General features: G+C 58.7%; 186 protein-coding genes, 10 pseudogenes and 3 riboswitches (2 of these 199 running past the window's edge). Of the genes and pseudogenes, 105 read left to right on the top strand and 91 right to left on the bottom strand.

Features of this window, described 5'->3' with window-relative positions:
* Positions 1 to 2,516, bottom strand: the 5' portion of a protein-coding gene (gene leuS, locus RBH71_RS25870) for a leucine--tRNA ligase (RefSeq protein WP_003516514.1). 115 nt of this gene lie to the left of the window's left edge; 2,516 of the gene's 2,631 nt are visible here — the first part of the coding sequence; the start codon lies at positions 2,514 to 2,516; its stop codon lies off the left edge, out of view.
* Between the two features lie 193 nt (positions 2,517 to 2,709).
* Here leuS and RBH71_RS25865 point away from each other — a divergent pair, with 193 nt between their 5' ends.
* Positions 2,710 to 3,369: a YggS family pyridoxal phosphate-dependent enzyme gene (locus tag RBH71_RS25865; RefSeq protein ID WP_003516516.1), complete on the top strand. Its 660-nt coding sequence runs from the start codon at positions 2,710 to 2,712 to the stop codon at positions 3,367 to 3,369.
* 109 nt (positions 3,370 to 3,478) lie between these two features.
* Here the strand turns inward: RBH71_RS25865 and RBH71_RS25860 are convergent.
* A pseudogene (locus tag RBH71_RS25860) lies at positions 3,479 to 4,184 on the bottom strand (DUF1013 domain-containing protein).
* A gap of 232 nt (positions 4,185 to 4,416) precedes the next feature.
* Between RBH71_RS25860 and acs the strand changes: the two are divergent.
* Positions 4,417 to 6,372 carry an acetate--CoA ligase gene (acs, locus tag RBH71_RS25855; protein WP_003516521.1) on the top strand — a complete coding sequence of 652 codons (1,956 nt, stop codon included), beginning with the start codon at positions 4,417 to 4,419 and terminating at the stop codon, positions 6,370 to 6,372.
* Between the two features lie 105 nt (positions 6,373 to 6,477).
* Here the strand turns inward: acs and RBH71_RS25850 are convergent, their stop codons facing one another.
* The 6 genes from RBH71_RS25850 to RBH71_RS25825 all read right to left on the bottom strand — a co-directional run bounded on the left by RBH71_RS25850 (position 6,478) and on the right by RBH71_RS25825 (position 13,099).
* Positions 6,478 to 7,485: a TRAP transporter substrate-binding protein gene (locus RBH71_RS25850; RefSeq protein WP_003516523.1), complete on the bottom strand. Its 1,008-nt coding sequence runs from the start codon at positions 7,483 to 7,485 to the stop codon at positions 6,478 to 6,480.
* Positions 7,486 to 7,521: 36 nt separating this feature from the next.
* Positions 7,522 to 8,799 (bottom strand): TRAP transporter large permease, encoded by a 1,278-nt coding sequence (locus RBH71_RS25845; protein ID WP_003516526.1) that lies wholly within the window; start codon positions 8,797 to 8,799, stop codon positions 7,522 to 7,524.
* Positions 8,800 to 8,803: 4 nt separating this feature from the next.
* Entirely contained in the window at positions 8,804 to 9,334 is a 531-nt protein-coding gene (locus RBH71_RS25840) for a TRAP transporter small permease (RefSeq protein WP_003516529.1), read from the bottom strand.
* A 116-nt stretch (positions 9,335 to 9,450) separates the two neighbouring features.
* Positions 9,451 to 10,611 carry a fumarylacetoacetate hydrolase family protein gene (locus tag RBH71_RS25835; protein WP_003516531.1) on the bottom strand — a complete coding sequence of 387 codons (1,161 nt, stop codon included), beginning with the start codon at positions 10,609 to 10,611 and terminating at the stop codon, positions 9,451 to 9,453.
* Between the two features lie 206 nt (positions 10,612 to 10,817).
* Positions 10,818 to 11,534, bottom strand: a complete 717-nt coding sequence (locus RBH71_RS25830) for a FadR/GntR family transcriptional regulator (protein ID WP_003516533.1) — start codon at positions 11,532 to 11,534, stop codon at positions 10,818 to 10,820.
* Between the two features lie 119 nt (positions 11,535 to 11,653).
* Complete coding sequence (locus tag RBH71_RS25825) at positions 11,654 to 13,099, bottom strand: FAD-binding oxidoreductase (protein WP_003516535.1); 1,446 nt, start codon at positions 13,097 to 13,099, stop codon at positions 11,654 to 11,656.
* A 200-nt stretch (positions 13,100 to 13,299) separates the two neighbouring features.
* Here RBH71_RS25825 and denD point away from each other — a divergent pair, with 200 nt between their 5' ends.
* The 4 genes from denD (at position 13,300) to RBH71_RS25805 (ending at position 18,081) form a co-directional block, all read left to right on the top strand.
* The gene (denD, locus tag RBH71_RS25820) at positions 13,300 to 14,286 is read left to right on the top strand and encodes a D-erythronate dehydrogenase (RefSeq protein WP_003516536.1); all 987 of its coding nucleotides are present in this window, start codon (positions 13,300 to 13,302) and stop codon (positions 14,284 to 14,286) included.
* Entirely contained in the window at positions 14,283 to 15,185 is a 903-nt protein-coding gene (locus tag RBH71_RS25815; protein WP_003516538.1) for an NAD(P)-dependent oxidoreductase, read from the top strand. Before denD ends, RBH71_RS25815 begins: the two co-directional genes overlap by 4 nt.
* Before the next feature lie 9 nt (positions 15,186 to 15,194).
* A complete protein-coding gene (locus RBH71_RS25810) occupies positions 15,195 to 16,979 on the top strand; it encodes an IlvD/Edd family dehydratase (protein WP_003516539.1) in 1,785 nt (594 codons plus the stop codon).
* 127 nt (positions 16,980 to 17,106) lie between these two features.
* A complete protein-coding gene (locus RBH71_RS25805; protein ID WP_003516541.1) occupies positions 17,107 to 18,081 on the top strand; it encodes a threonine ammonia-lyase in 975 nt (324 codons plus the stop codon).
* Positions 18,082 to 18,094: 13 nt separating this feature from the next.
* On the opposite strand, the gene RBH71_RS25800 is transcribed toward RBH71_RS25805, so the two are convergent.
* Entirely contained in the window at positions 18,095 to 19,198 is a 1,104-nt protein-coding gene (locus RBH71_RS25800; protein ID WP_003516542.1) for an NAD(P)/FAD-dependent oxidoreductase, read from the bottom strand.
* A gap of 452 nt (positions 19,199 to 19,650) precedes the next feature.
* Complete coding sequence (locus tag RBH71_RS25795) at positions 19,651 to 20,829, bottom strand: M20 aminoacylase family protein (protein ID WP_003516543.1); 1,179 nt, start codon at positions 20,827 to 20,829, stop codon at positions 19,651 to 19,653.
* Between the two features lie 567 nt (positions 20,830 to 21,396).
* Between RBH71_RS25795 and RBH71_RS25790 the strand changes: the two genes are divergently transcribed.
* Entirely contained in the window at positions 21,397 to 29,892 is an 8,496-nt protein-coding gene (locus RBH71_RS25790; protein WP_003516544.1) for a GH36-type glycosyl hydrolase domain-containing protein, read from the top strand.
* A gap of 442 nt (positions 29,893 to 30,334) precedes the next feature.
* Here RBH71_RS25790 and RBH71_RS25785 read toward each other — a convergent pair whose 3' ends face one another.
* Positions 30,335 to 32,098, bottom strand: coding sequence for a glucan ABC transporter ATP-binding protein/ permease (locus RBH71_RS25785; protein WP_013636948.1), 1,764 nt, complete (start codon positions 32,096 to 32,098; stop codon positions 30,335 to 30,337).
* Positions 32,099 to 32,435: 337 nt separating this feature from the next.
* Between RBH71_RS25785 and RBH71_RS25780 the strand changes: the two genes are divergently transcribed.
* The 6 genes from RBH71_RS25780 (at position 32,436) to RBH71_RS25755 (ending at position 40,989) form a co-directional block, all read left to right on the top strand.
* Positions 32,436 to 33,173, top strand: coding sequence for a LuxR family transcriptional regulator (locus RBH71_RS25780; protein ID WP_003516548.1), 738 nt, complete (start codon positions 32,436 to 32,438; stop codon positions 33,171 to 33,173).
* 106 nt (positions 33,174 to 33,279) lie between these two features.
* Positions 33,280 to 36,741 (top strand): pyruvate carboxylase, encoded by a 3,462-nt coding sequence (gene pyc, locus RBH71_RS25775; RefSeq protein ID WP_003516550.1) that lies wholly within the window; start codon positions 33,280 to 33,282, stop codon positions 36,739 to 36,741.
* 144 nt (positions 36,742 to 36,885) lie between these two features.
* On the top strand, positions 36,886 to 37,686 hold the full coding sequence (locus RBH71_RS25770) for a DeoR/GlpR family DNA-binding transcription regulator (protein ID WP_003516551.1): 801 nt from the start codon (positions 36,886 to 36,888) through the stop codon (positions 37,684 to 37,686).
* Between the two features lie 12 nt (positions 37,687 to 37,698).
* On the top strand, positions 37,699 to 38,889 hold the full coding sequence (locus RBH71_RS25765; RefSeq protein WP_003516553.1) for an MFS transporter: 1,191 nt from the start codon (positions 37,699 to 37,701) through the stop codon (positions 38,887 to 38,889).
* Between the two features lie 120 nt (positions 38,890 to 39,009).
* A complete protein-coding gene (gene ispG, locus RBH71_RS25760; RefSeq protein ID WP_003516555.1) occupies positions 39,010 to 40,260 on the top strand; it encodes a flavodoxin-dependent (E)-4-hydroxy-3-methylbut-2-enyl-diphosphate synthase in 1,251 nt (416 codons plus the stop codon).
* Positions 40,261 to 40,326: 66 nt separating this feature from the next.
* A complete protein-coding gene (locus RBH71_RS25755) occupies positions 40,327 to 40,989 on the top strand; it encodes an OmpA family protein (protein ID WP_003516557.1) in 663 nt (220 codons plus the stop codon).
* 32 nt (positions 40,990 to 41,021) lie between these two features.
* On the opposite strand, the gene RBH71_RS25750 is transcribed toward RBH71_RS25755, so the two are convergent.
* The gene (locus RBH71_RS25750; RefSeq protein ID WP_003516559.1) at positions 41,022 to 41,936 is read right to left on the bottom strand and encodes a polyprenyl synthetase family protein; all 915 of its coding nucleotides are present in this window, start codon (positions 41,934 to 41,936) and stop codon (positions 41,022 to 41,024) included.
* Between the two features lie 135 nt (positions 41,937 to 42,071).
* Here RBH71_RS25750 and mtgA point away from each other — a divergent pair, with 135 nt between their 5' ends.
* Positions 42,072 to 42,818: a monofunctional biosynthetic peptidoglycan transglycosylase gene (gene mtgA, locus RBH71_RS25745; protein WP_003516563.1), complete on the top strand. Its 747-nt coding sequence runs from the start codon at positions 42,072 to 42,074 to the stop codon at positions 42,816 to 42,818.
* A gap of 15 nt (positions 42,819 to 42,833) precedes the next feature.
* Here the strand turns inward: mtgA and RBH71_RS25740 are convergent, their stop codons facing one another.
* Positions 42,834 to 43,853: an aldose epimerase family protein gene (locus tag RBH71_RS25740; RefSeq protein ID WP_003516565.1), complete on the bottom strand. Its 1,020-nt coding sequence runs from the start codon at positions 43,851 to 43,853 to the stop codon at positions 42,834 to 42,836.
* A 74-nt stretch (positions 43,854 to 43,927) separates the two neighbouring features.
* Complete coding sequence (metA, locus tag RBH71_RS25735) at positions 43,928 to 44,854, bottom strand: homoserine O-acetyltransferase MetA (protein WP_003516567.1); 927 nt, start codon at positions 44,852 to 44,854, stop codon at positions 43,928 to 43,930.
* Positions 44,855 to 44,936: 82 nt separating this feature from the next.
* A riboswitch (SAM riboswitch) is annotated at positions 44,937 to 45,013 on the bottom strand.
* Positions 45,014 to 45,103: 90 nt separating this feature from the next.
* On the opposite strand from metA, the gene RBH71_RS25730 reads away from it, so the two are divergent.
* The 7 genes from RBH71_RS25730 to RBH71_RS25700 all read left to right on the top strand — a co-directional run bounded on the left by RBH71_RS25730 (position 45,104) and on the right by RBH71_RS25700 (position 53,406).
* Entirely contained in the window at positions 45,104 to 45,757 is a 654-nt protein-coding gene (locus RBH71_RS25730) for a thiamine diphosphokinase (protein ID WP_003516569.1), read from the top strand.
* A 4-nt stretch (positions 45,758 to 45,761) separates the two neighbouring features.
* Positions 45,762 to 47,588 (top strand): ABC-F family ATP-binding cassette domain-containing protein, encoded by a 1,827-nt coding sequence (locus RBH71_RS25725; protein WP_003516572.1) that lies wholly within the window; start codon positions 45,762 to 45,764, stop codon positions 47,586 to 47,588.
* Positions 47,589 to 47,679: 91 nt separating this feature from the next.
* Entirely contained in the window at positions 47,680 to 48,072 is a 393-nt protein-coding gene (locus RBH71_RS25720) for a VOC family protein (RefSeq protein ID WP_003516574.1), read from the top strand.
* A gap of 45 nt (positions 48,073 to 48,117) precedes the next feature.
* Positions 48,118 to 48,228: riboswitch (TPP riboswitch) on the top strand.
* A 38-nt stretch (positions 48,229 to 48,266) separates the two neighbouring features.
* On the top strand, positions 48,267 to 49,280 hold the full coding sequence (gene thiB, locus RBH71_RS25715; RefSeq protein WP_003516576.1) for a thiamine ABC transporter substrate binding subunit: 1,014 nt from the start codon (positions 48,267 to 48,269) through the stop codon (positions 49,278 to 49,280).
* Between the two features lie 19 nt (positions 49,281 to 49,299).
* A complete protein-coding gene (gene thiP / locus RBH71_RS25710; protein WP_003516578.1) occupies positions 49,300 to 50,925 on the top strand; it encodes a thiamine/thiamine pyrophosphate ABC transporter permease ThiP in 1,626 nt (541 codons plus the stop codon).
* Positions 50,922 to 51,638, top strand: a complete 717-nt coding sequence (locus tag RBH71_RS25705) for a thiamine ABC transporter ATP-binding protein (protein WP_003516580.1) — start codon at positions 50,922 to 50,924, stop codon at positions 51,636 to 51,638. Before thiP ends, RBH71_RS25705 begins: the two co-directional genes overlap by 4 nt.
* Before the next feature lie 307 nt (positions 51,639 to 51,945).
* On the top strand, positions 51,946 to 53,406 hold the full coding sequence (locus RBH71_RS25700) for a M48 family metalloprotease (protein WP_025594597.1): 1,461 nt from the start codon (positions 51,946 to 51,948) through the stop codon (positions 53,404 to 53,406).
* A gap of 12 nt (positions 53,407 to 53,418) precedes the next feature.
* Here the strand turns inward: RBH71_RS25700 and RBH71_RS25695 are convergent, their stop codons facing one another.
* Positions 53,419 to 54,015, bottom strand: coding sequence for a TetR/AcrR family transcriptional regulator (locus tag RBH71_RS25695; RefSeq protein WP_035252406.1), 597 nt, complete (start codon positions 54,013 to 54,015; stop codon positions 53,419 to 53,421).
* Between the two features lie 97 nt (positions 54,016 to 54,112).
* Between RBH71_RS25695 and RBH71_RS25690 the strand changes: the two genes are divergently transcribed.
* Positions 54,113 to 54,619 (top strand): DinB family protein, encoded by a 507-nt coding sequence (locus RBH71_RS25690; RefSeq protein WP_111802469.1) that lies wholly within the window; start codon positions 54,113 to 54,115, stop codon positions 54,617 to 54,619.
* 62 nt (positions 54,620 to 54,681) lie between these two features.
* On the opposite strand, the gene leuC is transcribed toward RBH71_RS25690, so the two are convergent.
* Entirely contained in the window at positions 54,682 to 56,091 is a 1,410-nt protein-coding gene (gene leuC / locus RBH71_RS25685; RefSeq protein WP_003516597.1) for a 3-isopropylmalate dehydratase large subunit, read from the bottom strand.
* A gap of 428 nt (positions 56,092 to 56,519) precedes the next feature.
* On the opposite strand from leuC, the gene RBH71_RS25680 reads away from it, so the two are divergent.
* Positions 56,520 to 57,797, top strand: coding sequence for an MFS transporter (locus RBH71_RS25680; protein ID WP_003516599.1), 1,278 nt, complete (start codon positions 56,520 to 56,522; stop codon positions 57,795 to 57,797).
* 123 nt (positions 57,798 to 57,920) lie between these two features.
* On the opposite strand, the gene RBH71_RS25675 is transcribed toward RBH71_RS25680, so the two are convergent.
* The 4 genes from RBH71_RS25675 to rplS form a co-directional block, all read right to left on the bottom strand.
* Positions 57,921 to 58,883 carry a hypothetical protein gene (locus tag RBH71_RS25675; RefSeq protein WP_003516601.1) on the bottom strand — a complete coding sequence of 321 codons (963 nt, stop codon included), beginning with the start codon at positions 58,881 to 58,883 and terminating at the stop codon, positions 57,921 to 57,923.
* Between the two features lie 180 nt (positions 58,884 to 59,063).
* Positions 59,064 to 60,377 (bottom strand): HlyD family type I secretion periplasmic adaptor subunit, encoded by a 1,314-nt coding sequence (locus RBH71_RS25670; protein ID WP_003516603.1) that lies wholly within the window; start codon positions 60,375 to 60,377, stop codon positions 59,064 to 59,066.
* Complete coding sequence (locus tag RBH71_RS25665; protein ID WP_003516605.1) at positions 60,370 to 62,034, bottom strand: type I secretion system permease/ATPase; 1,665 nt, start codon at positions 62,032 to 62,034, stop codon at positions 60,370 to 60,372. The genes RBH71_RS25670 and RBH71_RS25665 overlap by 8 nt, the downstream gene beginning before the upstream one ends.
* 321 nt (positions 62,035 to 62,355) lie before the next feature.
* A complete protein-coding gene (gene rplS, locus RBH71_RS25660; protein ID WP_003492508.1) occupies positions 62,356 to 62,895 on the bottom strand; it encodes a 50S ribosomal protein L19 in 540 nt (179 codons plus the stop codon).
* Positions 62,896 to 63,162: 267 nt separating this feature from the next.
* Here rplS and RBH71_RS25655 point away from each other — a divergent pair, with 267 nt between their 5' ends.
* Entirely contained in the window at positions 63,163 to 63,909 is a 747-nt protein-coding gene (locus RBH71_RS25655) for a sulfite exporter TauE/SafE family protein (protein ID WP_003516607.1), read from the top strand.
* On the opposite strand, the gene trmD is transcribed toward RBH71_RS25655, so the two are convergent.
* The 5 genes from trmD to ffh all read right to left on the bottom strand — a co-directional run bounded on the left by trmD (position 63,906) and on the right by ffh (position 67,682).
* The gene (trmD, locus tag RBH71_RS25650; RefSeq protein WP_003516609.1) at positions 63,906 to 64,595 is read right to left on the bottom strand and encodes a tRNA (guanosine(37)-N1)-methyltransferase TrmD; all 690 of its coding nucleotides are present in this window, start codon (positions 64,593 to 64,595) and stop codon (positions 63,906 to 63,908) included. The genes RBH71_RS25655 and trmD overlap by 4 nt on opposite strands.
* A gap of 4 nt (positions 64,596 to 64,599) precedes the next feature.
* Positions 64,600 to 65,166 carry a ribosome maturation factor RimM gene (rimM, locus tag RBH71_RS25645; RefSeq protein ID WP_003516610.1) on the bottom strand — a complete coding sequence of 189 codons (567 nt, stop codon included), beginning with the start codon at positions 65,164 to 65,166 and terminating at the stop codon, positions 64,600 to 64,602.
* Between the two features lie 204 nt (positions 65,167 to 65,370).
* Positions 65,371 to 65,748 carry a 30S ribosomal protein S16 gene (rpsP, locus tag RBH71_RS25640; RefSeq protein WP_003516612.1) on the bottom strand — a complete coding sequence of 126 codons (378 nt, stop codon included), beginning with the start codon at positions 65,746 to 65,748 and terminating at the stop codon, positions 65,371 to 65,373.
* A 33-nt stretch (positions 65,749 to 65,781) separates the two neighbouring features.
* Positions 65,782 to 66,099 (bottom strand): chorismate mutase, encoded by a 318-nt coding sequence (locus RBH71_RS25635; RefSeq protein WP_013636924.1) that lies wholly within the window; start codon positions 66,097 to 66,099, stop codon positions 65,782 to 65,784.
* 11 nt (positions 66,100 to 66,110) lie between these two features.
* Complete coding sequence (ffh, locus tag RBH71_RS25630; protein ID WP_323687548.1) at positions 66,111 to 67,682, bottom strand: signal recognition particle protein; 1,572 nt, start codon at positions 67,680 to 67,682, stop codon at positions 66,111 to 66,113.
* Between the two features lie 282 nt (positions 67,683 to 67,964).
* On the opposite strand from ffh, the gene RBH71_RS25625 reads away from it, so the two are divergent.
* From RBH71_RS25625 to RBH71_RS25595, 7 genes are all read left to right on the top strand, one after another.
* The gene (locus RBH71_RS25625; RefSeq protein WP_003516618.1) at positions 67,965 to 69,080 is read left to right on the top strand and encodes an MBL fold metallo-hydrolase; all 1,116 of its coding nucleotides are present in this window, start codon (positions 67,965 to 67,967) and stop codon (positions 69,078 to 69,080) included.
* 121 nt (positions 69,081 to 69,201) lie between these two features.
* Positions 69,202 to 70,104, top strand: coding sequence for a diaminopimelate epimerase (gene dapF, locus RBH71_RS25620; protein WP_003516620.1), 903 nt, complete (start codon positions 69,202 to 69,204; stop codon positions 70,102 to 70,104).
* On the top strand, positions 70,101 to 71,375 hold the full coding sequence (gene mtaB, locus RBH71_RS25615; protein WP_003516621.1) for a tRNA (N(6)-L-threonylcarbamoyladenosine(37)-C(2))-methylthiotransferase MtaB: 1,275 nt from the start codon (positions 70,101 to 70,103) through the stop codon (positions 71,373 to 71,375). Before dapF ends, mtaB begins: the two co-directional genes overlap by 4 nt.
* A gap of 30 nt (positions 71,376 to 71,405) precedes the next feature.
* Positions 71,406 to 72,836: a signal recognition particle-docking protein FtsY gene (gene ftsY, locus RBH71_RS25610; protein WP_003516623.1), complete on the top strand. Its 1,431-nt coding sequence runs from the start codon at positions 71,406 to 71,408 to the stop codon at positions 72,834 to 72,836.
* A gap of 2 nt (positions 72,837 to 72,838) precedes the next feature.
* On the top strand, positions 72,839 to 73,489 hold the full coding sequence (locus RBH71_RS25605) for a septation protein A (RefSeq protein ID WP_003516625.1): 651 nt from the start codon (positions 72,839 to 72,841) through the stop codon (positions 73,487 to 73,489).
* Positions 73,486 to 74,082, top strand: a complete 597-nt coding sequence (locus RBH71_RS25600) for a DUF2585 domain-containing protein (protein WP_003516627.1) — start codon at positions 73,486 to 73,488, stop codon at positions 74,080 to 74,082. Before RBH71_RS25605 ends, RBH71_RS25600 begins: the two co-directional genes overlap by 4 nt.
* A gap of 121 nt (positions 74,083 to 74,203) precedes the next feature.
* Entirely contained in the window at positions 74,204 to 75,391 is a 1,188-nt protein-coding gene (locus RBH71_RS25595) for a GGDEF domain-containing protein (RefSeq protein WP_003516628.1), read from the top strand.
* A gap of 18 nt (positions 75,392 to 75,409) precedes the next feature.
* On the opposite strand, the gene RBH71_RS25590 is transcribed toward RBH71_RS25595, so the two are convergent.
* The 5 genes from RBH71_RS25590 to ccmA all read right to left on the bottom strand — a co-directional run bounded on the left by RBH71_RS25590 (position 75,410) and on the right by ccmA (position 78,370).
* Positions 75,410 to 76,015: a DsbE family thiol:disulfide interchange protein gene (locus tag RBH71_RS25590; RefSeq protein ID WP_013636917.1), complete on the bottom strand. Its 606-nt coding sequence runs from the start codon at positions 76,013 to 76,015 to the stop codon at positions 75,410 to 75,412.
* Positions 76,012 to 76,185, bottom strand: coding sequence for a heme exporter protein CcmD (gene ccmD / locus RBH71_RS25585; RefSeq protein ID WP_003516630.1), 174 nt, complete (start codon positions 76,183 to 76,185; stop codon positions 76,012 to 76,014). Before ccmD ends, RBH71_RS25590 begins: the two co-directional genes overlap by 4 nt.
* A 4-nt stretch (positions 76,186 to 76,189) precedes the next feature.
* Entirely contained in the window at positions 76,190 to 76,951 is a 762-nt protein-coding gene (locus tag RBH71_RS25580; RefSeq protein ID WP_003516631.1) for a heme ABC transporter permease, read from the bottom strand.
* 74 nt (positions 76,952 to 77,025) lie between these two features.
* Positions 77,026 to 77,685, bottom strand: coding sequence for a heme exporter protein CcmB (ccmB, locus tag RBH71_RS25575; protein ID WP_003516632.1), 660 nt, complete (start codon positions 77,683 to 77,685; stop codon positions 77,026 to 77,028).
* Between the two features lie 43 nt (positions 77,686 to 77,728).
* Complete coding sequence (gene ccmA, locus RBH71_RS25570) at positions 77,729 to 78,370, bottom strand: heme ABC exporter ATP-binding protein CcmA (RefSeq protein ID WP_323687547.1); 642 nt, start codon at positions 78,368 to 78,370, stop codon at positions 77,729 to 77,731.
* A 272-nt stretch (positions 78,371 to 78,642) separates the two neighbouring features.
* On the opposite strand from ccmA, the pseudogene acnA reads away from it, so the two are divergent.
* The 3 genes and pseudogenes from acnA (at position 78,643) to RBH71_RS25555 (ending at position 83,063) form a co-directional block, all read left to right on the top strand.
* Positions 78,643 to 81,337, top strand: a pseudogene (gene acnA, locus RBH71_RS25565) (aconitate hydratase AcnA).
* A 195-nt stretch (positions 81,338 to 81,532) separates the two neighbouring features.
* On the top strand, positions 81,533 to 82,273 hold the full coding sequence (locus RBH71_RS25560) for a DUF1223 domain-containing protein (protein WP_003516643.1): 741 nt from the start codon (positions 81,533 to 81,535) through the stop codon (positions 82,271 to 82,273).
* Between the two features lie 397 nt (positions 82,274 to 82,670).
* Positions 82,671 to 83,063, top strand: a complete 393-nt coding sequence (locus RBH71_RS25555) for a DUF2794 domain-containing protein (RefSeq protein ID WP_003516645.1) — start codon at positions 82,671 to 82,673, stop codon at positions 83,061 to 83,063.
* A gap of 135 nt (positions 83,064 to 83,198) precedes the next feature.
* Here RBH71_RS25555 and RBH71_RS25550 read toward each other — a convergent pair whose 3' ends face one another.
* From RBH71_RS25550 to RBH71_RS25540, 3 genes are all read right to left on the bottom strand, one after another.
* Complete coding sequence (locus RBH71_RS25550; protein ID WP_003516647.1) at positions 83,199 to 83,936, bottom strand: Bax inhibitor-1 family protein; 738 nt, start codon at positions 83,934 to 83,936, stop codon at positions 83,199 to 83,201.
* Positions 83,937 to 84,154: 218 nt separating this feature from the next.
* Positions 84,155 to 86,716, bottom strand: coding sequence for an ABC transporter permease (locus RBH71_RS25545; RefSeq protein WP_111800710.1), 2,562 nt, complete (start codon positions 86,714 to 86,716; stop codon positions 84,155 to 84,157).
* Positions 86,713 to 87,423, bottom strand: coding sequence for an ABC transporter ATP-binding protein (locus RBH71_RS25540; RefSeq protein ID WP_003516652.1), 711 nt, complete (start codon positions 87,421 to 87,423; stop codon positions 86,713 to 86,715). The genes RBH71_RS25545 and RBH71_RS25540 overlap by 4 nt, the downstream gene beginning before the upstream one ends.
* 90 nt (positions 87,424 to 87,513) lie before the next feature.
* Between RBH71_RS25540 and RBH71_RS25535 the strand changes: the two genes are divergently transcribed.
* Together RBH71_RS25535 and thpR are read left to right on the top strand one after the other, a co-directional pair.
* On the top strand, positions 87,514 to 88,164 hold the full coding sequence (locus RBH71_RS25535; protein ID WP_003516653.1) for an arylesterase: 651 nt from the start codon (positions 87,514 to 87,516) through the stop codon (positions 88,162 to 88,164).
* 68 nt (positions 88,165 to 88,232) lie between these two features.
* The gene (thpR, locus tag RBH71_RS25530; RefSeq protein WP_003516655.1) at positions 88,233 to 88,826 is read left to right on the top strand and encodes an RNA 2',3'-cyclic phosphodiesterase; all 594 of its coding nucleotides are present in this window, start codon (positions 88,233 to 88,235) and stop codon (positions 88,824 to 88,826) included.
* Here the strand turns inward: thpR and RBH71_RS25525 are convergent.
* Entirely contained in the window at positions 88,760 to 89,239 is a 480-nt protein-coding gene (locus tag RBH71_RS25525; protein WP_035252380.1) for a low molecular weight protein-tyrosine-phosphatase, read from the bottom strand. The two genes, thpR and RBH71_RS25525, sit on opposite strands and share 67 nt — an antisense overlap.
* Positions 89,240 to 89,319: 80 nt before the next feature.
* On the opposite strand from RBH71_RS25525, the gene RBH71_RS25520 reads away from it, so the two are divergent.
* The 7 genes from RBH71_RS25520 to RBH71_RS25490 all read left to right on the top strand — a co-directional run bounded on the left by RBH71_RS25520 (position 89,320) and on the right by RBH71_RS25490 (position 95,129).
* The gene (locus RBH71_RS25520; RefSeq protein ID WP_003516658.1) at positions 89,320 to 89,625 is read left to right on the top strand and encodes a 4a-hydroxytetrahydrobiopterin dehydratase; all 306 of its coding nucleotides are present in this window, start codon (positions 89,320 to 89,322) and stop codon (positions 89,623 to 89,625) included.
* A gap of 51 nt (positions 89,626 to 89,676) precedes the next feature.
* Positions 89,677 to 90,057 carry a YkvA family protein gene (locus RBH71_RS25515; protein WP_003516660.1) on the top strand — a complete coding sequence of 127 codons (381 nt, stop codon included), beginning with the start codon at positions 89,677 to 89,679 and terminating at the stop codon, positions 90,055 to 90,057.
* 298 nt (positions 90,058 to 90,355) lie between these two features.
* Positions 90,356 to 90,859: an invasion associated locus B family protein gene (locus tag RBH71_RS25510; protein WP_003516662.1), complete on the top strand. Its 504-nt coding sequence runs from the start codon at positions 90,356 to 90,358 to the stop codon at positions 90,857 to 90,859.
* 266 nt (positions 90,860 to 91,125) lie between these two features.
* Positions 91,126 to 92,298, top strand: coding sequence for a 23S rRNA (adenine(2503)-C(2))-methyltransferase RlmN (rlmN, locus tag RBH71_RS25505; protein ID WP_075807724.1), 1,173 nt, complete (start codon positions 91,126 to 91,128; stop codon positions 92,296 to 92,298).
* 108 nt (positions 92,299 to 92,406) lie between these two features.
* Complete coding sequence (locus RBH71_RS25500) at positions 92,407 to 93,360, top strand: ABC transporter substrate-binding protein (protein ID WP_003516666.1); 954 nt, start codon at positions 92,407 to 92,409, stop codon at positions 93,358 to 93,360.
* Between the two features lie 96 nt (positions 93,361 to 93,456).
* The gene (locus RBH71_RS25495; protein ID WP_003516669.1) at positions 93,457 to 94,338 is read left to right on the top strand and encodes an ABC transporter permease; all 882 of its coding nucleotides are present in this window, start codon (positions 93,457 to 93,459) and stop codon (positions 94,336 to 94,338) included.
* Positions 94,335 to 95,129, top strand: coding sequence for an ABC transporter ATP-binding protein (locus tag RBH71_RS25490; RefSeq protein WP_003516671.1), 795 nt, complete (start codon positions 94,335 to 94,337; stop codon positions 95,127 to 95,129). The genes RBH71_RS25495 and RBH71_RS25490 overlap by 4 nt, the downstream gene beginning before the upstream one ends.
* A gap of 45 nt (positions 95,130 to 95,174) precedes the next feature.
* Here RBH71_RS25490 and RBH71_RS25485 read toward each other — a convergent pair whose 3' ends face one another.
* Both RBH71_RS25485 and RBH71_RS25480 read right to left on the bottom strand, forming a co-directional pair.
* Positions 95,175 to 95,822 carry a LysE family translocator gene (locus tag RBH71_RS25485; RefSeq protein ID WP_003516674.1) on the bottom strand — a complete coding sequence of 216 codons (648 nt, stop codon included), beginning with the start codon at positions 95,820 to 95,822 and terminating at the stop codon, positions 95,175 to 95,177.
* Between the two features lie 151 nt (positions 95,823 to 95,973).
* On the bottom strand, positions 95,974 to 96,828 hold the full coding sequence (locus RBH71_RS25480; protein ID WP_003516675.1) for an SDR family NAD(P)-dependent oxidoreductase: 855 nt from the start codon (positions 96,826 to 96,828) through the stop codon (positions 95,974 to 95,976).
* A 339-nt stretch (positions 96,829 to 97,167) separates the two neighbouring features.
* On the opposite strand from RBH71_RS25480, the gene RBH71_RS25475 reads away from it, so the two are divergent.
* A complete protein-coding gene (locus RBH71_RS25475; RefSeq protein WP_003516677.1) occupies positions 97,168 to 98,391 on the top strand; it encodes an argininosuccinate synthase in 1,224 nt (407 codons plus the stop codon).
* A 55-nt stretch (positions 98,392 to 98,446) separates the two neighbouring features.
* Here the strand turns inward: RBH71_RS25475 and RBH71_RS25470 are convergent, their stop codons facing one another.
* The 3 genes from RBH71_RS25470 to RBH71_RS25460 form a co-directional block, all read right to left on the bottom strand.
* Positions 98,447 to 99,625 carry a multidrug effflux MFS transporter gene (locus RBH71_RS25470; protein ID WP_003516679.1) on the bottom strand — a complete coding sequence of 393 codons (1,179 nt, stop codon included), beginning with the start codon at positions 99,623 to 99,625 and terminating at the stop codon, positions 98,447 to 98,449.
* Positions 99,626 to 99,645: 20 nt separating this feature from the next.
* Positions 99,646 to 100,101, bottom strand: coding sequence for a MarR family winged helix-turn-helix transcriptional regulator (locus RBH71_RS25465; RefSeq protein ID WP_003516681.1), 456 nt, complete (start codon positions 100,099 to 100,101; stop codon positions 99,646 to 99,648).
* 133 nt (positions 100,102 to 100,234) lie between these two features.
* Entirely contained in the window at positions 100,235 to 100,660 is a 426-nt protein-coding gene (locus RBH71_RS25460; RefSeq protein WP_003516682.1) for a hypothetical protein, read from the bottom strand.
* Between the two features lie 176 nt (positions 100,661 to 100,836).
* Here RBH71_RS25460 and RBH71_RS25455 point away from each other — a divergent pair, with 176 nt between their 5' ends.
* The 4 genes from RBH71_RS25455 (at position 100,837) to ppa (ending at position 106,291) form a co-directional block, all read left to right on the top strand.
* Positions 100,837 to 102,897 carry a M3 family metallopeptidase gene (locus tag RBH71_RS25455; RefSeq protein WP_003516683.1) on the top strand — a complete coding sequence of 687 codons (2,061 nt, stop codon included), beginning with the start codon at positions 100,837 to 100,839 and terminating at the stop codon, positions 102,895 to 102,897.
* A gap of 148 nt (positions 102,898 to 103,045) precedes the next feature.
* Positions 103,046 to 104,866, top strand: a complete 1,821-nt coding sequence (gene typA, locus RBH71_RS25450; RefSeq protein ID WP_003516684.1) for a translational GTPase TypA — start codon at positions 103,046 to 103,048, stop codon at positions 104,864 to 104,866.
* Positions 104,867 to 105,081: 215 nt separating this feature from the next.
* Positions 105,082 to 105,588: a GNAT family N-acetyltransferase gene (locus tag RBH71_RS25445; RefSeq protein WP_003516685.1), complete on the top strand. Its 507-nt coding sequence runs from the start codon at positions 105,082 to 105,084 to the stop codon at positions 105,586 to 105,588.
* A 169-nt stretch (positions 105,589 to 105,757) separates the two neighbouring features.
* The gene (gene ppa / locus RBH71_RS25440; RefSeq protein WP_003516686.1) at positions 105,758 to 106,291 is read left to right on the top strand and encodes an inorganic diphosphatase; all 534 of its coding nucleotides are present in this window, start codon (positions 105,758 to 105,760) and stop codon (positions 106,289 to 106,291) included.
* Positions 106,292 to 106,306: 15 nt separating this feature from the next.
* On the opposite strand, the gene RBH71_RS25435 is transcribed toward ppa, so the two are convergent.
* Both RBH71_RS25435 and RBH71_RS25430 read right to left on the bottom strand, forming a co-directional pair.
* Positions 106,307 to 106,618, bottom strand: coding sequence for a DUF167 domain-containing protein (locus RBH71_RS25435; protein ID WP_003516687.1), 312 nt, complete (start codon positions 106,616 to 106,618; stop codon positions 106,307 to 106,309).
* Entirely contained in the window at positions 106,615 to 106,905 is a 291-nt protein-coding gene (locus RBH71_RS25430) for a YggT family protein (protein ID WP_003516688.1), read from the bottom strand. Before RBH71_RS25430 ends, RBH71_RS25435 begins: the two co-directional genes overlap by 4 nt.
* Positions 106,906 to 107,042: 137 nt before the next feature.
* Here RBH71_RS25430 and RBH71_RS25425 point away from each other — a divergent pair.
* Positions 107,043 to 108,274, top strand: a pseudogene (locus RBH71_RS25425) (MFS transporter).
* Between the two features lie 6 nt (positions 108,275 to 108,280).
* Here RBH71_RS25425 and RBH71_RS25420 read toward each other — a convergent pair.
* The 6 genes and pseudogenes from RBH71_RS25420 to hemC all read right to left on the bottom strand — a co-directional run bounded on the left by RBH71_RS25420 (position 108,281) and on the right by hemC (position 114,303).
* Positions 108,281 to 109,012, bottom strand: coding sequence for a glutamine amidotransferase (locus tag RBH71_RS25420; RefSeq protein ID WP_003516697.1), 732 nt, complete (start codon positions 109,010 to 109,012; stop codon positions 108,281 to 108,283).
* Positions 109,002 to 109,490, bottom strand: a complete 489-nt coding sequence (locus tag RBH71_RS25415; protein ID WP_003516699.1) for a TerB family tellurite resistance protein — start codon at positions 109,488 to 109,490, stop codon at positions 109,002 to 109,004. Before RBH71_RS25415 ends, RBH71_RS25420 begins: the two co-directional genes overlap by 11 nt.
* A gap of 10 nt (positions 109,491 to 109,500) precedes the next feature.
* A complete protein-coding gene (locus RBH71_RS25410) occupies positions 109,501 to 111,108 on the bottom strand; it encodes a heme biosynthesis protein HemY (RefSeq protein ID WP_003516701.1) in 1,608 nt (535 codons plus the stop codon).
* Positions 111,109 to 111,111: 3 nt separating this feature from the next.
* A complete protein-coding gene (locus RBH71_RS25405) occupies positions 111,112 to 112,554 on the bottom strand; it encodes a COG4223 family protein (RefSeq protein ID WP_323687546.1) in 1,443 nt (480 codons plus the stop codon).
* Positions 112,555 to 112,627: 73 nt separating this feature from the next.
* Positions 112,628 to 113,369 (bottom strand): annotated as a pseudogene (locus tag RBH71_RS25400) (uroporphyrinogen-III synthase).
* 4 nt (positions 113,370 to 113,373) lie between these two features.
* Positions 113,374 to 114,303 carry a hydroxymethylbilane synthase gene (gene hemC, locus RBH71_RS25395; RefSeq protein WP_003516706.1) on the bottom strand — a complete coding sequence of 310 codons (930 nt, stop codon included), beginning with the start codon at positions 114,301 to 114,303 and terminating at the stop codon, positions 113,374 to 113,376.
* A 73-nt stretch (positions 114,304 to 114,376) separates the two neighbouring features.
* On the opposite strand from hemC, the gene tsaD reads away from it, so the two are divergent.
* The 5 genes and pseudogenes from tsaD to RBH71_RS25370 all read left to right on the top strand — a co-directional run bounded on the left by tsaD (position 114,377) and on the right by RBH71_RS25370 (position 117,940).
* A complete protein-coding gene (gene tsaD, locus RBH71_RS25390) occupies positions 114,377 to 115,474 on the top strand; it encodes a tRNA (adenosine(37)-N6)-threonylcarbamoyltransferase complex transferase subunit TsaD (protein WP_003516708.1) in 1,098 nt (365 codons plus the stop codon).
* Positions 115,474 to 116,457, top strand: coding sequence for an NAD(P)H-dependent glycerol-3-phosphate dehydrogenase (locus RBH71_RS25385; protein ID WP_003516710.1), 984 nt, complete (start codon positions 115,474 to 115,476; stop codon positions 116,455 to 116,457). Before tsaD ends, RBH71_RS25385 begins: the two co-directional genes overlap by 1 nt.
* Before the next feature lie 86 nt (positions 116,458 to 116,543).
* Positions 116,544 to 116,837 carry a YciI-like protein gene (locus RBH71_RS25380; protein WP_003516711.1) on the top strand — a complete coding sequence of 98 codons (294 nt, stop codon included), beginning with the start codon at positions 116,544 to 116,546 and terminating at the stop codon, positions 116,835 to 116,837.
* Positions 116,838 to 116,843: 6 nt separating this feature from the next.
* Positions 116,844 to 117,288, top strand: a pseudogene (locus RBH71_RS25375) (EVE domain-containing protein).
* 7 nt (positions 117,289 to 117,295) lie between these two features.
* Positions 117,296 to 117,940: a class I SAM-dependent methyltransferase gene (locus RBH71_RS25370; RefSeq protein ID WP_003516713.1), complete on the top strand. Its 645-nt coding sequence runs from the start codon at positions 117,296 to 117,298 to the stop codon at positions 117,938 to 117,940.
* A gap of 5 nt (positions 117,941 to 117,945) precedes the next feature.
* Here the strand turns inward: RBH71_RS25370 and RBH71_RS25365 are convergent, their stop codons facing one another.
* On the bottom strand, positions 117,946 to 118,314 hold the full coding sequence (locus RBH71_RS25365) for a hypothetical protein (protein WP_003516714.1): 369 nt from the start codon (positions 118,312 to 118,314) through the stop codon (positions 117,946 to 117,948).
* 306 nt (positions 118,315 to 118,620) lie between these two features.
* Here RBH71_RS25365 and sdhC point away from each other — a divergent pair, with 306 nt between their 5' ends.
* The 16 genes and pseudogenes from sdhC to RBH71_RS25285 all read left to right on the top strand — a co-directional run bounded on the left by sdhC (position 118,621) and on the right by RBH71_RS25285 (position 135,773).
* Positions 118,621 to 119,013 carry a succinate dehydrogenase, cytochrome b556 subunit gene (gene sdhC / locus RBH71_RS25360; RefSeq protein ID WP_003516715.1) on the top strand — a complete coding sequence of 131 codons (393 nt, stop codon included), beginning with the start codon at positions 118,621 to 118,623 and terminating at the stop codon, positions 119,011 to 119,013.
* A gap of 14 nt (positions 119,014 to 119,027) precedes the next feature.
* The gene (gene sdhD / locus RBH71_RS25355; protein WP_003516716.1) at positions 119,028 to 119,408 is read left to right on the top strand and encodes a succinate dehydrogenase, hydrophobic membrane anchor protein; all 381 of its coding nucleotides are present in this window, start codon (positions 119,028 to 119,030) and stop codon (positions 119,406 to 119,408) included.
* A 7-nt stretch (positions 119,409 to 119,415) separates the two neighbouring features.
* Entirely contained in the window at positions 119,416 to 121,257 is a 1,842-nt protein-coding gene (sdhA, locus tag RBH71_RS25350) for a succinate dehydrogenase flavoprotein subunit (RefSeq protein ID WP_003516717.1), read from the top strand.
* A 15-nt stretch (positions 121,258 to 121,272) separates the two neighbouring features.
* The gene (locus RBH71_RS25345; RefSeq protein WP_003516718.1) at positions 121,273 to 122,052 is read left to right on the top strand and encodes a succinate dehydrogenase iron-sulfur subunit; all 780 of its coding nucleotides are present in this window, start codon (positions 121,273 to 121,275) and stop codon (positions 122,050 to 122,052) included.
* Between the two features lie 205 nt (positions 122,053 to 122,257).
* A complete protein-coding gene (locus RBH71_RS25340; RefSeq protein ID WP_003516719.1) occupies positions 122,258 to 122,800 on the top strand; it encodes a protease inhibitor Inh/omp19 family protein in 543 nt (180 codons plus the stop codon).
* A gap of 87 nt (positions 122,801 to 122,887) precedes the next feature.
* A pseudogene (gene zapE, locus RBH71_RS25335) lies at positions 122,888 to 124,050 on the top strand (cell division protein ZapE).
* A gap of 176 nt (positions 124,051 to 124,226) precedes the next feature.
* The gene (gene mdh / locus RBH71_RS25330; RefSeq protein WP_003516723.1) at positions 124,227 to 125,189 is read left to right on the top strand and encodes a malate dehydrogenase; all 963 of its coding nucleotides are present in this window, start codon (positions 124,227 to 124,229) and stop codon (positions 125,187 to 125,189) included.
* Positions 125,190 to 125,320: 131 nt separating this feature from the next.
* Positions 125,321 to 126,514, top strand: a complete 1,194-nt coding sequence (gene sucC / locus RBH71_RS25325) for an ADP-forming succinate--CoA ligase subunit beta (RefSeq protein ID WP_003516725.1) — start codon at positions 125,321 to 125,323, stop codon at positions 126,512 to 126,514.
* A gap of 17 nt (positions 126,515 to 126,531) precedes the next feature.
* Entirely contained in the window at positions 126,532 to 127,434 is a 903-nt protein-coding gene (gene sucD, locus RBH71_RS25320) for a succinate--CoA ligase subunit alpha (protein ID WP_003516727.1), read from the top strand.
* 176 nt (positions 127,435 to 127,610) lie between these two features.
* Positions 127,611 to 130,607, top strand: coding sequence for a 2-oxoglutarate dehydrogenase E1 component (locus RBH71_RS25315; RefSeq protein WP_003516728.1), 2,997 nt, complete (start codon positions 127,611 to 127,613; stop codon positions 130,605 to 130,607).
* A gap of 53 nt (positions 130,608 to 130,660) precedes the next feature.
* The gene (gene odhB / locus RBH71_RS25310; RefSeq protein WP_003516729.1) at positions 130,661 to 131,893 is read left to right on the top strand and encodes a 2-oxoglutarate dehydrogenase complex dihydrolipoyllysine-residue succinyltransferase; all 1,233 of its coding nucleotides are present in this window, start codon (positions 130,661 to 130,663) and stop codon (positions 131,891 to 131,893) included.
* Positions 131,894 to 131,961: 68 nt separating this feature from the next.
* The gene (locus tag RBH71_RS25305) at positions 131,962 to 132,375 is read left to right on the top strand and encodes an MAPEG family protein (protein WP_003516731.1); all 414 of its coding nucleotides are present in this window, start codon (positions 131,962 to 131,964) and stop codon (positions 132,373 to 132,375) included.
* A 14-nt stretch (positions 132,376 to 132,389) separates the two neighbouring features.
* Positions 132,390 to 133,034, top strand: a complete 645-nt coding sequence (locus RBH71_RS25300; RefSeq protein WP_003516732.1) for a LysE family translocator — start codon at positions 132,390 to 132,392, stop codon at positions 133,032 to 133,034.
* Positions 133,035 to 133,098: 64 nt separating this feature from the next.
* Entirely contained in the window at positions 133,099 to 134,505 is a 1,407-nt protein-coding gene (lpdA, locus tag RBH71_RS25295) for a dihydrolipoyl dehydrogenase (RefSeq protein ID WP_003516734.1), read from the top strand.
* Between the two features lie 112 nt (positions 134,506 to 134,617).
* Positions 134,618 to 135,118, top strand: coding sequence for a cytochrome b (locus tag RBH71_RS25290; protein WP_003516735.1), 501 nt, complete (start codon positions 134,618 to 134,620; stop codon positions 135,116 to 135,118).
* A gap of 166 nt (positions 135,119 to 135,284) precedes the next feature.
* Complete coding sequence (locus RBH71_RS25285) at positions 135,285 to 135,773, top strand: DUF2867 domain-containing protein (RefSeq protein ID WP_003516737.1); 489 nt, start codon at positions 135,285 to 135,287, stop codon at positions 135,771 to 135,773.
* On the opposite strand, the gene RBH71_RS25280 is transcribed toward RBH71_RS25285, so the two are convergent.
* Positions 135,757 to 136,851, bottom strand: a complete 1,095-nt coding sequence (locus RBH71_RS25280; protein ID WP_003516739.1) for a TraB/GumN family protein — start codon at positions 136,849 to 136,851, stop codon at positions 135,757 to 135,759. The genes RBH71_RS25285 and RBH71_RS25280 overlap by 17 nt on opposite strands.
* An 80-nt stretch (positions 136,852 to 136,931) precedes the next feature.
* Positions 136,932 to 137,879 (bottom strand): tyrosine recombinase XerC, encoded by a 948-nt coding sequence (locus RBH71_RS25275; RefSeq protein ID WP_035252387.1) that lies wholly within the window; start codon positions 137,877 to 137,879, stop codon positions 136,932 to 136,934.
* 144 nt (positions 137,880 to 138,023) lie between these two features.
* Here RBH71_RS25275 and RBH71_RS25270 point away from each other — a divergent pair, with 144 nt between their 5' ends.
* The 8 genes and pseudogenes from RBH71_RS25270 (at position 138,024) to fdhD (ending at position 147,078) form a co-directional block, all read left to right on the top strand.
* Positions 138,024 to 140,240 carry a primosomal protein N' gene (locus RBH71_RS25270; RefSeq protein WP_323687545.1) on the top strand — a complete coding sequence of 739 codons (2,217 nt, stop codon included), beginning with the start codon at positions 138,024 to 138,026 and terminating at the stop codon, positions 140,238 to 140,240.
* A 77-nt stretch (positions 140,241 to 140,317) separates the two neighbouring features.
* Complete coding sequence (locus tag RBH71_RS25265) at positions 140,318 to 140,704, top strand: phage infection protein (RefSeq protein ID WP_003516743.1); 387 nt, start codon at positions 140,318 to 140,320, stop codon at positions 140,702 to 140,704.
* Between the two features lie 261 nt (positions 140,705 to 140,965).
* Positions 140,966 to 141,532, top strand: a complete 567-nt coding sequence (locus tag RBH71_RS25260) for a F0F1 ATP synthase subunit delta (protein ID WP_173739219.1) — start codon at positions 140,966 to 140,968, stop codon at positions 141,530 to 141,532.
* A pseudogene (atpA, locus tag RBH71_RS25255) lies at positions 141,532 to 143,062 on the top strand (F0F1 ATP synthase subunit alpha). Before RBH71_RS25260 ends, atpA begins: the two are co-directional and overlap by 1 nt.
* 30 nt (positions 143,063 to 143,092) lie before the next feature.
* Positions 143,093 to 143,971: a F0F1 ATP synthase subunit gamma gene (locus RBH71_RS25250; RefSeq protein WP_003516748.1), complete on the top strand. Its 879-nt coding sequence runs from the start codon at positions 143,093 to 143,095 to the stop codon at positions 143,969 to 143,971.
* A gap of 23 nt (positions 143,972 to 143,994) precedes the next feature.
* Positions 143,995 to 145,449, top strand: a complete 1,455-nt coding sequence (atpD, locus tag RBH71_RS25245; protein WP_003516750.1) for a F0F1 ATP synthase subunit beta — start codon at positions 143,995 to 143,997, stop codon at positions 145,447 to 145,449.
* Positions 145,450 to 145,576: 127 nt separating this feature from the next.
* Positions 145,577 to 145,987, top strand: coding sequence for a F0F1 ATP synthase subunit epsilon (locus RBH71_RS25240; protein ID WP_003516751.1), 411 nt, complete (start codon positions 145,577 to 145,579; stop codon positions 145,985 to 145,987).
* Between the two features lie 275 nt (positions 145,988 to 146,262).
* Entirely contained in the window at positions 146,263 to 147,078 is an 816-nt protein-coding gene (fdhD, locus tag RBH71_RS25235; RefSeq protein ID WP_003516752.1) for a formate dehydrogenase accessory sulfurtransferase FdhD, read from the top strand.
* 43 nt (positions 147,079 to 147,121) lie between these two features.
* Here fdhD and RBH71_RS25230 read toward each other — a convergent pair whose 3' ends face one another.
* The 5 genes from RBH71_RS25230 to RBH71_RS25210 form a co-directional block, all read right to left on the bottom strand.
* The gene (locus RBH71_RS25230; RefSeq protein WP_035252390.1) at positions 147,122 to 148,894 is read right to left on the bottom strand and encodes a PAS domain-containing methyl-accepting chemotaxis protein; all 1,773 of its coding nucleotides are present in this window, start codon (positions 148,892 to 148,894) and stop codon (positions 147,122 to 147,124) included.
* A 372-nt stretch (positions 148,895 to 149,266) separates the two neighbouring features.
* Positions 149,267 to 149,743, bottom strand: a complete 477-nt coding sequence (locus RBH71_RS25225; RefSeq protein WP_003504949.1) for a chemotaxis protein CheW — start codon at positions 149,741 to 149,743, stop codon at positions 149,267 to 149,269.
* A 167-nt stretch (positions 149,744 to 149,910) separates the two neighbouring features.
* Positions 149,911 to 154,071, bottom strand: a complete 4,161-nt coding sequence (locus RBH71_RS25220; RefSeq protein WP_003516754.1) for a translocation/assembly module TamB domain-containing protein — start codon at positions 154,069 to 154,071, stop codon at positions 149,911 to 149,913.
* A 45-nt stretch (positions 154,072 to 154,116) separates the two neighbouring features.
* Entirely contained in the window at positions 154,117 to 156,042 is a 1,926-nt protein-coding gene (locus RBH71_RS25215) for an autotransporter assembly complex protein TamA (RefSeq protein ID WP_003516755.1), read from the bottom strand.
* 175 nt (positions 156,043 to 156,217) lie between these two features.
* Positions 156,218 to 156,469, bottom strand: coding sequence for a YMGG-like glycine zipper-containing protein (locus tag RBH71_RS25210; RefSeq protein WP_003492347.1), 252 nt, complete (start codon positions 156,467 to 156,469; stop codon positions 156,218 to 156,220).
* A 371-nt stretch (positions 156,470 to 156,840) separates the two neighbouring features.
* Here RBH71_RS25210 and hemA point away from each other — a divergent pair, with 371 nt between their 5' ends.
* A complete protein-coding gene (gene hemA, locus RBH71_RS25205; RefSeq protein WP_003516756.1) occupies positions 156,841 to 158,058 on the top strand; it encodes a 5-aminolevulinate synthase in 1,218 nt (405 codons plus the stop codon).
* A gap of 35 nt (positions 158,059 to 158,093) precedes the next feature.
* Here the strand turns inward: hemA and dxr are convergent, their stop codons facing one another.
* Positions 158,094 to 159,287, bottom strand: coding sequence for a 1-deoxy-D-xylulose-5-phosphate reductoisomerase (gene dxr, locus RBH71_RS25200; RefSeq protein ID WP_003516757.1), 1,194 nt, complete (start codon positions 159,285 to 159,287; stop codon positions 158,094 to 158,096).
* Positions 159,288 to 159,450: 163 nt separating this feature from the next.
* On the opposite strand from dxr, the gene RBH71_RS25195 reads away from it, so the two are divergent.
* Positions 159,451 to 160,152, top strand: coding sequence for a phosphatase PAP2 family protein (locus RBH71_RS25195; protein WP_003516758.1), 702 nt, complete (start codon positions 159,451 to 159,453; stop codon positions 160,150 to 160,152).
* Between the two features lie 27 nt (positions 160,153 to 160,179).
* On the top strand, positions 160,180 to 161,436 hold the full coding sequence (locus RBH71_RS25190) for an FAD-dependent oxidoreductase (RefSeq protein WP_003516760.1): 1,257 nt from the start codon (positions 160,180 to 160,182) through the stop codon (positions 161,434 to 161,436).
* A gap of 6 nt (positions 161,437 to 161,442) precedes the next feature.
* On the opposite strand, the gene RBH71_RS25185 is transcribed toward RBH71_RS25190, so the two are convergent.
* The 4 genes from RBH71_RS25185 to RBH71_RS25170 are packed head-to-tail and all read right to left on the bottom strand — an operon-like array spanning position 161,443 to position 165,340.
* Entirely contained in the window at positions 161,443 to 162,369 is a 927-nt protein-coding gene (locus RBH71_RS25185) for an ROK family protein (protein ID WP_003516762.1), read from the bottom strand.
* A 3-nt stretch (positions 162,370 to 162,372) separates the two neighbouring features.
* Entirely contained in the window at positions 162,373 to 163,539 is a 1,167-nt protein-coding gene (nagA, locus tag RBH71_RS25180; RefSeq protein ID WP_323687544.1) for an N-acetylglucosamine-6-phosphate deacetylase, read from the bottom strand.
* The gene (locus RBH71_RS25175; protein WP_003516766.1) at positions 163,536 to 164,558 is read right to left on the bottom strand and encodes an SIS domain-containing protein; all 1,023 of its coding nucleotides are present in this window, start codon (positions 164,556 to 164,558) and stop codon (positions 163,536 to 163,538) included. Before RBH71_RS25175 ends, nagA begins: the two co-directional genes overlap by 4 nt.
* 26 nt (positions 164,559 to 164,584) lie before the next feature.
* A complete protein-coding gene (locus tag RBH71_RS25170; RefSeq protein WP_003516768.1) occupies positions 164,585 to 165,340 on the bottom strand; it encodes a GntR family transcriptional regulator in 756 nt (251 codons plus the stop codon).
* Between the two features lie 439 nt (positions 165,341 to 165,779).
* Here RBH71_RS25170 and RBH71_RS25165 point away from each other — a divergent pair, with 439 nt between their 5' ends.
* The 5 genes and pseudogenes from RBH71_RS25165 (at position 165,780) to RBH71_RS25145 (ending at position 171,284) form a co-directional block, all read left to right on the top strand.
* The gene (locus RBH71_RS25165; RefSeq protein WP_003516769.1) at positions 165,780 to 166,961 is read left to right on the top strand and encodes a Gfo/Idh/MocA family protein; all 1,182 of its coding nucleotides are present in this window, start codon (positions 165,780 to 165,782) and stop codon (positions 166,959 to 166,961) included.
* Positions 166,962 to 166,973: 12 nt separating this feature from the next.
* Entirely contained in the window at positions 166,974 to 167,858 is an 885-nt protein-coding gene (locus RBH71_RS25160) for a sugar ABC transporter permease (RefSeq protein WP_323687543.1), read from the top strand.
* Positions 167,855 to 168,712 carry a carbohydrate ABC transporter permease gene (locus RBH71_RS25155; protein WP_003516772.1) on the top strand — a complete coding sequence of 286 codons (858 nt, stop codon included), beginning with the start codon at positions 167,855 to 167,857 and terminating at the stop codon, positions 168,710 to 168,712. The genes RBH71_RS25160 and RBH71_RS25155 overlap by 4 nt, the downstream gene beginning before the upstream one ends.
* A gap of 40 nt (positions 168,713 to 168,752) precedes the next feature.
* Positions 168,753 to 169,986 (top strand): annotated as a pseudogene (locus RBH71_RS25150) (extracellular solute-binding protein).
* Between the two features lie 185 nt (positions 169,987 to 170,171).
* Positions 170,172 to 171,284 (top strand): ABC transporter ATP-binding protein, encoded by a 1,113-nt coding sequence (locus RBH71_RS25145; protein WP_003516776.1) that lies wholly within the window; start codon positions 170,172 to 170,174, stop codon positions 171,282 to 171,284.
* A gap of 146 nt (positions 171,285 to 171,430) precedes the next feature.
* Here the strand turns inward: RBH71_RS25145 and RBH71_RS25140 are convergent, their stop codons facing one another.
* Positions 171,431 to 171,916: a hypothetical protein gene (locus RBH71_RS25140; RefSeq protein ID WP_003516778.1), complete on the bottom strand. Its 486-nt coding sequence runs from the start codon at positions 171,914 to 171,916 to the stop codon at positions 171,431 to 171,433.
* A gap of 243 nt (positions 171,917 to 172,159) precedes the next feature.
* On the opposite strand from RBH71_RS25140, the gene RBH71_RS25135 reads away from it, so the two are divergent.
* From RBH71_RS25135 to RBH71_RS25110, 6 genes are all read left to right on the top strand, one after another.
* A complete protein-coding gene (locus tag RBH71_RS25135) occupies positions 172,160 to 173,023 on the top strand; it encodes a MurR/RpiR family transcriptional regulator (protein ID WP_003516783.1) in 864 nt (287 codons plus the stop codon).
* A 116-nt stretch (positions 173,024 to 173,139) separates the two neighbouring features.
* Positions 173,140 to 173,922 (top strand): SDR family oxidoreductase, encoded by a 783-nt coding sequence (locus RBH71_RS25130; protein ID WP_003516784.1) that lies wholly within the window; start codon positions 173,140 to 173,142, stop codon positions 173,920 to 173,922.
* Between the two features lie 42 nt (positions 173,923 to 173,964).
* Complete coding sequence (locus tag RBH71_RS25125) at positions 173,965 to 175,884, top strand: beta-N-acetylhexosaminidase (RefSeq protein WP_323687542.1); 1,920 nt, start codon at positions 173,965 to 173,967, stop codon at positions 175,882 to 175,884.
* A gap of 12 nt (positions 175,885 to 175,896) precedes the next feature.
* Positions 175,897 to 177,330, top strand: a complete 1,434-nt coding sequence (locus tag RBH71_RS25120; protein WP_003516788.1) for a M81 family metallopeptidase — start codon at positions 175,897 to 175,899, stop codon at positions 177,328 to 177,330.
* Between the two features lie 63 nt (positions 177,331 to 177,393).
* Entirely contained in the window at positions 177,394 to 178,599 is a 1,206-nt protein-coding gene (locus RBH71_RS25115; protein WP_323687541.1) for an MFS transporter, read from the top strand.
* A 79-nt stretch (positions 178,600 to 178,678) separates the two neighbouring features.
* A complete protein-coding gene (locus RBH71_RS25110) occupies positions 178,679 to 179,419 on the top strand; it encodes a copper homeostasis protein CutC (protein ID WP_003516792.1) in 741 nt (246 codons plus the stop codon).
* Here the strand turns inward: RBH71_RS25110 and RBH71_RS25105 are convergent.
* The 7 genes from RBH71_RS25105 to RBH71_RS25075 all read right to left on the bottom strand — a co-directional run bounded on the left by RBH71_RS25105 (position 179,385) and on the right by RBH71_RS25075 (position 189,067).
* On the bottom strand, positions 179,385 to 180,536 hold the full coding sequence (locus RBH71_RS25105) for a glycosyltransferase family protein (RefSeq protein ID WP_003516793.1): 1,152 nt from the start codon (positions 180,534 to 180,536) through the stop codon (positions 179,385 to 179,387). The two genes, RBH71_RS25110 and RBH71_RS25105, sit on opposite strands and share 35 nt — an antisense overlap.
* Entirely contained in the window at positions 180,533 to 181,780 is a 1,248-nt protein-coding gene (locus RBH71_RS25100) for a glycosyltransferase family 4 protein (RefSeq protein WP_003516794.1), read from the bottom strand. Before RBH71_RS25100 ends, RBH71_RS25105 begins: the two co-directional genes overlap by 4 nt.
* A gap of 43 nt (positions 181,781 to 181,823) precedes the next feature.
* A complete protein-coding gene (locus RBH71_RS25095) occupies positions 181,824 to 183,032 on the bottom strand; it encodes a glycosyltransferase family protein (protein ID WP_003516795.1) in 1,209 nt (402 codons plus the stop codon).
* A 72-nt stretch (positions 183,033 to 183,104) separates the two neighbouring features.
* Positions 183,105 to 184,280, bottom strand: coding sequence for an ABC transporter permease (locus RBH71_RS25090; protein WP_003516796.1), 1,176 nt, complete (start codon positions 184,278 to 184,280; stop codon positions 183,105 to 183,107).
* Positions 184,277 to 185,275, bottom strand: coding sequence for an ABC transporter permease (locus tag RBH71_RS25085; RefSeq protein ID WP_003516797.1), 999 nt, complete (start codon positions 185,273 to 185,275; stop codon positions 184,277 to 184,279). Before RBH71_RS25085 ends, RBH71_RS25090 begins: the two co-directional genes overlap by 4 nt.
* A gap of 1 nt (position 185,276) precedes the next feature.
* Positions 185,277 to 187,178 carry an ABC transporter substrate-binding protein gene (locus RBH71_RS25080; RefSeq protein WP_003516798.1) on the bottom strand — a complete coding sequence of 634 codons (1,902 nt, stop codon included), beginning with the start codon at positions 187,176 to 187,178 and terminating at the stop codon, positions 185,277 to 185,279.
* The gene (locus RBH71_RS25075) at positions 187,175 to 189,067 is read right to left on the bottom strand and encodes an ABC transporter ATP-binding protein (RefSeq protein ID WP_003516799.1); all 1,893 of its coding nucleotides are present in this window, start codon (positions 189,065 to 189,067) and stop codon (positions 187,175 to 187,177) included. Before RBH71_RS25075 ends, RBH71_RS25080 begins: the two co-directional genes overlap by 4 nt.
* A gap of 213 nt (positions 189,068 to 189,280) precedes the next feature.
* On the opposite strand from RBH71_RS25075, the gene RBH71_RS25070 reads away from it, so the two are divergent.
* Positions 189,281 to 190,243 carry a glycosyltransferase family 32 protein gene (locus tag RBH71_RS25070; RefSeq protein ID WP_003516800.1) on the top strand — a complete coding sequence of 321 codons (963 nt, stop codon included), beginning with the start codon at positions 189,281 to 189,283 and terminating at the stop codon, positions 190,241 to 190,243.
* On the opposite strand, the gene RBH71_RS25065 is transcribed toward RBH71_RS25070, so the two are convergent.
* Together RBH71_RS25065 and RBH71_RS25060 are read right to left on the bottom strand one after the other, a co-directional pair.
* A complete protein-coding gene (locus RBH71_RS25065; protein WP_003516801.1) occupies positions 190,235 to 190,978 on the bottom strand; it encodes a polysaccharide deacetylase family protein in 744 nt (247 codons plus the stop codon). The genes RBH71_RS25070 and RBH71_RS25065 overlap by 9 nt on opposite strands.
* Positions 190,975 to 192,072, bottom strand: a complete 1,098-nt coding sequence (locus RBH71_RS25060; protein WP_035252393.1) for a glycosyltransferase family 4 protein — start codon at positions 192,070 to 192,072, stop codon at positions 190,975 to 190,977. The genes RBH71_RS25065 and RBH71_RS25060 overlap by 4 nt, the downstream gene beginning before the upstream one ends.
* Before the next feature lie 127 nt (positions 192,073 to 192,199).
* Here RBH71_RS25060 and RBH71_RS25055 point away from each other — a divergent pair, with 127 nt between their 5' ends.
* Positions 192,200 to 193,540, top strand: a complete 1,341-nt coding sequence (locus tag RBH71_RS25055; protein WP_003516803.1) for a nucleotide sugar dehydrogenase — start codon at positions 192,200 to 192,202, stop codon at positions 193,538 to 193,540.
* Between the two features lie 79 nt (positions 193,541 to 193,619).
* Positions 193,620 to 194,102 (top strand): class I SAM-dependent methyltransferase, encoded by a 483-nt coding sequence (locus RBH71_RS25050; RefSeq protein WP_003516804.1) that lies wholly within the window; start codon positions 193,620 to 193,622, stop codon positions 194,100 to 194,102.
* A gap of 37 nt (positions 194,103 to 194,139) precedes the next feature.
* On the opposite strand, the gene RBH71_RS25045 is transcribed toward RBH71_RS25050, so the two are convergent.
* The 4 genes and pseudogenes from RBH71_RS25045 to RBH71_RS25030 all read right to left on the bottom strand — a co-directional run bounded on the left by RBH71_RS25045 (position 194,140) and on the right by RBH71_RS25030 (position 200,309).
* A complete protein-coding gene (locus RBH71_RS25045; protein ID WP_003516805.1) occupies positions 194,140 to 195,834 on the bottom strand; it encodes an adenylate/guanylate cyclase domain-containing protein in 1,695 nt (564 codons plus the stop codon).
* 209 nt (positions 195,835 to 196,043) lie between these two features.
* Positions 196,044 to 196,904: pseudogene (locus RBH71_RS25040) on the bottom strand (MBL fold metallo-hydrolase).
* 188 nt (positions 196,905 to 197,092) lie between these two features.
* Positions 197,093 to 197,548: a cyclic nucleotide-binding domain-containing protein gene (locus RBH71_RS25035; protein ID WP_003516807.1), complete on the bottom strand. Its 456-nt coding sequence runs from the start codon at positions 197,546 to 197,548 to the stop codon at positions 197,093 to 197,095.
* 43 nt (positions 197,549 to 197,591) lie between these two features.
* Positions 197,592 to 200,309: an ABC transporter ATP-binding protein gene (locus RBH71_RS25030; protein WP_003516808.1), complete on the bottom strand. Its 2,718-nt coding sequence runs from the start codon at positions 200,307 to 200,309 to the stop codon at positions 197,592 to 197,594.
* A 346-nt stretch (positions 200,310 to 200,655) separates the two neighbouring features.
* Between RBH71_RS25030 and RBH71_RS25025 the strand changes: the two genes are divergently transcribed.
* A complete protein-coding gene (locus tag RBH71_RS25025; RefSeq protein WP_080581006.1) occupies positions 200,656 to 202,473 on the top strand; it encodes a serine aminopeptidase domain-containing protein in 1,818 nt (605 codons plus the stop codon).
* Here the strand turns inward: RBH71_RS25025 and RBH71_RS25020 are convergent.
* From RBH71_RS25020 to RBH71_RS25000, 5 genes are read right to left on the bottom strand one after another with little or no spacing between them, the layout of a single operon-like run.
* Complete coding sequence (locus RBH71_RS25020) at positions 202,444 to 204,900, bottom strand: glycoside hydrolase family 2 protein (RefSeq protein WP_003516811.1); 2,457 nt, start codon at positions 204,898 to 204,900, stop codon at positions 202,444 to 202,446. The two genes, RBH71_RS25025 and RBH71_RS25020, sit on opposite strands and share 30 nt — an antisense overlap.
* Positions 204,897 to 205,880, bottom strand: a complete 984-nt coding sequence (locus RBH71_RS25015; RefSeq protein ID WP_003516813.1) for a DUF1839 family protein — start codon at positions 205,878 to 205,880, stop codon at positions 204,897 to 204,899. The genes RBH71_RS25020 and RBH71_RS25015 overlap by 4 nt, the downstream gene beginning before the upstream one ends.
* A 6-nt stretch (positions 205,881 to 205,886) precedes the next feature.
* On the bottom strand, positions 205,887 to 206,795 hold the full coding sequence (locus RBH71_RS25010) for an amino acid--[acyl-carrier-protein] ligase (RefSeq protein ID WP_003516814.1): 909 nt from the start codon (positions 206,793 to 206,795) through the stop codon (positions 205,887 to 205,889).
* 4 nt (positions 206,796 to 206,799) lie between these two features.
* On the bottom strand, positions 206,800 to 207,981 hold the full coding sequence (locus tag RBH71_RS25005) for an acyl-CoA dehydrogenase family protein (protein WP_003516817.1): 1,182 nt from the start codon (positions 207,979 to 207,981) through the stop codon (positions 206,800 to 206,802).
* Positions 207,981 to 208,232, bottom strand: coding sequence for an acyl carrier protein (locus RBH71_RS25000; RefSeq protein WP_003492279.1), 252 nt, complete (start codon positions 208,230 to 208,232; stop codon positions 207,981 to 207,983). Before RBH71_RS25000 ends, RBH71_RS25005 begins: the two co-directional genes overlap by 1 nt.
* A 180-nt stretch (positions 208,233 to 208,412) precedes the next feature.
* Positions 208,413 to 208,524, top strand: a riboswitch (TPP riboswitch).
* Between the two features lie 94 nt (positions 208,525 to 208,618).
* Between RBH71_RS25000 and thiC the strand changes: the two genes are divergently transcribed.
* From thiC to RBH71_RS24970, 6 genes are all read left to right on the top strand, one after another.
* Positions 208,619 to 210,442, top strand: coding sequence for a phosphomethylpyrimidine synthase ThiC (gene thiC, locus RBH71_RS24995; RefSeq protein WP_003516819.1), 1,824 nt, complete (start codon positions 208,619 to 208,621; stop codon positions 210,440 to 210,442).
* Between the two features lies 1 nt (position 210,443).
* Positions 210,444 to 211,448 carry a glycine oxidase ThiO gene (gene thiO / locus RBH71_RS24990; RefSeq protein WP_003516821.1) on the top strand — a complete coding sequence of 335 codons (1,005 nt, stop codon included), beginning with the start codon at positions 210,444 to 210,446 and terminating at the stop codon, positions 211,446 to 211,448.
* Positions 211,417 to 211,614 carry a sulfur carrier protein ThiS gene (gene thiS, locus RBH71_RS24985; protein WP_003516823.1) on the top strand — a complete coding sequence of 66 codons (198 nt, stop codon included), beginning with the start codon at positions 211,417 to 211,419 and terminating at the stop codon, positions 211,612 to 211,614. Before thiO ends, thiS begins: the two co-directional genes overlap by 32 nt.
* Positions 211,615 to 211,618: 4 nt before the next feature.
* Positions 211,619 to 212,392: a thiazole synthase gene (locus RBH71_RS24980; protein WP_003516825.1), complete on the top strand. Its 774-nt coding sequence runs from the start codon at positions 211,619 to 211,621 to the stop codon at positions 212,390 to 212,392.
* 61 nt (positions 212,393 to 212,453) lie between these two features.
* Positions 212,454 to 213,458 (top strand): P1 family peptidase, encoded by a 1,005-nt coding sequence (locus tag RBH71_RS24975; RefSeq protein ID WP_003516827.1) that lies wholly within the window; start codon positions 212,454 to 212,456, stop codon positions 213,456 to 213,458.
* A gap of 3 nt (positions 213,459 to 213,461) precedes the next feature.
* On the top strand, positions 213,462 to 213,860 hold the full coding sequence (locus tag RBH71_RS24970) for a winged helix-turn-helix domain-containing protein (RefSeq protein WP_003516830.1): 399 nt from the start codon (positions 213,462 to 213,464) through the stop codon (positions 213,858 to 213,860).
* On the opposite strand, the gene modC is transcribed toward RBH71_RS24970, so the two are convergent.
* The 4 genes from modC to RBH71_RS24950 form a co-directional block, all read right to left on the bottom strand.
* Positions 213,829 to 214,905, bottom strand: coding sequence for a molybdenum ABC transporter ATP-binding protein (gene modC, locus RBH71_RS24965; protein WP_111800707.1), 1,077 nt, complete (start codon positions 214,903 to 214,905; stop codon positions 213,829 to 213,831). The genes RBH71_RS24970 and modC overlap by 32 nt on opposite strands.
* Positions 214,902 to 215,609, bottom strand: a complete 708-nt coding sequence (modB, locus tag RBH71_RS24960; RefSeq protein ID WP_003516834.1) for a molybdate ABC transporter permease subunit — start codon at positions 215,607 to 215,609, stop codon at positions 214,902 to 214,904. Before modB ends, modC begins: the two co-directional genes overlap by 4 nt.
* 56 nt (positions 215,610 to 215,665) lie before the next feature.
* Entirely contained in the window at positions 215,666 to 216,457 is a 792-nt protein-coding gene (modA, locus tag RBH71_RS24955; RefSeq protein WP_003516836.1) for a molybdate ABC transporter substrate-binding protein, read from the bottom strand.
* Positions 216,458 to 216,588: 131 nt separating this feature from the next.
* Positions 216,589 to 217,872 carry an NAD(P)/FAD-dependent oxidoreductase gene (locus RBH71_RS24950; RefSeq protein WP_003516838.1) on the bottom strand — a complete coding sequence of 428 codons (1,284 nt, stop codon included), beginning with the start codon at positions 217,870 to 217,872 and terminating at the stop codon, positions 216,589 to 216,591.
* A 130-nt stretch (positions 217,873 to 218,002) separates the two neighbouring features.
* Between RBH71_RS24950 and RBH71_RS24945 the strand changes: the two genes are divergently transcribed.
* Entirely contained in the window at positions 218,003 to 218,914 is a 912-nt protein-coding gene (locus RBH71_RS24945; protein WP_003516840.1) for a LysR family transcriptional regulator, read from the top strand.
* Between the two features lie 116 nt (positions 218,915 to 219,030).
* The gene (locus tag RBH71_RS24940) at positions 219,031 to 219,267 is read left to right on the top strand and encodes an Lrp/AsnC ligand binding domain-containing protein (protein WP_003516842.1); all 237 of its coding nucleotides are present in this window, start codon (positions 219,031 to 219,033) and stop codon (positions 219,265 to 219,267) included.
* A 309-nt stretch (positions 219,268 to 219,576) separates the two neighbouring features.
* Here the strand turns inward: RBH71_RS24940 and RBH71_RS24935 are convergent, their stop codons facing one another.
* The 3 genes and pseudogenes from RBH71_RS24935 to epmA all read right to left on the bottom strand — a co-directional run bounded on the left by RBH71_RS24935 (position 219,577) and on the right by epmA (position 222,267).
* A complete protein-coding gene (locus RBH71_RS24935; RefSeq protein WP_003516843.1) occupies positions 219,577 to 219,765 on the bottom strand; it encodes a hypothetical protein in 189 nt (62 codons plus the stop codon).
* Positions 219,766 to 220,142: 377 nt separating this feature from the next.
* Positions 220,143 to 221,206: pseudogene (locus RBH71_RS24930) on the bottom strand (lysine-2,3-aminomutase-like protein).
* The gene (epmA, locus tag RBH71_RS24925; protein ID WP_003516847.1) at positions 221,203 to 222,267 is read right to left on the bottom strand and encodes an EF-P lysine aminoacylase EpmA; all 1,065 of its coding nucleotides are present in this window, start codon (positions 222,265 to 222,267) and stop codon (positions 221,203 to 221,205) included. The pseudogene RBH71_RS24930 and the gene epmA overlap by 4 nt, the downstream one beginning before the upstream one ends.
* Positions 222,268 to 222,517: 250 nt before the next feature.
* Between epmA and efp the strand changes: the two genes are divergently transcribed.
* Complete coding sequence (efp, locus tag RBH71_RS24920) at positions 222,518 to 223,087, top strand: elongation factor P (RefSeq protein ID WP_003516849.1); 570 nt, start codon at positions 222,518 to 222,520, stop codon at positions 223,085 to 223,087.
* Positions 223,088 to 223,199: 112 nt separating this feature from the next.
* Here the strand turns inward: efp and RBH71_RS24915 are convergent, their stop codons facing one another.
* The 5 genes from RBH71_RS24915 to RBH71_RS24895 form a co-directional block, all read right to left on the bottom strand.
* Positions 223,200 to 224,642, bottom strand: a complete 1,443-nt coding sequence (locus RBH71_RS24915) for an efflux transporter outer membrane subunit (protein WP_003516851.1) — start codon at positions 224,640 to 224,642, stop codon at positions 223,200 to 223,202.
* A gap of 149 nt (positions 224,643 to 224,791) precedes the next feature.
* Positions 224,792 to 227,881: an efflux RND transporter permease subunit gene (locus RBH71_RS24910; RefSeq protein WP_323687540.1), complete on the bottom strand. Its 3,090-nt coding sequence runs from the start codon at positions 227,879 to 227,881 to the stop codon at positions 224,792 to 224,794.
* A gap of 53 nt (positions 227,882 to 227,934) precedes the next feature.
* Positions 227,935 to 229,137: an efflux RND transporter periplasmic adaptor subunit gene (locus RBH71_RS24905; protein WP_003516855.1), complete on the bottom strand. Its 1,203-nt coding sequence runs from the start codon at positions 229,135 to 229,137 to the stop codon at positions 227,935 to 227,937.
* A 198-nt stretch (positions 229,138 to 229,335) separates the two neighbouring features.
* Positions 229,336 to 229,995: a TetR family transcriptional regulator gene (locus RBH71_RS24900; protein WP_003516857.1), complete on the bottom strand. Its 660-nt coding sequence runs from the start codon at positions 229,993 to 229,995 to the stop codon at positions 229,336 to 229,338.
* 2 nt (positions 229,996 to 229,997) lie between these two features.
* A protein-coding gene (locus tag RBH71_RS24895) for a phosphoribosylaminoimidazolesuccinocarboxamide synthase (RefSeq protein ID WP_003516858.1) crosses the window boundary here: on the bottom strand, positions 229,998 to 230,686 show its 3' portion. It continues 262 nt past the right edge of the window; the window shows 689 of its 951 coding nt (coding positions 263-951); the start codon falls outside the window, past its right edge — the gene reads right to left on this strand; the stop codon is at positions 229,998 to 230,000.

Genomic DNA, 230,686 nt, shown 5'->3' with positions numbered 1-230,686 from the left:
TGATCCGCATCGCGCGCGATTGTCAATTCGCCGCGCTTCTTGCCGTTGACCTGAACGGGCATGACCACATCGTTTTCCTCGACCAGCGAGGGTACAAAAGTTGGCCACGGCGTCTGGGCGACGAGACCCTCGTTGCCCAGCGCCGACCAGCATTCTTCGGCCAGATGCGGCGTCATGGGGGCAATGATGCGAATGAGGATTTCGACGGCATCACGCGCCGCCGCCTTGACGTCATCAGGCTTGCCACCAGCCGCGACATCCGCCAGCGGAGCTGCGAGCGCGTTGACCAGTTCGTAGATGCGGGCGATCGCCTTGTTGAAGGCAAGCTTGTCCAGATCCTCCTGAACGGCCTTCAGCGTCTTGTGGGCCGCCTTGGATACTGCCAGGCCCTCGCCCTCGCTCGCGGGCTTCGGCGTGACGCTCTTCAGTTCGGTCGCGACTTCGCCGATGATGCGCCAGACGCGCTGTACGAAGCGGTTTGAGCCTTCCACACCGGCTTCGGACCAGATGACGTCGCGGTCGGGCGGAGAATCCGACAGGACGAAGAAGCGAGCGGTATCCGCACCGTAGGATGCGATGATGTCATCCGGATCGACCACGTTCTTCTTCGACTTCGACATCTTCTCGATCGAGCCGATCTTCACTTCCGCCCCGGAGGACAAGAGGAATGCCCGGCGGGCACCGTCAGTCTCTTCGATGCGCAGGTCGGCGGGCGCTACCCATTCGCGGGTCAGGCCTTCACCGTGGCTGTAGGTCTCGTGCACAACCATGCCCTGCGTGAACAGACCCTTGAAGGGCTCCTTGACGCCGACATGGCCGGTCTCGCGCATGGCGCGGGTGAAGAAGCGCGAATAGAGCAAGTGGAGAATAGCATGCTCGATGCCGCCGATATACTGGTCCACCGGCAGCCAGTGGTTTGCGGCCTTCGGATCCGTCGGCTCATCTTCCCAAGGCGCGGTGAAGCGCGTGTAGTACCAGCTGGAATCGACGAATGTGTCCATCGTGTCGGTTTCACGGCGTGCGTCATGGCCGCATTGCGGGCAGGCAACGTGACGCCATGTGGGGTGGCGATCCAGTGGGTTGCCGGGCACGTCGAAGGTCACGTCGTCGGGCAGCTTGACCGGCAGGTCCTTCTTCGGAACCGGAACTACGCCGCAGACTTCGCAATGGATGACGGGTATCGGGCAACCCCAGTAACGCTGGCGGGAAATGCCCCAGTCGCGCAGGCGGAAATTGACCTTGCGCTCGGCCTGCGGCGTGTTGCCCAGCGTCTGGGCAGAGAGCTTCTGCACGACCGCCTCAAAGGCGTCAGTCGTGTTCATGCCGTTCAGGAAGCCGGAGTTGATCATCACGCCATCATCGGTGAAGGCGACGTCTTCAATGGTGAAGCTGGCAGCGTCGGGGCCTTCCGGCGCAACGACGGCCACTACCGGCAAATCGTATTTACGGGCGAAATCCAGATCGCGCTGGTCACCCGAAGGGCAGCCGAATATCGCGCCGGTGCCGTAGTCCATCAGCACGAAGTTGGCGACATAGACCGGCAGTTCCCACGTCGGGTCCAGCGGATGTACGACCTTGACGCCGGTATCGATACCCTTCTTTTCCGCTGTTTCCAGCGCTGCGAGAGACGTGCCATGGCGGCGGCATTCGTCGCAGAACTCGGCAATATCAGGGTTCTTCTCCGACAGCTCTCTTGCCAGCGGATGGTCGGCGGCGATTGCCAGGAAGGATGCGCCGAACAGGGTGTCGGGACGCGTGGTATAAACGGTGATATCGGCAAAGCCTTCCGGCACTGTGCCAGCAACGGTCTGCCAGCGCAGCGACAGGCCTTCAGAGCGGCCGATCCAGTTCTTCTGCATCAGGCGTACTTTTTCCGGCCACTGATCCAGCGTGTCCAGCTCGTCCAGCAGATCCTGGCTGAAATCGGTGATTCGGAAGAACCACTGAGTCAATTCGCGCTGTTCGACCAGCGCGCCGGAGCGCCAGCCGCGGCCGTCGATGACCTGCTCATTGGCCAGAACGGTATGGTCGACCGGATCCCAGTTCACCTTGGACTGCTTGCGGTAGACCAGACCCTTTTCCATGAAATCGACGAACAGCGCCTGCTGGCGGTGGTAATATTCCACATCGCAAGTCGCAAATTCGCGGGTCCAGTCCAGCGACAGGCCCATGGATTTCAGCTGGCCACGCATGGTGGCGATGTTCTGATAGGTCCAGTCCTTCGGGTGAACCTTGTTCTGCATAGCCGCGTTTTCGGCAGGCATGCCGAAGGCGTCCCAGCCCATGGGGTGCAGAACGTTGAAGCCGCGCGCGCGCTTGTAGCGCGCAACGACATCGCCCATCGCGTAGTTGCGGACGTGGCCCATGTGAATGCGTCCCGACGGGTAGGGAAACATCTCTAGAACGTAATACTTCTCGCGCGGATCGCTGTTGTCGGTCACGAAAACCTTGTCTTCGTTCCATTTCTGCTGCCAGCGCGGCTCGGCGTCGCGAGGATTGTAACGTTCGATGGCCATTGTTTAGAATTCCGGGTATCGAGGGGAAAAATTTGCGCTGACCTTCACCATGAAACGACCGGGGCGTCAAGTTTGGCGGGGCCTCCGGGCGTTCAATCTTGGCCAGCGTGCCTCAAATGGTGCTAAACCCGCTTGGCATCAAGGCAATCGGCGTCTAGTTAGCGTTCAGAATGTTTCAAATAGAGGTCCTGTGATGGAAATCGAAGCACGTCTTGAGGATGTCAGGCAACGCATAGCGGAGACAGCGGAAAAGTCCGGCCGCAAGGCGACGGATGTTTCTCTCGTCGCCGTCTCGAAGACGTTCGATGCGCAAGAGATCCAGCCGGTCATCGACAGCGGCCAGCGCGTGTTCGGCGAGAACCGCGTACAGGAAGCGCAGGGCAAGTGGCCTGCGCTTAAAGAAAAGACATCGGGTATAGAGCTGCACCTGATCGGGCCGCTGCAATCCAACAAGGCGGCGGATGCCGTTGCGCTGTTCGACGTCGTACAGAGCGTTGATCGGGAAAAGATCGCCCGTGCGCTTTCCGAGGAATGCGTCAAACAGGGCCGCAGCCTTCGTTTTTATGTGCAGGTCAATACCGGGCTGGAGCCGCAGAAGGCCGGCATCGATCCACGCGAGACGGTCGCCTTCGTGGCTTTTTGCCGGGACGAGCTAAAATTGTCGGTCGAGGGCCTGATGTGCATTCCGCCTGCGGATGAAAATCCTGGTCCGCATTTTGCGCTTCTGGCGAAGCTTGCCAGACAATGCGGCCTCGAGAAGCTCTCTATGGGCATGTCGGGGGACTTCGAGACGGCGATAGAATTCGGCGCCACCAGCGTGCGTGTCGGCTCGGCAATCTTCGGTGCCCGCTAGAGCATTTCCGGTAAAAGCGCATAGCCGGTTTACTGGAAATGCCCTGAAGCTCTGAAAACAAAAAAACCCGGCACGACGGCCGGGTTTTCATAAACGGAAAGACTTTCGATCAGTAGTGATCGTCCTCGTCTTCGTCCTTCGGAGCCGATTTCAACGAGCTGAGCTTCTTGAAGACGGCGTCCGCGTCGATCTGCTTTTTCTTCTTCGTCGCGCTGGAAGTTGTAATCCAGACCTTCAGTCGCCGTTGCCGGCTGCAGCGTGTTGCCAAGCTCTTCTGCTGTCGGCAGCGGGCGGCCGCGCGATGCGCGTTCAACTTCAAGATCGAGATCGATCTGGCTGCAGAGACCAAGCGTTACCGGGTCCATCGGGGTGAGGTTTGCCGAGTTCCAGTGGGTACGGTCGCGGATCTGCTCGATGGTGGATTTGGTGGTGCCAACAAGACGCGAAATCTGCGCGTCCTTCAGCTCAGGATGATTGCGGACCAGCCAGAGAATGGCGTTCGGACGATCCTGACGCTTGGAAACCGGCGTGTAGCGCGGGCCACGGCGCTTGGATTCCGGCACACGAACCTTTGGCTCGGAAAGCTTGAGCTTGTGGTTCGGGTTGCCTTCAGCGCGGGCGATCTCGTCGCGGGAAAGCTGTCCGGTCGCGATCGGGTCGAGACCCTTGATGCCCTGCGCGGCTTCACCGTCGGCGATTGCCTTGACTTCGAGCGGATGCAGTTTGCAGAACGTGGCGATCTGATCGAACGACAGCGCGGTGTTGTCTACCAGCCATACAGCCGTAGCTTTTGGCATGAGCAATTGTTGAGCCATAGATACAGTCCTTCTGTCCGTCCGCGCCGGGGTCGCGGGCGTGGTATCAACCACTGATTTCCGGGATATTGGCGCTCTATAACCGGATTGCATCATAATTGCAATTCTTTGCGAAACAAATGCCTTTGTCTAATTGCCGTGTGCATTTGAACTGCTATGAATTCAACACATGCCTGAGGTGGGAGTCTCAAGGTCGCGCATATCAAGCCATATCTGGTTCCAGGAGGAGTTCATGTCTGCCAAAATCTACCCCGTGCTCAAATCGGCGAAAGCCCGCACGCTCATCGACAATGAGCGTTACCAGAAATGGTATCAGGAGAGCGTCGAGGATCCCGAGAAGTTCTGGGACAAGCACGGCCGGCGGATCGACTGGTTCAAGCCCTATACCAAGGTCAAGAACACGTCCTTCAAGGGAAGAGTGCCGATCAAGTGGTTCGAGGACGGCCTGACGAACGTCTCCTACAACTGCATCGACCGGCACCTGAAGACGCATGGCGAACGCACGGCGATCATCTGGGAAGGTGACAATCCCTATATCGACAAGAAGATCACCTACAATCAGCTCTATGACTATGTCTGCCGCCTGGCGAACGTGCTGAAGAAGCATGGTGTCAAGAAGGGCGACCGGGTCACCATCTATATGCCGATGATACCCGAGGCGGCCTATGCCATGCTCGCCTGCGCCCGCATCGGCGCCATTCATTCGGTCGTGTTCGGCGGCTTCTCGCCGGAAGCGCTGGCCGGCCGCATCGTCGATTGCCAGTCCACCTTCGTCATCACCTGCGATGAAGGCGTGCGTGGCGGCAAGCCGATCCCGCTCAAGGAAAATACCGACAAGGCGATCGATATTGCCGCCAAGCAATATGTCATCGTCAACAAGGTTCTGGTCGTGCGCCGCACCGGCGGCAAGACCGGCTGGGCGCCCGGCCGCGACATCTGGTACCATCAGGAAATCGCCACGGTGAAACCGGATTGCCCGCCGGTGAAGATGAGGGCGGAAGATCCGCTGTTCATCCTCTACACGTCAGGCTCCACCGGCAAGCCGAAGGGCGTGCTGCACACCACGGGCGGCTATCTCGTCTATACGTCGATGACGCATGAATACGTCTTCGACTACAAGGACGGGGAGGTCTTCTGGTGTACCGCCGATGTCGGCTGGGTCACCGGCCATTCCTACATCGTCTACGGGCCGCTGGCGAACTGTGCGACGACGCTGATGTTCGAAGGCGTTCCCAACTTCCCGGATCAGGGACGGTTCTGGGAAGTCATCGACAAGCACAAGGTCAACATCTTCTACACCGCACCGACGGCGCTCCGATCCCTGATGGGGGCGGGCGACCAGTTCGTCACGCGTTCGTCGCGCGAAAGCCTGCGGCTTCTCGGCACGGTGGGCGAGCCGATCAATCCCGAAGCGTGGGAGTGGTATTACCATGTGGTCGGCGAGGACAAGAGCCCCATCGTCGATACCTGGTGGCAGACGGAAACGGGCGGCATTCTCATCTCGCCGCTGCCGGGTGCGACGGACCTGAAGCCGGGTTCGGCGACGAGGCCGTTCTTCGGCGTGCAGCCGCAGCTGGTCGATGCCGAAGGCAACGTGCTGGAGGGGCCGGCCGACGGCAATCTCTGCATCATTGATAGCTGGCCGGGCCAGTCGCGATCTGTTTACGGGGATCACCAGCGCTTCGTCGACACCTACTTCTCGACCTATAAGGGCAAGTACTTCACCGGTGACGGCTGCCGGCGCGATGAGGACGGTTATTACTGGATCACTGGCCGCGTCGATGACGTGCTTAACGTCTCCGGCCACCGCCTCGGCACCGCCGAAGTCGAGTCGGCACTTGTTTCGCATCATCAGGTTTCGGAAGCGGCGGTCGTGGGTTACCCGCATGCCATCAAGGGGCAGGGCATTTATTGTTATGTCACGTTGATGGCAGGCCAGAGCGGCGACTATGCGCTGCGCGAGGAGCTGGTAAAGCACGTCCGCAACGAGATCGGGCCGGTTGCGACGCCAGACAAGATCCAGTTCGCGCCAGGCCTGCCGAAGACCCGTTCGGGTAAGATCATGCGGCGTATTCTGCGCAAGATCGCGGAGGATGATTTCGGCGCGCTTGGGGATACATCGACGCTTGCAGATCCCGCGGTGGTCGAAGATCTCATCGCCAACCGGCAAAACCGCACGGCGTCCTGATTTTCTGGAAGAGGCTGCTTTGGCAGCCTTTTTCTTTTCTGTATTCGCATAAACAAAAACACCCGGAGGCTGACCTCCGGGTGTTTTAATTTTATCCAGACAGGATTACTGGCCGCGGATCTTCTTCAGGTCCGCCAGAACGGCGTCAACGACGTCGGCACCGATTTCAGCCTTGTGCTTTTCGTAGACGACCATCGACTTTTCGCGGATACGTGCCTGCTCTTCCGCAGACAGCGAGTTCACTTCAAGTCCTGCAGCCTTGATCTTTTCCAGCGACTTCTGGTTCAGTTCGCGGATGACCTTGCGCTCTTCGTCACGGCCGACGACTGCGCATTCGCGCAGGGCCGTCTGTTCTTCGGGCGTGTAGCTGTCGAAGATCGGCTTGGAGAAGAGGAAGAGGAACGGCGTGTAGGCGTGGTTCGTCTCGGTGATGTACTTCTGCACCTCGTAGAACTTGGAGGTGTCGATCGTCACATAGGGGTTTTCCTGTGCGTCGATCGCGTTGGTTTCAAGTGCCGAGAACACTTCACCGAAAGCCATCGGCGTTGCATTGGCGCCGAGGTTCTGGAAGGTGTCGAGGAAGATGTTGTTCTGCATCACGCGAACCTTCAGGCCGGAAAAGTCTTCCCACTTGTTCACGGCGTGCTTGGAGTTCGAGAGGTTGCGGAAACCGTTTTCCCAGTAGGCCAGGTTTACGAGGCCCTGTTCTTCCAGCTTCTTGTTCATCATGTCGCCGAAGGCGCCATCCATCACGGCATCGGCTTCCTTGGCGTTGGAAAACAGGAACGGCAGGTCGAAGACGCCGAGCGACGGGATCAGGCCGACGAGCGGTGACGAGGACGTAACAACCGCTTCCTGAACGCCGGAGCGTAGGGCCTGCGTCGCCTGAAGGTCGCCGCCGAGAGCGCCGCCCCAGAATGCCGTCAGCTTCAGCTTGCCGCCCGACTTGTCGTCGAGGCAGGCCTGCATGGCCTTGATGCCGTTGCCGACCGGGTGGTCCTGGTTGATGCCGTTCGAAACGCGGATGTTGCGGCTGTTGAATTCAGCCATTGCCGGGGCTGCGGCGCCCACCGCGAAAGCGATGGCCGTGGTGGTCAGAAGAAGCTTTCTCATAATATCCTCCCTTGGATTTTGGTTGAGAAGTGGCGATTAACGAAGGTACTGCAGCGGAACCATCACGATGTCCGGGAAAATCACGAGCAACGCCAGAACGATGGTTTCTGCAACGAGGAAAGGCCATACACCGATCGTGACCTTGCCGAGCGGGATGCGTCCGACGCCTGAGACGACGTTCAGCACGACACCGACCGGCGGGGTAATCAGGCCGATGGCATTGTTGATGATGAAGAGGACGCCGAAATAGACCGGGTCGATGCCTGCCTGCTTGACGATGGGCATCAGAACGGGCGTCAGGATCAGGATGGTCGGTGTCAGGTCGAGCGCGGTTCCTACGATGAAGACCAGCACCATCATGGCAACCATCAGAAGCATCGGACGATCGATCAGCGGTTCGATATAACCGGCGACTTCGTTTGGAATGTTCGCAGCCGTGATGAGCCATGCGGAGACGAGGGCTGCGCAGACAAGGAACATGATGATCGAAGTGCTCTTGGCAGCGCGCAGAAGAACGTGGAACAGATCCGCCGGCTTCAGTTCGCGGTAGATCACCATGCCGACGAAAAGAGCGTAGCCGGCAGCGACAACGGCGGCTTCCGTCGGCGTCATGATGCCTGCCTTGATGCCGCCCAGAATGATGACCGGCATGCCAAGCGCCCAGCCGGCGCGGACCGTGGCAACCAGACGTTCCTTGCCCGAGGTCTTGGGCAGGGGCTTGATGTTATCCTTTCGGACCACGATCAGCCAGGCGATGATCAGCGAAATGCCCATCAGAATGCCGGGTACGATACCAGCAAGGAAAAGCTGGGTGATCGAAACGTTGGCGGCGACGCCGAAGACGATGAAGGCCATGGAAGGCGGAATGACCGGGGCAATGATGCCGCCTGCAGCGATGAGGCCACCGGAGCGCGGAATGTTGTAACCAGCTTTCGCCATCATCGGGATGAGGATCGCGGCAAGGGCTGCGGTGTCGGCGGCGGCCGAACCGGAGATGCTGGCCATGATGATGGCCGCGACAATCGCCACGATGCCGAGACCGCCCCTGATATGGCCCACAAGCGCAATCGCAAAGTCGATGATGCGGCGGGAAAGACCACCGGAGTTCATCAGTTCGCCAGCCAGAATGAAGAAGGGGATGGCGAGCAGCGTGAAGGTGTCCGCGCCCGAGATCATGTTCTGGGCGATGATCGCGGTGTTGAACATGCCCATGTACCACATGAGCACGACGCCACAGAACATCAGCGAGAAAGCGACGGGAACGCCAATCGCCATGGCTCCGAGAAGAGAGCCGACAAAAACGAAAAGTGTCATGGTATCAGCGCTCCGAAAGCTGTTCGATCGTGAGGTTCTCGCCGGCGAACTGGGCGATTTCGTCCTCTGTCACGCGGCCCGTCACATAACGGTAGAGGCGTTCCAGAGCGATGATGAACATCAGGCCGCCGGTGAACATGCCGATGCCGTAGACCCAGATCATCGACAGCTTGGTGACTGGCGCATGCATGCTGGCGTTGATGGCAGACTGCTTCCATGTTCCCCAGAAGAAGATGGCGGAACAGCCCAGAATGATAATGTTCGACAAGACCATGCACACGACACGGGCGCGGCGCGACAGGAACATCACGAGAGTTTCGATGCCCATATGGCTGTTTTCACGGAAGGTCAGTACGGCGCCGATGAAGGTCAGCCATACGAAGAAGTATCGCGACAATTCTTCCGAGATATTGATGCCGGAATTCATTGTGTAACGCATGACAACGTTGACGAAGACCATGATCGACATGCCGGCGAGCAGCAGGACGAGAATGATTTCGAGAATCCGGTAAAAGAGATTGATGGTCTTTTGCATTTTCCCCTCCCGAAGAAATATCTGGAGCATTTTCGACGAAGGATCGCCCTCAATGCTCCACCTATGGGTTTTCGCAATTCTGGGCGCAAAACCGCGATGCAGTTTTGCTGGATTGCCTAGAGCAGCCCGCGTTTCGCCAGGTTGCGCATGAGGGCCGCGGTGCCGAATGTCCATTCCGGGCATTCGTCTGTCGTCGTGACCCAGTTGATCAGCTTGCCGAGCTTGGGCGTGGAGATTTCGACACGGTCGCCCTTGGAGTGGGTGAAGCCGAGACCCGGGCCATGGCGGTCCTTTACCGGCGCGAACATCGTACCAAGGAAAAAGACGGCGCCGTCAGGATACTGATGGTTGCGGTTCAAGAGCTGGGAAGCGAGGTTTTCCGGCGTGCGGCTGATCGCCTGCATTGCGCTTGCACCGGTCATGGTGAAGCCGTCCTCGCCTTCGACCAGAAGCGATATCTGCGCCTTCTTCACGTCTTCGATGGTAAAGCGTCCATCAAACAGGCGGATGAAGGGACCGATTGCGCAGGATGCGTTGTTGTCTTTTGCCTTGCTGAGCAGGAGGGCGGAGCGGCCCTCGAAGTCACGCAGGTTGACGTCGTTGCCAAGCGTCGCGCCAACGATACGGCCGTCGGAGGCAATGGCCAGCACCACTTCCGGCTCCGGGTTGTTCCACTGCGATTTCGGGTGAACGCCGATCAGCGCGCCGCAGCCGACGGAGGCCATGGCCTGCGCCTTGGAGAATATCTCCGCATCCGGACCGATGCCAACTTCCAGATATTGCGACCACAGGCCCATTTCCTGCAGCAGTTTCTTCACTTCGGCTGCTTTTTCCGAACCGGCCTCAAGTCCCTTGAGATTGTCGCCGAGAACCGGCGCCAGCCGTCCGCGTATTTCCTGCGCGCGAAGTGGATCGCCCTTGGCCTGCTCCTCGATCACGCGTTCCAGCATGCTGTCGGCGAAGGTCACGCCTGCAGCCTTCACGGCCTGAATATCGTTGGGGGCGAGAAGTTCACCAGCGGAGCCATCCAGAAAGGCCTCGAGCGCGCCAAGCGCCACGAATGTGCCGGTGTCTGCAAGCAGCTCCACCAGATCCGTCTTTTCCAGAAGTTCAGACATGGTCGGCGAAATAGAGGTGAGGTCGTAAAGCACGCCGCCTTTTAGCAGAACGGGGCAGGGGCCGCCTTCGCTTTTCGACCATACGCGGCCGACGAGCAGGGCGTTTTCAAAGTCTTCAGGCAAAATAGCGGTAGCGTCGATGGACCTTGAGCCGGTCATATATATCCTCCCCTTCAGCCCTCCGACAGCCGCCTCCTGCGGTCATATTGTCTGGATGTCTGACAACCTAATCTCATTCTTCTTAGTATGACTTTTACAGCGAGTCTAGCGGCACCGCAGACAAAATTATCGTCTTTCGCCTCTGGATTGCCGGAAAGCAGCGAAACCTGTCCTATAGCTTTGCCGTTTAAGCTTCTGTTTGCGGCTCAGAAGATATCCAGTTCCAGATTGACCCGGCTTGCTGCCCCGAGCAGATGTTTGCGCATCGCATCCTTGGCCGCAGTCGCATCGGCGCGTTCGACGGCTTCGAAGATTGCCACATGTTCGGCGATCGTCACCTCCAGGATTTCCCCGAAAATAGCACGGGAGAAGGCGATGTTGATAGCCGAGCTGATGCGTTCTGCGATAAAGCCGAGAAACATCAGGAAATATTCGTTCTGCGTCGCTTCCGCCAGAATACGGTGAAAGTCGAGATCGGCCGCAACGCCCTCCGTCGACCAGTCGTCGGTCGTTCGCATCTTTTCCAGTGCCGCCGCCAGCCGCGCCAGCTGCTGCGGGTTGCGGTGGAGTGCTGCCAGACCCGCCGCCTCGATTTCCATCGGCATGCGAAGCTGGAAGAGATCGCGGAAATTTTCCGGATCGTTCAGACGGGACCGCTCGATGCGAATGGACAGTCTCTGCCGGGGATCGGTGACGAAAGCGCCCACGCCTTGCCGTGTTTCGACAAAACCTTCGTTGCGCAATTGCGCGATCGCTTCACGAATGACCGAGCGGCTGACGCCGAAGGTTTTCGCCAGAACATGTTCCGTCGGCAGCCTGTCGCCCGGCCCGAGTTTCGAATCATTGATTTCGCGGGCGATCTCCGCGGCGATCCGGCCGGGCAGATGATCGTTGCGATGTATCTGACTGAACTCCAGCGTCATGATTGCTCCCGTTCCACAGAAACGATTGGTCCGTTTTTTCCCGCAGCAGGCGACTTCCTCCTTCGCCGTCAGCGGGGTTTTCAGAGGCAGCGTATTCCGCCGCCTTTGCTGTTTGTCGATTAGCTATCCGGTTGCAGGGTTATCTGGCAACCGGGATTCATACGCAAATCGGGGTCAAAGGCATTTTTCAAACCCGTGATCATCCGGCGCTGCACATCAGATAGCCGGCTTTCGAAATCGGAGCGTTTCAGGCGGCCGATGCCGTGCTCGGCGCTGATGCTGCCGACGTAACGGTCAAGGACTTCGTTGACGAGGGTTTTCGATTTGTAGATGAAAGCTTCGCGCTCCTGCGGCGTTGCTCCGTTTGGCGGCAGCACGTTGAGATGGACGTTGCCGTCTCCGACATGGCCATAGGAAACCGCCAGGCATTCCGGCAGTTTTTCCGCCAGTTCAGCCTCTGCTTCGGCCACGAACGCCGCAAGTTTTGACAGCGGCACGGAAATATCGGTGCGCATATGGCTGCCGCGCAGCGCCTGACCCTCGTTCATGCCCTCGCGGAAAAGCCACAGCGATTGCGCCTGTGCTCGCGAGGAGGCGATGACGCCGTCCAGCACCAGACCGTCTTCCATGACGCCCTCGAGGAACCGTCCCATCAGGTCGGCAGTGTCTACTAGCCCCGAGCCGGAAATTTCCATCAGCACATAGGCCGGATAATCTCCGGCGATCGGCATTTTAAGGTCAGGGATTGCTTCGATTGCGAGCGTGAAGGCGACGGGCGGCATGAATTCGAAGGCGGACATCAGGTCGCAGCATTCGCGGCGGGCGCGGCGATAAAGCTTGATGGCGTCATCCAGCGAATTGAGGCCGAGCAGTGCCGTCTCGACATGTTCTGGATTGGGGTAGAGCTTTACGGACACGGCCGTGATGATGCCGAGTGTTCCTTCCGCGCCTATGAAAAGCTGCTTCAGGTCAATGCCACGATTGTCCTTACGCAGCGTCGACAGGCCATTCCAGATGGTGCCATCAGGCAATACCACTTCGAGACCGAGCACCAGTTCGCGGGTCATGCCGTAACGCAGAACGTTGATGCCGCCAGCATTGGTCGAGACGTTGCCGCCGATGCGGCAGCTGCCCTGCGCGCCGAGCGACAGCGGAAAGAACATTCCCTTGTCCTGAACCGCATCCTTGAATTCCGACAGAATGCAGCCGGCTTCAACGACAGCCGAAAAATCGTCGCTGTCTATGGTGCGGATGGCGTTCATGCGCTCGAGGCTCAGCACGACCTGACGCTTTGGCTCATCGGGAATGCCGCCGAGCACCAGCCCGGTATTGCCGCCCTGAGGGATGATGGCGAGACCGAGTTCAGCGCAGGCGCGAACCGTATCGGAGACTTCCTTGGTCGAACGGGGGCGGATGACGGCTACCGCCGAACTGGTGACGTCGCCATGCCAGTCGCGGCAATAGCGCAGCATGTCTTCCTGCGATGTCAGCAGCAATGCCTCGCCCAGCCTGTTCTTCAGCGAGAACCGCAATTCCTCGATATCGTGTTCGCTCACGATCGTCATTCCACCCTCTCCGTCCAATCCGCCCTAAAATATCCGGGCAAAGGTCTTTCGCCCTTGCTTTTGCCGGTTTGTGAAAAAATACTATTTTCAATCAAACCATATAAGGTTATCAGACAACCTTACAAGCTAATTTATCGGTTCACGAGCCGATGATGTTTTTTCGGTCTCGGGAGAATGACCGGGCCAAAGAGGAGGAAGATATGCATATCGCAATCATCGGTGCTGCAGGCATGGTTGGCCGTAAGCTGACGCAGCGTCTCGTCAAGGATGGATCGCTTGGCGGCAAGTCGATTGACAGATTCACGCTTATCGACGTGTTTCAGCCTGAAGCGCCCGCCGGCTTCTCCGGTGCGGTTGATGCGCGCGCAGCCGATCTGTCCGCGCCGGGCGAAGCCGAAAAGCTGGTCGAAGCCCGCCCCGATGTGATCTTTCATCTTGCTGCCATCGTATCCGGTGAAGCCGAACTTGATTTCGACAAGGGCTACCGTATCAATCTCGATGGCACGCGTTATCTCTTCGACGCCATCCGCATTGCCAACGGCAAGGACGGTTACAAGCCGCGCGTGGTCTTCACCTCGTCGATCGCCGTATTCGGTGCGCCGCTCCCTTATCCGATTCCGGATGAGTTCCACACCACGCCGCTGACCAGCTACGGCACGCAGAAAGCGATCTGCGAGCTGCTGCTCTCCGACTATAGCCGTCGCGGTTTCTTCGACGGTATCGGCATTCGCCTGCCGACGATCTGCATTCGCCCCGGCAAGCCCAATGCGGCTGCTTCCGGCTTCTTCTCCAATATCCTGCGCGAGCCGCTGGTTGGTCAGGAAGCGGTTCTGCCGGTGCCGGAAAGCATTCGCCATTGGCACGCTTCGCCGCGTTCCGCTGTTGGTTTCCTTCTTCATGGCGCGACGATCGACGTGGAAAAGGTCGGTCCGCGCCGCAACCTGTCCATGCCCGGCCTCAGCGCCACCGTTGGCGAACAGATTGAAGCGCTGCGCAAGGTTGCCGGCGAAAAGGCCGTTGCCCTCATTCGCCGCGAGCCGAATGAGATGATCATGCGCATGTGCGAAGGCTGGGCGCCCGGTTTCGAAGCAAAGCGCGCCCGTGAACTTGGCTTTACGGCTGAAAGCTCCTTCGAAGAGATCATTCAGGTTCATATCGAGGACGAACTGGGAGGTTCACTGAAATGAGTGTCGGCGGGGAGGAGAAGAAGCGGTCGGTTGCCTTTATCGGCACAGGCCTGATGGGCGGGCCGATGGCCCGGCGTCTGCTGGGCGCGGGCTTTTCGGTTGCGGTGTGGAACCGCAGCGTCGAAAAGGCTGAAGCGCTGGTTGCCGATGGCGCGGTTCTCGCGGCATCGCCGGCCGAAGCCGCCAGGGGTGCCGATATCGTCATCACCATGCTGAGCGACGGCAAAGCCGTGGGCGAGGTGCTGTTCGAGGCGGGTGTGGCGGACGCGCTGGAAAAAGGCGCTGTTGTCATCGACAGCAGCTCCATTGCGCCGCCTATTGCGCGCGAACACTCCTCCCGGCTACGGGCAATGGGCATTCATCATGTCGATGCGCCGGTCTCCGGCGGTGTGCCGGGCGCAACGGCGGGTACGCTCGCGATCATGGCCGGTGGCGATGAGGCGCTGATCTCTGGTCTTTCGGATTTCTTCGCGCCGATGGGCAGGCTCACCTATGTCGGCCCCTCCGGTGCGGGCCAGCTTTGCAAACTCGCAAACCAGCAGATCGTCGCCATCACCATGGGCGCGGTTGCCGAGGCGATGATGCTTGTGGAAGCGGGCGGGGCATCCCGCGAAGGGTTCCGTAACGCCATACGTGGCGGTTTTGCCGAAAGCCGGATATTGGAATTGCACGGCGAACGCATGGTGAAGCGCAATTTCGCGCCAGGCGGACCCTCCAAGTTCCAGCTCAAGGATCTGAACGGGGTGCTGGCGACGGCGAAGGATTTGTCCCTGACGTTGCCTTTGACCCAGCAGGTAACGCGGGAGTTCGATGATTTCGTCAGCGATGGTGGAGCCGATATCGACCATAGCGGTATCCTGCTTTACCTCGAAAAACTCAACAACCGGGAACAGGGCTGAGGCGGTCTCATGAGCGACGACAAGACACCCGTGCGGCGGCTGCGATCCCAGGACTGGTTCGACAACCCTGACCATCTCGACATGACGGCGCTCTATCTGGAGCGCTTCATGAATTATGGCGTGACGCCGGAAGAGCTGCGTTCCGGCAAGCCGGTCATCGGCATCGCGCAGAGCGGCAGCGACCTGACGCCCTGCAACCGCGTCCATGTCGAACTGGTCAAGCGGGTGCGCGATGGTATCCGTGATGCGGGCGGCATCCCCATCGAGTTTCCGACCCATCCGATGTTCGAAAACTGCAAGCGACCGACAGCGGCGCTTGACCGCAATCTTGCCTATCTCAGCCTGGTGGAAGTGCTTTACGGTTATCCACTCGATGGCGTCGTGTTGACCACGGGCTGCGACAAGACCACGCCTTCGGCGCTGATGGCGGCAAGCACGGTTGATATTCCGGCTATCGTCTTATCCGGCGGGCCGATGCTCGACGGATATCATGACGGCGATCTGGTTGGTTCCGGCACGGTCATCTGGCGCATGCGCCGCAAATACGGCGCCGGCGAAATCACCCGCGAGGAATTCCTGCAGGCGGCGCTCGAATCCGCTCCTTCGGTCGGTCACTGCAACACCATGGGCACGGCCTCTACCATGAATGCCATTGCCGAAGCGCTCGGCATGTCGCTGACCGGCTGCGGCGCAATCCCGGCCGCTTACCGCGAACGCGGCCAGATGGCCTATCGCACCGGCCGCCGCGCCGTCGAACTGGTTGTCGAGAATATCAAGCCTTCGGATATCATGACGCGCGAGGCGTTTTTGAACGCGATCCGCGTCAATTCGGCAATCGGCGGTTCGACAAATGCCCAGCCGCATCTGGCGGCGATGGCGAAACATGCGGGCGTCGAACTTCGCGAGGAAGACTGGCAGGTTCACGGTTATGACATTCCGCTCATCGCCAATGTCCAGCCCGCCGGAAAATGGCTGGGCGAGAAATATCACCGTGCCGGCGGTACGCCCGCCATCATGTGGGAGCTTCTGAAGGCAGGCAAGCTTGATGGGAGCTGTCCGACCGTGACCGGCAAGACCGTGGCGGAAAATCTGGACGGGCGGGAATCGACCGACCGCGACGTGATCCTTCCTTACGATAAGCCGCTCAAGGAACGGGCCGGTTTCCTCGTCCTCAAGGGCAATCTGTTCGATTTCGCCATCATGAAGACGAGTGTGATCTCGGCGGAATTCCGGCAGCGTTATCTGAGTGAGCCGGGTCGAGAGGGGATTTTCGAGGGCAAATGTGTGGTTTTCGATGGTTCGGAAGACTATCACGCCCGTATCAACGATCCGTCTCTCGATATCGATGAGCGCACCATTCTCGTCATTCGCGGGGCCGGACCGCTCGGCTGGCCGGGTTCGGCTGAGGTCGTCAACATGCAGCCGCCGGACGCGCTGTTGAAAAAAGGCATAACCAGCCTGCCGACAATCGGCGACGGCCGGCAATCGGGAACCGCGGACAGCCCGTCGATCCTCAATGCCTCGCCAGAAAGTGCCGCCGGTGGAGGACTGGCATGGCTTCGCACGGGTGATGTAATCCGCATCGACTTCAATCAGGGCAAGTGCGACGCGTTGGTACCGGATGCAGAGCTTGCTGCCCGAAAGGCCGATGGCATTCCTGCGGTGCCTGCGGATGCCACGCCCTGGCAGCGCATCTATCGTCAATCGGTGACCCAGCTTTCGGACGGTGCGGTTCTGGAAGGGGCCGCGGATTTCCGCCGGATTGCCGAGAAGATGCCCCGGCACAACCATTGACCATTCATTTGCAAGCGCATGACGAAAGATCCCCGGCCAAGACCGGGGATTTTTCTTGTCCAGCCGGTTTCACTATTAATTGCGACCTCCTAATGTACACCCAACATCCGCATTACAGGGGCAGGGCATGACAGATATTTCGATGATTGAGGCAGCGCGCCAGCGCATCGGCGAACATGCGGTGCGGACACCGCTTCTGTCGTCGCATTTTCTGGATGAGATTGCCGGGCGAAAGCTGTTCGTGAAGGCCGAGTGCCTGCAAAGAACGGGTTCGTTCAAATTTCGCGGCGGCTGGTCGGCGGTATCCGGTCTGCCGGCCGATGTGCGCGCCCGTGGCGTGATCGCCTTTTCCTCGGGCAACCATGCGCAGGGCGTCGCGCTTGCTGCTCGTCTGCACGGCGTTCCTGCCGTCATCATCATGCCGTCCGATGCACCAAAAATCAAAATCGACAATACCCGCGACTATGGTGCGGAAGTGGTGCTCTATGACCGGGCGAATGACGATCGCGACGCCATTGGCGACCGCCTGTCGAGCGAGCGCGGATTGACCCTGATCAGGCCCTACGACGAACCGCTGGTGATTGCAGGGCAGGGGACTGTCGGGCTGGAAATCGCCGAACAGGGCTTGGAACTCGGTATCGATGCGGCCGAGGTTCTCGTGCCCTGCGGCGGCGGCGGCCTCACATCCGGCATCTCCCTTGCCCTTGCGGCGAAAGCGCCGAACTACAAGGTCAGGACGTCAGAACCCGAGCGGTTCGACGATGTGGCGCGCTCACTCGCAGCGGGCAAGATCCAGCGGAATGCAACGACTTCCGGTTCGATCTGCGATGCAATCGTCACGCCTCAGCCCGGTAACATCACCTTCCCGATTATGGTTGGGCTTTGCGGAAAAGGCATTGCCGTGACCGAAGAGGAAGCACTGCGGGCCATGGTTCTCGCCTTCAACAGGCTGAAGGTCGTTGTCGAGCCGGGCGGCGCGGTGGCCTTGGCGGCGGCGCTGTTTCACGGCAACGAGCTGGAGAGCGAAACGGTGATTGCGGTTGCCTCCGGCGGCAATGTCGATCCGGAGATCATGGCGAGCGCACTGTCCCGTTTCGGCTGAGATCCGGGTGGGATCAGGCCTCGAGCCGTGCCGCAACCTCGTTGGCTATCGCCAGTGAGGCGGTGAGGCCGGGGCTTTCGATGCCGAAAAGATTGACGAGACCGGCAAGGCCGTGGCTTTCCGGCCCGTCGATGCGAAAATCCATGGCCGGTTCGTCGGGTCCTGAAATCTTCGGCCGGATGCCCGAATAGGCCGGGATCAGCGCGTGTTCTGGTAGGCCCGGCCAATAGCGGCGGATCGCGTCGCCAAAACCCTCCATGCGGCGGGGATCGACGGCATAATCAATGGTGTCGACCCACTCCACATCCGGCCCGAAACGGGCCTGACCGGCAAGATCCAGCGTCAGGTGCACGCCAAGGCCGTGGGTGTGCGGAGCGGGGTAGATGAGCCGTGAAAAAGGCGACTTGCCGGTCAGCGAAAAATAGCTGCCTTTGGCGAAACGCGCCTCCGGGATCGTGTACTTCGGCAATCCCTCGATCTGTTTTGCCGCCAGCGGTGCCAGAAGGCCGGCGGAGTTGACGAGTAGCCGGCATGTCAAGCTGAGAGGTTCCTTGCCGCCAACGTGAACGCGGAAACCGTTGCCGGTCGCTTCCGCCCTTTCGAACGGTGCATTCAGGGCGAGGGCTGCGCCATGGTCTTGCGCGTCGCCGAGCAGCGCCAGCATATAACCATGGCTATCAATGATGCCGGTCGAATGTGAAAGCAGGGCCGCTACGCAGTTGAGCGCAGGCTCGAGCGACAGCGCCTGCGTGGCATCGACCAGTTCGAGGTCGTCGCAGCCATTGGCGTTACCCTTTTCCTTGAGGGCCGCCAAGAGAGCCGTCTCGTCCGCGTTCGCTGCCACGATGAGTTTGCCGCAGCGGCGGTGCGAAACGCCATGGCTCTGGCAGAACGTATAAAGCCGCTCCCTGCCTTCAACGCAAAGGCGTGCCTTGAGGCTGCCTTCAGGATAATAAAGCCCGGCGTGAATAACCTCGCTGTTGCGCGAAGAGGTGGCGGAACCGAATTCCTTTTCGCCTTCGAGGATGATGACGGAAAGACCGCGCATCGCCAGCTCGCGGGCCGTCGCCAGTCCGATCACCCCGGCTCCTATGATGATGGCGTCGATATCCGTCATGGTCCTTATCCGAGCCTGCCAATGATTTTGAACGGAAATGCCGTCTGCGACGTTGATCCTGCGCAATGGGTAGATTGATGCTTGTCCGGCGGCAAGTCGCGATCCTTATTTTTCCCAATGCGCCGAACTTATGGAATTTTATCTCTACTGAAACAGTGGGGAATAAAGCTATTCTTCACGGGAAATAAGCAGTGCCCGCTTTGACGGGCCGAGCAGGGAAGGGAGTTGTACAATGTCTTATTCCAAGGCCGGAAAAGCAAAAGACTTTGTCTCGCAGCCCCAGTCGCAGCGAAACTGGAGAGATTCGGTTCACGCGGCTCTTGTCGGCGTGTGCGTGGCTTTTGTAGCGGCGGTCATACTCGGTCTCGTTCCCTGATCCTCCCAGATTTTCTCATCAGGAAACTTGAGAAAAAAAGGCCGGTCGCTCCTCCGACCGGCCTTTTTATATTCATTCACGCCTTCAGATAATCCTCCGCCAGATCGACCCAGAAGGCGGTTCCGATTGGCAGGATATCGTCGTTGAAGTCGAATTTCGGATGGTGCAGCGGCGGGTCGTTTTCGGTGCGCGCGGTGCCGAGGAAGAAGTAGCAGCCGGGCCGTTTTTCGAGCATGTAGGCGAAGTCTTCCGCGCCCATGGACGGGCGCTGCATTTCAACCACCTTTTCCGCCCCGGCAAAACGACGGGCCAGACCGGCGACATAGTCCGTTTCCGCCTTGTGGTTGACTGTCGCATTGTAGCCGCGCTCGTAATCGAGCGTGACACTCATGCCATAGCTGGCCGCCTGGCCTTCGGCTATCGCCCGGATACGCTTTTCCAGTTCGTCGCGCACACCCGCGTCGAAGGAACGGATGGTGAGCAGCATTTCCGCCTTCTCGGGAATGACGTTGCTTGCAACACCAGCATGGAATGCGCCAACAGTGACGACCGCCGACAGTTGCGGATGGATGTTACGGGACACCACCGTCTGCAAGGCCATGATGATACTGGCGCCCGCAACGATAGGGTCGGCCGCATCCTGCGGTTCGGCGCCGTGGCCGCCATATCCGTTGACGGTGATCCTGCATTCATCGACGGCGGCAAGGATCGGGCCGTCGCGCAGGACGAATTGTCCGAAGGGCACGCCGGGATCGTTATGGAGGGCAAAAACCGCATCGCATGGGAAGCGGTCGAACAGTCCGTCCTCGATCATGATGCGGGCGCCGCCGAAATTCTCCTCCGCCGGCTGGAAGATCAGATGCAGGGTCCCATCGAAATTCCTGCGTTCGGCGATGATCTTCGCGGCTCCCAGGAGCATGGCCGTGTGTCCGTCATGGCCGCAAGCATGCATGACGCCATCATTGGCGCTTGCATATTCCGCTCCAGTTTCCTCACGGATCGGCAGGGCATCGATATCGGCGCGAATGCCGAGCGTGCGGGCACTGTCGCCATTGCGGAGCGTGGCGACGATACCGGTTCCGGCAAGTCCGCGCGTTACTTCGTAACCCATTTCCACCAGCTGCCCGGCAATGAAATCCGAGGTCTGGAATTCGGAAAGACCGATTTCGGGATGCCGGTGCAGGTGGCGGCGGATTGCCACCACATCCGGCATATGGTTGGCGAAGGAGGCAATGTTTGCGGTCTGTCTGGTCATTTTCGAAGTCCCTGGTTACGCCGCTTTTTTCCAGCGCTTTTTGCAAATTTCATAGCAGCATATACGCGGGCATGTAAGGGGCGTTCCCGGAGCCGGAATGCCTTGAAATTCATCGCTTGCATCGTATCGCGACAGGTGGCATGGAACTATAGACGTCCTGGGGCATTAGCGTTTCGGATGTGGCGCAGGCCTTCTCGGCCTCGCGTTGCCCTTCAGGTGTCAAAGGGGGACTATCTGACGTTGCGCGAACAATTTTCGCCGTGGGGGAAGGTGCGAAATCCGGTTGGAACGGCATTGCCGGGCCATAGGGCGAAATTTTCCTGTCGTCGAAAATCCATTCTCCGCAGAGATCCCCGGCTTTGCATGGTCGGAGGGATCGCGCAGCAAAACGCCGTGCTTGCGGATATTCGCCGTTTGACGATGCGTTGCACACAACGTCTGATCCGGTTCACCGAAGGTTCAGGATAAGTCATAAATATAGCGTGGCCCGATTTCGTGCGTATTCCCGCCACGGACGAAACGCCGGTCAAGTCGAACAATTCTCCATAAAGTTCAGAATACGAGCCGATGTCATTTCATATTACCCCGACCGCCGCCGCCCGTGATTCCGAGACGAAGCAGATCGATCACAATGATTCGATCCGCGCGTCCTATATGACGGTCGAGGAACTGCATGATGCCGGTGCCGCGCTTTCGCGCGACGGTGCCGATACCCTTCCCGGCTTCATGGAGTTCGACTTCTTCGAGCGCCACCGTGAGAACGAGAAGGAAATCCTGCGGGTCTACCGCACAACGGCCGTCGACGCGGAAAATGGCGCGACGATAACGCCGGCGGCGGAATGGCTGCTCGACAACCACTACGTCATCGAAGAGGCGATCCAGGAAGTCCGCCGCGATTTTCCGCGCAAGTTCTATCGCCAGCTGCCGACAATGACGGTGGGCGGCGTGACGATCCCGCGGGTCATGGCGCTCGGCTGGCTTTATGTCGCCCATACCCACAGCACGGTCTCGCGCGAGAACATGACGGCGCTGGTGGATGGCTACCAGACGTCGAAGACGCTGCAGATCGGCGAATTGTGGGCGCTGCCCTCCATCATCCGTTTTGTCCTCATCGAAAATCTTCGCCGCATCTCCATTCGCGTGGAACGCTCGCGCCGCATGCGCCAGAAGGCGAATGAAGTCGTCGACGAAATCATTCGCCTGAACGATGCGGAAGCCTCCGCGGCACTTCTCAAGCAGGTCGATTCGCTGGTCGATGACCCGACCTTTGCGACGCAGTTCCTCTATCGCCTCAGAAACGGCTCGCAGACTTCGGGTTTTGCGGTGGCCTGGCTTGAAGAACGCCTGCATGCTGCGGGCACCGACGCTGAAAACGTCATGATGTCGGAACACAACCGGCTGGCCTCCGGCAATGTGACGATGGGCAATATCGTCAAGAGCCTGAGGGAAATCGACGATACCGAATGGTCGGTGTGGTTCGAGGAAGTCAGCCATATCGACAAGGTCCTGCGCGAGGAAACCGATTACGAGATTCTCGATTTCGGTTCGCGCAACACCTATCGCAACACGATCGAGCTTCTGGCGCGTCGCTCCCCCAAGACAGAGGTAGAGGTCGCGCGTGCCGCCGTGGAAATGGCGAGATCCGGCGAGCCTGCCGAGGTGTCTGAAAACCATCGCGTCAATGTCGGCTCCGTACTCGTCGGCGAGCGCCGGTTCGAGCTTGAAAAGGTGCTCGCTTACAGGCCGCTGGTCTCGCAGCATATCGTCCGGTCTATGCGCAAGTTCAACTGGCTCGCAATTGCGGCGCCAGTGTTTCTCATCACCGCGCTCGTCATGCTTGCCGTCGGCTGGTTCCTGGCCGAAGCTGGCATGCCCTGGTATGTGGTGACCGCATTCCTCTTGATGTTTGCATTGCCTGCTTCGGAAGGCGCGACCGGTCTGTTCAACACGCTCGTCACTTTCTTCGTGAAGCCGTTCCGGTTGGTCGGATACGAGTTCAAGAACGGTATTCCACAGGACGCCCGCACGCTTGTTGCCGTGCCCTGCATGTTGACCAGCCGCGACAGCGTCGATGAGATGATGCGCAATATCGAGGTGCATTATCTCGCCAATCCGCATGGCGAGATTTATTTCGCGCTGGTCAGCGACTGGCGCGATGCCCAATATGAGCAGTCCGGCGACGATCTCGAGATTCTCGAATATGCCAAGCGCGAACTGTCGGCGCTGAACAGCCGTTATGCCTTCGATGGCAAGACGCGTTTTTACCTGTTGCACCGCCGCCGCATCTACAACCCGTCCGAAGGCTGCTGGATGGGCTGGGAGCGCAAGCGTGGCAAGCTGCATGAACTGAACATGCTGCTGCGCGGCGACAAGGACACGACATTCCTCGGTGGCGCCAATATCGTGCCGGCCGATGTCAAATACGTCATGACGCTTGATGCCGATACGCGCCTGATGCGCGATGCGGTGACCAAACTCGTCGGCAAGATGCATCACCCGATCAACCGCCCCGTCATCGATCCGGTCTCGGGACGTGTGGTTGAAGGTTATGGCCTGTTGCAGCCGCGCGTTACGCCTTCGCTGACGACGGGCAAGGATGCCTCCGTCTTCCAGCGTGTCTTCTCGATCAATCGCGGTATCGACCCTTACGTCTTCACCGTTTCCGACGTTTATCAGGACCTGACCTCCGAAGGCACCTTCACCGGCAAGGGTCTTTACGACGTGGATGCCTTCGAGGCGGCTCTTAAGGGCCGGATCGAGGAAAACTCCATCCTCAGCCATGATTTGCTCGAAGGATCCTTTGCGCGCTGCGCGCTGGTGACCGATGTGGAACTGGTCGAGGATTTCCCGACCCGCTACGAGGTGGAAGTCTCGCGCCAGCATCGCTGGGCGCGTGGCGACTGGCAGCTGCTTCCCTATATTCTCGACCGCGCCCGTGGTGTTACCGCGATCGGCCGGTGGAAGATGGTCGATAACCTGCGCCGTTCGCTGACGCCGATTGCCTGGTTCTTTGCCTCGATCCTCGGCTGGTATTTCATGGACCCGCTCGGTGCGCTGATCTGGCAGATCCTGCTGATCTTCTCGCTGTTCGTCGCTCCGACGCTCTCGCTGCTTTCCGGCCTCGTGCCGCGCTCCACTGATATCGTGCCTCAGGCGCATTTCCATACCATCTGGTCGGAAATCCGCGCCACCAATGCGCAGGTTGCGCTGCGTATCGTCTTCATTGCCGATTCTGCCTGCATGATGACGGATGCAATTGTCCGTTCGCTCTACCGTCTGCTCGTCAGCCACAAGCTGATGCTGGAATGGCGCACCGCCGCCAGCATGCAGTCTAGCGCCCAGGGCGGCATCACCTATTATTTCCGCCAGATGTGGCATGCGCCTGTTGTGGCCATGCTCGGCCTGTTGTTTGCGGCGCTGCCCGGTGACAATGCCTTCCTGATCGGCATTCCCTTCACACTGCTCTGGGTTCTGTCTCCCGCCGTTGCCTGGTATGTCAGCCAGTCGGCGGAAACCGAAGACCGGCTGTTCGTTTCGGAACACGTCTCTTTCGAGCTTCGCAAGATCGCGCGTCGCACGTGGCGTTATTACGAAGCCTTCGTGACACCGCAGGAAAACCACCTGCCGCCGGACAACTTCCAGGAAACGCCGGAGCCGATTGTTGCCTCGCGTACATCGCCTACCAATATCGGCGTTTACCTGCTTTCCATCATTTCGGCGCGCCAGTTTGGCTGGATCAGCTTTGCCGATACGCTGGAGCGGATCGAGAACACGATCCAGACCGTCGAGAAGATGGAGAAACATCGCGGCCATCTCTACAACTGGTACCATACGGACACGCTGCAGACGCTTGGTCCCCGTTACGTTTCGGCGGTGGACAGCGGTAATCTCGCCGGTCACCTGATTGCGGTTTCGTCTGCCTGCCGCCAGTGGGCGGAAGCGCCTTCCGCGCATCTTCAGGGTAATCTCGACGGTATCGGCGATCTCGCCGGTATTCTGCGCGAAACGCTGAAAGCGCTGCCTGACGACCGCAAGAACCTGCGTCCGCTGCATCGCCGCCTCGAAGAACGCATCATCGGTTTTTCGAACGCTCTTGCCTCGGTCAAGCGCGAGCATGAATTCGCATCGATCCGCGTCATCAATCTTGCGGTACTCGCGCGCGACATCCAGAAGCTCGCTACCAATGTCGATCACGAAGTAAAGTCTGCGCAGAGCGCGGAAGTGACACGCTGGGCACAATTGCTCGTGGATTGCTGCGAGGCGCATATTTCAGACAGCGCCATCGACCTCACCAATATGGAGCCGCTACGCCAGCGTCTTGCATCGCTGCGCGACCGCAGCCGCAACCTCGCTTTCTCGATGGATTTCACGTTCCTTTATCGCAAGGATCGCCGTCTTCTGTCGATCGGCTACCGCGTCGAAAGCAAGGAACTGGACGAGGCCTGCTACGACCTTCTGGCGTCCGAATGCCGCCTGACCAGCCTGTTTGCCATCGCCAAGGGCGATCTGCCGACCGAGCACTGGTACCGTCTCGGCCGCCAGGTCGTGCCGATCGGTGCGCAGGGCGCGTTGGTCTCCTGGTCGGGTTCGATGTTCGAATATCTGATGCCTCCGCTCGTCATGCAGGAGCGTCAGGGTGGCATTCTCAACCAGACCAACAATCTGATCGTCAAGGAACAGATGAACCACGGCCGCCGTCTCGGCACGCCATGGGGCATTTCCGAAGCGGCGTTCAACGCCCGCGATCACAACATGAACTACCAGTACACCAATTTCGGTGTGCCGACGCTTGGCCTCAAGCGCGGTCTCGGCCAGAATGCTGTCATCGCGCCCTATGCGTCGATCCTCGCCAGCCAGTACGATCCTGACGGTGCGCTGGAAAACCTCGACAAGCTGCGCAAGCTTGGCGCGCTTGGACAGTACGGCTTCCATGATGCCGTGGATTTCACGCCGACACGTGTGCCTGACGGCAAGGTCTGCGCGGTGGTCTACAACTATTATGCCCACCACCACGGCATGTCGATCGCGGCTGTCGCCAACGTCGCCTTTGACGGTGTATTGCGCGAACTCTTCCATTCCGACCCGGTAATCGAGGCGGCCGAACTCCTGTTGCAGGAAAAGGCACCGCGCGAAGTGCCTGTCATGAGCGCCAAATACGAGCCGGAAACCCCAGGCAAGGAACAGGCAGACCTGCTGCGTGCGGAAGTGCGCTCCATCGCCGACCCGGCCGTGCGCGACCGCGAAGTGGTGTTCCTGTCGAACGGCCATTATTCGACGATGCTCACCTCAACCGGTGCTGGATATTCGAAATGGAACGGTCAGGCGATTTCCCGCTGGAAGGCCGACCCGACCGAAGATCGTTGGGGAACCTTCATCTTCCTGCGCGATACCACCAATGGACAATGGTGGAGTGCGACGGCTGAGCCGCGTGTCATCGAAGGCGAAAAGACCAAGACGATCTTCACCGACGACAAGGCCGAATTCCACAAGAATGTCGGCGATCTGCAGAGCGTCGTTGAATGCATCGTCGCCACCGAGCACGATGCCGATGGCCGCCGCGTCACGCTGCTCAATGTCGGTTCCGAGGATCGTTACATTGAAGTGACCTCCTATATGGAGCCGGTCATTGCGTCGGAAGACGACGACAACGCCCATCCGCTGTTCTCGCGCATGTTCGTGCAGACGGAGATCGGCCGGCGCGGCGATGTCATCCGCGCCTGGCGTAACCGCCGCAGCCCGAATGAGCCCGGAACGATCATCGCGCATCTTGCTGCCGATAACGCCGGCCCGTCGCGCCCGACGGAGTTCGAGACGGACCGCGCCAAGTTCATCGGCCGCGGCAGATCGCTCGGTGAAGCGGCTGCATTCGATACGGGTGCTACGCTTTCCAACACCGACGGCTTCACGCTCGATCCAATCCTGTCGTTGCGCCGCACTGTGCGCGTACCGGCCGGCAAGAAGGTGAGCGTGATTTTCTGGACGATTGCCGCGCCGAGCCGCGAGGAAGTCGACAAGGCGATCGACCGTTATCGCCATCCTGACGCATTTGCCCATGAACTCGTGCATGCATGGACGCGCACGCAGGTGCAGATGCGCCATGTGGGTGTCACTTCGCAGCAGGCCGCCGCTTTCCAGCATCTCGGCCGTTATCTGACCTATCCGGACATGCATCTGCGCGCGGATTCGGAAACGCTGAAAACGGGCCTCGCTTCGCAGCGGGCGCTTTGGCCGCTTGCCATTTCGGGCGATTTCCCGATCTTCAGCCTGCGTATCAACGACGATATGGACATGGATATTGCCCGTGAGGCGCTCAGCGCCCACGAATATCTGCGTTCGCGCGGCGTGATCTTCGATCTCGTCATCGTCAACGAACGGGCCGCGTCGTATGCACAGGATATGCAGCATGCGCTGGATCATATTTCCGAGGCACAGCGTCGCATCAATCCCGCCGATGGTGGTAGGCCGCATGTGTTCTCCGTTCGCCGCGACTTGATGGACGAAGAGACCTGGAGCGCGCTTCTGGCGGCCTCCCGTGTCGTGCTGCATGTGCGGAATGGCAAGATTGTCGACCAGATCAACCGCGCCGTGTCGCTTTTTGCGGCGCATCGCGGTCCTGACGGCGCGACTGAGGCCGCGCAGGCTCGCCTGCCAGTGCCTGCATTCCCCGTCGCTGAGGCTGTCGAGGATGCGGGCGATCTCGATTTCTGGAACGGTTTTGGTGGTTTCGCCAAAAGCGGAGAGGAATATGTCGTGCGCCTGCATGGTGGGCAATCCACACCGCATCCTTGGATCAACGTCATCTCGAACGAAAGTTTCGGCTTCCATGTGTCGGCGGAAGGCGCTGGTTTCACCTGGAGCCGCAATTCCCGTGACTATCAGCTGACACCCTGGAGCAACGATCCGGTCATCAACCGGCCGGGCGAGGCCTTCTATGTTGCCGATGTGGAAACAGGAAAGCTCTATACGCCCTGTGCTGCCCTTTCGCGTGATCCGGAAGCCCTGTTCGAAACCCGTCATGGTCTCGGTTACTCCGTAATGACCGGCAAGACGGATAAGCTTGAAGTCGAGGTGACGCAGACGGTAGACCGTGAAAAGCCGGTCAAGTTCTCGCAGCTCATCGTACGCAACAAGGGTTCGAAAAGCCGCCGCCTGAAAGTCTATGCTTATGTGGAATGGGTGCTGGGCAATAATGGCCAGAAATCTGCGCCGTTCATCCTGAGCAGGCACGATGCCGGCAGCAATGCGATTTTTGCCTCCAACCCTTACAGCATCGACTATAGCACCCGCACTGCCTTCCTGACGCTCGACAGCGAGGCAAGCGGCTTTACCACCAGCCGCCGTGAATTCATCGGCCGCTTCGGTTCTGCACAGGCTCCACAGGGCATTGTGTCCGGTGCGGCACTCAGTGGCAGCACCGAGGTGGACGGCGATCCCTGCGCCGCCTTGATGCAGGAAATCCACCTGAAGCCGGGCGAAGAACGGCATATGACCTTCATTCTCGGCGATGCCGACAATGCGGAGGAGGCGGCAACGCTGGTCGAACAAGTCCGTGCGGCGGATTTCCAGTCGGTGCTGGAGGGCAGCAAGGCGTTCTGGACTGGCTTTACCGGCCAGTTGCAGGTTACCACGCCCGATGCCGGCTTCAACCACATGGTCAATAGCTGGTTGCCCTATCAGGCGCTGGCGTGCCGCATCCTGGCGCGCACGGCCTTCTATCAGTCGAGCGGCGCCTTCGGCTTCCGTGACCAGCTTCAGGACACGCTGGCATTCCTGCTCTACCAGCCGGATCTCGCTCGCAAGCAGATCCTGCGTGCGGCAGGCCGCCAGTTTGCGGAAGGCGACGTCCAGCATTGGTGGCTGCCTTTGACCGGTGCAGGTGTCCGCACGACGATCTCTGATGACGTGGTCTGGCTCGCTTATGCGATCAACCAGTATGTCTCGGCTACGGGCGATGCGGCCATCCTTGATGAAAGCATCCCCTTCATCAAGGGACCGGCATTGATGCCGGGGCAGCACGATGCCTTCTTCCAGCCGGAGACGAGCGACAAATCCGCTAGCCTCTACGAACACGCGGCTCTGGCGCTTGATCTCGCGATCCATCGCACCGGCGAAAACGGTCTGCCGCTGATCCTCGGCGGTGACTGGAACGACGGCATGAACCGTGTCGGCATCGGCGGCAAGGGCACCAGTGTCTGGCTTGGCTGGTTCCTGGCCGGAGCGCTTCGCGATTTCATAGCGATCGCCGAAAAGCGCGGTGATACAGACCGTGTCGGCAGGTGGTCGGCGCATCGCGAAAAGCTTCGCAATGCTCTCGAAACTGCGGGTTGGGACGGCAGCTATTACCGTCGCGGTTATTTCGATGACGGCACGCCGCTCGGTTCCGCCACCAGCGAGGAATGCCAGATCGATTCACTTGGCCAGAGCTGGAGCGTTCTTTCCGGCGAGGGTGAAGAAGGGCGGTCACGGCAGGCGATGGACGCTGTCATTGAGCATCTGGTCGATGAAAAGGCCGGTATCATCCGTCTGTTCACCCCGCCATTCTCGCGGGCACCGCATGATCCGGGTTATATCAAGGGATATCCGCCGGGTGTGCGCGAAAACGGCGGACAATATACCCACGCGGCGACCTGGGTAGTGCTTGCCCTTGCCAAGCAGGGGCGTGCGCAGGAGGCGTGGAACTGCTTCAAGCTGCTCAACCCCGTCAACCATGCGCTCGACGCGGCATCCTCCGAAACCTATCGGGTCGAACCCTATGTGGTGACCGCCGATGTCTATGGTGAGGGCGCTTATGCGGGTCGCGGCGGCTGGAGCTGGTACACGGGTTCCGCCGGCTGGCTCTATCGCGCCGCGATCGAGGGCATTCTCGGTATCACCCGAACCGAAGGCAAGCTTCACATCGCGCCGTCGCTGCCCGAAGACTGGAGCGGCTTCTCGGTGAAGATCACGCTGGACGGTAAAGCAAAGGACATCGTCGTCAGCCGTAAGGCCGGCACGGCAGAGGTCTCTGTATCCGTCGACGGCAAGCCCCTGTCGGCTGACGATCGGGTGATCCCGTTCGACTGACGACCGGCTCTACGTTTGCTTTTAAAATCAGGCTCCTGCGGTGACGCAGGGGCCTTAATTTTTATTGTGGCTGCCCTGGTATTGTTTGTCTGTACGGAGGCGCGGTAACAGCTTTGTCCTGGCGGGTATCTCCAGCATCATCTCAATTAGAGAAATGACACAGCCTCGCGACGGTCTTGCAAGGGCCAACGAGAATGTGAGCCGTGCTCCTCTCGACGTGGCACGCAGGCAGAGCAGTTTTACAGAGCCATGTTTCTGCGCTGTTTTATCGCTGAATGCTGATGGCCAAGGCCAAGGCCAAGGCCAAGGCTAAGGCTAAGGCTTGGCCCTTTCCTGCATTATCAAGGCACATGTCTGCAGCTTCGCAGACCTTGGAAAACGGACAAAGAAAAAGGGCGGACACCACGGTGCCCGCCCTTATTATATTCCGTAAGCCAGAGTGTCAGGAGGCGATGGCTTTCGGCCGGGGCTGGCCCTCGTCCTCTGTCAGCAGGCCGCTGGTGCGCAGCAGCGAGGTGAAGCGTCCGCCACGCTGGCTGAGCTCGTCGAACGTGCCCTTTTCAATGATACGGCCTTGATCGAGGAACAGCACCTGATCGGCATCGCGTACCGTGGAAAGGCGGTGGGCGATGATGAAGGTCGTGCGGTTCATTCTCAGCGCGTCCACGGCGGCCTTAACTCGTGCTTCCGTTTCCACGTCCAGCGCGCTGGTTGCCTCGTCAAGGACCAGGATGGGAGCGTTCTTCAGGATAGCACGCGCAATGGCGATACGCTGGCGCTCGCCACCGGACAGGCGGTTGCCGCGTTCACCCACCTGGGTCAGGTAGCCGGTGATACGGCTGTCGATGAAATCCGTCGCAGCAGCAGCGGCTGCTGCTTCCACGACCTCCGCGTCGGTAGCGGATTCGCGACCAAGGCGGATGTTTTCGCGGATGGAGCGGTTCAGAAGGCCGGCATCCTGGAACACCGTGGCGATGGAGTTTCTGAGCGAGTTCTTCGTCACCGTCGAGATGTCGGTTCCATCGATCAGAATCTGGCCTGAATCAGGATCATAAACACGCTGCAGAAGATTGATGAGCGTGGTCTTGCCCGCGCCCGTCGGTCCGACGATGGCAATCGTCTGGCCGGCCTTGGCCGTAAACGAGATGTCGTGGACACCCTGCTTGGTGTTGGCGAAACCGAAATTGACGTTGCGGAACTCCACGGTGCCGGAGACATTGGACAATTCGCGGGCGTCGCCCGGTTCTTCCCGTTCCTTGACGGAATCCTCCAGCACGAAGAAATCCTCGAGCTTTGCGCGCGCCTCGAAAATCTGGGTCACGAACTGACGCATCTGATCGAGACGGCCGATGAGAAGATTGGCGAAACCGATGAAGGCAATCACGTCACCGACGCGCAATTCGCCGTTCTTCACCAGCACGGTGCCGATGACGAGGATGATCATCATCGAAACGGTGGAGGCAGTGCGGTTCAAGGCACTTGCGAAAGCCCACCAGTCGAGCACCGGATATTGGGCGCTCAGCAGTTTTTCGGTGAAGGATTTCAGCGCCTTCGTTTCAGCCTCGATGCGGTTGTAGCTGTGCAGGACGGACACGTTGCTGATGGAATCGCTGACATGGGCAAAAACGCTGTGATAATGCTCCTCGACCGAAGCCTGGCCATCCTTGGTGCGGCCCATCACCCACTTGCCAATGAACCAGTAGACGATGCCAAGACCGATCAGGACGAAGCTGAGGCGCAGGTCCATGGCAATGGCTGTCGGAATAAGCAGTACGAGCGCGACGAAAGTCGCCAGATGCGTGCGCATGAATTCGAGCCACAGGCCGAACAGCGTCTCGCTGGCGCGTAGAAGCGTATGCAGCGCGTTCGAGGTGCCGCGCAGATGGTGCCAGGAGAGCGGCATGGAGATGATCCGGCCGAAGGCTTCCGTCAGCAGGGTCGCGCGGCGACCGTGGGCTAGCCGGTCGGCCTCGCGGGCGACAGCGACATAAGCCACGGTGTTGAAGACGCCGAAACCCGCCCACAGGATGAGGATGGACGTGACATCGGAGCCGGAAGAGATGGCGTCGATGATCCGTCCAAACAGCACGGGTTCGGCAATGGTGATCGCTGCAAGAATGATGTTGGCGATGACAACGATCAACACCCGCCATTTATGTACGGTCAGATAGCGCAGGGCGCGTGTGTAAACCTGAAACAAAGTCAAATTTTCAATCCAGTCCAGCGTCTGTTTCGAGCGGTTGATTGTTCGGTCTCAATACAATGCTGTTTTAGCAAGGTTGCATGAGACGGCGAAATTTGTGTAATTATCGCTCTTTCAGTCTGAATGGCGGCTTAACAAACCGAGCACGCGTGCGAACCGAAAAAAAACTGAACCCGATGTTTCTAGGGGACGCCGTCACAAGATTTTGCATGTTCGTTTCAGGGATTGCTAACGACGATATGTTCAGTCTGAACCGACCGGCGCCCGAGTAACATGACGTCCTCGCGGGACCATGTCCTTCATGTCATCCCTTCCAGCCAAGCTCCGGGCATGTGTCTTTATGCATGATATTCTTCACTTCATCTCTGCGTGCTACCAGGCGGGAAACGCTGATCGTGTTCGCTCCGAATTTGTAACACTTATTCGCGAATATGGTTTCGAATATTTCCTCGTCAGCCGGCGGATGACCGGGGAGCTTGCTTCCACCGGCCAGATTCTCGCACAACATCTCCCGGAAGGGTGGATCGAGGTCTACCGCGCCAAGAAATATAATCTCGTCGATCCCGTCCGTAAGGTGATCGGCATGGTGCACAAGCCGTTTCAGTGGAAAGAGGCGCTTGAGGGCCTGCCCCGCGCGATGCATCGAAAAAGGGCGAATGTGTTTTTTCACGATGCCGGCCGTTACGGTCTGCAGGGTGGGTATGCCTTTCCGGTGCACGGGCGCGCGGGATTCATCGGCGCGGTGTTCCTTGGCGGCGAGGACCGGCAATTGCCTTCGTTGCACGTTGAGCTGCTGGATGCGGCCACGCGCGCGGTGTTCTGGCGTCTGCTCGATCTTTCAGGCCAGGTCCATAACCTCAACAACGCGCCGAATGTTTCCGCTCTTGAACTTACAAGGCGGGAAATGGAAGTTCTGACGCTGATGGCTGATGGCATGACCTCAACCGAAATTGGACGCCAGCTATCGATCTCCAATCACACGGTCGACTGGTATATCAATGGAATCCAGCGTCGGTTCAGCGCCAAGAACAGGCAGCATACTGTAGCACTCGCCTTTCGCAACGGCTTGCTGAGCTAGTTACGACAGTACGCTTCTCTCCCGAATTGCCCTTTTCAAGACCGGGTTTTGCTGCTTAATTCCGCAGTGCAGCAGAAATTCTGTTTTGGCGTGTGGGGAGACCGTCTTGAAAATATCGAAAATACTTGTTGCCAACCGATCCGAAATTGCGATCCGAGTTTTCCGGGCAGCGAACGAGCTGGGGATAAAAACCGTCGCCATTTGGGCGGAAGAGGACAAGCTGTCTTTGCACCGCTTCAAGGCGGATGAAAGTTATCAGGTCGGCAGGGGTCCGCATCTCGCCAAGGATATGGGACCAATCGAGAGCTATCTTTCGATTGAGGAGGTCATCCGCGTGGCCAGACTTTCCGGCGCGGACGCGATCCATCCCGGTTACGGCCTTTTGTCCGAAAGCCCCGAATTCGTTGAGGCCTGTAACAAGGCTGGCATCACCTTCATCGGACCGACGGCGGATACGATGCGCCAGCTCGGCAACAAGGTTGCCGCCCGCAATCTGGCGATCTCGGTCAATGTTCCCGTTGTTCCTGCAACCAAGCCGCTGCCGGACGATATGGCCGAGGTGGAGCGGCTGGCCGAAGAGATCGGTTATCCCGTGATGTTGAAGGCCTCCTGGGGCGGCGGCGGTCGCGGCATGCGCGCCATCCGCAAAAAGGAGGATCTGGCACGCGAGGTCACCGAGGCCAAGCGCGAGGCGAAGGCCGCTTTCGGCAAGGACGAGGTCTATCTCGAAAAGCTGCTCGAGCGCGCCCGCCACGTCGAGAGCCAGGTTCTCGGTGATACCCACGGCAATGTCGTACATCTGTTCGAGCGCGATTGTTCGATCCAGCGCCGCAATCAAAAAGTGGTTGAGCGCGCGCCGGCACCCTATCTCAGCGAAGCGCAGCGTCAGGAACTGGCCGCCTATTCCTTGAAGATCGCGGCTGCGACCAATTATATCGGCGCCGGCACGGTCGAATATCTGATGGATGTCGATACCGGCAAATTCTACTTCATCGAGGTCAATCCGCGCATTCAGGTGGAGCATACCGTCACCGAAGTCGTGACCGGCATCGATATCGTCAAGGCGCAAATCCATATTCTGGAAGGGGCCGCCATCGGCACGCCGGAATCGGGCGTGCCGAAACAGGAAGATATCCGCCTCAACGGCCATGCACTGCAGTGCCGTATCACCACGGAAGACCCGGAGCACAATTTCATTCCCGACTACGGCCGTATAACGGCGTACCGCTCGGCGTCCGGCTTCGGCATTCGTCTGGATGGCGGGACGTCCTATTCGGGGGCGATCATTACCCGTTATTACGATCCGCTTTTGGTGAAGGTAACGGCCTGGGCGCCGCAGCCGGATGAAGCGATCAGCCGCATGGACCGCGCGCTGCGCGAATTCCGAATTCGCGGTGTTGCGACCAACCTGACCTTCCTCGAGGCCATCATTGGCCATGCGAGTTTCCGCAACAACACCTATACGACCCGCTTCATCGATTCGACGCCGGAGCTGTTTGCACAGGTCAAGCGTCAGGACCGCGCTACGAAGCTGCTCACCTATCTTGCCGATGTGACGGTGAACGGGCATCCGGAAACCAAGGGCCGCGTCAGGCCACCGGCAAATGCGGCACAGCCGGTGGTTCCCTACATCGATGCGCCGACGCCTGATGGCACCAAGCAATTGCTCGACCGGCTGGGGCCGAAGGGCTTTGCCGACTGGATGCGCAACGAAAAGCGGGTGCTGGTAACGGACACGACGATGCGCGACGGCCATCAGTCGCTGCTGGCCACACGCATGCGTACCCATGACATTGCCGGCGTCGCAAGCGTCTATGCCAAGGCCTTGCCGCAGCTTCTGTCTCTGGAGTGCTGGGGCGGCGCCACTTTCGACGTTTCCATGCGCTTCCTGACGGAAGACCCGTGGGAGCGCCTGGCGCTGATCCGCGAGGGTGCGCCGAACCTGCTGCTGCAAATGCTGCTGCGCGGTGCGAACGGCGTCGGGTACAAGAACTATCCAGACAATGTCGTGAAATATTTCGTCCGTCAGGCTGCGAAGGGCGGTATCGACCTGTTCCGCGTGTTCGACTGCCTGAACTGGGTGGAGAATATGCGCGTATCGATGGATGCGATCGCCGAGGAGAACAAGCTCTGCGAAGCGGCCATCTGCTACACGGGCGATATCCTCAATTCTGCGCGTCCAAAATACGACCTGAAATATTATACCAACCTCGCCGCCGAGCTGGAGCGTGCAGGCGCGCACATCATCGCCGTCAAGGATATGGCGGGACTTCTGAAGCCTGCCGCTGCCAAGGTGCTGTTCAAGGCGCTGAGGGAGGCGACCAGCCTGCCTATCCATTTCCACACGCATGACACATCCGGCATTGCGGCTGCGACCGTGCTTGCCGCCGTCGATGCGGGCGTGGATGCGGTGGATGCCGCCATGGATGCGCTTTCGGGCAACACGTCCCAGCCCTGCCTCGGTTCCATCGTGGAAGCGCTGGCCGGATCGGAACGCGATACGGGTCTCGATACGGAATGGATCCGCCGCATCTCGTTCTACTGGGAGTCGGCGCGCAACCAGTATGCGGCTTTCGAAAGCGATCTGAAGGGCCCTGCCTCGGAAGTCTATCTGCATGAAATGCCCGGTGGGCAATTCACCAATCTCAAGGAGCAGGCGCGCTCGCTCGGTCTTGAGAGCCGCTGGCACGAGGTCGCGCAGGCCTATGCCGACGCCAACCGGATGTTCGGCGATATCGTCAAGGTCACGCCGTCCTCCAAGGTTGTCGGCGATATGGCGCTGATGATGGTGAGCCAGGATCTGACGGTCGCCGACGTGGAAAATCCTGATCGCGAAGTGTCCTTCCCGGACTCGGTGGTTTCGATGCTGAAGGGCGATCTTGGACAGTCGCCAGGCGGCTGGCCGGAAGCCCTGCAGAAAAAGGCGCTGAAGGGTGACGCGCCCTATACGGTTCGTCCCGGCTCATTGCTGCCGGATGCCGATCTCGATGCGGAGAGAAAGGCGATCGAGACCAAACTCGAGCGTTCCGTCAACGACTTCGAATTCGCATCCTATCTGATGTATCCGAAGGTGTTCACCGATTTCGCGCTGACCTCCGAGACCTACGGTCCGGTTTCCGTGCTTCCCACCCATGCGTATTTCTACGGCATGGAGGACGGTGAAGAGCTGTTTGCCGATATCGAGCGCGGCAAAACGCTGGTCATCGTCAATCAAGCCTCTTCAGGCACTGACGATAAGGGCATGGTGACGGTGTTCTTCGAGATCAACGGCCAGCCGCGCCGCATCAAGGTGCCGGATCGCGCTCATGGCGCATCCGGCTCTGCGGTGCGCCGCAAAGCGGAACTCGGCAATGGCACACATATTGGTGCGCCGATGCCGGGTGTCATCAGCCGCGTCTTCATCAACCAGGGTCAGGAGGTCAAGGCCGGCGACGTGCTGCTCTCCATCGAAGCCATGAAGATGGAAACTGCGCTTCACGCCGAACGCGATGGCAAGGTCGCCGAGGTTCTCGTGCGCCCGGGTGACCAGATCGACGCAAAGGATCTGCTGATCGCTTACGCGGAATGATGCCCACACGGCATCGCTAGCCGCGATATTTTGTCTTTCATTATAAACGCCCGCCCTCCCGGCGGGCGTTTTGCTGTTGCACCTTCGCTAAAACTCAAATATGCATGTTCGTGCACGTTTGTTCCTGTTTATGCATGAGTCCCGATGAGCGATCATTTTGTCAGCGAGCGGCAGGCGCTCATCCTTTCACAGTTGCGGCAAAGCGGCCGCGTGCTTGCGCAGGATCTGGCCCAGAATTTCGGCGTTTCGGAAGATACGGTCCGCCGGGATCTGCGGGATATGGCGGCGCGCGGGGAGTGTCTCCGCGTCTATGGCGGGGCGTTGCTTTCCGATAGCAAGACGGTGCCGCTGAAGACACGGATCGCCGAGGATGCCGATCGCAAGGCTTCGTTGGCGTGCGCAGCAATTCCGCTGCTTGAGCCGGGCATGGTCGTCTTCATCGATGCCGGCTCCACCAATCTGGCCATTGCAAGAGCTGTCCCCGCCGGTCTCAAATTGACGGTGGTAACGAATACGCCTGCTATTGCCGCTGAACTCACGGGGCGGGCCGATATCGATTTGATCATGATCGGCGGCAAGGTCGATCCGGCCGTCGGTGCGGCCATCGACGCCTTGGCGTTGCGGCAACTCGAGCTGATGCGGCCCGAACTGTGTATTCTTGGCGTTTGCGGTGTTGCGGCTGAGACCGGCCTGTCGGCGGATATTTTCGAGGATGCCGTGTTCAAGCGGCTTGCCTGCAGCGCCAGCCAGCGGATTGTTGCCGCCATCACCACGGAAAAGCTGGGCCACAAGGCGGCGTTTCACGTGCACGACTTTTCTCCGCCTCTTTCCCTGGTGCTGGAACATGACGCCGACCGCACATTGGTCGAGGCGCTGTCGGCTAAAGGCGTACAAGTTCATTTCGGCGGCGATGACGCCGTCCAACTCTCTCACGGTCAAGTCTGAAGGATATTACCGATGAACGGCCCCACGACATTTTCGCCGACGGTCAAGCGCTCGTCCTATCTGACGCGGCACAGGCTCGGTGTATCCCTGCTGTTTTTGATGAACGGTTTCATGATGGGATCGTGGGCGCCCAAAATACCGGAATTTGCGGCGCGGTTATCCCTCAGTGAAAGTGCGCTTGGCCTGATCATTCTGGTTTTCGGCGTCGGCTCGCTGGTTTTCATGCCGATCGCCGGTTCCCAGATCGCCCGTTTCGGATCGCGAACGGTCAGCCTTGCGAGTGCGGCTATTTTCTTGCCGACACTGCTTTTCATCTCCTGGGCAGACACGATCTGGGCAGGTGTGATTGCGGTTTTCCTGTTCGGCGGGCTGACAGGGGCGATGGATGTCGCCATGAACGCCAATGCGGTGGCGGTCGAGCGTGACATGCGCCGCGCCATCATGTCGTCGTGCCATGCTTTCTGGAGCCTGGGCGGCCTGATCGGTGCCGGTCTTGGCGGCTATCTCATCACGGCCATTGGCGTGCAGGGGCATGCGATCGCGTTGACGGTCATCGCCCTTGTTTTGCTCGTCGTCGCGTGGCCGCGCGTTCTTGCGGATCGCCCGCATGCCGAGGAGGAGCGTCCGAAAGGTCGCTTGCCGCTGACGCCCTTGCCGTGGATTATCGGTCTGATGGCGCTGTTTTCGATGATTCCGGAAGGCGCGATCCTCGATTGGGGTGCCCTTTATCTGCGCAATGAACTCGGCGCTTCCGTGTCCCAGTCCGGTTTCGCTTTCGCGGCCTTTTCCATGACCATGGCGGCCATGCGTTTTGCCGGCGATCTGGTGCGCGACCGGTTCGGCGCGGTCAATACCCTGCGGTTCTGCTCGGTCATGTCGATTGCGGGCCTTCTGATTGCGGGTCTTGCGGGAAATTCCACGTTTGTGATCATCGGCTTCGCGATTGCCGGCATCGGTATTTCCAACATGGTGCCGATCGCCTTTTCGGCGGCGGGGAACATGCCGGGATTGGCACCCGGCATCGGCCTGTCGGTCGTCACCACCATGGGTTATTCCGGGATTCTGGTAGCACCCTCGGCCATCGGCTTCATTGCCGAACATACCGGCCTCGCCAGCGTATTTCTCGCTCTGCCGTTGTTGCATGTGGTGGTTTTGCTGCTTTCGCGGCTCGCCCGGCATGCGGATGGTGCGGGCAAGGAATAGGCGTCTCGAATTTTGCCATGATTGCGGTAAAGTAGAAGCTCTTATGCGTTGGGTGTTGACAAGCAGGCCCCCTTGTTTCACCTCAATTGCCAGACCTTGCCGCAAGCTCCAGAGACCGCCATGACGTCACACGCCGATTACGATCCAAAGCCCCGCCGTGCATCCGTTGCCGTCGACGTAGGGGGCGTCATCGTGGGTGGCGGTGCGCCTGTCGTCGTACAATCCATGACCAATACCGACACGGCGGATATCGACGCCACCGTGCAGCAGGTGGCGGCACTTTTCCAGGCCGGTTCTGAAATGGTGCGCATCACCGTCGATCGCGATGAGAGCGCTGCCGCTGTGCCGAAAATCCGCGAACGGCTGCTGCGCCTTGGAATGGACGTGCCGCTGATTGGCGATTTCCACTATATCGGCCACAAGCTTCTGGCCGATCATCCGGCCTGTGCCGAAGCACTGGCGAAATACCGCATCAATCCCGGCAATGTCGGCTTCAAGGACAAGAAGGACAAGCAGTTCGGCGAAATCGTCGAAATGGCGATCCGTTATGACAAGCCGGTTCGCATCGGTGTGAACTGGGGATCGCTTGACCAGGAATTGCTGACGACGCTGATGGACAAGAACAAGGAGGAGGGTTTTCCGCTCTCTGCCCGTCAGGTCACCCGCGAAGCCATCGTCCAGTCGGCACTGATTTCCGCAGAGCTTGCCGAAGAAATCGGCCTGCCGCGCAACCGCATCATCCTGTCTGCCAAGGTCAGCCAGGTACAGGACCTGATTGCCGTTTATTCGATGCTGTCGGAACGCTCCAACCACGCACTGCATCTCGGTCTTACCGAAGCCGGCATGGGTTCCAAGGGCATCGTCGCCTCGTCTGCTGCCATGGGTTATGTGCTGCAGCACGGTATTGGCGACACGATCCGCGTCTCGCTGACGCCGGAGCCGAACGGCGACCGCACCCGCGAGGTGCAGGTGGCGCAGGAATTGCTGCAGGTCATGGGTTTCCGCCAGTTCATTCCGGTGGTTGCGGCATGTCCCGGCTGCGGGCGCACCACCTCTACCGTCTTTCAGGAACTTGCCCAGAATATCCAGAATGACATTCGCAAGAACATGCCGATCTGGCGTGAAAAATATCCCGGTGTGGAAGCGCTCAATGTTGCTGTCATGGGCTGCATCGTTAATGGCCCCGGCGAAAGCAAACATGCCGATATCGGCATTTCACTGCCTGGAACCGGCGAAAGCCCCGCTGCACCGATCTTCATCGATGGCGAGAAGGCGCTCACCCTGCGCGGTCCCAACATCGCCGCGGATTTTGAAGCGCTTGTGATCGATTACATCGAAAAGCGTTTTGGCCGGAAAGATGCGGCGGAGTAAAAACTACCGTGAAAATGCCGAAATTCCACTGTCATACCGCCTGAACCCTTCGGAGCATCAAAACACATGATCAAAAAAATCGCGATCGTTGCCCTTTGCGGGACCTATCTTTCCGCGTGCACCACCACCGATCCCTATACGGGTGAGCAGAAGATGTCGAACACGGCGGGCGGCGCTGGTATCGGCGCTGTCGTCGGTGCTCTCGGTGGTCTGGCTGTCGGCGGTTCGCCGGTCGGTCGCCGCAACGCAGCCCTCATCGGCGCCGGCATCGGTGCACTCGCCGGTGGCGCAATCGGCAATTACATGGATGGTCAGGAATCCGAGCTTCGCGCCCAGCTTCAGGGCACTGGCGTTTCGGTTACCCGCCGTGGCGACAGCATCGTTCTCAACATGCCGTCGAACATCACCTTCGCGACGGATCAGGATCAGGTCATCCCGCCCTTCTATCAGACACTCGATTCCGTCGCCATCGTGCTGAACAAGTTCAACCGCACGCTCATCGACATCAACGGCCATACCGACTCCACCGGCAGCCAGCAGCACAACCAGGCGCTTTCCGAGCGTCGTGCGGCGTCTGTTGCAAATTATCTCGGCGCACGCGGCGTCGACCAGCGCCGTATTTCGACGCTTGGCTTCGGCCCCTCGCAGCCGATCGCTTCGAACGCAACGCCGGATGGCCGCGCCCAGAACCGTCGCGTCGAAGTGCTGATTTCGCCGCTCAAGGGCTGATTGGCTGAAAAACGGTGAGCCGGGAAACCGGCTCAGCTTTTCCGTTCGGCGATGAATCTGGCGGCCGCGATGAGTATCGCGGCCTTTTCGCCGTAGGGGGCCAGAAGTTCGGAGGCTTCCGCCACCTGTTCCTGAAGCTTGAGGCGCGCCCAGTCTTCACCGCGTAGTGCCACCAGCGTTCCCTTGCCGCGTGCGGCATCCTTGCCGGTTGCCTTGCCCATGGTGGCGGCATCGGCGGTCAGATCCAGGAGATCGTCGGCAAGCTGGAAGGCAAGGCCGATCTTTTCACCGAAGAGGCGCAGTCTTTGTCTTTCGGAAACATCGCTGCCCGCGATGATCGCGCCTGCCTCGCAGGCGAAGCGAAGCAGCGCACCGGTTTTCATAGCCTGCAATGTAATAATGCCGGTCTCATCAGGTGCGTTCTTTTCCGCAGCCAGATCGAGCGCCTGACCGCCCGCCATGCCGCCGATGCCTGCGGCGCGGGCGAGCGAGAGCACGAGAGCCGCCTTGCGGTCTGCCTCAAGAGGATTTTCGTCCGATGCGACAATGTCGAAGGCGAGTGTCAGCAGGCTGTCGCCTGCGAGAATGGCGGTCGCCTCGTCGAATTTGCGGTGCACTGTCGGCTGGCCGCGGCGCAGGTCGTCGTCATCCATCGCTGGCAGATCGTCGTGCACCAGCGAGTAACAATGCAGGCATTCCAGCGCGGCACCGACATGATGGGCTGCTTCGGCATTTCCGCCGAGCAAGGCCGTGCTTTCTATGACCAGGAAGGGCCGCAGGCGTTTGCCGCCGTTCAGCACACCATGACGCATAGCGTCGAGCAGGTTTTGCGGGCGCGTAATCTCATCCGCACGCGCCTCTGCGGAAAGCAGGCGACCAAGCAGGGATTCGGTCTGTGCCGCGTTATCGCGCAGCTTCGTTTCGAAATTCGTCATCTGAGCGTCCATGCCGCGCTCTTTGGCATGGCGCGCGGGGCCAGGCAACCTTTTCGTGATTCCTGAGGTCAACTGTTTGACCGGACTCGCCTTGAAGGCGGCAATGGAATATGAAAGGCTTCGATTGGTGCGGGGCTTTGACGAATATTGAGCAGTACGCCTGAAAGCGACGCAGATTACGCCGTGCTGGCGGAAGACCGGAGCAGTCCGAAGGTGGATTTTCGCACGTTGGCAAAGCGTATCATCATGACCTTGCTGGCGTTGCTGATCCTGCCCTATCTGCTGATCCCGGTTTACGCCCTGCCTTTCATGCGGCCGGTCTCGACGCTGATGCTTGCCGATCTGGTGACACTTCAGGGTTATGACCGGCGCTGGGTGCCGCTCGAGGATATTTCGCCGCGCCTTGTGCAATCCGTCATGATGTCCGAGGACGGACAATTCTGTTTCCACGGCGGCGTTGACTGGAACCAGATGCAGTCCGTGGTCAACAATGCGCTCGAAGGCGCGTCCACCCGTGGCGCCAGCACCATTCCCATGCAGACGGCCAAGAACCTGTTCCTCTGGAACGGCCGCTCGTTCTTGCGCAAGGGGCTGGAGTTACCGCTGGCGATTGCTGCCGATTTCGTCTGGTCCAAAAAACGGATGATGGAGATTTATCTCAACGTTGCCGAATGGGGACCCGGCATTTACGGCATCGAGGCCGCAGCACAGCACCATTTCAAGGTACCGGCGGCAAAGCTCAGCTCCCGCCAAGCGGCACTGCTTGCCGTTTCTCTGCCCAATCCCATCGATCGCGTTGCCAGCAAGCCGGGGCGTGGTTTGCAACGGCTTGCCGGCCTTATCGAACGGCGTGCCCGAGCATCGGGCGGTTATGTGGGATGCGTGCTGGACTGAGCCCAGCCCGCCGCCTCAACCCTTCTTGAAAATATAGTCGGTTTCCTGACGCAGGGTCTCGCCGGGACGCAGGATCGCGTAGGGGAAATCGGGATGATTGACGGCATCCGGCCATATCTGCGTTTCCAGACAGAAACCGGCAAAGGGGCCATAATGGCGGCCATCGAGGCCCGGAACGGGAACATTCAGCTTGAAGGCTGAATAAAATTGCACGCCGGGTTCGGTGGTGTGAACCTCAAGGGCAATGTCGGAGGCGGGCGAATAGGCGCGGGCAACCTTGCGCTTGGCGCGACGCTCGGGCGAAAGGCAGAAATTATGGTCGTAGAGCACCTGCTCGCCATCCTCCGTTCGCCGCATCGGCGTCGGGTGGCGCAGGTCGAAGACGGTGCCTTCGACGGAGCGGATTTCGCCTGTCGGGATCTGTTTGTCGTTGGTTGGCAGATAAAAGTCAGCGGCGATGCTGATCTCATGTCCAAGTGCGGTATCAGCACCGTCGAGGTTGAAATAGGAATGCTGGCAGATATTGGCGATGGTCGGTTGGTCGGTCACCGTTTCATAGACCACCGAAAGCACGCCGCCGTCGCGGATCGTATAGGTCGCGGTCACCGTGCAATTGCCGGGATAACCGGCGCGGCCGTCGGGATCGATGATCTGCAGAACTGCATGGCTTTCGCCGTGTTCCATCAACATCCAGTTACGTTTGCCCATCCCGTCGCTGCCGCCATGCAGGTGGCTGACGCCTTTTTCGTTCAGTTCCAGCTGGTATTCGTGCCCGTCGATCGAGAATTTTCCGTCACCGATACGGTTGGCGTTGCGGCCGGGTGTGGCGCCGAAATAGGATGAATATTTGTAGTCCTCGAATGTATCGAAGCCGAGAACGAGCGGCGGCTGGTGCCCATCGAGGCGCAGGTCCTGAATGACGGCGCCCCAGGTGATAACCTTGGCCGTCAGCCCGCCCTTCGAGATGGTGACGCGCTCAACCTTTTCGCCGGTTGCCGTGAAACCGAAATTCTCCCGTGCCGCCGCGTCGCTCATTGCGTCATTCTCCCGATATCTTTGAATTGCCGGCGGACGTTGCGTCATTTTCCGGCAATTCGCAATCCCGCAATTTACGCCGCTAGTTTACCGATCGCTTCGAGATCGTAAGGTGTCGTCTGATATATCTCGTTGATCCAGTTGCCGAAAAACAGATGGGCATGGCTGCGCCAGCGGTTGAGCGGGGCAAGCTCCGGATCATTGTGCGGAAAATAATCATGCGGCAGCTTGATTGGAACGCCCGAGTTCACATCGCGGAAATATTCATCCGAAAGCGAGGTAGAATCATATTCGACGTGGTTGAACATATAGAGGCGGTTGCCCTCTTTTTCATGCACCAGACATACGCCCATTTCCTCTGACTCCATCAGGATTTCGAGTTCCGGGTGTTTTTCGATGTCGGCGCGGCGCACTTCCGTCCAGCGTGAGACCGGAACCTGAAAGTCGTCGGAAAAACCGTTGAGATATATCGACGAGGGGCAGAGATTGCGGTGACGATAGACACCGAAAGCCTTTTCCTTCAGTTCGTATTTCGGCACACCATGGAAATGGTAGATGGCGGCCATCGCGCCCCAGCAGACGTTCAGCGTCGAATGGACGTTGGTTTGTGTCCAGTCGAAAATCTTTTGCATCTCGTTCCAGTAGGTCACGTCTTCATAATCAAGCATCTCGATGGGCGCGCCTGTGATGATGAAACCGTCGAACTTGCGGTGGCGCACTTCCTCCCATGTCTCATAGAAGGACAGAAGGTGCTCTTCCGGCGTATTCTTGGCACGATGGCCGCCAATGCGGATCAGCGAAAACTCCACCTGCAGCGGCGATGCGCCGACGAGGCGCGCCATCTGCACTTCCGTCTTGATCTTGTTCGGCATGAGATTGAGAAGCCCGATCTGGAGCGGGCGGATATCCTGCCGGATGGCCGCCGTTTCTGTCATGACCCGCACGCCCTCATGAACGAGGGTGTCGAAGGCGGGAAGCGTATCGGGAATCTTGATCGGCATGTCGAACTCTCTTTTCGGATGACGTAAAGAACGTTGCGAAAACAAAAAAACCGGCAGCGAAATCGCAGCCGGTCCCAGGAAATTACCCTTTTCCTCGACCCTTTAGCGACTTCTTTAAAGTGGCTGCAAGCCGGTCGGCAAATCACCACTGAGGCGTTTCATAATCCCGAAGCCGACGAAAATCAATATCGGCTGATTTCATCGGGTTTCTGCCTTTCCATTTTTGCCTGAGGTGCGATAAGGCAGGGCATGGATAGAGAACGCTTCACCATTCTGCTTGGCGGCGATGTCACCGTTACCGACCGCCTCAAAGCGGCGGTTGAGGGTAGCCGTGTGATTGCGGCCGATGGCGGCATGCGCCATGCCGCACCGCTCGGGCTCACACCCGAGCTCTGGGTGGGGGATTTCGATTCCACCGACAAGGACCTGCTGGACGCCTGGCCCGATGTGGTGCGACAGCCCTATCCCGCTGCAAAGGCTGTGACCGATGGCGAAATTGCGGTGTCGGAGGCCCTTGCCCGCGGCGCGCGTTCTCTGGTGCTCGCCGGTGCGCTTGGTGGAGCGAGAAGCGACCACGCACTTCAGCACCTTCTTTACGCGGTGGCGCTTAGTGAGCGTGGTCTCAACGTTACGCTGACCTCCGGCGAAGAGGAGGCCCGCCCGCTGCTGGCGGGGTCGTTCGACCTTGATCTGCCACCCGGTGCGCTGTTTTCCGTTGTCGGGTTTACCGACCTTGTGGGGCTCGATATCGGCAATGTGCGTTATCCTCTCAAGGATTTCCCGCTTGCTTTCGGCTCTTCCCGCACTATTTCCAATGTCGCGAATGGCGGCCCTGTGCATTTCTCGCTGAAAAGCGGAAAAGCCATCGTGCTCGCCCGCCATTATGATCTGACCGGAGCCTGACGCCTTGGCACCCCCAATTTTGAAACTCGATGACATCAAGCTGACCTTCGGCGTGACCCCGCTGCTCGACGGCGCCAATCTTCAGGTGGAGCCGGGCGACCGCATCTGCCTTGTCGGACGCAACGGTTCGGGCAAGTCGACCCTGATGAAGATCGCCGCCGGTCTGGTCGAGGCGCAGTCGGGCGAGGTTTTCCGTCACCCCTCCGCCACCATCCGTTATCTGGAGCAGGCGCCGGATTTTGCCGGTTACGACACCGTGCAGGCCTATGCCGAGGCGGGGCTGGGACCTGGCGACGATCCCTATCGCGTTACCTATATTCTCGAGCATCTGGGCCTGACGGGACAGGAACATCCGGATAGCCTGTCCGGCGGCGAAGCGCGGCGTGCGGCCCTTGCCCGCGTCATGGCGCCTGAACCCGATATTCTGATGCTGGACGAGCCGACCAACCATCTGGACCTGCCCACCATCGAATGGCTTGAAGGCGAGTTGCAGCAGACGCGTAGCGCGCTGGTGCTGATCTCGCACGACAGGCGTTTTCTGGAAAAGGTTTCGACCTCGACCGTGTGGCTGGATCGCGGCCAGTCCCGTCGTCTCAATCGCGGTTTTGCGTATTTCGAGGAATGGCGCGACAAGGTGCTGGAAGAGGAAGAGCTGGAGCAGCACAAGCTCGGCAAGGCCATCGAGCGTGAAGAACACTGGATGCGTTACGGCGTGACCGCGAGACGCAAGCGCAACATGCGCCGCGTGGGCGAGCTTCAGGCAATGCGTGCGGACTATCGCGGCCACAAGGGACCGCAGGGGAGCGTGCAGGCGACGGCTGCGGAGGTGCGGGAATCCGGCAAACTGGTCATCGAGGCAGACGCAATCACCAAGTCTTACGGCGAGCGCGTGATCATCGCGCCGTTTTCGCTACGCGTGCATCGCGGTGATTGCATCGGTCTCGTCGGGCCGAACGGTGCCGGCAAGACAACGCTTTTGAAGATGCTGACCGGCCAGCTTCAGCCCGATAGCGGCACGGTAAAGCTCGGCACCAATCTGGAAATCGCGACGCTTGACCAGAAGCGTGAAGATCTCAATCCAAACGATACGCTCGCTCATTACCTCACCGACGGTCGCGGCGACAATTTGCTGGTCAATGGCGAGTTGAAACATGTGACGGGTTACATGAAGGACTTCCTGTTCCAGCCGGAACAGGCCCGCACGCCCATCCGCAACCTCTCCGGTGGTGAGCGCGCCCGTCTTATTCTTGCGCGCATTCTGGCGCGGCCTACCAACCTGCTGATCCTTGACGAGCCGACCAACGATCTCGATATCGAAACGCTCGATCTGTTGCAGGAAATCGTTGCGGGCTTTTCCGGCACGGTCATTCTCGTCAGCCACGACCGCGATTTCCTCGACCGTACCGTCACCTCCACAATCGCGCCCGCCAATCCGGACCAGCCGGATGGACGCTGGATCGAATATGCCGGCGGCTACTCGGACATGATGGCGCAACGCAAGGGTGCCGCAGAAGAAAAGCGCAAGGCGGAGAAGCAGGAAAAGGCAAAGACCGCCCCTTCCGCCTCCGCGTCGCAGGACCCCTCAAAGGCCAAGGGCAAGCTTTCCTTCAAGCAAAAATTTGCGCTCGAAAACCTTCCAAAGGAAATGGAGAAGGCGCAGGGCGAAATCGCCAAGCGTGAGCAGCGTATGGCCGATCCCAATCTGTTCACCAAGGACCCGGCTACCTTCAATACGCTGGCGCAGGAAATGACGAAGCTGCGCGAAAAGCTCGAAGCCATGGAAGAGGAATGGCTGGAGTTGGAGATGCTGCGCGAGGAAATTGAAGGGTGACTTGGTCGCGATTTCTTGACTGAGGTCTCATCCACCTTTGACAGGGAGGCGGAATTGCCGTTTCCTGTGCGGGTTCGGAGGAGTTCAGAAAATGCGCATGATCTTCGTCAATCTGCCGGTCAAGAATATCGAGACATCGAGAAGCTTCTTCACGGCTCTCGGTTTCACCTTCAATCCGGAATATTCGGATGACCGCACGCTCTGCATGATCGTTGAGGAGAACATCTTCGTGATGCTTCTTCAGGAGGAGCGTTTTCGCGATTTCATCAATGGCGATATCGCCGACGCCACACGCAGCACCGAGGTCCTGACCTGTCTCACAGCGGGAAGCCGTGAGGAAATCGACCGGATGATCGAAACGGCGCTCGCCTCGGGTGGCAGCAGCTGGAAACCGGTTCAGGATCACGGTTTCATGTATGCCGGTAGTTTTCAGGATCCCGACGGCCATGTCTGGGAACTGGTGCACATGGTGCAGCAGGCCTGACGGCAGCCATCTTGCCAATCAGAGACAGCGGGACTACATCATCATCTTGATCTAACGGGGTGTCTTTTGTGCTTGCGTGCAAAAGGCTGAGAGGCTTGCCAACCCGAAGAACCTGATCCGGTTCATACCGGCGGAGGGATTAGACGGCTTAAGGCAAGCGGCTATTTCCCTTTTCGTTTTTTGAGGAGATACCCGTGCGCCGTCGTCTTTTCCTGAATTCCCTCGTTGCCGTTTCGTTGTTTCTGCCCGGTCTTGCCACTGCTCAGGACAGACAGGAACTGACCGTCTACACCTATGAAAGCTTCGTTTCCGAATGGGGTCCCGGCCCCAAGGTGAAAGAGGCCTTCGAGAAAGTGTGCGATTGCACGGTCAATTTCGTCGGTGTGGCGGATGGCGTGGCGCTGCTCAACCGCCTGAAGCTTGAAGGGGCGGCGTCGAAGGCGGATGTCGTTGTTGGTCTCGACACCAATCTGGTCGCGGAAGCGAAACAGACCGGCCTCTTCGATATCAGCGGTATCGATGCATCGGCGGCCAAGGTGCCGGGCGGTTACAAGGACGACATTTTCGTCCCTTACGACTACGGTCATTTCGCCGTTGTCTATGACACGCAGACGATAAAAAATCCGCCGACGAGCCTGAAGGATCTGGTGGACGGCGATCCTTCACAGAAAATCGCCATTCAGGACCCGCGCACCTCCACGCCGGGGCTTGGCCTGCTGCTCTGGGTGAAGTCCGTTTACGGCGACAAGGCACCGGAAGCCTGGGCGAAGCTCCGGAAGCGCATTCTCACTGTTACGCCGGGCTGGTCGGAATCCTATGGCCTTTTCACCAAGGGTGAGGTGCCGATGGTGCTCTCCTACACCACGTCGCCTGCCTATCACATGGTCTCGGAAAAGACGGATCGCTATCAGGCCGCGGGTTTTTCCGAGGGGCATTACATCCAGATCGAGGTTTCCGGCCTTCTCAAAAACGCGCCGCACAAAGAACTGGCGAAGCAGTTCCTCGCTTTCACGCTCACATCAGGATTTCAGGATGCCATTCCGGAAAACAACTGGATGATGCCGGTCGCGGCAACGTCCACGCCCCTGCCCGAGGCATTTTCCAAACTCGTCGTACCGCAGAAGACCTTCCTGATGGACCCGGAAGAGGTGGCGAAGAACCGCAAGGCCTGGATCGACGAATGGCTTGCGGCCATGAGCATGAACTGAGCAAGAGGCACGCCCGCGCATGATGCTGCGTCGCGACTACAGATGGTCGATCATTGGCGGAACGGCGGCGTTTGCCGCCGTTTTCCTGTTCATGGCGCTTGCTGTATCAGCACTCCTGTCTTTCGATGCCGGCACATCCGCCACCGGAATCGTGGATGCCTACACGCTGCGCATCCTGCGCTTCACGCTCTATCAGGCAACGTTGTCCACTGTTCTTTCCATTGTTCTCGGCCTGCCGGTGGCGCTTGCGCTCTCCCGCAGACAGGATTTTCCGGGGCGGATTTGGATTATCAGGTTGATGGCTGTGCCGATGGGGCTGCCGGTCATCGTCGGCGCCTTCGGCATCATCACGATCTGGGGCAGGCAGGGTGTTTTGAATACTGCCCTTGTTTTTGCCGGTGCGGAGCAGCCCTTCAGTATTTACGGCCTTTCCGGCATTCTCATCGCCCATGTGTTTTTCAATCTGCCGCTTGCGGTGCGGCTGATGCTGGCCGGGCTGGAGCGGATTCCGGGCGAATATTGGCGGATGGCGGCAAGTCTTGGCATGGGGCCGGTTTCGGTTTTCCGCTTCATCGAGTGGCCGGCCGTCTCGCGGCTTGTTCCCGGTATTGCCGGGCTTGTCTTCATGCTGTGCGCCACCAGCTTCACGCTAGTGCTTCTGCTGGGCGGTGGACCGGCGGCGACGACACTTGAGGTCGCAATCTATCAGGCGCTGCGGTTTGATTTCGATCCGCAAAGGGCAATCGCGCTTTCGGTTTTGCAGATTGCAGTCACAGCAGTTCTGCTCGGCCTTCTTGCCTTTTTGCCATCGCCCGAGGCGGAAATTGCCTCGCTTGGCCGCCCTGTTCGCCGTTTCGACGGCAAGCGCGTTGGCGCGCGCCTGTGGGACGGAGCGGCAATCATTTTTGCGGTTCTGCTGGTCGGCCTGCCGCTTGTTGCCATAACCGTCTCGGGTTTGGGGGCCGATCTGCCGCGTCTTTTGTCAGCGCCGATCTTCCTGCGTGCGGCGGCGACCAGCCTTGCAATCGCTGCGCTCTCCGCAACTCTCGTCGTGCTCTGCTGCTTTGCGATTATCGGTGCGCGACAGGCCGTGGGCTCCAGACGGCACGCGGCTCAGCCCTTGCGCCTTTTGTCCGCCACGCTCGGGGCGGGGTCATCGCTGGTGCTGCTGGTGCCGCCCGTCGTGCTGGGAAGCGGGTGGTTCCTGTTGCTGCGGCCCTTTGGAGATGTCAGTTTTTATGCTCCCGTTCTCGTGGCGCTCATCAACATGCTGATGGCGTTGCCGCTTGCCATGCGGGTGCTGGAGCCAGCCTTCACCAGCCATTTTTTACGCACGTCCCGGCTCTCCGCCAGCCTTGGGCTTCAGGGACTGACGCGGCTGCGGTTCGCCGATCTGCCGGTACTGCGGCGGCCGCTGCTGATGGCGTTTTCCTTTGCCATGGCTCTGTCGCTCGGTGATCTCGGGGCGGTCGCCCTGTTCGGATCGGAAAATTTCGTCACGTTGCCATGGCTGGTCTATAGCAATATGGGCAGCTACCGCACCAATGATGCCGCCGGATACGCGTTCATCCTTGGCGTCGTCTGCCTGCTGCTTGCCGCGGGCGGCGTTTCACGGCAATCCCAATCAGCAAGGGCGAGCATATGACGGGTGACGAATTTGCCGTGGGGTTGGACAAGGTCAGACTGCGGCTCGGAACGCAGGATTTCGATCTCGATTGTATATTCCCGCAAGGCCAGATGACTGCCGTCGTCGGTGCATCCGGTTCTGGCAAGTCGACGCTCCTCAATCTCATCGCTGGTTTTGAATTGCCCGATTCCGGGCGCGTCCTGATCGGCGGGCGGGACATGAAGGCGCTCGATCCTTCCGAACGACCGGTCTCCTCGATCTTCCAGGATAATAATCTTTTCGCCCATCTCGATATCTTCACCAATGTCGCGCTCGGCATCAGCCCCGGGCTGAAGATGCGGGCGGAAGACAGGCAGAGGATCGACGTGGCGCTCGCACGCGTTGGTCTTGCGGGTTTTGACAAACGTTTGCCGGGCACGCTTTCCGGCGGGGAAAGGCAAAGGGCGGCGCTGGCGCGTGCGCTGGTCCGGAAAAAACCGGTCATGCTGCTGGACGAGCCTTTCGCGGCGCTAGATCCGGGGCTGCGGGCGGGCATGACCTCCCTGCTTCTCGACTTGCATGCCGAAACAAAAAATACGGCGATTATTGTTACGCACCATCCAGACGACATAAAAAAGCTGGCGCAGCGGGTGGTTTTTCTTGATCGTGGCCGCGTTGTCTATGCTGGCTCGACCACAGATTTCTTCGCCACACAAAATGTGAAGGCGGTCGACAGTTTTCTGAACGGCTGATCGCCTTATTTTCGACGCGTGCCGCTGGCAATCGCTTTAGATAACTTCAATGGCGTTAATTTGCACTTGCCAGTTTCAAGTCGTTGCCCGAGAAAAGACGAGAATTATTGCGTTCTTCAGGAATATTCCGGACTTGATGGATCGTTTTTACCGTTTCGACATTCATGGCTCGTTGGGGCGAATCTGTTATTCTGGTCTGCAATTAACGGATGATCAGGAACGTTAGGGGCAGGCATAGAGAATGAGAAATAGCATGACTGCGCAGTGGAGGCTTTTCTCCCGTTCAGGCCTTCGCCGTTCGGGCAGGATGGCTGCCGTGTGTTCCGTGCTGACGGCGTCTGCCGTATTCCTGTCATCGTGTCAGTCTCTCTTCAGCCCGGCCTACCAGTCCACCTTGCGACCTTCGGACAATCCGCAGACCGTGGAAGAGGTGCAGAAGAACGATCCCCGTGCGCAGATGGGCGCGCGCGAACATCCGCGTATTGTGGCGAGTTATGGTGGCGAATATCGTGATGCCAAGACGGAGCGGCTTGTCGCCCGTATCGCCGGCGCGCTGACGGCTGTTTCGGAAAATCCGCAGCAATCCTATCGCATCACCATCCTCAACTCGCCTGCTATCAACGCTTTTGCGCTGCCGGGTGGGTATCTTTACGTGACGCGCGGGCTTCTGGCTCTCGCCAACGATGCCTCGGAAGTGGCCGCCGTGCTTTCGCATGAGATGGGCCACGTTACCGCAAACCACGGCATCGAGCGCCAGCGCCGGGAAGAGGCGGAGGTGATTGCAAGCCGCGTGGTCGCCGAGGTTCTGTCGAGCGATCTCGCCGGCAAGCAGGCGCTTGCGCGCGGCAAGCTGCGGCTTGCGGCTTTTTCGCGCCAGCAGGAATTGCAGGCGGACGTGATTGGCGTGCGCATGTTGGGTGAGGCCGGCTACGACCCCTTCGCATCGCCGCGGTTTCTGGATTCCATGGCAGCCTATGCGCGTTTCTCCTCGGCTGATCCCGAAAATGACCAGAGCCTCGACTTTCTTTCCAGCCACCCAAACACGCCGCAGCGCATCGAGCTTGCACGCCGGCATGCCCGCGCCTTCGGTCAGGACGGTCAGGTCGGGGATCGTGGTCGCGACTGGTTTCTGGATGGCATAGACGGCCTGCTTTACGGCGACAGCCCGCAGGAGGGTTATGTCCGGGGCCAGACCTTCCTGCACGGAACGCTCGGTATCCGTTTCGATGTGCCGGAAGGTTTCGTCATCGACAACAAGGTGGAGGCCGTTCTTGCGACGGGGCCGGGCGATGTGGCGATCCGTTTCGACGGCGTGGCCGATCCGAAACAGACCACTCTTGCCAATTACCTTACCAGCGGCTGGGTTGCCGGCCTGATGCCGGAAACCGTGAAGGAAACGCAGATCAACGGTCTGGAGGCCGCGACAGCCCGTGCGACGGCGGACAAATGGGACTTTGACGTTACCGTCATCCGTGTCGGTCAGCAGATATTCCGCTTCCTGACGGCCGTGCCGAAGGGTAACACGCAGCTCGATTCCATCGCCAACGTGTTGCGCACGAGTTTCCGCAAGATGACGCCGCAGGAGATCGCATCGTTGAAACCTCTGCGCGTGCGCGTGGTGACGGTCAAGCCCGGTGAAACCGTGGCAACGATTGCCGCAAGGATGATGGGGACCGACCGCAAGCTCGACATGTTCCGCATGATGAATGCGATGAGCGCCACCGCCACGCTTCAGCCCGGCCAGCGGGTGAAGATCATTGCGGAGTAATTTGGCGGTCTCTCAGTTGCTGGTTTCCCGGCACAGATAAGCCTCAACGAGTGCGATCATTTCCCGTTTGATTTTGGGTGACTGCAATTGCCCACGTCGGGCGGCGTTGTGAATGATGCCGTCGATGGCGTCGGACACGATCAGTGCCATAGTCCCGCTTTCCGCCCTTGAGCCGGCCGTCATATGGGCATCAAGCGCTTCCGAATAAAGACCGAGATATTGTTTTTCGAAAGCGCTGTTGGGATCGTTCATTCCCTCATGGCTGGGTGCGTCATCCAGAAGGACCTTGTGAAGGCCGGGATGGATGCTGTGGACCACAATCATGCCGGTTACAAGTTCCTCCACGAATTGCGGGAGGGCGTTCCGCTGCTCGGCCACTCTTTTCATGACGACCAGACAGTCCTTGAGGTGGCGATGGCGCACTGCCTCCACAATCGAAATCTTGTCGGGGAAGTACTGGTACAACGAGCCGATGCTGACGCCGGCGGTTTCGGCGACCCTGTTGGTGGTGAAACCCGCCCATCCATGATCGCTCAAAATGCGAGCAGCTGCGTGGACGACGGCATCTACCGTGGCCTTCGAACGCTCCTGACGCGGCTCTTTGCGCATCGTGGTCTTGCGTTTGGCAATGCGAGTAGACAAGGCAGCCTCCATGACGAAAATATAAACATAGTGCTCACATTTTCCGGATGTAAAGGATATTGCCGTGAAAGATTTACTCAGGAGTTTGCTCGGCTATCACGCATGGGCGAACAGGGATTTGTTCGAGAAGCTGCAACAACTCGATCCCGGCCAAAACGCATCCGAACGGCATACCGCAATTCGGCTCATCAATCACTACTACGTGGTCGCAAGGATTTTTTCGGGCCATCTCACCGGAACGGCGCACGGCTTTCTCTCCGACAATACCGAGGCAACGCCGCAGCTGGATGATCTTGCGAAGGAGGTCGCGGCTCTGGATGGCTGGTATCTCGACTACATCGAGAAAACATCGCCGGAATCGCTTGGCGAATTTGTCGCTTTCACCTTTACGGACGGTGACAAAGGCTACATGTCCCGGGCCGAAATGGTTTCACATATGATCCTGCATGCAGGTATTCATCGAGGTGAGGTTGCGCGTATTTTGAGCCAGCTCTCCATCACGCCGCCCTGGGATACTTTTGCCGTTTTCCTGCACGGAACGCAGCCGCAACGGCGTTTGCAAGGCCTGTAATGCAAAAGCCACCCGCCCCGGTGCGGGGCAGGTGGCTTCCATAAAAGCGTGGCTTCAGGATTTTATTGCCACTCGCGCACATCGACGAAATGACCGGCGATGGCCGCCGCCGCTGCCATGGCGGGGGAGACGAGGTGGGTGCGGCTCTTGTAGCCCTGGCGGCCCTCGAAGTTGCGGTTCGAGGTGGAGGCGCAACGTTCGCCAGGCTTCAGGCGGTCGTCATTCATGGCAAGGCACATGGAGCAGCCCGGTTCGCGCCATTCGAAACCGGCTTCGAGGAAAATCTTGTCCAGACCTTCCTTTTCCGCCTGTTCCTTCACGAGACCGGAGCCGGGCACGATCATGGCCGAGACGGTGGGCGCGACCTTGCGGCCGTCGACGATCTTTGCCGCTGCGCGCAAATCCTCGATGCGGCCATTGGTGCAGGAGCCGATGAAAACGCGGTCGATGGCGATATCGGTGATGCGTGTACCGGGTTTCAAGCCCATATAGTCCAGCGCACGCCACTTTGAAGTACGCTTGTTTTCTTCCTCGATATCATCCGGATTGGGAACGATGCCCTCGACGGACGTCACGTCCTCAGGCGATGAGCCCCAGGAGACGATCGGCGGCAGATTGGCGGCGTCCAGCACCACGATCTTGTCGTAATGGGCGCCCTCATCGGATTTCAGCGTTTTCCAGTAGGCGATGGCCTGTTCCAACGTCTCGCCCTTTGGCGCGCGCGGCTTGTCCTTGATGTAGTCAAAGGTGGTCTCATCAGGCGCGATCAGACCTGCACGGGCGCCGCCCTCGATGGTCATGTTGCAAACCGTCATGCGGCCTTCCATGGAGAGCGAGCGGATTGCCTCACCGGCAAATTCAATCACATGGCCGGTGCCGCCCGCTGTGCCGATCTCGCCGATAATGGCGAGGATGATGTCCTTGGCGGTGACGCCTTCTGGAACCTTGCCATCGACACGCACCAGCATGTTCTTGGCCTTTTTCTGGATCAGCGTCTGGGTCGCCAGCACATGCTCCACTTCCGACGTGCCGATGCCGTGCGCCAGCGCGCCGAAAGCACCATGGGTGGAGGTGTGGCTGTCGCCGCAAACAATCGTCATGCCCGGCAGGGTGAAGCCCTGTTCCGGGCCAACGATGTGGACGATGCCCTGACGCTTGTCGCGCTCGGAATAATATTCGACACCGAAATCCTTGGCATTCTGCGCAAGCGCTTCCACCTGGATACGGCTTTCCTCGTTCTTGATGCCTTCCAGCCGGTCGGCTGTGGTTGGCACGTTATGATCGACGACGGCAAGCGTGCGGGTGGGCGAATGGACCGGACGGCCGGCGATGCGCAGGCCTTCAAAGGCCTGCGGGCTCGTCACCTCATGGACCAGGTGACGGTCGATATAGAGAAGACAGGTTCCGTCCGGGTCACGATTGACGACGTGGTCGTCCCAGATCTTGTCGTATAAGGTGCGGGGTGCGCTCATGGCTCTATGCCTTGTCATGGAAAGGTAAAATCAGGGTTCAGTAAGGCGGTGGACAGCGGGTGCTGTCAGGCGAGCCTAAGTCGGCTGTTGAGCGCCCCGGAAATGCGCGCAAAAAACCGTGCCGGCAGACGCTTGTGGTCCTGCAGCACATAAACATTCTGCGCGAGACATCCGAATTTAGATCCCATAGCGGTCTTCATAGCAGATTGCCGGTTTCGCGGCAATATGAATGCACGCAGACCGTAAAACGGTGACCCGGCGGCTTTGATGTGCGCCGCATCATGCACTCAGGGCTTTAAAATGCCGGTTTCGCAGCCTTTTCGGCATTGCTTATGATGCAATGCAACTTGCGTATCTTGCGGCGCACATATAGATGGGTCCCCTTATCATTTGCATTTCGACGAGCAATCGAAGGGAGGGAAAAGCACATGGTATCGGAAAAATCCCTAATCTCGAAGATCACCTGGCGGCTGATGCCGTTTCTTGGCCTTCTCTATCTCATCGCCTATATCGACCGGCAGAATGTCAGCTATGCCAAGCTGCAGATGGTCGATGCGCTGAGCCTCAGCGAATATGCCTACGGACTTGGCGCTTCGCTGTTCTTCATCGGCTATTTCCTCTTTGAGGTTCCGAGCAACCTTTTCCTCAACCGTTTCGGCGCCAGCAAATGGTTCGCCCGCATTCTGGTTTCCTGGGGTGCCGTCACCATCGCGCTTGCCTACACGCAGAATGCGACGATGTTCTACATCCTGCGCTTCCTGCTCGGGCTTTGCGAGGCCGGTTTCTTCCCGGGCGTGCTGTTCCTTATGACGCTGTGGTTCCCGCGCGATTATCGCGGCCGCATGATCGGCTTGTTCATGATCTTCAGTGCGCTTGCCAATGCCATCGGCGCACCGCTTGGCGGCATGCTGCTCGATCTCGATGGTTTCCTCGGTTATGCCGGCTGGGAATGGGTGTTCCTGGCGACGGGTATTCCCGCCGTGATCGCCGGTATCGTTACCTTCTTCTATCTGGACGATACGCCGGAAAAGGCGAAGTTCCTGACGCAGGCCGAGAAGGACTGGTTGAAGAACCGCCTGGCCGAAGAAAACAAGGGCATGGAAGAGCATGCGGAGGACGGCTTCAAGGCGCTGATCAATCCGCGCGTGCTGTTCATGGCGCTTTGCTATGTCGGCTTTCCGCTGGCGGCCTATGGTCTCAGCTACTGGCTGCCGACGATCGTAAAGAGCTTCGGCGTTTCCAACACCGCCAACGGCTTCATCAACATCATCCCCTGGGTGATCGTGGCCGTCGCTCTCTTCGTCGTGCCCCTGGCGGCTGACAAGGCAAAAAACAAAACGCCTTATATCGTCGGACCTGCCTTCGTCGGCGCGTTTTGCCTGCTGATGTCGGCGCTGCTCAGCGATCCGGTATTGCAGTTCGCCTTCCTTTGCATCGCCGCTGCGGGCATTTTTGCCGGCCAGCCGGTGTTCTGGAGCCTGCCCGGCCGCTTCCTCAAGGGAGCCGGTGCCGCTGCCGGCATCGCCGCCATCAATTCCGTCGGCAATCTCGGTGGTTTCGTGGCGCAGAACGTGGTGCCCTGGATCAAGGACCAGACCGGCAGCACCATTGCGCCGATGTTCTTCCTTGCCTTCTGCCTTGCGCTGGCAGGTGTGCTCGTCATCATCGCGGCGAGAAAAATGGGCAATCAGGCCGAGGCCGCCTGATCTGCAAGATTGCGAAGCGCAGGTATAATTTCCGAACCGCCGCATATGTAAAAAATCATGGCCCGGATATGTCCGGGCCATGATCCATTTAACGGTAACCGATGAAATTCTCTTCGAGAGAAATTACGCCGTGAACCAATCGCTGCCGGTCAGGTGAACGCCGGAGAGAATGATCTTCTCACCCTTGTGCTCGCCAGTAACGTTGTAGCTGAGGACGGTATCGTTATCAAAGGTCGAAACCGCCCAGTTATCGATCACTGTACCGACCAGCTTGAGCTTGTCCATGGAGGCGTTGAAGCCTTCGATGGTATCTGTGGCAAAGCTCTTCGCCATGTCACCCAGATTGAAGACGAAGGTATCGGCGCCACCGCTTGCGATGATGTGGTCGATGCCCTTGCCACCGGTGACCAGCGACGAAGCGAGCTTTACACCGCTCAGGTCGATAGAGTCGTTACCCGCACCGGCATCGATTTTGACGGAGGTGTAGCTGCCGTCGGTGACACCAGCACCACCATTCACAGCGCCGGTATTGGCGGCAAGACCGCCCGTGCCCGCAGCCGACGTGTCATTGAAGGCAGCGCCGGCCTTGACGGTGATCGTGTCGTTGCCTGCGCCGGTGTCGATGTTGAAATTGTTGACCCAGGTCTTTTCGTTCGAAACGACAGATACGGTAACCGTGTCGTTGCCTGCGCCGGTCGTGATGTTACCGCGCTTGGCATTGAGAACTTCAACGGTGGACGAACCGGTGCCGCCGAGGTGAACGTCTACCTGTACAAAATCCTTGAACTTAAGGTTTTCAGAGGTGTCAGACTGGGCGAGAGCGTTCTTCACCGAATTCCATGCCGAGGATACGTCAAATGTGAAGCCGTTTGCGTTGGGGTCGTAGCCGACATCGACAGTGCCACCAGCACCGGTACCGGCAACCGCCACAGCGCCAACGCTGACAGCGCCTGAATCGAGCGTAGAGCCGTTTTTGACCTGTGCTGTGGATTCCGTGAGGAGCTTATATGCTTCCTGATCGATCAGGCTGGTGAGTGACGAAACCGATGCCGCGCCGCCATTACCAAAAGTTACTTTTAACGCCATTTTACTCTCCTATAAATTTTTGAGAATTCGATGTATCGAAATTAAATTTAATAAATATTGCGGGTGATAATTAGTACATTATAAATGGCAAGACAATATGAGAAATTGTTTTTTTTGGAAAAATTCTCGCTCTTGGTGTATTTGCGAATCGTTTCTAAGAAAACATGTAATGAAAGTCTTTTATTCCTGCAGGAACGTCTTTCTAAGCCTGTCCTGGAACGGTTTGACAAAATAGGAAAGAACGCTTCTTTCGCTTGTCTGTATGAAGACTTCGGCCGGCATGCCCGGATACAACCGTCCACCTGGTATATGGTCCATTCCAGTTTTGCTCGGCTTGATGCGCAGTGCGTAAAATGACGCACCGCTTCGGGAATCTGTCTGCAAGTCCGGGGCGACGACTGCGACTTCAGCGCTTACATCCGGCGTCGTGCTCTGATTGAAAGCCGTGAAGCGAATGGTCACTGGCTGCCCGACATAGATCTGGTCTATGTCGTTTGGAAGAACATTGGCGTCGATTGCAAGATCTTCCTTTGCCGGCACCACCAGCATAAGCACTTCGCCCGGCTGGATGACGCCGTTTATGTTGTGCACCGACAGCTGGTAGATACGCCCCGCAATCGGCGAGCGAATATCGAGGCGGTCGAGCTGGTCGCGTGTTGCCGCAAGCCGTTCCTCGTATTCCGCAACGGTGGCTTCGATTGACGTCAGATCTTTTGTGACCTCGGACTTGCGGTCCTCGTCAAGCTGAAGCGACTGCAAGTCCATTTCGCTCAGCTTGCCTACCGTCTGCGCACGCGCGGCCATATACTGGCCCTGTTGACCTTCGAGATTGGAAAGCTGCCGCTTGAGAAGGTTGAGGCGCTGAAGCGTTACCAGCCCCTTTGCATATAGCTCCCGTGTCTTTGAGACGTCTTCCCTTACGATAGCAAGTTCATTGTTGGTCGCCTCAATCTGCACGTCCATGCCCCGCGCTTCATCGGCTAGCTGATCCTTGCGCGTTACCAATTGCTTCTTCATGCCGATCAGTGCACTGCGACGGCTGTTGAAAAGGTTCTGCTCACTGTCGATGAATGTTTTGGCAGCCTTCGAATTGGTCAAGACGGCCAGATCTTCCGGCGTTGTGAAAGAGGTGGCGTCGGAGATTTCGGCACGCAGACGCGCGCGGCGTGCATAAAGCTGCGCGAGCGTATTTTCGACAATGGACAGGTTTGCCTGAACGATCGTGCCACTCAGCCGCAGCAAAACCTGACCGGCCTCCACCGTGTCACCTTCCGCAACATTGATCTGGCTGACGATACCGCCGGAAAGGTGCTGAATTTTCTTGGAGTTGCCTTCGACAACGACCCGGCCCGTGGCGACGACCGCCCCCGAAAGCTTCGCGAGAGCCGCCCAGCCACCCAGGCCGAAAAGAAGGCCGGCAGCGAGAACGACTACGGCGGTTGAGTGTTTGACGATAGATGTTTTCGTCACGCGGGTTTTTTCTCCCTCAACCATTTTCACCCACCCGGCTTTCCAGCTTACGTACTTCTTCTTCTGTTTCCGGCACCTGGCGAATATTTTGACGCAGGATTTGCGCAAGCACCTCTTCCTTGGTGCCGAAGCGAAGCATGCGGCCGTTGCTCATCACCATCACAAGATTGACGCTTTCGATGGCGCTCGGACGATGGGCAATGACGACCACGATGCCGCCCCGCGCCCTTATGTCGCCAATGGCGTTGCGCAAGGCTGCCTCGCCTTCGCTGTCCAGATTGGAGTTCGGCTCATCGAGGATGACAAAGAATGGCTCACCGAAAAGTGCCCGCGCTAGGCCGATGCGCTGTTTTTGTCCGCCTGATAATGCCTCTCCACGGTCGCCGATATAGGTGTCGTAACCGTTGGGCAGGTTCAAGATGAGATCATGAACCTGAGCGGCCTTGGCTGCCGAAACGATGGCTTCCGCCGTTGCGTCACGGTCGAAGCGCGCGATATTTTGCGCGACCGTGCCTGGCATCAGCTCCACCTGCTGGGGCATGTAACCGATGGACTTACCGAGAACCTCGAAATCCCACTGGTTCAGTGCGGCCCCATCGAAGCGCACGGAGCCGCGCTCATAGGGCCAGATACCGGTTATCAAACGTGCCAGCGTGGATTTACCGGAAGCGCTCGGCCCAATGATGCCAAGGCCATCGCCCGCGTTCAACGTGAAGGAAATATCGGCCACGGTATCTCGCGCACCATTGGGCGGACCGCCGGTCACGCGATCGATGGCAACGGTATATTTCGGTGGCGGCAGGGAAAGCGGCTCTGCGGGTTCCGGTACGAGTTCGAGAAACTCGTTGATGCGTTTCCAGCCCTGTCTCGCAGTCATGAAGCTGCGCCAGTTTGCAATTGCGTGTTCGACAGGGCCCAGCGCTTTGGCCGAGAGGATGGAGCCTGCGATGATGCTACCCGCTGACGCATGCCCCTCGATAACCAGCAGGGCGCCGATTGCCATCACACCCGACTGTAACAAAAGGCGGAATGTTCGGGAAATCGCGGCGAGCATGCCCGCCGTGTCCGACGTCGAGAGTGTGACGGCGCGGTAATTGGAGTGCAGATCGTCCCACATCGACGTCACCGCATTCATCATGCCCATGGTTCTTATGGATTCGATGTTGCGCTGGCTGCTGCCGACGAGTGCATTTCTCTGTCCGCGCACGGTGTAGGCCTGTTTGGTCGCCCTTTCGGTCAGCCAGTTGGTTACGAGCGTCAGCACAACAAGGACCAGGGCGCCGCCAAGCACGGCAAAACCGATCCAGGGATGCAAGGCAAAACAGATCAGCAGATAGATGGGCAGCCAGGGAATATCAAAGAAAGCTGCTGGTCCCGGCCCGGACAGAAATTGACGTATCTGATCGAGATCGCCGACGATCTGCAGCCCGTCTACCTTGCCGTAGGCGGCAAGTGGTGCGCTGATTGATGCCCTGAAGAGCTTTTGATTGAGCTCGTCGTCCATATTGTCCGAGATGCGAGCCAATATCCGGCCGCGCAGAGCATCGAACCCCACGAGAAAGGCATAGAGAATAACCAGCAGAACAACGAGAGCGACAAGAGAAGGAATACTCTTGCTCGGCAGAATCCGGTCATAAACCTCCAGCATGAAAAGGGAGCCGGAAAGATTGAGAATATTCATGAGTGCGCTGGCAAGGCCGACAGCGAAGAAAGCGCGCTTATTTTTTGTTAAAAAAGAATTAAAAAAAAACATATCAACACCTAAAACTGCGCGAAAATTGCACAATAAGTGAAACTAGGCAATGCTATTAGAGAATGTTCTAAATAAATTAGGCAAAGAGATAAGTAGCAATACGACTTTGATCTTGATCTGTCGATACGGAGATGGGGTCGAAGGCTGGACGTGACGCTATGTCGCCCACCAGATTGTTATGGCGCATCGATGCAACAAAAAAGGCGGTCCAAAGACCGCCTTCTCCGTAAATCCATCAAAATGGAAATCTTATTCCGCTGCAGTTTCCGCAGCCTTTGCTGCTTCTTCCGCTGCCTTGGCTTCTGCTGCTTCGGCTGCTGCCTTTTCGGCGGCGAGAGCCTGTGCTGCTGCTACCTTTTCAGCTTCCAGACGTGCCTTTTCTTCGGCGACTGCCTGGCGCTCGGATTCGTTCAGCTTGCGGGCGCGCGTACCGGTGTTTTCAACGATACGGGCAGCCTTGCCGCGACGGTCGCGCAGGTAGTAGAGCTTCGCGCGGCGAACCTTACCGCGGCGAACGATTTCAACGCCTTCGACCAGCGGCGAGTAGATCGGGAATACGCGCTCGACGCCTTCGCCGTAGGAGATCTTGCGAACGGTGAAGCTCTCGGAAAGGCCGCCGCCGGAACGGGCGATGCAAACGCCTTCGTAAGCCTGAACGCGGGTACGGTTACCTTCGGTAACGCGCACGTTGACGCGCAGCGTGTCGCCCGGAGAAAACTCAGGCAGGGTGCGCTTTGCTTCGATCTTGGCAGCCTGTTCGGCTTCCAGCTGCTGAATGATATTGGTCATGTTAACCTCTGATTTCTTCTGAAACAGCCAGAGCGCTCAACGTTTCGTCTGTCGGTCAATGCCTTCAGACCATGCCGTGCGGCAGGAGCGGGTTCGCCATTCTTTGCTTGCGGTTAAAGGGGAAAACCCCAATTCCACGCGGGCACATACACGAGGTAGCGCCATTTGTCATCCCTTCATGACAATATTTTATCAATTGTGGGCGACGTACGGGCTGTTGCGAAGGTGCGTTTCCCCGGTTATGGCATGAAAACCTTGGGAGGGGCCATGTCCGTACTTATTATCATGATGCTGTTTGCGACCGGCTTTCTATCTGGCGTGGTCAATGCGATCGCCGGTGGCGGCACCTTTTTGACCTTCGGGGCGATGACGCTTGCAGGCCTGCCGCCGATTGTCGCCAATGCCACGTCGGCGATCGTGCAGTTTCCCGGTTACATCACCTCCGTGATCGCCTACGGGCCTGAAATCCGCGCCCACTGGCGCGAGGCGATCCTCCTGTCGGCCGTCTCCATCGTCGGCGGGCTGGCGGGGTCGCTTTTGCTCCTGTCGCTCGACAACCCCTCCTTCCGCCAGCTTGTGCCGTGGTTGCTTCTGGCCGCAACCGTTGTTTTCGCCGCTGGCCCGTGGCTGCGACCGAAGGCCAGTGCCGAGCGTTCACCCGGTAATGTGCCGAGCCTCTTCTTTCAGGGGCTCGCCTCCATCTATGGTGGTTTTTTCGGGGCGGGCATGGGCATCATGATGCTGGCCATCCTCGGAATGACCTCGGGTGGCAGCTATCATCATCTGAATGCCCTGAAGAACCTGCTCTCGGTAGTGATCGCGATCATCGCCATTACGATCTTCGTCAGCGGCGGCGTCGTTTCCTGGTGGGCCGCCCTCATCATGTTCCCGGCGGCCGCGCTTGGCGGATATGTGGGAGTGCACACGGCAAGGCGGGTGCCGCAGTGGATCATCCGCTGGCTGGTCATTGCAGTCGGGCTGGTGCTGACGGCCTATTATTTCGTCTCGGTTTAAACCTTGGCCTTTTCCAGCAGGTCGGGCCGTCTTTCCTTCGTCAACGCCAGCGCCTGCTCGTGCCGCCATTTGTCGATGACGGCGTGATTGCCAGAGGTGAGAACGGCTGGGATGTCGCGGCCTTCCCAGACCTGCGGACGGGTGTAGTGCGGATGCTCCAGAAGCCCACCCTCGAAGCTCTCATGCACGCCTGAGAGATCGTTGCCCATGACGCCCGGCAGAATGCGGACAATGGCGTCCAGAAGCGTCAGGGCGGCCGGCTCGCCGCCGGAGAGAATGTAATCGCCGATCGACACTTCCTCCAGCCCGCGCGCCTCTATGACCCGCTGGTCGACGCCTTCGAAGCGGCCACACACGATAATCGCGCCGTCGCCTGCCGCCAGTTCGCGCACTCGGTCCTGCGACAGTGGCTTGCCGCGCGGGCTCATCAGCAGACGCGGTCGCTTATCTCCATCTGAAACATGGTCGATGGCTGCGGCCAGAATGTCGGGTTTCAGCACCATGCCGGCGCCGCCGCCTGCCGGGGTGTCGTCCACGCTTCTGTGCCTGTCGGTGGCGAATTCACGGATCTGCACGGCCTCAAGTGACCATTGCTTGCGCTCCAGCGCCTTGCCCGCCAGCGAATATCCGAGATGCCCGGGAAACATTTCCGGGTAGAGCGTCAGAACGGTAGCCTTGAACGTCATGACCTTATTTCTTGCCGAAAGGCGATGCGCCGGTTTCGTCTTTGTCGTCCGGATTGTCGATCAGGCCGGCAGCCATGGGATCGATGAGAATGCGTCTCGCCTCCAGATCGATTTCAAGCACGGCTGCTTCCGAAAAGGGGATGAGGGCGGGACGGCGGCCCGCACCTTTCAGCTCCAGGAGGTCGCCTGCGCCGAAATCGTAAACGGCGCTGACGGCGCCATAGCTTTTGCCTTCGGCATCGACGGCTTCCAGCCCTTCGAGGTCGGCATAATAAAATTCGTCGTCGTCCAGCTCGTCATCCGGCAGATTGTCGCGTTCGATGAACAGTTCGAGCCCGTTCAGGCTTTCCGCCGCATTGCGGTCGTTGATACCCCTGAAGCGGACGACAACCACATTCTTGCCCTCGCGGACTTCCAGAATTTCGAAGACGCGGCCATCTGCGCTCACCAGATTGCCGTAATCGCCGAGCGCCATCGGTTCGTCCGTATAGGTGCTGACGCGGACTTCGCCGCGCAATCCCTGTGCGCCGCCGATCTTTGCCATGAGTATCGGGTTTTCCAGCTTTGCCATCGGGCCGTCCGTCTTCTGGTGTTGGTTGCGTTTGGTTTACAGCATCAGCGCGAAAATCGGAATCGATTTTCACAGGGCACGATGCGCAGATCCAACGCGCTAGAGCATAGTTCCTGACGCTCTAAAGTTTGTTGATACCAAAATAAACAAAAAACGGGCGGCATGGAAAACCACGCCACCCGTTCTCTAAAATTCTATTGCAGATTATTCTGCAGCAGAAGCTTCTGCTGCAGCAGCAGCTGCGTCTTCAGCCTTCTGCTTCTTTTCTGCAACGCGTTCCAGAGCGCGCTTGCCCGGCAGTGCCTTTTCCGGGTTGCTGCGAGCGGCGCGATCGGCAAGGCCTGCCTCTGCGAGGAAGCGCAGAACGCGGTCGGTCGGCTGTGCGCCCTTGGCGATCCATTCCTTGATGAGGTCAGCCTTCAGCTCGATGCGCTGCGGGTTGTCCTTGGCGAGCATCGGGTTCCAGGAACCGACCTTCTCGAGGAAACGGCCGTCGCGGGGCGAACGGGCGTCAGCAACGACGATCTGGTAGTACGGGCGCTTCTTGGAACCACCGCGTGCGAGACGAATTTTAAGTGCCATGTTATTTACTCCTTGAGATAGCTTGTCCGCCGGTTAGGCGGTCTTTTCATTACCGCCATGTTCGGCGGCTATTGCTTCATGATGCCGGATGACTTCCTTGATGACGAAGTTTAGAAACTTCTCGGCGAAATCCGGATCCAGATTTGCATCCTTTGCCAGACGGCGAAGGCGTTCGATCTGGTATTCCTCGCGCGCCGGGTCCGCCGGCGGCAAATTGTATTTTGCCTTCAGCACGCCCACCGCCTTGGTACAGCGGAAACGTTCGGCAAGAATGTGAACCAGTGCGGCATCGATATTGTCGATCGACTGGCGGTATTCGGAAAGCTGGGCTTTCACTTCTGCGTTGTTCACTGGCGTCGCCCTCACTTCTTTTTCGGGAAGCCGGGCAGGCCCGGCATGCCGCCAAGACCCGGCAGCTTTGTCCCGCCCAGACCGGGTAGCCCGCCGGGCAGACCACCGAGACCGGGCATTGCGCCCGGCTTGCCAAGACCGGCAGCTTCAGCCTGTTTTTGAAGCGCTTCGAGCTGCTTCGGGTCGATGTTCGACAGATCAGGCATGCCGCCGCCCATCATGCCACCAAGCCCCATCTTGCCCGCAAGGCCGCCCATCATCTGCTTCATGATGCCGCCCTTGCCCTTGCCGCCCATGGCTTTCATCATGTCGGCCATGCCACGGTGCATCTTCAAGAGCTTGTTGATTTCGGCGGCATCGGTTCCGGAACCGGCGGCGATGCGCTTTTTGCGGCTGTGTTTGAGGATATCGGGATTGGCGCGTTCGGCCTTGGTCATCGACGAGATGATGGCGATCTGGCGGTCGAACATCTTGTCGTTGAGGCCTGCGGAAGCCATCTTGTCCTTCATGCCGGCCATGCCGGGCATCAGCCCCATGATGCCGCCCATGCCACCCATCTTCTTCATCTGGGCAAGCTGGTCGGAGAGATCGTTGAGGTCGAACTTGCCCTTGGCCATCTTCTCGGCCATGGCGCGGGCTTTTTCCGCATCAATGTTTTCGGCAGCCTTCTCGACTAGCGAGACAATGTCGCCCATGCCGAGAATACGGTCGGCTATACGGCGCGGATGGAACTCGTCGAGTTCGTTCATGCGCTCGCCGATACCGATCAGCTTGATCGGCTTGCCGGTGACGGCGCGCATGGAGAGGGCCGCACCACCGCGTCCGTCGCCATCCATACGGGTGAGCACGAGACCGGTGATGCCGACGCGTTCATCGAAGTTGCGCGCCAGATTGACGGCGTCCTGACCGGTCAGGGAATCCGCGACCAGCAGGATTTCATGCGGGTTGGACTTCTTCTTGATGTCGGCCATTTCCAGCATCAAGGGTTCGTCGATATGGGTGCGGCCGGCGGTGTCGAGAATGACGACGTCATGGCCGCCAAGCTTTGCGGCCTGCACGGCGCGCGCGGCGATATCTGTCGGCGACTGGCCGGCGATGACCGGCAGCGTGTCGACACCGGTCTGCACGCCCAGCTGGCGAAGCTGTTCCTGTGCGGCCGGACGACGCGTGTCGAGAGATGCCATCAGCACCTTCTTCTTGTCGCGATCGGTCAGGCGCTTGGCGATCTTGCCTGTGGTCGTGGTCTTGCCCGAACCCTGCAGACCCACCATCATGATGACGACAGGGGCGGCCGCATGCAGATCGATCGAGACGCCTTCGGTGCCGAGCATCTCGACAAGTTCGTCATGCACGATCTTGACGACCATCTGGCCGGGCTTGATGGATTTCAGAACGGCTACGCCGACAGCCTTTTCACGCACCTTGTCGGTGAAGGAACGCACGACTTCCAGCGCAACGTCCGCTTCCAGAAGCGCACGGCGAACCTCGCGCAGGGCGGCGGCAACATCGGCTTCCGTCAGCGCGCCACGGCCGGTCAGTCCATTCAGAATGGAACCAAGGCGGTCCTGGAGGTTTTCAAACATCGTTTCTTCCTTCTTCGTTCCGGGGTCTCCGAAACGTCGGTGCTTTCGCTGCCAAAAACAAGACGCAAAGCCAAAAAGCACCCGAGGGCGCATCGCGCTGTCGGGTGTTGACCTCCGGGATCTCTTTATACCTTTGCGGGTCCCGGTCGGCGGCTTGGAGTCATGAAACTGCCAGCTGATTGGCCGCGATAAACAGGAAAGTGCCGTGAAAGTCAAGGGAGTGCCGGTTTTCATGCGGCAAAGCATGCCTTGTCATCTTTACGTGATCAGACGAAAGCTGCGATGGCGGTGCTTGAACGGCGTCGCCTGGCTTCTTATACCATTCCCATGAAACGTCGAAACTTCTTTCGTTTTTCCGCACTTGGTCTGCTTGCTCTTGCGGGCGGCGGCCTGTTTGCGCGCCGCTCTAACGCCAGCGCCTATTATAGTGGGCCGGTCTCCGATCATTTCGACGGGGTGCGTTTCTTCAATCCCAACGGCTCGCCGCCCGGCAATTTCATGGGCCTCCTGAAATGGCGCTTCAACGGCGAGCGCGCCACGTGGCCGGAAAACTATCCCAGCCCGTTTCCGTTCGCAAAGCCGGAGCCCCGCATCGACGGCAAGGACATTCGCGTCACCTTCGTCGGTCACGCCTCCTTTCTCATCCAGACGGCAGGGCTGAATATTCTCATCGATCCGGTGTGGTCGCAGCGTACCAGCCCGTTCAGCTTCGCCGGTCCCAAACGCGTCAACCCGCCGGGCATCCGTTTTGAGGATTTGCCGCCGATCGATCTGGTGCTGGTGACGCATAATCACTACGACCATCTGGATATGGAAACGCTGAAGCGCCTGCACGTGGCGCACAAGCCGCTTTTCATCACGCCGCTTGGCAATGACGCCATCATCCGCACTGGCGTCGAGGCAGCGCGCATCAAGGTGGGGGACTGGGGCGATGTCCTTGAGATTGGTTCGGTCAAAATTCATTTCGAGCCGTGCCACCATTGGTCGGCGCGTGGGCTGAACGACCGGCGCATGGCGCTGTGGGCGGCTTTTGTCATCGAAACGCCTTATGGCAAGATTTATCATATCGGCGATACGGGCTTCCACGACGGCCTCAATTATCACGCCGCGCGCAAGAAACACGGTGAGTTCCGTCTCGCCAACCTGCCTTTCGGCGCCTATGAGCCGCGCTGGTTCATGAAGGGCCAGCACCAGAACCCGGCGGAAGCCGTGGAAGGCATGAAGATCTGCGGTGCGGCACATGTCTGCGGCCACCATTGGGGCACTGTGCAACTGACCGATGAAGCGGTCGAAGCTCCTCTTGTCGCGCTGAAGGCAGCGCTTGCTGAGCAAGGGATAGAGGAGAGCCGCTTCCAGCCCATGCGGCCCGGCGAAGTCTTCGACGTACCTTCCGCCTGAGCGGCTCAGCGGTTTGCGCCGCAACAGTCTGGTAATTTGCCGTCCTTTCCGCCATATAGAGCGAAAGTGCGGGCAAAGCCCGTCTTTATTCCGGTTTCAGGTAGTTTTCAGGTTCAGTACGATGGCGGACACGGTCGAATTTGCGAAGATGAACGGGCTTGGCAACAAGATCCTCGTTGTCGACATGCGCGGCCGCAGGGATATGGTGACGCCTGCGGCGGCCATCGCGCTCAATGCCGATCCCGCCACGCAGTTCGATCAGATCATGGCGATCCACGATCCGCGTGTCGGCGGCACCGATGCATTCATCGATATCCTCAATTCCGACGGCACGAAGGCGCAGGCCTGCGGCAACGGCACGCGCTGCGTGGTGCAGGCGCTGTCCTCTGAAACCGGCAAGGCCACCTTCACCTTCCAGACGGTGGCGGGCATCCTGAACGCCGTCGAGCATGAAGACGGCATGATTTCCGTTGATATGGGCCTGCCGCGTTTTCGCTGGAGCGACATTCCGCTTTCTGAAGAGTTCCACGATACCAGCCGCATCGAGTTGCAGATCGGGCCGATCGACGCGCCGATCCTGCATTCGCCCGCCGTCATGTCCATGGGAAACCCGCACGCCATTTTCTGGGTGGATCGCGATCCGATGGAGTTCGATCTGGAACGCTTCGGTCCGCTTCTGGAAAACCACCCGATGTTCCCTGAAAAGGCCAATATCACGCTGGCGCAGGTTATTTCCGACAGTGCGCTTCGCACCCGCACCTGGGAGCGCGGCGCCGGGCTGACGCTCGCCTGCGGTTCTGCCGCATGTGCCGCTGCCGTTTCCGCTGCGCGCACCGGCCGCACGGGCAGGAAGGTCACTATCGATGTTGCCTCCAGCCCCGTGCGTGTGCCGCTGACAATTGAGTGGCGCGAGGACAACCACGTCATCATGACGGGGCCGGCCGAATGGGAATGGTCCGGCATGGTCGATCCCATCAACGGCACCTGGTCGCGCGATGCCGTGGCTGAGCAGGGGGCCATATGAGCGGCGTCGAGGTCATAACCTTCGGCTGCCGTCTCAATACCTATGAATCGGAAGTGATGCGGGGGGAGGCCGAAAAGGCCGGGCTCAACAATGCCGTCTTGGTCAATACCTGCGCGGTGACGGGCGAGGCGGTGCGCCAGGCGCGCCAGGCCATCCGTCGGGCAAGGCGCGACAATCCGCATGCGCGCATCATCGTGACCGGCTGTGCTGCCCAGACTGAAAAACAGATCTTTGCCGAGATGCCCGAAGTGGATGCGGTGCTGGGCAATGAGGAAAAGCTGAAAAGCGCCTCCTATCGCGCGCTGCCGGATTTCGGCGTTTCGGCGGAAGAAAAGCTGCGCGTCAACGACATCATGAGCATCAAGGCGACGGCGCCGCAGATGGTCAAGCACATTGACGGGCATGTCCGTGCCTTCATTCAAGTGCAGAACGGCTGCGATCATCGCTGTACCTTCTGCATCATTCCCTATGGGCGGGGCAATTCCCGCTCCGTGCCGATGGGCGCTGTGGTGGAGCAGGCGCGCAGGCTGGTGGAAAGCGGTTATTGCGAAATTGTGCTGACCGGGGTGGATGCTACCAGCTACGGTGCCGACCTGCCGGGCGAACCTTCGCTAGGGCTTCTCGCCAAGACATTGCTGAAGCAGGTGCCGGAAATCTTGAGACTTCGGCTATCCTCGATCGACAGCATCGAGGCCGACCATCATCTGATGGATCTGATTGCCGGTGAGGCGCGTTTCATGCCGCATCTTCACCTGTCCCTCCAGCATGGCGACGACATGATCCTGAAACGCATGAAACGCCGTCATCTGCGGGCCGATGCCATCCGTTTCTGTCACGAGGTGCGGTCGCTCCGGCCGGATATCGCATTCGGTGCTGATATGATCGCCGGTTTTCCGACCGAGAACGAAGAGATGTTCGAAAACGCCGCGACGCTTGCGGAAGAATGCGGCATTTCCAGCCTGCACGTATTTCCCTACAGCCCGCGTGCCGGCACGCCGGCGGCGCGTATGCCGCAGCTCGACCGTGCGCTGGTGAAGGAGCGGGCGGCGAGGCTTCGCGAACGTGGCGAGGCACTCAGGCTCGTGCATCTGCAAAATATGGTTGGTTCGACGCAAACGATCCTCGTTGAAAACACCGGTTTTGCGCATACCGACAATTTCACGCTGGTGGCGGCGCCCGATCTTCTCCCGCGCACTCTTGCGCAGGTTGAGATTACCGGCCACAACGGCAAACATCTGAACATGAAGCTTCTCGCAGCGGATGCGGCCTGAAGCGGCACAGGAAAAGACACGGGAACGACCATGGCCCTCGGCTTCATCAAAAAAGTCTTTTCTTTCGGCAAGGACAAGGCCGGGACTGACGGCAAGCCGCAAGAGGATTCCGCGCTTGAACGCGCCAGAGAAAATGTCTCTTTCGATGAGGCGCTGAGCGAAGCCGAAGCACATCCCATTGTCGAGAAAGACCCGGTTTCCGAACTGGAGATCGAGACGGCCGGTGGGCCTGCTCCGGATGCCGATGCGGCCCTTTCCGATGACCAGGAGGAAGAGGACGCGCCGCTTCTGCCCGGCGCCGAGCAGGCCGGAGACATCGGCGTTGTCCCGCTGTCGCTGTTGCAGGCCGAAGCCGCCGCCGAAGAACAGGCCGAGGTTTTGCCCGAAGCTGCCGATGCCGTGCTCGATGTAGATGCGATGGATGCGCTGCTCGATGAGGCGGAGGCTGCCGGTGCCGTTGAGCCCTCTGCCGTTTCGCCTATCTTGCCGAAAGGTTTTGCGTCGGCAAGCGAGCGCGAAGAGCCTGTCGCCGAAGCGCCGCAGCCGAAGCTCAGCTGGTTCCAGCGCCTGCGAGCCGGGCTTGCGCGCACCTCCTCGCAACTTACCACCCAGATTTCGGCGCTGTTCACCAAGCGCAAGCTGGATGAGGATACGCTCGACGAACTGGAAGACCTTCTCATCCAGTCGGATCTGGGTGTCGAGACCGCCATGCGCATCACCGGCGCCCTGTCTTCGGAACGTTACGGCAAGGATGTCAGCGGCGAGGACGTGGCGCGCATCATGGCAGGTGAGATCACCAAGGTCCTGAAACCAGTCGCCAAGCCGTTGGAACTCGATCTTTCACACAAGCCGCATGTCATTCTCGTCGTCGGCGTGAACGGTACGGGCAAAACCACGACCATCGGCAAGCTCGCCTCCAAGCTTTCAGGCTCTGGCCTCAAGGTTATGCTCGCGGCTGGCGATACGTTCCGTGCGGCGGCAATCGAGCAGCTCAAGATCTGGGCGGATCGTACCGGCTCGCAATTCATCGGCACCAAGCTCGGTGCGGATGCCTCGGGTCTGGCTTACGACGCCTATGAGCAGGCGCGTGCGCAAAAAAGCGATGTGCTCATCATTGATACTGCCGGCCGTTTGCAGAACAAGACGGAGCTGATGGCGGAGCTGGAAAAGATCGTGCGCGTGCTCGGCAAGCTCGATCCCGATGCGCCGCATACCGTGCTTCAGACACTGGACGCCACGACCGGGCAGAACGCCTTGAATCAGGTGGAGATATTCCGCAATGTTGCGGGTGTTTCGGGCCTGATTATGACAAAATTGGATGGCACGGCGCGGGGCGGTATCCTCGTGGCCATTGCCGCCAAACACAAGCTGCCGGTGTATTTCATTGGTGTGGGTGAAGGCGTGGACGATCTGGAGCCCTTCGAGGCGGAAGATTTCGCCAAGGCCATTGCGGGAGTTTGAGTATGGATATTGAAAGCAATTCCAAGGAAAGCGAAAAGATGGTGGCGGAAATCAGCCCGCTCCTGAAATTCGTGCTCGAGCTTGGCCCGCTTATGGTGTTCTTTTTCGCCAATTCCCGCGGCGAATGGCTGGCCTCCACTTTTCCGGTACTGACGGAGTTCGGCGGGCCGATCTTCATCGCCACCGGCCTGTTCATGATCGCAACCGCAATTGCGCTTTCCGTCTCATGGATGCTGACGCGCAAGCTGCCGATCATGCCGCTGATATCAGGCATCGTGGTTCTCGTGTTCGGTGCGCTGACGCTGTGGCTGCAGAACGATACCTTCATCAAGATGAAGCCAACCATCGTCAATGCGCTGTTCGGCGTCATTCTGCTGGGCGGCCTGTTTTTCGGCCAATCGCTGCTTGGCTATGTCTTCAATTCGGCCTTCAGGCTGAACGATGAGGGCTGGCGCAAGCTGACGCTGCGCTGGGGTGTGTTCTTCCTCTTTCTCGCCGTGCTGAACGAGGTGGTCTGGCGCATGTTCTCAACCGACGCATGGGTTGCGTTCAAGGTTTGGGGCACGATGCCGATCACGATCATCTTCACCATGGCGCAAATGCCGCTCGTCATGCGTCATTCGCTCGAACCGCTGAACAAGGACGAAAAATGACAGTTGCAGAGATGCCGGCTTCCCGTCCGCGCTCGTTCAAATGGTTCGGTGTCGCTGCCGGACTTCTTCTCCTGCAGATCGTCATCCTCTATGCCATGGGCCGCATTCCCATTTGCGAATGCGGTTATGTGAAGCTGTTCGAACCCGGTGTGAACACGCCGGGCAATTCCCAGCATCTTGCCGACTGGTACACGCCCTCACACATTATCCACGGCTTCTTGTTTTACGGGCTCGCCTGGCTGCTGTTTCGCAAGAAACCCCTTTCCATGCGGCTTTCTTTTGCGGTTTTGATAGAGGCAGCTTGGGAAATCCTCGAAAACTCGCCGCTCATCATCGATCGTTATCGCACGGCGACCATGGCGCTGGGTTATACCGGCGACAGCATCCTGAACTCCGCGATGGACACCGTTTTCATGGCGCTGGGTTTCCTCTTCGCCGCCCGCGTGCCGGTGTGGCTGACGGTTGTGATCGCCATCTTCTTTGAAATCTTCACCGGCTGGCTGATCCGCGATAATCTGACGCTGAACGTAGTGATGCTTGTCTGGCCCGTCGAAGCGATCAAGCAATGGCAGAACGCGCTCCCGCCAATGTGAAGATATCTGCCCGTACGTGCGTCGGAAAGGCACGAAAACCCTGCGTTATATGCAAGTTTTCTTAAGGGCATTGCGGTAGTGTCCGGGCTCAAAGGCTCGTCTTTCCGTCCGGCAGAACACTGTGCAAGATAATTTCGCCTACCTTCTCCCCTTCATCATGCTGACATTCGGTGTGGTATTCCTGTTCCTGCAGAGGACCGGCCACGCTTCGGCGCGATATTGGGGTTTCGGATATCTTTCGGCGGCGTTTGGTTTTGCCGCACCTCTAGTGCTTGGCGGCTTGCCCTTCGAAGTACAGGCGATCGTCTCGAACCTGTTGTTTTTCTCTGCCTTTTTTCTCTACGGCCATGCGCTGCTTACCCATTTCGGACGGCCGCTTTATACGACGGCGCGACTGTCGATCGTGGCTGCGGCGGTTTTGCTGGTCTCGTTCCATGTCTTCGTCACACCGGATCTGAAACGTGAGCTGGTCATCGGTGATCTTGTCTGCGCCCTGCTGCTCGCCATCCCGGTCTGGATCGTGCGGAAGCGGCCCCTGGCGCTTGCAGACAGGCTGATGGTGGCGATTGCGTCACTCGTGGTGCTCGAAACGCTGGTGCGCATCGGCATGTTGCTGGTGATGACGCCGAACGGTTCGATGATCGAACTCAGTGAATTCTTCGAATCCGATTATGCTTTCTACATGCAGCTTGCCGCGAGCATATTCGGCTTTCTGCTTGCGCTATCCGTACTCGCGAGCCAGATTTCCGTGACCGTCGACCGGCACCTGCAAGCGGCTGAGCACGATCCGCTGACGGATGTGCTGAACCGCCGTGGGTTCGACCGGCGCGTTACCGATTTTCGCAACGGGACACCAATAGGCGCAGTAATTGCGTGCGACATAGACCATTTTAAGCGTATCAACGATGACTATGGCCACGCCGCCGGCGATATCGTTCTCATCGGCCTTTCAGACCTTCTCAGGAAAAGCGCGTGTAGCGACGCTCTGGTGGCGCGTTTCGGTGGCGAGGAATTCGTGGTTTTCCTGCCCGGCCACACCGCCGCTGCGGCCGGTCACCTTGCCAATGCCATGCGTTTGAACCTTCTGTCGCTGGATTGGCGTAGCCGTGGCGTGGCCACCAAGGTCACGGCGAGCTTCGGCGTTTCAGCTGTCGCAAGAGGAGATCATTCAATTCACGATGCGATCAAACGCGCTGACGACAGCCTGTATGCGGCAAAGCGTGGTGGCCGCAATCAGGTCGTGCTTGAAGGGATGGGTTTGCAGGCGACAGCCGAAGGGCCGTCGCTAAGGGTGATTTCCAAGGTATAATACCGTTCGGCGCGCGGGCTACTTTCCGGCCGCAGCGGTGATCGCCGGCAATAAATCCCGCTCGACGCTGCGGGCATCGAAGGGGCCGACCTTTTTGTAGAGGATCGTGCCGTCGGCGCCGACCAGATAGCTTTCAGGGATACCATAGACACCCCAGTCGATCGCGGCCTTGCCGTTCGGGTCTACGCCTATCGCGGCAAAGGGATTGCCGAGTTCGCCGAGAAAACGAAGCGCGTTGTCCGGTTTGTCCTTATAGTTGATGCCGACGACGGTGATGCGTTTGTCTTTCGCCAATTCCTGAAGGATGGGATGCTCCTGACGGCACGGAATGCACCAGGAGGCGAAGACGTTGACCAGCGTCAGCTTACCCTTGACGGCGGCATCGTTGAGGGCCGGCAGGTTTGAGCCTTCCAGCGGCGGCAGCGACAGTGCGGGCGCCTTGGTTCCGATGAGCGCCGATGGAATGGCGCTGATATCCAGCCCATTGACGTCCTGATCGTAGAGCATCTTGCCGGCGATAATGGCAAAACCGCCGAAAAGCAGAAGCGGCAGAAGCGCCAGGGCATATCGTGTGCGCCCCGTGCTTTTGGCTTTGGTGTTCTGGTCCTGGCTGGCCTGCGTCATCGGGTTTCACCCGCAGAAGCGGCTTTTGCCCTGCGGCGCACGCCGGATGCTTCCAGTTCTTTCAGTTCCCGTTTGCGCGCCTGACCATCCAGGATGACCCAGGCGATGAGACAGAGGACAACAAGGCCGGTCGCCGCATAGGACATGCCGATATAAAAGGCGTGTGTCATGTTCTCATGCCTCCCGGTTTGCCATGCGGGCGGCAAGCCGCCGTTGGGCTGCCACGCGCCGGCGCCAGATTTCGTTGCGCATGGCAGCGATGTGCAACGTGAAGAACAGTAGCGTAAAGCCGATCGCCATGGTCAGAAGCGGCCAGAGAAATTCCGCATCGATTGCCGAGCCGCCCATGCGGATGACGCTTGCCGGCTGGTGAAGCGTGTTCCACCATTCAACTGAAAACTTGATGATGGGAATATTCACAAAACCAACGAGGATGAGCACGGCGCTGACACGGGCGGCTCTGGAAGGGTCGTCCATGGCGCGGTTGAGCGCTATCAGGCCAAGATACATCAGAAAAAGCACGAAGACGGACGTCAGCCGCGCGTCCCATACCCACCAGGTTCCCCACATGGGTTTACCCCAGAGCGAGCCGGTAACAAGCGCAATCAGCGTGAAGGCAGCGCCTATGGGTGCGGCCGCCTTGTGGCTGACATCCGCAACCGGATGACGCCAGACGAGCGTGCCGATCGCTGAGACCGCCATGACGGTATAACACATCATCGAAAGCCAGGCGGAGGGGACATGCACATACATGATGCGCACGGTATAACCCTGCTGGTAGTCGCCATCTGTCGTGAAAGACAGATAGAGACCGGCGGCCAGCACCAGTGCCGTCAGGACCGCAAGCCAGGGCAGAATGCGTGCCGAGAGCGCCAGAAACCGCGTGGGATTGGCGAGATCACTGAATTTGGTGATGGTGAAAGTCTGCTGGTTCATGCCGTTTGTGTAACCCGAGAATGGCTGTCCCGCAATTGATCGCCGTCAATCGTAGATCGGCAATTGCGGTTTCATCAATCCATAACATTGCGCAATGCCAAAGCGGCAAAGAAAGGACCGGTCACGGCTGAAAATAACGTGATCGCGCAGAGAATGAGGAAGGGCGGCAGAAAGGGTGCCGGATCCTGCACCGCCGCATAGGACGCGCTGACGCCGAAGATCAGAACCGGAATGGCCAATGGCAGCACAAGGATGGAGACCAGAAGGCCGCCGCGCGGCAAGGCAACGGCGACAGCGGCACCCACCGCGCCGATGAAGGTAATGGCGGGCGATCCGACAAGGAGTGTGAGCATCACCGCGCCGATCGCCACTTCGTCCATGTTCATGAACAGGCCGATGAGCGGCGAGGCGATGACCAGTGGCAGACCCGTTCCCACCCAATGTGCAAGGCATTTGACGAGCACGGTCAGCACAAGCGGGTTTTCCTGCATGAGTATGAGGTCTAGCGAGCCGTCATCCCGCTCTGCCTGAAACAGCCTGTCGAGGCCGAGGAGGGTGGAGAGCAGCGCGCCGATCCAGACGATGGCCGGGCCGATGCGTGCAAGCAGATTGAGATCAGGCCCGACACCGAAGGGGATGACGGCGACAACGGTCATGAAGAACAAGACGCCGATCAGCGCGCCACCGCCGGCGCGGATGGAGAGTTTCAGGTCGCGGAGGAAGAGGGCGGTCATTGGAGACGCCTCGGTAGGCGGGCATACCCCGCACACGCACCCATCACGCCCAAGCCTCCACACCTGCAAATCCCGTCATCTGCAATTCCCGCGCATTGTCGAGCCCAAGCGGCTGATGGGTGGCAGCCATTACGATGCCGCCTCTCCTCAGGTGGCTCTTGACCAGATCCGTAAAGATGCCGTCCGCTGCTTTGTCGAGCGCCGCGGTCGGCTCGTCGAGAATCCACACCGGCCGCCACGCGATCAAAAGCTTTGCCATGGCAAAACGTCGCTGCTGGCCTGCGGACAGGTAACCGAAGGGCAGGTGGGTGATTCCCGCAAGGCCGACGATGTCTGCTGCCTCATCGATATCGACACCGGCGCCGCCGGTGAAGTCACCGAGAAAGTCTTTCCAGAACCACAGATTCTCCGAAACCGTCAGTTCCGTTTTCATTGCGTTGCGATGGCCGAGATAATGGCAGGCCTCCGATGGACGCATGTCCGCTTCTATTCCTTTGCCGGCTATCTTTACCCAGCCCTGCTCGGGGCGCAGCAGGCCGGCTACAGTGCGCAGAAGCGTGGATTTTCCCGAGCCGTTGTGGCCGGTCAGCACCAGCGCTTCGCCGTCACTTAACTTGAAGGAAATGTTCATGAATATGAAATCTTCGCCGCGTCGCACGCCAAGATTTTCCGCCGTCAAATCCATGCTGCGTTTCCGTATAAGATTTTCATCGTCTCGCATAAAAAAATCGATTTGATTTCCTGAATGGTCTGGCACGTTTCTGAGAAATTATCTATATGGGTGTCAACCACGCCAGCGGCCGGCGTGAACATCATCTTGCGCCGGACTTGACGATTGCGAGGAGCAATTTTCACGTGCGGACAGCGGAAATGGTCGTACCCGCATCCTGATGTGCATGAGTGCATAGGTGTCCGCACGCACGTGTTGGCTATCAGAGTAAGCGGGGTTTTTTATCCATGCCCAAATCACTCGACAGTTTTCATTGTCGTTCCGTCCTTACCGTTGATGGTAAGGACTACGTCTATTTCAGCCTTCCCAAGGCTGAGGCAAACGGCCTGAAGGGCGTTTCCAAGCTCCCCTATTCCATGAAAGTTCTTCTGGAAAACCTGCTTCGTTTCGAGGACGGCCAGTCCGTCACCAAGGAGCATATTCTGGCCGTTGCAGAGTGGCTGAACAATAAGGGCCTGACCGAAAACGAAATCGCTTATCGTCCCGCCCGCGTTCTCATGCAGGACTTCACCGGCGTTCCGGCTGTGGTCGATCTCGCCGCTATGCGCGATGCCATGGTGTCGCTCGGTGGCGACCCGGAAAAGATCAATCCGCTCGTTCCCGTCGACCTCGTGATTGACCACTCTGTTATCGTTGACGAATTCGGCACGCCGACGGCGTTTGCCCGAAACGTCGAGCTTGAATATGAGCGCAATGGCGAGCGTTACCGCTTCCTGAAGTGGGGCCAGCAGGCATTCAAGAACTTCCGCGTAGTTCCGCCCGGTACCGGCATCTGTCACCAGGTAAACCTCGAATATCTCGGCCAGACCGTCTGGACCAAGGAAGAGGACGGCGAAACGATCGCTTACCCGGATACCTGCGTCGGCACCGACAGCCACACCACCATGATCAATGGTCTTGGCGTTCTCGGCTGGGGCGTTGGCGGTATCGAGGCTGAAGCAGCGATGCTCGGCCAGCCTGTCTCCATGCTCCTGCCTGAGGTCATCGGCTTCAAGCTGACCGGCAAGGTGAAGGAGGGCGTGACTGCGACCGACCTCGTGCTGACCGTCGTGCAGATGCTGCGCAAGAAGGGCGTGGTTTCCAAATTCGTCGAATTCTTCGGCCCCGGCCTCGATTCTGATGACGCTGGCCGACCGTGCCACCATCGGAAATATGGGTCCGGAATATGGCGCTACCTGCGGCTTCTTCCCGGTTGATGGCGAGACCATCAACTATCTGACCATGTCCGGTCGCACCAAGGATCGTATCGCGCTTGTCGAAGCCTATTCGAAGGCACAGGACATGTGGCGGACCGGCGACGGTTCCGACCTCGTCTTCACCGACACCCTTGAACTCGACCTCGGCGACGTCGTGCCATCCATGGCCGGTCCGAAGCGTCCGGAAGGCCGTCTGCCGCTCGAAACCATTGCACCGAATTTCGCGACGGCTCTCGAGAACGACTACAAGAAGCCCGGTCAGCTCCACAGCCGCTATGCGGTTGAGGGTGAGGAGTTCGATCTCGGCCATGGCGATGTGGCGATTGCCGCCATCACCTCCTGCACCAACACGTCCAACCCTTCCGTTCTCATCGCTGCCGGCCTTCTCGCCCGCAATGCGGTTGCCAAGGGTCTGAAGTCCCAGCCGTGGGTGAAGACCTCGCTGGCGCCGGGGTCGCAGGTCGTTGCCGAATATCTCGACAAGTCGGGTCTGCAGAAGGATCTCGATGCGATTGGCTTCAACCTCGTCGGTTTCGGCTGCACCACCTGCATCGGCAACTCCGGCCCGCTGCCCGCACCGATCTCCAAGACGATCAACGACAAGGGCCTGATCACGGCCGGCGTTCTTTCCGGCAACCGCAACTTCGAAGGCCGTATCTCGCCCGATGTTCAGGCGAACTATCTCGCCTCGCCGCCGCTCGTCGTGGCCTACGCGCTTGCCGGTACGGTCCAGAAGGACCTGACGAAGGAGCCGATCGGCGACGACCAGAACGGCAATCCGGTCTATCTCAAGGATATCTGGCCGACCTCGCAGGAAATCCAGGAATTTATCCTGAAATACGTCACCCGCGAACTTTACGAATCGAAGTACGCTGATGTCTTCAAGGGTGACGCGAACTGGCAGGCCGTTCAGGTTCCCCCGGGCCAGACCTATGCCTGGGACGACAAGTCGACCTATGTTCAGAACCCACCTTACTTCGTGGGCATGGGCAAGACCGGTACGGGCCTTACGAACATCAAGGGCGCCCGCGTTCTCGGTCTCTTCGGCGACAAGATCACAACCGACCACATTTCCCCGGCCGGTTCGATCAAGGCTGCTTCGCCCGCCGGCGCCTATCTGACGGAGCACGGCGTGGGCGTTGCCGACTTCAACCAGTACGGTACGCGTCGCGGCAACCATGAAGTCATGATGCGCGGCACCTTCGCCAATATCCGCATCCGCAACCACATGCTCGGCCCGAACGGCAAGGAAGGTGGCTACACCATCCACTATCCGTCGAAGGAAGAGATGTCGATCTACGACGCTGCCATGAAGTACAAGGCGGAGGGCGTTCCGCTCGTCATCTTCGCCGGTGTCGAATATGGCAACGGGTCTTCCCGCGACTGGGCGGCGAAAGGCACCAACCTGCTCGGCGTCAAGGCGGTCATCGCACAGTCCTTCGAGCGTATCCACCGCTCCAATCTCGTCGGCATGGGCGTCGTTCCCTTCGTCTTCGAGGAAGGCACGACCTGGGCAAGCCTTGATCTCAAGGGTGATGAAGTCGTCGAGATCGATGGTCTCGAAGGTGAAATCAAGCCGCGTGAAAAGAAGATCGCCAAGATCACCTACAGCGACGGTTCGGTGAAGGAAGTTCCGCTTCTTTGCCGCATCGATACGCTGGATGAAGTGATCTACATGAACAATGGCGGCATTCTGCAGACCGTTCTTCGCGATCTGGTTGCCTGACAAAGCTCAGACCAACAAAGGACGCCGGGATTTTTCCCGGCGTCTTTGCGTTTCATCATCTCTTTTTTTGTGATTGCCACTCACCCCTTCGTGACTTTCTATTGAAGTGGAATAGACGCTATTTTCCGGTTTGCATCCGGTTGGGTTGATCGCATCAATTCGTCTGGATATCTGCTCCGGACAAAGGTTCTTGTAATGCCGCTGAAATTGCCCCTGTCGATATGTCTTCTCGGCACGTTCCTCGTCACATCCGCGCATGCGCAGGAGGCTGTGAAGGGCGTTGTCGAGTTGTTTACATCGCAGGGATGCGCGTCCTGCCCGCCGGCGGACGAAGCATTGCGCAAGATGATCCAGAAGGGTGATGTGGTCGGCCTCTCCTACCATGTCGACTACTGGAATTATCTTGGCTGGACAGATTCCCTGGCATCGAAGGAAAATACAGAACGGCAATATGGCTACATGCGCGCTCTCGGCCGCAACGGTGTCTATACGCCGCAGGCCATCCTGAACGGTCGCGACCACGTCAAGGGTGCGGATGTCCGCGGGATTTACGACAGGCTGGATGCTTTCAAGCGCGAGGGCCAGGGGCTGAACGTGCCGGTCGCATCTAAATTTGCCGGTGACGAGGTGGAGATCGATATTGGCGCCGGCAGCGGCAAGGCCGATGTCGTGGTCGCCTATTTCACGCGCGAACAGACGGTGGATGTGCAGAAAGGCGAAAACCAGGGGAAGAAAATGTCCTACTGGCACAGCGTCTATGACGTGCAGACCGTGGGCATGTGGGATGGTTCACCGATGACGGTGAAGCTTCCGGCGAGCGTGGTGGCAAAGGTGAAAAAGGGTGGCTGCGCCGTGCTGTTGCAAACGGCAAATGCCAGCGGCGATCCGGCGGCAATCGTCGGTGCAAGTATTTTACTGGGGAACGAAACACCCTGATCGCCTGTCTGGCGATGGAAGATCCGATCCGGGCATTGGGGGCTGGGGGTAAAGGGTCAATGCACCGGATCGGGTCATCTTGGTGCCTAGGCATCAATTGACAATAGGACTATTCCATTCAATTCGGGCCATGGTTTGACCGAAATACGGCAGGCCATGCTAAAATGGCTGCCTAAATGGTTACCTTTTTTACCCCTGCTTTTTTCTAAGGCAGCGTCCTTATGGACATCGGCTGGTGTCTTTCTGCGTCCCAGACGCTGGGTTTCGCTGCCGTCCTAAGACCGTAAAACCCTCCTCCAAAGTTGCGATCTCATGTTCAATGGCTGTTCGAGACTTGCAATTTTGTCTTCTCCGGCTCACATTAATCGGACGAGTTGGGTGGAATCGGAGGTATTGGATGACCGATCAACCGGATGTGCAGCAGGTTCAGACCGCTTCACGCGACAGTTCCACCGTTGTCGATCTCCGCGAGTACAAAAAAGACAAAGACCCTCTGCCAATTACATTCCACCGGCGTGAGCTGGACGCGATCCTGCGCATCTATGGCCGCATGGTGGGAGAGGGCGAGTGGCGCGACTATGCCATCGACCACTTGAGGGAAAAGGCGGTATTTTCAGTCTTTAAACGCTCGGGTGAAATGCCGCTCTACAGGATCGAGAAGAACCCAAAGCTGGCGGCGAAACAGGGCGCCTATTGCGTGGTGAATACGGATGGCCGCATTCTCAAACGTGGCCACGAACTGCCGCAGGTTCTCAAGGTTTTCGACAAGGTCCTGAAGCTTATCGAGTGAGATGGGACTACGGGTTACCCATTCCGCCGCTTGATGCCACAGCGGGTTGGGAGACGGTCAGGTTTTGAATTTCTTGTAAATAAAAAGGCGGCCGAATGGCCGCCTTTTGCATGTTTGCCAGTTGGGTTCCTGCCCTTACTTGTCACGGTTGCCCATGAACTGCAGGAGGAACATGAACAGGTTGATGAAGTCGAGATAGAGTGTCAGCGCACCCATGATCGCCTTGCGGCCAGCCACGGCAACTTCGTCGCCATCGAAATACATTTCCTTGATCTTCTGCGTGTCATAGGCGGTGAGGCCAGCGAAGATCAGCACGCCAATCGCGGAGATCGCGAACTGCAGCGCGGAAGAGGCGAGGAAGATGTTGACGATGGATGCGATGATGAGGCCGAACAGACCCATGATCAGGAACGAACCCATGCCCGAAAGGTCTTTCTTCGTCGTGTAACCGTAAAGCGAGAGCGCGCCGAACGAGGCAGCGGTCACGAAGAACGTCTGTACGACGCTCTGGCCGGTATAGACCAGGAAGATCGAAGACAGGGACACGCCCATCAGCGCCGCATAGACCCAGAAGGTCATCTGGGCGGCGGAAACGCTCATGTTCTGGATACGGAAGCTAAGAAAGAACACCAGTCCGAGCGGTGCGAGCATCACAACCCAGCGCAACGGCGATGCATAGAGCAACTGGGCGAAAGCCGGATTGGTGGTCGCGAGCGTGAAGGTAGCGAAGGCAGCAACACCGGTGATGACCAGAGCCAGTGCCATAAGGTTGTAAACCCTAAGCATGTAGGCGCGAAGACCTTCGTCGATCATCGCACCAGTCTGTGCACGGGTCTGGGCCATGCGGTTCTGGTAGTTATTGAAGTCAGCCATTGTTTCCTCTTTTGAGCTCCGTAATTGCTACGGTGTCGGGATACCTCCCGGGCGCCGCTGCGGAGCTTCAGCAAGCCTGCCCAAGAATATGATGGCAGAACGTGTCCGATACAAGGCCTTTCGCAGTCGAAAAGACACCATATGCGCGAAAAGCGCTCACGTTTCAGCGATCATTACAAAGAATTAATCGTTAAAGTTAAGCAGCGCACAACCGAAGATTATTCACCCGCCTGCCGCAAAACCGGAGCAGCCTTCTGCCCGAGAATTCGCCATGTGCCCATGAGGCCGATGCCTACCGTCATGACGAGGGCGACGACGACCGTGCCGATCGCCACATCCGGCAGGAAGCTGGAGGGCAGTTTCATGATGCGGGAAATGACGAACCAGGCGGAGACGCCGCCGGCGAAAAGCGCAAAAACGGCGGTGGCGAGACCGAGCATCATATATTCATAGGAGAAGGCGCGGATCAGCAGGCTGCGTGTACCGCCCAGTGTTTTCAGGATGACCGCATCATGGGTGCGGGCACGGTTCCCGGCGGCAAGAGCGCCGGCGAGGACGAGGACGGAAGCTATGAGCGCAACGGCCGCTGCGGCGCGAATTGCGGTGGCAAGCTGGCCGACCAGCCGGTTGACCACATCGAGCGCGTCCTTCACGCGTACGCTTGTTATCGTCGGGTAGGCGTTGGTGACGGCGCGTAATATCCGGCCCTCCTCGCTTGCGGATGCGGAGGGGTCGGCGAGTGTGGCAAGCCAGGCATGTGGTGCGCCACGGAAGGTATTGGGTGAAAACACCATGACGAAATTGATCGACAGCGATTCCCATTCGACATTGCGCAGATTGGCGATCTTTGCCGTGATGCTGCGGCCGAGCACGTTGACGGTAACGGTGTCGCCGATCTTGAGGCCCAGTTCCTGCGCCTCTTTCGCCGCAAAAGAGACCAGCGGCTCGCCGCTATAATCCGGTCCCCACCATGTTCCTTCGGTCAGCTTGGCGTTTTCGGGAGCATCCTGCGAATAGGTTATGCCCCGATCACCGCGCAGCAGCCAGCGGCCGGATGGCGGCACATCTATCTTCGTCACGTCCTCGCCATTAAGAGCCAGAATGCGGCCGCGCAGCATTGGCACCTCGGTCAGCGTGCCCTGAGGCGCTTCTTGCCTGAGAAGATCGCGGAAACCCTGCAACTCGGTGCCCTGAATATCCACGAAGAAGAAATTCGGCGCTCGTTCCGGCAGGCTGTCGGTCAGTTCGCGGCGCAGGTTGCCGTCGATAAGCGTCAGGGTCACCAGCAACGTCAGCCCGAGGCCGAGGGAGAGAACGACGGAGGGGGTGAGCGCACCCGGCCGGTGAATATTGCCGATCGCCAGGCGAAGGGCGGCGGAATGAACGCGCGGGCTGCGTTTGGCGATGGCCTTGACGCCTGACGCCACCAGTCGCAGCACCACAAACGCGAAGGCGATGGCAGCAAGGAAAACCGAGGCGATGAAACGTTCTTCTGCCGAAAAGATGGCAAGTATGGCCAGCGCAGCCAACAACAAGCCCGTCACTGCGAGATAAGGCCAGGACGGCCAGCTGCCCTCCTCGAACCCCTGCTCTCGAAAAAGGGCGGTCGCGGGAACTTCGCGCGCCTGGCCGAGTGGCACGATGGCGAAGGCAAGTGTCGTCAAGATGCCGAACAGGGCGGCAAGACCAAGTGCTGCCGGATAGAAGGCAAGCTCTTTCGGTACCGGAAGCACACCCTCCAGAAACCGCATGGCGATCAGCGGGGCGATGGCGCCCACAGCGAGGCCGATGATGATGCCAACGGCGGCAATGAACACGATCTGGAAGAGATAGGTCATGGTGACCACGGAAGCCGGCGCGCCGAGGCATTTCAGCGAGGCGATCGTGGTGCGCTTGGAATCCAGGAACGCGCGAACGGCGTTCGCAACGCCGACACCACCAACGATGAGGGCGGTCAGGCCCACCAGCGTCAGGAATTGCGAGAAGCGGTTGACGTTTTCGGTAAGCGATGGCGCTGCCCGGTCACTCGTGCGGATTGACCAGCCGGCATCGGGAAACGTCTTGTTGGCCGCATCGGTCATCGTTGCCCGCGCTGCAGGATCGTTCAGCATGATCTTGTAGGCGTGTTCGACCAGACTTCCGTTCTGAACGAGGCCTGAGGCGAAAAGCGCATCGCGGCTGACCATCAGCCTTGGGGCAAAACCGAAGCCGTCGGACAGGGCATCCGGCTCGTCGACAACCGTGCCGGTCAGTTTCAGCTTCACATTACCGAGAAGGATGTCGTCGCCGACCTTGATGCCCAGCCGCTCCAGGAGAAGCGGCGCGGCCACGGCGCCATAGGTATCGCCGTTCGCAGCCAGAAGCTCGCTCAGAGGGCGGTTTGGGTCTGCTACGAAGGCGCCGTAAAGCGGATAGGCGCCGTCTACGGCCTTCACTTCCGTCAGCGTCTGTTCGGAACCATCGGCAAGGCGCGCCATGGAGCGCAGCCCTGTGGAAACCGCAATTTTGCCGAGGCCATCGAGGTAGGCCCGTTCCTCTGCGGTTGCCTCCCTGTTGCGCAGCTCGAAGCGCACATCGCCAGCCAGTATCGATTGGCCTTCCGTCGCAATCGCGCTGGTGACGGCGCGTGACACGGAGTTGACAGCGGCAATGGCGCCGGTTCCGAGCGCGATGCAGGCGAGGAAAATATAGAAGCCACGAAGGCCGCCGCGAATTTCGCGCCGCGCGAGCCTCAATGCGTTTTTGATGTTGGCAACAGACGGGAGAATGGAGCCGATCATGCCGATACCGCCCGGGCCATATGGGCAGTGGCGCTGTCACCCTCTATCTCGCCGGAGCGCACTTTGATCTGTCTTGAGCAACGGGCGGCCAGTGACGGATCATGGGTGACAAGGATCATCGTCATGCCGCGTTCGGCCTGTTTTGAGAAAAGAAGATCGGCGATCTGCTGGCCCGTATCCGCATCCAGATTGCCGGTCGGTTCGTCTGCGATCAACACGGCGGGGGAGGGTGCAAGCGCGCGGGCGATTGCAACACGCTGCTGTTCGCCACCCGAGAGCTGGCCGGGATAATGGTTGAGGCGTTCGCCGAGACCGACAGCAACGAGTTCCCGTTTGGCGATCTCGAAGGGGTTCGGCACGTTGGCCAGTTCCAGCGGAACGGCTACGTTTTCCAGCGCCGTCATATTGGCGATGAGGTGGAAAGACTGGAAAACGATGCCGATATTCTTGCCGCGGAAATCCGCGAGAGCATCCTCGCCGAGCTTATGCAATTCCGTGCCCGCTATGACGATCTCGCCGCTATCCAGCCTTTCGAGACCGGCAAGCACCATCAGAAGGGTCGATTTTCCCGAACCGGAAGGGCCGACGATCCCCACCGCCTCGCTTTCGCCAATGGCAAGATCGATGCTCTTGAGAACGTGAACGGAGGCGGCGGCGTTGCCGAGCGTGAGGTCGGCCTTCTTAAGCTCTATGATGCTTTTCGTCACAATTCTCGTTCCTATATATGATGAAAACAGTCTGGCGGTGTCGATGCGGACGGTATTTCAGACAATGCAAACCAAGTTAGGAAAGCCGTGATGAGATTTAAAGCTGCCCTGTTTCACTTCATCGTCATTTTCGCCGCCGCCTTTTCCGCCTCGGCGGCCATGGCGCAGGAGCGGACATTGCAACTGGTTGGCCTGGGCGACAGTCTCATGGCGGGTTACCAGTTACCCCCCACCGATGGCTATACGGCACAGCTTGAAGCTGCATTAAAGGCCAAGGGCATCAATGTTACCGTCACCAATGCCGGTGTGTCCGGCGATACGTCCTCAGGCGGTCTGGCTCGGGCGGAGTGGTCGGTTCCCGATGGCACGGACGGGGTCATTCTGGAACTCGGCGCCAATGATGCGTTGCGCGGTATTGCGCCGGAACAGACGGAAAAGAACCTCGACGCCATCATTTCCGGCTTTCAGAAACGCAACATAGCGGTGCTGCTAGTCGGCATTATGGCACCGCCGAACATGGGTGACGATTACGCCAAGCGCTTCAACCCGATCTATCCGAAGCTTGCAGAAAAATACAACCTGCCGCTTTATCCGTTTTTTCTGGATGGCGTGGTGACGGATGATAAGTTGAAGCTGGAGGACAAGATGCATCCCAATACGCAGGGTGTGGCGATGATGGTGGAGAAATCTTTGCCGGCTGTTGAAAGCTTCATCAAGACAATCGGTGCGCAAAAAAAATAAGCACTTGCGCCCGCCTGCATTGCATGATTCGCTATGCTTGTTCTGCCAAGAGATTCGGGGAGCTCGCCATGCCGAGACTGTTTATCGCCCTCGAAATTCCGCGCAATGCGGCTATGAGCCTGTCATTGTTGCGCGGTGGTCTGCCGGGAGCCCGGTGGATCGATGTGGAGAATTATCACATAACCCTGCGTTTTATCGGCGATATCGACGGGAGAACTGCCGATGAAGTCGTTGACAGGCTGGACCGGATCGACAGGCCGGAATTCCAGCTCAGTCTCAACGGGATGGGTTCCTTCGGCTCCAAGAAACCGCATTCGATCTGGGCGGGGGTTTCCCCCTCGCCGGAAATGAATGCGCTTCAGGCGGAGGTCGAGAGGATCTGTCAGAGGATCGGCCTGCCGCCGGATCCGCGCAAGTTCATGCCGCATGTGACGCTGGCGCGGTTGCGCTCTTCACGGCTGGACGATGTGGTGCAGTATCTTTCCGGGCGCGGCAATTTCCGCACATCCGCCTTCACGGTCGGTCGTTTCGTGCTGATGTCGTCCAAGGAATCGGTGGGTGGCGGACCCTACATCGTGGAAGAGGTGTTCCCGCTTCACGAAGCGCGGTCCAGCGCCATCTTCTCGAGCAACGAGCTGCATCCCGCAAAAAGCATGTTGTAGACGACCAGAAATCCGTCGTCGCCACCGAAGTAGGGATCGGGCACGTTTTCGTGGCGTCCCGAAGCGTAGTCCAGGAACAGGTGGATTTTGTGCTTCCGGTTTTCGGGCGCCTTTCGGAGCAGTTTCGCGAGATTTCCTCCGTCCATGGCAAGGATGAGATCGAAGGTCTCGAAATCGGCCTGGCTGACCTGCCGTGCACGCTGCAGGGAAATATCGATGCCATGCTTGCGGGCGATTGCGATGGATCTGCGATCCGGGGCGGTACCGGTGTGCCAACCGCCGGTGCCGGCGGAATCGACAGTGAGTTGGCGAGATACGCCTTCGGTTTCGGCAAGGTTTGTCAAAATGCCTTCGGCAAGCGGTGAGCGGCAGATATTGCCCATGCAGACAAAAAGAACGGCTGTATGTTTCATTGAATATGCGTCGATCCGGTCGTTGAGGCGTTAATGTTTGTCCGAAACAGCGGATCGCATGTCAAGCGGAGGCAAGATGCATGAAATATCCCAGACTTGAACCGGAAGCCGTCCGGCAGGCGCTTTTAAAACTCGAAGGCTGGTCCTTGCGCGAGGACGGGGCGGCAATCGTCCGGTCGTTCAAATTTGCGAGTTTTGCGGAGGCTTTTGGTTTCATGGCCGAGTCCGCACTCGTGGCAGAAAAGCTCAATCATCATCCAGAATGGTCCAACGTCTATTCGCGCGTCAGGGTCTGCCTCACCACCCACGATTCGCAGGGCGTTACCGAGCGGGATTTTCTGCTCGCGGAGGCCATGCAGAAGGCGGCAATGGGCCGTGGGAATTGAACGGCGGGCTTTAACTCCCATATAATAACCGTGACCGGAGGACCGTCGATCATGGATGATGTGAAAATCGGTGAAATTCTTTTGCCCGGGGAAACGGGCAGCCAGGGCGAACGCGAACGCGTCGTGCGCGCCAAATTCTGGCCGAAGCTGAAGCGTGTGATGACCAAGGTGCCCTTCGCGCGCGATGCGGCAGCAGCCTATTATTGCGCGATCGACCGGGATACTCCGCTGCGTGCCAAGGGCATTATTCTGGCCGCGCTTGCCTATTTCATCATGCCGTTTGATGCCATACCGGACATGCTGGCGGTCGTTGGTTTTACCGACGACATCGCGGTCATTACGGCCGCGCTTGCGATGATCCGCGCCCACATCAAGATGGAGCACTACGATGCAGCGGATGCCATGCTGAAACGGCAGCAGGAGGCCGAATAACACGTCTGTGATGACGAGGCTCCTCGGAGCCGGGCAGGTGACAAATTGTTGCCTGAATTTGTGTGTCATAGACATGACGGGGAGGGCGTGCCACGCCTTTCTTCTCAGGGTGCGGGCGTAGCCGATCTGTAACACTTCAAGACGTTTTCGGCATTTTATACGTGTTGTTGACGGTTTGGTAACCGCTTCCTGACCACAATGAGAAAAGACGATCCGCACCTGAACGTGGCCGATCCATAAACATGGAGCCCGCCGCTGCTTCGGGCCAATGGAAGACAATAACCCGGCAGGAAATTCTATGTTTGTAAGAAGTGTAGCAACCGCAGTGGCCATTTTGCTGACCAGCGTCGGCGTAGCATCTGCACAGTCGCCCACGCGCATCCAGCAGTTCAATGCATGGGGCGCCTATTCGTACAAATCGGGCAACAGCACCGTCTGCTACGTTCTTTCCATCCCCACTTCCAAGGAACCGGCGAGCGTCGATCACGGCGATATCTTCTTCATCGTGTCGCAGCGTCCGGGCCAGAATATTTCCTACGAGCCGCAGGCCATGGTGGGTTACCCGCTGAAGCAGGGCTCCAAGGTCAATGTCACGATCGACAACAAGAACTTCGTGATGTTTACCAAGGACAAGGCTGCCTGGGTTGAAAATGCTGCCGAAGAACCCGCTCTCGTGGCCGCGATGAAGGGCGGCAAGTCGATGACGGTGAAGGCGGTCTCCGGCCGCGGCACCGCGACTTCCTATTCCTATTCGCTTTCGGGCATTTCGGCTGCTTTCAAGCAGATCGAAAGCTGCAAGTAATCCTGACGCTTCGTCAGCTTTGTGATTGGCCGGTCATCGACCGGCCATTTGCGTTTTTGCTTGTTTGATGCTAAAGGCGCGGCAACATTGACAGGCGGATGCGCGAAAAGTGCTCCGCCTTTGATTTTCTCGACATGCAGACGATTTTCCGCCTTTCCTAAAGGCCGGTCGTGCGATGCATTGGATGATGGGATAGCGTGATGTCCGTATTGCATGCCCCTGCCGGTCTGGCAGTCAAAACTCCCCTGATCGCCAATAGCGATCTCATGTCCGGCAAGCCGTCGCTGATCGGCATGACGCGGGAGGAAATGGGCGAGGCGCTGGCCGAGATCGGCGTGCCGCAGAAGCAGGTGAAGATGCGTGTCAGCCAGTTGTGGAACTGGCTGTATGTGCGCGGCGTCTCGGATTTCGACAACATGACCAATGTTGCCAAGGAACTCAGGGAAAAGCTGAAAGCAGCCTTCACCATTGCCCGCCCGGAAATCGTCGAGGAGCAGATTTCCAACGACGGCACCCGCAAATGGCTGATGCGTTTTCCGCCGCGCGGTGCGGGACGTCCTGTCGAGATCGAGACGGTCTATATTCCCGAAGAAGGACGCGGCACGCTTTGCATTTCGAGCCAGGTGGGCTGTTCGCTGACGTGTTCCTTCTGTCACACCGGCACGCAGCGTCTGGTGCGGAACCTGACGGCCGAAGAAATTCTCTCCCAGCTTCTGCTCGCCCGCGACCGGCTCGGCGATTTTCCTGACGGTTCGACGCCGGTCGGCGCCTACGTGCCGAGTGAAGGCCGCAAGGTCTCCAACATCGTGATGATGGGCATGGGCGAACCGCTCTACAATTTCGAACATGTGAAGACCGCACTTCTGATCGCCACCGATGGTGACGGCCTGTCGCTCTCCAAGCGTCGCGTGACCCTGTCCACCTCGGGCGTCGTGCCGGAAATCTTCCGCACGGGCGATGAGATCGGCGTCATGCTGGCGATTTCACTGCATGCGGTGCGCGACGATCTGCGCGACATGCTGGTGCCGATCAACAAGAAATACCCGCTGAAGGAGCTGATCGAGGCTTGCCGCAATTATCCGGGTGTCTCCAACGCCCGCCGCATCACCTTCGAATATGTGATGCTGAAGGATGTGAACGACAGTCTGGAAGACGCCAAGATGCTGGTGCAGCTTCTGAGGGGCGTTCCAGCCAAGATCAATCTCATTCCGTTCAATCCGTGGCCAGGCACGAATTACCAGTGCTCCGAATGGGCGCAGATCGAGAAGTTCGCGGATTTCATCAATCAGGCGGGTTACGCTTCGCCGATCCGTACGCCGCGCGGCCGCGATATTCTCGCTGCCTGCGGCCAGCTGAAATCGGAATCCGAGCGCATGCGCAAAACCGAAAGGCTGGCTTTCGAGGCGATGATGATTGCCAACCACGGTGCAGACGACTGAATCGACGCCAATCGCGGCAGAAAGCTTGGTTCGTTACGGTTCTTTGATTGATTTCGGGCGGTCTTGTTTCTAATAAGACGGCAATAAGAAACCAACTGGAGGATACCTATGCGTGCATTCATTCTGGCGCTCGCGGCCGCGAGCGCCCTCGTTCTGCCAGCCAAGGCTGAAAACGTCACCGTTGCCGTCACCGCCATTGTCGAACATCCGGCGCTTGACGCCGCACGTGACGGCGTCAAGGCAGCGCTTGCCGAAGCCGGTTACAAGGAAGGCGAGAACCTCAAGTTCCTCTACGAGTCCGCGCAGGGTAATCCAGGCACCGCAGCGCAGATTGCGCGTCAGTTCGTGGGCGAAGCCCCCAATGTCATCGTGCCGATCTCCACACCGTCCGCCCAGGCTGTCGTTGCAGCGACGCGCGACATTCCGGTTGTCTTCACGGCTGTTTCCGATCCGGTTGGCGCACAGCTGGTTAAGGACATGCAAAAGCCCGGCCGCAACGTGACCGGACTTTCCGACATGCTGCCGGTTGCTGAGCATCTGGCGCTGATCAAGGAAATTTCGCCCAACGCCAAGTCCATCGGCTTTATCTACAACTCCGCCGAGGCCAACTCCGTCTCGACGCTTGCAGCGCTGAAGGCTGAGGCCGAAAAGGCCGGCCTGAAGGTCGTTGAATCTGTCGCCACAAAATCCGCCGAAGTGCAGGGCGCGACGCGCGCACTGGTCGGCAAGGCCGACGTGATCTACGTGCCGACCGACAATACCATCGTTTCCGCTTTCGAGGCGGCAGCTGGCGTTGCGAGTGAGGCGAAAATTCCGCTTTATGCCGCCGATACGGATTCCGTTGCGCGCGGTGCGGTTGCGGCTCTCGGCTTCAATTATTTCGACGTTGGCAAGCAGACCGGCGCTGTCGTTGTTCGCATTCTTAAGGGTGAGAAGCCCGGCGACATTCCGGCAACCGTTGCCGTCGGCACCGATCTGGTGATCAACAAGAAGGCTGCTGAAAAAGCTGGCGTCACCTTCCCCGAAAGCGTGACGAAGCGCGCCACCAAGGTCATCGACTAAACCGGACTTCGGGCGGCGGTCACTCGCCGCCCGCTTTGCGCGGCACGCAACGGTGCCCGTATCCGCCGACGCGGCGGCAATAACAAGGACATTACCGTGAGCCAAATCGCTTTCTGGGGTGCCGTGGAACTGGGACTGGTCTTCGCCTTCGTGGCGATCGGCGTCTATCTCGCTTTCCGGGTACTTGATTTTCCTGATCTGACCGTTGACGGTTCCTTTCCGCTCGGCGCAGCCGTTGCGGCCGTGATGATCATCGCCGGCCTCAATGCGTGGGTCGCGACGGCGATTGCGATGGTTGCCGGCGCCGGTGCTGGCATCGTTACGGCCACGCTCAACGTTCGGTTCAAGATACTCAACCTGCTTGCGTCAATCCTGACGATGATCGCGCTATTTTCGGTGAACCTTCGGGTGATGGGAAAACCGAATGTGGCGCTGCTCAATCAGGATACGATGATCTCGCCGTTCTACGGTCTCGGTCTTTCCGAATATCTCGTGCGGCCACTCTTTATCGGCGTTCTGGTGTTGCTCGCTGTCATTCTCGTCTGGCGTTTCCTTGAGAGCGACGCGGGCCTTGCCATGCGGGCGACGGGCGCGAATGCGCGGATGGCGCGCGCCCAAGGGGTGAAGACAGGCAACCAGATCTATCTTGGCATGGCGCTTTCGAATGCACTGGTCGCGCTCGGCGGCGCGCTTTTTGCGCAGACCAATGGCTTTGCCGATGTGACTGCCGGTGTCGGCACCATCGTCGTCGGGCTTGCGGCCGTCATCATCGGCGAAACGCTGTTCGGCTCGCGGGGCATTCTGATTGCGCTCATCGGCTGTGTTTTCGGCTCCATCGCCTACCGCCTTGCTATCCAGCTCGCTTTGTCGAGCGATGTGCTGGGTCTCAAGGCCTCCGATCTCAATTTCGTTACGGCGGTATTGGTAGCCATTGCATTGATCCTGCCTCGACTGCGCCGCGGGGGAGCAACATCGTGATTTCCCTTTCCGACATTCAGGTCATCTTCGGGCGTGGCACACCGCTGCAAAAGCAGGCGCTGGCCAAGATTGATCTTACCATCGAGGATGGTTCCTTCGTTACCGTGATCGGCTCCAACGGTGCCGGCAAATCCACGCTTCTCGGCGTTCTCGCGGGCGATGTCCTGCCGACGGCCGGAAAGGTGATGGTTGGTGGCGCCGATGTCACACGCAAAACAACCGCCAGCCGGGCTGGGCGGGTGGCGCGCGTGTTTCAGGACCCACTGGCTGGCAGCTGTGGCGCGCTCACAATTGAGGAGAACCTTGCGCTTGCGGCGTCTCGCGGAGAGCGTCGCGGCTTGTTGCCGGCGCTTGGGCGCGGCAGGCGGGATTTCTTCAAAGAGCGTATCGCTTCGCTCAATCTCGGTCTGGAAAATCGTTTGAAGGACCGCATGGACCTGTTGTCCGGCGGGCAACGGCAGGCGGTCTCGCTTGTCATGGCAACGCTTTCCGGTTCGGACGTGTTGCTGCTTGACGAACATACGGCAGCACTCGATCCCGGCATGGCGGAGTTCGTGATGGAGCTGACCCGCAAGGTGGTTTCCGAGCGCAAGCTGACGACACTGATGGTTACCCATTCCATGCGTCAGGCGCTGGACTATGGCGACCGCACGATCATGCTGCACGCCGGTGAGATCGTGCTCGATGTGTCCGGCGAAAGCCGCAAGGGTCTTCAGGTCGAAGATCTTATCGACATGTTCCGCAAGATACGCGGCCAGACGCTTGATGACGATGAGCTATTGATCGGCTGATGAGTTATCCGAAAGGCGCCTGCGGGCGCCTTTTTTATTTGTGCGTCATCGCGTCTGGGTGAGGAAAATCTTGACGGCGAAAAGCGAAAATACACCGGCGATCGTATAATCCAGCCCGCGCAGAACCTTCTTGTTGCGCTGGAGCCAGGCCGACAGCACATCGGCGGCAACGACGATGCCGATGCCGATCGGCAGCGCCACGATGATTGACCAGAGCCCAAGGAAAATAAGCTTGCCGGTGACATGCGGATCGGATGCGCTGACGAATTGCGGCAGGAAGGTCATGAAAAAGATGATGACCTTTGGATTGAGCAGATTGACCCAAATACCGTTCAGCAAGGCGGATTTCAGTGAAGATTGCTGTTTTTCGCCCGTGGTCTTGACCATCACGAAATCCGAGCCCTTGCGGATCGCCTGAATGGCGAGCCAGACAAGATAGGCGGCCCCGCCGGTCTTCAGGATGAGGAAGGCTGTCGGCGATGCGACGATGAGCGCCGCGACGCCGAAGGCAACCAGCATCGTATGCACGGTAATACCGAGATTGGTGCCCACAAGGGTCATGAAACCCGCTGCCCGGCCCTCGCGTATTGACCGGCTGATCCATAGCGTCATGTCAGGACCGGGCGTTACCGCCAGAAGCAGGATGGCGACGGTGAAGGCGGCAAGTGTTGGCAGGCTCGGAACGAAATCCATCGCGGCACCCGTAAAGCTGGAGACTGCCGTTGCTTAACGCGAATTCGCGTTTCTGCCAATGTTTTTGCGCGCCGGGACATTGGTACGAAAACCGGGGATGATCAAAAGTGGATAGCCGCCGCAACTTTCAAAGTGCGGCGGCGTCGGGCGATCAGTTTTTGAGGAAGCTGGTGAAGGCGGCGGAATATTCGGTGTGCCAGCGCGACAGTGGCGGACGATTTTGGACGATGTCTTGAGCTGCCCACAGAATGCGTTTCTCGTCCGTCGGGCGATCCACTTCGCCATCCGGGCAAAGAATATAGAAATCGCCCCTGGCGATGCTCTCGATCATGAAATCAACGGTCTGCTCGCCGGTCCAGGCTCCTGCTGGTTTTTCCGTCCTGCCATTTGCCGTGAGGCCGGTAAAGACGAAACCGGGGATCAGGAGATGGGCGGAAACCGCGCTGTTCGGAATATTGCGCAGCTCGTGCTGTAGCGCTTCCGTGAAGGCTTTGACGCCGGCCTTCGAGACATTATAGGCCGGATCGCCCGGCGGGGTGGTGATGCCCTGTTTCGAACCGGTATTGATGATGAGCGCGGCCTCGCCATGGGCGACCATGCCCTGCCCAAACACCCGGCTGCCGTTCACGACACCCATCAGGTTGACGTTGATGACTTTTTCCCAGTTGGCCTGAGCGCCGAAGATGGCGCTGCCCGGCTGGATGCCGGCATTGTTCATCAACACATGAACCCGCCCGAAACGCTGGATGACAGCGCGTTCCAGCGCCTCAAGCTCATCGAGTTTCGACACGTCGGTCGGTATTGCGACGATCTGTGCTTCGCCGTCCTTTGCGATGGTCAGAATATCAGCATGCGCTGCGGCAAGCCTGTCACCGTCGAGATCGACGAGGACGACGCTCATGCCGAAACCGGCGAATTTCCGGGCCGCGGCAAGTCCGATACCGGAGGCCGCGCCGGTGATGACGGCGACATTATCTTCCTTGAATGCGGGGTGGATGGTCGTCATAGGTTTTCCTTTCGCGTCGTTTTGTGCTGTTTCCAGCCGTTTGCAACGTTGCCTGAACCCTGAGTGGCTTCATTCACGGTCTTCAAGTTGATCGCGCCGCTTCATGTTAAAGCGCGAAATCGCATAATGCATGTGACAATTCGTTCGTTCCAGTCATGACGCGCTGTTGCGGGGATCTGATCTTTCGCAAATGCCTATTGCCCTTTCGTCCTATTCGTTGTTTTGTCGGGCTTCTTTTCCGAAAATCGCTTCACAGTTTTCGGGTTGCACTGTAAAAGTGCCGAAATCCCAAGGAAATGGCGGTACCCCGATGCCGTCATCATGCAGATGGACATCATAATGGCACTCCCGAAAGACGTTAAGAAAGTCGTTCTCGCCTATTCCGGCGGCCTCGACACCTCGATCATCTTGAAGTGGCTTCAGACGGAACTCGGCGCTGAGGTCGTGACCTTTACCGCCGATCTCGGGCAGGGCGAAGAGCTTGAGCCGGCGCGCAAGAAGGCCGAGTTGCTGGGCATCAAGGAAATCTTCGTCGAGGACGTCCGCGAAGAGTTCGTGCGTGATTTCGTTTTTCCGATGTTCCGTGCCAACGCCGTTTATGAAGGTGTCTATCTGCTCGGTACCTCCATCGCCCGCCCGCTGATTTCCAAGCACCTGATCGAGATCGCCAAGAAGACCGGCGCCGATGCCATTGCGCATGGCGCCACCGGCAAGGGCAACGACCAGGTCCGTTTCGAGCTTTCGGCCTATGCGCTGAACCCGGATATCAAGATCATCGCCCCATGGCGCGACTGGACTTTCAAGAGCCGGACCGACCTTCTGGAATTTGCCGAAAAGAACCAGATTCCCGTGGCCAAGGACAAGAAGGGCGAAGCGCCGTTCTCCGTCGACGCCAACCTGCTGCACTCCTCGTCCGAGGGCAAGGTTCTGGAAGACCCGGCTAAGGAAGCTCCGGAATATGTGCACATGCGCACCATTTCCCCGGAAGCGGCGCCTGACAAGGCAACCGTTATCAAGGTCGGTTTCCGCAAGGGTGATGCCTGCTCCATCAACGGTGTGGAAATGTCGCCTGCCACGCTTCTGGCGACGCTCAACAATTATGGTCGCGAAAACGGCATCGGCCGTCTCGATCTGGTCGAGAACCGCTTCGTCGGCATGAAGTCGCGTGGCGTCTACGAAACGCCCGGCGGCACCATCCTGCTGGCTGCGCATCGCGCGATCGAATCCATCACGCTCGACCGGGGTGCCGCGCATCTGAAGGACGATCTGATGCCGCGTTACGCCGAACTCATCTATTACGGCTTCTGGTTCTCGCCCGAGCGCGAGATGCTGCAGGCCCTGATCGACAAGAGCCAGGAGCATGTGGAAGGTGAAGTGACGCTGAAGCTCTACAAGGGCAATGTCATGGTGACCGGCCGCGAGAGCGCGAAGTCGCTCTATTCCGACGCGCTGGTGACGTTCGAGGACGACCACGGTGCTTATGACCAGAAGGACGCAGCTGGCTTCATCAAGCTCAATGCCCTGCGCCTGCGCACCCTGGCGAAGCGTAATCTCGGCAAGTAATTCTGCTGAAGTATGAGTTGGAAAAACCCGCAGGTGGCAACGCCTGCGGGTTTTTTCATGTCTCTCTTCTGGAAACGGCGCGAAAGCCGATGTAGCTGGCAACGGCCACGAATTCCATAACCGGAATGATGATGCCGAAGCTGGTCAGCGGAGAACCAATGAGCGAGGCCATTGCCCCACCCGCAAAACCAGATCCCATCTGGATGAAACCCATCATGGCCGATGCCGAGCCGGCGATATGCGGGAAGGGGGCGAGGGCCGCCGTGACCATCGAAGGCGTCAACAGCGCGATCCCGACCGTCGCCACCGCGACGGGTCCCATGATGGAGAGGAAGGATGGCGGCACGAGGAAAACCGACAGCATGATGAGAAGACCGCCCGTGCCGGAAAAACAAAGGCCAAGCACGACGGAACGCCGGTCGCCCAGTCTTGGCGCGATGTAACGCAACGCAATCGAACCGAAGAAATAGGCGCCTGTTTGCATCAGCATGCCGACACCGAAGGCCGTGGGGGACATGCCGACTTCGTTGATGAGGATGAAGGTCAGCATGGTGGCTTGCGCATAAAGTGCGCCGATGGAGCCGCCGAGCACCAGGGCGGCCAGAAGAAAACGCGGCTGCTTCAGCAATGTGCCATAGGCAGACAGAAGGTGTCGGGGTCGGATCCTGGTTTTGTCAGGCACCGTCGTTTCACGCAGAAAAAGCACCACCGAAAGGATGGCGATAGCTCCGAGACCGGCCATGAGGAAAAACACCGATTGCCAGCCAAAAGCCGCAAGCGACAGACCACCGATCGTCGGCCCCATCGCAGGGCCGATCGCCAGCATGATGCCGATGAGGTTCATGATGCTGGAGGCTTCCGGGCCGGTGAACTGATCGCGCACCACGGCGCGCGCAACAGTCATGCCAACGGAAGCGCCGATGCCCTGAACGAGGCGCGCGAACAGCAGCACTTCGATGGTTGGGGCCAAGAGGGCGAGCACACCACCGCCCAGAAAGATCGACAGGAAGACGAGGCTCGCCTTGCGCCGCCCGAAGGCATCGGATGCCGGCCCGGCAAGCAATTGGGCTAAGGCAAAACCGGCAAAATAGAGCGAGAGGCTGAGTTTTATGGCAGATTCGCTGGTTGCGAAAACCCGTGTCAGTTCCGGCATGGCCGGCGTGTAAATCGACATGGAAATGGGCGCCAGCGCTGTCAGCAATGCTCCGAGCAAAGCCGTGCGTTTTCTGGACATGATCGTTTTCGACATTGCGATCAGCCGTTCTGGCCCTGCTGTTCCGGTTGCAGATTGTTGCGAAGCGTCTGCAGGAAGCTACGGAAAAGCGCGACTTCCTCTTCGTTCAGTCCCTGTGTGGCCTGAAGAACGAGCTGGTCGATTTCATGACCGACAGCTTCCAGCATGTCGGCGGAGGTTTTCGTCAGGACGATACGTTTGGAACGCCTGTCCTGCGGGTCCTGCTGGCGTTCTATCAGATTGAGTGACTGCAACTTGTCGAGATAGGCGCAGATCGTCATGGGTTCGATGCCGAGACGGGCGGCGATGTCAGCCTGCTTGCTGCCATCGATAACCGCAACTGTCAGCAATGCTCTTGCCTCGCCGGGGGTAAGGCCCAGTCCGGCTTCCGAGATACGGCGCTCAAATGCACTGTTCAGCAGGCGTGCGCCGCTGTTCAGCAAAAATGCCAATGAATCTTTTTCGCGTGTGCCCATGCTTCGCCTTTTGGTAAGTCAGCCTTACTAAGTTTCGGACGATAAGCAATGGCGCATAAATCATATTATCGAAAATTGCGTAAAGTATTCGTCAGTTTGATTGCGGGACGTCCAACAACATTGCCTGTCATCGTCACGTCGAAGCAAAAAAAGACAATACACCCTGCATTTTTTCCACTTCATCCGTCGTGCCAATGGAACGGGCAATCTCGATCCGGTCAGAAAAATACGTCACGAAGTCGAAATCCGTGTCGTCGGTCACGTCGGCAATGTCAATCACCTCGCCATTGGCATTCAGCGTCTGTGCCGGAAGTTCGGACGAAAGCTCAAGCCAGGTATCGTGGCTGATTTTTCCGGTATCGTAATATTCCTGCGCGATTTCCCGCAATTGCCGGGGGCTGACGCGGGTGAAATCGATTCGGTCTATCGTTTCTTCAAAGCCGGTGGCCGCGTCGGATGGGGCTGCCTTGCCGAAATCGGGGCTTCCCACGGGTCTGCTGTTTTTGGAATTGTCCCTGAAAAGGAAACTATTGGCAGACCTTAAAGAATAAATCTCCATAATACATATCTCCATCATGGGATATTATTACGATAAATCAAAACATGCCGTCGACATGCCAGTCAATACTTGGCGGTGTTGACGATCATGTCTTCCACACCAAATTCCGGCATATTGAATTGGCGGTGGAGGCATGCCCATATGGGCGTAAACCGGAATTGTACAAGGAAGATGAAATGCCATCCACGACCGCGCCCTATCCCGCACTCGTTACCTGGAACGGTCAGAACGGTCTGCCGAAATTCGATGCGGTCAAGGATGAGGATTTTGCTCCGGCCTTTGAGGCCGCCCTTTTGTCCCATGAACAGGAAATCGATGCGATTGCCGGCAATCCGCAGGCGCCGACCTTCGAAAACACCGTGACCGCGCTTGAAATCGCAGGCGACGAACTCTCGCGCATTTCGGCGCTGTTCTGGAACAAGGCGGGTGCCCACACCAACGGCGTCATTCAGGCACTGGAGCGGGAAATCGCGCCGAAAATGTCACGGCACTATTCCAAGATCGGCATGAACGAGTCGCTGTTCAGACGCATCGACACGCTATGGGAAACGCGCGATGCGCTTTCCCTGACCGGCGAGGAAAAACGCGTTCTCGAACGGCACTGGAAGGGTTTCGTGCGCTCCGGCGCAAAGTTGCAGAAGGACCGTCAGGAGCGTCTGGCTGCCATCAATGAAGAGCTTGCCGGTCTCGGCGCCAAATTCGGGCAGAATGTTCTGGCGGATGAAAAGAGCTGGAAACTTTTGCTCTCCACCGATGACGAGCTTTCCGGCATTCCCGGTTTTCTGCGTGATGCCATGGCAGGCGCCGCGCGCGAACATGGCGAAGACGGCAAATTTGCCGTTACCCTTTCCCGCTCCATCATCGAGCCATTCCTGACCTTCTCCGAACGCCGCGACTTGCGCGAGCAAGCCTTCAAGGCCTGGGTGGCTCGCGGCGAAAATGGTGGCGATACAGACAACCGCGCAACCGTCCGCCGTACGCTGGAACTGCGTGAGGAAAAGGCACAGCTTCTCGGCTACAAGAATTTTGCTGCCTACAAGCTGGACGACACGATGGCAAAAACGCCGGATGCCGTGAACGGTCTTCTGGGCCAGGTCTGGGAAAAGGCCGTGCTGCGCGCAGGTGAGGAGGAGGCTGAACTTGCCGCCATCATCGCCGCGGAGGGCAAGAACCACGAGGTGATGCCTTGGGACTGGCGCCATTACGCCGAAAAGCTGCGGGCACAGAAATTCAGCTTCTCCGAGACCGAATTGAAGCCGTATCTGCAATTGGAAAAGATCATCGATGCGTGCTTCGATGTGGCCAACCGGCTTTTTGCAATTCGTGCCGTCGAGATCAAGGGTGTCTCCGCCTATCATCCCGATGTGCGGGTTTTTGAAATCCGCGACGACAAGGGCGACCTGAAGGCCATGTTCCTCGGCGATTATTTCGCCCGCCCGTCCAAGCGTTCCGGCGCGTGGATGAGTTCGTTCCAGTCGCAGCACAAGCTGCCTTTGAAGAACGGCACCGTCGGTGAAATGCCGATCATCTACAATGTCTGCAATTTTGCAAAACCGGCAGAGGGGAAGCCTGCGCTGCTTTCGCTCGATGATGCGCGCACGCTGTTTCACGAATTCGGCCACGCCCTGCACGGCATGTTATCTGATGTCACCTATCCTTCCGTTTCCGGAACGGGTGTGTCGCGCGATTTCGTCGAGTTGCCGTCGCAGCTTTACGAACACTGGCTGACCGTGCCGGAAATTCTGGAGAAATATGCCCTGCATTATGAAACCGGGGCACCGATGCCAAAGGCGCTGCTGGACAAGGTTCTGGCAGCACAGACCTTCAATGCCGGTTTCAGCACGGTGGAATTCACTTCTTCGGCTATCGTCGATATGGCGTTCCATACCCGTGACAGCGTCGGCGATCCCATGGTCGTACAAGGTGAGGTGCTTTCCGCCCTGAACATGCCGAAGTCCATCGTCATGCGGCATGCGACGCCACATTTCCAGCATGTGTTTTCCGGTGATGGTTATTCGGCCGGTTATTATTCCTACATGTGGTCGGAGGTGCTGGACGCCGACGCGTTTTCTGCCTTCGAGGAAACCGGCAACGCCTTCGATGGTGAAATGGCGCGCAAGCTGAAAGAGAATATCTATTCAGTCGGTGGCTCGATCGATCCGGAGGAGGCCTATCTCGCTTTTCGAGGCAAGATGCCAAGTCCCGATGCCATGCTTTTGAAGCGCGGCCTCGTATAAAAGACTGTCATATTCTTGAGCTAGAACCTGAGCGCAGGGGGCATATGACAATGCCCCCCTTTCGCATTTGCAAAAAAAGGTTATGAGCGCGCCAAACTAAATTGGCGCATCTCACGAAGGTAGCGCCCAACCTCAGAGATTTTGAACAATGGCAATTCGCAACATCGCGATTATCGCGCACGTTGACCATGGAAAAACGACGCTCGTTGACGAGCTTCTGAAGCAGTCCGGCTCGTTCCGCGACAACCAGCGCGTTGCGGAACGCGTGATGGATAGCAACGATCTCGAAAAGGAACGCGGCATCACCATTCTTGCCAAGGCGACTTCGGTGGAGTGGAAGGGTGTTCGCATCAACATCGTCGACACCCCCGGCCACGCCGATTTCGGCGGCGAAGTTGAGCGTATCCTGTCGATGGTGGATGGCGCGATCGTTCTGGTCGATAGTTCCGAAGGCCCGATGCCGCAGACGAAGTTCGTCGTCAGCAAGGCGCTGAAGGTTGGTCTTCGCCCGATCGTCGCGATCAACAAGATCGACCGTCCGGATGGCCGCCATGAAGAGGTCATCAACGAAGTTTTCGACCTTTTCGCAAATCTCGATGCTACCGACGAGCAGCTCGACTTCCCGATCCTTTACGGTTCCGGCCGTGACGGCTGGATGAACGTCAACCCAGAAGGTCCGAAGGATCAGGGTCTTGCACCGTTGCTCGATCTGGTTCTCGAGCATGTTCCGGAGCCTACGGTTGAAGAAGGTCCGTTCCGTCTGATCGGTACGATCCTCGAAGCCAACCCCTTCCTCGGCCGTATCATCACCGGCCGTATCGCTTCCGGTTCGATCAAGCCGAACCAGGCCGTGAAGGTACTTGGCCAGGACGGCAAGACGATCGAAACCGGTCGTATTTCCAAGATCCTCGCATTCCGCGGCATTGAGCGCACGTCCATCGATGAAGCCCATGCGGGTGACATCGTCGCCATCGCTGGTCTTTCCAAGGGCACTGTTGCCGATACCTTCTGTGACCCTTCCGTCACCGAGGCGATGACCGCACAGCCGATCGATCCGCCGACCGTTACCATGTCCTTCATCGTCAACGACAGCCCGCTTGCCGGCACCGAAGGCGACAAGGTCACGAGCCGCGTCATCCGCGACCGTCTGTTCAAGGAAGCCGAAGGCAACGTCGCGCTGAAGATTGAAGAGGCTGAAGGCAAGGATTCGTTCTTCGTTTCCGGGCGTGGCGAATTGCAGCTGGCAGTTCTCATCGAAACCATGCGTCGTGAAGGCTTCGAGCTTGCAGTTTCGCGTCCGCGCGTTGTCATGCACAAGGATGAGAACGGCGCCATGATGGAGCCGATCGAAGAAGTCGTGATCGACGTCGATGAAGAGCACTCCGGCGTCGTCGTTCAGAAGATGTCCGAGCGCAAGGCTGAAATGGCTGAGCTCCGTCCCTCCGGCGGTAATCGCGTTCGTCTGAAGTTCTACGCTCCGACCCGCGGCCTGATCGGCTACCAGTCGGAACTTTTGACCGACACGCGCGGCACGGCGATCATGAACCGTCTGTTCCACGACTATCAGCCGTACAAGGGTGCGATTGCTGGTCGCGTTAACGGCGTTCTTTTGTCGAACGGTTCGGGCGAAGCTGTCGCCTACGCCATGTTCAACCTGGAAGATCGTGGCCCGATGATCATCGAGCCGGGTGAGAAGGTTTATGCCGGCATGATTATCGGCATTCACTCTCGCGATAACGATCTCGAAGTGAACGTGCTGAAGGGCAAGCAGCTGACCAACATCCGCGCCGCCGGCAAGGATGAAGCCGTAAAGCTGACGCCGCCGATCCGCATGACGCTCGACCGCGCGCTTTCCTGGATCCAGGACGACGAGCTGATGGAAGTGACGCCGAAGTCCATCCGTCTGCGCAAGATGTTCCTCGACGCCAACGATCGCAAGCGTTTCGAAAAGGCGAAGCTCGCAGTTTGATTGCGGCTTCCCGTCAAGAATTTGAAAAAACCCGGCCGCGAGCCGGGTTTTTTTATGCGCATGTTTTATTTGTGCATGAGTCGAAAGACCCTTGTGTCAAAGGTTAAGGATGCGTTAATTTTTCTCGGTCGTCCACATGAATAGGCTGTGGGTAAGCTTGCTGTCGTTAACCTTTATGGCTGGCAAGTTTTCATGGTCGGGGCCAGAATCGCGTTATGAAAACGTTATCCATAGATGTTCGCCGAGCCGAACCGCAAGATGCGCGCGCAATAGCCGAAGCGCACCGTCTGTCATGGCAACAGGCCTATGCCGGGCTGATCCCGCACCGACCGCTGACGCAGATGCTGGAGCGCCGCGGCGAAATCTGGTGGAAGAAGGCGACCCGGGGTTCCGCAACCATGCTGGTGGTGGAAGTGAAGGGCGTGGTTGCCGGATATGCCACGCTGGGCTTAAGCCGTGCGCGTGGGCTGCCGCATGACGGAGAAATCTACGAGCTTTATCTGCGGCCGGAATATCAGGGCATCGGGCTTGGCTCGCTGCTGTTCACGGAAGCTCGCCGGCTGCTGACCTCGCTCGGCTGCAACGGTGTTGTGGTCTGGTGCCTCGAAGATAGCGAGGTTGCCAATCGGTTTTTCCGTTCGCATGGCGGCCGGGACATCGCCGAGGGCATGGAAGATTTCGGCGGCAGGTCGCTGCGCAAGATCGGTTTCGTCTGGAACTAAGTACGCAGCCGGGTGATTTCACGCCGGTTTCATTTTTTCCGGTCGGCCATTCACAATCCCGATGCCCTCAAATTCGGCATTCTGCCTTATCCGCCTAAAGCCATGTTGCAATACGGCGACTTTCCCAGTATCGAAAACCAAATCCAACCCCGTCGAATGAGGGAAGCGAATGCGTATCGATGCAATTTCCATTGGCAAGAATCCGCCGGAAGACGTGAATGTTATTGTCGAGGTGCCGGTTGGCGGCCAGCCGATCAAGTACGAGATGGACAAGGACGCCGGTGCGCTGATCGTCGATCGTTTCCTCTACACGCCTATGACCTATCCGGGTAACTATGGCTTCGTGCCGCACACGCTTTCCGACGATGGCGACCCGATCGACGTTCTTATCTGCAATACCCGCCCGCTGGTTCCTGGCTGCGTGATCAATGTGCGCCCCATCGGCGTCATGATCATGGAAGACGACGGCGGCAAGGACGAGAAGATCCTCGCCGTTCCGGTTCCGAAGCTGACGCGCCGTTACGACAAGGTCCACAACTACACCGACCTGCCGGAAATCACGCTGAAGCAGATCGAGCACTTCTTCGAGCACTACAAGGATCTGGAGCCCGGCAAGTGGGTGAAGATGGGCGGTTGGCAGGATGTCGACGTTGCCAAGAAGCTGATCGTCGAAGCCATCGAGCGCTACAAGACGCAGGGCTGATTTCAGCCCGTTGCCTTAGACTTCCAGCTTTCTAAAAAGCGTTTCGAAATCCTCCGGGTCGGTATCGATCCGGAGGATTTTTTTACGCGCTGTTTCACCTGAAATGAAGGTGATGGACGATTTGGGCAGGCCGAATTTTTTCGCCAGCAAAATAACCAGGGCCTTGTTCGCCTTGCCGCCCTCAGGCACTGCACTGACGCGGGCCTTCAGATGGGCATTTCCGTCAGCATCCTGCTCCACGCCGTCAATGGCATCGCGTCCCCCGTTCGGGGTGAGGCGAACGGACAGGCGTATGTGATCGCCGTGTTTTTGCCAGAGGTCGCTCAAGCGACCATGGGATAGAGCGTATTCCACATGAAGGAGCGGATGAAGAAGATGATCAGCAGCAGGATGATCGGCGAAATATCGATGCCGCCGAGATTAGGCAGAATGCTACGGATTGGGCGCAGGACCGGCTCGGTGACGTTGACCAGAAAGCTGCCGATGGCATTCACGAACTGGTTGCGGGAGTTGATGACGTTGAAGGCGTAAAGCCAGGAAAAAATGGCGCTGGCGATCAGCACCCACGTATAGAGGTTCAAAGCCAGATCGATGGTCTGAAACAGGGCAAGCATCAATATCTCCGTATCTTGATTGCAAGACATTTAGACATTCGCTCGTGAACCGGCAAGTGTTGCGCCTATAGGGCTGGCGATTCTTGTCGTATCGCTCTATTGCAGACTTCTCATATTGTCTCGAGAGCACCCAGCCGATGTCCCTGCCTTCTGCCGAAAACCGCTTCGGTGCATTCCGGCATAGTTCCTATCGCCGTTTTTTCAGCGCCCGGTTTTTTCGGCCTTCGCAATCCAGATCGTCAGCGTTTCCGTGGGCTGGCAGATGTATGAGGTCACCGGCAATGCCTTTTATCTCGGCTTGATCGGTCTTTTCCAGTTTCTGCCATCGCTGCTTTTAATCCTTGTCACTGGAACGGTGGCGGACAGGCACAATCGCCGGCGCATTATGGCCGTATGCCTTCTGATCGCGGCCGGTTGCGCGGCGGCTCTGCTTGGCCTGACGCTGGCACACAGCTTTTCTCCCTGGCCGGTCTTTGCCATTCTCGTCGTGTTCGGCATAGAGCGGGCTTTCATGGGGCCGGCGGTGCAATCGCTGGCTCCCAATCTTGTGCCTGTCGAGGATTTGCCGAACGCCATCGCCTGGAACTCCTCTTCATGGCAGATGGCGTCCATTCTTGGCCCTGTCGCCGGTGGCCTGCTTTATGGTCTCGGCGCTTCCGTGGCCTATAGCGTGGCGCTCGTGCTGTTCATCGTGTCCGCTATGCTGGCGGTGACGATCCGCAAACCGGAGCAACGGGGTCCGGCAAAAGCGATCAGCCTCGAGACCATGCTGGCCGGGTTCAAATTCATCTCGCAGGAAAAAGTGGTTCTCGGCGCCATCTCGCTCGATCTTTTTGCCGTGTTGCTCGGCGGCGCTGTCGCCCTGATGCCGATTTTCGCCAAGGAAGTGCTGACACTCGGGCCTTGGGGGCTTGGGCTTCTGCGCGCGGCACCCGGTATCGGCGCCATAACCGTCGCGGTCATTCTGGCGTTCAGGCCCATCCGCCACCATGCCGGCCTGCTGATGTTCGTCGGTGTCGGGTTTTTCGGCATTTCCACCGTGGTATTCGGACTTTCTCAAACCGCATGGGTGTCCATTGCCGCATTGGTGGTCATGGGCGCATCGGACATGGTGTCGGTTTATGTGCGGGAAACGTTGATTGCGCTCTGGACGCCGGATGAGGTGCGCGGGCGCGTGAATGCGGTGAACATGGTGTTTGTCGGGGCGTCCAACGAGCTGGGCGAGTTCCGCGCCGGCACCATGGCCCATGTCGTCGGGGCCGTGCCAGCAGTCGTCATCGGCGGGGCGGGCACGCTTGCGGTTGCGGTCATCTGGGCACTCGGCTTTTCGAAGCTGCGCAGGATCGATAATCTCGACGCACCACGCTGACGCGCCTCAGCGCTGCGGTTTGCCTTCGAAAACCAGATCAAGGAAATTGCCAAGCCAGGACCGGAGCGGTGTGTCGAACAACATGCGCCCCTCCAGATGCTGGCTGCCGACCTGCGCATTGGGCATGCCGAAACGCTGTGCGCCACGCACCACCCAGCTGTGCATCATCGCGCGGGTCAGTTCTGCGTGAAACTGAAGGCCCCAGGCGTTTTTTCCGTATCGGTAAGCTTGGTTGGGATAGGTTTCGCCCGATGCCAGAAGCTCAGCTCCCCGCGGCAAATCGAACCCTTCGCGGTGGAAATGATAGACCATCTTCGGCCAATGCGGCATCAGCAATCGCCCGTGTTCGGTCGCATGAAGCGGATACCAGCCGATTTCCACCTTGCCTTCACGGTCGGCCTCTACCTTACCACCCAGATGTTTGGACAGCATTTGTGCGCCGAGGCAGATGCCGAGAAAGGGTTTGTTTTCCTTCAGCGGCACTTTCAGCCAGTCAATTTCGGCTTTGATATAGTCATGCGGGTCGTTGGCGCTCATCGGGCCGCCGAAGATGATGGCGCCCGCATGTTTCTCCAGCGTTTGCGGCAGATCGTCTCCAAGCGCGGGGCGCCTTATATCCAGCCGATAGCCTTTTTCCACCAGCATCTGGCCGACGCGGCCGGGCGTGGACCGTTCCTGATGCAGGATGACGAGCAGCGAAGGTTGTTTTCTCTGTTGCCTGGAGGGGTCAAACAGCATCGTCTTCGTTTTCGCTTTCTTCAGCGGGTCCGGACCTGGTGGCGGCCTGCTGACGTTGCAGAACCCTGTCGCGCACGGAAACACCGAGTAGATCGGCCACGCGCCAGATCACATGATCTTCCATCTCGCTTCGTTCGCCGTCAGCGTAAACAATATCCCAGAGGATGCCAATAAGCTCCACGCGCTGCTCTTCATCGAGATGGCGGCGGATGTCGGTGGTGAAGCGATAATAGTCTACGGCTTCCTTGCCGGCCTCCTGGCCGGCGGCAAGAAGCGCGTCCAGCTTGCCGGCATCAAGATGATAATAGTCGTGGAGGATCTCACGAAGGCGATCACGCTCGCTTTTGGAGACCGTGCCGTCCGCTTCCATTACCTGAAAACAGAGGGCGGCCACCGCGACCCTCAGATCATCGGGGCTGAATTCATCCGCATGCTGGCCAACGAGGTTTTGAATAAACGACTGGATCTGGTTGAACATCGATAGCCTGTCAGAAGAGTTTTAGCCGGGTTTTGGGTTCGGCTTCCACGCCGGGTTTCTTGACGCCGGGATCATCCGGTGCACCACCGAAAAATGGCACCGGTTCTGTCTTCGCATCCGCTGGCCTGGCTTCCACCGGAACTTCATTTGTTGCCGGCTTTTTCTCCTTCGGGGCAGATACGTCCGGCTTGACCTCGATGGGTGCGGGTTTTGTCACAACAATGGGCTGAGGTGCCACTTCAACAACGATCGGGGTCGGAGCCTGTTCGGTCCTTGCCGGTGCTGCTGCAATCGCATTTTCGATTGTCAGGTCTTCGACAGGTCCTTCAAGCTGGCCAAAAGGCGCCTTCCACTCGAAGGCGTCGAGACGGCCCGTCACGGGCGAAACCGGAAGCCATTTTTCCGAAGTGACACCATCTGCCACCCAGACGGGATCACGCGGTGCGCGCAGAGCCTGCGCCATCCAGTAACGCACCCGGCCCTGATCGCCGGTTTCGGCTTCCTCGATGTCGGCCATCAGCAGGAAGATGCTTTCGCGCGGCTCGATCCGGGCGGCGGCTTCCGCTTTGGCACGCGCCTTGGCAAATTCCTTGGCGTCGAGAGCTGCCTGCGCCACGGCAAACAGGGATTCGATGTTGTTGGGTTTCAGGCTCTCAAGCCGTTCGGCACGTTTAAGGCGATCAATGGCCGTATCGCCGCTGCGCGCCCGAACATAGAGATCGGCGATCTGCGAGTGGGGATCGTTCTTCCATACTGGTTCCAGAACCGCTGCGGCCTTGCGTAGATTGTCATCGCGCAGATAGGATTTTGCTGCGATCAATGCTGCGGGCACAAGGCTTTTTGCAAGCTTGAGGGCTTGTTTTGCGTCTTCGCGCGCACCCACCGGGTCGCTCTCCAGTTTTTCACCGGCCTTTGCGGTAAGAAGCACAGCTTTCAGCCGCTCAGCCTCGCCGCGTTGGATGACGCCTGCTGCTTTTTGCTGGTCGAGCAGGCGGATCGCGTCATCCCACTCGCCATTGCGGCAGCGGGTTTCCAGCGTCGCCTGTGCTGCCCAAGGCAGGTAAGGGGCTTTTTCGGCTGCGTCCTCGGCATATTGCTGGGCTGCTTCATGGGCTCCCTGTCGGCGCGCCTCGATATAAAGGCCGCGAAGGCCAAGTTCGCGGGTTTCAGGATCGCGGGCCATCGCCTCGAATTTGCGCCGCGCCTCGTCATATTTGCCTTCGATGAGGTCGGCTTGCGCATCGAGCAGGTGGATCAGCGGCTCCTGATCAGCACTGAGAAGCCCCTGCGTGCGGGCCGTCATCTTGCGGGCCAGAATGGCGTTGCCGGCGCCGGCGGCGATGAGGCCGGTGGAGAGCGCCTGATAACCACGGTCGCGCTTGCGGGCGCGAAAATAGCGTCGTGCCGCGTTCGGCGATGTCCATATGGCATTGACGACCCACCAGACCAGCATGACGGCCGCAACGAATGCAGCAACGATGGAGGCGGCGACCATCAGGCTCATTTCGATCAGCTGGCCCTGCCAGACGATTGAGAGGACACCGGGCCTGTCCGCCAGCCAGGAGAAACCGAAACCGAGCGCCAGAACGATGAGGACGAAAGTCAGAATTCTGGTCATGCCTTACCCCTGCTTGCCGGTGCTGGTGATGGCGCGGTTTAACGTGCCTCCCACCAGGTTTTCGACCTCGATGCGCGCATCCAGAGATTTTTTATAGTCGGCGGATGCTGTCTTGGCGGCCTCGGGAAGCCCATTCCATTCAAGTGCCGCACCCTGCAGATCTCCGTTGCGCAACTTGTTTTCCATGCGCGCGATCATGGCGTCGGGGGTCTCGCCTTCGATGTTTCCGACGGGGCGGACCTTCACTAGCGAAAAGGCGCTTTCCGTCAGACGTTCCATGATGCCCTGATTGGGGTCGGGCCGATTGATCGCCAAGAGCATCGCATTCGCAACGTCGGGGAATTTCTGCATCAGCTCCGAGCGCGATGGCACGCCGGTTGCGGCGAAAGACTGCAAGGATGCGATTGCCGGATCGTCCGGGGTTACCTTAGACAATGTGTCGAGTTCAGTGAGGAACGGCCCACCGCGATCAATCGCGGCTTTCAGTGCGGCCAACGCGATGGCGCGGGCGACTTCTATATCGTCGCGCGGTTCATTGATCTTGGTTTCCGCGTCAGTCAGGCGGCGTGTCAGCTCCGCCGTTGCTGAGGCCTGCGCGGAACGCTCTGACGTGAGCGCGGATTCCAGCGCGGTTATTTTTTCCGAAAGTGCGTCCACCTGCGGGGCTTCGCCCTTTGCGCCCTCAAGAGCGGCGATGCGCTGTTCCAGCGCCGAGGTATCCCCTCCTGCCGCGGGAACATTGGCGAGCTGCTGACGCAGGCTCCCTAGCTCGGTTCTCAATGCGGCAATCTCATCGCTTCCGGTCTTGCTCACATTAAACGAGGGTAGAATGCCGGCATATTGCATGCTGCCAGCAGCTGCGAGCGCCACGAGGCCACCCACGATACCCGCCGCGATCACACCGGAGGTTGCCGCCTGTTTGCGCGCGGGTTGCTGTGGCGTGGATGGCTTGGCCGGTCCGGAGGATGACGCGCCTGTCGATGGCTTTGCACCAGTAGTCGCGCTTCCGGATGCTGCGGACGACGATGTGGAAGCAAAAGTCGCAGGCTTTGCGCCCGCCGCGGAAGCGGAAGCAGCGCTTGCGTCAGTCGCGCTGGTCACCGGTTTCGCTTCGGGTTTCGGCGAAGCTGTCTCGGGCTGTTTGTCGGCAGGTTTTTCCACCTGGGGCTTGCCGGTTGCCGGTTCCGCCTTGTGAACGTTCGGTGCAGGCTCCATGGGTGTTTTATGCGTCTGTTCCCAAACGGGAGCCGGGCTGGACGTTTCGGCTGCTTCTGGCTTGGGAGGAACGTTTGGCTGAGCTGCTGCCGGTGTCGTCTCGCCGGTCTTGTCATCAGTCTTTGCAGCATCCACGTCGGCGGAAATTGCTTTCACGTCTTTTGCGTCCAGGTCGATGGTGACCGGTTCGGCGTTTGACTTGGAGTGGCGTGGCGGCTTTCCCGATACCATGACAACCTCATTTCTGCCTGCAATAGTCTAAACCTAGTCAGTGACGGCGGCAAAGGAAAGAGGCGAGCCTGAATTAGGTTCCAGACTTTCGGTGGAGAAGTTCAAACATGGCTGCCTCGTTTGCCCCTTCGGCGGCTGCGGCGTTCGCGCGGAAGATTTCCGGAACCAGTGAAAGCACATTGCGGCTGATGCAGACGAATTGTGTGGTGGTCAGCGCCGCCACATATTTTTCCGACGATGCGTGGCGGAAAAAGGCCCGTGCGGCTTCCGACGAATAGAGCAGGACCACATCGGCAGCTGTCTTCACAAGTGCTGTTTCGAGCATATCGTCTGAAAGATCTGACGGCTGCATTTCGTAACAATCGACGGTTCGGAAGGAAATTCCCGCGGCGGCAATGCCGTCCTCGAACACGGCGCCTCGCGGCGTGCCGGCAAGATAGAGCAATGGATCTGTGCTCTCCGTTAGGGGGGCGATGCTCCGAGACAAGCCCCGCGAGAGCCACCGCATCGCCAGATCCGGTGAGGATGTTTTGGAAGCCGATTTCCCTCGCCGCTTCCGCCGTCGCCTCGCCGACGGCGAAAAGCGGTTTCGAAAGATGGGGCGCAAGTCGGTGGCGGAAATCTCTAAGCGCCCGCAAGGCCTCGGCGCTGGTCACGGCAATGGCCGACAGCGGCTCCGATAGCGCTGATATGGCGCGCTCGCCGTGGTGGACGGGATGAAACAGCGGAAGAAGCACCGGCTCGTGACCGAGGGCTTCAAGCTTTGCGGCCGTCTTTTCGCCCGAACGAAGCGGCCGGGTGACGACGATCCGCATCGGCTCAGCTCCAGCCGTCGAAGAAGTTGCTGCCTGCCCTGGCGCGCACGTCTTCACCGGCCCTGCGACCCAAGTCCTCGGCATCCTTGCGAGCACCGGAAATCTCGACGCTGTGGCTCGTCTGTCCGTCCGGTGTGAGGATCAGGCCGGAGAAATGAAGTTCCTCGCCGTGGCAGGTAGCAAAGCCCGCAATCGGGGTGCGACAGGAACCATCGAGGGCGGCCAGAAAGGCGCGCTCGCAGGTAACCGCATCGTAGGTGGGTATGTCGTTGATAGGTGAAAGCAACTCGTCCATGCGTGTGTCGCCAATACGGCTCTCGACGCAGATCGCGCCCTGCGCGGGGGCTGGTGGAAATTCCTTCGGGTCGAGAATGTCCGTCGGGACATTCTCCATGCCCAGCCGTTTCAGGCCGGCAAAGGCGAGAAGCGTGGCATCCGCCTGGCCTTCCTCCAGTTTGCGCAGGCGGGTTTCGACCTGGCCGCGAAAGATGATGACGCTCAGGTCGGGACGCAGGCGGCGGATCAGCGCTTGGCGGCGCAAGGATGCGGAGCCGACAACGGCGCCCTGCGGTAGTTCCAGAAGCTTCGGTGCGGTGCGACCAATGAAGGCGTCGCGCATATCCTCGCGCGGCAGGAAAGCGGAAAGATAAAGGCCCTTCGGCAAAACGGTCGGCATGTCCTTGGAGGAATGCACGGCAATATCGAGCTCGCCGGAAAGAAGCTGGCTCTCCAGTTCTTCCGTGAACAGGCCCTTGCCGCCGATCTCCGACAAAGCGCGGTCGGTTATCCGGTCACCCTTGGTGGAAAGCACGACGATTTCGAACATATCTTCCGGCAGACCGTGTGCCGACATCAGCCGGTTACGGGTCTCGTAAGCCTGTGCGAGCGCCAGAGGGCTGCCGCGCGTGCCGATTCGGAAAGGTTTTGTTTGCATCCGCGTCTATCCATTGTTACCGGAGTTGTCTTAGACCAACTCAGCGCATGATCGCAATGAACGAACAGAATTGATGACCCCCTTTCTTCGTATCCTCGGCATAGAGACAAGCTGTGACGAAACCGCTGCATCCATTGTGGTTCGGCATGCGGACGGACGTGGCGAGATCGTGTCCGACGTCGTTTTGTCGCAGCTTGAGGAACACAGCGCCTATGGCGGCGTGGTGCCCGAAATTGCTGCCCGCGCCCATGTCGAGGCGCTGGACACGCTGGTGGAAGAAGCGCTGGAACAGGCGGGTGTCACCCTTGCCGATGTCGATGCCATCGCGGCCACGTCCGGCCCCGGCCTCATCGGCGGTCTGCTGGTGGGCCTAATGACCGGCAAGGCGATTGCGAAGGCTGCAGACAAGCCGCTTTACGCCATCAACCATCTCGAAGGCCATGCGCTGACGGCGCGTCTGACCGAAGGTCTTTCCTTCCCCTATCTGATGCTGCTGGTCTCCGGCGGCCACACCCAGCTTGTGCTGGTTCGCGGTGTGGGTGAATACGAGCGCTGGGGTACGACCATTGATGACGCGCTTGGAGAAGCCTTCGACAAAACTGCTAAGCTTCTGGGATTGCCCTATCCCGGCGGGCCTGCGGTTGAAAAGGCAGCAGCGAAAGGCAACCCTGACCGTTTTGCACTGCCGCGCCCGATGGTCGGCGAGACGAGACTCGATTTTTCCTTCTCCGGTCTGAAGACAGCGGTGCGGCAGGCGGCGACCGCGATCGCTCCGCTTTCGGATCAGGATATTGCCGATATCTGCGCCTCCTTCCAGAAGGCGGTGTCACGCACGCTCAAGGACCGTATCGGTCGTGGGCTTGCCCGCTTTAAGGAAGAGTTTCCGCATCTCGAGACGAAGCCCGCTTTGGTCGTGGCCGGCGGCGTTGCCGCCAATACGGAAATCCGCCAGACCCTCCAGGCGCTTTGTGATGTCCACGGGTTCCGCTTTGTCGCACCGCCGCACCGGCTCTGCACTGACAATGCCGCGATGATTGCCTGGGCCGGGCTGGAGCGGATGGCATGCGGCCGGGAACCCGATGCGCTGGAGATCGCGCCGCGCTCGCGCTGGCCGCTTGATGGCAGCGCGGAGACATTGATCGGTTTCGGCAAAAGGGGAGCCAAGGCCTGATGCAGCGGGAGAAAATCGTCGTCATCGGCGCTGGCGCCTTCGGAACCGCGCTCGCCGTCGTCATCGCGCTGGAGAATCGGCATGACGTGACCCTGCTCGGCCGTGATGCGTCCCTGATGGCCGATCTTAGGGCTGATCGCATTCACGAGGCTGTCCTGCCGGGTGTAGACCTGCCGGATGCGCTGGAATTTTCCGTTGTGCCGGATGTGCTGGCCGATGCAGGCATCGTGTTGTTTGCCATGCCCTCTCAGGCCCATGCCGATGCGGCGCGCCATTACGGTCCTTATCTGGCTAATGATTGTATCATCGTTACCTGTGCCAAGGGCATCGACCGGGTGTCCGGCCGGCTGCTGACGGAACTTCTGGAAGCGGAACTGCCGCATCATCCAATCGCCGTTCTCTCCGGTCCGGGGTTTGCGGCCGATATCGCGCGCGGACTGCCGACGGCGATGGCGATAGCGGCGGAAGACGCTGTCATCGCCGAGCGGCTGGCGACCACGATTTCCGGCAGAACCTTCAGGCTTTATGCCTCGACCGACCGCACGGGCGTGCAGCTTGGCGGCGCGCTGAAGAATGTGCTCGCCATTGCCGCCGGCATCGTTGAAGGTGCGGGCCTCGGCGATTCCGCACGGGCGGCGTTGATTTCGCGGGGGCTTGCCGAGATGTCGCGTCTGGTCGTTGCCATGGGCGGCAAGGCCGATACCGTGCGCGGTCTTTCCGGCCTTGGCGATCTCGTGCTGACCGCCACAAGCCACCAGTCGCGAAACCTGCGTTTCGGCATCGCGCTTGGCCGGGGCGAAGGCAAGGACATGTCCGGCGGGCTGGTGGAGGGCGCCTTTGCGGCAGCCGTTGCCGCCCGGCTCGGCGAACATCACGCTGTCGACATGCCGGTGACCGAGGCGGTTGCGGCCATCATCGACGGCAATCTAGACGTGGCGAGCGCCATGCAACAATTGATGACAAGGCCCATCACCACTGAATGAGTGTGGCCTTCGGATAGTTTTTACGCATGTCCTGGTCCCAAAACCGCTTACACTTTTGGGAGACATGCGCCAGCGAGGAGACGAAAATGCTGTTTGCCTTTATCTGCAAAGACAAGCCCGGCCATCTGAACGTGCGCATGGACACGCGCCCGGCTCATCTGGAGCACCTGAACAAGTTGAACGCCGAAGGCACGCTGAAGATTGCCGGACCGTTTCTGGATGCCGAAGGCAAGCCGAATGGCAGCCTTGTCATCGTGGAAGCCGCCGACATCGATGCGGCTAAGGCCCTTGCCGATGCCGATCCCTATGCAAAGGCCGGCCTGTTCGAAAGCGTGGATGTGAAGCCCTATAACTGGGTCTTCAACAATCCGGGGGCGTGACCGGCCATGGCGAATTACTGGCTTTACAAGTCTGAGCCGTTCAAATGGTCCTGGGAAATGCAGAAGGCCAAGGGCGAGGCCGGCGAAGAATGGACCGGCGTGCGCAATTATCAGGCCCGCAACAACATGCGCGCCATGAAAATCGGCGACAAGGGTTTTTTCTACCACTCGAATGAAGGGCTGGATGTCGTCGGCATCGTGGAAGTCTGCGCCCTTTCGCACCCGGATTCTGACCGCAGAGGGCGATCTGAAGTGGGATTGCGTGGATATCCGCGCCGTTTGCGACATGCCGAAACCGGTTTCGCTGAAGGATGTGAAGGCCAATCCGAAACTCGAAAAGATGTCGCTGGTCACCTCCATGCGGCTTTCGGTGCAGCCGGTGACGGAAGAGGAATATCTCGAAGTCTGCCGCATGGGTGGCCTTTCCAATCCACCGAAATCTCCGGACTGAGCTTTCGGTGAGGACCGATCCTGAACGCTTCATTCTCGACAATACCGGCATCATGCATCCACCACATGTGCCGGAATTGCGCCTCCATCTTGCGACCGAAGCCCATGAGCTGTGGCTGAAGACGGAGGAGGAGCTGGAAGAGATCGGCCTGCCGCCGCCATTCTGGGCTTTCGCCTGGGCTGGTGGACAGGGACTTGCCCGCTACGTTCTCGATCACCCTGAAAGTGTCTCCGGCAAGCGTGTGCTGGATTTCGCCAGCGGTTCCGGACTGGTCGCCATTGCCGCCGTAAAGGCGGGCGCCGCGGCTGTTGTCGCCGCCGATATCGATCCGTGGACGGAAACGGCCATTCGGCTGAATGCTGCTCTCAACGGTGTGGCCATCGATTTTACCGGCCGCAATCTGGTTGGGACGCCGGTTGAGGCGGATGTTCTGCTGGCCGGCGACGTGTTTTATGATCGCGCCTTTGCCGATCTCCTCGTGCCTTGGTTTCTGGAACTGGCGGATAGAGGCGTGACCGTACTCGTCGGCGATCCGGGGCGGGCCTACCTGCCCAAACAGCGCCTTTACGCCGAGGCAACCTATCAGGTGCCGGTGACGCGGGCTCTGGAAGACAGTGAAGTCAAAAAGACCACCGTCTGGCGTTTTGTCTGATCATATCAGGGCCTGATGATGCAGACGCCGTGCTGGTAATCGCAGGCGTCGCCTGTCGTTTCGGCGCGGACGTTGATGATTTTCGCCTTCGGTGCCAGCTGCGCGCCCATATTGACGGTTGCGCCTTGTCGCGAAAGCCCACCATTGATCGCGAAATAATTGCCGTTCCCACGGACCCTCAAGGCGGATATTCCACCCACATAAGTGCCGCCGGAAAGGGTGGAGGGCAGTCCGTCCGTGGAGAAGCTCAACTGTGACTGACGATGCTGATAATGGTGGCGACTATAAAAATCACCTGCCGCAGCAGGAGGCAGTGCCGTGAAAATAATGCCTGCAGTCATCACCGCCAGAGCTGCGATTCGATGCTGTAACATGAGCCTCATTCTCCGGATTTTTTCGGTTAACGAATAGTAAATTACATGATTTCGAAATTACGTAAAGGTAAATATTTTGAAGGCGTAAATCTTGGAAATGCTCGTTTTTTTATTTTCGAGCAAAAAAATTCCAAAAAAAATTCGTGAACCAATCGATTAAATTGGAATCGGTCATGAAATGTGCTTGTCGTGATGCTCCCATGTGATTAAACGTCGCGGTTGGTGCAATGCACATTCTTTCGTCATGTGCTGTTGCTTGGGGGCGCCCGATCTGACGGGTGCACGGGAAAACGCCGCGAGGTTCTGATGGCGAACGTGACAAATAACCGGCCTCTGTCGCCGCATCTTCAAATTTACAAGCCGATTCCGACGATGGTCGCATCCATCGTGCACCGCATCACGGGTGCGGCGCTTTATTTCGGAACGCTTCTTGTCGCCTGGTGGCTTATCGCACTTGCTTCCGGCCCTGCCTATTACGACTGGGTCAGCTGGGCAATCGGTACGATCATCGGCAAGCTTATCCTGATCGGATATACCTGGGCTCTCGTTCACCACATGCTGGGCGGCCTTCGCCACTTCATGTGGGATCTCGGCCATGGCTTCGAGAAGAACTTCAACACGAAACTCGCCAAGGCGACCTTTGTAGCGTCGATCTGTCTGACCGCGCTGATCTGGGTCATCGCCCTGATCGTGCGCTAAGGAGATAGCCTGTCATGGATATGCGTACACCTCTCGGAAAGGTTCGTGGCCTCGGCTCCGCCAAGGAAGGCACCGACCATTTCTGGCGCCAGCGCCTTACGGCCGTCGCCAACGTGCCCTTGCTGATCTTCTTCGTGGTCTTTCTCATCAAATATGCCGGCGCTCCCTATCCGGAAGTTGCGGCGGCGCTTTCCAACCCTCTCGTTGCGGTCATAATGGGTCTGGTGCTGGTTTCCGGCCTCATTCACATGAAGCTCGGCATGCAGGTCATCATCGAAGACTACGTTCACGGCGAGGTTTCGAAGCTCGTTCTTCTGATGCTCAATACGTTTTTCGCGGTTCTCATTGGCGGTCTTTGCATCTTCGCCATTCTGAAAATCGCATTCGCAGGATAAATCGGCCATGGCATCGATCAGTTCACCTTCCCAGAATGGCAAGGCTTACACCTACGTCGATCACTCCTATGACGTGATCGTGGTGGGCGCCGGCGGCGCGGGTCTGCGCGCAACGCTCGGCATGGCGGAACAGGGGTTCCGCACGGCCTGCATCACCAAGGTTTTCCCAACGCGCTCCCACACGGTCGCGGCGCAGGGCGGCATCGCCGCTTCTCTCACCAACATGACGCCCGACTGTTGGCAGTGGCACCTTTACGACACCGTAAAGGGCTCCGACTGGCTGGGCGACGTCGACGCGATGCAATATCTCGCCATGGAAGCGCCAAAGGCGGTCTATGAGCTGGAGCATTACGGCGTGCCCTTCTCGCGTAATGCCGAAGGCAAGATCTACCAGCGCCCGTTTGGCGGCCATATGCAGAACTACGGCGAAGGCCCGCCGGTGCAGCGCACCTGCGCCGCTGCCGACCGTACCGGCCACGCCATTCTGCACACGCTTTATGGCCAGTCGCTGCGCAACAATGCGGAATTCTTCATCGAATATTTCGCGCTCGACCTCATTATGGCGCCCGATGGCCGCTGCACGGGCGTCGTGGCGTGGAACCTCGATGACGGCACGATCCATCGCTTCTCCGCCAAGATGGTGGTGCTGGCGACCGGTGGTTACGGCCGCGCCTATTTCTCGGCGACCTCGGCTCATACCTGCACCGGCGACGGCGGCGGTATGATCGCACGTGCCGGGCTGCCGCTTCAGGATATGGAATTCGTTCAGTTCCACCCGACCGGCATTTACGGCGCGGGCTGCCTGATCACCGAAGGCGCGCGCGGCGAGGGCGGTTATCTCGTCAACTCCGAAGGCGAGCGCTTCATGGAGCGTTATGCTCCTTCGGCGAAGGACCTTGCTTCGCGTGACGTGGTGTCTCGCTGCATGACCATGGAAATCCGCGAGGGTCGTGGCGTCGGCAAGAACAAGGACCACATCTTCCTGCATCTCGATCACCTTGATCCGGCGATCCTGCATGAGCGTCTTCCGGGTATTTCCGAAAGCGCCAAGATTTTCGCCGGCGTTGACGTGACGCGCGAGCCGATCCCGGTCTTGCCGACCGTTCACTACAATATGGGCGGCATTCCGACCAACTATTGGGGCGAAGTGCTGAACGCCAACGCCGAGAACCCGGAACGCATCGCTCCCGGCCTGATGGCCGTTGGCGAAGCCGGTTGCGCCTCGGTTCACGGCGCGAACCGCCTCGGCTCCAACTCGCTGATCGACCTTGTGGTCTTCGGCCGCGCTGCCGCCATCCGTGCAGCCCAGGTCATCGACCGCGATTCGCCGGTTCCTGCTCTCGACACGGCTGCCTGCGACAAGATCATGGATCGCTTCGACAGCCTGCGTTATGCCAACGGCTCGACGCCGACGGCGGTGCTGCGTGACAAGATGCAGCGCGCCATGCAGGACGATGCCGCCGTATTCCGCACACAGGAATCGCTGGAAAGCGGTTGCCAGCGCATTTCCGCCATTTGGAAGGAACTGCCTGACGTCAAGGTTACCGACCGGTCGATGGTCTGGAACTCCGATCTGGTGGAAACGCTCGAGCTCCACAATCTGATGGCCAACGCGATCACCACGGTCTACGGCGCGGAAGCGCGCAAGGAAAGCCGCGGTTCGCATGCCCGCGAGGATTTCGTCGATGGTCCGTTCGGCGGTCGCGACGATGTGAACTGGCGCAAGCACACGCTTGCCTGGGTCAGCCCTGAAGGTGATGTCAAGCTCGACTACCGCCCTGTTCACACCGACCTGATCGCCGACGGCATCGATCCGAAAAAGATCGAGCCGAAGGCTCGCGTCTACTGATTTGAGGAACTGGATATGGTTGAACTCGCTCTCCCCAAGAATTCCCAGATCAGCGAAGGCAAAGTCTGGCCGAAGCCGGATGGTGCCAAGAACGTTCGCGAATACCGGATCTATCGCTGGAACCCGGATGATGGCCAGAACCCGCGCATCGATACCTATTATATCGATATCGACGATTGCGGGCCGATGGTTCTCGATGCGCTGCTGTACATCAAGAACAATATCGACCCGACGCTGACGCTGCGCCGCTCCTGCCGTGAAGGCATTTGCGGTTCCTGCGCTATGAACATCGACGGCACCAACACGCTCGCCTGCACCAAGGGCATGGAAGAGATCAAGGGAACGGTGAAGGTCTATCCGCTGCCGCATATGCCAGTGGTGAAGGACCTCGTTCCGGACCTGTCGAACTTCTACGCGCAGCACCGCTCCATCGAGCCGTGGCTGAAGACGGTTTCGCCGACGCCTGCCAAGGAATGGAAGCAGAGCCATGAGGACCGCCTGAAGCTCGATGGTCTCTACGAGTGCATTCTGTGCGCCTGCTGCTCCACTTCCTGTCCCAGCTACTGGTGGAACGGCGACCGTTACCTCGGCCCCGCCGTTCTGCTGCAAGCCTATCGCTGGCTGATCGACAGCCGCGACGAAGCAACCGGCGAACGTCTTGATGATCTCGAAGATCCGTTCCGTCTTTATCGCTGCCACACCATCATGAACTGCGCGCAGGCTTGCCCGAAGGGTCTCAACCCGGCCAAGGCGATCGCGGAAATCAAGAAGATGATGGTCGAGCGTCGCGTCTGAAGACGATTCGTTTGGACAGAAAATCTATCGGGCCGCGGTTTGGACCGCGGCCCTTTTTTACAACCGGGCGCGGGAAATTTCGGTAAAAATCGACCGAAATGGTAATTATCCCAGCCATCGCTTGCGCAAGATAAGGCTTTGGTAATAATTCAGCCTTCTTGTTTGATCATGGTCTTTCCGGAAGCGAGAGAATCGGGAGCTTGATATGCAATTCAGATATGTGGTGACGGGTCTTGCGGTTGTAATGAGCCTGGCCGGTTGCCAACGTACCTCCTACGATTACAACAACAACACCAGCAACAATCCCGGTTATACGCCGCCGTTGCAGGCACAGCCGGTTCCCTCCGTTCAGTCTGGCGCCCTGCCGCCACCCGGTGGTGCTTCCGGCAGTCAGTTCCCGTCAGCACCCGCTTCTGCGACGCCTGGCGGCACTGATATGGCGTCTGCCGCTCCGCCGACAACGGCGCTTGATGTCACCAAGGAATCCATGGTTGGCAACTGGCGCGTTTCCAATGGCGGCGCCAATTGCGACATGTTCCTGACGCTTACCAATCTCGGCAGCGGTTCTCGTGGCGGCACGCGTGGCTGCTCCGGCGAACTCACGGCGATGGGGTCCTGGGAAGTGTCCGGCAAGATGGTCCTCTTCAAGAACCGTTCCGGCGATACGATCGGCCGCGTCTACAAGAGCGCCGATGCGCGTTTTGACGGCACGACGAATAGCGGCCAGCCGCTGAGCCTCAGCCGATAGAGCATCTCCGGTGCATCCGGATCGCCTCGCCTGTTTCAAGCCATTCCATTCGTCGCGGGCGTCCGTCCGCGACCGGGGCGCTTTTCCATGAAGCCATTGCCTGACTACAACCATAGTGTCGTTGAACAGCTCAACGCATTGACGGCAGCTGGCACTTTGCAGGCGGATGCCGCGCAACGCGGCGTTGCGGCCCACCTCGACCGTATCCTTGCCGATTTGAAAGCGCGCAAACCCGCCAGGAAAAAAGCGCACTCGGCTGGATGTTCGCTCGCAAGGCTGGCCCGTCCGCCTTCGTCAAGGGACTGTATGTCCATGGCAGCGTTGGCCGCGGCAAGACGATGCTGATGGACATGTTCTACGAGATGGCGCCCGTCTCTTCCAAACGGCGCTGCCATTTTCACGAATTCATGGCTGATGTCCATAATCGCGTGCACGCGCATCGGCAGAAGCTCAAGAATGGCGAAACCAAGCAGGCCGATCCCATTCCTCCAGTGGCAGCCCAGCTTCTGGCGGAAGCGGAGCTTCTTTGCTTCGATGAGTTCACCGTCACGGATATTGCCGATGCGATGATCCTCGCCCGGCTGTTCAGCGAGCTTTTTGCCAATGGCTGCACATTGGTAACAACGTCCAATGTTGTGCCCGACAATCTTTACAAGGACGGGCTTAATCGCGGCCTGTTTCTGCCCTTTGTCGATTTGCTGAAGAAGCATGTGGAAGTGGTGACGCTGGACAGTCCCACCGATTACCGCATGGAAAAGCTGGAAAGCCTGCCGGTCTATGTCACGCCACTCGACGGTGCGGCGGATCAGGCGATGGATATGGCCTGGCGGCACATGACCGGTGGCCATCTTGTCGCGCCAACCGAAATACCGATGAAGGGCCGCTCCATTCTGGTGCCGCGCGCCAGCGGCCGTGTGGCCCGCTTTTCCTTCTCCGACCTTTGCGAAAAGCCGCTCGGCGCTTCTGATTTTCTCGCGATAGCCAATCGTTTCGATACAGTCTTCATCGACCACATCCCGTTTCTCAATGCCGACAAACGGAACGAAACCAAGCGTTTTATCATTCTCATAGACGCGCTGTACGATCACAGCGTCCGCCTCTTCGCCTCCGCTGCGGCCATGCCCGAAGACCTGCTCGGCAAGCGCAAGGGCACCGAAGGTTTCGAGTTCGATCGCACCGCCTCGCGCCTGTTTGAGATGCGCAGTGCAGATTATCTGGTGCTCCACCATGAAAAACGGCAGAAAGTTTGACACTTTCGTGACGCATTCTCTTACGTTTACGTAAGAAAATAATGATCTAAACGATTGAAAATATTCATGCCAAAAGAATCTGTTGCCAATTTTTGTCAATGGGGCTAATCGAAGTGCGACAATTTGGCTGCCGGTGGCGTGGTGAAATTGAATTGAAGCTCTAGAGGAAGCATTCGATGGCTCGCAAAAAGATTGCACTTATTGGTTCTGGCATGATCGGCGGCACGCTGGCGCATCTCGCCAGCCTGAAGGAACTGGGCGATATCGTCCTCTTCGATATTGCCGACGGCATCCCGCAGGGCAAAGGTCTGGATATTGCCCAGTCCGGACCGGTTGAAGGTTTCAATGCCAAGCTCACTGGCGCGTCCGACTACGCTGCCATCGAAGGCGCTGATGTCTGCATCGTCACCGCAGGCGTCGCCCGCAAGCCCGGCATGAGCCGCGACGATCTTCTCGGCATCAATCTCAAGGTCATGGAGCAGGTCGGCGCCGGCATCAAGAAATATGCCCCGAACGCTTTCGTCATCTGCATCACCAACCCGCTGGACGCCATGGTCTGGGCGCTTCAGAAGTTTTCCGGTCTTCCGAAGAACAAGGTCGTCGGCATGGCCGGCGTTCTCGACAGCGCTCGCTTCCGCCTGTTCCTCGCCGAAGAGTTCAACGTTTCGGTTCAGGACGTAACGGCATTCGTTCTCGGCGGCCACGGCGATACGATGGTGCCTTTGGCGCGTTACTCCACCGTTGGCGGCATTCCGCTGACCGATCTCGTCAAGATGGGCTGGCTCACCGCCGAGCGTCTCGAAGAGATCATCCAGCGCACCCGCGACGGCGGTGCGGAAATCGTCGGCCTGCTGAAGACCGGCTCGGCCTATTACGCGCCAGCCGCTTCGGCGATCGAAATGGCTGAATCCTACCTCAAGGACAAGAAGCGCGTTCTGCCCGCGGCTGCCCATCTGTCGGGCCAGTACGGCGTGGACGATATGTATGTCGGCGTGCCCACCATCATCGGCGCCGGTGGTATCGAGCGCATCATCGAGATCGAGCTGAACAAGGATGAAGAAGCCGCCTTCCAGAAGTCCGTCGGCGCTGTTGCCGGTCTCTGCGAAGCCTGCATCAACATCGCTCCGTCGCTGAAGTAATAGCCTGACGCATCGGCGCAAAACCGGATTGGATTTTTGCAAGGCACGATGCGTAGATTCAACAGCTTGAAGCGCCCTGCGTCAGATAAGGATGCAGGGCGCTTCAAGCGGCTCCAAACAGGGATTATTCCATGAATATTCACGAATATCAGGCCAAGGCTCTTCTGAAGGGCTATGGTGCGCCGGTCGCTGAAGGCGTCGCCATCCTCAAGGTTGAAGAAGCCGAAGCCGCCGCAAAGCAGCTTCCCGGCCCGCTCTACGTCGTCAAGAGCCAGATTCACGCCGGCGGCCGCGGCAAGGGCAAGTTCAAGGAACTCGGCCCCGACGCCAAGGGTGGCGTTCGTCTCGCAAAGACGATCGAAGAAGTCGTTTCCCACTCCAAGGATATGCTCGGCAACACGCTGGTAACGGCGCAGACGGGCGATGCCGGCAAGCAGGTCAACCGCCTTTACATCGAAGACGGTGCGGATATCGCTCGCGAGCTTTACTGCTCGCTGCTGGTCGATCGCTCGGTCGGTCGCGTTGCTTTCGTGGTTTCCACCGAAGGCGGCATGGATATCGAAGCTGTTGCCCACGACACGCCCGAGAAGATCCACACCATCGCCATCGACCCGGAAAAGGGTGTGAGCGACGCTGACGTTGCCGCGATCTCCAAGGCGCTCGAGCTTGAGGGTGTTGCTGCGGAAGACGCTAAGGCGCTGTTCCCGATCCTCTACAAGGCCTTCAACGAGAAGGACATGGCTCTCCTCGAGGTTAACCCGCTGATCGTCATGGAAAACGGTCATCTGCGCGTTCTCGATGCCAAGATGTCCTTCGACGGCAACGCGCTGTTCCGCCATGACGACGTCAAGGCGCTGCGCGACGAGACCGAAGAAGACGCCAAGGAAATCGAAGCCTCCAAGTGGGACCTCGCTTACGTTGCGCTCGATGGCAACATCGGCTGCATGGTCAATGGTGCCGGTCTCGCCATGGCGACGATGGACATCATCAAGCTTTACGGCAAGGAGCCGGCAAACTTCTGTGACGTCGGCGGCGGCGCCGGCAAGGAGAAGGTTGCTGCAGCTTTCAAGATCATCACTGCTGACCCGAAGGTCGAGGGTATCCTCGTCAACATCTTCGGCGGCATCATGAAGTGCGACGTCATCGCCGAAGGTGTTATCGCCGCGGTGAAGGAAGTCGGTTTGCAGGTTCCGCTCGTTGTTCGCCTCGAAGGCACCAACGTCGAACTTGGCAAGAAGCTCCTGAACGAATCGGGCCTTGCGATTACGGCTGCTGACGACCTGGACGACGCAGCCAAGAAGATCGTCGCGGCGATCAACGGCTAATTGAGGGACCGGAAATAATGTCTATTCTTGTTAATAAAGACACCAAGATCCTCGTTCAGGGTCTGACCGGCAAGACCGGTACCTTCCACACCGAACAGGCGCTTGCTTATTACGGCACGCAGATGGTTGGTGGTATTCACCCGAAGAAGGGTGGCGAAACCTGGACCGGCTCCAAGGGCGAAAGCCTGCCGATCTTCGCAACGGTTGCCGAAGCCAAGGAAAAGACCGGTGCAGACGCATCCGTGATCTATGTTCCGCCGGCAGGTGCAGCCGACGCCATCATCGAAGCCATCGAGGCTGAGATCCCCTTCATCACCTGCATCACCGAAGGTATTCCGGTGATGGACATGGTGCGCGTCAAGGCTCGCCTCGACCGTTCGAACTCGCGCCTGCTCGGCCCCAACTGCCCGGGCATCATGACGCCTGAAGAATGCAAGATCGGCATCATGCCGGGCTCTATCTTCCGCAAGGGTTCGGTCGGTATCGTTTCGCGCTCCGGCACGCTGACCTATGAAGCCGTATTCCAGACATCCAACGAAGGCCTCGGCCAGACGACGGCTGTCGGCATCGGCGGCGACCCGGTCAAGGGCACCGAGTTCATCGACGTGCTGGAAATGTTCCTGGCCGACGAAGCCACGCAGTCGATCATCATGATCGGCGAAATCGGCGGTTCGGCTGAAGAAGATGCGGCACAGTTCCTGATCGACGAAGCCAAGAAGGGCCGCAAGAAGCCGATGGCTGGCTTTATCGCGGGCCGTACGGCTCCGAAGGGCCGCACCATGGGCCACGCCGGCGCTGTCGTTTCCGGCGGCAAGGGCGATGCGGAATCGAAGATCGCGGCAATGGAAGCTGCAGGCATCAAGGTATCGCCTTCCCCGGCGCGCCTCGGCAAGACGCTGGTTGAAGTCCTCAAGGGCTGAGACCACATGAGACCGGTAACGGGCGGTGCGGCTCTAACGCCACGCTGCCCGAAGCCGCAAAGAACGACAGACAGACGGCATACCGCTCCGGCGGCAGACAGCAATAATCAAGCGGCAGGCCGATAAACGGCCCTAACGGCATCGAGGAGGCGGACGGACAAGTCCGCAAGAACACAATGGCAAGGCAAGAAGCGAACGAGCAGTTTCAGATCACGTCGTTTCTGGACGGCGCGAATGCAGCCTATATCGAGCAGCTCTATGCCCGGTACGAAGAGGATCCCTCTTCCGTGTCGCCGGAGTGGCAGAGCTTCTTCAAGGCGTTGTCCGATAATCCGGAAGACGTGAAGAAGGCAGCCAAGGGCGCCTCCTGGAAGCGCGCCAACTGGCCGATCCCGGCAAACGGCGACCTGGTATCCGCGCTTGATGGCAACTGGGCTACGGTCGAGAAGGCCATCGAGAAGAAGGTTCAGGCGAAGGCCGAGGCCAAGAGCGCCGATACCGGCAAGGCCGTCAGCCCAGCCGAAGTGCTTCAGGCGACCCGTGACAGCGTCCGCGCCATCATGATGATCCGCGCCTACCGCATGCGTGGCCATCTGCACGCCAAGCTCGACCCGCTCGGCATCGCCAGCGCCGTTGAGGACTATAACGAGCTTTCGCCGAAGTCCTATGGCTTCGAGGAAAGCGACTACGACCGCAAGATTTTCATCGATAACGTCCTCGGTCTCGAATACGCGACCGTGCGCGAAATGGTCGATATTCTCGAGCGCACCTATTGCTCGACGCTCGGCGTCGAATTCATGCATATGTCCAACCCGGAAGAAAAAGGCTGGATCCAGGAACGCATCGAAGGTCCGGACAAGGGTGTGGACTTCACGCCGGAAGGCAAGAAGGCGATTCTGTCCAAGCTCGTCGAAGCCGAAGGCTACGAGCAGTTCCTCGATGTGCGTTTCAAGGGTACGAAGCGTTTCGGCCTCGATGGTGGTGAATCGCTGATCCCGGCACTTGAGCAGATCATCAAGCGCGGCGGCCAGGACGGTCTGGAAGAAGTCGTGCTCGGCATGGCTCACCGCGGCCGCCTGAACGTTTTGACCAACGTGATGGGCAAGCCGCACCGCGCCGTGTTCCACGAGTTCAAGGGCGGTTCATTCAAGCCTGATGACGTCGAAGGTTCCGGTGACGTGAAGTACCATCTCGGTGCCTCCTCAGACCGCGAATTCGACGGCAACAAGGTTCACCTCTCGCTGACGGCAAACCCGTCGCACCTTGAAATCGTCAACCCTGTCGTCATGGGCAAGGCCCGCGCCAAGCAGGACCAGCTTGCCAAGACATGGGACGGTGACATCATTCCGCTGTCGGAACGCGCCAAGGTGCTGCCGCTCCTGTTGCACGGCGATGCCGCTTTTGCGGGTCAGGGCGTGGTTGCCGAAATTCTCGGCCTTTCCGGCCTGCGCGGTCACCGCGTTGCCGGTACCATGCACTTCATCATCAACAACCAGATCGGCTTCACGACGAACCCGGCCTTCTCGCGCTCGTCGCCCTATCCGTCCGACGTTGCCAAGATGATCGAGGCGCCGATCTTCCACGTTAACGGTGATGATCCGGAAGCGGTGGTTTATGCGGCAAAGGTTGCAACCGAATACCGCATGAAGTTCCACAAGCCTGTCGTCATCGACATGTTCTGTTACCGTCGCTTCGGCCATAACGAAGGCGACGAGCCTGCGTTCACGCAGCCGAAGATGTACAAGGTCATCCGTGGCCACAAGACTGTCGCCCGCATCTATGCTGACCGCCTGATTGCGGAAGGCCTGATCACCGAAGGCGATTTCGAGAAGATCAAGGCCGATTGGCGCGCCCATCTCGAGCAGGAGTTCGAGGCAGGCCAGTCCTACAAGCCGAACAAGGCCGACTGGCTGGATGGTCAGTGGTCCGGTCTGCGCGCCGCCGACAATGCCGATGAGCAGCGTCGTGGCAAGACCGGCGTGCCGATGAAGCAGCTGAAGGAAATCGGCAAGAAGCTGTCGACCATTCCGGAAGGCTTCAGCGCACACCGCACGATCCAGCGCTTCATGGAAAACCGTGCTCAGATGGTCGAGACCGGTGAGGGGCTGGACTGGGCGATGGCTGAGGCTCTGGCCTTCGGTTCGCTGGTCGTAGACGGCCACAAGATCCGTCTGTCCGGTCAGGACTGCGAACGCGGCACCTTCTCGCAGCGCCACTCGGTTCTCTATGATCAGGAGACAGAAGAGCGTTACATCCCGCTTGCCAATCTTTCGCCGACGCAGGCCCGTTACGAAGTCATCAACTCGATGCTTTCGGAAGAAGCGGTTCTCGGTTTCGAATATGGCTATTCGCTTGCCCGCCCGAATGCACTGACGCTCTGGGAAGCCCAGTTCGGCGACTTCGCCAACGGCGCCCAGGTTGTGTTCGACCAGTTCATCTCTTCGGGTGAACGCAAGTGGCTGCGCATGTCCGGTCTCGTCTGCCTCCTGCCGCATGGTTATGAAGGTCAGGGTCCGGAACATTCGTCCGCCCGTCTGGAACGCTGGTTGCAGATGTGCGCCGAGGACAACATGCAGGTTGCCAACGTTACGACGCCGGCTAACTACTTCCATATCCTGCGCCGCCAGATGAAGCGTGACTTCCGCAAGCCGCTCATCCTGATGACGCCGAAGTCCCTGCTGCGTCACAAGCGCGCCACCTCGTCGCTTGCGGAGCTTGCAGGCGAGTCCTCCTTCCACCGTCTCCTGTGGGACGATGCGGAGGTCATCAAGGATGGTCCGATCAAGCTGCAGAAGGATTCGAAGATCCGCCGCGTCGTCATGTGCACGGGCAAGGTCTACTACGATCTGCTCGAGGAGCGTGAAAAGCGCGGTATCGACGACATCTACCTGCTGCGTGTCGAACAGCTCTATCCGTTCCCGGCCAAGGCGCTCATCAACGAGCTTTCCCGTTTCCGTAACGCGGAAATGGTGTGGTGCCAGGAAGAGCCGAAGAACATGGGTGCGTGGTCGTTCATCGATCCCTACCTTGAATGGGTTCTGGCGCATATCGACGCCAAGTACCAGAAGGTCCGTTACACGGGCCGTCCGGCTGCCGCCTCTCCGGCGACCGGCCTGATGTCCAAGCATCTGGCGCAGCTTGCTGCGTTCCTGGAAGACGCGCTGGGAGAGTGAGAACTCTCCCGCATCGCCCCGCAAAAAAGACACCCGAATAACGGAACTAGATCATGGCCACTGAAATCCGCGTACCAACCCTCGGCGAATCCGTCAGCGAAGCGACCGTCGGCACCTGGTTCAAGAAGGTCGGCGATACCGTCAAGGCCGACGAACCTCTCGTTGAACTCGAAACCGACAAGGTTACTGTCGAAGTTCCGGCGCCCGCCTCCGGCGTGCTGACCGAAATCGTCGTGCAGAACGGCGAAACCGTCGGTCTCGACGCCCTTCTCGGCCAGATCGCCGAAGGTGCTGCCGGCGCTGCAACTTCTGCACCCGCGGCAAAGCCTGCTGCGCCTGCTGCTGCACCGGTACCTGCCGCAGCCGTGGCCGCCGCTCCGGCTGGCAGCGCCATGCCGCCGGCACCTGCCGCCGGCAAGCTGCTTGCTGAAAACAACCTTTCCGCCGATCAGGTCGACGGTTCGGGCAAGCGTGGCCAGGTTCTGAAGGGCGACGTTCTCGCCGCTGTTGCCAAGGGTGTTTCGGCACCTGCCGCCGCTCCGGTCGCTGCTGCTGCTCCCCGTCCGGTTTCGGCCGAGCAGGATCAGGTTCGCGAAGAGCGCGTCAAGATGACCCGCCTGCGCCAGACGATCGCACGTCGCCTCAAGGATGCACAGAACACGGCCGCCATGCTGACCACCTATAACGAGGTGGACATGAGCGCCGTCATGGATCTGCGCAACCGCTACAAGGACGTTTTCGAGAAGAAGCACGGCGTCAAACTCGGCTTTATGGGCTTCTTCACCAAGGCCGTGACCCACGCGCTGAAGGAACTGCCCGCCGTCAACGCTGAAATCGACGGCACGGACATCATCTACAAGAACTATTGTCACGTCGGCATGGCTGTCGGCACCGACAAGGGTCTCGTCGTTCCGGTCATTCGCGATGCCGACCAGCTCTCCATCGCTGGTGTCGAAAAGGAACTCGGCCGTCTCGCCAAGGCAGCGCGCGACGGTTCGCTCGGCATGGCCGACATGCAGGGCGGCACCTTCACCATCACCAATGGCGGCGTCTACGGCTCGCTGATGTCCTCGCCGATCCTCAATGCGCCGCAGTCGGGCATCCTCGGCATGCACAAGATCCAGGAGCGTCCGGTCGCCATCGGCGGTCAGGTTGTCATCCGTCCGATGATGTATCTTGCGCTCTCCTACGATCACCGTATCGTTGACGGCAAGGAAGCCGTGACCTTCCTCGTTCGCGTCAAGGAAAGCCTCGAAGATCCGGAACGTCTGGTTCTCGATCTCTGATCGGTCTTGCTTTTCGTTTCAGCGGGGTTTCAAGTCGATCCCGCTGAAATGCCATCAGGAGAGCGAAAGTGCAGCCGACATTTCTTGCCGCGTCACCCTTTTTGCCGCTGATCGGGCTCAGCGTCCTGCTGCTGGCCGCCCACATTGCGCTGCAGGGAATGACGGCAACGCGTGAATTCGGGCTGGACTGGAATGCCGGTCCGCGGGATGCTGAAAAGAAGCCGGAGGGCAGGGTTGCCGGACGCGCCGCGCGTGCCTCGGCGAATTTTCGCGAGACCTATCCCGCTTTCATCGCGCTCGCCTTCGGTGTCATCATGGCTGGCGATCCGTCCGGGCTGGCCTTCACCGGCGCTTTGATCTGGCTGATCTGCCGGGTGGTCTATATTCCACTTTATCTCGCTGGTGTGCCCTATATCCGCTCGCTGGTCTGGCTCGGTTCGATGCTCGGTCTTGGGCTGATGCTTTTCGTGTTGATGTTTTAGAGGTTGATTTTCCCATGCATCAGTATCTGATCGAACTTGCATCCCTGATGGCGATCTTCTTTTTCGCGATCGTTTCTCCCGGCGCCGATCTGGCGATGGTCATGCGTCAGGCCATGGTGCATGGGCGCAAGCAGGCCATCATCACCAGCTTCGGTGTTGGCACATCCCTGATGTTCCACGTCACCTATACGATCCTTGGACTTGGTCTCATCATTTCCCAGTCGATCTATCTCTTCAACATCGTCAAGTGGTTGGGTGTCGCCTACTTGATCTATATCGGCATCAAGGCGCTGCGCGCCGGCAAGACCGAATTGCCGGCTGCGGAAGGCGAAGATGGCGTTCGGGCCAGAAGCGGCCAGACTGCATTGAAGGCCTTCACGCTCGGTTTTGCCGCCAACGCGCTTAACCCCAAACCGGTGTTTTTCTTCCTGTCGATCTTTTCGACGGTGGTTCACGCGCATACGCCTGTTGGCATCAAGTTCGGATATGGGCTCGTCATGGCAAGCTGCCTTATCCTGTGGTTCGTCGGCGTCAGCCTGTTCATGACGACGCCTCGCATGCGCGCAGCTTTTCAGCGCGCCAGCCAATGGATCGACCGCACCAGTGGCGTGGTCTTCATCGCTCTCGGTATAAAACTCGCAACGGAAAAAGCGGCCTGAGTTTCAGGTCAAACGGAAGCAGGGCGGTTCAAAATCCTGCCCGCAATCAATCAGGAACAGAAACATGGCATATGATGTAGTGGTAATCGGTACGGGTCCCGGCGGTTATGTTTGCGCGGTCAAGGCGGCACAGCTTGGCTTGAAGGTCGCAGTGATCGAAAAGCGCGCGACCTATGGCGGCACCTGCCTCAATGTCGGCTGCATTCCTTCCAAGGCATTGCTGCACGCTTCCGAAACCTTCGCGCATGTGGCCCATGGCGTTGATACGCTTGGTATCGAAGTCGCCGCTCCGAAGCTGAACCTCGAGAAGATGATGGGGCACAAGGACAGCGTGGTGAAAGCCAATGTCGACGGCGTTGCCTTCCTGTTCAAGAAGAACAAGATCGATGCCTTCCAGGGCACGGGCAAGGTTGTATCCGCCGGCAAGGTCTCCGTCACCAACGACAAGGGCGAGAGCCAGGAAATCGAAGCCAAGAACATCGTCATCGCCACCGGTTCTGATGTTGCTGGTATTCCCGGCGTCCAGGTGGATATCGATGAAAGCGTCATCGTTTCCTCCACCGGCGCGATTGCGCTTTCCAAGGTTCCGGAAAAGCTCATCGTGGTGGGCGGCGGTGTCATCGGCCTCGAGCTTGGTTCGGTCTGGTCGCGTCTTGGCGCGAAGGTCACCGTCGTCGAATATCTCGACACCATTCTCGGCGGCATGGATAGCGAAGTCTCCAAGCAGGCTCAGCGTCTGCTCGCCAAGCAGGGTCTCGATTTCAAGCTCGGTGCCAAGGTGACGGGCGTTGAAAAGACGGGAACTGGCGCAAAGGTGGTGTTCGAGCCGGTCAAGGGTGGCGCGGCTGAAACGCTGGAAGCCAACGTTGTGCTGATCTCCACCGGTCGCAAGCCCTACACCGAGGGTCTCGGCCTTGCGGAAGCCGGTGTCGTGCTCGACAGCCGCGGCCGTGTCGAAATCGACGGCCACTTCAAGACCAATGTGGATGGCATCTACGCCATCGGCGACGTGGTGAAGGGCCCGATGTTGGCACATAAGGCGGAAGACGAGGGCGTCGCTCTTGCGGAAATTCTTGCCGGCCAGCGCGGCCATGTGAACTACGATGTCATTCCGGCCGTGGTCTATACGCAGCCGGAAGTCGCTTCCGTCGGCAAGACGGAAGAAGAACTGAAGGCCGCTGGTATCGCCTACAAGGTCGGCAAGTTCCCCTTCACCGCCAATGGTCGCGCCCGCGCCATGCAGGTGACTGATGGGTTCGTGAAGATCCTCGCTGACAAGGAAACCGACCGGGTTCTCGGCGGCCATATCGTTGGTTTCGGCGCTGGCGAAATGATCCACGAGATCACCGTGCTGATGGAATTCGGTGGTTCCTCGGAAGATCTCGGCCGTACCTGCCATGCGCATCCGACCATGTCGGAAGCGGTGAAGGAAGCGGCGCTGGCAACTTTCTTCAAGCCGATCCATATGTGATTTTAGCCAATATTAAATTTCAGCCATAAAGCGAACCCCGGCTTGCAATGCAGGCCGGGGTTCAGCATATTTGCGCCATAGCCTGTCTAACCTTTTGATAAAAGGCAATAAAATGGCGTCCTCCACTCAAGTTTCCTTCTCCGTTCCGCAGCGTATCCTTCACTGGACGATGGCGCTTCTGATCTTTTTCAACCTTCTGTTTCCAGATGGCATGGCCCATGCGTATCGGTTGATGCGGCGGGGTGAAACGCTGACGCCGGAACAGATCTCCTCGGCCAATATTCACGCGTATGTCGGCTTTGCCGTCCTGTCCCTTGCGGTTCTGCGCCTCTGTCTGCGGTTTTTCCAGGGTGTGCCGCCGCATCCCGCCAATGAACCGCGCGCTTCTCAAATCGCCGCGAAGGTCGCGCATTTCACCTTTTACGCGCTGTTTTTTGCCCTGCCATTGTCGGGCATTGCGGCCTATTATTTCGGCGCGCGAGTAGCAGGAGAATTGCATTCCGGGCCGTTCAAGGGGCTGATGTGGGTGTTGATCGCCGGCCACGTCGCCGCAGTTCTGGTTCACCAGTTCTACTGGCGCACCAATGTTCTGAAGCGTATGACGCACGGCTAAAGCACTACGCTTTTCCAAAAGCGAAAACGCTCTATCTCTCTGTCTCTTCGTATTTTCTGAAGCTAAACCCGCTCGAATTGCCATTAGCGGCGGTTTGTCACGTTCCCGGATGATCGGAAATAGTGATGATGAGCCTCGCCACACAAGGCGGCAATGAGGTTATGGGATGCGGGACAGCGAAGACATATTGCCGGGCGCGGACTGGCGGGATTGCTTTGAAGGAGAGATGGTGACGGCCGCATCGAGTTCACTCGATGTGAGCAGACTTCTCCTCGATCATCCTCCGGCATGGATCAGCGGCCTTATGGCGCTTCGAAACCGTCTCGTATCGCTTTTCGGTCTCAGAACGGTCGAGCTGGCGGCGGGTACTTCGGCGGGCGGATTTCCAGTGCTGTCGTCTACTGCGGACCGGACCGTGCTCGGCTTCGACGACAACCATCTCGATTTCCGTATCGTCGTCGATGTGGAACAGGAGCCTGGTCGGCAGATCGTGAAGGTCACTACTATCGTCCGGCGCAAGAACCTGTTCGGGCGTCTCTATCTTTTCGTCGTCGGGCCGTTTCATCGTCGCATCGTGCCGGCGACGATGCGGCCGTTTTGCGCCAATGTCCGCCCCGTCAAGACCGGAGACGAGTGGATCAGTCGACCCGTGTGAGGGTAAAGCCCTGCGCACGCAGGAGTTCAATTACGCCTTCTTCGCCCGGCAGGTGCAAAGCGCCGACGGCCATGAAGACATTGCCTTTGGCAAGCTCAGGGGCCGATCGCTCCGCCATGACGTGGTTGCGATCGGTGATGATGCGTTGCTCGAAGGCGGCGTAGCCTTGGTCATTTTCAGACGCTTTCTTGGGATCGATGCTCTTCAGCATGGGCATGGTCATGCCGATATCACCGCTGACATAAAGATCGGTCATTGTCGTCATGATGTCGTCCATGCGGTCGCCCAATTCGAGCGTTTCGATCAGCGCCTGCAGATGAAATTCCATTGGCAGCTCAGACATGGCCGCAAGCTGCTCCACCATGGTCTCCAGCCCGACAAGATGCTTTCCGTCCGCGACTGCATCTTCAGCGAGCTTCTTGTCAAGGAAAGACAGGCCAGTGGCCTTGCGGGCAAATTCGCAGGCGGGAAGGGCGACGAAACTCGACAGCATCCATGGCTTCATGCGCGAAACGGCACTCAGCGGAATGCCGCGCTCCTTAAGACCTTTTTCAAGGCGTGCGACATTTTCGGGTGACAGGATGTCGGTGATCGACTTGCCGTCCAGAAACATGGTGAGGTCGGGTCTTGTCAGCAGCGATGCCGCAATTTTCTTGTCATCGACGATTTCGTCCGATTCCACGATGACCGTCGCGGCTTTTTCAAACGCGGGTGTTGCGGCGGCTGGCATGCCGAGAACACGTGGATCGGTGACATGCATGGTGCCGAGAAGAAAGGACGGCGCCGTTCCAGCTTTTTCGATGCGCCAGAAGTTGCCCTTGCCGTTCGGTATAGCTGCCGCTTCCTGTTCGATCTTCGCGAAGCTCTGCGGGTCGCTCTTGCGCATCTCCACGAGAATATCGCTGCCCGTGCAGCTTATCTCCTGTTCGGCGGCTTGCGCCTCACCCAACGATAGCAACGTTGCGAAGAGGATTGCGACAGCAGTGACGTGCAGCGCGGCGAGCAACCATAGCAGGGTGTCGCCGGTCTTGCCCATCAGGGTGGTGGTGAGATTTTGTGGCTTTATCAGGCTTTGCATAGGTACCATCCGGTTCTAGTCCACTTATAGAACGGCGGCTTGGACGTCTGATTAATGACTATGGTTAAGCATTTCCTGCTTCATGCGCGCGGGTGGGCATTATCGTAGATTTCCAGCAATCTTGCGGTATCGACGCCGGTATAGATCTGCGTGGTGGAGAGGCTGGCATGGCCGAGCAGTTCCTGAATGGTGCGCAGGTCGCCGCCGCCGGCCAGCAGATGGGTGGCGAAGGAGTGGCGCAGCGCATGCGGTGTGGCGTTTTCCGGCAGGCCGAAAGCGCCACGCAACTTCTGCATCTCGCGCTGGATGATGGCAGGTTGCAGCTTGCCGCCGCGCGCGCCGAGGAATAGCGGCTGGTCGGCAGCCAGATGATAGGGGCAGAGCTTTTTGTAGGCCTCAACCGCTTCCGTTACCACCGCCAGCAAAGGCACCATCCGGGTCTTGTTGCCTTTGCCGGTGATGCGAAGGCTGCGGGCGTCGGGCGTGAAATCGGCCGGAGCCAGCCCGAGCGCCTCGGAGATGCGAAGACCGCAGCCATAAAGAAGCGAGAGAACCGCAGCGTTTCGGGCGGCAATCCATGGCTCTTCATTCAATTGCGCCTCGGTGGTGGTTATTTTCAGCGCCTGCCGGTCCGTCAGCGGTTTCGGCAGAGATTTCGGCTGTTTCGGCGAGCGCATGGCGGTGGCCCCGGCCGCATTCACCAGACCTTTCTTTTGCAGATAGTGGAGAAAGGAACGCAGGCCCGCCAGATGCCGCCCCAGCGAGCGTGCGCCGGCGCCTTCCCTGCGACGACTGGCCAGAAAGGCGCGAAGATCGACCGGGCGCAGATCGGCGATATCGGCGATTGAAGCTGGCTTGCCGATGTAACCGGTGAGGAATGTCAAAAACTGGCGAGTGTCGCGCTCGTAGGCCTCGACGGTATTGTCCGCAAGGCGGCGTTCACCGGCAATCGCGGCAAGCCAGGATTGGCGCTCGTTCAAGAGATCGGGTGTGGCAAAAGTCAGAATTTCGGTCACGGGGCGCTCCATTCCTCTCCCAACGCTATGCCCTTATGGTCAGTATTTGGTTAAGGCTCGCGCCTGGGCTTCGCATCTGGCGTGGACTTTACCGGGGTCAGCCATTACATCCGGGCGGTTTCCTTTTTCATTCCGCCGGGGCATGTTCGCCACATCATGGCAAAAGATCCGTCCGATCTGTTTGGGGCTCTGTTCGACCCGCCGTCGCTCACGCGCACGGTGCCCGTTCTCGTGCCGATGCCGGCGCCTGGACCCTACAGTTATGCCGTGCCTGACGATATGGTGGTGGAGACCGGCTCCATCGTTCAGGTGCCGCTTGGACCACGGCAGGTCTTCGGCGTGGTGTGGGACGATGCAGGAGAGAAGAGCGTCGATCCGAAAAAGCTGCGGCCCATCACCAAGAGTTTCGAGTGCCCGCCGCTGAAAGCGGAAATGCGGCGCTTCATCGACTGGGTTGCCGCTTACACGCTTTCTCCGCCCGGCCTTGTGGCGCGCATGGCCCTACGCGCCCCCGCCGCCTTCGATCCCGAGCCTATGATCGAGGGGCTGCGGCTGACCGAAGGCAGGCCGGAGCGGCTTACTCCCGCCCGCGAGAGAGTGATGGAACTGGCGGCCGAGGGCCATGGCTGGACGAAGAGTGGCCTTGCCCATGCCGCCGGCGTTTCTACCAGCGTTGTCGATGGTCTGGTCAAGCAGGGCGTATTCGAGACGGTTTTTCTGCCCGCGCCGCCCGTTGTGGCCGAGCCTGATCCTGACTATGCCGAGCCGCGACTGGAAGGCCCACAGAAACAGGCGGCATCGGAAATTCTCGAGGATGTGCGCAAGGGTGGTTTCCATGTTTCACTGATTGATGGTGTGACCGGCTCCGGCAAAACCGAGGTCTATTTCGAGGCGGTGGCGGAAACGCTGCGACAAGGCAAGCAGGTCCTCATCCTGTTGCCGGAAATCGCGCTGACGGCGGCCTTCCTGGATCGCTTTCACGACCGCTTCGGCGCCAAGCCGGCGGAATGGCATTCTGACCTGTCGCCGCGCATGCGCGAAAAGGTCTGGCGACAGGCGGTGACGGGTGAGGTGAAGGTGGTGGCCGGCGCGCGCTCGGCGCTGTTCCTTCCCTTCGACAATCTCGGCCTCATCATCGTCGATGAGGAGCATGACCCGGCCTACAAGCAGGAAGACCGCGTCTTTTACAACGCCCGCGACATGGCGGTCGTCAGAGCCCGGATCGGGGATTTCCCGGTGGTGCTGGTCTCCGCTACGCCGTCAGTGGAAAGCCAGGTCAACGGCAGTTCTGGCCGCTATAACACCATCCATCTGCATACGCGCTTCGGCGATGCGGCGATGCCCGATCTGCATCTGATCGATATGCGTCGCCATCCGCCGGAAAGGGGAGGGTTTCTTTCGCCGGTTCTCCTGCGCGGCATCGGCAAAACCATCGAAAAGGGCGAGCAGTCCCTGCTCTTTCTCAATCGTCGCGGTTACGCGCCGCTGACGCTTTGCCGGGTCTGCGGTCACCGTTTCCAGTGCCCGCAATGTTCGAGCTGGCTGGTGGAGCACCGGTTCCGCAATCAACTGCAATGCCACCAGTGCGGTCACAACGAGCCGACGCCGGACCATTGCCCGGAATGCGGCACCTTCGATCATCTGGTGGCCTGCGGGCCGGGGGTAGAGCGGATCGCCGAGGAGGTGGAGAAACATTTTCCCGAGGCCCGCACCATCGTGCTCTCCTCTGACCTGATGGGCGTCAAGCGGCTGCGTCTGGAGCTGGAGGCGATCGTAAAGGGAGAGGCGGACATCGTCATCGGCACGCAGCTGGTTGCCAAGGGGCACAACTTCCCCCTTATGACGCTTGTCGGTATTGTCGACGCCGATCTCGGGCTTGCCAATGGCGATCCGCGCGCAGCGGAGCGAACGTTCCAGCTGCTCTCGCAGGTGACCGGTCGCGCCGGGCGAACCGGGCTGAAAAGCCACGGCCTGTTGCAAACCTACCAGCCGCAACACCCTGTCATGCAGGCAATCGTGTCCGGTGATGCATCTGCCTTTTACGAAAGGGAGATCGTGGAGCGTGAAAAAGCCGTTCTTCCGCCTTTCGGACGGCTTGCCTCAATCATCGTTTCCGCCGATACGCGTGCGGAGGCCGAAACCCATGCGCGGGGTTTAAGGGCGGCAGCACCGCAGGTTACGGGCATCATGCTGCTCGGCCCGGCGGAAGCGCCGCTGGCGCTTATCCGCGGCCGGCACCGTTTTCGCCTGCTGGTGCATGGGCGGCGCAATTCCGACATGCAATCCTTCCTTCGAACGCTTCTGGCCAATGGCCCGAAGGAACGGGGCAGCGTGCATGTGCAGCTCGATATCGATCCGCAAAGTTTCCTTTGAACTTTATCAATGGGGACGTTTTCCCGCTGTCATGACCGTGTCATAACGCAGCAGGCAAAAATGATTTGGGGAACGAGATGGAGTTTTATTTTCCCGCCGAATTCGGCGAGCAGCTGGCCTTCGGCGCTGCGGTGGTGTCGGTCGTGATCGGCCTCTTTTTCATGTTTGCACCAGGCGCTACTCTGCGTGCCTTCGGTCTGCAGGCGATCGGCGAGCGCCGGGATGGTTACGCGCTTGTGCGCTCGTCGCTTGCCGGTTTTTATCTCGGCCTCGGTGCTTCCGCCCTGCTTCTGGCGCAGCCCATGGTCTATCTCGCCTTCGGTGCGGCTTTCGGTCTAAGCGTGTTCGGCGGCATTCTCTCCATTCTCTCGGATGGAGGCGCAACAGTGCGGAATTTCATACTTCTGGTTGTACACCTTCTGTTGTCTGCACTGTCGTTGAGCTACGTGTTCGGACTGGTCTGAGACGGGCTTTTTGGCTTTTGTGCCGCACCTGCGGCGCATCCTGGGCGGAATCGGAAAATTTAAACGCATTCCCCCTTGCCCAAACGGCGCTTTCCGCTATTACGCGTGTTGCGAGTCCCGGCGTCCTATGCTAGACGGACCGCGAAATTGGGAAAAGGCAGGGGGGAATTCCGGTCTTTTTCGGGGAAATTGAAACGATTTCAAGAATTTGATGCGGAGGATCCCCCTCGCTGATGTTCTTGGACGATTAGCAGGGAAAAAGTGCCCGTGGCAGATACCTCCCATGGAACATCCGGTGTAGCCGAAAGGTATGCATCGTCGCTTTTCGAGCTTGCTTTGGAAGCGGGTGCGGTCGAGGCAGTTGGAGCCGATCTGGACAGGTTCGGCGCACTTCTCGATGGAAGTGACGATTTGAAGCGTCTGGTTGCGAGCCCGGTGTTTTCCGCCGAGGATCAGTTCAAGGCAATCACCGCAATCTGCGAGAAGGCCGGTCTTGCCGGTCTTGCTGTCAATTTCCTCAAGGTCGTTGCGAATAACCGCCGTCTGTTTGCCGTTCCCGGCATGATCCGCGCCTATCGCTCCATTGCTGCTGCCCATCGCGGCGAAATTACCGCCGAGGTCACCTCGGCACATGCGCTCGACGAAGCGCAAGAAACTGAACTGAAGGCGGCGCTGAAGAGCGTTACCGGCAAGGATGTGACGGTTTCCGTTACCGTTGATCCTTCGATCCTCGGTGGCCTGATCGTCAAGGTTGGTTCTCGCCAGATCGATACGTCTCTTCGCACCAAACTTTCCACCCTTAAGCTTGCACTGAAAGAGGTTGGCTGATGGATATCCGCGCCGCGGAAATTTCCGCAATTCTGAAAGATCAAATCAAAAATTTCGGCAACGAGGCGGAAGTCTCGGAAGTCGGTCAGGTGCTTTCCGTCGGTGACGGTATCGCCCGCGTCTATGGTCTCGACAATGTTCAGGCCGGCGAAATGGTCGAGTTTCCTGGCGGCGTTCGCGGCATGGCGCTCAACCTCGAAGCCGACAACGTCGGTGTGGTTATCTTCGGTTCCGACCGTGCCATCAAGGAAGGCGACACCGTAAAGCGGACTGGCGCTATCGTTGACGTTCCGGTTGGCCCGGAGTTGCTCGGCCGCGTCGTTGACGCCCTTGGCAACCCGATCGACGGCAAAGGCCCGATCAACGCCGCCAAGCGTTCGCGCGTTGACGTCAAGGCTCCCGGCATCATTCCGCGTAAGTCGGTTCATGAGCCGATGTCGACCGGCCTCAAGGCTATCGACGCCCTCATCCCGGTTGGCCGCGGCCAGCGCGAGCTCGTCATCGGCGACCGCCAGACCGGCAAGACCGCGATCATTCTCGACGCGATCCTGAACCAGAAGGCCATTCACGACAATGGTCCGGAAGGCGACAAGCTTTATTGCGTCTACGTTGCTATCGGCCAGAAGCGTTCGACCGTTGCCCAGCTTCGTAAAGGTTCTGGAAGAGCGCGGCGCCCTGCAGTATTCGATCATCATTGCTGCCACGGCTTCCGACCCGGCTCCGATGCAGTATCTGGCACCGTTTGCCGGTTGCGCCATGGGCGAATACTTCCGTGATAACGGCAAGCACGCCCTCATCGGTTATGACGACCTTTCCAAGCAGGCCGTTGCTTACCGTCAGATGTCGCTTCTGCTGCGCCGTCCTCCGGGCCGCGAAGCTTATCCGGGCGACGTCTTCTACCTTCACTCCCGTCTTCTGGAGCGCGCTGCAAAGCTCTCCGACGAAATGGGTGCTGGCTCGCTGACGGCTCTGCCTGTCATCGAAACCCAGGGCAACGACGTTTCGGCCTTCATTCCGACCAACGTGATCTCGATCACCGACGGCCAGATCTTCCTTGAAACCGACCTGTTCTACCAGGGTATCCGTCCGGCCGTTAACGTCGGTCTGTCGGTTTCGCGCGTTGGCTCTGCCGCCCAGATCAAGGCGATGAAGCAGGTCGCCGGTTCGATCAAGGGTGAACTTGCCCAGTATCGCGAAATGGCCGCCTTCGCCCAGTTCGGCTCGGACCTTGACGCTTCCACACAGCGCCTGCTTAACCGCGGTGCCCGCCTGACCGAGCTTCTGAAGCAGCCGCAGTTCTCTCCGCTCAAGACGGAAGAGCAGGTCGCGGTGATCTTCGCCGGTGTCAACGGTTATCTCGACAAGATCCCGGTCGCGCAGGTCGGCAAGTTCGAGCAGGGTCTGCTCTCCTACCTCCGCTCGGAAGGCAAGGCGATCCTCGACACCATCCGCACGGAAAAGGCAATCAGCGACGATACCAAGAGCAAGCTCAAGGGCGCTCTTGATAGCTTCGCGAAGTCTTTCTCGTAATTAGGGCTCTTTTACTCGGACGGATAACGGATGCCTTCACTAAAGGATCTGAAAAACCGCATTGCCTCCGTAAAGGCGACGCAGAAGATTACCAAGGCGATGAAAATGGTCGCCGCGGCGAAGCTTCGGCGCGCCCAGGAAGCTGCGGAGGCCGCCCGGCCTTATTCTCAGCGCATGGGCGCCGTTCTTGCCAACATCGCCAAGGCGGTCGAGGCGGACGTCGCTCCGGCGCTGATGACCGGCACCGGCAAGGACAACGTGCATCTGCTCGTTGTCTGCACCGCTGAACGTGGTCTTTGCGGCGGTTTCAACTCGCAGATTTCCCGTTTTGCCCGCGATCAAGCCCGCAAGCTGATTTCCGAAGGCAAAACGGTCAAGATCATCACGGTCGGCAAGAAGGGTTACGACAGCCTTCGTCGCGAATTCGCAGCTAATATCATCGAGCGCATCGAACTGCGCGAAGTGAAGAAGGTCGGTTTCGAAAACGCCGACCAGATCGCCAAGAAGGTGATCTCCCTGTTCAATGCGGGTGAATTTGACGTCTGCACGCTGATCTACTCGGAATTCAAGTCCGTCATCAGCCAGATCCCGACCGGTCTGCAGCTTATTCCTGCCGCAGTCCCTGTTGTGGAAGAGGTTGAGGCAACGCAGAGCGCCGTCTACGAATATGAGCCTGATGCGGCTTCTATTCTGGAAGACCTTATTCCGCGCAACATTTCGGTTCAGGTTTTCCGGGCTCTGCTCGAAAACGTTGCCGGTGAAATGGGCGCCAAGATGAGCGCGATGGACAACGCAACGCGCAATGCCGGTGATATGATCAACAAGCTGACGCTTTCCTACAACCGTCAGCGTCAGGCTCAGATCACCAAGGAACTCATTGAAATCATTTCGGGCGCGGAAGCGCTCTGAGGTAAGGAAAGAGGGTAAGGATAATGGCTAAGGCAGCTACCCCCAAGAAAACCGCAGCGGTGAACGGCGCGGGCAAGGTTACCCAGGTTATCGGCGCTGTTGTCGACGTGGCGTTCGAAGGCGAACTGCCTCCGATCCTCAACGCGCTCGAAACCGATAACAACGGCAACCGCCTCGTTCTGGAAGTCGCTCAGCATCTCGGCGAAAACGTCGTACGCACGATCGCCATGGACTCGACCGAAGGTCTCGTCCGCGGTCAGGTCGTCGCTGATACGGGCGCCCCGATCGAGGTTCCGGTCGGTCTGGAAACGCTCGGCCGCATCATGAACGTCATCGGTGAGCCGGTTGACGAAGCAGGTCCGATCGTAACGGCCAAGAAGCGCGCCATCCACCAGGACGCACCGTCTTACGTCGAGCAGTCGACTGAAGGCCAGATCCTTGTTACCGGCATCAAGGTCGTTGACCTTCTGGCTCCTTACGCCAAGGGCGGCAAGATCGGCCTGTTCGGCGGCGCTGGCGTTGGCAAGACGGTTCTCATCATGGAACTGATCAACAACGTCGCCAAGGCGCACGGTGGTTACTCGGTATTCGCCGGCGTGGGTGAGCGTACCCGCGAAGGTAACGACCTCTATCACGAAATGATCGAGTCGAACGTCAACAAGCTTGGCGGCGGCGAAGGTTCCAAGGCAGCTCTCGTTTACGGCCAGATGAACGAACCGCCGGGCGCCCGCGCTCGCGTCGCTCTGACCGGTCTGACGATCGCTGAAAACTTCCGCGACGAAGGCCAGGACGTTCTGTTCTTCGTGGACAACATCTTCCGCTTCACGCAGGCTGGTTCGGAAGTTTCGGCTCTTCTCGGCCGTATTCCTTCGGCTGTGGGCTATCAGCCAACGCTCGCAACCGACATGGGCCAGATGCAGGAACGCATCACCACCACGAACAAGGGTTCGATCACCTCTGTTCAGGCGATTTACGTTCCCGCCGACGACTTGACCGACCCTGCGCCGGCCACTTCGTTCGCGCACCTTGACGCAACGACGGTTCTGTCGCGTTCGATCGCAGAAAAGGGTATTTACCCGGCTGTTGACCCGCTCGACTCCACCTCGCGCATGCTCGACCCGATGATCGTCGGTGAAGAACACTACGAGGTTGCCCGTAAGGTTCAGTCGACCCTGCAGCGCTACAAGTCCCTTCAGGACATCATCGCCATCCTCGGCATGGACGAACTGTCGGAAGAAGACAAGCTGACGGTTGCCCGCGCCCGTAAGATCGAGCGCTTCCTGTCGCAGCCGTTCTTCGTTGCCGAAGTCTTCACCGGTTCTCCGGGCAAGCTCGTCGCACTCGAAGACACGATCAAGGGCTTCAAGGGCCTGGTCAACGGCGAATACGACAGCCTGCCGGAAGCAGCTTTCTACATGGTCGGTTCGATGGAAGAAGCCATCGAAAAGGCAAAGAAGCTGACTGCTGAAGCTGCCTGATTATGAATTGGCGGGCGCGCGGTTCGACCACGCGCCTTGCCGACGATGACGGTGAAACCGGAACGGCTTTGCCGGCGTTTTAATAAAAGTCCGTGACGCCCGCGTAATTGAAAAGAAGTGAATAGCCATGGCTGACAGTTTCAAATTCGATCTCGTTTCCCCGGAACGTCTGCTCGTTTCCGAAACGGTTACGGAAGTCGTCATTCCGGCTACGCTGGGTGAGATGACGGTTCTGGCCAATCACGCGCCCACCATGACGACGATCAAGCCGGGCTTGGTGACGGTGAAATTCGCCTCTGGCGAAACCCATAAATACGTCGTTTTCGGTGGTTTTGCCGATATTCTTCCGACAGGTTGCACGCTTCTCGCCGAATCCGCTGTTTCGGCTGACGATATGTCCCCTGACACGCTGCAGAAGCGCATCGATTTGGCCAAGGCCGAAATCCAGGAAGGCAATCATCACCACGAACATCTGACCAAGCTTGAAAAGCATCTCTACGAACTGACGAACCTGCATGAGGTTCTCGTCGCCGCTTGAAAGCACCGGGCGGGTTCGAAAGAATGACTGTCCACACAATACCCAAAACAGAAAGCGGCCGTTTCGGTCGCTTTTTTGTTCTCGGCCACTGCCTGTTTTCTTAAGCAGGCAGAAAATCTGAGTTGTCGTTCCAGTAGAAGCGCCTCGGTCCGCTCATTACGTTTGCGGAAATCGATTCCGATTTTCAGGGCGATAGGCTAGACATGAGGGTGAAAAGTAACATCGCTGTTGTCGATCGAGAGCAGACGAGAAGTCATGTTTCTTGTCATGGAGGGATGATCGCCGTGTCGATAGAAGCCAGTTATCGAAGGGTCGCAAGATCCGCGCTGCGACAGGGCGTCCTTAGCACGGGTGAGCGCGCCGTGCCGGAGGAGGTGCCGGTTGCCTTTTCTTACGGCGGCAGCACCCATGCCGTGATGATGGCTAGTCCCGCTGATCTTGTCGATTTCGCCGTCGGCTTCAGCCTGACAGAGGGCATCATTTCGGCACGCACCGAAATCCGGGCGATAGAGGTCATTGAAGCCGGGCAGGGCTATGATGTCCAGGTGGATCTGATGGACGCCGAGGCCGATGCCCTGCGGGCGAGACGGCGGCATATGGCAGGTCCGGTTGGTTGCGGTCTGTGCGGGATCGAATCCATAGAACAGGCGGTTCGCGTGGTCCCCGATCTCAGCGGCGTGAGAATGTCGATCCACGGTGATGACATCGTTGCTGCGGTGAAAGCACTGAGCGACGCACAAAGCCTCAACCGCGAAACGAGAGCCGTTCACGGTGCGGGTTTTTATAGTCCTCAAGATGGTTTGCTTGCGGTGCGCGAAGATGTCGGTCGCCACAATGCGCTCGACAAGTTGGCCGGTGCTGTCGTGAATGCCGGTATTTCCGCCAAGACAGGCATTGTTGCCGTCACCAGTCGCCTGTCGGTGGAGATGGTTCAGAAGACAGCGATCCTTGGTAGTCCGGTTATGGCAGCAATTTCGGCTCCTACCGCGCTTGCCATCGAAACTGCCGAGAGTGCGGGCATCACGCTTGTTGCGCTGGTGCGGGGTGAAGACTTCGAAATCTTCACCCGTGCGGACCGTGTTATTTTATAATGCCAGTTGCCGGTCGGCATTGGCATCCGGGGTTCGAAGCATACTAAAACTCCGCCCATTCGGGCGCAGCATTTCCGTGAGACCTTGCCGTTGCGTATCGCGGCTGTGGTGCTGTCAGCCTCGTTATTGCAGCGGGTCTTTTATTGATCTGCTGGGCGGATGATATCTGTCCTTCGCGCGATATTCTAAACTGCCGCAACAATTCGTGCAGGTTGTCCGCTTCATTGGCGAGGCCGTGGCTGGCGGCAGTGGTTTCTTCCACCATGGCGGCGTTCTTCTGAGTCGCCTGATCCATAACGTTGACGGCTTGGTTGATTTCTCTCAGACCGTTGGCCTGTTCGCGCGAGGCCTCGACGATGGCCGAGACGTTGGCATCGATTTCGCCCATTTGCGATTGAATATCCCGCAGCGCACCGCCGGTTCTGCCAACCAGATCGACGCCATTGGCGACCTGTTCGCGGGAGGTGTTGATGAGGGACTTGATTTCCTTGGCAGCAACGGCGGATCGTTGCGCGAGTTCCCGCACCTCTTGGGCGACCACAGCGAAACCCTTGCCCGCTTCACCGGCACGGGCAGCTTCCACGCCGGCATTCAGCGCCAGAAGATTGGTCTGGAATGCGATGTCGTCAATGACGCCGATGATGTTGGTGATTTCACCGGAGGAGCGCGAAATCGCGTCCATAGCGGAAATTGCCTGCTGAACGACTTCACCGGAATGTTCGGCATGTTCTCTCGTGCGCAACACCAGTTTCCCGGCCTCGCCGGCGCGCTGGCTCGCATCGGTCACGGTGGTGGTGATTTGCTCCAGCGCCGCTGCTGTTTCTTCCAGCGAGGCCGCCTGCTGTTCGGTTCGCTGCGAGAGCTGATCGGCGGCTATGCGGATTTCACCCGAGCCGGATGCGATTGTCGAGGCATTGTGAGCGATCGTCTGCATGGTGGACTGAAGTTTGCCGACCACGCCGTTGAAGTCCTGGCGCAATTTCTCCATGCTGGGCACGAAGCTGCTATCGAGGCGCTGCACCAGGTCACCCTCGGCCAGTGCCTGCAAGGCATCGGCGAGAAGGGTGATGGCGCTCATACGCGGCGTCACGTCGGTTGCGAATTTCACAACCTTCACCACCTTGCCTGTCTCATCCAATACCGGGTTGTAAGCGGCCTGGATCCATATCTCCTTGCCGTTCTTTCCATAACGAACAAATTCGTCTGAGATGAATTCTCCGGATGCCAGCCGCGGCCAGAAATTGGCATAGGCTGGCGATGCTGCATAGGCCGGATCGCAGAACATACGGTGGTGCCGGCCTTCGATTTCCTTGAGGTCGTAGTTGACAGTGGCGCAGAAATTCGGATTGGCGGTAATGATCGTACCATCCGGCAAAAATTCGATGGTGGCCTGGGAGCGTGAAAGCGCTTCGAGTTTGCCAGCATCTTCTACAGCCTTGATCTTCTTGGCTGTGATGTCGGTCGCTATCTTGACAACCTTATAGGGTTTGCCTGACCTGAAGACGGGGTTGTAGGAGGCCTCGATCCATATGGTCGATCCATCCTTGCGTATGCGGCGATATTCCTTGCCCTGAAATTCGCCGCGCGCAAGAGATTCCCAGAATTCCTGGTATGCGTGCGATGCGACAAATTCCCGGTCGCAGAAGATACGATGATGCTTGCCGACGATCTCTGCGAGATCATAGCCCAGCGTCACACAGAAATTGCTGTTTGCCGTAAGAATATTGCCTTTAAGATCGAATTCTATGACTGCCTGCGATCTGGATATCGCATCGAGCATATTTCGATTGTCTGCGCTTTTCCCTAACCCCAGCATTAACGTCCCCCAAATAGCGGCCTCGGCGCGCGCTGCCGCACAGGAGGTGTGGTCGGCGCCGTATCATGTTGAACAACGAACAGGTTCTGCCGCCAAAGGCAGCAATGCAGGCACTTGCGACTTGTCAGCCTCGGTCAGGTATCGGAACCCGCGTGATGTGATGTAGGCGCGATACTGTTCGTCGGCTTTTAATATTAGATATCTATAATATTAAAATGTTCTTATTTAATAAAAGAGACGGTCATGAAAACAAAAACCGCCGGGCAGGTGCTCCGGCGGTTTGGTTCAATGGTCAATAGTCTCGTATTTGAGCCTTTGTTCTTAGGTTGCCTAAGAACGCGAACCGGCCGTCATGCAAAGGAATTGCAACGATCAGGCGGCGAGATCTTCCGCTTCGGTTCCCTTGAACATCTTTGCAAGGTTCAGGAAGCAGATCATGCCATGTTCGTTGGCAATGATGCCTTCGGAGTAGGACTTGTCGAAAGAGGCCGAGATTTCCGGAACCGGCTGGACCTGATTTGCCGGGATCGTCAGAATGTCCGAAACGCGATCGACGAGCATGCCGATGACCATGTTGTGCACTTCGGCCACCACGATGGCGCTTCTTTCATTTGCGACGGTGCTTTTCATTCCGAGTTTGTGTGCGAGATCGATGATCGGAATAACCGAACCGCGCAGGTTCATGACGCCGATGACGTCTTTCGGCGCGTGGGGAATGGGCGTTGAAGGCGCCCAGCCGCGAATTTCGCGGATAGTCGTCGTCTTCACGCAGAATTCCTGATCATGCAGGCGGAATGCGATGATTTCGAGCGTCTCGCCGCCAAAGTTGGTAGAGTTTATCATTGCCATCAGAATTCTTCCCAATGCTCGCTGTGGAGGCCAGCGCAAGTGCACCGACACTTGCATATGCGAATTTGGCGTTCTGCCTGGTGCCTGAACAGCCGGAAACAATATTTTCCGCCTTCAATGGAAGATTCGTAGCATGAGATGGTTTCGCAAACCTAAATGCGAAGACTTCAATATTCTTTCTCGTAAAATATACCGGCTGCACCTTCGCCATTACCGCCCGCTTCACCGCGCAGCTTCACGCCGCGCCCGACATCGAGGTTGATGATGGCCTTTGCGCCGGAATCGCCGCTTTGCTGCAGTTCGAGATAGGTTCGCTCGTTGAGATATTTGCCGGCGGAAACGCGGGCCTGGCCTTCCGAATCCGTCGAGATGTCGAGATCGTCGACACCGAGATTGCTTCGGAGCTTGTCGAACAACGAGGTGGAGCGCCCACCGGCAAGCTGGGCTGCCGCATCCGCCAGCCGCGCGATCTGCAAGGCCGAGAGCTTGGACATGGATTGGCCGAAGATCAGCTGTGCCATAACCTCATCCTGCGGCAAAGCCGGGGTTGAGGAGAAGGCGAATGTCGGGTCGTTGGCATTGCCGGAAACCGCAACGGTGATGGTGGCGGAACCAGCGGTGGACTGCGCCTCCATATCCAGAACCGGCACGAGGCCGCCGCCGAAGGTTATCTTGCCCGTATTGAAATCGAGACGGCGGGTGAGAATTTCGAGCCGTCCACGGCGCATTTCAAAACCGCCGGAGATGACGGGAACAGCCGCCGTACCGCGAATGGTCAGATTGCCGGTCAGTTCTGCGTCGATGCCGCGTCCGCGCACGAAGATGCCGCTCGGTGCGTTTATCTGAAGATCGAGATTGATGGTCGATGAACTACCACTGCCGCCCTGATCGTTGCCGAGTGCCTTTACCTGCGCCCGCACCTGCGGCGGGGCGTTCTTGTGCTTGACGTCGATTTCCGTCAGCGAGGCTGGAAGTTTCTCCGGGATGGTGATGGCGCTTCTGTCCAGCGTCAGCTTGCCGCCAAGCACGGGCGAATTCAGAAGCGGACCCTTCAGCGTCAGCGTGCCGCTCACGATGGTCGTCACCAGCGTGCCATCATTGTAACCGGCGCGGTCCAACGTGATCGTGATGTCGGCTGGAAAGCCCGAGCCGCCCGTTATACCGACGCTACCCGTTCCCGAGATCGTTCCACCGCCGGCAAGCTTTCCCGTCAGCCGGGAGATGACGGCGCGATCACGATCGAAGGTGACCGTTGCTGCCAGCCCGTTGACCGTGAGGTTACGGCGCACATCGGTCAGGCGCGTACCATCGGTTGTGATGCTGCCGGTAACGACAGGCGCGGAAGCGCTGCCGGAAATCTTCACATCGATGGCGGCGGTGCCGTCCACATCGAGGCCCTGTGCTGCGGTTTGTGCGGCAACGGCGGAGAAGGGCAACCTCCCGGAAAAGGCCATGGAAAGCGGACGGTTACCGGCAATGCCGAGGGAGCCGCCGCCCGAAAGCGACATGCCGCCCTGACCGGTTACATTCGTATCGATCTGCAGGGTGCCGCCGGCGAAACGGCCGTTTGCCTTGATGCCGAGCGCTGCAAGCCCTGCCGCACGCGTCTGGGCAACCTCGGCATTCGTCCAGTTCAGATTATAATCGACCGCCGGGTCTGAAGCCGTGCCCTTGGCGCTGACCGTCCCGGATATACTCCCCGCCGCATCCAGCCCGGTGGCGAAGGCATTTGCGAGGTTCGCGGGAAGCGAGCGGATATTGGCGGTGATGTCGAGTGTCGAACCTGCCGTGCCGTTTACCTCGACGCGCCCGTCGCCGGTGATGATAGTCAGACCGGAGATGCGGGCCGTGCCGTTCTCGATCGCAATTGTACTCGGCTTTTCAAGCCGTACGGCAATGCCCTTGGGGGCGGCCGAGAAGGCATCGAGCCGCACGGTCATCGGCGATCCTGCGGTATTGGCACTGCCCTTTACCACGAGCGGCGCATTGTCGTAGCGTCCGTAGACATCGAAGTTGGTGGTCGTGCCGGAATGGCCAATGGTTGCATTCAGCGCCGAAATCGCCGCGGTGCCAGCATTGACGCTGTCGGCGCTGACCTTGCCGTTGATGGCGAGCGCCTGAAGGTCGTCAATGGAGATATCGGCAGCGAGCTTCGAAATAACCGTTGTGCCCTGGCGGATACTGCCGCCATTCGCCTTTATCGTCGCGGCAATCCGGCCGTTATCGTTACTGAGTACGATGTCGCCGGCAATATCGCCATCTGCCTGTTGCGCGGCAAGTGCCGCCAGCAGGGCCAAGTCCGGGAAATTGAACGACAGATTGCCAGATGGCAGGAATTGTTGCGAAAATTGCAGCTTGCCGTTCAAGATGTTGCGACCCACTGCCACATGAAGCTCGGGTATTGCCGTGCCGTTTTCTGTCTGCACCACATTGGCGTTGGCGTCGATCTTCTGCCGGTCGAGGCTGCCGCTGGCGGTCAGTTTTGCCTGCGGTGCGGCCGGATCGGCCTTGCCTGCGGCATTGACCTTCAGGGCTTCAAGCTTCCGTCCGGCAAGAGTGGCACTTTCGGAGCTTAAGGTGACATTGAAGTCGGGCGCGGCAAGCGCGCCGCTGGCTTCAATTGCAAAATCGGCAACGCCCTTTGCCTGTGGCGTCAGTTTTTCGAGAGCGGGAAACTTGCCCGTCAGATTGGCGCTCAACACGTCGTCTTCGAGACTGACATCACCTGTCGCTTCAATTGTTCCGGATTTGACCACGAGGTTCTGAACGCTTGTGCGCCCGCCAATGATCAGGTCGATATCGCCCTGCAAAGCTATGGTGGTATCGAATTTTTCCGCCAGCGCTGGCGGCAGGGTGGCGGGCAACGCGAAGAGCTGCACGCTGGATGTCAGGCGATTGTTGGCGAGGTCGAAACTGCCGTTCAGCGTTCCGCCGACACTGGCGCTCTCCAGCGTCGCGCCGTCAAAGCCGATGGTCGACGAGGTGAGGCTGACCGGCGCCTTGATGGTGACCGGCGCACGCACCAGCCGATCGATATCCGGGCTGACGAAGGACGATTGCGCCACGGAGAGAATGGTGTCGATGGTGCCGCTGCGATCGGCAATGTTGAGATTGCCGCTCCTGGCCGTCAGCTTGACATCATCAAGCCTACCCTGTGGGAGGGAAAGGCTGCGCAACGATGCCGTGGTGTTGAGATGAGCGGCATCAGCGTTGCCTTTCAGGGAAAGATCAATGCCATTGACGAGGGCCTGGATCTCGCCATTGTTCAGCGGCCAGCGGAAATCCACTGGCCCGGCGGTGCCGATGAGGTTGGCACTAAGATCGTTCTGGCCGTTCGGATCCACGGTGCCCGAGGCCGTCAGCAGCAATGTGCCGGTTTCCAGCGTGCTGCTGCCGATTTCGATGCGGCCCTGTGGTGAGAGCGTGGCGTTTGCATCAAGTTTCGTCTCGCCGGCAAAAAGCTGTCGGAAAGCGGGGGGCAGAAGCAGATCGGGCTGGCCGCCGCCTGCGACCTCGATACGCCGCGTGCCGTCTTCTCCAAGTAGATGGTGGCCGGTGACGTTGAGCACGGGGTTGCCGGCGACGTTGCCGCGCAGAGTGCCGGTCCAGTCAGAAAGCGGACCTTCACCGTTCACATCGATCGCCACGGCGGGTGTGCCCGGAAGCGAGAGCAGCGTGGCCAGAAGCCCGCCCTCGGGCTCCTTCATTTCCGCTTTCAACTTCAAGACATTTTCATTCGGCAGAAACGCGATGTCCGCATTGATGGCAGCTTCCGGCGTGCTCTGCCGGTGGGCGGTGAGCGATAGCCTGATATCGTCCTGCGCGGCCTTGAGATTGCCCTCGGCGGTCAGCTCGAAGTCGCGGCCAAGAAGAGATTGTCCGAGGCTAATATCGGGGAAATTGAAACTGTCGATGCCGATTTCAATCGGCAGGGACGAACTGCCGGAGCTTTTGGTCGATGTTTGCTCAGCGGGAAGCGGTTTGCGATCGACATCAATCGATCCGGCCGACACCCGGTCGGCGTGGAAGGTTCCGGCAAGAAGCGAGAGCGGCGACCAGTCAACGGCGATCTGGTTCACGCGGGCGTAAGGTCCCTGCCGATCCGAAAGGGTGACATTGTCGAGCCGCAGGCGACCGGTCAAAAGACCGCTGGGTGGAGAGATTTCGATTGTCTGGTCGGGCGTGGAAACGAGCGATGAAATCTGCTTTGCGGCAATTCTTGCACCCATCGGGGTAAGACCGACGAACAGAACCGCAAGCAACACCAGCACCACGCCGCAAAGAGCAGCGTAGCCCAGCCATTTCAGCAATCGAATCAACGTTGTCATCAAGCGTAATCTACACTCTGTTGCTAGGGTGTTCGATGGCGGCGTTTAAAAAGACTGGCCGATGCCAGCATAAATGCCGAAATTGTTGCCACCATCATATTTTTCAAGCGGCATGGCGACATCAAGACGCAAAGGCCCAAAGGGCGTTGCGTAACGCAAACCAATACCGGCGCCAGCCCGGATATCGGAGAAATCAGGGGTCACGCTGTCGGATACCACACCCGCATCGATAAAGGGCACGATTCCGATCGTATCGGTGACCTTGATACGGGCTTCGATGGAGCCAACCACGTAAGAGCGGCCGCCAGTTGCATCACCGGCTGCATTATAGGGCGATATTTCCTGGTAGCTATAGCCGCGGACGGATCCGCCGCCGCCGGCATAAAAGCGCCTTGTGGTCGGTATGTCCTGCAGATTGCTGCCGCCGACGAGCACGCCGCCGGAAAGCTTTCCGGCCATGATCAAGCGATCTTCGGCGCCGAGTCCCTTATAACCCGAAATAGAGCCTTCAAAGGAGGAAAAGAAAGTGCCGTTCAGCGCTTCGTAGCTGGGCTTGGCGGCCACCGATGCACGAAAGCCTTCAGTGGGGTTGAGCTTGTCGTCGCGCGTATCGCGAACGAATTCCAGCGGTATGGAGGTGGTCAGATATTTGTTCTTGCCGAATGCGTCTTCGGTATCTGCCCACTGCACCTCGAGACCGGCGGCTGCGGTATCGGTGTCGTTCAGCTCATAACTGAAACCGGCGGCTCCCGTTATGGTCTTGGCCTCATAGGTATCGGGATGTTCGGTCTTGGCGATCAGGCTGGTCTTGAATGTGGTGCGCGGGTTGAACATTCCGGGCTTTGTGAAGGTGATGCCCGCCGAATAGTCCATGCCTTCGACGCTCGATGCTTCGGCGATGCGTGAAACCGAACCCTCGATCCGCAGCGATTCCGCCTGCCCGAACAGGTTCCTGTGGCCCCAATACCCCTGGAGGCCAATGCCTTCCGTGGTGGAATATTGTGCGCCGACGCCGAAATAACGGTGCTTGCCCTCTGACACCTCGATGGTGAGCGGAATGGAGCCATCGCGTGACAGCGTTCCTGCTTCCTTGATTGTCAGGCTGGAAAAGACCCCGAGCTGGCGTAGCCGATCTGCGGCCTTGCGCAGTTTTTCCGGCGAGTAGGGTTCGCCGCCATTGAGGCGCGAATAACGGCGGATGAAGTCGCCGTCGACGGTTTTTTCGCCGGTGACGGTGACCGCGCCGAGGGGTGCCACAGGGCCACCTTCGGCAGCCATGGTAATATCGACCGTGTTCGTCGCGTGGTTTGCAACGGCCTCGCGTTTCGTCAGCTTCGCAAGCGGGCGGCCTTCGGCTTTCAGATCGTCGATCAGCTTGTTGCCAGCGCGGATGATTGCCAGAGATCCGGCATCGCCGCCGGTGACGAGACCGTATTCTTCAAGGTTGCGGCCCGTCACATCGCCCTCGAGCCTGATATTGCCGAGCGTGAAGACAGGGCCGGGGGTGACGGTTATGATCACAGGCACCGGAGCGGAGTGATCGAAGACCGGATTGGGTGGCAGATCGTCCACATCCTTGCCGGCGACCGTGACCTTGACGATGCCGCCATATCGGGCGTTTTCGTAAAGCGCTGCGATCAGCCTGTCCCTGTCATCACGTGCCTTGATCAGAAGGCCGAGATCGCCGGAGGCCGGTTTGTCCTTGTCGGCCAGAAGAAGCGAGCTGTTTTCCAGGCTGCCTTTGAGAGATTTGTCTGCATCGGCAGCATTCAGCGTCACGGCATATTTGACCGGATTTATAACTTCGATCTCCGGTTCTTCCGAACCCCAGAGACGCACGCCGAACAGCTTGAAAGCAAAGGCATCGCGAGTAAACGCCGGGTACAGGGCGAACGTAACGGCAACCGCAAGAGCGGTGCCAGCTTTCCGATACGCAATACCTGTCTTCGGGTTAGTCCGTGTTCTTCGCATAAGCTGCTTTATGGTTGAGCATTTATTATGGCTCTGACCCGTTTCCTGTCCGTTAACAGTGCAGTTTAATCATAAATAAACGGCGTTGAGGACCCTTCGGACTGTGTTTTGCCCGCCTTAACGCAAAAAGCCCCGGATGACCGGGGCTTCTGTGCAACGGTATCTCGTGCAACTATTAACGGCAACGCGCCGTGTAACGCTGACCGTACTGGTCGCGATAATAGCAATAGCCCGGTTCGGATGCATTGCCGATCAACGCGCCGCCAACGCCACCGATCGCCGCGCCCACTGCCGCGCCACGAACGTTGCCCGTGATAGCGCCGCCCAGGACCGCACCGGAAACGGCACCGATCGAAGCACCCTTTTCAGTCTGCGTGCAGCTTGCAAGCGACAGGCCGACCAGCGCAAATATGATTGCCTTTTTCATGAAACTCTCTCCAACGTTACAATGAGCTCTTCGGCTCGGTAGGCGTCCCATATTTATCTGCGGCGACTGCTACCTCCGACCGCCACAGATAACTAACAATTCGATACCGTTTAGGGAAGCCTCCTCTTTCAGGCGTTCTTCCGCGCGTAAATCGATTGCGTCCCAAACAACGGCGCCGTTTGAAAAAGGTTCCAAATTTCCGGGTTTTTTGATGTGAATCAATTTTGTACTTTTCATCGGCGTCTATAAACGGTTTATTGGAATGGTTCAAAACAACGGCGAATTGACGCAGACGTGGTTAAAGCAGCTCGCAAGGGTTGACGGTCCCGGTGTCGAGGCAGAAAACGATCTGGTCAATTCTGGAGCATGGCATGGACTTCGAGGCATTTTTTACGACGGAACTGCAGAGCCTGCATTCTGAGGGACGCTATCGCGTTTTTGCGGATATCGAACGCCAGCAGGGCAATTTTCCCCGCGCGACACGGTACAACGCCAATGGCGAGCGCAAGGACGTAACCGTCTGGTGTTCCAACGATTATCTGGGCATGGGCCAGAACCCCAAAGTCATCGAAGCCATGAAAGCCGCCATCGATCACTGTGGCGCGGGTGCGGGAGGCACCCGGAACATTTCTGGGACCAACCATCATCACGTCCTGCTGGAACAGGAACTTGCCGATCTGCACGGCAAGGAATCGGCGCTGATCTTCACGTCGGGTTACGTTTCCAACTGGGCGACACTCGGCACACTTGGCCAGAAAATTCCGGGCCTCATCATTTTCTCCGATGCGCTCAACCATGCCTCGATGATCGAAGGCATCCGTTACGGCCGTTGCGAGCGGGTGATCTGGAAACATAATGATCTCGAAGATCTCGAGGCGAAGCTCAAGGCAGCCGATCCAAGCGCGCCGAAGCTCATCGCCTTTGAATCCGTCTATTCGATGGATGGCGATATCGCCCCGATCAAGGAAATCTGCGATCTTGCCGATCGTTATGGCGCCATGACCTATCTCGACGAAGTCCATGCCGTTGGCATGTACGGACCGCGCGGCGGCGGCATTGCCGAGCGCGAAGGCCTGATGGATCGCCTGACGATCATCGAAGGAACGCTCGGCAAGGCTTTCGGCGTGATGGGCGGTTATATTGCCGGGTCCACGGCGGTCTGTGATTTTATCCGTTCTTTTGCCTCCGGTTTCATCTTCACGACGGCCCTGCCGCCGTCGCTCGCTGCCGGCGCAATCGCCTCGATCCAGCATCTGAAGGCAAGCCCCTTTGAGCGCGCCCGCCATCAGGACCGGGTGCGCAAGCTGCGGGGGCTTCTGGATGCACGCGGCATTCCGCATATGGACAATCCCAGCCATATCGTACCGGTCATGGTGGGCGATGCCGCCAAGTGCAAATGGATTTCGGATATCCTGCTCGACAATCACGGCGTCTATGTGCAGCCGATCAACTATCCGACCGTGCCGCGCAAGACCGAGCGTCTGCGCATCACGCCGACACCGCTGCACACCGATGCCGACATCGAACAGTTGGTCGGCGCGTTGCACCAGCTCTGGTCACATTGTGCGCTGGCGCGGGCGGTGGCTTAAGGCCGCAGTTCAAACAAGAGAAAATCTGGCCGCGTTTACGCGGCCTTTTCTTTGCTGGCGATCAGTTCCCGCGCGTGGGTGCGGGCTTCCCCGTCCGCCGAAAATACGTCTTCGATGCTGTTGGCTGATCGGCCGTCATGCATGCGGTCCATGACCGTTTCGACGATTTCGGCCATATCGAGAAAACCGATGCCGCCTTCGACGAAGGCGTGAAAGGCGGTTTCTTCGGCGGCATTCAGGGCCGCGCCCTGCAAGCCTCCGCGCTCCAGCGCCGTGCGCGCCAATCGGAGTGCTGGAAACCGGGTTTCATCAGGCGCTTCGAAATCGAGCCGCGCCAGCTTGGCAAAATCAAGGCGCTCGACATTGAGATTGCCGCGCTCAGGGTAGGTGAGGGCATAAGAGATGGCGGTGCGCATATCGGGCGAGCCGAGCTGGGCGATATAGGAGCCATCCGTGTAACCCACCATCGAATGTATGATCGACTGCGGATGGACGATCACTTCGACCTGCTCGGGCCTGAGATCGAAGAGATATTTCGCCTCGATCATTTCCAGGCCCTTATTGAACATGGAGGCGCTGCCGATCGATACCTTCAACCCCATAGACCAGTTGGGATGGGCACGGGCGATATCTGCCGTGACATTGGCCATCTGCTCACGCGACCAGGTGCGAAAGGGTCCGCCGGATGCGGTGAGTACGATGCGCTCCACGGCCTGTTTGTGATCGCCCGTCAGGCACTGGAAGATCGCGCTATGTTCGCTATCGACCGGGATCAACCTGCCGCCGCCCTGTTTGACCGTGCGCAGGAAAACATCGCCTGCGGAAACGAGGCATTCCTTGTTGGCAAGCGCTATGTCTGCGCCGCGCCGTGCGGCTGTCAATGTCGGGGCAAGACCAGGTGTTCCGGCAATAGCTGCCATTACCCAGCCGGCCTCCATCGAGGCCGCTTCTTCGAGGCCGGATTTGCCCGCCGCAACTTCAATGCCGGTGCCGGCAAGGGCCGCTTTCAGCGCTTCGTATTTGCCATCCTCGGCGGTTACCGCAAGCTGCGCGCCGAATTCACGCGCCTGTTGCGCCAGAAGATCGATGTTTCCGGCGCCGGTGAGCGCCAAAACCTCGAATTGTCTGCGACCACCCAGCTGACGGACGACATCCAGTGTGTTCGTACCGATCGAACCCGTCGAACCCAATATCGTCAGCCTGCGTGGCATTTCACTGGTATCTGTCATCTTCCGTCCGTCGGTCGTTTCCGGTTGCCCGAAACCGATGCATAGTTTCTGGCGACATGCACTAGCCTCTACTCGTGAAAACCGGTCATAACAAGGACACAGCCGGGCTATTGTTTTTGCGGATGGCAAAGCCATATGCAAGAAAAACGATGAGAGAATATTGATGCGACGTTTTCTGGTTTCCAGCGGTTGGATTTTTGCGGCAAGCCTTGTGCTGGTTCTGGTCTTTATTCCTTTCGACCCACGCCTTTCGGAACATGCTCAAGCCCTGCCGGGAAGGATAGTTTCCTTCAATCGCTCCATTACCGATTTCGGTACGTTCAGCTGGATGCTTTATTCCACCGGCGCTCTTGCCATCCTCGCCTATGTCGGCGCGCGGGTCCTGCAGGCGCGGACCTACGCCGGGCGGCTGAGAACGGCATGGCGGCTTCTCGCTTACTTCTTCCTGACGATCGGAACGGCGAGCATATTGGTCCACACGCTGAAATTCCTGATCGGGCGGGCGCGGCCGGAGCTTTTTCTGGAACTGGGTGCCTATAGCCTCACGCCTTTTACCGGTGACAATCTTTATGAGAGCTTCCCGTCAGGCCATTCGACGGCTGCCGGAGCGTTTTTCGGTGTTTTCGCCATGCTGATGCCGCGCTTCCGCTGGGCGTTCCTGCTGCTTGCGCTTGTCATTGGTGTTTCACGCGTCATCGTCGGCGCGCATTATCCAAGCGATGTGGCCGCCGGGCTGTTGCTTGGCATGTGGACGGCCATGGCCTTCGCCTTTATCTTTGCCCGGTCCGAAATGCTTTTCCGTTTCGATGCACATGGTTGGCCACAGCCGAAAAATGCAAACCTGCCGCCGGCGGATGCACGATAGAGACGTTTAACGGATAGGGGGGCGGTGATGGAAGAAGCGAAAGTCGTGCCGGAGAGTGACGGCAGGGCCGTTCAGCACATCCGCACGTCCGTTGTCGTGGCCGGTGGCGGGCCGGCCGGCCTGATGCTCGGCCTTTTGCTTGCCCGCAGCGGTATAGACGTAACGGTTGTCGAGAAACATGGAGATTTTCTGCGCGATTTTCGCGGCGACACCATTCACCCCTCCACGCTTGAACTGATGGAGCAGTTGGGTTTCGCCGAGGAGTTCCTGAGCCTCCCGCATACGCGTGCGCCACGGCTGAACGCAGTCATCGGCGGCGAGCGTATCACGATCGCGGATTTTTCGCGGCTGCCGGTCCATCATCGTTTCATTGCCTTCATGCCGCAATGGGATTTTCTCAATTTTATCGTCGGCAAGGCCGGGCAATATGAGAATTTTCGGCTGCTGATGAATGCGCCGGTAACCGGCCTGATCGAGCGCGACGGGCGTGTTGGTGGCCTCATGGTCAATACGCCGGAAGGCGCAATCGAGATCGCCGCTGATCTGGTGGTGGGCGCGGATGGCCGCAACTCCATCGTCCGCGAGGCGGCGGGGCTTGAAGTACAGCGCTTCGGCATCCCGACCGAGGTGCTTTGGATGCGCCTTTCGAGACAGCCGGGTGATCCGGCCGACACCATGGGCCATGCGGGTTCGCGGCAGGGTTTCGTGATGATCAACCGCGGTGACTACTGGCAATGCGGGTACGTGGTGCGCAAGGGCTTTTTCGCTGACATGAAGATTGAGGGACTTGAAGCCTTCAGGAACCGGGTTGCGGAAATCTGCCCTTTCCCGCGCGAGAGGCTCGACGAAATTACGAGCTGGGATGACGTGCATCTGCTCACCGTCCGTATCGATCGGTTGAAGCGCTGGTGGAAGCCCGGCCTGATCTGCATCGGCGATGCGGCCCATGCCATGTCGCCCGTCGGCGGTGTCGGCATCAATCTTGCCATTCAGGATGCGGTTGCTGCGGCCAATGTTCTGGTGCCGGTATTCACATCCGGCCGGACCATTGCCGATGATGACCTCGCTGCCATAGAGAGACGGCGATCCTTTCCAACCAAGGCCACGCAATTCTTGCAGCGGATGATGCGTGTCGGTCGCAAGAAAGAGCAGGCGGAAACGGCGGAAAAGCCGAAAGGCCCACCCGCCATCGTGCGGGCGATCATGCGGTTTCCACTTTTTGCCCATCTGACCGGCAGGTTGGTGGGGTTGGGCTTTCGTCGGGAAAAGATCGAGACGGTGTGACACGGCTTAAACCGCATTCACGATTTCCTTCGCATATTTCAGCCCGATAACGGCGGAACCGATGAGCCCCGGCTCGATCCGGCAAATGGCAGGCACGACGAGCGGCCTGTCGAAGCGCCTGAGAATGCGGCCTCTGACGGCTTCGTCCAGAGCTGTCACGAGTTCCCTTGAATTCGAAAGCCCGCCGCCGACGGGCACGATGGTTGCGCCGGTGACATTGATCACCATCGCCAGCGGTGAGGCGAGAATATCAATGAGTACATCGATGGTTCTTGCGGCTTGCGCATCGCCTGCCTGCCAGGCGGCAATAATATCCTCACTGGTCATATCCTTCCCGTGAAGATGCAGATGCAGCTTTTCCATGCCGCGCGCGCTGCCGATCGCGTCGACACAGCCGGTAAGGCCGCAACCGCATTCGAATCGCGGCAGCGATACCGGTGGATTGCCGGCCAATGTCGCGGCCACTGGCCCATGTCCCCACTCGCCAGCGAAGCCGCCGTCGCTGTTGATGAGCTTGCCGTCAATCACCAGCCCGCCGCCGACACCTGTTCCAAGGATAACGCCGAAGACGACGCGATGTCCTTGTCCGGAGCCGATTTCCGATTCGGCGATCACGAAACAATCCGCATCGTTCGAAACGATAACAGGAAGGTTCAGGGCTTTTTCCAGATCGTCTTTTAACGTTCTGCGGTGAATGCTGGGAATATTGGCGACTGTCGCCTTTCCCGTATCAAGATCGATGACGCCCGCGATCGACAGTGATACGCAGTCGGGTGTGCCGCCGCTGTTGTCGATGACGGATTTCAAGCCGGCAGCGAAGTCTTCAAAGCTGGTTTTGGGCGTTGGTATACGCGGTACGGGGCGAATATCGTCCGGGGCATTGGCAATCGCGCCCTTGATGGTCGTTCCGCCGATATCGAAACAAACGATCATGGTTCAGACTCCGGAACGTGTGGCATCGTAGATTTTTTCTCCGCCAATCCATGTTGAATGCATCTGGAGGTCTGGTGTCAGCATCACGAAATCAGCATCGAAACCGGCCAGGAGTTTTCCCTTGCCGGAGGCGCCGATTGCCTGCGCGGGATAGGCGGATGCCATTCGCAAAGCTTCTTCCAGCGGCATTTCCATCTTCTCACGCATGAAGCGGATGCAGGAGAGTATGTCTATATCCGCTCCCGCCAGCGTGCCGTCGGCCAATGTTAGCCGTCCACCGTTGCGATAGACGCGCCGGCCGTTCAGTTCGAAACCGTCATCATCCGTGCCGATGGTGGACATGGCGTCGGTGACAAGGAAGATGCGGGCCGGGCCATTCTTGGCGCGCAGCGCAATGCCGATTGCGGCCGGATCGACATGGAATCCGTCGGCTATAAGCCCGCAATGCAACTTGCCGTTCGAAAGTGCGGCCCCGACCAGCCCCGGCTCGCGGTGGCCAAGCGGGCTCATGGCATTGAAGAGATGCGTCACCATGGAAGCGCCTGCATCAGCATAGGCCGTCGCAACATCGAGACCGGTGTCGGTATGGCCGAGGCTGACGACGATGCCGGCGTCGCTGAGTGCTGCAACCTGCTCGACAGTAACATTTTCCGGGGCAATGGTTGTCAGCACGAAGGGGAGTTCCGCCCTGCAGCCGGTCAGGACCGCGAGGTCGTCTGTCTCCATCTTGCGGATCAACGCCGGATCATGCGTGCCCTTGCGCGCGACGGAAAGATGCGGCCCCTCGAAATGCAGGCCGAGGAAACCGGCCACATGCTCCTTGCCCGCGGCAATCCCCGCCTGCGCCGCCCTGAAAGTCACGTCCGACCGGTCGGTGATGAGCGTCACCATCAAAGCCGTCGTGCCGAACTGGGCGTGGGCGGAGCAGATGCGGGCAATGCCAGCCACATCCGGCTGGTTGTTGAACATGACGCCGCCACCGCCATTGACCTGAAGGTCGATGAAGCCCGGCGCGATCAATAGTCCATCTGTATCGATCACTTCGGCGTCGGCAGGCACGCTGTCCAGGACAGCGGCAACGCGCCCTTCGCGGATCAGGAGCACCTTGTCATCATGCCATTCGGCGCCATCGAAAATGCGGGCGCCGACAAATGCCTTTATGCCGCTCATTGGGTTTCAGTCACCTTTTTCAATGCCACTGGAGCATCCGGGTTGAAGCCTCTTGCGCGCGACAATTGCTCGATGAAGCCGTAAAACGGTGCGATAAGCAGCAATGCATCGGTCAGGGGATGGTTGGTTTCCACGAAGGGCAAGGGCTTGGCCGGGCTACCCTTGGCGGATGTGACGAAAACATTGGCGCCTTTGTGGGCAAGGCTTGCGGCAATATCCGTAACGGAGGTCTCGGCGCGGTCGCGCGCGGCAAAGGCGATTACCGGAAATTTCGGTGCGACCAGCGAAACCGGGCCGTGCATGACTTCTGCCGACGAATAGGCTTCCGCGTGCAGCTCGCAGGTTTCCTTGCATTTCAGCGCGGCTTCCGCGGCAATCGCAAGGGCGGGGCCGCGGCCCAGCATATAAAGTGAATCCTCACCCTTTACAGCCTCGCCAATATGGCTCCAGTCAAGCGCGATCGCCTTGGCGAAATTCTGCGGCAGGGTGCTGACGGCCTTCGCGAGCAGGCTGTCTTCCGTCCATTCGGCAAGTATGGCCAGACCGGCGACAATGGAGTTGACGAAAGACTTGGTTGCGGCAACTGCCTTTTCCGGTCCCGCCTGGATGTCGATGGCGTGATTGGCTGCGTCTCCAAGGGGGGAGGGCAGGGTGTTCACGAGGGAGAAGGTAAGCGCTCCGCCCTTGCGGGCACTTTCCGCCAACGCGACGATGTCAGGGCTTTTGCCCGATTGCGATACGGCGAAGGCTGCCGCCCGTTCCAGCCGCAGTTTCGTCTGGTAGATCGAGGCGAGCGAAGGGCCGAGCGAGGCGACTGGAAGCCCCGTCTGTAACTCGATCGCGTATTTCAGGAAATGCGCGGCGTGATCGGACGATCCGCGGGCAATGGTGACGATAACGGCCGGGTCACGGGCTTTCAGCTTGTCTCCGGCCTGCCGGAAGTCGGCACTGGTATTGTCCAGCAGACGGGCGACGGCATCGGGAATCTCGTTGATTTCCTGGCGCATCAGGGTTGTCATCGTTTTCTGTCCTTGGTCGATGTGTTTCAGTCGGAGGTCATCGTCAGTTCGGCGACGAGGTCGTAGGCGTCGCTGCGATAAAGGGCGCGCGATATTTCCATGAGGCGGCCGCTTTCGAGATAGGCCATGCGCTGGACGGAAAGTGCAGCAGACCCGGGGGGAACTCCAAGCAGCATCGTTTCCTCATCCGTAAGGTTGCGCGCGGAGATGCGCTGGATGGCGCGGACGGGGCGAATATCGCTTTTCGCAAGCTCCTGATAAAGCGAGTTTTCCACCAGCTGTGGGTCCGGCAGAATATCGCCCGGCAGGCTCGTGACTTCGAGCGCGATCGGCTGGTCGTTGGCAAGGCGCAGTCGCGTCAACCGGGCAACCATGGCGGATTGGGAAAGGCCGAGAGCCATCATCTCGTCACCGGTCGGGTAAAACAGGCCTCTTTCAAGCCAGCGCGTGCTCGCCACCATTCCCCGGCGGCGCATATCCTCTGTAAACGAGGTAAGCTTGGTCAACGGCTGCTGCATACGGGTGATGGGTTTGACGACAAAGGTGCCCGACCCATGCCTGCGCACGAGAAGTCCGTCGCGAACGAGATCGTCCACAGCCTTGCGCACCGTGACGCGGCTGACGCAGGCGCTTTCGGCAATGTCGCGCTCTGGCGGCAGGGCATCGCCATGTTTGAGGCGGCCGCCATTGATGGCGTCTTCAATCGTCTGACGCAGTTTCAGGTAAAGCGGGCCGCCGCCTCCCGATTGCAGGTCGTCCAGATTAAGCGCTGCCCCGTTCATCCATAACCTCTGTCACAATCGATGTGGCGAATTCCGGCTATACCATATGCGTCACAATCGGCAATACCAAAATAGAACCATTAGTGGATTTGTACGATTAATCGGTGGTTTTTTCGATCATTTGCCGAATAATAAGGCCTCTTGCTTGAAATTTCCGCATTAACCAAAAAAAATTTCCGGCAATTGGAATTGCTATAGACGATTGGCATTTTTTTGGTATTGTTTTTGTATCAGTGGCTGACGGCGCTCTGTCTTGCGCCTGTCTCCGCTGGGGAAATCGGTCTCCGGTCCTCACGGGGATTTGCGAGATCGAATTTAACTTGACCGTTATGAAAATTAATTTCATCGTGGCGGAAAATTATCGCAGATATCAGAATAACCAGCACAGAAATGGTTGCCTCTGCGAAAATGAATTACGAATGAACAGGGAACAAAGTTCATGAAGGTGGGAATTATCGGACTCGGATTCCGTCTCGGTTATCTGGGCTACGTTTTTCACGAGATCGACAAGGATTTCGAGATCGTCGGTTATGTCGATCCTGCCCCGGCCGGTCTGCCGGGTCTTGAGGAAAAGGGCATTTCGGCTGGCAAGGCCTATGACAGCCCCGAGGCGCTGATTGCCGGCGAGACATTCGACCTTTTGATGATCGGCTCACCGAACCATATGCATCTGGAGCATATCCGCATCGGGCTTGAAGCCGGTTGCACCATCTTCTCGGAAAAACCCATCGTCGTCAGCATCGAGGAAAGCCTCGAACTCGCCCGGTTGCTCAACAAGCATGGACATGAGCGGCTGCTGGTCGGTCTGGTCCTGCGTTACTCGCCGCTTTACCGCGATCTGCGCGCCGCGCAGGCCGAAGGCAAGTTGGGTGACGTCGTCTCCATCGAGGCTTCGGAACATATCCCGCCCTATCATGGTGCGTTCTTCATGCGCGACTGGCGGCGTTACGAGAACTATTCCGGCTCCTTCATGCTGGAAAAATGCTGCCACGACCTCGATCTCTATAATGGCGTGGTGGGTGCCCGGCCGCGTTTCGTGTCGAGCTTTGGCGGGCGCAAGAGCTTCACGCCTGCAAATGCTCCGCAAAATGACGGCATCAACGACATGGAAGTCTACCATCGCAAGCCGAGCGGCTGGATGGGTTCCGACAAGGTTTTCGACAGCGACGGCGATATCATCGACTACCAGACCGCGATCGTCGAATATGAAAATGGCGCATCGCTCGCCTTCCATACCAATCTGAACGTTCCCGACGATTTCCGCCGTTTCTGCGTCATCGGCGCCAAGGGCATGGCCGAGGGCGATTTTGTGCGCGGCTTCCTGAACGTGCACAATGCCCGCACCAACGAAAAGACCGTTGCCAAGACCTATTCGGCGGCAACCGTGCTCTCCCAGCATTATGGCGCGGATGAGCAGATGGCCGAGGACGTGATCAACCATGTCGTCAAGGGGACGCCCCTGCCGGTTTCCGCGCTCGATGCGATCGAGGCCGGTATTCTGGCGCTCGCCATGGACGAGGCGCGCCATGGCCGCAAGGTGGTCGATCTCAAGCCGGTGTGGGAGGAATATGATCTGGCACTCCACGGGCAGTTGAAGTCGCCCGCCGTGAAATCGGCTTAAGGGGGCGCTGCGATGGATGCGAAACGCAGCGCGGTCATCTTTGCCTGGCTTCTTCTTTTGCCGGCGCTTTTATACATCACTGTTATTGTTGCTTATCCGCTCGTCGATACCTTCATCCTGTCCTTCACGGACGCGTCGTTGAAAAAGACGACGAACTGGGTGGGTTTCATCAATTACGAGAAGATCTTCAACGAGACTTTCGCCGGGGTCATCACGCGGACCTTTATCTGGACGTTCTTTTCCGTCTCGATAAAGATGATCATCGGCACCTTCGGTGCGGTGTTGCTGAATTCGGCCGTTCCCGGTCGGGCCCTGTTTCGCATCCTGACGATGCCGCCATGGATCGTGCCGATGGCTATCGGCATCTTCATGTGGGGCTGGATGTATAACGGCCAGTTCGGCATGATTTCCGGTGTTCTCCAGAATCTTGGCCTGGTGGACGGCCCAGCCGCCTTCCTCGCCTATGGCAGCACGGCTTTCTGGGCGACCATCATCACCGACGTATGGATCGGCGTGCCGATGGTGACGCTTTATCTGCTGGCGGCAATTCAGGCCATTCCGCAAGATCTTTACGAGGCAGCCTGGACCGACGGCGCCAGCCGCACCTACCGCTTCCGCCGCATCACGTTGCCGCTGATGCTGCCGGCCATGATTACCATGTCGATGATCTCGCTGATTTCGACCTTCAATTCCTTCGACATCATCTGGATCCTGACACAGGGCGGACCGACGGGCCAGACGACGACCATGATCATCGACACCTACAAGACGGCGATCGGTTCCTACAAATACGGTGAGGGCGCTGCGCGTGCAGTGCTGATCTGCATCTTCCTGTCCATATTCACCTACTTCTACTTCCGTATCACCAGCCGTATCTCGCAGGAGACCAGCCGATGACCGACAAAAATGCGATGATCAACCGTTACAGATGGTATGAGATCGTCGGGATTTATTGCGGCATCGCCGTATTCCTGACCTTCGTGCTGGCGCCTTTTGTCGAAGGGTTTCTGGTTTCGCTGAAACCGCTCAGCCTGCTTTTTTCGTCACCGTATAAGTTTTGGCCGGAAAACGGCTCCTTCGAAGCTTATCGGACCATGTGGGTCAGCGTTCCCGGCTTTGCCCGCTATGTCTTCAACTCCTTCTTCATCTCGACGATATCGACGATCATCGTTCTGCTTCTGGTGGTGCCGGCGTCCTATGCTTTCGCGCGGTTCCAGTTTCGCGGTCGCGGGCAATTGCTCGGCGCGTTTCTGGCGATCAACATGTTCTCCGGTGCGGTGCTTCTGATCCCGCTTTATCGGCTGATGCGCAATATGGGCGTGCTGAACACCTATCTGGCGATGATCATTCCCGGCGCCGCCTTTTTGATCCCCACTGCCATCTGGCTTTTGCGAACCTACATGCTGCGTATTCCGCGCGAACTGGAAGAGGCGGCCTATGTGGACGGCGCGAGCTATTTCTATACCTTCCGCCGGGTGATCCTGCCGCTTGCGATGCCTGGCATCGCCGTCGTGTCCATCACCACCTTCATCGGTGCTTATGCGCAGCAGTTCATCTTCGCGCTCACTTTCAATTCCAAGACCGAATATATGCCGCTGCCCATCGGCCTGTTTGCCTATTTCGGTCGTCAGGAAGTCGTCTGGAATGAGTTGATGGCGGCCAGCTTCGTCGGCATTGCGCCGGCCATGGTCGTCATCTTCTTCATGCAACGCTATCTCGTCAGCGGGCTTACCGCCGGCGCGGTGAAATAATCAACAATAGGAACGACCACCAGAAAACGGGAGACTATCTATGGCACTGAAACATTACGGATTGGCGCTTTGCGCCTTCGCATTTGCCGGTTCTACTGCCCTTGGCACGGTGGCGGCACACGCCGCCGACAAGGAGATCAGCTGGATCTATTGCGGCGACAAGATGGACCCCATCCATGAAAAATACATCAAGGAATGGGAAGGCAAGAATGCCGGCTGGAAGGTCGTTCCTGAAGTCGTCGGCTGGGCGCAGTGCCAGGACAAGGCAACCACGCTCGCGGCCGCCGGCACTCCGGTCGCCATGGCCTATGTCGGTTCGCGCACGCTGAAGCAGTTCGCACAGAACGACCTCATCGTTCCGGTGCCGATGACCGAAGACGAAAAGAAGACCTATTACCCTAACATCGTCGACACGGTTACCTTCGAGGATACGCAGTGGGGCGTGCCTGTCGCCTTCTCGACCAAGGCGCTCTATTGGAACAAGGACCTCTTCAAGCAGGCCGGTCTCGATCCGGAAGTGCCGCCGAAGACCTGGGCTGAAGAGATCGCCTTTGCCAAGCAGATCAAGGAAAAGACCGGCGTCGCCGGTTATGGCCTGCCCGCCAAGACCTTCGACAACACCATGCACCAGTTCATGCACTGGGTTTACACCAATAACGGCAAGGTCATCGACGGCGACAAGATTACCGTCGACAGCCCGCAGGTTCTTGCAGCTCTGAAGGCCTACAAGGACATCACGCCTTACTCCGTCGAAGGTCCGACGGCCTACGAGCAGAACGAAATCCGCGCCATCTTCCTCGATGGCAAGGTTGGCATGATCCAGGCGGGATCGGGTGCCGCAACTCGCCTGCAGGAAACCAAGATCAACTGGGGTATCGCAACCCTGCCGCTCGGCCCTGAAGCCAAGGGTCCCGGCACGCTGCTCATCACCGACAGCCTCGCGATCTTCAAGGGAACCGGTGTCGAAGAAAAGGCGACCGAGTTCGCCAAGTTCATCACCTCTCCCGGCCCGCAGGGCGAATACGAACTGCAGGGCGGCGCTGGCCTGACCCCGCTTCGTCCGTCGCCGAAGGTTGATGAGTTCATCGCCAAGGACCCCTTCTGGAAGCCGCTGATCGACGGTATCGCCTATGGCGGTCCCGGAGCCGCTCTTCACTGACTACAAGGGCTTCCAGGACACGATGATTGAGATGGTGCAGTCTGTCGTTACCGGCAAGGCGACACCGGAAGATGCCGCAAAGAAGGCATCTGCCGCTCTCGAGCAGTATAAGTAATCCACATTTATATGGTTGCGGGCGCAGGTCGCCCGCAACCTCATAATTCGTTGCGAGAATACCCGCCGCTATGACGGCAGGAGCTTCTCGTGTGTTTTAACGGTTCCGATAAGGCGCGATTTTTCCGTGTCGCGGAACGTCTCTGAACGCAGCCTGATGTCGGCTGGTGACGGGAGAGGCAAGTTTTGGGTCAGCTTTATCTCAACAACGTCCGCAAGAACTATGGACATTTCGAAGTCATCAAGGGCGTTCAGCTCGACATCAGGGATGGCGAGTTCGTCGTTTTTGTCGGTCCCTCGGGATGCGGTAAATCCACATTGCTGCGCATGATCGCCGGCCTTGAGGATATTTCCGCCGGCGACATCGTCATCAACGGCGTGAAGGTCAATGACTTGCCGCCGGTTAGACGCGGCATCGCCATGGTGTTCCAGTCCTATGCGCTCTATCCGCATATGACAGTTTTTGAAAACATCGCTTTTCCCCTCCGTGTCGAAAAGATGGAAGAGGGCAAGATCAAGGAAAAGGTCGAGGCCGTCGCCAAGATCCTGCAACTCGACCAGCGCCTGCAGCAGCGTCCCGGCATGTTGTCCGGCGGCCAGCGCCAGCGTGTAGCGATCGGCCGCGCCATCGTTCGCGAGCCGAAGATATTCCTGTTCGACGAGCCGCTTTCCAACCTTGACGCCGCACTTCGCGCCGACATGCGTATCGAGCTCACCAATCTGCATCGGACGCTGAAGGCGACGATGATCTACGTGACGCATGACCAGGTGGAAGCCATGACCATGGCCGACCGCATCGTGGTGCTGAATGCGGGCGAAATCTCCCAGGTCGGCGCGCCGCTGGAACTTTACCACAAGCCCGCAAACCTGTTCGTCGCCGGTTTCATCGGCAATCCGAAAATGAATTTCCTGAAGGTCACCTGCAAATCCGTCAGCGCCGATGGTGTGACCGTGGAGTATGAGGGCCAGACAATCACCGTGCCGGTGGAGCCGCGCGCCGGTCTTGAAGGCACGCAACTGACGCTCGGCATTCGCCCGGAACACACCGGTCTCGAAACGGCCGACCTGAATATCAAGGTCGCGCCCAGCGTTATCGAGCGGCTGGGTGTGAATACGATCGCTTATGGCGTCGCGCCCACGGGTGAAAATTATTGCGCGCTTCTTTCCGGTTCTGCGCCTGTTGTCGTCGATGAAACCATCGTCACCGGTATCAAGGCGTCGGATTGCCATCTGTTTGATGAAAGCGGCACATCGCTCGAACGGCGTGTCGACCTTTCTGTCCTCAAACTGATACAATAAAGGGCGGGAACCGGGCCATGAAATCTGTCTCGCCATGCCCGGTTTTCTGCGACGCTATCGTTTTTCAGCGGTCTTCGTCTTCCAGACGAAAAAGCAACGCCGGGCTTTCGGCCCGGCGTTCAAATCGGTCTGGCAGGTCCTCTGGATCACGGCATGGGATTGGGCATGTATCCGGTGAAACCGCTGATTTTCCAGCGGCCCTCATGCAGTCGGCAATAATAGAGCGTCTGCCATTTCATGATGTCGAAGCTGCCGTCGGCCTTGCGAAGCCCGCCGTCGAACTTCTTGCGAACCAGCGCGGTCTCACCTTCCACTTCGATTTCTTCCAGCGTGGTGGTGGTGAAGATCGCATTGCGCGGGTCTTCAGCGAATTGCTGGGTCTGGAAATCCTGCGCCTGTCGCAGCCATTCGTCGCGATAGGCGTCAAGCGAGGGGAAGGACAGGCGCCAGTTGTCCGGGTTTGCATCCCGGTTGGCGTTGATGCCGAGAAAGCCGTCCTTTACGAAATCATCCGCGACTTTCGACCAGTCGGCAGTGAGGAAGGCGTCGATATCCCGCGTTACCAGCATGTCCCAGATGGAGTGGCGGGCGACGTCTGTTTCGGGAAAAGGGTTTTTGAATGGGTCGCGCATGATTCAGGTCCGTTGTTGAAATTATTTTCAAGATTTGGATATTTCTCTGGCGAAGATTGTTGGCATATGCTCATCTCGCAATCAACAGAGAAAATAATTTTCAAATCAAAGGTGTCCGGCGTGTCGTCAACGGGGCGAAACATGGTCGATTCAGGGGTGTGTACGGTTGACGGGCGTCTCGGATTAGGGTGCATCGGAAACGGGGCCAAGCCTTAAGTTTTGGCGGAACGGAGACCGGTGAGCATGGATATTTTCGCAAAGATTCAAGACGACAGGGGACAGTTCTCGCAATCGGAGCGGCGGATCGCCGATATCCTGGTTTCGGACTTCGAGTTTGCGGTCAATGCATCGATCATTGAGCTTGCCGCCCGCGCCGAGGTTTCCCCGCCAACCGTGACGCGGTTCTGCCGCCGTCTGGGTTGCCAGAGCTTTTCGGATTTCAAGGTCAGCCTTGCCAAGACCGCTTATGTCGGCATCCGCTACCTCACCTCGGAACCGACCAGCACGGGCCCGTCGGACGTCGCCGAGGAAGTGCTTGCCAAGGCGCAGGAGGCGCTTTTCCTGCTGCACAAGACGCTCGATCCCGCCCTCGCCGACGAAGCGGCCGTCCGGATTGCTAATAGCGGCATGATCTACGCGTTTGGAGCCGGTGGTAATTCCTCTATGATCGCCTCGGAAATTCAGAACCGGCTGTTTCGCCTTGGCCTGCGCGTTTCGACCAGCGCCGATCACAGCATGCAATTGATGATGACTGCCGCTGCGCGGAAGGAAGACGTCATCATCGGATCCTCCTTTTCCGGCCGCAACATGGAATTGGTGAAGTGCTTCAGGCTGGCGCGGGAAATGGGGGTTACCACCATCGCGCTGACCCAGAGCGATACGCCCGTCGCCTTGGCCGCCGATATGGTGGTGGCCGTCAACGTGCCTGAGGGAAACAATATCTTCCGCCCAACATCATCGCGTTATGCCTATCTGGCGGCGGTTGATGTTCTGGCGACGCTAGCTGCATATCACCACCGGCAGCGGTCGATGGTGACCCTGCGGCACATCAAGCAGCAGCTTGTGGAGCATCGTGATCCGGACGACCGGCAATTGCTGGGTGACTAGAGCATTTCCAGTGAGCCCGCGTAGCGGTTTCACGCCCGGAAAATGCATAAAAACAAAGATGTAGAGCGGCTTGACCTCAAAACCCGCTCTGGAAAGCTTCGAAGGAGTAGCATGAGATGCAGGACAGGAAAGACCAGGTCGCCGTCGTAACGGGCGCGGCGGGCGACATCGGCCGGGCAATTGCCGCGGCGCTTTCTGAAAGCCACGCGAAGGTGGTGTTGGTCGATATCGATCCCGACGCCCTTTCCAATGCGCTTTCCCTGCTTTCCGGTTCCGCCTTCGTTTCGAAAACCTGCGACGTCACCGATCCGCAGGATCTTGCAAGGCTGGCCTTGGAGGTTGCGGAGCTGGGTGATGTCGCGACTCTCGTCAACAATGCTGGTGCTGCAAGGGCCGTCAGCCTGCACGACACGACCGCAGAGATATGGCGCAAGGACAATGCCCTTAACTTGGAAGCACCGTTTCTCTGCTTCAGGGCTTTCGAGGACGCGCTTAAGCGCACGCAAGGGTCTGTCATCAATATCACCTCCGTCAACGGCATGGCTGTGTTCGGCCATCCCGCCTATAGCGCGGCAAAGGCAGGCTTGATCCATCTGACGAAGCTGATCGCTGTCGAATACGGAAAATTCGGCATCCGTTCCAATGCTGTTGCTCCAGGAACCGTGCGCACGCAGGCTTGGGAAGCGCGGGCGGCAGTCAATCCTCAGGTCTTCGAGGAAGCGAAGCACTGGTATCCGTTGCAGCGCATCGTGAGGCCTGAGGATGTCGCCAACGCCGTCGCTTTTCTAGCCGGGCCACAGGCAGCGGCCATCAGCGGCGTGTGCCTGCCGGTGGATTGCGGCCTGACGGCAGGGCAGGCGCCGCTCGCCCGCACTTTCTCACAATCCGAACACTACTGACCGAAGTCCTCTCGGGCTTGAAGCACAATAAAGGGGAGCATCATGGCGCTCGCACAATTTCGTCTCGAAAACTCATGGCATCCGCTCGAAGATTCCGCATCGGGTGGCTTCACCTTCACCCTGTTCAATCTTTCCAGCGAGCCGGTGAAGGATTTCCGGATCGTCTATACGTCGCTGACGCGGACCATCGACAAGCCCGTCTGCGGCAATGCCGTCTATCTGCGCCGCAATGCCAATTTCCATGAATTTGCGCCGCCAACGGGTTTCGTGCTCGAAGCCGGGAAATCGTGGCGTTTTACCGTTGACGGCCTGCTCAGGCCTGCCCGCCATCGCACAGACGGTGCGAAATCCGCCTATATCAGCCTTGCCGACGGCACACATCGCGCGGTTGATGTCGCTGACCTGATGCTTGACGGGCGCCATAGCGAGCCGGCGCCAGCCCTGCTTCCCGAAGGAAAGCTCGATCTGCCCTTCGCCATCCAGCCCTGGCCTGCAGAAATCGATGCCGCGCCGGGCGAAGACTTTCCCGTCGCACTCTTCCCGACGGAAGAGGCAGGCAAGGAAGAAGTGCTTGCGGTGGAAACTGTTTCGTCGCTGTTCCGCAGGCTTTTTGCCGTTGGTCACGTGGCTTTCAGCCTCGCGCCTGTTCATGGGGGCAAACCGCTTCGTTTCAAGCAACATAGCGGTCTGGAAGCGGAAGGTTATCGCCTGTCTTTCTCTGATGACGCCGTCGTCGTGGAATATTCGGCCGCTGCAGGTCTGCAATACGGCCTGACTGTGCTTGCGCAATTGCTGCACGGCGCGCGCACCGATACCAAATTCCGTTTCCCGGTTTCCGGCACCATCGCTGATGCGCCGCGTTACAGCTGGCGCGGTTGCCATCTGGATGTCTCGCGACAATTCTATCCGACCGGTGATGTCGTGCGGCTGATCGACATTCTTGCATGGCTGCGCATGAACCGGTTCCATTGGCACCTGACGGATGACGAAGCTTGGCGTCTCGAAATCAAGGCTTACCCGCTGCTGACGACAGTCGGCGCGACGCGCGGCCCGGATGCGCCGCTTCTGCCGCAGCTCGGCAATGGGGCTGAGCCGGTTTCCGGTTATTACACGCAGGATGATGTTCGCATGGTCGTCGCGCATGCGGCGGCACTGAACATCGAAATCGTGCCGGAGGTCGATATTCCCGGCCACAGCACGGCGGCTCTCGTTGCCTATCCGGAGCTGACGGATGGGCAGGAAGCGCCGGACAGCTATCGCTCTGTACAGGGCTATCCCAACAATGCGCTCAATCCCGCCATCGAGCCGACCTATGAATTCCTTGGCAAGATATTCGACGAGATGGTGGAGCTTTTCCCCTCGCGGCTGATCCATATCGGCGGCGACGAGGTAGCAGATGGCTCCTGGCTTGCCTCGCCGCTTGCCAAGTCGTTGATGGAAAAGGAAGGCCTCGACGGCACCTTCGGCATTCAGTCCTATTTCATGAAACGTATTCAGGGGATGCTGCATGAGCGCGGCCGCCAGCTTGCCGGCTGGGACGAAGTTTCGCACGGCGGCGGTGTCGATCCCTCGGGAACATTGCTGATGGCCTGGCAGAAGCCGGAAGTTGGCCTGGAGCTTGCAAAGCAGGGCTATGACGTCGTGATGACGCCGGGACAGGCCTATTATCTCGACATGGTGCAGGATGAAGCCTGGCAGGAGCCGGGCGCAAGCTGGGCCGGCACCGTTCCGCCGTCGCATACATATGCTTACGAGGCAGTCGGTGAGTTCCCCGAGGAATTGAAGGAGCGAATGAAAGGCGTTCAGGCCTGCATCTGGTCCGAGCATTTCCTCAATCGCGCCTATTTCAACCATCTGGTTTTTCCGAGACTGCCCGCCATTGCCGAGGCGGCGTGGACGCCGAAAGCGCAGAAGGACTGGCTGCGTTTCTCCGCCATCGTCCGCTTGAGCCCGGTCTATTGAGAGGAAGGCGAGATGCGTATTGCCGTTGGTGGAATTCATACCGAATGCAGCACCTATTCGCCGGTGCTGATGCGTCAGGAAGATTTTCGCGTCTTTCGCGGGACAGAGTTGCTGGAAGCCGAATATTTCAATTTCCTCGGCGAAGGCGGGGCGGAGGTGTTGCCGCTTCTGCATGCGCGGGCGGTGCCGGGTGGTCCCGTGTCGCGCACGGCCTATGATGCGTTCAAGCAGGAATTCTTGGAGCGTCTCAAGGCTTGCCTGCCGCTCGACGGGCTTTATCTCGCCATGCATGGCGCGATGAATGTCGAGGGAATGGACGATGCGGAAGGGGACTGGATTTCCAGCGCCCGCGCCGTAGTCGGACCGGATGTTATCATTTCCGCCAGCTACGACCTGCACGGCAATGTCAGCCAGTCGATCATCGACCAATTGGATATTTTCGCCGGCTACCGAACTGCGCCGCATATCGATGTGCGCGAGACGATGGTGCGGGCGTGGACTATGCTCATCAAGGCTCTGAAAACGGGCGAGAAGCCCGGTGTGGCCTGGGCGAAAATCCCCGTTCTACTGCCGGGTGAAAAAACCTCCACGGAAGATGAACCGGCCAAAAGCCTCTATGCCGTCTTGCCGGACTACGACGCGCGGCCCGGCATTTGGGATGCGAATTTCATGATCGGCTACGTCTGGGCCGATGAACCAAGGGCGACGGCCTGCGCTGTCGTGACCGGGACGGACAAAGATGCCGCGCAGGCGGTCGCCTCGGAGATTGCGCAATCCTACTGGAATGCCCGACAGGATTTCCGTTTCGGTCCCGTGACCGAACCGCTCGAGGTCATCATGGATATTGCGGAAAAAACAACAACCGGGCCGATCATTCTGGCGGATTCCGGCGACAATCCGACCGGCGGCGGGGTGGGCGATCGCGCCGATGTTCTGGCGGCGTTGATTGCGCGCAATTGGCAGGGCGCGTTGATCGGCGGCATCACCGACAGGCCGGCGGTCGAGGCCTGTTTTGCGGCGGGCGAGGGCGCGGCGCTTTCCCTGAAGATCGGCGGCAGTCTCGATCCCGAAAGCCCTTCCATCACCGTCGAAGCCAAGGTCCTGAAACTGGACGATCCAGGTGCTTCCGATCAGCGGCAGGCGGTCGTCGTCATCGATGGCATTACCGTCATTCTGGCTGCAAGGCGCAGGCCCTATCACATGATCGCGGATTTCACCCGTCTGGGCTTCGATCCGAAGGCGGTAAGGCTGCTGGTCGTCAAGTCAGGTTATCTTTCGCCGGAGCTTGCGCCCATCGCCAATCCCAATCTCATGGCGTTGACGGAGGGGGTTATCAATCAGGATATCGAAAACCTCCCCAATCGCCGCCGGGATGGCGATTTTTACCCATGGAAACCGCATTTCAACTATATCCCGAAACCCATCCTTTCGGCCCGCTGGCGATGACAGCGGTTTGATAGCATTTCATTCAGCGATCCGGCCGCGCCGGATCATCTCAGGCGAACCTTCATGCCGTCGGCTCTTTCCATCGTTTTCAACAATCCGTCGATCCGCATCGGTGCGCTCGCCATCCTGTTCTTCGGATTTTCGAATGCCGCCACCGCCCCCTATCAGGCGGTGATCGGCATTCGCGAAATCGGGCTCAGCAACACCGTCTATTCCCTACTGATGCTGTTTGCCGCCATCATCAATGTCAGCGCCAGCGTCCTGATGGGCATCGTTGCAGACCGGCTCGGCGAATATCGCAAACCCATGCTGCTGATCGCGCTTTTCGGCGTCAGCGGCTATTTGCTGGTTTATCTCGTTGGCAATGCCACCGCCTTCGTGACCGCGAAGCTGCTGCTCCTGCCGATTTTCGGGGCGATGAACTCTCTGATTTTCGCGCATGTGCGCGCCGATGCCCGCAATCTTTCGACGGGCGACATGATCGCCGTTAATTCGATCATGCGGGCCACCATCTCGCTGTCCTGGGTGCTGGTGCCTGGTATCGTCGGTATTTTTCTGGTGAATTCCGGCAATATGCTGCTGGCTTTCCTGTTCTCAGGCATCTGCGCGCTTATCTGCTTTCTGCTTGTGGCCTTTTGCCTGCCGCGCACGGCCACTCCGGCATCGGTGAACACGCAGGCACGCTTCGGTGTCCGCGCTTCACTTGCGGAAATCGGGGAGCGACGGGTGCTGCTGCGGATCATCGCCATCGCGCTCATCTGCTCGATGCTGCATCTCAATGATTCCATCCGCTCGCTCATCATAACGGGTCAGGCAAAGGGAACGGTCGCGGATATCGGTATCGTCGCGGGCATCGTTGCCGCGCTGGAAATCGTCTTCATTCTGCTGTGGGGCTGGATCGAAAAAAAGGTGCCGCAAACGCTGACCCTTGCGGCTGGAGCGGGGCTTTATGCCATCTACCTCATCCTGCAGGGTCTCGCGACGGCACCTTGGCATATCTATGCGCAGACCTTGATCAGCGCGCTCGGCGCAGCCGCCATCATCAGTATCCCGATCACCTATCTACAGGAACTGATTGCGGATCGGCCGGGGCTTGGAAGCTCGCTGATTGCCGTCAACATCTTCCTCGGCGCGGGTTTGGGTGCGCTGATTTTTGCCGTCGGCACGCTCGTCACGAGCTATTCAGGCACTTCAGTTCTGGGAGCGGTTGTGGGTCTCGGCGGCGTTTACATGCTCTACGCGCTTGATGGGAAGGGCCGCCGCAGGTAGAGCGTCGGACCGAAAAGTGTGGGCGGTTTTCGGATAAGCCGGCGCGAAAACACGGCACATTCAAAAGAAAGAGGTTACGATGATTCTCGAGATTTGCGTGGACGACGTGGCCGGTCTGGAAGCGGCGGTCAGGGGTGGGGCCGACCGAATAGAACTTTGCGCGGCATTGTCCGGTGGCGGTGTGACGCCGTCTGCGGGTTTCATGCACCGGGCGGCGGCCTACGCCCTGCCTGTGAGCGTGATGATCAGGCCGCGCGCCGGGGATTTCGTGTTCACGCGCGACGAAGCCGATGTGATGAAACGCGATATCGATGCGGCGCGCGCGGCGGGGCTTTCCGGCGTGGTGCTCGGTGCCTCGCTTGGCGATGGCTCGCTTGATATTCCCCTGCTCGAAGAACTGCGCCGCCACGCCGACGGGCTCGATATGACGCTGCACCGGGCGATCGACGTTGTTCCCGACATGGATGAAGCCTTGGAGGCCGCTATCGCGCTGGGCTTCCCGAGAATTCTGACCTCCGGGGGCGCGCGTTCGGCGCTTGAGGGCATCGAGACCTTGGCCCGATTATCCGAGCTTGCCGCCGGGCGGATTGTCATCATGCCGGGGGCCGGGGTGCGTCCACCAGTCGTGCAGACGTTGCTGGACCGCTTTCCCATTACGGAGATCCACGCATCCTGTTCCGCCATTCCGTTTTACGATCCGGAAAGCCGGGTGGCGAAACTCGGTTTCACCGGCGCGGGGCGCAAGGGCACGGATGAGGAGGCCGTTCGAGAGTTAAAGGCGATCCTCACCGCTCATCAAAAAGGCGGCGTAAAGCTCTAGCCGTTCCTGCGGCGCCATCGAGATCGAGGTGGATCACGTCCGGTCCCGGCAGGGCCAATGCCGCCCTGATGGCATCGGCCATGGATTGCGCAGAGATATGCTTCTCTTCCAGCACCTGTGCCAGCCCCAGCCGCGCCAGCCGTTCGGCGCGGGCGCTCTGTTCCGTTTCGCCATCGGCCGCAAACGGGATCAGAAGCGAGCGGCATTTTGCCTGTAGAATATCGCAGACGGTGTTGTAACCGGCCTGCGAAACTGAAAGCCGCGCGCCGGCGAGCAGGCTTGCGAAATCCTTGCGGAAGCGGAAGATGGACACATTTTCGGGCGCCTGCGCCGAGATCGCATCGAAATCTGCCTGCGGCATGTTGGGGCCGGTTATGAGGCACCAGCTTTTGATCTCTTCCAGCAGAGGCGATGCCTCAAGTGCGGCCCGGATAAGGGCTGCACCAACGGCACCTCCGCCAGCGGAAACGACGATATCGAATTCTTCCGCCGGTTCCGGCGATGGCAGCGGCGCGACGAGGCCGGTATAGACAACGCGCTGGCTGATTTCGCCGGCAAGGGGAAAGGTCTCCTCCAGCCGGACGAAATCCGGATCTCCGTGGACCAGCACCGCGTCGAAATGTTTCTTCACCAGCGACACGGTTTCTTCGTCCCGGCCGGGTTTGGTTTTTTCCTGCAGAATATCGCGCAGCGACGTCATGACGAGCGGGCGTGGTTCACTGTCCTCGATCTCGTGCAGAAGCGGCAGCAATTCGAAACGCACCTGCCTGCGGCCGAAGGGGAAGGCCTCTATGATGACGATATCCGGCTTTGCGCCGTGATAAGCGCCGATCAGCATATCCGTTCGAAGCTTCTTGAAGTCGTCATCGACCGGTTTGCCGGAACTATCGACAAGGCCGGAAAAGCTGCCGTCGCTAACGGCGATCGGCGGTAATTCGACATGGCGGATGCCTTCGCCCGGAAAGCCGGGAACCGGGGTGCCACCTGTCACCAGAACGACATCGAAACCATCAGCCTGAAGGGCATTGGCAACGCGGCTGGCGCGGGCGATATGGCCGATGCCCAGAAGGTGCTGGACGTAGAAGAAAACGGAAGGGCGCTTTTCCGTATCGGTCATGGCGTTTTTTCCCACTCGGTTTCGAACAGCGTCGTCAACTCGGCAATGCTGGTGCGGTTGTCGAAGGCGGTTCGCACACGGTTTTCCGCCGCACTACCCAGACGCTCACGCAATTGTGGATCGGTAATCGCCGTGCGCAGAGCCTCGGCGAAGGCAACCGGATTTTCGGGCTCCGTCAGCAGGCCGTTTTCACCATCCACGAAGAATTCCGGAATGCCTGATATATTGGTGGAAATGCAGGTCAGCGCCTGGCTGGCGGCCTCGACCAGCACATTGGGAAGACCGTCGCGGTCACCATCGCTGGTGATGCGGCAGGCAAGGGCGAAGAGGTCGGCCTCGCGGTAATTCTCCAGCACCTGTTTCTGGTCCATGGCGCCGGTCCAGAAGATCCTGTCGGCGATGCCAAGCTCGTCGGCGAGTTTTTTCAACCCGGCAAGTTCGTCGCCGCCACCTATATGGGTGAAACGCCAATGGATGTCCTGTGGAAGCGAGGCCAAAGCCTGCAACAGAATATCGATGCCCTTTTTCTTGACGGCCCGTCCAACACTCAAAATCCTGACCGGATCATGAGCGTCCGATCCATCTCTTTGCGGACGCGGCGTGTCGAAATTCGGGAAGCGGGTGAGATCGAGACCGTGATAGCTCAAATGCACATTCTGCTTGACGCCGGAAAGGGTGCGAAGATGCTGAAAGCCGCTTGCGGTGCAGGTCACGGCCCAGCGGGCGCTTTCCAGCTTTGCGGCAAGGTCCCGGTCGCTGGAGGTCCAGATATCCTTGGCGTGGGCCGAAATCGTCCAGGGCGTGCCGGTGATAAGATGTGTATAGGCGGCGACCGAGGCGGGTGTGTGGATGAAGTGGACATGCAGCCACCCGGCATCTACAGGCCATTCGTGCGCCAGCACGGCCGCCTGCCCGAAACGGCGGAAGCGGTTGCGGCTTAGATCATGCGGCAGATCGCTGAAAAACCGACGCAGCGCCTTGGTGAAGCCTGGCTTTTTGCGGCATGCCCACAGGGCCTTCAGCACGCGGATGGGCTCGTCATGCAGATATTCCGGCAGGTAGGTCACGGGTGCGCGGATTTCATCGTGAACGGGGTGGCGTTTTTTATCCGTCGGGCGGCGCATGGACATGAGTTCCAGCGTAAGGCCAGCCTTTTCAAGCCCCAGAAGTTCCTGGGCAATGAAAGTCTCGGACAGGCGCGGATAGCCCTTGAGGAGCACCACGATTTTTTTTGTGTCGGTCACGTTGCGCGTGTCTCTTTTGAAGCGGTGGTTGTCGGGGAGCCGGTCACGCCGTCAGCGTTATTGGCACCTTGTCGCCCTCGGGCGGCAGCCATTCGGCTATCCGTTTCGAAATGTTTTCCAGACCATCGAGCTTCAGGTCCTGCGAATTGACGGAAGGCGGCGCGCGATTCGGCAGCGCTTTAAGAGCTGCCGCCATTTTCGCCGGATTCTCGGCATCCTCAGGTAAAAGCATGTCGAAAAGGCCGAGCTCCGACGCGCGGCTTGCGCGGATAAGCTGCTCCTCCCTCGGCACCGTGCGCGGCACGACGAGGGCAGGCTTGTCGAACGACAATATCTCGCAGACGGTGTTGTAGCCGCCCATCGACACGACGGCCTGAGCGCCGGCAACGAGGTCTTCCATGCGGTTGTCGAATTCGATGATCTCGATGTACGGAATATCGGCAACACTGCTCATGAATCGCTGGCGCTGGTCTGCCGGCATGTAGGGGCCGAGCACCACGAGCGCCTTGTGCGTCAGTTCGCTATCATGACGGTAGGCGTTGATGACGTCATCGATCAATTCGCTGCCGTCACCGCCGCCGCCAGTGGTGATGAGAAGATAGTCGCCCTCCGGCCGGTGCGCCACGGTTTCCGCCTGCGTTTTGGAGCGTTGCAGGAAGCCGACGAAATCCATCTTGTCGCGAACGGTCTGGGGAACGTCGAGCCCCGTCAAGGGGTCGTGGAAATCCGGTGGGCCATAAATCCAGACGTGGTCATAGAACTTGCCGATCTTGGTCATCACGTCATTGCGCTTCCACTCCGCTTCAAGCAGCTGCGGTGCGTCCATGACGTCACGGAGGCCGATGACAAGCTTGGTTCCCTGTCCCTTGAGATACGCAAGCGTTTCCTCCACCTCGCCACGAAGACCCATGGGCTCCTTGTCGACGATGAAGATATCCGGCTGGAAGCTTTCGGCAGTGTGATAGATGATGGAGCGGCGCATCTTCAGTGTTTCCTGAAGATCGATATGCCGGTCCATGGAGGTGTATTCGCCGTTGCGCAGCTTGATGACGCTCGGGATTTTCACGAAATCGACACGAGCGCGATAATCGAAGGCGCCGGCGATAGTTGCGCCCGAAATGATAAGCACGTTGAGGCCGCGATAATCCTCCACCAGAGCGTGAGCGATCGTGCGACAGCGCCGCAGATGTCCGAGGCCAAAAGAATCGTGGCTGTACATGAGGATGCGTGCGTCGTTCAGACGGGAGGTCATCGGCCACACCTCTTTTTGCCTTTCCCAAAAAAGGCGATGGCGGAAGAGCAGTTTATCAAGGCGTGTTCCATTTTATCTGAAGGGATCCGCAGCATCACGTAGTCCGTCACCGAAGAAATTAAAGGCCAGAATGACGAGAACAACCGGAATCGTCGGGATGAGAAGCCACGGATATAGCGCAATGACGCTGACGCTGCGCGCCTCCGTGAGCAGAATTCCCCAACTTGTGATCGGCGGCCTGAGGCCGAGACCAAGGAAGCTCAGCGCGGTTTCGCCGAGAATCATGCCCGGTATCGTCAGCGTCGCCGAGGCGATCAGATGTGACATGAAGCCGGGGATAAGGTGCCTGCCGATGATGCGCGGTGTGCCGGCGCCCATCAGTTGTGCAGCCAAAACATAGTCTTCCTCGCGCAATGCCAGCAATTTGGAGCGCACGGCGCGCGCCAGTCCCGTCCAGTCCAGCATGCCGAGAATGATGGTGATGCCGAGATAGACGAGGATCGGACTCCAGGTCACCGGCATGATTGCTGCGAGTGCGAGCCACAGCGGAATGCTCGGAATGGATTGCAGGACTTCGATGATACGCTGGACGATGAGATCGAAAGTGCCGCCGCGATAACCTGCAAGTCCGCCGATCACAATGCCGAGAACGAAGCTCATGGCGACACCGAGAAGGCCGATCGTCAGAGAGATGCGCGCGCCGTAGATGATTCGCGACAGCACGTCTCGTCCAAGCCGGTCGGTGCCGAGCAGGAACATTTCACCACCTTCGGCCGGACATACGAGGTGGGTTCTAGCCTCGATCATGCCCCAGAAATGATAGGTATCGCCCTTGCAGAAGAAACGCAGCGGCTGGATATCCGTCGGCACATCCCGGTAGACGCGCCGCAGATTGTCCATGTCGAGCGTCATTTCCCGACCATATACGAAAGGCCCGACAAATTTTCCGTCATTGAAAAGGTGAATGGCCTGGGGTGGGGCGTAGATATGCTCGATATTGCGGGTGTGAAGATTGTAAGGCGCGAGGAACTCGCTGATCAGGATCGAAAGATAAAGCACCACCAGAAAGGCGCCGGACCAGACGGCGATCTTGTGCTGGCGGAACTGCCACCACATGAGCCGCAGCTGCGACGCCTTGCTGAAGGCCGCCATTCCGGACGTATTGGGTTCGATGAGCGACGGGTCGAACGGCGCCGTCGAAACGTAGTGGGGCAGCGCTTCGCCGGATGTCGGGATGGATGAAGTCATTTGACGTTACCACCTCCGAAGCGGATTCTCGGGTCAAGTATGGCAAGGGCGATATCCGACACAAGAACGCCGATCACCGTGAGGAAAGCAAGGAACATCAGGAAGGAGCCGGCCAGGTACATGTCCTGGCTTTGCAGCGCCCGGATGAGCATCGGACCGGTTGTTTCGAGTGACAGCACGACGGCGGTGATTTCCGCGCCTGATATGATGGCGGGCAGGATCGAGCCGATGTCCGAGATGAAGAAATTCAGCGCCATGCGCAGCGGATATTTGATCAGCACTTTGAAAGGGTGAAGCCCCTTGGCGCGGGCGGTTACGACATATTGTTTCTGCAACTCGTCCAAGAGGTTGGCGCGCAGGCGGCGGATCATGCCGGCCGTGCCCGCCGTTCCGATGATGAGGACGGGTATCCAGATATGTTCGAGAATCGATTTGAACTTTGGCCAGCTCATCGCCTGGTTCAGATATTCCCGATCCATCAGATGGCCGATGGAGATACCGAACCAGATATTGGCGAAATACATCAGGATCAGCGCCAGCATGAAGTTGGGGATGGCGATGCCAAGCAGACCGAGGAAGGTCAGGCCGTAGTCGCCCCAGCTATATTTGTGCGTGGCGGAGTAGATGCCGATCGGGAAGGCAAGAATCCAGGTGACGATGATGGTGACGAAGGACACCAGAACCGTCAACCACAGACGGTCTCCCACAACCTCGTTTACCGGGAGCTGATATTCGAAAGAATAACCGAAATCGCCAACCAGCATGCCGGTTGCCCAGCGGAAGTAACGGATCGGCGCCGGCTGGTCGAAGCCATAGCGGACGCGCAACTCCTCGATTTCGGCAAGGTTTGCGGTCTCGCCCATGGCGCGCAGTTCGGCGACGTAGCTTTCGAAATAATCGCCCGGCGGCAATTCGATGATGGTGAAGACCAGCATCGAGATCAGGATCAGCGTTGGGATCATGACGAGGATGCGCTTGAGAATATACCGCAGCATATCAGGCGTCTCCGTCATACCAGAAGGCATCCGGCATGTAGATGCCGAGATACGATGTGGGTTCAAAGCCGAAAAGCGCCTTTTCCGGCACGTTTCGCATGCGTTTGACATGGACGACGGGTTGCAGCGCGCCGTTGACGATGCCGATGGAAAATACCTGCTGCGTGTAGATACCAAGCATTTCCAGCCAGATTGCCTCGCGCTCTTCCTCGGTGACGCTTCGGCGCCATTTTTTCAGGAGATCGAGCAGATGCGCTGCTTCCGGCAGGTCAGGCTCCTTGCCCTCGCGCCCGCCGGACAGATAGTGGATGCCCCAGACCGGCCATTGCAACTGGTCGTCGCCGGTGGGCGCAAGGCCCGAAGGCAACATGTCGGGGGTCGGCACGCCATTGTCCATGCCCATCCACACCGACATCAGCACCTCGCCGCCCATGGCACGCTTGCGGAAGACATCGCGCTGGGTCGGGCGGACCGAAACCGCAATGCCGATATGCCGCCAGTGGTCCGTGACCAGTTCCATCACGTCCGTTTCGAGCGTGCTTTCGCCTGTGGTCTCGACGATGATATAGGCTGGACGGCCGTCCGGCAGAAGCCGGTAGCCGGCGCTGTCGCGCTTATCGAGACCTGCTTCGTCAAGCAACCTGTTGGCCATCGCCCGGTCGAAGGCACTCCAGGCCTCGGCAAATTCCGGTCGGTAAAGCGGGCTTTCCGGCAAGACGGTGTCGGCGCTTTCCTTGGCCAGCCCGTAAAAGCAGACCATGTTGATTTCGTGCCGGTTTATAGCGAGCGACATTGCGCGGCGCACGCGCACGTCCTGGAAACAGCTCCGCCATACAGGATCGGCGCAGTTCAGATTGGGCAGAAGCGCAATGCGCGACCCTTGAGAGCGTTTGTAGAGGTTCACCTTCAGAGGAAAGCGCTTTTCGGCATCCTTCAGGAAGGTGTAGTCGGCGAAATCGAGGCCGAAATATTGCAGATCGCTGTCACCCGACGCCGTCTTGGCCGAGATGATGTCGGAGGAGGTGACGTTCAGCAGGAACCGGTCGAGATAGGGCAGTTGAAGGCCGTTTTCGTCGACACGGTGATAATAGGGATTGCGTTCGAAAACGAACTGTTCGGCCGGTGGCGAAGTCGTATTGCGCCAGGCGTCCAGCGTCGGCAGAGCGGGATTTTCTGGACGGACCTGCCGCGACATCTTGATATGCAGACCGCTCCAGTCATCCGCCTTGTTCTTCTTGATGAGCTTGGCGAGGTTTTCCGCGGTCTGATATTTGATGTGGAACTGCTTCATATAGGCGGCGGGCAGGAAAAGCCGCGCGGGCGATGCTGCTGCGAGCTTTGCCAGAAAATCGGGGTTCGGACCTTCCCAGGTATAGCGCACCGTCAGCCGGTCAATGACTTCGATCTGGGGAGGATTGTTGTTGACCAGCAGTTCGATTGGCGGGCCGCCCTTGTGAATTTCGTTGTTGAGAGCAACATCCTCCCAGAAATACCGGAAATCCTCGGAGGTTAAATCGCTGCCGTCGGACCATTTGTGGCCTTCTCGCAGCTTGAAGGTGAAGATGCGTTCGTCCTGAACGTCGTAGCTTTCCAGAATGTCGGGATGAAGCTCGAATTTTTCGTCGTAACCAACCAGGCGGGCATAGTTGCTGATGGGCATAAGCCGGATATCGCGCTGGCCGCCGATCAGCATGCGCACGGAACCGCCGTGTTTTCCGGGCTCCCGGCCAAGCGCCTTCATATCGATGACGCGCGGGTTTTTCGGCAAGCGCTCGGCAATATCAGGCAGCTCACCTTTTTCCCGCTTTTCCTTGAAGTAGGCGGGGTCGGTATAGGCAGCGCGCGCATAGGTCGGCAAAAAGACGGAGGCCATCAAGGCAAGGGTGGTGCGGCGCGTAATCACGAGCGAAGCTCCCTGATGTCGGCATTGCCATTTGCGAGAACGAAATGGCCATCGCCAAGATCGGCAGAGATCATTTCGCCGTCACCCTCGTCGCGGAATTGCTTGCCCCAGTCGAACTTGCCCGTCGCGCTGATCTTGCCGATGGTGCGGAAATCGAGCGGACGGTCGAGATCGGGAAAAGGCACGGCCGCCAGCAACGATTTTGTATAGGGGTGAACCGGAGAGCGCATCATGATTTCCCGCGGCGCCAGCTCGACGATGCGGCCCTCGCACATCACCGCCACGCGGTCCGCCATGTAATCCACCACTGCCAGATTGTGCGAGATGAAGAGGTAGGTAAGTCCGAGGTCCTTCTGCAAATCCTTGAGCAGGTTGAGGATTTGCGCCTGCACCGAGACATCTAGGGCAGAAACGGGTTCGTCGCAGATCAGCAGTTCGGGACCCAACGCCAGGGCTCTGGCAATGCCGATACGCTGCCTCTGGCCGCCTGAGAAACTGTGCGGATAACGGTTCAGCGCGCTTTCTCCAAGGCCGATTGCCTTGACGAGATTACGGACTTTTTCCGCGCGGTATTTCGCATCGCCCCGTCCATGGATTTCAAGCGGCTCGCTCAAAATATTGCGCACGGTCATGCGCGGTGAAAGCGATGAGATCGGGTCCTGGAAGACCATCTGTATCTTCGACCGCAATTCCTTTAGATCGCCGTCCCTTGCATTGAGGACGTCGATATCGCCCTGCGGCCGGTGAAAGGTCACGGAGCCTTCATCCGGGCGAACGGCGCGCATGAGGATTTTGCTGACGGTTGTCTTGCCGCTGCCGCTTTCGCCGACGAGGCCAAGGCATTCTCCCCGGCGGATTTCAAAACTCACGCTGTTGACCGCCTTGGTGGCATTGGCATCGCGGCGGCTAAACCAGCTGGACTTCCGGGTCGTGAAGGTCTTGCTGATATTCTCCACGGTCAAGAGCGGGCCGGGGGTCTTGTTCACTGCGGCGGTCTTCTTGCCGACAAGGCTTTCGTGGTCGACGGTGATCTCACGAAGCGCCTTCAGCCTCTCACCCGGCTTCATGTCGAAATGCGGCACGGCGGCCATCAGGCCCTTGAGATAGGGGTGGCTCGGTGCCTTGAAAATATCGTCGACCGTTCCGGCTTCCATGATCTCGCCCTGATAGATCACGGCAACCTCGTCGGCGATGTTTGCCACCACGCCGAGATCGTGGGTGATGAGCAGCATGCTCATGTTCAGCCGGCTCTGGAGATCGCGCAGGAGTTTGAGGATTTGCGCCTGTATGGTCACATCAAGAGCCGTCGTCGGTTCGTCGGCGATCAGAAGCGCGGGGCGACAGATCAGTGCCATGGCAATCATGGCGCGCTGGCGCATGCCGCCCGACAATTCGAAGGGATACATGTTCACGACCTTCTTTGGGTTGGAAAACCCTACAAGGTCGAGCGTCTCATGCATTTTTTCCGCGCGCTCGGCCGGCGACAGGATGCTGTGGATTCTCAGCGCTTCGTCAATCTGGTTGCCGATCGTGTGCAGCGGCGAAAAAGACGTCATGGGTTCCTGAAAAATCAGCCCGATGCGATTTCCGCGTATAGCGCGGATTTCCCGGCCATCCTTCGGCAGTTGCAGCAGATCGACGGGGCCGGCTGCGGCATTGGCGGGATCGGTAAACAGCACGCGGCCGTTCACGCGCGCCGTCTTGGGGTGGATGCCCATGATCGTCTGGCCGATGACGGATTTTCCGGAGCCGGATTCTCCGACAAGCGCGGTCACTTTTCCCGGAAGAATGCGAAGGCTGGCACCCCTCACGGCGTCAATCGTGCCACCCATAAGAGAAAACGAGACCCGCAGATTTTCAATACGGAGCAAATCTGCGCCTGCGCTCATGCTAAAGGGTTCCTTGCCGTCTCTCTTTATCGTTGTCTTGTGACAATTTGCTCAGGAGGGCTTAAAGGCACGTTATCGTAGGGTTTGTTGTCTGTCTATGCCTCTGAAACATCGAATTGTTTAGCAAATTCAAAGCCGGCTTCCAAATTGCAATGGCTTGCCTGATGGCTTGTGTTTGGCGATATGTTAACGAACGTTCCCGGGTGAGGATCCATGTCCGACAAGAAATATTACGATGCCCAGCTGGATAGAGCCCGGCAGTTGCAAAACCAAGGACAATATGCGGAAGCGCATGCGCTTCTCTTATCGCTGGTTGCAGTAAAGGACGGGCACCTGATGGGTGAGCGGACAGTGCTCGGTCTGCCGCGCAGGCTGCATGCGGCACGGCTGCGTCTTGCCAAGGCTGAAGGCGATGTGGTCGCGAGGATCGGCTATCAATACACGCTGGTTCCGCCGCCGCAGGTGCTTGCAAAATATGCGCATTTTTCCCCGGAGGAGCACCGCGCTATCAATCTGAAAAGCAGGGAGGACGTGCCGAGGCGCATCCATCAGATTTGGATCGGAGACAAGGCCCCGCCCGTATCGGTCAAGGCCTGGGCCGCCCATGCCGCCTCGCATGGTTACGAATATCGCCTCTGGCGGGAGGCCGATCTTGAGCGGGAAGGCGTGTTTTCGAATGACGTCTTCAGGACGATGCTGGAAGACGGCGATTATCCCGGTGCTGTCGATGTGGCCCGCTATGTCGTGCTGGAGCGTTTTGGTGGCATCTATCTTGATTGCGACTGGTATCCGGCGCGGGATGATGCGAGTTTCGATGCTTTCCTGCCACTGGTAGGGCTGACGGCGTTTGATGAAGAAACACCGCGCGATACCGGGCAGGGCAGCATGCTTCTTGCCAACTCTTTCATTGCGACACCTGCCGGCCATCCGGTCTTCCGCAGGATGCTGGAGGCGTTTCCGAGGATTCTTGAGGAAATGCCGCGTGCGCCAGCCTGGTGGTCGACGGGTCCGCTGATCTTTACCGTCATCGCTCGGGCTGGGAGCATCAGCCTTGCGCCGGCGGGGTTTGTTGCCGCTTCTCTTGCCGATCGCGCCGCGTTGCATGAGGTTGAAGCTGTCAGGCGCGAACTTGCCACCAAGACGGGTGGTTTGCTGATTGCCTGGAAGTCATGGTGATATCTGGTTGATGAGTTCCGCCGAGGAACGCAAGCGCGCGGCAGGATGTTTGCCGGTAATTTCGAACAGCCGTTTCAGAAAACGCCAGACGTTGTCATCATGCACGAGATGATGGGTGAGGATGCCGGTCGTGCCGCCGTGCTCCGCAGTCTGCAGGATGCGGGCGGCGGTCTCGGCGAAAAGGATGTCGTCTTCGCGCCCACCGCGGCTGCCGTGCCAGTCAATCACGTCGACATGGGTGTTCAGGCAAGGTGGCACGGCGTCTTTCTCCGGGCCGAAAACCGAAAGCGCTCGATATCCGAGGTCTGCCAGTCCCTGCACCACATTGGCATCTATGCGGTTCCACGGCGGAACGAGCATAGGCACGAAACGCCTGCCATGCAGATCGTGCAGTTTTTCCAGCCCGGATTGCAACTCGTCGAGAACGATGGACAGGTCACGGTGTGATCCGAGTTCCTGTTTCTTTTCTTTCTCGGTGGCATAGTTTGTATGGGACCAGCCATGCACGGCGACATGGGCAATGTCAGTCGTATCCAGGTGCCGCGCGAGCTTGTCCGTCGTCATCTCGGGGATAACCGCAAGCGTGACCGGCGCGGAAAAGCTGCTGCAAAGATCGAGCAGCGTGTCGAGCGCCGGTGTCGGTTCCACCGCATCGTCGTCCCTGAGCCAGAGATCGGCCGTTATGCCGCGTCGTCCACATTCATCCAGTGCCGCTACGAGTGTTTCCAGACTCATGATGTTCGTGCCTTTGCTCGCAACAGGATATCGTTCAGTTCTCTTGCGGCGTTTTCCAGAGATCGTTCATTTTTTACGAACTGGCGGGCTGCACTTGCCAATTCCTCACGCCGCTTGTCATCGCCGAGCAGGGTTTCGATTGCTCCAGCATAGGCGGCTGTATCATTTTCCGGTGTCAGTAATCCGGTGGTTCCGGATTTTAACACTTCGGGGACGCCGGCCACCGCTTCGGCGATAACGGGCAGGCCCGCAGCCTGTGCCTCGAGATAGGCGAGACCGTAGGCTTCGCCATGCCCCGGCCAGACGTAAACCGATGCTTTTGAAAGAAGTTCTGCGATTTCGTTTGCGTTTTTTTCTCCGTGCCAGACAAGACGGCGATCGGGAAAAGAGCTGAACATGGCATGTACGGCAGCGCGTTCCGGCCCGTCGCCGATGATATCCAATGTCCAGTTCAAATCCTGCGGCAACAGCGCAAGTGCTTCGCGAAGCGCGCGATAGCTGTCGAACTTGTCGCCAGCCCGCATCATGGCGACGGTGATGAGTTTTCCCGGTGTGGGGCGCGGAGCAATTTCAAGAAAATTACTGGCATCGATAAAGGGCGCCAACATCGCCGAGCGGAGTGCGGGAGAGGCGCGGACAAGCCCGTCGCGATCACGCGCGGTGAAGCAGATATTGATGGCGGCAGCGTTCAATGCGGCCAGTAACTCGTCCTGAACCGCCTGCCAGCCCATGCCATTGCGCTTGGGGGAATAGGAGGCCTCGGCGGTGACGTAGGGAATACCGAAACGTGTGCCCAGTTCCGGCCCGAGCAAGTCCGGGGCCTTGTAATAGGGGTGATAACAAAACCACAGATCCGGCGCGCCTTCCCGCTGCCAGCGCTCCGTAATGGTCTCGATTTCATGCGTCGCCGCATCGGCAAGCAAGGACCGCGCCGGATCGTCAGCCTGTTTGAGAAAGCTGCGCAGCTCGGAAGCGACGGAAACATCGTGGCCGCCCATCGCCATCGCCTTCATCAGCAGGCGGGCCATCAGCCGGTCTCCGGAGGGAACGGGATGGTTGGGCGATTTGAGCGGTGAATAAAAAGCGATCCTCATCCGGATGGTTGTGCGTCGCCCATGGCTCCGGCGTCAACCGGAATTTGAGAGGGCCGAGCCTTGACAGCCTGACCATTCTTGCCCAACTGAAAGGCATCTTTTGCACATGCGCGGAGCGTGACACGCTTTGACTTCCCCAGTCGTTTCCCAGAACCTGCTTTCCAGCATCGAAAACAAAAGCGCCAAAGCGGCGGTGATCGGCCTTGGCTATGTCGGTCTGCCGCTAGCCATCACGATCGCCAAGGCCGGTTTCAAGGTCGTCGGTTTCGATATCGATCCCGGTAAAATGGTCGCGATCGATGCCGGCCGCAGCTATATCGAGGCGGTTTCGGACGAGGTGCTGGCAAGCGTCAGGCGCGATGATGGCTTCATCGCAACGTCTGATTTTTCCAGACTGGCTGAATGCGATGTGATTGCCATTTGCGTGCCGACGCCCTTGACGAAATATCGCGAGCCGGACCTCTCCTATGTCGAAAAGACCTGCCGGGACATTGCCGCGCATCTGCGCAGGGGGCAGCTTGTGGTGCTGGAATCGACCACCTATCCCGGCACGACCGACGGGGTTGTGAAGACCATTCTGGAAGGTACGGGACTTGTCTCCGGCGTCGACTTCTTCATCGGTTTTTCGCCCGAGCGGGAAGATCCCGGCAATCGCGATTTCGAGACCTCGACGATTCCGAAGGTCGTTGCAGGCGATGGCGAGGCTGCCGGGAAACTGATGGCGGCATTCTACGGCTCAGTGGTCAAGAAGATCGTTCCGGTCTCGACAAACGCCACGGCCGAGGCGGTGAAAATCACCGAAAACGTCTTCCGTGCTGTCAATATCGCGCTCGTCAATGAACTCAAGGTCGTCTACGAGGCCATGGGCATCGACATCTGGGAAGTGATCGACGCGGCGAAAACCAAGCCGTTCGGTTTCATGCCGTTTTATCCCGGCCCGGGTCTTGGTGGCCACTGCATACCGATCGATCCTTTCTATCTCACCTGGAAATCGCGGGAGTACGAGTTGCCGACGAGGTTCATCGAGCTCGCCGGCGAGATCAACACCGGCATGCCGCGTCATGTCATCGGACGGGTTGCGGAAGCCCTCGACATCCGTTCTGGCAAGGCGCTCAGCCGCTCCAAGGTGCTGGTGGTCGGTCTCGCCTACAAGAAGAATGTGCCCGATATTCGTGAAAGTCCTTCGCTGAAACTCATAGAACTTATTCAGGAGCGCGGCGGCGAAGCGGCCTATTATGATCCGCACGTGGCAGAAATCCCGAAAACCCGGGAATATAGCCACCTGATGGGCATGAAATCCGTGGCTTGGGACAAGCAGACCGTCAGCGCCTTTGACGCTGTTCTGGTCGCGACCGATCACGACAATGTGGACTATGCCGCTCTTTGCGAATGGTCGCCGCTGATCATCGATACGCGAAACGTCTTCGCGCGTCGGGATATCGCCGCAAAACACATCATCAAGGCCTGATCGCCTTCTCCCGGGCATTTTCGGCAACATCGCCATACGGTTTTACTGGAAATGCCCGGCATTCATGAACGGACGGACTATGAGCAGATTGGACAGTTTCATTCGCCGGTTGACCGCGCAGCGCGATATCCTCAACCACGTCAAGGCCGATCTCGATCTGCCTGACGAAGGTGCGATCATGGAAATCGGCCTTGGAAACGGGCGGACGTTCAATCATTTGCGGGAACTGTTTCCGCAACGCCGTATCGTTGCCTTCGACAGGGCCATGGGTGCACACGCCTCTTCCGTTCCGGCGCAGGAAGATCTCGTCATCGGTGAAATATCGGAAACCGCTCCGGCCTTCATCGGTGTGGAGGCGGCCATGGTGCATGCCGATATCGGCACGGGCTACCCCGAAAAGGATGCCATTACCCTGACATGGCTGCCGGACCTTGCCGCGGGCATGCTGGCAAAAGGCGGCGTTGCGGTCAGCGGTCTGCCTCTGGATCATCCCATGCTGAAGCCTCTGCCGGTGCCGGAAAGTGTGCCGACCGACCGTTATTTTCTCTATCGCAAGATTTGAGGCCGGATGGCCCGTCAGCGAGCGCGCCCGTGTTGCCTTATAGGTAGCGCTCGCTCTCTTCTTTCGAGAGCAGGAAAACTTTCATTTGCGAGTTTCTCCCGCGAATGGCGATTTTTTCGCTTCGCAAATCGGCAATCTCCTGTCCCGCCTGAATGATGGCGGGTTCGGAAACGACAATGGCGGCGCCGAATTCCTTGGCCTTGGATTCCAGCCTGCTCGCCACATTCACGGTGTCGCCGATGGCGGTCAGGGTTTTCGCTGCGCCATAGCCCATGACGCCGACGATCGTCGGGCCGGCGTGGATGCCTACTACCACTTCCAGCCGGACGGCAAATTGTTTTTCCAGTCCCTCATTCAGGATTGAAAGCTCCCGCAATATGATAGCGGCGGCCTTCATGGCGTTGCGGCAGGCATTTTCTGCATCGTCGCCAAGTCCGAAAAGAGCCATGGCGCCATCACCGATGAATTTGTCGAGATGTCCTCCGGCCTGTTCTACGGCCTGCCCGACGATGGTGAAGTAGCGGTTTAGAAGAAACACGACGTCATATGGCAGTTTCGCCTCGGAAAGCGCGGTGAAATTGCGGATATCACAAAAGAGGATGGCGATCTCCTCTTCCTTGCCCGGCCGTGCCGGTTGCGCATCCGCTGGCAGGTCGCTCTGTTGGGGCGGCGATACCAGAAGCGCTATTCCAATATCCTGAGTGGGCCGCAACTGGCAGCCGAGCCGCACATCTGAATCGGCATGTATGCGCCTCAAAGTGGTTTGTTCGATATCTCCAGGAGGCGGAAGCGGGCCTTTGCTTTCGACAATCCTGACCCGGCAGGTCGAACAGCGTCCTTTGCCGCCGCATACGGAATAATGCGGTACGCCCGCGAGTCTGCTGGCCTCCAGAATGCTGAGCCCGGCAGGGACGCGCGCTTGCGCGCCATGCTCATAACGGATTTCGATAGCCGTCGATCTCTGTCGCCAGCTGCGCACGCCGCGCAAGACGAACACCAGCATGACCGCGCCGACAAAAATCGCTTCCGTTGCGTCGGTAACGAAACGGATACGCGTCTCCATCTCCCGTTGTAACGGTATGTCGTCTCTTTGAACGGTGGTATCTGCAAGCCCGGGAGGAAGTGAGTATTTTCTGTCCACCTCCTCCAGCCAGCGGCCGGCATCGCTGAAGCCCAGAAGCGCCAACAAAGGCAGCATCACCGCCACAGTCATGAATATCCCGGCAATTTTGGGATACCAGTCCCGGTAACGCAACCAGAAAAACAGGCCGATACACCCGTGGGTCCAGATCACGATCAATGCGAGGCTTTGCCACGCGCCGGCCATGGGGTTGTTGATCCAGAGCCGGCGAACGACCGAGTAATATCCCACGTCGATGTTGTAGATCATGTGCGACACGCGAATATTGACGGCGTGGCTGATGATCAAAAACGGGATCGACAGGCCAAGTATGGCTTGCAGCGCTTCGCGAAGGGGCATGCGCAATGTTCGGCGCTGATAAAGCGAGCGCAGGACAAGACAGACGTGCACCACAACCGACCCATAAAACAGCAGGCTGCTGACGGGATTGAGCCAGATCAGGCTGAACCATTTTCGCGCCCGCTCGGCGGTATCGATGGAGATGAGAGCGAGCGAATGGTTGAAAAGATGGGAAAATACAAAGGCAAAAATGATGAGGCCGGACAAGATCCGGGCGCGTCTCAAATTGGTCTCCGAAAAGAAACGGATCATGCAAATCCCATCATGCGGTCATTTGGCGCAGAATCATCATTAAGTGTGCTCTGGTGTCTTTAATGCAGGGTATCTCGTGGCAATATCGTGGAGCAATGGGCCGGCGATGGTCAATTGTGCGTGTTCGAACGTCTGTTCGCCGCATGATACAAATCAGGCTTCAAAAAAGCGTCAAACGCAGGCCAGCAACACGAGATTTGTGACCGCGATCAGAGGTCGATGATCTGGCCGTCCATTGTCGCGAATGCACCGCTGAACTGGGCTTTTGCCTGTTTTTCGATATCGTCCAGCTCATCGTCGCTGCGGCTTGGGGCGTGGTGGATGAAGCCGACATTTTTTGCGCCTGCCAGTTTGGCAAGGCGGATCGCCTCCTGCCAGGACGAATGGCCATAACCGCGATAAAGGCCCATCTCCTCATCGGTAAACATGGCGTCGTAGAGGAAGAGATCGACGTCCTTGATCAGATCAAGCACGTTCTTGTCGATATTGCCCGGTTCATGTTCGGTATCGGTGATGATGGCGAATGACTTTCCCGCCCAGTCCAGGCGATACCCGATGGCGTTGCCCGGATGATTGAGCATTCCAGTTCAGATCGAGAGGCCCGGATGAACATCCAGGACGTCGCCCGGCATAAAGTCACGGGTTGCCATTTTTGCGCAGCAGACTTCCAGCGGTACGGGGAACCATGGCGGGCTCATGAAGTCCTTGAGCATTTCCCGCGTTGTCATGGTGCCGGCAAGATGACCCGACCAGATGGCGACATCGTTGGAGCTATTGTAGAACGGCTTGAAATAGGGAAAGCCGACGATGTGGTCGTAATGGCAGTGAGAGAAGAACAGGTTGACGTCGGTAATACCTTCCGCCCGCAACGCCAGACCAGCAGGGTGTAACCCCGAACCCGCGTCGAACAAAAGAACATGATCTCCGCATCGTACCTCGATGCAGATGGTATTCCCGCCATATTTTCGGAAGTTTTCACCTGAAACAGGAAGCGTTCCCCGCGCACCCCAGATCTTTACCCGAAAATCTTTATTACCTTCCCGACTTACTATGTCGGAATCGAACGCCATGACACACCCCGATTACAACGGAATCTTGCACGCTTCCTCCCATGAAGCCCGTTGTCTCTACAGATTATTATATCCGCTCTCTTTTGGCGGACGCCCTTACCCTTATTCAGTCAGCATTTCATTTATATTGCAATGGTGCGACATTTATTTTTCCAACATCGCCATCCACGGTAGCAAGAAATTGCGGCTCATGTTCTCGCGTTTGCACGCGCTTTGCTAAGCTCCGTCGTCGTCTGGGTGAGACGTTCGGCAAGAACGCGCATGACCTTGATGGTAATGTCAGGGAAATCGGACATGAGCTTGAAGAACTGTTCCTTGCCGATACGCAGGGCTTCCACGTTGGTGGAGGCACGCACGGTTGCGGTTCTGACGCTGTCGCAGAGAATGGCGATTTCACCGACGATCGCATTGCCGGTCATTTCGGCCACTTTTAACGTGCCCGACGGAGAATCGACCAGAACATCCACTTTGCCGGTCAAAAGGACGTAGGCCGCATCGCCGACATCTCCCTGCCGGAACAGCATGTCGCCGGTGTGATAGGACACGCGGTCGGATGCGAATGCGAGAAGTTTGAGCTTCGACGGTTCCATTTCCGAAAAAAACGGGACGCGTTTCAGCATTTGAATTTCGTCTTTGAAAAGCATTGCCTTACCCTGTTCTTGTTCCACCTCGGTCACTTTCTTGGATTTATGTTGCGACCATATCCTTGAATGTACCGTTTTCCTGCGCAAGAGTCTCGTAACTTCCATCAGCGCTGATAAGGCCCTGATGGACGACGATGACCCGGTCGAACATGCGCGAGAGCGTCGCATTCGACAGAACCCACACGATCGCCGGGTTATTATTGTTCTGTTTCAGGAATGTGATGACCCGTTCGACAATTTCCTCCTGTTGCCGCGGATCGAGGCCGGGAAGGGGGCGATTGAAGACGTAATAGTCGGACTTGCGGATCAGCGCCCTTGCGAGATTGAGCTTCTGCCGCTGGAGTGGCCCGAGCCGCTTGCCGCCGGCGCCGAGGTTGAAATCCAGACCCACCGCAAGCACACGCTCATAGACGCCCTGCTTGCGCATGACCTCGGCCACGATGTGGGTGATGCGCCGTGATGCGTCGGTATAACGATGGCTGACCTTGCCGAAGAGAATATTGTCCAGAAGGCTGGTGGCACTCATGTATTTCGTCGGATCGTAGATTTCGATCACGTTCTTCAGGCTGTCCGGCAGGTTTTCATGGAACATGTGCCGGACTTCAACTATCCGGTTCATGATTTCCGGTGACAGCAGGCCGAAACGCTGCCGGGGCTCGATGTAGAAGAAGCTCAGCCGCAGCATCGCGCGTCTTTCGCTTTCATTGGCCTCGTCGAAACTCCGGCTCTGAAGACGCTGCAGCATTTGCTGATAGACCGGAACATCGTCGGGCGTCATGAATGTCAGCTGCTGGAAGAAGGGGTGGTCACCCGGCAGGTCCGCGAAGATTTCCACGATGTTTTCGGCAATCGTATACCCCATTTCGAACAGGGTTTTGACGAGGCCTGTTTCGCGCATCAGCGAACGGAAATATTCGCTTTCTATGACGGTCCTGATCGACTGTGATGAGTCGCGCATGGTACCGAACAACAGGTTCTCACCCACGGTGGCCTCGCTGTTGTAGCTCTCCAGCTCAAACGGAGCGATGAGGCCGCTCAGGTTCTCCTTTTCCAGTTCGGCGCGCAGGACATGTCGCAGTTCCACAATGCGGGCCGCAAGATGCAGGTCGGTCAAAGGGTCGATCGTCGAGCGCAACGCGAATTCCAGAATATCCTGTGAAAGTTCCACGCTGTCGAGCACAGCCAGAACGGCCTGGATGAGGTTTTCCGGCTTGCCGTCACCGGCCGGGCTTGAAGCGTAGTCGATCCATTCGCTGTTGATGTCGATCGTCGGATTGCCCGCAAGCTTGGCTTCGCGGATCTCCCATTTGCGGTGTTCCAGCGCTGCACCTTCGTATTGCTTTTCGACAAGCGGTGCGTGCTTGAGACCGTAAAGCAGATTGTCCTTCAGGCTGGCGTGGAAAAAATAGCTGTCCGAGGACACATAGGAGATGCGACGGCCCGTCAGCGATTCAGGCAATTCCAATATGTCGACGTCGTTGATGCTTACCTTGCCGGAGGTCGGCCAGAGCGTGCGGCCGATAGCATCCGCGAGCGCCTCTGCTCCCGATCCGCCGACGATGGCGATCACCTCGCCTGCCTCGATCTTCAACGATGCCTGTTCCAGAAGCCGGCTGCCGCTATCGTCTTCCAGCGTCAGATTGCTGACGACGATCGGTGCGGCAATTGCCGCGACTGCTCCCGGTGACAGTTTTTGCACCTTGTCATCGATCATGTTCGACGCATCGAACTGCTCGAAGACCTGCTCGTATTTTACCTGAACATCCTGACGCGCCTGATCCCAGTCGATCAGCTCCTTCAGCGGTCCTGGCAGTTCCTTATAAGCGTTGATGACGGCAACCAGCTGCCCGACATCGAGGCTGCCCTTGAGCGTGAGATAACCGCCCAGTGCATAAAAGAAGAAAGGGGTGAGCTGCGCGAGGAAGTTATTGATGAATTTGACCAGGAACTTCCACTGGTAGAGATCGTAGCGGATCCTGAAGATGTCGCCGAGCCGGTGAGAGGCATCGGCACGCTCGAAATTGGAGGTGTCATAGGCGTGGATGGTGCCGATGCCGTCGACCATTTCGCCGATGCGCCCGGCAAGCTGGCGTGCGCTCAGCTGCCGCTGGCGACCGAGTTCGATGAGGCGACGGCGCATTTTGGGGATGATGCCGACCTGTATGGCGGCCATGAAAGCCGCAATCAGACCCAGCCAGAAATTCTGCACGAGAATGAAGAAGAGTGCCGAGAGCGCCTGACCGCCCAGAAGCGCCGGCTGCACAAAGGCGTCGCCGGTAAATCCGCCCAGCGGTTCGACCTCGTCCTTCACCATGCTGGAGATTTCAGCACCCTTGACCCGCTTGAAATGCGTGGGCGGGAACCGCAGGATCCGATCGATAAGTTCGAAACGGATACGCCTGAGAAGCCGCTCCCCGAGGCGGCCCTTGAAGGTGTTGATATAATATTTGAAAAGCCCGTTGATGACGACAAGCGCAAGGAAGGTGAGGCTGAGCGCCATCAGCATCGACATGCGGTTGAGTTCGAGCCCGGGGAAGAGCGTCACGGTGCCCCAATAGGGAATATCGACCGTGAGATGCATGAAAAGCTGTGTCGCGTTTGCCCCTTCGAAGCCGTCTCCCTGAATGGGCCCGTTGACGATCTGTTTGGGCAGATCGAAGGCGAGGAAATAGGGGATCATGGACAGGGCGACGATCAGCAGAATGAAAAGCTGCTGCCGCTTCGTATGCGACCAGATATAACGCGTAAGGCTTTGTTCCATATAAAACTTCTATGACCTGTCGGGCAGGGCCCGGCGTGTTGGTTTGCGCGGTGTCAAGACGGTCAGGCTGCCGGGTGGCGGGATCCCCTCCTGCAAATAGGTATGTGACTCGCTATTTATCAGTATATTCAAGCGGTTTCGAGCAAAATAGCGCCCGTGCCGAGGCTGGCCCACGATCCCCGATATTTGTTTTTGTAACGTGCATTCCACATTCGATATTGAGACGACTACATTTTTAGACTTCCCTAATGTTATTGGTTTTACTGTAGAACAGGACGTTAGGACGCTCCGGTATAGTTATCCCGCAAATGGTTGAGCCGACACAGGCGTAGTGATTGCAAGGTCGATGGCGATAGATATTTCAGAGCGTGCAAGCGGTGAACCGTCCCCTGACATGTTGTCGCTCTCGGGCATTGCATCCGATGGGTCGATCGCGCATCCGGTTTCTTTTCAAGGATGCACGGGTATTTTTCACCCGGCGCGCAAAGAGGTCAAACAGGATCATGCGGTTCTTTTCGTCAGCCCCTGGGGCATGGAGGAACTGTGCACTCGCAAGTTTCAGCGGGTTGTGGCTGAACGGCTGGCGGCGGCCGGCGTCGCCAGCCTGCGGTTCGACTATCATGGCGCCGGGGATGCGCTCGATCCGGAGGATGTCGACCGTGCGGCGGATTGGCTTTCCGACACGCGAGCGGCGCTCGATTATCTAAAACGTCTTTCCGGCTGTTCCAGGGTGGTCGTCATCGCTCAGGGTCTCGGCTGTCTGATCGCGATACAGGCGCTCGCCGATGCGGCGGCGGTCGGTTCCATGGCGCTTCTGGCGCCCGTCGTCTCCGGTCGGAGCTATCTTCGCGAACTGGCGATGTGGTCGTCCATGATTGACGATGGCCTTGGTCTTCGGCCCGGGCAGCGCATGGCGGAGGCGGGGGCAATTGCAGGCATGGCCATGCCGGTGGGTGTTGCTGATGCTATCAAGAAGGTCAATCTTGCAAAGCTGGATACTGCTCCTGCGCGCAGCATTCTGGTGCTGTCGAGACCGGGCCGGGCGAGCGACAGCGATTTTGCCAAACAACTCGCCGCGATTGGTGCCGAGGTGGGGGAGGCGGAATTTGAGGGATATGACGATCTCGTATCCAGTCCTACACTCTCGAAAATACCCGGCGATGTGGTGAAGCGGCTTCGGGATTGGGTCCTGTCCAAGACCCAGACCACGGATGCGGCAGGTCCGCAGGAGGATTTCATCGTCAACGCTCCGCAGCGCGGTCGCGGTTTTCTGGAACAGCCGGTGCAATTTGGCGAAGCCGGCCGGCTTTTCGGTGTTTTTTGCGAGCCTGACGATCGGGTGGCGGTCTCCTCGGTCCTTCTGCTGGGCGCAGCCTACGATCGGCATGCGGGTTGGGGCAGGCTTTCCGTGCAAACGGCCCGTTTGCTCGCACGGGAGGGTATCGCTTCGTTGCGGTTCGACGCGGCCAATATTGCCGACAGCCCCCCGGTCAAAAACGCGCCCGATCAGGTTCTTTACGATGTGACGCAGAATGACGACGTGGCCGCAGCGCTCGATTTTCTCAGTCGGCGTGGCAAAGGACCCGTCGTTGCTGCTGGGCGCTGCAGTGGCGCCTACCTCGCCTTCAATGGCGCGCTTGCCGATGACCGGATCAGCGGGGTGGTTGCGGTTAATCCGGTTGTGTTCCATTGGCGGAAAGGCCGCTCGGTCGATGAAGCGCTGCACAAACCGCCACGGTCCTTTGGGGAATACAGCCAGCGTTTTCGCCAGGGCGCTACGTTCAAGCGTCTCGTCAGCGGCGATGTCGATGTGGTGAGCGCTGGTCGCAATATCGCCAAGGCGACGCTCAAGAAGCTTTCGATAAAAACGGCAAGGCTTTCCCGCCGGGGGAGCGAGGAAGGGCGTGCCGTCTACGGTGCTTTCGACAAGCTCAAGACAAGGGATGTGTCCATTAGCCTGCTTTACAGCGAGAATGACGACGGGCTTGAGCATTTCCGGTATTATTTCAACGCCGATGGCAGGGGCTTGTCGGCCTATCGGAATGTGTCGCTGACGATTGTTCCTGACGCCGACCATAATCTTTCAACGCCTGAGGCCAGAAAAGCCTACATCGATGCGGTGAAGCTGATGGCTCTAAAAGGAAAATCGCCGGCTGGAGCCTAGCGAGACGACATCGCCGGAAGGGGGCGTTTCGGATGTTGCTGTCTCCGGGATAAGGTCGATTTTTCTGGTTTCACCGGGTGCGAGATGGAACCAGCTTTCCGAGGCGCGGTAATCTTGCGCCGTGATATGGACGGATTGCGCCAGCCGGTCCGTGCCGATCTCGAGCGACCAGATGCCGTTCGCCTCGCTCACCCCCACCTGAAGGTTGGCGGCGTGCAGTGCTTTTTTCCGACCGAGAGGAAAATGGAATGCGTCGGCGATGACAGATCCGGTCGCGACATCGCGGAGCCGGGCTACCGTCACATCATGGGAGCGCGGGCCGAAACGATAGGCATAGGTCGTATCGAAAAAGGCGCCGAACAAATCGGTTGCGGCGATGGTCTGGCTCTGTCGCGGCGAGAGCGTGAGCGGCCGTTTGGCATGGACGACGGGTTGCGTGCCATCGCGCAGGCAGGTCAGTTCCAGCATGGCGTCAAGGTTGTCGCCGGTTTCGTTGATGACATGAATGTCCAGCCCGTTGGTGCCTTCATCGGAAAGGCTGACCTGGATGGGACGAAACGCTCTTTTCAGCGCATGCCAGACGGATTTGGGTCTGCCGGTGGCATCGATGATACCCCAGCCAGCGCCGGGAACGAGATCCTGCAAGGTCCAGACCAGGGCGCCCCGGCAAGAGGACGTGTCGCGACGCCATTCGGCGAAGGTTGCTTCCATGACCTCGGCAGTGACGGCACGAGACATGTCGAGATAGAGGCCGCCATCCTCCCGACGCAGCACGTCCGGCTCAACGTCGTAAAGCAGTTTCAGATAATGGTCGCGAATATCCTCGAAATCCCAGGAAGCGCCGCGATCGCGTGGCGTGCGCGCCTTCCAGCGCGGATCATGCACCGCCAGAGCGGGAAGATGTCTGTCCAGCGTTTCCTGTTCGGGAATATTGGCGAAGGCCAGGCACTCTGCAGCAAAGCGGAGATCGGCCCGGCGGGCATCTTCCAGCGGACGGCAATAGGCGCCCACACCGTAATAATGACCAACTCCGGCATTGGGAAAGAAGGGCAAGGCGCCGCCTGAAGGGGAATTCGCCACATAGGCCGCGTCTGGCCGTTTTTCGGTCAGGACTTCGGGCAAAATTGTCTCGGTGAGCGTTCCCTTCCATATCTGTTCCGGCAGACCGAGCATCGCGCCCTGCTGGTACATTTCGCTACCACCGCAAAAAACGATCAGCGAAGGGGAAAGGGCGGTCGCCTCGAGGAACTGCGAGACTTCCGTAACGATGTGCTGGCTGAGCGCCTCATCCTTTGCTGGATAATCAAAATTGGCAAGCATGGCGTCCTGCCAAACCATGATGCCGAGTTCATCGCAGAGCGCGAAGAACTCCGGCGTTTCATAGGCCATCGTGCCGCCGATGCGGATCATGTTCATACCGGCTTCGGCAGCTTTTCGAAGCCAAGGCTCATAGTCCGGTCTTGTTCCCGGCAGGCGCACGATGTCGGCGGTCGTCCAGACTGCGCCCCGGCAGAAAACGGGGAGCCCGTTTACCCGGATGCCGAAACCGTTGCCGTCTTCGCCGTAATCCACCTCCATGCGCCTGAAGCCGGTGCGCCCGAGTCTGTGTTGCTTACCATCCAGTTCCAGAATGACTTCATGGAGCGCCGGTCTGCCGTGGGTATGCGGCCACCAGGTCTCGACATCGGGTATCCGGAGTTCGCCCAAGAATTCGCCGTTTTCACCTCTGGAAAGATCGGTGCTGTAACCGGCGCAGGTGAGCCGTGCGGATGGAATGTCGTGGTTCGCCTCCAGGGCGATGTTGACCGTTCCCGTCCCGGTTTCGTCGAGCGAGGACCGGACTGTGCAAAGCACGTCTGCCTGTCTTATAAGGCTGATGGGTCGCCATGGGCCGGCGGCATGGATTTCCGGGCACCAGCCTGGCATATATCCGAGCGCCGTGGTGCGGATCAGCCGCAGACCTTGAGTGTTCATCATCTGCGGACGCCAGCGGGCGCGGGGACCGGTTTTTTCGAGCCTTGGCGAAAGTGCCCGGAAGCAGATCGAAAGTTCGTCCGCGCCCGTCAGTTCAACCGGCACTTCCAGCCTTTCGAACATGCTCTGGCTGGCGGCGATCAGTTCGCCGTTGAGGAAGATTTCTGCAATCGTCGACAGGCCGTCGAAGCGCAGGATCGCCCGCTCCCGCACATCGGAAATCATCGTCAGACGGTACCAGGCATCCCTGTCGTTCAATGGTGTCGGATTGAAACGGTCGAATTTCCCGGCCAGTTCCAGAGCTTGCGCCACTGTTCCGGGAACGGATACGTGAAAGCTTTCAAGAGTTGCGGGAATTTCCGAGGGCGTTTCGCAGGCATTGGCGGACGTCAGTGTCAGCGTCCAGCCTTCACTCAGCAATTTTTCGCTTTCGCGCGGAAGATAAGTCCTCACGCGGCCTCGCTGGTGTTCGACAATTTCGCCGCAAGGGCTTCCATCACACCATCCCATGCTTCCGCAGCCGGATCGAGCACCGAGGCGAGCGCGTCGAATTTACGGCGTGTGACGGCGCGAGCGAGCTGGAACTGCACGGTCTTGGCGACCTCGGATATGCGCAGCGCGTGGTCTCGCGCTTCAGCAAATTCGCTCTTGTCCAGCCATTCGAGGTGGCTCGCCGCCAGTTCGAAATTGGCGCCGAGCTGGCGCAGCGTATTGAAGGCATATTTGTGGAAAAAGCCAAACGGACGGTCTGCCACCTTCTCGACCTGAGCCGGAAACACGGCTGCAAAAGACCTGACCGGATTGTCGGATGGTCGCCGTGAAAAATGAAACTTCAGCAGCCGTTCGGCCGTTTTGCGGATATGCGCCGGCGAAGGGTTGCTGTCTGCAAATTTCGCAAATTCCGTATAGGGCAGGAAGGGCGGCTCGCTCTCTCTCAGATGATGCTGGAACAGGCCGTCGAAATCTTCGCCCGACAGGTGGAAAAAGCCGGCATTATGAAAATAATCGAGTTCCCGGTTTGCAAGGTCCAGCCGGTTGATGGCGATGGTGGTCTTGCCATGTTCCTTCCGGTAACCCACCCCGTGGGTATCGGGCATATAGAAGCTGTCCATCTCGATCAGGCAGATGCGACCGCGCTCCAGCTGCGCTTCGATATGGTTTTCTACCCGGTCGAAGATCGCAAGTTCGGTGGCTCGAACGCCATAAAGTGCTTCCAGATCTTCCAGCGGCACCTTGAAGAAGGTGAACTGGTCGCCTTCGAAATCCTGCGTCAGGGTGAAGCCGAACATGGCCTCAGGCGGCAACCCTTTCGAGGCCAGCACCTCGATCCACAAATCGATGTAGCAATTGGTCTCCGGCCACATTCTTTCCGACGAATGAAGCGAGTGCTGCACATAGTTTTTGGGATCGAGACCGGGGAAAATCTGCCGCATGAATGGTTAGCCCCAGAGTGTTTTCAAGGCCTTTTCGGGCCATGTTTTTACATCCAGTCCGTGATGCGCAAAAAGTGCCAGCGCAATGCGCTCAAGGCCGAAACCGACGCAGGCGGTGTGAGCCACATCACCATTGTCGAGGTTCAATCCCCATTTCTGGCCAAAGGCGTCCTGATGGTAATTGAAGCTCATGCAGGCCGTCGGGTTGGTGGCGGATGTGACGGGGATCAACAGTTCGAATTTCAGGTTCTGGTCGCGCTGGTTGTTGGCGAGCATTTTGCCCGCGCGGCCGAAGAAGGGATCGTTGGCCACGTCGATGGTCACATCAAGGCCCACGGCTTCCATCATCGCCACGCCGCGATCCATCCATGTCTGGCGGAATTCGGTCACATCGCTCTCCGTGCCCATGCGCACATATTCCCGCATGCGGAAAAGTTGCTGACGTGCCGGGTCCTTCGAGGGTTCATGGCGGAAACAATAGGACTGGATGTCGTAGAGACCGCCGCCGGAAGGCAATGCGCCGCGCTTGGCGATGGTCGGATAAAGAGGATAGCAAGCGGCCGGCGTCAGCACGATATCGGTTGCTTTCTGGTCCTTTGTCCAGTCGCCGCCCTCATCCATGGATTTGAGAAGGCTGACATGGTCAAGTTCGCAACCGCAGAAGGAATGCACCGTGCCCGCAAGCTGCGGGAAGCTTTTCATGTAACCGCTCTTTTCGAAATAGGCGCGGTTGATGCCGGGCGGAAAGCGGATCGCCTCTGCACTGTCCGGGCCGCCGGTGCGGTCGATCAGGCGTTCGAATGCGGCAATGACATCCTCGAACTGGCCGCTCCGTCCGTAAAGACCATCGACACCCGTTTCAATCAGCAGGCCTTCTTCGAACAGTCGATCGAGAAACGATGTTTGCATATCCATGGTCTTATCCCAAGAGGCTGGTGTCCTGCTTGTGAACCAGCAGGAGATTGGCGGAATTGCCGAGAATACGGTCGTTGGAAATCATCAGGCGCGCGGAATGCGCGTCGCGAAGGTGTCGGCCAAGGCTGTAGGGCGTACCGTTCTTGTAACCCATGATGCCGCAGACCAGCATCGCTTGGTCGATGATCTCCAGAATGGTTTCCGAAGAACAGATCTTCACATTGTTCATGGCAACCGCGAACGCCATGGACATCAGCTTGTCCGGGTCGCTCTTGGTGTCTTCGTAAGCCTTTACGCCCGCAATGACGTTGGATTTGACCACCTGCAATTTGGTGGAAATTTCGGCAATGTGGATAGCGCCTGGCGGTGTGACACCGGGCGACTTGCGTGCAGCCGTCCTGACGAAGGATTGCGCGCGCAGCACCGCATCCGACGCGATGCCATACCACACGGCGCTCCACAGAAGATGCGAGCTTGCAAGCATGGATTGCGCGGCGATTTCCGCAAAGGGTTTTGGGAATATCTGCACCGCCGGCGCCTCGCCGCGGAACAGGAAACCGTCCGAACAGGTGCCGCGCATGCCGAGTGTGTCCCAGACGTGGGTCTTCTCGAGCTTGTACTGATCTTTCAGGAAGACGGTCATCACCTGATCGGCCGGGGCGGCATCCTTGTGGGCGCGCGAGGTGATGAGGATGGCATCCGCATTGCTGCCGTAGGAAATGACGGTGGCGTCCTTCTCCAGCCGGCAGATCTCTCCTTCGACCTCAATCGCGCAGATGGAATTGCGCAGATTGCCGCCGATTCCGCCTTCGGTCGTGGCCGAGGCGAGCAGAAGCTGTTCGCTTGCAATGCGGCTCATGAAACCCGCATGCCATGGGCTTGTCTCGCCGTGTTCCACAAGGCTCGATGCCTTGATGTGGTGCATGGCGAAAATCATCGCGGTTGCCGAACAGGCCTGGCCAAGCCGGGCGCAGATATCGGCGATTTGCTGTATGGATGCGCCTTCGCCACCAAGAGAGGACGGGACCTGAATGCCGAGAAGGCGCTCTTGTCTCAGCGCGTTGACGGCTTCCTCCGGGAAGCGACCGGTGACGTCCACCTCGTCCGCGTGTTTGGCGGCAATTGCTGCGACGCGGCTTGCGCGCGCGGACAGCGTTTCATCCTGCGGCGCAACGGTCACATTCATCAGGCTGCCTCTTTACCATCCAGAATGAGCTTAACGGTGTCTTCAATGGCCTTGATGCTGGCAAAGGACTTGCGGTTCAAGAGGTTGTCGGGGAATTCGATATCGAAAGCTTCCTCGATACCCAGCATCAATTGCACCGAGGCAAAGGAAGAAAGACCTGCTGCATAAAGATCTGCTTCGTTTTCAATCGTATCGACGGGGGTAGGAAGCTGGCCGAATTTTGCCAGTATTTCACGAATAGTCGCATTCATTCCGACTTATCTCCCATGAATTTAACATCAGGATGGTTTGTGCTTATCGTTAATTTGAAAACGATAATATTCGCCTAAACCGTTAGGTTAATTACCACTAACGGCGCTTTTGTTGTTCGTCCACCTTTGCCAGCCATCAGCAGCACCCTTGACAAATGTCGGGCGGTGTTTTCTCTTGTGTCCATTCACCAGGGGTGTCCCGTCAAGGGGCTGAGATTCTGCTTTTATGCGCAGTGACCCGTTGAACCTGATCCAGTTCATACTGGCGTAGGGACGGTGCAAAGACCGAAGGTCGGATTGCGTGTAACTTGCGCTGCCGACGCGTCGGTATTTTCCATCATTCCGGCTCGAACTGGGTCTCCACTGTCAAACTTTGGAGCCTCATGATGAATATCGTTGCCAAGAATATCCCGCTTGTCGTCACAACCGGGCCGCATCCCGCCTCCACGAAAATCCACAAAACCGGAATTTTGCATCCGCATATTCGCGTGCCGATGCGCGAAATCGCCGTCCACCCGACGGCGGGAGAACCGCCGGTCACGGTCTATGATTCCTCAGGCCCCTATACCGATCCATTGCATAACGTTCTGATCGAAAAGGGTCTGCCGCGCCTGCGTCACGACTGGGTTGTAGCGCGCGGCGATGTCGCGGCTTATGACGGTCGGCACGTCAAACCGGAGGATAACGGCTTTGCCACTGGCGAGCGCCTGACGCCTGAATTTGCCGTGCGCCACCAGCCGCTGAGGGCCACGGAAGGAAAAGCCGTAACGCAGCTTGCCTATGCGCGGGCAGGCATCATCACGCCGGAAATGGAGTTCATCGCCATTCGCGAAAATCTGGGGCGCGAAGCGGCGAAGGAGAAGCTGGCTCGTGATGGCGAGAGTTTCGGTGCGCAGATACCCGATTATGTGACGCCAGAGTTCGTCCGTCAGGAAGTCGCATCGGGTCGCGCCATCATCCCGGCCAACATCAATCACCCCGAGCTTGAGCCGATGATCATCGGCCGTAATTTTCTGGTCAAGATCAACGCCAATATCGGCAATTCCGCCGTCACCTCCTCCATGGCCGAAGAGGTGGAGAAGATGGTCTGGGCGATCCGCTGGGGTGCCGATACCGTCATGGACCTTTCGACCGGGCGCAACATCCACAATATCCGCGAATGGATCATCCGCAATTCGCCGGTACCGATCGGCACGGTGCCGCTTTATCAGGCGCTGGAGAAGGTCAACGGCATTGCCGAGGACCTGAACTGGGAAGTGTTCCGCGATACGTTGATCGAACAGGCGGAGCAAGGCGTGGATTATTTCACCATCCATGCCGGTGTTCGGCTGCATTACATTCCGCTTACCGTCAACCGTGTCACCGGTATCGTCTCGCGCGGCGGGTCGATTATGGCCAAGTGGTGTCTGCATCATCACAAGGAAAGCTTCCTCTACGAGCATTTCGACGAGATCTGCGATATCTGCCGTGCCTATGACGTTTCCTTCTCGCTGGGTGACGGGTTGCGGCCCGGTTCGATTGCCGACGCCAACGACGCCGCGCAATTTGCCGAGCTGGAGACGCTCGGTGAGTTGACACAGATCGCATGGGCGAAGGATTGCCAGGTCATGATCGAGGGCCCCGGCCATGTGCCGATGCACAAGATCAAGGAGAACATGGACAAGCAGTTGAAGACCTGCGGTGAGGCGCCCTTTTATACGCTTGGGCCGCTAACGACCGATATCGCCCCCGGTTACGACCACATCACTTCCGGCATCGGGGCAGCGATGATCGGCTGGTTTGGCACGGCGATGCTCTGCTATGTCACGCCGAAGGAACATCTCGGTCTGCCTGATCGTAACGACGTGAAGGTCGGTGTCATCACCTACAAGATCGCGGCTCACGCGGCCGATCTCGCCAAGGGGCATCCGGCGGCACAGGTGCGGGACGATGCGCTGTCGCGTGCAAGGTTCGAGTTCCGTTGGGAAGACCAGTTCAACCTGTCGCTGGATCCGGACACGGCGCGCTCCTTCCATGACGAGACCCTGCCGAAGGAGGCGCACAAGGTCGCGCATTTCTGCTCGATGTGCGGGCCGAAATTCTGCTCGATGCGGATTTCCCACGACATCCGCGCCGAGGCGCAGAAGGAAGGGCTGGAGGCCATGGCCGCGCGCTTCAAGGAAGGTGGCGAGCTTTACATGCCGCTCGCGACCCCGGCAGACGGCCAGTAGCATGCGTGTTCTTGTTAAGGGAACGGGGGTCGCCGGTCTGACGGCGGCCTTCGAACTGGCGCGGCGCGGCGCAACCGTGGAGGTTTCAGAGCGCAATGCTGAAGCCTCGCGCGGCGCATCCTTTTATGCGGGCGGAATGCTGGCGCCCTGGTGCGAGCGTGAAAGTGCGGACGAGGCGGTACTGACGCTCGGCCAGGCGGCTCTCGACTGGTGGGATGAGGCGACCCCCGGCCTTGTCATCAGACACGGAACGCTGGTCGTCGCGCCCGCCCGCGACAAAGCTGAGCTTTCGCGTTTCGCATCCAGAACCGCAGGGTACCGATGGGTGGATGAGGGTGAAATCGCCGCTCTGGAGCCTGACCTTGCCGGGCGGTTCCGCTCCGGGCTTTATTTCGCGGGCGAGGGGCATCTCGATCCGCGCCTTGCGCTCAAATCGCTGCATACGCGGCTTTGCGGCTTGGGCGTGCGGTTTCATATGGGTATTCCGGTGGATGAGCAGCCGTTCGATCGGGTGGTGGATTGCACCGGCGCTGCGGCGGTGGGCGAGATTGCCAATCTTCGCGGCGTGCGGGGAGAAATGCTCTATCTAGCCACGTCAGAGGTTTCCCTGTCGCGCGCCGTCCGGCTCTTACATCCGCGCATTCCGCTTTACATTGTGCCGCGTGAGCCGGGTCGCTTCATGGTGGGGGCCACGATGATCGAGACAGAGGATGCCGGAGCCATTTCAGCGCGCTCGATGATGGAGTTTCTGAACGCCGCCTATGCCGTGCATCCGGCCTTCGGCGAAGCGGAAATCATCGAGACCGGAACGGGCGTGCGCCCCGCCTATCCCGACAATCTGCCGAAAGTTACGCAGGACGGCCGGACCGTCTTCATCAACGGCGCCCACCGGCATGGCTTCCTGCTGTCGCCGGCGATGGCGCGGCAGGCGGCTGAAATCGTCTGCCAAGATATCTCTGGAAAGGAACAGGATCATGAAACTTCTGGTGAATGGCGACGAGCTTGATCTCGCCACCGAGACGCTGGCCGGGTTACTCACCAGCCTCGATTATGAAGGCGAGTGGCTGGCGACGGCGGTCAATGGCGATCTGGTGCATTCGGAAGAGCGCGCCGATTATCGATTGAAGGCGTTCGACCGTGTCGAAATCCTTTCGCCGATGCAGGGAGGTTGAGGCCATGCTGACGCTTTATGGCCGTGAGGTCTCGTCGCGCCTCCTGCTCGGCACGGCGCGTTATCCGTCTCCCGCCGTACTTGCCGATGCAGTGCGGGCCAGCAACACGGATATTCTGACGATTTCGCTGCGTCGGGAAACGGCAGGCGGCAAGAAGGGTGGCCAGTTTTTTGAGCTGATCCGCGAGCTGGATCGTTACATTCTGCCCAATACGGCTGGCTGCCATACCGTGAAGGAAGCGGTGCTAACGGCGAAGATGGCGCGTGAGGTTTTTCACACCAACTGGATCAAGTTGGAGGTCATCGGCCATCACGACACCTTGCAGCCCGATGTGTTTGCGCTCGTCGAAGCGGCGAAAATTCTCTGCGACGATGGTTTCGAAGTCTTTCCGTATACGACTGATGATCTTGTCGTGGCGGAAAAGCTCCTGGATGCGGGTTGCAAGGTGCTGATGCCCTGGTGCGCGCCGATCGGCAGCGCCATGGGGCCGCTTAATCTGATGGCGCTGAAATCCATGCGGGCGCGTTTTCCGGATGTGCCGCTGATCGTCGATGCCGGTATCGGCCGGCCGTCACATGCGGTGACGGTGATGGAGCTTGGTTACGATGCCGTTCTGCTCAACACGGCGGTCGCGGGGGCGGGTGACCCGGTCGGCATGGCGGAAGCTTTCGCCCGCGCCATTGAGGCCGGGCATCAGGCTTTTGTGGCGGGGCCGCTGGAGCCGAGAGATATGGCCATTCCCTCGACACCGGTGATTGGCACGGCGGTATTTTCCTGATTCACCTTTTGCGTTGACAGTGCCCCGTGGCGGCGGGATACCGGGAGAAAAGGGGAACGGCATGGCGGCACGAAATAATCTTCTGACGGATATCAATGGGATTTTGGTCGGCAATGTCACCGATCTTGCACTCGGCTCCGGCGTCACCGCAATCGTTTTCGAAAAACCCGTAATCGCCTCCGGTTCGGTTCTTGGCGGGGCGCCCGGTGGTCGTGATACCGGCCTGCTCGACCCGGCGATGACGGTGGAAACCGTGGATGCCTTCGTACTTTCAGGCGGTTCGGCTTTCGGGCTGGATGCGGCGGGTGGTGTTCAGGCCGGTCTGCGCGAGATCGGGCGTGGCCTGCAAGTCGGTTCCACCCGTGTTCCCATTGTGCCGCAGGCGATCCTCATGGATCTGCTGAATGGTGGCAACAAGGAGTGGGGGCTGCATTCGCCCTATCGCGAGATGGGCTATGCGGCTTTCAGGGCGGCGCGTGCGGAGCCCTTCGGGCTTGGAACAGTCGGCGCGGGAACGGGGGCGACCACCGCCACCTTCAAGGGCGGACTTGGTTCGGCAAGCGCTATCAGTTCCGGCGGTTACAAGGTGGCGGCCATCGTCGCCGTCAATGCGCTTGGCTCGGCAACCGTTGGCAGCAGCCGCCATTTCTGGTCTGCGCCTTTTGAAGAGCAGGGCGAGTTCGGCGACTGCGGTTTTCCTGATCGTTTCGAACCGGATCATACCGCGCTTCGTCTCAAGGGCGTCAACCTCACCGCGACGACCATCGGCGCCGTGGTCACCGATGCCGTCCTTACCAAAGCGCAGGCGCACCGCCTTTCCATCATGGCGCATGACGGGCTGGCGCGCGCCGTGCTGCCCGCCCATCTGCCGAGCGACGGCGACACCATGTTTTCGGCTGCGACCGGTGAGAAGCCGCTTGAGGGCGGCGCTCATTTCGCGGAACTCTGCCATCTCGCTACCATCGTTATGGCGCGCGCAGTGGCGCGCGGTGTTTACGAGGCGACGGCTCTGCCGCAGCTCGGTGCGCAGAAAGCCTATCGCGATCTTCATGGCCGGGGTTTCTAGCCGATGAGCAATATACATCAGCCACTGAAGCCCGTTCTCCGCATCGATTTTCCGCCCGGAGATCGTCTCGGCCATGGTAAGATCGAGTTGATGGAGCTGATTGTCGAGACCGGTTCGATCTCGGCCGCCGGGCGAGCGATGGACATGTCCTATCGCCGTGCATGGCTGCTTGCGGATGCGCTGAACCATATGTTCAGGCAGCCGGTGATCGAGTCCCAGCGGGGCGGCAAGCAGGGTGGTGGGGCTGCGCTGACCGCATTCGGTGCCGAATTGCTTGAACGTTATCGCAGCATGGAAAAGCGGATGGATGAGGCCCTGCGCAAGGATATCGACTGGCTTGAGGCCAACCGCAATCCTGATGCCGCCATCACTAATACGGATCGAGAGCCGCCGACTTTATGATCGCATGTACCGGTTTCCCGGGTTCCAGCTGGAGACGTTCGCGCGACAGATCGGTGATACGCGACTGGATAATATCGCCGCCGCAATCCACCTGAACGGTTACCATGCCATCTTCGCTGGTCGAGATGCCGGCAATATGGCCTTCGAGGATGTTAAGTGCGCTCAGGCCTTCGGGTTTTGCCGTGGCAAGCATGACGTCACGCGCCGGTATCAGCACGCGTGCCGGGGTGCGGGGTGTTCCTCTTTTTGCTGGAACCTGCAGGAGCGACGAGCAGAGCCTTACGGCAGCAAGCCCGTGCCTTTCATCGAAGCTTTCGATGTGTCCCGAAAGGATGCTGCCCGCTTCTCGTCGCTCAAGATGTGCGCTAAAATCCGACCGTGACAGCACGTCGGCCGCTTTTCCCTGTACCTCCACCTTGCCGTCCTTCATAACAACTATGCGGTCGGCAAGGCGGGCGACTTCCTGGATGGAGTGGCTGACATAGACGATCGGGATTTTCGTCTCGTCGCGCAGCCGTTCCAGATAAGGGATGATCTCGGCCTTTCGTTCCTCGTCCAGTGAGGCGAGAGGTTCGTCCATCAACAGTAGTCTGGGCGATGACAGGAGTGCGCGGCCGATGGCGACCCGCTGTTTTTCACCGCCGGAAAGCTTGTTCGGACGACGCTGGAGAAGATGGCCGATGCCAAGCATATCGATAATGCGGTTTTCATTCGCCCGCTCAGATTTTTCCGTAGCGAACCATTTGCCGTAGTTCAGGTTCTGGGCAACGCTGAGATGAGGAAACAGCCGCGCTTCCTGAAAAACATAACCAAAATGGCGCCTGTGCGCCGGCAGGAACAGGCGCTTTCCGCTATCGGCCAGCACTTCGCCATCGAGCGATACCTGACCACTATCTGGCCGCAGCAGACCTGCGATGATGCGGATCATCGACGTCTTACCGGAGCCAGAGCGTCCGAAAAGCGCTGTAACGCCGCCATCAGAGGTGAATGACGCGTTGAGTTCGAAGGAGCCGAGGCGGTGGCGGGTGGAGACAGAAAGCGTCATTCCATGCTCACCCGTTTGCCGATGATGCGGGCCAGAAACTCCGAGACGAGCAAGGCCAACATGGAAATCACGACGGAAACGATGGTCAGCCGCAATGCGCCTGCATCGCCGCCCGGAACCTGCGTGAAAGTGTAGATGGCAGCGGACAGCGTCTGGGTTTCGCCGGGAATATTGGAAACGAAGGTGATGGTCGCGCCGAATTCGCCCATGGCCTTGGCGAAAGCGAGGATCATGCCCGCGATGATGCCGGGCAGGATCAGGGGAAGCGTGACGGTGAGGAACACCCATAGGGGGCTTGCACCCAGGGTTCCGGCCGCCTCTTCCAGCTTGCTGTCCACCGCTTCGATGGAGAGGCGGATGGAGCGCACCATCAGCGGAAACGCCATGACGGCGCATGCGAGCGCCGCCCCCGTCCAGCGAAAGGAAAAGACGATGCCGAACCAGCTGTCAAGAAACTGGCCGATGGCGCCTCTGCGGCCGAAGAGGACGAGCAGCAGAAAGCCGGTGACGACGGGCGGCAGAATGAGCGGCAGGTGGACGATGCCGTTGAGCAGCGACTTGCCCCAGAAGCGCCCGCGCGCCAGCGCGACGGCAACCGCAATGCCGAAGGGCAGGCTGGCGAACATGGCGATGGAGGACACCCACAGGCTGAGCCTGATCGCCGTCCATTCTTCAGGGCTGAGTGTCCACCAATGCAAAGCCATATCCTACAATCGTCATCTCTCGCGGTCCCATACGGGATGGGACCGCGAAACGCATTTTATTTCAAAACGGTAAAGCCTTGCTTTTCGAAGAAGAGCGTAGCCTTGGCGGACTTCAGGAAATCGAGATAGGATTTTGCCGCCGGAGATTTTGCTTCCGAGAGAATGGCGACGGGGTAGATGATCGGCGGATGGCTGTCTTCCGGGAAGGTGCCGACGATCTTCACGCCCGGATCAGCGGCCGCATCGGTCTGGTAGACGATGCCATAGGGCGCTTCGCCGCGCGACACGAGCAGCAGCGCTGCGCGCACGCTTTCCGCGCCGGCGACTTTCTTTTCCACGGATGACCAGACGCCGAGCTTTTCCAGCGCAGCCTTGCCGTATTTACCCGCCGGAACGGAATCGACCGCGCCCATGGCCAGTCGGCCATCGCCCACCAGTCCGGCGAGATCGAAGTCCTTTTTGATATCGACCGGCTTGGCCTTGTCGGCCGGGGCGACGAGAACGATGCGGTTGCCAAGAAGACTGGAGCGGCTTTCGACGTCGATCAGCTTCTTTTCGGCAACATAATCCATCCAGGCGAGGTCGGCGGAAATGAAGATATCCGCCGGTGCACCCTGCTCGATCTGTTTGGCGAGTGCGGAGCTTGCGGCATAGGACACGGTCGCTTCATTGCCGCTTTCCTTCGCCCATTCGGCATTGATCGCATCAAGTGCGTTTTTCATGCTCGCGGCAGCAAACACCGTGACTTTTTCGGCGGCATGGGCGGGAACCACCGCAAAGGATGCCGCCACCCAGAAGGATGTTGCTGCGGCGATGGTTTTGAAGAAGGTGCGGCGTAAGAGTCTCATGGTGTGTTCCCCCGGTTCGAGATATCCTGATGAATATATCGATAGGCCTATAGGGCAATCATTATATTTTCAAGAATATATCGATGCCGTTTAAAAAAGCCGCCACGACCGGCGGCTTTCGGCCTGGTTGATCAGAAGCGTTCACCGGCGAAATGAGCGATCTGTGCGCCCGCCTCGTAATAGGCTTCCTTCACTGCCCGGAAGGCCTGCGCTTTTGGTTCGGTCACGGGAAGAGGCAGGTCGTTTTCGGCGATATCACCGAGAATATGTTGCGCAATCACCTTGCCGAAGGCAGTACCGGGTGCGATGCCGCGGCCATTATAACCGGAAAAACCGACGACATTTTCCGCGAATTTATGGAAACGCGGCACGGCATTGTCCGTCATGCCGATCTGGCCGTACCATTCGCATTCGAATTCCGTCTCTCCCAGTTGCGGGAAAAGCCGCTTCAGCGATCGTTTGGCCCATGCCCGGTGAATGGCGGCACCCGTGCTGCGCAAGGCGCCGACGCTGCCGAAGACCAGCCGACCCGCTTTGTCCATGCGGAACGAGGAGAGGATTTCCTTTGTATCCCAGCAACCTTCTCGGTTCGGCAGGATACTCTTTTGCAGATTGTCGCTAAGCGGTCTGGTCGCGAAGTTGAAGTAGGGCAGGTAGGTCTGTTCGTCGCGGACGATCTGCCACGGCCCGGTGCTGTAGGCTTCGGTGGCGACGACGATCCAGTTGGCGGTCACCGATCCCTGCAGTGTTTTTACCACCCATTTTCCGCCGCTGCGTTCGGTCGACACGACGGGGCTGGCGGTGTGCAGCCGTGCTCCTGCCTTTTGCGCGGTGGCAGCCAGACCACGAACATAGGCAAGCGGCTGAAGCGTGCCGGCGCGCGTATCGAAAAGTGCGCCGGAATAGGCGGTGCTGCCGGTGTGTCTTGCCGTGTCATTGGCATCGAGAAGGCGGACGGGAGCGCCCCTGGCTGCCCATTGTTCGCAGCGCTCGCGAATTTCGGCGAGCCCTTTTTCACCGACGGCGCAATGCAATGTGCCATTCTTTTCGATCTCGCAGGGAATCGCGTGTTTTTCCACCAATTCGCGCACCAGCAACGGCGCATCACCCAGAAGGCTGAGAAGCCGTTCCCCGTAGGTTTCGCCCAGCACGCCGGGCAACTCCCTCGGCATGACCCACATGCCGCCGTTGATGAGACCGACATTGCGGCCGGCGCCGCCGAAGCCGATTTCCCTGGCTTCGAGAAGAACGACATCCATGCCCTTTTCAGCAAGATGAAGGGCGGCGGATTGTCCGGTGAAGCCGCCACCGACAATCACCACATCGGCAACCGCCTCGCCTTGCAGAGCAGGCGTTGCGGGCGGCTGCGGCGCGGTCTTTTCCCAGAGGCCGTGCGAGCGGGGATCATTATACATCGTTCCACCATTTTCCGGGCGAGTTCATTTGTTTTCCGTATGAGTGACAAGCCCTTGTTTATGAGACTTTACAAGCGGCCTCACCTGTTGAATATCGACATATCGTCAAGAGTTCATTCCGTGAGGGAATATGGTTCTGCCGCCTCGGCGCTTCTTACCGTCGCTTTCACTTCTTGCGGCCTTTGAAGCCGCCTCGCGCACCGGCAGCGTGACCGCGGCTGCGAGAGAACTCGGGCTTACTCAAGGCGCGGTCAGCCGGCAGATCCTCGCGCTTGAGGAGCAACTTGGCGTGGCGCTGTTTCTGCGCGAGCGGCAGACAATCCGGCTCACCCGGGCCGGGGAGGGTTATGCGCGGGAAATCCGGGAGGCCCTGCGGCGAATATCGACCGCGTCGCTCAATCTGCGCGCCAATCCGGATGGCGGCACGCTCAATCTCAGTGTTTTGCCAAGCTTTGGTACGCGCTGGCTGGTGCCGCGTCTTCCCGATTTCATTGCCCGACATCCGGGCGTTTCGGTCAATCTTCTTACGCGTTCGTCGCTGTTCGATTTCCGCACCGATACAGTCGATGCAGCGATTCATTTTGGTTTGCCGCATTGGCCGGGTACCGAACTCGTTTTTCTGATGCATGAAACAGTCATTCCGGTGTGCAGTCCCGCTTTCAGGGAGCGCTACGGGCTTTCACAGCCGGGCGATCTGCTGCATGTGCCGCTGCTGCACATGACGACCCGGCCGGATGCCTGGGAACAATGGTTTCGCAGCCATGATGTGGTTTTCGACAATGTGCATGGCATGCTTTTCGATCAGTTCACGACGATTGCCGAGGCGGCGAGCGCCGGGGTCGGGGCATCGCTCATTCCGTCCTTCATGATCGGGGAGGAGTTGCGAAGCGGCCGGCTTGTCGCGGCGGTTACCGGCGAGGTGGAGAGCGAAGAGGCCTATTATCTCGCCTGCATGCCCGATCGCGCCGGTTACGCTCCGCTCGAAAGTTTTCGAAGCTGGATCGTTTCTCAGGCCGCGATCGGGGCTGGTAGCAGCGGATGAGACTTTTCTGCCTAAACCGGCAGGCGGTCTTGCAAGACCGGCGCGGCTAAGCCAATAGTGCGCCATGACGCATGGCGAAGAGCCACGCACCACAAGTTCCAATACGGGAGATGTCCGTGAAGCCCATTTTTGTCCAGCTTCAATGCGAGCCCGGCAAGACCTATGATGTCGCCGATGCCATCTATAAAACGGAGCTGGTTTCCGAGCTTTATTCCACCAGCGGCGAATATGATCTGATGCTGAAGATCTATCTTCCGCAGGAAGAGGATATCGGCAAGTTCATCAACCAGAACATCGTCAATATTCCAGGCATCGTCCGCTCGTTGACGACGCTGACCTTTACCGCGTTCTGACGCGCGTCTGGGCGGCGAGAGAGTCTTTTCAGCCCTGGGATCTGGGCTGGCTGGATTCCTGTGACAAGCACAGAAACCAGGAGAGGTGGGAGCTCTAGGAGCGCGTGGCTTTTGCACTCCAATCCGGATTTGAAAAAGCTATTTCACCTTAGTGCAGGGCGTATTGATACACCCCGTCGTGGTTTATGACAGACCAGTGGACGAATTGTCAGGCAATAGAAAAGCGCGCCATCGACCCGGTATTCTGGATCCGATATTGGGCGCGCTTTGGTTTTGAAAGGTCCGTGAGCGGGTGATGGGTTTCCCGCATCAGGCCGCGGCCAGGTTCCGGCTGCGCACGAGATTGCGAATTGCAATCCGCACATCGTCGGCGCTGTCGAACTTCTGTTCGTCCAGGTCATGGACGTGGAACTTCACCGCGATGAACTTCAGCCGGTCGTTGTCCGGTATTACGATGCCGACGGGTTCGCCAGCGAATTCAATAACTTGCTTTTGCATAGGTATACTCCCGCTGTGGCTCATTAACACAGCATGTTGTCGAACTGATTTTCAGAAAATTGAGACCGTCAGGTCACATTCGACAGCAGCGGGAACACGTGGATTTAAATCCAGCATTCCAGGACTCAAGACCAAGGATTGCGTTGATGCGAATATATTTTGACATGACACACTCCCTGTATTGGTGTTGATCCGGAATCAGGAGACTCGCTCTCCAGTTCCACACTGATAATCCAGACCACCATTAAAATCAATGCTGATTGTTATAGGTAGAATATTTTTCTTTATGATGACAGGAGGGGGGCGGAAATGTGAAATTTTTGTTTTCGTTCGACGCCGCTTTGAAAAGCCCGGCACGGCGGGCTTTTTATGCTTTTTTAATCGTCGCCGGATGACGGCGGCGGGTAAATATGATCGTTTCCGTTGAAGTCCGAGACGGAGTAGCAGCCTTCGCGGGTTTTTTCGGCCGCATTCGGGCCGATCGTGGCCTTGCCGTGACCGCCCGGAATGTCGAGGACGTAGGTCGGCTGGCAAAGACCGGAGACATGCCCGCGCAAGGCGGAAACGATCGCTGACCTTCTTCTATCGTCAGCCGGAAATGGCTGGTGCCGGGCGCAAGGTCGGGGTGGTGCAGGTAGTAAGGCTTGATACGGTTCTCGACAAAGGCGCGCATCAGTTCGGCGAGAATTGCCGAATCATCGTTGATGCCCTTCAAAAGCACGGTCTGGCTGACCATGGCGATGCCGGCATCGATCAGCCGCGCGCAAGCACTTCTGGCTGCTTGCCCAAGTTCGCGTGCGTGGTTGGCGTGCAGGGCCACATAGGTGGTTTTGCCGCTGGCCTTCAATGCCTCGATCAGCGGCCCGTCGATTCGTTCGGGATCGACGACCGGTACACGGGTGTGGAAGCGAACGATCTTGACGTGCGGTACGTCTTTCAGCCGCGTCATCAGGTCGGATAATCGCCGCGCCGAGAGTACCAGCGGATCGCCGCCGGTGAGGATGACCTCCCAGATGGCCGGGTTGGCTTTTATATAGTCGAATGCGGCGTCCAGCTCTTCCGGGCTCATCATGCCGTTGCCCTGCGGCCCGACCATTTCGCGGCGGAAACAGAAACGGCAATAGACGGGGCAGACATGCACCGCCTTCAAAAGCACCCGGTCCGGATAACGGTGGACGATGCCATGGACGGGACTATGTGCACCGTCGCCGATCGGATCGTCCCGTTCTTCGGGAAGGTGGACGAGTTCGGCTAGGTCCGGCACGAATTGCCGCGCGATGGGGTCCTGCGGATCGCGGCTGTCCATCAGATCGGCCATTGTCGATGTGATGGCTAACGCGTAACGCTGCGTCACCGCGCGCACGTCCTCGAGCGCCTCGGTCTTGATCAACCCCGCCTCAACAAGTGCTTCGGGTGTCTTGATGGTTTCAAGCCTTGTCATCGTCCGTATTCCGCGACGGGTGCCCACATGACCAGATCGATTCGGGGCGCGCCGGTTGCCAGCATCACCAGTCGGTCGAAACCGAGTGCTATGCCGCTTGCCGGCGGCATGATCGCCAGCGCCGCCAGAAAATCCTCGTCCAAAGGATAGGTCTCGCCGTAAACCCGCTGCTTCTCAACCATCTCCATTTCGAAACGCCGTCTCTGCTCAGCAGCGTCTGTCAATTCGCCAAAGGCATTGGCAAGTTCCACGCCACACGCATAAAGCTCGAACCGTTCCGCCACCCGCGCATCCCCAGGCGATTTGCGGGCAAGCGCAGCCTCGCTTGTGGGGTATTCATCGAGAATGGTGGCGCGGCCGAAGCCCAGTTCTGGTTCCACCCGCTCTACGATAACGCGGCTGAACATATCCGCCCAGGTGTCGTCCTTAGCCACACGAATTCCGGCATTGGTTAGGCTTGCGGAAAGGTGCCGGCTATCCGTCTCGCCGTTTCGGTCAATCGTCGCCAGAAGATCAATTCCCGCATAGCGATCGAAGGCTTCCGCGACGCTCAGACGTTCCGGTTCGAGGAACGGATCGACGCTGCGGCCACGATAGGTGAAATTGTTTGTTTTGGCGGTTTCTGCCGCCAGCGCCAGAAGATTGGCGCTGTCCTTCATCAGGATCTCGTAGGTTTCTCCGACCCTATACCATTCCAGCATCGTGAATTCTGGGTGGTGCAGGGGGCCTCTTTCCCGGTTTCGATAAACATGGGCGAAACAGAAAATGCGTTCTTCACCGGCCGCGAGCAATTTCTTGCAGGCGAATTCGGGCGAGGTGTGGAGATAAAGCGGGGCGGCGTCGCCGGCTGGCGTCAGTCCCCGGGTGGCGAAGGCATGCAGATGTGCCTCGTTGCCGGGAGAAATCTGCAATGTGGCGGTGTCGACCTCTAGAAAGTCCGCGCGCGCGAAATAGCTGCGAAATTTCGACTGGATCGCGTTGCGTCCGAGCAGGAAGGCGCGGCGGTCGGCATGGACGTCGGGCGTCCACCAGGGCGACATTGTCTCGTTGCTTGAGCCCATCTCTTTTTTCTTTTCCGTCTTACCTGCTGGCCTTGTTACGGATAAACGGCCCGCAAAACGCCTGATCGCATCATTTAAAGCAATTCCGGGCGGAAAACCGCTAGGCACTCTTCCGCGAATTGCTGTAGAAGGCTGGCAATTCGCGCGGATTTAAGGTAGTTGCGCCCCAGAAAAAAGACAAAACGTCTGCCGGGCCGGTGCTATCGCGCAGTCCTTTACGACGCATTTCATCGAGTTACAAGGAAGTCATATGGTCAAGGTTATCGCCTCATCCGTCCGCAAGGGCAATGTTCTCGACGTGGACGGCAAGCTCTACGTTGTTCTCACCGCGCAGAACTTTCACCCGGGCAAGGGCACGCCGGTCACGCAGGTTGACATGCGCCGCATCGTTGACGGCGTGAAGGTTTCCGAGCGCTGGCGCACGACCGAACAGGTTGAGCGTGCTTTCGTCGAAGACCTGAACTTCCAGTTCCTTTATGAAGATGGCGAAGGCTTCCACTTCATGAACCCGGCAAACTACGATCAGGTCGTTGTCGATGTCGAGACGATGGGCGACCAGAAGGCCTATCTGCAGGAAGGCATGACCTGCGTTCTTTCCATTCACGAAGGCAATCCGCTGGCTGTCGAACTGCCGCGCCACGTCACGCTGGAAATCGTCGAAACGGAACCGGTTGTGAAGGGCCAGACGGCTTCTTCTTCCTACAAGCCGGCAATTCTTTCCAACGGCATCCGCACCATGGTGCCGCCGCACATCGACGCCGGTATCCGCGTGGTCATCGCGACGGAAGACAATTCCTACGTCGAGCGCGCCAAGAACTGAGCCTGACGGCAGGTTAAACAAAAAGCACCGGGCGACCGGTGCTTTTTTGTGTCTGGAATACAAAAAAAGCCCGCGTCTCGACGCGGGCTTTTCATTTGCCTTGAGGCGTTTCTTACATGCCCTTTGCAGCGGCCACGGTTGGGCCGGCGGACTTCTTCGGGACAGGCTGGCCAACGGCATAACCGCCACCGAGAGCCACGTTGAGCGAGACATAATCCTGCGCGGTCGTCTGGATCGCCGTTGCAAGGTTTGCCTGCGCATCGGAGACCGACCGCTGGGCATCCAGAACGTCGAGCAGAGACGAAGCACCGTCACGATAGCTGGCTGTCGAGAGCTGCAGCGCTTCCTGGTAGGATGAGACAGTCTTTCTCAGCGCGTCGACGGTACGCTGGTCGCGATTGATGGCGGCCAGGGCGTTTTCGACTTCTTCAACCGCGTTGAGAACGGTTGCCTTCCAGACGAGATATTGCTCGCGTGCTTGCGAGTTCGCGATGTCGACATTGGCGCGCAGTCTGCCACCATCGAGGATCGGGAGAGTGAGGCTCGGACCGAAGGACCAGCTATTGGCCGTTCCCCTGCCGCCGCCACTCAGGAAATTGTAGCTCGGGGTGATCGCGCCACCAAGCTCGATGCTTGGATAAAGCTGTGCCTCGGTTACACCGATCGTGGCGACCGCAGCGGCGAGATTGCGTTCAGCGACGCGGATGTCCGGACGGTTGCGGATCAGGTCGGCCGGGATGCCGGTGCGGGGAACTGCGCGCGCAACAGGCTGGCGTGCGCCCTTCTGCAGCTCGGCGATGAGCGACGAGGCCGGCATGCCGAGCAGGGTCGCGATGCGGTGGGCTGACTTGCGGAAGCTGGTTTCGAGGCCGGGTATCTGCGACAGCGTTGAATTGACCAGACCTTCGGACTGGACGACATCGAGACGCGAGGCCGCACCCGCTTCGAGCTGCAGCTTCGTCAGATCGAGCGTTTCGCGGCGTGAACTCAGGTTCTGGCGGGCAATCGCCAGGCGCTCCTGATAATAGCGCACGTCGATATAGGCCGCGGCGACTGAGGAAATCAGCGTCAGGCGCTGAACGTCGACGGTGGAGTACGCGGCGTCGAGCGAAGCATCGGCGCTTTCCGTTGCCCGGCGATAGCGACCGAAAAGGTCGAGGAACCAGGAAACGCTAAGGCTGCCGTTGGACACGTTGGTGACGGGAACGTCACGGTAGCTGCCCTTGGTCTCGCTGGTCGTGTGGCTGCCACTGCCAGTCAGGCTCGGCAGGCCGCCGGCGCCGTCCACGATCACCTGGGCCTGCGCCTGATTGATGCGCTCGATTGCCTGCATCACGGTGAGGTTCTGCGCAAGGCCAGTGGAGACATAACCGTTCAGGCGGTTGTCGTTAAAGGCCGTCCACCATGCAACGCTGCTGATGTCGCCATTACTGGTTTTTCCGGCTTCCGCGAACTTTCCCGGCAATTGAATTTCCGGCGTCTTGTGGTCGGGTCCGACAACGCAGCCCGAAAGCAGTAGCATTGTCAGGGGAATAGTAGCGCGAATAGACAGCATATAATTTTCCCAATTCTCTGGTTGGCTTACCAAGCGCGGCTTGCTGACAAATGGGCTGCGCGGTCGATATGCCCTAGAAACGTGCGTTTGCCAAATCGGCCATATTTCTAGCAGCGTATTAACGGTTGGCACAGCCCATTTTTGTTTTGTTAACGCCTTGAAAGGCGACGAATGATGACGAAAAAGGACGGAACGAAGAAAATTCCGAGCAGTGTTGCAGAAAGCATACCACCCAGCACCCCGATACCGATTGCATTTTGCGCGGCAGAACCCGCTCCGGTTGCGATGGCGAGAGGCACGACGCCGAGGATGAAGGCGAGCGACGTCATGATGATCGGACGCAGGCGCAGCTTCGCCGCCTCCAGTGCCGCCTCCACCAGACTTAACCCGTGCTCCTGCCTCTCCTTGGCGAATTCAACGATCAGGATCGCGTTTTTCGCGGCAAGGCCGATGGTCGTCAGCAGGCCCACCTTGAAGTAGACGTCGTTTGTCTGGCCGAAGAAATGGGCCGCAGTCAAAGCGCCGAGGACACCCACCGGGACAGCCAGAATGACCGAGAACGGGATCGACCAGCTTTCATAAAGGGCAGCCAGGCAAAGGAACACGATGAGAACCGACAGCGCGTACAGCATGGGCGCCTGCGAGCCGGAAAGGCGTTCCTGATAGGAGATGCCCTGCCATGCCACGGTGTAACCGCCTGGCATGCTTGCCGTCAGACGTTCCATCTCGTCCATGGCTTCGCCGGAAGCAACGCCTGCGCCGGCGGTGCCTTCAAGCGAGATCGCGCCCGTACCGTTGTAGCGTGCCAGTGACGGCGGCGCGTTGATCCACTTCACCTCGCTGAAAGAGGAGAAAGGTACCATTTCGCCGCTGGTGTTGCGGGCATACCAGAACTTCAGGTCGTCCGGCTGCATGCGATAGGGTGCATCGCCCTGAACATAGACCGGCTTGAGCTCACCGTTCAGGGTGAAGTCGTTGACATCCCGGCCGGCAAAGATCGTCGACAGCATCAGGTTCACGGAGGAAAGATCGACGCCCATGGCCCCCATCTTTTCCTGATCGAGAATGATCTTCATCTGCGTTTCGTTGTCCTGGCTGTCGCTTCGCAGAGAGCTGATCTTTGGATTGCTTGTTGCAAGCGCAATCAGGTCCTTGGAGGTTGCGGTCAGAGCATCGGTGCCGTTGCGGCCGCTATCCACGAGATACATGGAGAAACCGCTCGACGTGCCCATGCCCTGAATTGCCGGCGGCAAAGGCGGGAATACCTGTGCATCGCGGAAGCCGAAGAACGTACCCATCGCCCGCTGCACAATGGCGGCGGCGTGTTGATCGGGTGCGGTTCGCTCGGAAAAGTCCTTGAGCTTGGTGAAGACGATCGCGTTGTTCTGACCCGAACCGCTGAAGCTGAATCCAAGCACGCCGAAAACCGATTCCACATTGGCTGCTTCTTTTTCACGGAAGTAGCTTTCGACCTGTTTTACCACCTCGTTGGTGCGTTCGATGTTCGAACCGGTCGGTGTCTGGATGATCGTCAGCAGCACGCCCTGATCTTCCTGTGGGAGGAAGGAGCTTGGCAGTTTGGTGAAGAACCAGGCGCAGCCGCCGACGACGATCAGGAAAAGAATCGTCACGCGCAGGGGCCGTTTCAGCAGATAGCCGATCGACGAAACATAGCCGTCCGTCGTCTTGCCGAAGCCGCGGTTGAACCAGGCACCCGGTCCACGCTGCTTTTTGGTATGGTCGATGGGCTTCAGCATTGTTGCGCACAGCGCCGGCGTCAGAACGATGGCGACCACCGCCGAAAGCAGCATGGCCGAAACGATCGTGATCGAGAACTGGCGATAGATGATACCAGTCGATCCGCCAAAGAAGGCCATGGGAATAAACACGGCGGTCAGGACGAGCGCGATGCCGATGATGGCGCCGGTTATCTCGCCCATCGATTTTTCCGTCGCCTCGACCGGCGACAGGCCCTCTTCCGACATGATGCGCTCGACGTTTTCAACAACGACGATGGCATCATCCACGAGAAGGCCGATCGCCAGAACCATGGCGAACATGGTCAGCGTGTTGATAGAATATCCGGTGACTGCGAGGATGCCGAACGTGCCGAGGAGCACGACGGGCACGGCGATCATCGGAATGAAGGTGGCGCGCAGGTTTTGCAGGAAGACCAGCAGCACGACGAAGACGAGAATGATTGCCTCGATCAGCGTATGCACCACTTTCTCGATCGACAGCTTCACGAAGGGTGTCGTGTCGTAGGGATATTCGATCGAGACGCCTGCAGGCAGCGAGCCCTCAACGGCGGTAAGTGCGGACTTGACACGTGCTGCAGTGTCGAGCGCGTTGGCGCCCGTGGCGAGGTTGACCGCGAAACCGGCGGAAGGACGGCCGTTGGAGCGGGAATCACCGCCATAGGTTTCCTGGCCGATTTCGATGCGGGCCACGTCGCTCAGGCGAACGGTTGCGCCGTCCTTCTCAACCTTCAAGATGACCGATTCGAAATCGGCGACGGTGGTGAGCTGGCTCTGCGCCGTCACCGTCACATTGAGCTGTTGGCCCTGGACGGCGGGAACGGCACCGAGGGAGCCGACCGAAACCTGGGTGTTCTGGCTTTCGATGGCGCCGGTGACGTCAGCCGTGGTCAGCTGGTATTTGTTGAGCTTGAACGGGTCGAGCCAGATGCGCATCGCATATTCGGAACCGAAGACGTTGATGCTGCCCACGCCTTCAAGGCGCTTGATCTGATCTTCAACGCGCGAGGAGAACACGTCGCCGAGATCGGCCGAATTGCGCTTGCCGTCCGTCGAGATCAGCGCACCCACCATCAGAATGCTCGATGTGGAGCGGCTGACCTGAATACCGCGCTGCTGCACGGTGTCGGGCAATTGCGACTGCACGAGCTGCAGCTTGTTCTGCACCTGAACCTGCGCGATGTCAGGCAGGATGCTGTTGCCGAAGGTCAGTGTCACTTCGGCGCTGCCGGTCGAGGAAGACGAGGTCATATAGGTGAGGTCGTCGAGGCCGGTCATGCCGTCCTCAATGATGGTCGTCACCGATTTTTCGACCGTCTCCGCGCTAGCGCCATTATAGGTTGCGCTGACGCGGACCGTCGTCGGGGCAATATCGGGATATTGCGAGATGGAGAGCGTCACAATTGCCAGAGCGCCGCCCAGCATGATGACGATGGCGATAACCCATGCAAAAACGGGGCGCCTGATAAAGAAATGGGCCATGGCAGTCCTGCCTTACCTTTTACGAGCTTCGACCGAGGGTTTCGTGCTCATGTTTATTTCGAGGGGGCGGCGGCAGGCGGAGCTTGCTGCGGCAGAACGACGATACCGCGATCGTCGATGGTCACTTCCACGGGCGCGACCGTCGCGCCGTCGGCAATCCACTGGAAGCCGTCAACGATGAGTTTGTCGCCATCCTTGACGTTTTCCGTCACCAGCCAGGCATTGCCCGACTGCTGGCTGGACGGGAAGGTGCGCGTTTCCACCTTGTTTTCCGCGGTAACAAATTTTGCGGTCAGTTCGCCATTGGCGTTCCGGCTCGCTGCGCGCTGCGGGATGCGGAAACCCGTTTCCTTACCGATGGTCAGCGTTGCGCGAACATAGGTGCCGGGAAGCAGAAGATCGTCCGGGTTATCGAAGAGAGCACGGATGGAGAAGGTGCCCGTGGTTTCGCTCACCGCCATGTCCGACATGTCGATCTTGCCGTCATGCTTGTATTCGGTGCCGTCTTCCAGCGTCAGGTGAATGCCGGTTTCCTTGGTATCGCCGCCGAGCTGGCCCGACGAGATCGCCTTTTTCAGACGCAGAAGATTGATGCTGGATTCCATCAGATCGATGTAGATCGGATCGATGCGGCGCAGCGTCGTCAAAGCCGTCGTCTGGTTTGCCGTCACCACGTTGCCGATGCTGAAAGCGGTTGCGCTGGTGATGCCGTCGAAAGGCGCGCGGACCTTGGTGAGATCGAGATTGATCTCAGCCGTTTCCAGCGCAGCCTTGGTCTGGGCCACGTCGGCTTCGGCCTGAAGCAGCGTCACCTTGGCGTTTTCATATTCGATCTGCGTTGCGCCGCTGTTGACCAGCCGCTCGTAGCGGGCAAGGTTCGCCTGGGCGCTCGGAACGCTTGCTTCGGCTTTCGCCACGCTTGCCTTGGCCTGTGCCACTTCTGCCAGATAGGTGTTGTCTTCAATCTGGTAGAGAATGTCACCCTGCTTGACCTCGCTGCCTTCCTTGAAGGGAATGTCGCGGATGATGCCAGTGACGCGCGGGCGGATTTCAGCCGTCTGGAACGCGCTTGCGCGGCCGGGAAGAACGGTGGTCAGGGGATATTCGCTCGTCTTCATCACAATGATGCTGACCGGAGACGGGGGACGCGCGGCGCCCTGGCCGGCGGTCTGGCTGCTTTCGCCGCCATCGCTGCATCCCGCGAGAACTGCGGTCATGCACAGAGAAGCAAATAGGGGTAAAATACGTCGGCTCATTGTTCTTCCCTGCGTATCGGTCGCATTCAACTATAAGCGCAGTGTCGCTCGGCGGATGCTGGTCCGGGTGCAGGGACGATGGGTGAAGGCCCTATGGGGACCTTCTTCGTTCAATCTGCTCGGACCGCCATTCGCATAGAAGCGCAGGCTTTCACGCTTCGCAAGCAATTGCGAGAAGGTGACGTAAGTTGAGAATCGTCACTTAGCAAGCGGATTGCGCAATCCTGCCTCGATTAAATCAACCAGTTGATCGCAACGTGTTGCTAAATTGCCGATATCTTCCCGTGCGATTAGGACGGGATGGATGACGCTAGCGAGTGCGTGGAGAACGGTTTCCGCCAGAGGCGGGATGTCGGCGGGGGCGTAAATTCCCTTATCCACGCCATCGCGAATAATGTCGGCCATCAGGTTTGCTATGACGGATTTGTAATAGTCACCGCACTTCATGTCCTGCTTGGCCGTCATCAAGATCATTTCGAATATATAGGGATTTTCGTTGAGGTTCTGATGGTGTTGTTCCATCAGGGTGCGGGCGAGATGGCGCAGCCTTGAAACTGGTGCATGACTTTTATCGAGCGGGTGGATTTCCCGCTCAAATGCACCGATCTGCTCAAACCCGATGGCATCGACGAGCGCATTCTTCGAATTGAAGTTCTTGAAGACGTTCGCGGGCGACATGCCGAGTGCTGCGGCGATATCGGCAATCGCCACTGCATTGAACCCGCGCTCGCGAAAAAGTTCTTCGGCTTTGGCAAGAATGTCCCGCCGCGTCTCTTCGGCGGAACGGCGAGGCCGGCGCTTGACAGGAACGTCGTTCTTCCTGTCACCCTTTCTCGCCTGTTCGATCGTTTTGCTCAAGGTCAGACTCCGGGGAAAAATTGCTCCAGGTTCCGGCGTACTCTTGCCAGCGGCGTCTCACCGCTATCGTCGGGAACGAAGCTTTGTCCGGTGATGCGTTCGTATGCATCAATATATACCCTTGACGTCTGCAATACGAGTTCCTGCGGAATTTCCGGAACGTCGTCCTTATAGGGATCGCAGCGTTCGGCAACCCAGGCTCTCACGAAATCCTTGTCGAAGCTTGCCGGCCGTGCGCCGTTGCGGAAGCTCTCTTCATAGGTTTCAGCCATCCAGTAGCGGCTGCTGTCAGGCGTGTGGATTTCGTCGGCCAGAATGATCGTGCCGTTTTCATCGGTGCCGAATTCGTATTTCGTATCGACGAGGATGAGGCCCTGCTTTGCGGCAATCTCCTGTCCGCGCTTGAACAGTGCGAGCGCGTAACGGGAAAGCGTGTCCCATTGCTCCTGCGTCAGAAGTTTCTTCTCCACGATCTCGGCCGGCGTCAACGGCTCGTCGTGACCACCATCGAAGGCCTTGCTCGTCGGCGTGATCACCGGCTCGGGCAAGATCTGGTTGTCCTTCATCCCGTCCGGCAGGCTCATGCCGTACATCTGTCTCTGGCCCTTCTTATAAAGGGTCAGGATCGATGTGCCGGTGGTGCCGGCCAGATAACCGCGAACCACCACTTCGACCGGCAATATTTCAAGCC

It is taken from the genome of Rhizobium sp. AN68 (genome assembly GCF_030758035.1).
Taxonomy (GTDB): domain Bacteria; phylum Pseudomonadota; class Alphaproteobacteria; order Rhizobiales; family Rhizobiaceae; genus Agrobacterium; species Agrobacterium tumefaciens.
The sequence above is the reverse complement of the archived record's forward strand: the minus strand, read 5'-3'. Positions and strand labels throughout refer to the sequence as shown.

Coding starts and splice junctions, on each gene's coding strand:
- RBH71_RS25865 (WP_003516516.1), top strand. CDS start 2,710: ATGGAAATCGAAGCACGTCTTGAGGATGTCAGGCAACGCATAGCGGAG.
- acs (WP_003516521.1), top strand. CDS start 4,417: ATGTCTGCCAAAATCTACCCCGTGCTCAAATCGGCGAAAGCCCGCACG.
- RBH71_RS25850 (WP_003516523.1), bottom strand. CDS start 7,485: ATGAGAAAGCTTCTTCTGACCACCACGGCCATCGCTTTCGCGGTGGGC.
- RBH71_RS25845 (WP_003516526.1), bottom strand. CDS start 8,799: ATGACACTTTTCGTTTTTGTCGGCTCTCTTCTCGGAGCCATGGCGATT.
- RBH71_RS25840 (WP_003516529.1), bottom strand. CDS start 9,334: ATGCAAAAGACCATCAATCTCTTTTACCGGATTCTCGAAATCATTCTC.
- RBH71_RS25835 (WP_003516531.1), bottom strand. CDS start 10,611: ATGACCGGCTCAAGGTCCATCGACGCTACCGCTATTTTGCCTGAAGAC.
- RBH71_RS25830 (WP_003516533.1), bottom strand. CDS start 11,534: ATGACGCTGGAGTTCAGTCAGATACATCGCAACGATCATCTGCCCGGC.
- RBH71_RS25825 (WP_003516535.1), bottom strand. CDS start 13,099: ATGACGATCGTGAGCGAACACGATATCGAGGAATTGCGGTTCTCGCTG.
- denD (WP_003516536.1), top strand. CDS start 13,300: ATGCATATCGCAATCATCGGTGCTGCAGGCATGGTTGGCCGTAAGCTG.
- RBH71_RS25815 (WP_003516538.1), top strand. CDS start 14,283: ATGAGTGTCGGCGGGGAGGAGAAGAAGCGGTCGGTTGCCTTTATCGGC.
- RBH71_RS25810 (WP_003516539.1), top strand. CDS start 15,195: ATGAGCGACGACAAGACACCCGTGCGGCGGCTGCGATCCCAGGACTGG.
- RBH71_RS25805 (WP_003516541.1), top strand. CDS start 17,107: ATGACAGATATTTCGATGATTGAGGCAGCGCGCCAGCGCATCGGCGAA.
- RBH71_RS25800 (WP_003516542.1), bottom strand. CDS start 19,198: ATGACGGATATCGACGCCATCATCATAGGAGCCGGGGTGATCGGACTG.
- RBH71_RS25795 (WP_003516543.1), bottom strand. CDS start 20,829: ATGACCAGACAGACCGCAAACATTGCCTCCTTCGCCAACCATATGCCG.
- RBH71_RS25790 (WP_003516544.1), top strand. CDS start 21,397: ATGTCATTTCATATTACCCCGACCGCCGCCGCCCGTGATTCCGAGACG.
- RBH71_RS25780 (WP_003516548.1), top strand. CDS start 32,436: ATGCATGATATTCTTCACTTCATCTCTGCGTGCTACCAGGCGGGAAAC.
- RBH71_RS25770 (WP_003516551.1), top strand. CDS start 36,886: ATGAGCGATCATTTTGTCAGCGAGCGGCAGGCGCTCATCCTTTCACAG.
- RBH71_RS25765 (WP_003516553.1), top strand. CDS start 37,699: ATGAACGGCCCCACGACATTTTCGCCGACGGTCAAGCGCTCGTCCTAT.
- ispG (WP_003516555.1), top strand. CDS start 39,010: ATGACGTCACACGCCGATTACGATCCAAAGCCCCGCCGTGCATCCGTT.
- RBH71_RS25755 (WP_003516557.1), top strand. CDS start 40,327: ATGATCAAAAAAATCGCGATCGTTGCCCTTTGCGGGACCTATCTTTCC.
- RBH71_RS25750 (WP_003516559.1), bottom strand. CDS start 41,936: ATGGACGCTCAGATGACGAATTTCGAAACGAAGCTGCGCGATAACGCG.
- RBH71_RS25740 (WP_003516565.1), bottom strand. CDS start 43,853: ATGAGCGACGCGGCGGCACGGGAGAATTTCGGTTTCACGGCAACCGGC.
- metA (WP_003516567.1), bottom strand. CDS start 44,854: ATGCCGATCAAGATTCCCGATACGCTTCCCGCCTTCGACACCCTCGTT.
- RBH71_RS25730 (WP_003516569.1), top strand. CDS start 45,104: ATGGATAGAGAACGCTTCACCATTCTGCTTGGCGGCGATGTCACCGTT.
- RBH71_RS25720 (WP_003516574.1), top strand. CDS start 47,680: ATGCGCATGATCTTCGTCAATCTGCCGGTCAAGAATATCGAGACATCG.
- thiP (WP_003516578.1), top strand. CDS start 49,300: ATGATGCTGCGTCGCGACTACAGATGGTCGATCATTGGCGGAACGGCG.
- RBH71_RS25705 (WP_003516580.1), top strand. CDS start 50,922: ATGACGGGTGACGAATTTGCCGTGGGGTTGGACAAGGTCAGACTGCGG.
- RBH71_RS25700 (WP_025594597.1), top strand. CDS start 51,946: ATGGCTGCCGTGTGTTCCGTGCTGACGGCGTCTGCCGTATTCCTGTCA.
- RBH71_RS25695 (WP_035252406.1), bottom strand. CDS start 54,015: ATGCGCAAAGAGCCGCGTCAGGAGCGTTCGAAGGCCACGGTAGATGCC.
- leuC (WP_003516597.1), bottom strand. CDS start 56,091: ATGAGCGCACCCCGCACCTTATACGACAAGATCTGGGACGACCACGTC.
- RBH71_RS25680 (WP_003516599.1), top strand. CDS start 56,520: ATGGTATCGGAAAAATCCCTAATCTCGAAGATCACCTGGCGGCTGATG.
- RBH71_RS25675 (WP_003516601.1), bottom strand. CDS start 58,883: ATGGCGTTAAAAGTAACTTTTGGTAATGGCGGCGCGGCATCGGTTTCG.
- RBH71_RS25670 (WP_003516603.1), bottom strand. CDS start 60,377: ATGGTTGAGGGAGAAAAAACCCGCGTGACGAAAACATCTATCGTCAAA.
- RBH71_RS25665 (WP_003516605.1), bottom strand. CDS start 62,034: ATGAATATTCTCAATCTTTCCGGCTCCCTTTTCATGCTGGAGGTTTAT.
- rplS (WP_003492508.1), bottom strand. CDS start 62,895: ATGACCAATATCATTCAGCAGCTGGAAGCCGAACAGGCTGCCAAGATC.
- RBH71_RS25655 (WP_003516607.1), top strand. CDS start 63,163: ATGTCCGTACTTATTATCATGATGCTGTTTGCGACCGGCTTTCTATCT.
- trmD (WP_003516609.1), bottom strand. CDS start 64,595: ATGACGTTCAAGGCTACCGTTCTGACGCTCTACCCGGAAATGTTTCCC.
- rimM (WP_003516610.1), bottom strand. CDS start 65,166: ATGGCAAAGCTGGAAAACCCGATACTCATGGCAAAGATCGGCGGCGCA.
- rpsP (WP_003516612.1), bottom strand. CDS start 65,748: ATGGCACTTAAAATTCGTCTCGCACGCGGTGGTTCCAAGAAGCGCCCG.
- ffh (WP_323687548.1), bottom strand. CDS start 67,682: ATGTTTGAAAACCTCCAGGACCGCCTTGGTTCCATTCTGAATGGACTG.
- RBH71_RS25625 (WP_003516618.1), top strand. CDS start 67,965: ATGGCGGTGCTTGAACGGCGTCGCCTGGCTTCTTATACCATTCCCATG.
- dapF (WP_003516620.1), top strand. CDS start 69,202: ATGGCGGACACGGTCGAATTTGCGAAGATGAACGGGCTTGGCAACAAG.
- mtaB (WP_003516621.1), top strand. CDS start 70,101: ATGAGCGGCGTCGAGGTCATAACCTTCGGCTGCCGTCTCAATACCTAT.
- ftsY (WP_003516623.1), top strand. CDS start 71,406: ATGGCCCTCGGCTTCATCAAAAAAGTCTTTTCTTTCGGCAAGGACAAG.
- RBH71_RS25605 (WP_003516625.1), top strand. CDS start 72,839: ATGGATATTGAAAGCAATTCCAAGGAAAGCGAAAAGATGGTGGCGGAA.
- RBH71_RS25600 (WP_003516627.1), top strand. CDS start 73,486: ATGACAGTTGCAGAGATGCCGGCTTCCCGTCCGCGCTCGTTCAAATGG.
- RBH71_RS25590 (WP_013636917.1), bottom strand. CDS start 76,015: ATGACGCAGGCCAGCCAGGACCAGAACACCAAAGCCAAAAGCACGGGG.
- ccmD (WP_003516630.1), bottom strand. CDS start 76,185: ATGACACACGCCTTTTATATCGGCATGTCCTATGCGGCGACCGGCCTT.
- RBH71_RS25580 (WP_003516631.1), bottom strand. CDS start 76,951: ATGAACCAGCAGACTTTCACCATCACCAAATTCAGTGATCTCGCCAAT.
- ccmB (WP_003516632.1), bottom strand. CDS start 77,685: ATGACCGCCCTCTTCCTCCGCGACCTGAAACTCTCCATCCGCGCCGGC.
- ccmA (WP_323687547.1), bottom strand. CDS start 78,370: ATGGATTTGACGGCGGAAAATCTTGGCGTGCGACGCGGCGAAGATTTC.
- RBH71_RS25560 (WP_003516643.1), top strand. CDS start 81,533: ATGCCGCTGAAATTGCCCCTGTCGATATGTCTTCTCGGCACGTTCCTC.
- RBH71_RS25555 (WP_003516645.1), top strand. CDS start 82,671: ATGACCGATCAACCGGATGTGCAGCAGGTTCAGACCGCTTCACGCGAC.
- RBH71_RS25550 (WP_003516647.1), bottom strand. CDS start 83,936: ATGGCTGACTTCAATAACTACCAGAACCGCATGGCCCAGACCCGTGCA.
- RBH71_RS25545 (WP_111800710.1), bottom strand. CDS start 86,716: ATGATCGGCTCCATTCTCCCGTCTGTTGCCAACATCAAAAACGCATTG.
- RBH71_RS25535 (WP_003516653.1), top strand. CDS start 87,514: ATGAGATTTAAAGCTGCCCTGTTTCACTTCATCGTCATTTTCGCCGCC.
- thpR (WP_003516655.1), top strand. CDS start 88,233: ATGCCGAGACTGTTTATCGCCCTCGAAATTCCGCGCAATGCGGCTATG.
- RBH71_RS25525 (WP_035252380.1), bottom strand. CDS start 89,239: ATGAAACATACAGCCGTTCTTTTTGTCTGCATGGGCAATATCTGCCGC.
- RBH71_RS25520 (WP_003516658.1), top strand. CDS start 89,320: ATGAAATATCCCAGACTTGAACCGGAAGCCGTCCGGCAGGCGCTTTTA.
- RBH71_RS25515 (WP_003516660.1), top strand. CDS start 89,677: ATGGATGATGTGAAAATCGGTGAAATTCTTTTGCCCGGGGAAACGGGC.
- RBH71_RS25510 (WP_003516662.1), top strand. CDS start 90,356: ATGTTTGTAAGAAGTGTAGCAACCGCAGTGGCCATTTTGCTGACCAGC.
- rlmN (WP_075807724.1), top strand. CDS start 91,126: ATGTCCGGCAAGCCGTCGCTGATCGGCATGACGCGGGAGGAAATGGGC.
- RBH71_RS25500 (WP_003516666.1), top strand. CDS start 92,407: ATGCGTGCATTCATTCTGGCGCTCGCGGCCGCGAGCGCCCTCGTTCTG.
- RBH71_RS25485 (WP_003516674.1), bottom strand. CDS start 95,822: ATGGATTTCGTTCCGAGCCTGCCAACACTTGCCGCCTTCACCGTCGCC.
- RBH71_RS25480 (WP_003516675.1), bottom strand. CDS start 96,828: ATGACGACCATCCACCCCGCATTCAAGGAAGATAATGTCGCCGTCATC.
- RBH71_RS25475 (WP_003516677.1), top strand. CDS start 97,168: ATGGCACTCCCGAAAGACGTTAAGAAAGTCGTTCTCGCCTATTCCGGC.
- RBH71_RS25470 (WP_003516679.1), bottom strand. CDS start 99,625: ATGTCCAGAAAACGCACGGCTTTGCTCGGAGCATTGCTGACAGCGCTG.
- RBH71_RS25465 (WP_003516681.1), bottom strand. CDS start 100,101: ATGGGCACACGCGAAAAAGATTCATTGGCATTTTTGCTGAACAGCGGC.
- RBH71_RS25460 (WP_003516682.1), bottom strand. CDS start 100,660: ATGGAGATTTATTCTTTAAGGTCTGCCAATAGTTTCCTTTTCAGGGAC.
- RBH71_RS25455 (WP_003516683.1), top strand. CDS start 100,837: ATGCCATCCACGACCGCGCCCTATCCCGCACTCGTTACCTGGAACGGT.
- typA (WP_003516684.1), top strand. CDS start 103,046: ATGGCAATTCGCAACATCGCGATTATCGCGCACGTTGACCATGGAAAA.
- RBH71_RS25445 (WP_003516685.1), top strand. CDS start 105,082: ATGAAAACGTTATCCATAGATGTTCGCCGAGCCGAACCGCAAGATGCG.
- ppa (WP_003516686.1), top strand. CDS start 105,758: ATGCGTATCGATGCAATTTCCATTGGCAAGAATCCGCCGGAAGACGTG.
- RBH71_RS25430 (WP_003516688.1), bottom strand. CDS start 106,905: ATGCTTGCCCTGTTTCAGACCATCGATCTGGCTTTGAACCTCTATACG.
- RBH71_RS25420 (WP_003516697.1), bottom strand. CDS start 109,012: ATGCTGTTTGACCCCTCCAGGCAACAGAGAAAACAACCTTCGCTGCTC.
- RBH71_RS25415 (WP_003516699.1), bottom strand. CDS start 109,490: ATGTTCAACCAGATCCAGTCGTTTATTCAAAACCTCGTTGGCCAGCAT.
- RBH71_RS25410 (WP_003516701.1), bottom strand. CDS start 111,108: ATGACCAGAATTCTGACTTTCGTCCTCATCGTTCTGGCGCTCGGTTTC.
- RBH71_RS25405 (WP_323687546.1), bottom strand. CDS start 112,554: ATGGTATCGGGAAAGCCGCCACGCCACTCCAAGTCAAACGCCGAACCG.
- hemC (WP_003516706.1), bottom strand. CDS start 114,303: ATGCAAACAAAACCTTTCCGAATCGGCACGCGCGGCAGCCCTCTGGCG.
- tsaD (WP_003516708.1), top strand. CDS start 114,377: ATGACCCCCTTTCTTCGTATCCTCGGCATAGAGACAAGCTGTGACGAA.
- RBH71_RS25385 (WP_003516710.1), top strand. CDS start 115,474: ATGCAGCGGGAGAAAATCGTCGTCATCGGCGCTGGCGCCTTCGGAACC.
- RBH71_RS25380 (WP_003516711.1), top strand. CDS start 116,544: ATGCTGTTTGCCTTTATCTGCAAAGACAAGCCCGGCCATCTGAACGTG.
- RBH71_RS25365 (WP_003516714.1), bottom strand. CDS start 118,314: ATGTTACAGCATCGAATCGCAGCTCTGGCGGTGATGACTGCAGGCATT.
- sdhC (WP_003516715.1), top strand. CDS start 118,621: ATGGCGAACGTGACAAATAACCGGCCTCTGTCGCCGCATCTTCAAATT.
- sdhD (WP_003516716.1), top strand. CDS start 119,028: ATGGATATGCGTACACCTCTCGGAAAGGTTCGTGGCCTCGGCTCCGCC.
- sdhA (WP_003516717.1), top strand. CDS start 119,416: ATGGCATCGATCAGTTCACCTTCCCAGAATGGCAAGGCTTACACCTAC.
- RBH71_RS25345 (WP_003516718.1), top strand. CDS start 121,273: ATGGTTGAACTCGCTCTCCCCAAGAATTCCCAGATCAGCGAAGGCAAA.
- RBH71_RS25340 (WP_003516719.1), top strand. CDS start 122,258: ATGCAATTCAGATATGTGGTGACGGGTCTTGCGGTTGTAATGAGCCTG.
- mdh (WP_003516723.1), top strand. CDS start 124,227: ATGGCTCGCAAAAAGATTGCACTTATTGGTTCTGGCATGATCGGCGGC.
- sucC (WP_003516725.1), top strand. CDS start 125,321: ATGAATATTCACGAATATCAGGCCAAGGCTCTTCTGAAGGGCTATGGT.
- sucD (WP_003516727.1), top strand. CDS start 126,532: ATGTCTATTCTTGTTAATAAAGACACCAAGATCCTCGTTCAGGGTCTG.
- RBH71_RS25315 (WP_003516728.1), top strand. CDS start 127,611: ATGGCAAGGCAAGAAGCGAACGAGCAGTTTCAGATCACGTCGTTTCTG.
- odhB (WP_003516729.1), top strand. CDS start 130,661: ATGGCCACTGAAATCCGCGTACCAACCCTCGGCGAATCCGTCAGCGAA.
- RBH71_RS25300 (WP_003516732.1), top strand. CDS start 132,390: ATGCATCAGTATCTGATCGAACTTGCATCCCTGATGGCGATCTTCTTT.
- lpdA (WP_003516734.1), top strand. CDS start 133,099: ATGGCATATGATGTAGTGGTAATCGGTACGGGTCCCGGCGGTTATGTT.
- RBH71_RS25290 (WP_003516735.1), top strand. CDS start 134,618: ATGGCGTCCTCCACTCAAGTTTCCTTCTCCGTTCCGCAGCGTATCCTT.
- RBH71_RS25285 (WP_003516737.1), top strand. CDS start 135,285: ATGCGGGACAGCGAAGACATATTGCCGGGCGCGGACTGGCGGGATTGC.
- RBH71_RS25280 (WP_003516739.1), bottom strand. CDS start 136,851: ATGCAAAGCCTGATAAAGCCACAAAATCTCACCACCACCCTGATGGGC.
- RBH71_RS25275 (WP_035252387.1), bottom strand. CDS start 137,879: ATGGAGCGCCCCGTGACCGAAATTCTGACTTTTGCCACACCCGATCTC.
- RBH71_RS25270 (WP_323687545.1), top strand. CDS start 138,024: ATGGCAAAAGATCCGTCCGATCTGTTTGGGGCTCTGTTCGACCCGCCG.
- RBH71_RS25265 (WP_003516743.1), top strand. CDS start 140,318: ATGGAGTTTTATTTTCCCGCCGAATTCGGCGAGCAGCTGGCCTTCGGC.
- RBH71_RS25250 (WP_003516748.1), top strand. CDS start 143,093: ATGCCTTCACTAAAGGATCTGAAAAACCGCATTGCCTCCGTAAAGGCG.
- atpD (WP_003516750.1), top strand. CDS start 143,995: ATGGCTAAGGCAGCTACCCCCAAGAAAACCGCAGCGGTGAACGGCGCG.
- RBH71_RS25240 (WP_003516751.1), top strand. CDS start 145,577: ATGGCTGACAGTTTCAAATTCGATCTCGTTTCCCCGGAACGTCTGCTC.
- fdhD (WP_003516752.1), top strand. CDS start 146,263: ATGATCGCCGTGTCGATAGAAGCCAGTTATCGAAGGGTCGCAAGATCC.
- RBH71_RS25230 (WP_035252390.1), bottom strand. CDS start 148,894: ATGCTGGGGTTAGGGAAAAGCGCAGACAATCGAAATATGCTCGATGCG.
- RBH71_RS25225 (WP_003504949.1), bottom strand. CDS start 149,743: ATGGCAATGATAAACTCTACCAACTTTGGCGGCGAGACGCTCGAAATC.
- RBH71_RS25220 (WP_003516754.1), bottom strand. CDS start 154,071: ATGACAACGTTGATTCGATTGCTGAAATGGCTGGGCTACGCTGCTCTT.
- RBH71_RS25215 (WP_003516755.1), bottom strand. CDS start 156,042: ATGCGAAGAACACGGACTAACCCGAAGACAGGTATTGCGTATCGGAAA.
- RBH71_RS25210 (WP_003492347.1), bottom strand. CDS start 156,469: ATGAAAAAGGCAATCATATTTGCGCTGGTCGGCCTGTCGCTTGCAAGC.
- hemA (WP_003516756.1), top strand. CDS start 156,841: ATGGACTTCGAGGCATTTTTTACGACGGAACTGCAGAGCCTGCATTCT.
- dxr (WP_003516757.1), bottom strand. CDS start 159,287: ATGACAGATACCAGTGAAATGCCACGCAGGCTGACGATATTGGGTTCG.
- RBH71_RS25195 (WP_003516758.1), top strand. CDS start 159,451: ATGCGACGTTTTCTGGTTTCCAGCGGTTGGATTTTTGCGGCAAGCCTT.
- RBH71_RS25190 (WP_003516760.1), top strand. CDS start 160,180: ATGGAAGAAGCGAAAGTCGTGCCGGAGAGTGACGGCAGGGCCGTTCAG.
- RBH71_RS25185 (WP_003516762.1), bottom strand. CDS start 162,369: ATGATCGTTTGTTTCGATATCGGCGGAACGACCATCAAGGGCGCGATT.
- nagA (WP_323687544.1), bottom strand. CDS start 163,539: ATGAGCGGCATAAAGGCATTTGTCGGCGCCCGCATTTTCGATGGCGCC.
- RBH71_RS25175 (WP_003516766.1), bottom strand. CDS start 164,558: ATGACAACCCTGATGCGCCAGGAAATCAACGAGATTCCCGATGCCGTC.
- RBH71_RS25170 (WP_003516768.1), bottom strand. CDS start 165,340: ATGAACGGGGCAGCGCTTAATCTGGACGACCTGCAATCGGGAGGCGGC.
- RBH71_RS25165 (WP_003516769.1), top strand. CDS start 165,780: ATGAAGGTGGGAATTATCGGACTCGGATTCCGTCTCGGTTATCTGGGC.
- RBH71_RS25160 (WP_323687543.1), top strand. CDS start 166,974: ATGGATGCGAAACGCAGCGCGGTCATCTTTGCCTGGCTTCTTCTTTTG.
- RBH71_RS25155 (WP_003516772.1), top strand. CDS start 167,855: ATGACCGACAAAAATGCGATGATCAACCGTTACAGATGGTATGAGATC.
- RBH71_RS25140 (WP_003516778.1), bottom strand. CDS start 171,916: ATGCGCGACCCATTCAAAAACCCTTTTCCCGAAACAGACGTCGCCCGC.
- RBH71_RS25135 (WP_003516783.1), top strand. CDS start 172,160: ATGGATATTTTCGCAAAGATTCAAGACGACAGGGGACAGTTCTCGCAA.
- RBH71_RS25130 (WP_003516784.1), top strand. CDS start 173,140: ATGCAGGACAGGAAAGACCAGGTCGCCGTCGTAACGGGCGCGGCGGGC.
- RBH71_RS25125 (WP_323687542.1), top strand. CDS start 173,965: ATGGCGCTCGCACAATTTCGTCTCGAAAACTCATGGCATCCGCTCGAA.
- RBH71_RS25120 (WP_003516788.1), top strand. CDS start 175,897: ATGCGTATTGCCGTTGGTGGAATTCATACCGAATGCAGCACCTATTCG.
- RBH71_RS25115 (WP_323687541.1), top strand. CDS start 177,394: ATGCCGTCGGCTCTTTCCATCGTTTTCAACAATCCGTCGATCCGCATC.
- RBH71_RS25110 (WP_003516792.1), top strand. CDS start 178,679: ATGATTCTCGAGATTTGCGTGGACGACGTGGCCGGTCTGGAAGCGGCG.
- RBH71_RS25105 (WP_003516793.1), bottom strand. CDS start 180,536: ATGACCGATACGGAAAAGCGCCCTTCCGTTTTCTTCTACGTCCAGCAC.
- RBH71_RS25095 (WP_003516795.1), bottom strand. CDS start 183,032: ATGACCTCCCGTCTGAACGACGCACGCATCCTCATGTACAGCCACGAT.
- RBH71_RS25090 (WP_003516796.1), bottom strand. CDS start 184,280: ATGACTTCATCCATCCCGACATCCGGCGAAGCGCTGCCCCACTACGTT.
- RBH71_RS25085 (WP_003516797.1), bottom strand. CDS start 185,275: ATGCTGCGGTATATTCTCAAGCGCATCCTCGTCATGATCCCAACGCTG.
- RBH71_RS25075 (WP_003516799.1), bottom strand. CDS start 189,067: ATGAGCGCAGGCGCAGATTTGCTCCGTATTGAAAATCTGCGGGTCTCG.
- RBH71_RS25070 (WP_003516800.1), top strand. CDS start 189,281: ATGTCCGACAAGAAATATTACGATGCCCAGCTGGATAGAGCCCGGCAG.
- RBH71_RS25065 (WP_003516801.1), bottom strand. CDS start 190,978: ATGAGTCTGGAAACACTCGTAGCGGCACTGGATGAATGTGGACGACGC.
- RBH71_RS25060 (WP_035252393.1), bottom strand. CDS start 192,072: ATGAGGATCGCTTTTTATTCACCGCTCAAATCGCCCAACCATCCCGTT.
- RBH71_RS25050 (WP_003516804.1), top strand. CDS start 193,620: ATGAGCAGATTGGACAGTTTCATTCGCCGGTTGACCGCGCAGCGCGAT.
- RBH71_RS25045 (WP_003516805.1), bottom strand. CDS start 195,834: ATGATCCGTTTCTTTTCGGAGACCAATTTGAGACGCGCCCGGATCTTG.
- RBH71_RS25035 (WP_003516807.1), bottom strand. CDS start 197,548: ATGCTTTTCAAAGACGAAATTCAAATGCTGAAACGCGTCCCGTTTTTT.
- RBH71_RS25030 (WP_003516808.1), bottom strand. CDS start 200,309: ATGGAACAAAGCCTTACGCGTTATATCTGGTCGCATACGAAGCGGCAG.
- RBH71_RS25025 (WP_080581006.1), top strand. CDS start 200,656: ATGGCGATAGATATTTCAGAGCGTGCAAGCGGTGAACCGTCCCCTGAC.
- RBH71_RS25015 (WP_003516813.1), bottom strand. CDS start 205,880: ATGCGGCAGATTTTCCCCGGTCTCGATCCCAAAAACTATGTGCAGCAC.
- RBH71_RS25010 (WP_003516814.1), bottom strand. CDS start 206,795: ATGGATATGCAAACATCGTTTCTCGATCGACTGTTCGAAGAAGGCCTG.
- RBH71_RS25005 (WP_003516817.1), bottom strand. CDS start 207,981: ATGAATGTGACCGTTGCGCCGCAGGATGAAACGCTGTCCGCGCGCGCA.
- RBH71_RS25000 (WP_003492279.1), bottom strand. CDS start 208,232: ATGAATGCGACTATTCGTGAAATACTGGCAAAATTCGGCCAGCTTCCT.
- thiC (WP_003516819.1), top strand. CDS start 208,619: ATGAATATCGTTGCCAAGAATATCCCGCTTGTCGTCACAACCGGGCCG.
- thiO (WP_003516821.1), top strand. CDS start 210,444: ATGCGTGTTCTTGTTAAGGGAACGGGGGTCGCCGGTCTGACGGCGGCC.
- thiS (WP_003516823.1), top strand. CDS start 211,417: ATGAAACTTCTGGTGAATGGCGACGAGCTTGATCTCGCCACCGAGACG.
- RBH71_RS24980 (WP_003516825.1), top strand. CDS start 211,619: ATGCTGACGCTTTATGGCCGTGAGGTCTCGTCGCGCCTCCTGCTCGGC.
- RBH71_RS24975 (WP_003516827.1), top strand. CDS start 212,454: ATGGCGGCACGAAATAATCTTCTGACGGATATCAATGGGATTTTGGTC.
- RBH71_RS24970 (WP_003516830.1), top strand. CDS start 213,462: ATGAGCAATATACATCAGCCACTGAAGCCCGTTCTCCGCATCGATTTT.
- modC (WP_111800707.1), bottom strand. CDS start 214,905: ATGACGCTTTCTGTCTCCACCCGCCACCGCCTCGGCTCCTTCGAACTC.
- modB (WP_003516834.1), bottom strand. CDS start 215,609: ATGGCTTTGCATTGGTGGACACTCAGCCCTGAAGAATGGACGGCGATC.
- modA (WP_003516836.1), bottom strand. CDS start 216,457: ATGAGACTCTTACGCCGCACCTTCTTCAAAACCATCGCCGCAGCAACA.
- RBH71_RS24950 (WP_003516838.1), bottom strand. CDS start 217,872: ATGTATAATGATCCCCGCTCGCACGGCCTCTGGGAAAAGACCGCGCCG.
- RBH71_RS24945 (WP_003516840.1), top strand. CDS start 218,003: ATGGTTCTGCCGCCTCGGCGCTTCTTACCGTCGCTTTCACTTCTTGCG.
- RBH71_RS24935 (WP_003516843.1), bottom strand. CDS start 219,765: ATGCAAAAGCAAGTTATTGAATTCGCTGGCGAACCCGTCGGCATCGTA.
- epmA (WP_003516847.1), bottom strand. CDS start 222,267: ATGGGCTCAAGCAACGAGACAATGTCGCCCTGGTGGACGCCCGACGTC.
- efp (WP_003516849.1), top strand. CDS start 222,518: ATGGTCAAGGTTATCGCCTCATCCGTCCGCAAGGGCAATGTTCTCGAC.
- RBH71_RS24915 (WP_003516851.1), bottom strand. CDS start 224,642: ATGCTGTCTATTCGCGCTACTATTCCCCTGACAATGCTACTGCTTTCG.
- RBH71_RS24910 (WP_323687540.1), bottom strand. CDS start 227,881: ATGGCCCATTTCTTTATCAGGCGCCCCGTTTTTGCATGGGTTATCGCC.
- RBH71_RS24905 (WP_003516855.1), bottom strand. CDS start 229,137: ATGAGCCGACGTATTTTACCCCTATTTGCTTCTCTGTGCATGACCGCA.